The organism is Microbacterium panaciterrae, from assembly GCF_039541635.1.
In the GTDB taxonomy this organism is placed as follows: domain Bacteria; phylum Actinomycetota; class Actinomycetes; order Actinomycetales; family Microbacteriaceae; genus Microbacterium; species Microbacterium panaciterrae.
Genome location: NZ_BAABGP010000003.1, coordinates 338631 through 502640, shown reverse-complemented (window position 1 = coordinate 502640; position 164010 = coordinate 338631). Strand labels below are relative to the sequence as shown.

Genomic DNA, 164010 nt, shown 5'->3' with positions numbered 1-164010 from the left:
TTCAAAGCGGGCATGAATCTACTCCTCGGTTAGATCATGCCCTCCGACGATCCCAGGCCGATTCACCGTGTGCGTCCGTGAAGTAGTCGGTCGGGGTGCCACCGGTGGCGTTGGTCTGTTCCACGACAGCCCCGTTAGGGCCATAGACGTAACAGGATGTACCGTCCGAGAGCAGTTGAGGAACCTTGCCACGGGCGTCCCACGTGTACTTCGTGGTGGCGCCGCCGGTGGTCTTGGTGGTGCGCAGCCCGTCGCCGTCATACGCGTAGCTCGCGGTGACGGCTCCGGAAACGGTGGCGAGCTCGCCGGCGGCGTTGTACCCGTAGGTGGTGGCGGTGCCAGTGCCCGGGGTCTTTCCAGTGCGGTTGCCGTTGGCGTCGTATCCGTATTTGGTCGCTCCGCTCGCGGGCGTGCCGCAGGTGGGACTGGTGACCGTGGTGGTCGTTGTCCAGCAGACCTGCCCCGCGGCGTCGAAGACCTGAGTGGTGGATCCGAGGGCCGTCGGGTTGCCGGTGTTGTCGTACCCGTAGCTGGTGGTGGTCGATCCGGCGGTTGCCCCTGTGAGGTACTGGTTGGTGTTGTAGCCGTAGGTCGTCGCAGCGCCGGGTGCTCCGCTGGTCGGTGTGGTGCCGGTGAGGTTGCCGGTGTTGTCGCGGGCGTAGGTGATGGTGCCGAGCCCGGTGGCGCCCTTGGTGAGGGTGCTGGTAGTGGGCTGGTCGGCGTCGTTGTAGGCGACGGTCGCGGTGGTCCCGTTCGCGTACCCGGTCGTGGTCGGAGCGCCGTCGGCGTTGTACCCGAAATTGGTGGTGCCGTTCGTGTCGGTGATGCTGGCGAGCTGCTCAAGCGGGTTGAACGCGCGGGTCACGTGGGGCCCGCCGCCGGGGTATCCGATGCTGGTGGTATTGCCGACAGCGTCGTACCCGAAGGTGGTGGTGGCCCCGGCGCCATTGGTGGTTGCGGTGGTCTCGCCGAACACGTCGTGGCTGTAGGTGCTGGTGCCGGTGCCGTCGGTCATGCTGGTGCGTCGGCTGTCGCGGTCGTAGGTGTAGGTGACGGCGTGGGTGCTGGTGCCGCTGTAGCTGATGCCGGTGAGTTGTCCGGCGTTGTCCCAGGCCTGGGTGGCGACGGAGGTGTCGGGCATGGTGGTGGTTTTCAACCGGCCCATGCTGTCGTACGTGTATGCCGTGGTCTTGTTGTCCGGGTTGGTGGAGGTGAGCACCCGCGTCTGCGCGTCGTACGTGTACGAGGTGGCGTGGCTGGCAGCGTCCGTTGTTTTCTGGACGGTGCCGTCACCGTTGTAGGTGGTCGTTGATGCGTCGGTCGACGGTTTCTGCACCTTCACGGGCCGGTCCGCGTTGTCGTAGGTGGTGGTTGTGGTGTGGTTGTTGCCGTCGGTCGCGGTGAGCTGGTCACCGTCCGCGTCGAAGCTGGCTTTGACGGTGTGGCCGAGCGGGTCCGTGGTGACGGTGACGTGCCCGTACGCGTCGTGCTGATAGGTGGTGCAGCCCTTCGCGGGCGGGGTGCAGGTCGTGGTGACCCCTGCGGCGACACCGGAGGGCGCGACGGTGCTGGTGCGCCAGCCGTGCCCGGTGTCGTATGCGTACTTGGTGATGTTGGAGGCCGCATCGGTTTGTGTGGTGAGGTCGCCGAAAGCGTCGTAGGCGTAGGTGGTGGCGTGCTGGTTCGCGTTCGTCGTGCTGGTCGCCTCACCCGGGTGCGCGGCGTCACCGTATGCGGTGCTGGTGCCGCGCGCGTAGGAGGGGTTGAGGGTGTCGTTCGCGGACTCGGCCGGCTGTGTGCCAGTGAAGACGGTCACACTGGTGGGCTTTTCGGCGGCGTTGTAGACGGTGGCGGTCTGCAGACCGGTCGGGTCGACCGTCTTCGTGACGTTGCCTGCGGCGTCGTATTGGTAGGAGGTGGTGCGGCCGAGGCCATCGCTCGAGGAGATCTTGCGGCCGTGATCGTCGTACGCGTAGGTGAGGGTGCTGCCGTCCGGGTTGGTCTGCACGGCGACGCCGAGGGTGATCGGGTCGTACGCATACGACCAGGTCGAGGCGCCGGTGACACCCCAGCCCTTGGTCATCGAGGTGAGCAGGCCGTTCTGGTAGGTGTAGAGGTTCTTGTGACCGACCGGGTCGGTGATGAGGGTCTGGCCGGCGGTGATGCCCGTGGTCGCGTCGGGCCCGTAGGTGAACTTCGTGACGTTCCCCATCGGATCCGTCTGCGTCGTGACCCGGTCGGACGCGTCGTAGACCATTCCTGTCACGGGAGTCGGAGTGCTCGACTTCCCGTAGTTCGCCGGGGTGCGCTCCGAGCTCATCAGATGCTTGGCGTTGTACTGATACTGGCCGTGGTCCTGGTCGCCGTTCACCCCGCCGGTGCGGGTGGTCCCCACGCCGTACACGTCGGTCAGATCACCAGCGGCGCTGTAGACGTAGTCGACTTCCTGCGCGGCTGCGGTGGTCACCTTGGTGATGTGGGTGCCGGTCCAGGTGAACGTGTAGACGCGTCCGCCGGGATCCGTGACGGTGTGGAGGTTACCGGAGGCGTCGTAGGCGAGAGTGGTCGCGTAAGACGGGGACGCGGCGCGCCCGGCAGGGTCGCTGATCGCGGTCAACCGGCCGGTGGCGGTATCGAAAGTGAACTGGTCGGCCGCATGCCGGGTGAAGACGTACGAGGTGCCTGACTTGACGAGAGTGGCGTCGTACCGTGGCGCGGCGGGCGTGTACGTGCTGCCGCTGACCTTGAATGTCACCGCCGACCCGTCCTCTTGGCGGATGGTGACGGATCCGTCAGCGTTCGTGGTCGACTTCAGCCCGTACCCGAACGTCCATCCGTATCCGAACGGCCCGTTCACGACGTTCACGGATCCGATCGGTCCGGTCGCGTCGGCAAGGACCGCGCTGTAGTCACGGGTGACGTGCAGCGCCTCACCCAGCCCCGGGGTGGAGAGATCCGTCGCGGTCTCGCCGAAGTAGCCGGTGGCCGTGTCGACAGGGTCGCCTTCGGTGCGGCGCACGCACCCGCAGTTCACCCAGGCCGGGTTGGATCCTTTCGGGGCATCCTGAATCCCGGGAGGGCCACCGATCGGCTGCCCAGGGGTGCCGCCCTCGGGTACGAACGCGATCGCGTCATAGGCGACGTCGTACTCTTCCGCGGGCATGTCGGATGCGTTCGTGAGCTGGACGTTTCCGCCGTTCTGCATCGCAAACGTGCCGATCGTGACCCACTGCTCCGACTCCCAGTCCTGGTTCACCCGGATCTTCCACGGCGACGCGCTGCCACCCGGATTGATCGTGTACACGACATCCGTCGCCGTCGCACCCGATGCGGGGATGTGGATCTTCACCTTGTAGTACTGCAGGCTCGGCAGATTCGGCGTCCACGTTCCCGTGTTGATCAGGCTCGACGACGAAGACGGCTCAGTATGCGTAAAGAAGATGTGCCCGCCGAGACCCGAGCCGAGTTGATGCGTATCGATGTTCCCGACAGGGTCGCCCGAGCTGTTCGTCCCCGGTGAATAGCTGAAGCTGCCGCTGTTGGACCAGTTCATCCCCTGACAGCCCTGCAGGTTCTGCGACGGCGTCGACAGATCATCGACGATGAGCGCCCCCGACGGGAGGACAGATGTGTCTTGATTGCAGGTCGGAGGGTACTTGTCCGTGTAGGTGGGTTCGGTCGATCCTGCGGAGTCCTCATAGTTCGCGGTCGCGCAGCTGGTCGCGCAGGTGGTCACCCAGGTGGCCGGCTGGTGCCACCAGCATTCGGAGTCTGCAAGTGTGCAGTAGCCGGAGGTCACGTTGGTCGGGTCGCAATGGTTGCCGGTCGTGCTGCAGAACGTGTTCACCCCGGGGATCTGCAGCCAGGTGTTCCCACCGTGGTAATCGGGGGTGTCGTAGGCGATGTACCCGTACCGGATGATCGGTGACGCCATCCACCCCATGATGCGTTCCTCGTACGGCCAGCTCGACGGGTGCGCTGCATCCGCATACGTGCTCTGCAGATACGGCGTGCGGCTCGGGTCGTAGTCCGGATTGCGGGGATTGTTCGACCAGCCCAGACCCCACGTCCCGTCCGGGCCCGTACACGTCGGACCAGGCGTGCAACCAGACGTGTTCCCGAAGGCGGCGGTCGGCTGGATCCCGGTGTTGTACGCCCAGGTCGCGAGGAACCAGTTCTCCAGGTACTTCGGATCCCCACCATTCGCCGTGATCCCCGCCGCATACAGCTGGTTCCACGTCTGCTCCAGGATGTTCAACCCTGCCGCGATGTTCTCCTGATAGTCGACCGCGACCTTCGTCTGCCCGTGCACGGAGATCGACGTGTCCGTCGCCGCCATCCCCGTCGTCACCTGAGCAACCCCATACCCGCAATCCGCGGCCGGGTAGTTGATCGTGTCGATCGCATCGCCCGCACCGTAATAGTCCGCGATCAGCGGATCACCGGCGATACCGGGCAGGGCATGCCAGGACGCCTGATTGAAGTTCGACTCCTGCGCATCGATCGCGACCATCACCGAACGCGGAACCGACGACCACGTATCCGACGACGGATGGCTCAACGCGATCGGCGGGAAATCATCACTCGGGGCGTAAGAGACGAGCCCCATGTTCGCGAAGTTCGCCGGACGCGCATACCCGTTCGCGGCGGTCAGCAGACCCTGCTCCGCCATCTGTGTCGCCCAATCCACCTGCGCGTTACCCGGCTGCATCGCCTGCAACGTGGGCTGAAGCCTCGGAACGGAGCACGTCGGCGTGGTCGCCCCCGCAGACAACACCGGGATCGCGTGCACATTGGACGCCAGGATTGCCGGGCCTGTCGGTCCCACCTTCGTGAACACCGCGGGCTTCGCCTCTGTCGGGGCGGGCTGAGTCGGGGCTTGTTGCTTCTTCGTGTGCGGGACCTCCGGCCCCGCCCCCCGAGCGGGGCTCGGCCCTCCGGAGGCGTCGGGGCTGTTCAGCGTCGTCTGGTGAGCCTGTTTCGTGGACTGCACCTCCACCAGCGGAAGCCCCGTCGCCTGAGACGCATCGGCCTGGGTGGCCGGTGCTCCCGCAGCGCCTGGCTTGGCTGCCACGTCAGCACCGAACACCCCACCGCCATCCAGCGCCGCATTCGCCGCCCCTACCGGAAGCTGACTGGCATCCAACGCCGTCAGACCATCCTTGACCTCATCGGCGCCAGTGACGAAGTTGTGGCCGCCGGCGCCCTGAAACAGTCGGGTCGCACCGAGCTTGCCAGCGCCCACCTCGGAGACCTTCGAATCCTTCAGATGCGCGATCTTCACCGACCCATCCCCGGGATCCGTCAAAAAGTCCACGCCACCGTCCGCCGCGGCGCGCAGATCAAACGCCGAGGCACCCGCCGCAGCCACCGTATGCGTCGTCGCCGGCTTGTCCGCCGACCCCCCGTTCGGCAGCTCCACCAGCGACGAACCCGATGCGCCAACGACACGATCGCCCAAGGACACGACGCTGGTGACCTGTCCGGCAACGATCGACTGCGATGTTTGCTTCCCAGACGACAAGTCATACGCCGTCGCTACAGTCTCCATCTCGTTCGTACCGGGATTGCTGGTGAACACCGCCGTTCCGCTCAACCCGCACCCCGGAGAGTGATACTTCAGCCCGACACCGCTTCCCAGCGCCTTCACCGCACCGGACTCGAGGTTCACGGAATACGCGAAAGCACCGTGATCCCTCGCCTCGTTCCGGTTGATCAGATCCCCAGGCAGCACCGCGATCGCAGCAAACTTCCCGTCGCCGGTCACGCACTGGTAGCCGTACCACGATCCCGGGTCGAGGTTCGCGGGACGCAGCACCGCAACGTCATGCCACACGTAACCGTCGGCGCTGGACGCCGTGCGCACGTGGTATCCCGCGGCATCACCGGCCCCATCGACAGCAACATCCGAAGCCATCGACGACGACGAATCACCGGCCTGGCGAACCACGCCCGCGACACCTGGACTCGACGCCAGCACGCCGGCAACGGACGTGCCAACCTGAACCGGACCAGCCGTCACCGCCAGCAACGCAGCAAGCGTCGTCGACAGAACCCCCCTGAAAAACATGCGCACTCCGGTCATCAAAGGCACGGAGACCGCGACCTTCAGCGAAACCACACAACGCCGAGAAAGCTATGAACGAAACCTATCGAAAGACTGACTGATTCCTATGCAACCGCTGATACCTAACGTCGATCACGTGAACTATGAAATAGCTGACATTTAGCTATGCTCCCGCCAGACCCCAGCCTCGAGACCGTCGCAGAAGACGCTTGACAAAACCGAATCCACCTGGATAGCGTCCGACCTGAGCTTACGAGCCCAGCGCTCGACTGCGTCAGGAGCACCGCCGCGCGCGTCCACCCACAAAACACAGAAAATGGAGTCCGCACGTGGTTGCTATCACACGCAGAACCCTTCTTCAAATCGCGGCTGTCGGATCAACGGGACTGTTGGCGACGAATGAAAATGCCGCGTTCGGTGCGTCTGTCCCCGCTGGGCTTACATCCGTAGAACGATGGCCGGGCGCAATAGATGCATATTTGACCAGGACTCGCTTCTCTGGCTTCGGCACTCTTTTCGACATTCAGGAGGAATATCAGAATGCCGTTCCCATTTTCCCCCTCGTTCTTCCCGCCAACTGGTCCTTCCCCACGAACCTAGAGGTAGGTGCGCCAGATCCTGCGGCGCTGTGGGAGCGCGGGAGCGGGGTAGCCACCGCGTATATGATATGGCAAATCGGTATCGCAACCGATGCCTATGAAGGACATACGCGGGGAGATAGCGCCCGGAAGGACCGCTGTCTAAACATTCTCGAGGCAGCCTACGCGACGGAAGTGCGCAAGGCAGTCCTCATCGATGACGGCAACGTGTTCATCGATGGCACTAGGAAGCCTGGATCGGCCGCTAAATCCCAGAGTCCGCTTCAGGCGGCACGCGATGGAGATTTCGCTCCAATGCGCGCCTTTTTGCGTATGAACTAACCGCTCATACGGGTTACGCGACTCTATTGGTCGCCCACACACCAATGCGCGACTCGCTGCGCGTATTTCAAGAATAGACGGATGGAGATCCAGCATGGCCTACCAATCCTATGATGTTTTTGCTTATCAGTCTTCGCGGGACGACAGGTACTGGAGCACATACCGAGTGTACTCACACACCGTTCAGATGAAACTGAACGACGTCTCACCGGATTACAAGCGAACGTTCGTCGATCCGGCAATAGTGACAATTGCCCTCGTCGACAGCTCCGGCGCGCAATACGGATCGAGCGTGACATTCTATAAAGACTGGGGACTCGCCTGCGACTGGCAAACCGTAACCTGGCTGGATGGTCAGGGCATGGACCTGAGGCTCCACATCACCACGAACTTCCTCGTCAACGTCGACTGCGCCGGTTGCTATCCGGACGTGGAAAACGCCAACATCGAAATCCTGATCCAATGCGTGTGATTCTTGCGACTGTGGGCCGAACCAGAATTCACGCGCGACCTATTCTGGCCGCTATAGGAGCGACTCTTGCGCTCGTGGGTATCACAGGTTGCGCAGCAGGAACCGCCAAGGCTGACGCAACGTCCTCCGCGCAGCCGTCTGTGATCTCCACATCCCCAAACCTCATTCCGACAGCCTCCGCAACCGAGACCGACAGAGCAACCTGCGAGACCTACTCGGACATGCTGACGATCCTGCGGAACACCGACTATTCGTTCCACATCGGCGAAATCGTCCCTCAAGAGCGCACCGGTTGGTACGACCTGGCCTTTCGCGTCATAGGTCGAGCACCGTCGGCCGGTGGAGGAGCTGTCTCCGAGGCGCTGGCAAAGCTGAAACCACTCCGCCCGCCGATGGATACAGCCTCCTCGACACCAGATGCCACAAGTATCGCGTGGAACACCGCCTCACAGGCACTGGCCGATGCGTGCAAAGCTGAAGGACTTCCACACTCGTCCCAAGCGTTCGTGGGGGGCTGACCTCGTTGAAAGCGGCCACTCGGCTGCGCCATTCCCTACTTCGGCGGCCCCGGCGAGGGCCGCGTCTTGCGCGCGAACCTCGGATCTACCAGCCGAGCTCGCCGTCGTCCTCCTGGAAGGTCCCGGACGGACCGTCCGGGCCGACCATCGCCATCCGCGCCACGATCCGCGCGCTCTCGGCGGCGGGGCGCCCGGGGTGGGCGTCCGGACTCCCTCCGCCCAGCTCGGTCGCGGTGATGCCGGGCTCGACCGCGTTGATCCGCAGGCGCGGGTGCGCCTTCGCATACTGCACCGTGAGCATCGAGACAGCGGCCTTGCTGGATCCGTAGATCACCGAGACGAAGTGCGCGGCGGGGCGGGTCGCCTCGTGCGTGGCCCAGAACGAGCCGAGCGCGCTCGAGACGTTCACGATCACCGGGTTCGTCGACGCCTCCAGCAGCGGCAGCGCCGCCTCGGTGACCCGCACGATGCCGACGACGTTCGTGTCGAACACGACGAGCACGCTCGGCCCGTCCATCGCCTCCGACATCCCCTCGCCGCGCTTCGCGATCCCGGCGTTGTTGACCAGCACGTCCAGGCCGGTGCCCGCATCGCGGATCGTCTCGAGCGCGGCGGCGACGGACGCGTCGTCGGTCACGTCCAGCTGCACGAACCGCGCGCCCAGCTCCTCGGCGGCGGCGCGCCCCCGCTCGGCGTCCCGCGCGCCGAGCCACACGGTGTGCCCTTCCGCGACGAGAGCGCGGGCGGTTTCCTTGCCGAGGCCCTTGTTCGCCCCGGTGATGAGTGTCGTTGTCATGCCGGCCACGATCCTCCGGCGCGGCTCGCGCAGGCAGTCGTCCGGTTTTCGTAGGACTGCCGGTACCACGACAGCGCCGGCGGATCCGGGCAGACTGAGGGCATGGAGGCGTGGGAGTTCGGCAGCACGGTGCGCCGGTGGCGCGACCGCGTCTCACCCGACGACGTCGGCATCCCATCGGGTGTGCGTCGACGCGCCAGGGGGCTGCGCCGTGAGGAGCTCGCGGCGCTCGCCGGCATCTCGGTCGACTACGTCACCCGGCTCGAGCAGGGCAGGGCGACCGCGCCCTCGGAGCAGGTCGTGGAGGCTCTCGCCCGCGCCCTCCGCCTCGACGACGCCGAGCGCGACCGGCTCTTCCTCCTCGCCGGGCGCAGCGCCCCCGGCAGGGGCGTGGTGTCGATGCGGATCCCGCCCAGCGTGCAGCGGCTGCTCGACCGCTTCGACGGGATCCCGGTGGTCGTGTACGACGCGGCGTGGAACCTCGTCGTCGCGAACGCGCCCTACGACGCGCTCATGGGCCCCACCGCCCAGCTGCGCGGCAACGAGCGCAACGCGGTCTGGCGCAACGTCGTCGGCGGCGAGTCCCGCGCGCGGCAGAATACGCAGGAGCATGCGGAACTCGTGGCCCGGCTCATCGCCGATCTGCGCCTCACCGTCGCGCGGTATCCGGCCGATCGGCGGCTGCGACGCCTGGTCTCCGAGCTCCGCGATGCGTCGGACCGCTTCGCCGGGCTCTGGGACACCGTCTCTGATGCGGCGCCAGCCGAGCAGTCCCGGCACAAGATCATCGACCACCCCGCGGTCGGGCCGATCACGCTCGACTGCGACACCCTCGTCGTCGCCCAGGACGACCTGCGGATCATGGTCTACACCGCCGCGCCCGGATCCGACGACGCCGAACGGCTCCGGCTCGCCGTCGTGCTGGGCACGCAGGCGCTGACGGGCGGGGATCCGGCTCAGCCCCCGGCGCGCCGGTAGACCGCCTCGGGGCGACCGGGCTTGCCGTAACGGGCCGCTCGCACCGCCACCCCGAGATCGGCGAGGTGCTCGAGATACCGCCGCGCAGTGACCCGGGAGACTCCCGCGACCTCGGCGATCTCGGTGGCGGAGAGCTCTCCGTGCCGGCTCAGCGCCTGCGTGATCTCGTTCAGGGTGGTCGCCGCCAGCCCCTTCGGCAGACCGATAGCGCCGGTCTGCGGGTTGCCGCCGATCAGCGCGTCGATCTCGGCCTGACTCGCCGCCCCGGCGATCGCCCGGCTCTGCTCGTGCCGGCTCCGGTACTGCTCCATGCGCTCCCGGAACACGGCGAACGTGAACGGCTTCACCAGGTACTGCGCCACGCCCAGCGTCGCCATCCGGCGCACCGTGTCGACATCCCGCACACTCGTGACGGCGATCACATCGACCGGCACGTCGAGTGAGCGTGCCCGGCGCAGCACGTCGAGCCCGGATCCGTCGGGCATCGTGACGTCGAGCAGCACCAGGTCGATCTTCAGGCCCGGAGCGGTGAGCGCCGTGAGCGCCGCCCGCGCACCGGTGCAGGTGCCGACGGTCTCGAATCCGTCGAGCCGTGCGACGTACGCCTCGTGCAGCTCGAGGGTGAGCGGATCGTCGTCCACGAGCAGCACGCCGATCATCGCTTCCTCCGCACCGGGGTGCCGGCGGGCAGCGTCACCAGGAACGCGCTGGGCTGCGCCGAGACCGTGATGTCTCCGCCCGCCGCCCGCACGATCGACTGCACCAGAGCGAGCCCGACACCGCGCCCCGTCGCATCGGCGGGCTTGGTCGAGAAGCCGTGCTCGAAGATCTGCGGGAGCAGCGCGGGCGGCACCCCGGGACCGCTGTCCGAGACCGTGAGCCGGGCGGATCCGTCGGAGCCGGCAGCGAGGTCCACCGCCACCCAGCGGTCATCGCTTCCCGCCGCCGCATCCAGCGCGTTGTCGATGAGGTTGCCGACGACGGCGACGGCGTCGACCGGGGCGAGCGGCAGTGCGGGGGCGTCCTGCGCGATCTGCACGCGCCAGCGGATCCCGCGCTCCTTCGCCTGCGAGGACTTGCCCAGCAGCAACGCCCCGAGCACGGGATCGCCGTCGCGCAGTGTCATCTCGTCGATCACCGACTGGCTCTGCGCGGACGACTCTGCCAGCAGCGCGATCGCCTCATCCTTGCGGTCCAGCTCGAGCAGCGAGATCGCGGTGTGCAGGCGGTTGCCGTGCTCGTGGGTCTGCGCTCGCAACGCCTCGCCGAGCGTGCGCACCGACTCATAGGCCGAGACGGCGTCGCGCACCGAGCCCGCGGGAAGATCTCCGGCGATCCTGCGGGTCAGCCGGCGGGCGAACACCGCACCCGCGCCGCCCAGCGCGACCAGCACGACGGCGAAGATGAGCGCGAGCGGGAGCCGCCGCGCGATGGTCGTCGTGATGGACTCGATCGTGACGCCCGCCGACACCCAGCCGCGCAGGGTCCCCGCCCCATTTCGCACCGGTACGATCGTGCGGATCGAGGGCCCGAGGGTGCCCGCGAACTCCTCGGTGAGCTCCTTGCCGTTGCGCGGAACCGTGCCGATGTAGGGCTGGCCGATGCGGGACGGATCAGGATGCGTGAGACGGATCCGGTCGACGTCCATGACGGTGATGAAGTCGAGCTCGGCGCCGGTGCGCACCTCCTCCACGTAGTGCTGCAGCGCGCTCGTGGGGGATCCGGGCTGACCGGATTGCAGCGCATCGATGACCGCGGGCGCTTCGGCGAGGCTCCGCGCGATCGACCGGGTGATTCGCTCCGACTCCTGGCGCACGGTGAGCTGCGTCTCCCAGGCCAGGAACGCGGCGGTGACCGCGCCGATCACGAGCACGCCGGCGAGCAGCACCAGGAAGACGCGCGACGCCGCGCTGCGCGGGCGCTCCCTCGCGTTCGACCTCATCGCCGCTCCCATCCGTCCTCCAGTATGTCCGCGCGGAGCCGTCGCCGCTGCAGCGGGAGCGGTGCACGGCCGTGATCAATACGACCAGAAGTCGGCCCGCGCGGGGTGCGCTCGCCACCATGGACCCGCGGCCGACTCACCGAGGAGCGGTCGGAACACGATCTGCTCAGCGGAGGCGACGATGGCTCTCACCGAAGGTTTCACACTCCCGCGTCATGACTGGCGCCGGGGCAAGCGGTCCTGGGACCGGCACACCTGGCTCTATCTGTCGGTGCTCATCGCCGTCGTGCTGGGCGCCTTGATCGGCCTGGCCTGGCCGGAGTTCGGGCAGGCGCTCGAGCCGCTGGGCAAGGCGTTCGTCTCGCTGATCAAGATGATGATCGCGCCGATCATCTTCTGCACGATCGTGATCGGCGTCGGATCCATCGCCAAGGCGGCGACGGTCGGCAAGATCGGCGGACTCGCGCTGGTCTACTTCCTCGTGATGTCGACGGTCGCCCTCGCGATCGGACTCGTCGTCGGCAACCTGATCCACCCGGGGGAGGGGCTGCACCTTAACGCCGTCACCTACACGGCGGCGACGACGGAGGCGAAGAGCACCACCGACTTCGTGCTGGGGATCATCCCGACGACGTTCTTCAGCGCCTTCACGGGCGAGAGCGTGCTGCAGGTGCTGTTCATCGCCCTGCTGGTCGGCTTCGCGCTGCAGGGCCTGGGTGAGAAGGGCGCGCCGATCCTGGGCTTCGTCCGCCACCTGCAGGCGCTGGTGTTCCGGATCCTGGGCATGATCCTGTGGCTCGCGCCGGTCGGCGCGTTCGGTGCGATCGCCGCCGTGGTCGGCAAGACCGGGATCTCCGCGATCTGGGGGCTCGGCGTGCTGATGCTGGCGTTCTACATCACCTGCATCCTGTTCATCGCGGTCGTGCTCGGCACCGTGCTGTTCCTCGTCGCCCGCGTGAACATCTTCCGGCTCATGGCCTACCTCGGCCGCGAGTACCTGCTCATCGTCGGGACCTCGTCCTCCGAGTCGGCGCTGCCGCGCCTGATCGCGAAGATGGAGCACCTCGGGGTGTCCAAGCCGGTCGTCGGCATCACGGTGCCGACCGGCTACTCGTTCAACCTCGATGGCACCGCGATCTACCTCACGATGGCCTCGCTGTTCATCGCGACCAGCATGGGATCGCCGATGTCGATCGGCGAGCAGATTGGCCTGCTCGTGTTCATGATCATCGCGAGCAAGGGGGCGGCGGGCGTCACCGGGGCGGGCCTTGCGACTCTCGCCGGAGGCCTGCAGGCCTATCGTCCGGACCTCGTGCACGGCGTCGGCGTGATCGTCGGCATCGACCGGTTCATGTCGGAGGGCCGCGCGCTCACCAACTTCACCGGCAACGCCGTCGCGACCCTGCTCATCGGCACCTGGACGAAGCAGGTCGACCACCAGCGCGTGCGTGCGGTGCTCAGCGGATCGTTGCCGTTCGACGAGGCGACGCTCGACGGCGTCGGGCACGGCGGGGCCGGGCACGGCGGCGGCACGGAGCAGGATGCGACGGAGGCCGCGGTCGGCACGGCAGAGCTCGGCGACGCGGCGGTTGCGGAGATGGGTGCCAAGGTGCAGCGCGCGCAGCAGCGCTCGTCCGTGTCCTGACGCGGCGGTGAATTCCGGGGAGGCGGGCCGGTGCCCGCCTCCCCTGTCGTGCGCGTCGTCGGCCACGGCGCGGCGGAGGTGCGCGAGCGATCCGCGGCTAGCATGGCCACGATGAACGCCGCCGCCCCTCACTCCGTGCCCAGGATCGCCGAACGGCTGTCCCGGATGATCCAGCTCCCCACGGTCTCCGCCGAGCTGGGCGCGCGCGGGCCCGCGCCGTTCGAGGATTTCGCCGCCCTGATCGCCGAGCTGTACCCGCGGGTGCATGCCGAGCTGACGCTCGAGCGGCACACGGAGTTCGGGCTGCTGTTCCACTGGGCCGGGCGCCGCGCGGCGGCCGACGGACCTCTCGTGCTCATGGCGCACTACGACGTCGTCCCGGTGGACGAGAGCGACGCCTGGACGCATCCGCCGTTCGCCGGCGTGATCGAGGACGGATCCGTGTACGGGCGCGGCGCGCTCGACGACAAGGGCCCCCTGATCGTGATCCTCGAGGCGGCGGAGAACCTGCTCGCGGAGGGCTTCGTGCCGGCGCGCGACGTCTATCTTTCCTTCGGCGGGAACGAGGAGACCTTCGGCGCCGCCGCCATCGCGATCGCCTCCTCCCTCAAGGCACGCGGGATCGTGCCGTGGCTCGTGCTCGACGAGGGCGGCGCCGTCGTCGAGGCTCCGCTGCCGTTCGTGCCCGGCCGCGCCGCGATGATCGGCGTGGGTGAGAAGGGCGTGCTCACCCTTCGGCTGACGGCACGCGGCGACGGCGGGCACGCCTCCGCCCCACCCTCGCTCACGGCGGTGCGCCGGATCGCCCGCGCGGTCGACCGGCTCGGTCCTGGCACGTTCCGTCCGCGCACGCCGCGCGCGATCTCCCGCATGCTCGGGCAGCTCGCCGGCGGCGCGTCGGGTCCTTCCCGGCTCCCGCTGCGTGCGCTCGGCGCGCTCCCGCCGGTCACCGCGCGCGTGTTCGCGGCGCTCGGCGGGGAGGCTGCGGCGCTCGTGCGCACCACCGTCGCCGCCACGATGCAGTCCGGCGGCACGGCGGCGAACGTGCTGCCGTCCGAGGCGTCGGCGACCGTGAATCTGCGGATCGCCCTCGGCGAGACCGTGCAGACGGCCACGGCACGGGTGCGCCGGCGCATCGCGGATCCGAAGGTCTCGATCGAGGTGCTGGAGGGCAGCGATCCGTCGCCCGAATCGCCGACCGACAACGCGCCGTTCGGGTTGCTCGCCGACGCGCTCGCGGTCTCGCATCCGGGGATCCCGGCCGTCCCCTACGTGATGATGGCCGCCACGGACTCGCGGCACTTCCACCGGTTCTCGCCGGCCGTGTACCGCTTCGCGCCGCTGGAGATGTCGAACGCGCAGCGCGCCGCGATCCACGGCGTGGATGAGAGTGTCGAGATCGCCGCTCTGGAACGCGGGGAGAGGTTCCACCGCGCTCTCCTCGAACGGCTACAGTGAGCTGACCCGGCTGCGGTCGCTGAGCCTGTCGAAGCGCCCGGATGAAGAAACAAGGAGTCGCGATGACGCGCACCGCCACCCTCGGCGCCCTGGTGACGGTCGTCGGATTCCTCGCGTTCGTCGAGTTCACCAGCGGCGTGCTGCAGGGCTACTACACGCCGATGCTGACCGACATCGCACGGCACCTGGGCATCCACGACGCCGATGTGAACTGGTTCGAGGGCGCGCAGCTCATGCTCTCGGCCCTGGTCGTGCCCGCGTTCGCCAAGCTCGGCGACATGATCGGCCGCAAGCGCATGCTGCTGATCTCGACGGCGATCACCGCGGTCGCCGCGTTCGTGCTGCCGTTCACGACGACATTCGGCGTGTACCTCGTGGCCTGGGCGCTCATGGGCTTCTACGTTGTCTGGCTGCCGCTCGAGATCGCGCTGATCTGGTCGCGGGCCCGGCGCATGGAGGGCAGTTCCGCGATCACCGCGAAGGCCGCGGGCATCCTCGTCGCGGCGCTCGAGGGCGGGGCGATCCTGGGCGCGCTCGCCGGCGGTGCCCTCGTCGACGTGCTCCCGCTGACGGTGGTGCTGTGCGTGCCCGCCTTCCTCGTCGTCGTGTGCTTCTTCGTGATCCTGTTCGGGGTGAAGGAGTCGCCCGAGAAGACCGGCGGGGTCTTCGACACGACCGGCCTCGTGCTGATCTCGCTCTCGCTCATCGGGCTGACCGGCGGGCTGAGCCTGCTCCGGCTCCCGGGCGGTGTCGCGAACCCGCTGTCCTGGGCCGTGATCGTCATCGGACTCGTGCTCGTCGTGCCGTTCGTCTTCTGGGAGCTGCGCCACCAGGATCCGCTCATCGACGTGCGGATGTTCCGCAGCCCCGCGCTCGGGCCCGTCTTCCTCACCGCGGGCCTGTTCGGTGTGAGCGTGCTCGGGGCGCAGGCGCCGCTGTCGACGTTCGCGCGCACGGATCCGCAGGTCTACGGCTACGGGCTGGGCACGACCGGGTTCCAGACGTCGCTCATCATCGGGCTGTACCTGATCGCGATGATCGCGGGGGCGTTGCTGTTCCCGGTCGCGGCGCGCCTCGTCACGCCGCGCATCACGCTCATCGGCGCCTCACTGCTGGTGGCCGTCGGGTTCCTGCTGTTCCTGCCGTTCCACGGCGCCTATCTCCAGCTGATCACGAACATGATGATCGCGGGCATCGGTTCCGGCGCGCTCGTCGCCGCGCTCCCGGCGGCCGCGGCCTCGGCGGCGCCGTCGACGCAGACCGGCGTCGCGACCGGCCTCACCAACTCGGTGAAGACGGTCGGCGGCGCGATCGCGTCATGCGTGTTCGGGATCGCCCTCATGCACGCGGTGGCCGGCGGAACCGGCGCGGACACCGGCACCGCCGGATCCTTCAGCGGATACGTGACCGTGTGGATCGTCTGCGGCGTCACCGCGCTCGCCGCGGCCGTGCTGCTGCTGTTCGTGCCGAAGCAGGCATTCACCGACCGGGCCGGCGAGCCCGCCGCCGGCTGACGCGCACCGCTCCTCGTCAGCGCTGCCCGCGGGACAGCTTCGACGGCCACCACACGGCACGGCCGATGTCATGCACCAGTGCAGGGACGAGCAGCGAACGCACGACGAACGTGTCCAGCAGCACCCCGAATGCCACGATGAAGGCGAGCTGGGCGAGGAAGAGGATCGGGATCACCGCGAGCGCGGCGAACGTGCTCGCCAACACGAGCCCGGCCGAAGTGATCACTCCGCCGGTGATCGCGAGCCCTCGTCGCACGCCTTCCCGGGTGCCGTGGACCTGGGACTCCTCGCGCACCCGGGTCATCAGGAAGATGTTGTAGTCGATCCCGAGTGCGACGAGGAAGACGAAGCCGAACAACGGCACCGCCGGATCCGCGCCGGGGAAGTGGAACACGCCGTTGAACACCACGGCGGAGACGCCCATCGCCGCCCCGAAAGACAGCACGGTGGTGAGGATCAGCAGCACCGGCGCGAGGATCGCCCGCAGGAGCAGCATGAGGATCAGCATGATCACGACGAGGATCACCGGGATGATCAGGGCCCGATCGTGCAGCGAGGCGTCATTCGTGTCGATCGCGGTCGCGGTGACGCCGCCGACGAGAGCACCCGTCCTGTGCAGCTCGGCGCGGAGCCGTCGGACGGTGTCTTCCGCGGCGGGCGAATCCGCGGTGGCCACGAGCGTGCCCTGCAGCAGCACGTCGCCGTCCACGACGGTGGGCTCGGGCACTGCCGTTCCCGGCGGACCCACCGCCGTGATGCCGTCCGCGGTCACGGTCGCGGTGCCGCTGGGGGAGTCCTTCGCCGTGACCGTGACACCGTCGATGCCGTGATCGGCGAGCAACACGTCCGCCGCATCGCGCAACGAGTCCTTCGCGACGACGACCTGGACGGGGCTGCCGGATCCGCCGGGGAAGTGCTCGCTCAGCGCCTTCTGGCCGTCTCGCGCTGCGGAGGTGCCGAGCACGAGATCGGACTGGGGCACGCCGGAGGCGTCCAGCTGCAGCACGCCCGCCGTCCCGATCGCGAGGACGATCGTGGTCGCGATCCAGATCACGCGCGAGCGACGACGGATGAGCCCGGCCAGGCGAGCCCACACGCCGCTGGTCGGCATGCGAGTGGTTCCGGGCACGGCCTCGGGGTCGAAGACGGGCCGGCGCGGCCAGAACGCCGCACGCCCGAACGCCATCAGCAGCGCGGGGAGCAGCGTGAGGGCGGAGAGCATCGCGAACGCGATCCCGATCGCGGCCACCGGGCCGAGCGCGCTGTTCGACTTCAGGTCGCTGAGCAGCAGGCAGAGCAGGCCGGCGATGACCGTGCCGCCCGAGGCGAGGATCGGCTCGACGGAGCCCTTCCACGCGGCCAGCACGGCGGCACTGCGGTCGTGTTCGCTGCGCAGGGCCTCTCGGAACCGGGAGACGAACAGGAGCGCGTAGTCGGTGGCGGCGCCGATCACGAGGATGAACAGGATCCCCTGGGTCTGGCCGCTGAGCAGCAGCACACCCCATTTCGCCAGCCACCACACGAGAAGAAGGGCCGTGCAGAGCGCGAACAGGCTGGTCGCGAGCACGACGATCGGCAGCAGCAGTGATCGGTAGACCAGCACCAGGATGATGAGCACCGCCGCCAGTGTCACCCCGAGCAGGATGCCGTCGATGCCGGCGAAGCCTGCGACGAGGTCGGCGCTGAAGCCGGCGGGCCCGGTCACGAACACTTTCACGCCGTTCGGGGCGTTCGCCTGCAGATCGGCACGGATCTCGCTGACCACACCGGCGATGTCTGCGCTGGTTCGAATCGGGATGAACGCCTGGATCGCCTTACCGTCCTCCGACACGAGCGCGGGGGAGACGTCGTCGCCGACACCGGCGATGTCGGCCGTGCTCTTCACCGCGTTCGACAGTGCGGTGCGCTCGGAGTCTGTGAGTTTCACGGTCGAGGTGGCGACGATGATCGCCGGGATCTCGTCCGAGCCGGCGAACCGGGTCTGCAGCTCCTGAACCCGGGTGGCGTCGGCGGACGAGGGAAGGTAGGCGGTGCGGTCGTTGGAGGAGACCTCGTCGACCTTCCCGAAGAGCGGACCGCCGAGGGAGGCCGCGACGAGCCAGCCCAGGATGATCAGTGCGGGCAGGGCGATCCGCAGGAGGCGGGCGGCGCGGCGCGGGCGGCGCGGGCGTGCGGTGTGCGGCGAGGCGGTCATGGGGATCCTTCCGTCTTCGGCAGGATAGTCCGGATTAGCTAGCTTGGCAAGTAATCATCTTAGCTTGAAAAATAGCCAGGTGTAGTGTGGCGGAATGGTGGATGGGCGTGAGGAGGCGGACGAGCCGGTCGCCGTGATCCGGGTCGGCGCCACGACGCGAGACGGCGTGGAGGCGAGCGCGGTCTACGACATCGAGGCGAGTGACCCCACGGGCATGCTCCTCGACCGAGGCGACGTCGACGAGAACGGGATCCGTCAGATCACCGAGGTGATGACGGCGCTCGGTGAGCTGCGCGATGCCGAGCAGCGCCTCGCCGAGGCGTCCCGTCGGTACATGAGGCTCAACGAAACCGACATGCGGGCGCTGCACTACCTCATCGTGTGCGCGAACAGGGGCGCAGTGGCGACGCCGGGCGGGATCGCCCAGCATCTGGGCATCTCGACGGCGTCGACCACCAAGCTGCTCGACCGGCTGGAGAGCGCAGGGCACGTCGTCCGCGCCGCGCACCCCTCCGACCGGCGCGCGCTCGCGATCTCGATCACGCCGGAGACGCAGCGCGCGGCGATGGAGACGGTCGGGCGCCAGCAGGCGCGTCGGTTCCATTCCGCGGCGCGCCTGACGGAGGCCGAGCGCGACGTCGTCATCCGGTTCCTGCGCGACATGTCCCAGGAACTGGGCCTCGACGGCGTCGATTGGGCGGGAGGGATCCACGGCGAGCGCTGAGCCCGGGACGGGCCCGGGCCCAGCGCTGGAACAGCGTCAGGCCTGGCTCTGCCCGGCCGAGAACATCCAGTCGATGCCGAACCGGTCGGTGAGCATGCCGAACAGGTCGCCCCACGGCGCCGGGCCGAACTCCTGTGTGACCGTCGCTCCGTCGGTGAGCTTCTCCCACGCCGCACGGATCTCGGCCTCATCAGTGCCGCCCAGCGACACCGAGACGCCCTGCGGCGCCTTGTACTCGTAGTGCGCAGGGGTGTCGGATGCCATCAGCACCAGATCGCCGGGAGCGGTCAGCATCGCGTGCATGACGAGCGACTGCTCGGCCTCGTCCTGCACCGCGCCGGGCATGTCGCCGAATGTGGTCACCTGGAGGTCGCCGCCGAGCGCCTTCTGATAGAACTCCATCGCCTCGCGGGCATTGTCGCGAAAGGAGATGTAGGGATTGAGTGTGGTCATGAGGGTCCTCCGGTCAGAACTCGGATGTGCCGCGCGGGATGTGCGCAGGAACAGTCTGAGCCCGGCCTCCGACATCGGCAACGGCGTGTCGCGGATCAGCGCGCAGTGGCGTCGCGTGGCGGGTTGTGCATGAACTCGAGCCGGATGCCGTTGTCGTCCTCGACGAACGAGGCGTAGTAGCGATCGGAGAAGCGCGGGAACACCTTCGGATCCCGCACCGATGTCCACCCCGCGTCGAGCGCGATCCGGTGCAGCCGCTCCACCTCGGCGCGCGAGTCGACGGCGAAGGCGAGGTGCTGCCAGCCGATCCGGCCATACTCGTGCGGTGCAGTGCCCGAGGTGGGGGCGCGGTACAGGATCAGCTCGGTGTCGCCCTCGCGCCACCAGGCGATGCCGCCCTCCGTCTCGCCGTCCTCGGGGGTGCAGCCGAGGGCCGTGAGGATCGGGTTCCACTGAGTGAACGCGCGGTCGAGGTCGGCCACGGTGAGGCCGAGGTGGTCGATGAGGGGCATGCGGCCAGTCTGCCGGACCGCGAGCCCTGATACCGGCGGTTCGACGGCGGCGGACGAGGGTGCGCTACTTGTCTGCGGCCTCGCCGCGCTTCCAATACCCCTTCACGATCGCTCGTGAGGAGTCGACGTCCCAGCGTTCGAGCAGCGCGCGGCCGGGTTTCACGATCGACTGCTCGGCTGCGACGAACACGAACGGATCGGCGCCGAGGCGATCCGCGGCGCCGAGACCGTCCAGGAACGCCGTCAGCGCGGAACCCGCCGGCGCATCGCCGCGGTGGATCCACTCGACGGCCACCGGAGCGTCGATCGGAAGCTCGTGATCGGCGCCGCGCACCTCGATCGCGATGCGTGCGGCGGCGCCAGCCGGGATCCGCGCGGCGAAGCGGCGGATCGCCGGGATCGCGGTTTCGTCGCCGGCCAGCATCCACCCGGTCGGCTCGCCCTCGGGCACGAGGGATCCGCGCGGGCCGCCGACCCCGATGATCGAGCCGAGTGGAGCTTCGGCGGACCAGGGGGCGCCGACCCCTTCGGCGCCGTGCACCGCGAACTCGACGTCGAGCCAGTCCGCACCCCAGGCGAGCGGCGTGTACTCGCGGCTCGGCGAGGCGCGGATCTCCTCGACCGAGTCGGCTGGGCCATCGACGAAGAACAACCGCATGTGGTCGTCCGCGCCGAGGGAATCGAAGCCCTCGAGGTCGGATCCGACCAGGCGCACCCGCACGTAGTCGGGAGCGATCCACTCGCGGGAGGCGAGGGAGAGTCTGCGGAAGCGCGGCTCGAGGGGGTGGCGTTCGAGAGTGAAGCGGGAGGGCGCAGACGTCATGAGGCGAGGCTACCGTGACTCGACGACCCCGCCGTCGTGTCAGCGATCTCGGTGGTCCTCGGGGGCGAGGCGCGGGCCGCGACGCGGTTCAGCGGCGCCGCTGAGGCGGATCAGCCGGACGACGCGCTGCCGATGTCCTGCCCACGGTGCGAGCAGGGCGAGCATGCCGGCGTCGTCGGTGCGGTGCCCGGTGAGGGCGAAGCCGACCTCGTGAGCCAGGTGGTAGTCGCCGACGCTCACCGCGTCGGGGTCGCCGAGGGCGCGGATCCGGGTCTCGGCCGAGGTCCAGAGTCCGACGCCGGGCAGGCTGGTGAGCGCGGCATCGCGGGCGTCGCCGCCGGAGGCCGCGTGCACGGCGCGCGTGATGCTCGGTGCGCGTTCGGCGGCGCGGACCACGGTGCGCGACTGCGGCGGCTGCACACCGGCGCGATGCCACGCCCAGGACGGGATGCGGCGCCAGGTCTCGGCCGCGGGCGCGGCGGACAGCGGTCGCGGCACGGGGCCGGGCGCCGGGTCGCCGAAACGGGACACGAGCATGCGCCAGGCGCCGAACGCCTGCAGTCCCGTCACCTTCTGCTCGATGATCGCGCCCGCGAGCGCCTCGAATACGGCGTCGGTACGGGTGAGGCGCACCCCGGGGTGGCGGTGGGCGGTGGCGGCGAGCAGAGGTTGGGCGGAGGGGTCGAAGCCCTCCGCATCGTCGTCCGCGCCGCACAATCGCGGGACGTGCGCGAGCGCCTCGCCGGCTCCGGGACCCCAGGCCGTGGCGCGGACCTCGCCCGATGCGGGGCGGAGTGCGAGCGTCGCGATCCCGGCATCCGTGCGCATCGCGCGCCAGATCACGGATCCCTCGATCGCCATCGTCGGATCCCGTCGACCGCGTTGCAGGATCCCGACGGTGCCGAGCAGGTCCAGCGGACGCGACGGTCGGTAGACGCTCTCGAGCGCGGCCGACGCGCGAGGCGTCGGATCCGCGTCGAGAGTCATGGGAACACCCTAGATCGAGGTGCCGACGTCAGTGCCGACCGTGAGCCTTCGTCGTGAATCCAGGCGAGTGCACGGGATGGCGTCGAATGCACGGGAAATCCGCGTCGAGAAGCCGTGCACCGGACAGGATCCGGTGCACTCGCGTTGACGTATCCCCGCAGGAACCGACTGGGCGACGCGGAACTCGGGGACCTCAGAACCGGTCGGGGGAGGGGGAGCCCACGCCGTAGCGGATCACGACGTCGGCGTGGCGGTCGAAGCGGTAGCCGACGCCGCGGACCGTGCGGACGATGTCCTCGTAGCGGCCCAGCTTGGCGCGCAGCCGGCGCACGTGCACGTCGATCGTGCGCTCGCCGGGAGCCTCCTCATCGGAGGTCTGCCACAGGGCCGAGACCAGCTCGCTGCGCTCGATCGTGGCCCCCTCGCGGAGCACGAGGTATTGCAGCAGCTCGAACTCCTTGTAGGTGAAGGCGGCCGACTCGCTGTCGATCAGCACGCGCTTGCGGGAGATGTCGACGACGACACCGCCGCCGTCTGCGGGCTCGCGCTCCTCGGCCTCGGCCTTGGAACGGGCGATCGCACCGGGCTCGTGCAGCGCGAGGCGCACGACGTCGAGGTCGCGGCCTCCGGTGCCGTGCGGGGCGAGGGCCACCGTGGCGTGCGTCTCGGCGTCGGGGGCCAGCTCGGCGAGCGTGCGGCGCAGGGCGTCGACCAGCAGCGGCAGGCTCACCCCGTTCGTGGCCGCCTTGAGCTCGTCGATGCCGACGTAGAGCGCGAAACCGCGGGGCGAGCGGGCGGGCGGAGCGTCGACGGCCGGGACGGGAGTGTCGATCTGCGTGCGCGGAACGGCGTGCAGGCGGGGGGCGGCGGTGACAGGACGCTCGAGGAGGGCGGTGTTCGACATGATGATGGGTCCTTGGAAGGAAGGAGTCGGTCGAGGACTCGGAAGGTGTTGCGAAGTGACCGGCGAGCCGGAGAGGCAGGCACGCGGGTGGGTGCCCGGAGACTCAGCCCGCGAAGATCACGACGAGCGAGTCAGACAGAGTGTTGTGGCTTCAGCGACACATTCGGCAACACATGCCAACGCGACCGGGCATCATCATCCCGGTAGTCCCGTTCGCCTCCTGGGCGGACAAGGTGCTTGCGTTGGTGGTCATGGGGCTGATTATTACCGACGGTGACCAGAAATGTCAAAACGAGTCCGTGTCGGTCGGGGCGGGCGTACGGTGGCGGGGTGGCGATCCTGACCTCCTCCGACCGGTTCGAATTCACGCGCGAGGACGATGCCTCGCGCTACACGCTCATGCACGACGGCGCGCTGGTGAGCGTGCTCGACTACCGCGATGATGGGCGCACCGTCGCGATGACCAGGGCGTTCACGATCCCGGATTTCCGTGGATCCGGGTATGCGGGCGTGCTCGTGGAGCGAGCGGTGGCCGACATCGCCGAGCGGGGGGATCGCCGGATCGACGCGGTCTGCTGGTACGTCGCTGACTGGTTCGACGCGCACCCCGAGCGGGCCGCACTGCTGCGCCCGCGCTGAGCGTGGAAAATGTCGGAGTGTTACGAGAGGCATCCCGTTCTCGCGGCACGCCTCGACAGGAATGTCGGACCCCGTCCGTAGCGTGGAGGGCATGAAGATCCTGCACACCTCCGACTGGCATATCGGGCGCGCCTTCCACGGGCATTCCACGCTCGACGCGCTGACCGACGTGCTCGGCGCGCTCGTCGCGCAGGTGCAGGAGCACGACGTCGATGTGGTGGTCGTCGCCGGCGATGTGTTCGACTCGGCGACGCCCGCGGCCTCCGCGTACACGTTGCTCACCGACACCCTCGTCGCGCTGCACGGCACCGGCGCGCAGGTGATCGTGACCAGCGGCAACCACGACTCGGCGGCCCGGCTCGGCTTCCAGGCTCGGCTCCTGCGTGAGGGGATCCACGTCGTGACCGACCCGCGCACTGTCGGCGAACCGATCACGATCGACGACGCCCACGGGCCGGTCCGATTCTTCGGGATCCCGTATCTCGAGCCGGCGATCGTCCGCCAGCACGCCGTCTTCCAGGAGGCTGCGGAGGGTGAGGAGGCGCGCCCGCTGCGCACCCAGGCGCAGACCCTCGCGCGGGCGATGCGGCTCGTGCGCGCGGGTCTCGCAGAGCACCCCGGGCGCTCGGTCGTGATCGCGCATTGCTTCGCGGCGGGCGTCGATGCGACCGCGGGGCTGGAGCGCGAGATCCGTCAGGGCGGGATCGACATGGTCCCCGTCTCGGTGTTCGACGGCGTCGACTACGTCGCGCTCGGGCACATCCATGGGCGGCAGGTGCTCACCGAGCGTGTCCGGTACGCCGGGGCGCCCCTGCACTACAGCTTCGGCGAACAGTACAAGCCGCGTGGATCCTGGCTGATCGACCTCGCCGCAGACGGTGCCGTCGCGGCCGAGTGGCTGCCGCTGCCGGTGCCGCGCCCGCTGGTGACGCTGACCGGTTCCTTCGACGAGATCCTCTCGCCGGACAATGTCGCCGCGCACGCCGACGACTGGGTCTGCGCGGTCTACACCGACGACCTGCCGCAGACCGAGCCGATGCGGCGGCTGCGCGAGAAGTATCCGTTCTGCGCCCTTGTGCAGCACGAGCCGGTGCTGGTCGCCGTCGATGCCGAGCGCTCGTACGCGCAGCGCCTGCGCGCCGCGGCGACCGATGAGGAGCGGATCGACGCGTTCCTGGGCCACGTCCGCAACGGCGTCGCTGCGACCGCCGACGAGCAGGAGCTGATCCGCTCGGTGCTCGACGACCGGGTGCGCGCCGAGGCGCTCGTCTAGTGCGGCTGCACCGCCTCGAGATCGAGGGATTCGGGCCGTTCCTGCGACGGCAGACCGTCGACTTCGACGCGTTCGCGGACGACGGCGTCTTCCTCATCGGCGGACGCACCGGGGCGGGCAAGTCGAGCATCCTCGACGCGGTCTGCTTCGGGCTGTACGGAAGTGTGCCCCGTTACGAGAAGGGCGAGAAGCGGCTGCGCAGCGACCACTGCGAGCCCGGCGACATCACCGAAGTCGTCGTCGACTTCAGCACGGTCGCCGGGCGGTTCCGGGTGACGCGCTCCCCGGACTACGAACGGCCGGCCAGACGCGGCGGCGGGCTGACGAAGCAGGCCTCGGCGGTCGCGCTCGATGAGCTCGTCGACGGGGAATGGATCGGGCGGGCCGCCCGTGAGGTCGATGTCGGGAACGAGCTCGACGGGATCCTGCAGCTGAACATGCAGCAGTTCCTGCAGGTGATCCTGCTCGCTCAGGGCAGGTTCGCGAAGTTCCTGCTCGCGGACAGCAAGGAGCGTCAGCAGCTGCTGCGCAAGCTGTTCGGCACCGGCCGTTTCGAGGACTACCAGGCCCGCTTCGACGAACGTCGCCGTGCCTCGGAGCAGGCGCTCGACGCGGGCCAGGCCACGGTGCGCGCCCGGATCGAGACGGCGGAGCAGCTCGTCGTCGAGCACGGCCTGGAAGCGACCATCGCGGGAGAGGCGCCGGGTGCGGCCGCGTTCGCGCCGGGTGCGGACGCTCCCGCGGTTGAGCCTGCCCGACCGGAGTCGATCGGCGACCGGCTGCATGCACTCGAGCGGGCGAAGGCCCGCGCCGGTTACCGGGCCGAGCGCCGCTCCGAGGAGAGCGCCGCCGCCGAAGGCGCGCACCGCGCGGCGAGCGCCGCGCTGGTGTCCGCGCGCGAGCAGCGCCAGGCGCAGACCGAGCGGGACCGCGCCAGGGCCGCGCTGGCGGCGCTCGACGCGGAGGAGGAGCGGATCGCCGAGGACCGCCGCACGCTCGATGGCGCCCGGGCGGCGGAGGCGATCCGACACGTCCTGATCGCGGCAGAGCGGGCTGCAGTGGCGGCTGCGTCGGCGGACCAGGCGGCCGCCGGGGCCGCGGAGGAGTGGCGCACGATCGTGGAGGAGGATCCGGCGGCGCCGGACGGATCCGTGTCAGAACCGCTGCGGGACTGGGCCGCTGCCCGCACACGGGAGAGCGGCGCCTGGGAGCAGGCCGCGGCGCACGAAGCGCGGATCGCCGAGCACGAGGCCGAGGTCGTGGCGGCAGAGGGCGCCGTCGCCTCCGCTGAGGCGGACGCTGCGACGCTCGTCGCGCAGCGTTCCGCGCTGCCCGACGTGATCGAGCAGCTCACGCGTGAGCGCGACGAGCTGCGCCGTCGTGCCGCTCGGCTTCCGGATCTCGAGACTTCGGTCACCGCGGCGTCGGTGCGGGTGACGGGTGCGCAGGAATCCGTGCGCCTCGAAGCGCAGCGTGTTGCGGCGACGCGCGAGGTCGCCGACCGCGAAAGCGACGCCGCGTCCGCATTCGCCCGCGCCGCCGATCTGCGCCGCCGCCGGGACGCGGGCATGGCGGGCGAGCTCGCCGAGGCGTTGGAAGCGGGCGAGCCGTGCGGCGTGTGCGGGTCGACCGAGCATCCGGCCCCGGCCGCGCATGCGGATCCTGTCTCGGTGGACGACGTCGCGCGCGCGACCGAGGACCGCGAACGCGCTGCGGAGCAGGTGCGGGTGGCCACGGCGGCGCTGTCCACGCTCGAGGCGGAGGCGGCGGCGGCCACCGCGCGGGCGGACGGGCGCACGCTCGAGGACGCGCAGGCGGAGCTCGCCGCCGTGTCCGCGGAGCGCGCGGACGCCGCGGATGCAGGCGCGGCGGCTCTCGACGCGGAGCGGCGCCGGGCAGAGGCGCAGGCCGAGGATGCGGTGCTCGAGACCGCACTCGACGCCGTGGCACTGCGTCGCGCCGAGGGCGCCCAGGCCCTTGCGCTCGCCCGGCACACGCTCGAGACCGCGCGCGCCGAGGTGGTCGCGGCCCGCGGCGATTTCGCCACGGTCGCCCAGCGGCTGCAGCACGCGGCACTGCGGATCGCCGCCGCGCACGCGCTCGCCACGGCGATCGACGACCGCGCCGCGAAACGGGAGACCGCGGCCCTGGCGCTCGACGAGCAGACCGCGGCGCTGGCCGACTCGCCGTTCGAGGATCCGGCATCGGCCTCAGCCGCCCTGCGCACCCCTGCCGCGCAGTCCGCGTTCGACGAGCGCCTCACCGCGCACGCCGCCGAGCGCCGCAAGGAGCGCGCGATCCTGCTCGATCTCGAACTGCGCACGCTCCCCGACGAGGTCATCGACCTCACTCCTCTCGAGGCCGGCGAGGCGGAAGCCCGGACCTCTTGGACGACCGCGGTCGACGCCGCGAGCCGCGCCGGCACGGCCGCCGGCCAGCTCGGATCGCTCCTCGTCTCCGCGACGGCCGCGCACGAGCAGAGCTCCGCGGCCGCCGAGGAGCACGAGATCCTGCGCAGCCTCGCCGACACGCTCGCCGGCCGCGGGGCGAACACGTACCGGATGAACCTGGAGACCTTCGTGCTCGCCGCGGAGCTGGAGCAGATCGTCGATGCCGCGAACCTGCGCCTGGCCGACATGTCGGCGGGCCGCTATGCGCTCCGGCACAGCGACGCCCGGGCCGCTCGCGGCGCCGCGAGCGGCCTCGGGATCGTCGTGTTCGATGCGTTCACCGGCCACACGAGACCCGCGCAGTCGCTGTCCGGCGGTGAGACGTTCCTGAGCTCTCTCGCACTCGCGCTGGGGCTCGCCGAGGTCGTCACCGCGCGTGCGGGCGGGATCCGGCTCGACACGCTGTTCATCGACGAGGGCTTCGGCTCCCTCGACGCGGAGACGCTCGAGGTCGCCCTGCGCACCCTCGACGAGCTGCGGGCGGGCGGCCGCACGGTTGGCGTGATCAGCCATGTCGAAGCGATGCAGGAGCAGATCCCCGCACAGCTCACGGTGCGCACGACCCCCGACGGGCCGAGCGTGATCGAGAGCTGAGGCCCCGCTCTCGACGGGCAGAGCCCCCGGGTCGGCTCGGGTCAGAGCAGTTCGTACACCGTGGCGTTGGCCATGCCGCCGCCCTCGCACATCGTCTGCAGCCCGTACCGGATCCCGTTCTGCCGCAGGTGGTGCAGCAGGGTCACGGTCAGGCGCGCGCCGGATCCGCCCAGCGGGTGACCCAGCGCGATCGCGCCGCCACGCGGGTTGACGAGCGCCGGATCCGCCCCGGTCTCGGCGAGCCAGGCGAGCACGACCGGTGCGAACGCCTCGTTCACCTCGAACGCGCCGACGTCGGCGATGCCCAGGCCGGCGCGTGCCAGCACCTTCGCGGTCGCCGGGATCGGTCCGGTGAGCATGAGGATCGGATCCGAGCCCACCACCGCGACGCTGTGGACGCGCGCGATCGGGGTGAGGCCCAGCTCGGCGGCACGGGCGCTCGTCATCATGAGCACGGCGGCGGCGCCGTCCGAGATCTGCGAGGCGTTGCCGGCGGTGACGACCCCGCCCTCGAGGAACGGCGTCGGCAGGGTGGCGAGACGCTCGACGGTGGAATCGGGACGGATCCCCTGATCCGCGGTGACGACACCGGCCGCGGTCGGGACCGGGACGATCTCCTCGGCGAACAGACCCGCGGCGGTCGCTGCAGCCGCCCGTTCGTGCGATCGCACGGAGAATTCGTCGAGCTCGGTGCGGGTGAGCTCCCACTTCTGCGCGATCAGCTCGGCGCCGACGCCCTGATTGCCGAGGTCGGGGAAGCGCTCGTGCATGAGCGGACCGTAGGGATCCTTCCCCGCGACGCTGGAGAACATCGGCACCCGCGACATGACCTCGACCCCGCCCGCGACGACGACGTCCGCGAACCCCGCGATGATCGCGGCGGCCGCGGACTGGATCGCCTGCTGCGAGGATCCGCACTGCCGGTCGATCGTCATGCCGGGCACGGCCTCCGGCAGGCCGGAGGCGAGGGCGGCGTTGCGGCCGACGTTGAAGGACTGCTCGCCGACCTGTGACACGCACCCCCACATCACGTCGTCGACGAGCGCGGGATCGATCCCCGTGTCCGCGAGCACCGCGCGGATCGGGTGGGTGGAGAAGTCGACCGGGTGGATGCCGCTGAACACTCCGCGCTCGGGCTTGCCGATGCCGACCGCCGTGCGCCGGGCTGCGACGATGACCGCGTCCCTGTTGCTGCTCATACGGCCATTGTCTCTCGCTTCACGGAGCCCGGATCCGTCACAGCCCGAGGCTGCGGGCGATCAGCATGAGCTGCACCTCGGTGGTGCCCTCGCCGACCTCGAGGATCTTCGAGTCGCGGTAGTGCCGCGCGACTCGGTACTCGTTCATGAAGCCGTTTCCTCCGAAGACCTGCGTCGCGTCGCGGGCGTTGTCCATCGCCGCATCGCTCGCGGTGAGCTTCGCGATCGCGGCCTCCTGCTTGAACGGCTTGCCAGCCAGCATCAGCGCCGCCGCGTGGTAGTACGCCCGCCGGGCGACCTGCGCGCGTGCCTCCATCCGGGCGATCTTGAACGCGATCGCCTGGTGCCCGCCGATGTGCGTGCCGAACGCCTGGCGCTCCTTGGCGTAGCGCACAGCCTCGTCCACGCAGCCCTGGGCGGCGCCGACCGCGAGCGCCGCGATCGCGATGCGGCCCTCGTCCAGGATCCGCAGGAAGTTGGCGTAGCCGCGCCCGCGCTCGCCGAGCAGGTTCTCCGCGGGCACGCGAACGTCGGCGAACGACAGCCCGTGCGTGTCGGAGGAGTTCCAGCCGACCTTGTCATAGGGCGGCGCCACCTCGAACCCGGCGGTGCCGGACGGGACGATGATCGTGGAGATCTCCTTGCCGCGCTCGGTCTCCCCGGTGACCGCGGTGACGGTGACAAAGGCCGTGATGTCGGTGCCGGAGTTGGTGATGAACTGCTTCGATCCGTTGATCACCCACTCGCCGGTGCCCGCGTCGCCCGCACTGCCCGCCTCGAGGCGTGCCGTGGTGCGGGTGCGGCCTGCGTCGCTGCCCGCGTCGGGCTCGGTGAGGCCGAATGCGCCCAGCGTCGTGCCTGCCGCGAGCGACGGCAGCCAGCGCTGCTTCTGGTCCTCGGTGCCGAATCGGAAGATCGGCATCGCGCCCAGCGAGACCCCGGCCTCAAGGGTGATCGCGACGCTCTGGTCGACCTTCGCGAGCTCCTCCAGCGCGAGGCAGAGCGCGAAGTAGTCGCCGCCCATCCCGCCGTACTCCTCGGGGAAGGGGAGGCCGAACAGCCCCATCTCGGCCATGCCCGCGACGACCTCGTAGGGGAAGCTGTGCGCGCGATCGTGCTCTGCCGACACGGGGGCGACCACCTGCTCGGCGAAGTCCCGCACGGTCGCCGACAGCTCGCGATACTCGTCGGGGAGTTCTGACGGGATCGATTCGGACATGGATCTGCTCCTCAGTGAACGATCGGTAACTGAAATAAAGGTTAGCGAGCATTCACTCGGCTGTCCAGGATCGCTATCCTGGCCGGATGACCACCGCAAGGGCGCAGGGGAAGGCGCGTACCCGACAGCGCTTCCTCGACGCCGCGGCGCAGCTCTTCGCCGACCGCGGATTCCATGCGGTCTCGATCGGCGAACTCGGCACCGCGGTCGGCGTCAGCGGCCCTGCCCTGTACCGGCACTTCCCGAGCAAGGAGGCGATGCTCGAGGAGATCCTGATCGGCACGAGCGAGTTCCTGCTGCAGGGCGGATCAGAGATCGTCGCCGCGCCGCACGGATCCGATCGCGAGCTGCTGGACGCGCTGATCGACTTCCATCTCACCTTCGCCCTCACGCATCGCGACGTGATCCGGGTGCAGGATCGTGAGCTCGGCACGCTGCCGAAGGCGGCCAACCGCGAGGTCCGCAAGCTGCAGCGCCAGTATCTGACGGTCTGGGCGGAAGTCGTCGGACGGATCCGTCCCGAGGTCACCCCCGCGGATCGTCAGGTGACGATGCACGCCGCGTTCGGGCTGCTGAACTCGACCGCGCACAACACCGAGGTCGCCGCGTCCGCCGATGAGCGCGGGATCCTGACCGAGGCCGCCCGACGCGTGCTCCTCGGCTGAGCCCGGGACGCGAGCTCCTGGGCTGAACCCGATCCGCGAGAAACCACATCTTGCATGAGACACCACGGCAGATGAGGTGTCTCATGCACGAAGTGGTTTCTCACGGACCCAGGGGGCCCGCCGTCAGCGCCGCAGCTGCAGGTCGGCGCAGCTGGTCACGGTGCGCGCGTAGCCGAGGATGAGCTCGCGCGCCCGATCCGGAGCGGCCGAGCGGTTGCCGCTGATGATGTGCAGCTCGTATGCGTCCTCGAGGGCGACGAGATTCTGCGCGAGGTCGACGACGGGCCCGCTCAGCCGGAAGTGCCCCTGCGCGACGCCGAGCTGCAGGGCTGCGAAGTAGAGCGCGACCTGCCTTTCGTACAGGGCCTGCAGAAGCAGCCCCATCGTCGCGTTGCCGCGGCGGTACAGGTCGATGTCATGCATCGCGATCACGAGCGCATCGTTCTCGCTCTCCGGCACGCCGGCGTCGATCATCAGGACCAGCTGATCCCTGGCGTCCTCGACGCCCGCGAGCGCGTTCAAGCGGGTCGTGTAGAACCGATCGCACGCCCACGCGTAGACGTCGTTGATGAGCTGATCGAGGTCGTTGAAGTGATAGTGCACGGTGCCTGTGGCGACCCCGGCCCGCGTGGCGACGTCCTGGATGCGGAGATTCGCGATGCCTCGATCGCGGATCGCGTCGAGCGTCGCGAGGATCAGCTGATCGCGACGGTCCGATGCCTTCTTTGCGCTTGCCATGCCGTCATCATCTCAGGATCCCGCGCCGTCTGGGGCGCGAAACGCGAGACTGCGTCGCGCCAATACTAATTGACTCGACAATCAAGCGCGTGGCAATAATCCGTTGAAAATGCTTGACAGTCCAGATTCATATCGATTTGATTGGCAAGTCAGATATTCGATTCGCGAACGGAAGGCTCAACGATGAGCGACGCACTGCAGGGGGATCTCGGCGAAGCGGCCGAGGCCCGGGGAGCGAAGATGCCGGGGGTGGTGCCCGACGTGGTGAAGTACGAGCAGCAGCTCTCCCGGGGGCTGACGTTCAAAGAGAACATCCTGATCACGCTCTCGGCGGTGACGCCGGCCTCGAGCGTGTTCATCATCGTGCCCGCGGTGATCAACGGCATCGGGGGAGCGTCCGCACTCGCGTTCGCGATCGGAGCCATCATCGGCATCTTCGTCGCGCTCTGCTACGCCGAGCTGTCCAGCGCGTTCCCGATCACCGGCGGCGAGTACGCGTTCGTCGCCCGCACCCTCGGCAAGCCGTGGGGCTTCGGACTCTTCCTGCTGAACCTGGTCAGCGGCGTGCTCATCATCGGCGTGATCGCCTCCGGCGCGGGACAGTATCTCGGCGTGCTCTCGAAGGCGCTCGGCGGCGAGTGGGTCGGCATCGTCGTGATCCTGGTGACGACCGCGATCGCCTGCCTGGGCATCAAGACCAACGCCTGGGTCACCGGCATCTTCCTGGTCCTGGAGATCGGCGCCCTCGTGGTGTTGACCGTCGTCGGTTTCCTGCACGTGAGCCAGCCGATCTCCGTGCTGTGGACGGTGACGACCAGCGGGGCCGGTGGCGCGCTCGTGAGCGCCTCGGCCGGGCTGGTGGTCTCGTACACGGCGACGGCGTTGTTCGCTTTCAACGGCTACGGCGCCGCCGTCTACTACGCGGAGGAGACCAAGAACGCCCGGTCCACGATCGGGCGGGCGATCCTATGGTCCCTCGCGATCGCCGTGGTGGCCGAGCTCGTGCCGCTGATCGCGGTGCTGCTGGGCAGCAAGGATCTCGGCGCCCTGGTCGGGTCGGCGGCGCCGATGACCCAGTTCCTCACCGAGCGGGCGGGGCCTGTGGTCAACACCATCGTGAGCGTCGGGATCGCGATCGCCGTCATCAACGCGGTGCTGGCGATCATCCTGCAGTTCGGCCGCACGCTGTTCTCTTCGGCGCGCGACCGCTCCTGGCCGGACGCGATCAACCGGCCGCTCGGACGGATCCATCCGACGCTGCGCACCCCGGTCGTCGCGACGATCATCGTGGGCGTGATCGCGGCGCTCTGCCTGTGGCTCGTGCCGTTCACGGTGCTGCTCGTCGCGACGAGTGCGGGGATCGTCATCCTGTACGCGCTGGTCGGGCTCGCAGCCCTCATCGGACGGATCAACCGCACGACCGACGCTGCGGAGTACCGGATGCCGCTCTGGCCCGTCGCGCCGATCCTGATGACGCTCGCCACGCTCGCGATCCTCGTGATGAGCCTGGTCACCGACTGGGTGCCGGTCGGCGTCGCGGTCGCGATCTTCGCGCTCGGGCTGATCTACTACGCGGTCTATCTGCGCGGGAAGCCGGATCGCTGGACCCTGCCGAACCCGGCGGACGAAGAGCTCGAAGATGAGAGGGTCGCATGAGCCGCGCGCGGGCGCGGGCGCTGGGCCTGATCGGCGCAGGGACGCCCGGACCGGAGAACGCGATCACCGACGTCCCGGGGATCGAGGTGGGGTACACGACGCTCATCGATCGCCGCGACGCCACCGTCGTGCGCACCGGGGTCACCGCCATCCTGCCGCGCGGACGCGGGGGTGCCGCGGATCCGGTCGCCGCCGGCGTGCACTCCCTGAACGGGAACGGCGAGATGACGGGATCCGTGTGGATCGCGGAGTCCGGCAGCCTCGGCACTCCCGTGCTCATCACCAACACGCACTCGGTCGGCGCGGTGCACGAGGGCGCGATCCGCTGGATGCTCGACGCGGTGCCCGGGGCCAGGGATCAGTGGCTGCTGCCCGTGGTCGCCGAGACCTGGGACGGCCGGCTCAACGACATCAACGGTCTGCACGTGCGTCCGGAGCATGCCGTCGCGGCCCTCGACGGCGCACGATCGGGGCCGGTCGCCGAGGGCGCGGTCGGCGGCGGAACCGGGATGATCTGCTACGGATTCAAGGGCGGATCCGGGACGGCCTCGCGGCGGGTCGCACTGGGCGACGCCGAGTACACCGTCGGGGTGTTCCTGCAGGCGAACTTCGGGGAGATGTCGGAACTGACCGTGCGCGGGGTGCCGGTGGGGGCGACGCTGAAGGCGGAGGCGGCGGCCCGCGTCGGCGCATCCGCTTCCGAGTCCAGCGTCGGTGCGGCGAGTCCGGCACCGGCGCCTCCGCAGGGGGCGGGCAGCGTGATCGTCGTGGTCGCCACGGATGCGCCGCTGCTGCCGGGACAGTGCACGGCGATGGCCCGGCGCGTCTCGCTCGGCCTCGCGCGCACGGGCACCGCGGGATCGCATTTCTCCGGCGACATCTTCCTCGCCTTCTCGACGGCGAATCAGGGCGCGCTGGCCAGCCGGTTCCCCGAGAGCAGGAGCGAGATCGTGCTCGACGAGTTGCGGGCGGTGCCGTGGGGGCGGATGGATCCGCTGTACACCGCCGTGGTCGAGGCGACCGAGGAGGCGGTGCTCAACGTGCTGGTCGCAGGCGAGGACACGGTCGGGCACAAGCAATCCGTCGCCGGTCTGCCGGTCGGGCGCGTGCAGGAGCTGCTCGCCGCACGCACGACCGGGTGAGCGGGATCCCGGGATCGCGCGTTCTCGTGATCCCGGGCGACTCCTGTCAGTGCCCCAGGATCGCCCTGGCCTGGCGGAGCACCGGCTCGTCGACCATGCGGCCCTCGAAGCGGAACACGCCGGGCTGCGTCTCTGCCGCCGCGAGCACGCGCGCGGCCCAGTCCTGCTCGGCCGGTGTCGCGCCATAGCCCTCGCGGATCACGGCGACCTGGCTCGGATGGATGCACGCCGTCGCGTCGAAGCCGCTCGCGGCGGCGTCGCTCACCTCGGCCCTGAGCCCGTCGACGTCGGCGATGTCGAGGTGCACGGAGTCGATCGCGGCCCGGCCCTCGGCCTTCGCTGCCAGCAGCACCCGGGCGCGGGCGTGCCGGGCGACGTCGCGGTAGCGACCGGCGTGCGCCCCGCTCTCGAGCCGGCTGGAGCGGCCCGCCATGCTCGCGATCAGATCCTCGGCCCCCCACATCAGTCCGATCGTGGCCGGGTGCGCGGCGATCTCCTCGGCGCGCACGATGCCGCGCGCCGTCTCGCACAGTGCCAGCACGCGGTGCCCGGCGGCGTGCAGGGCGTCGAGATCCGCGGCGCCCTCCGCCTTCGCCAGCATCACGGTGCGATACGCGGTGCCGGCGAGGGCGGTGAGGTCGAGAGCATGATCGGGCATCCCGGCGGGGTTCACGCGCACGATCACGCGCTCTGGATCCAGCGCCGAGGCGGCGAGGCGCGCGCGGGCGGCGGGCTTGTCGGCGGGGGCGACCGCGTCCTCCAGGTCGAGGATCACGGTGTCGGCGGCGGCCAGGGCCTTCGCGTACCGGTCATCGCGATCCGCCGGGCAGAACAGCAGCGCGGGGCCGCGCAGGACGTCGCTCATCGCGCGTCGCCCTCCGGCCGGCACTGCATGAGCGTCGAGCGGGTCGCGAGCGCCACCACGACGCCGTCCTGGTTGCGACCGGTGTGCGCGAACTGCACGATCCCCTGCCCGGGACGCGACGACGACAGCCTCTTCGACACGATCATCGTCTCGGCGTACAGCGTGTCCCCGATCCGGACGGGGGCGGGGAAGGAGACCTCGGAGAAGCCGAGATTCGCCACGATCGTGCCCATCGTGAGCTGAGCGACTGAGAGCCCCACCAGGGTCGAGAGCGTGAACATGCTGTTCACGAGGCGCTCGCCGAACTCGGTGCCCGCGCTCCACGCCGCATCCAGGTGCAGGGCCTGCGTGTTCATCGTCAGGGTGGTGAACAGCACGTTGTCGGCCTCGGTGACCGTGCGGCCGGGGCGGTGCAGATAGACCGCACCCTCCTCGAACTCCTCGAAATACAGCCCGCGCTGCTCGATCCGCTTCCCCGTCATGACGCCTCCCCATCGATCGCCGCCACGGCCGCGGCGATCGTCGCCAGCGTCTGTCCGCGCGCCACCGTGTCGCCCTGCATGACGTGCAGGCTGACGGTCCCCGCGACACCTGCGCGCAGCACGTGCTCCATCTTCATCGCCTCGACCACGAGCACCGGATCCCCCTCCTCGACCTGCGCGCCGTCCGCGACGTGCACCAGCACGACCGTACCGGGCATCGGCGAGTCCAGGTGCGGCTCGCTGGCTGTGGCGGACGCGCCGCCGTGCACGACCGGCTCGAAGGCCACCTCGAACACCGCACCCGAGTGCGCGATCGCGATCCGGTCGGATCCCGAGTTCAGCGCCGCGACCGTGCGGGCCAGGCCGTCGATCGTGATCGTGCGGACGAGGTCGCCCGGGTGACCGGATCCGATTGCCGCCGGAGATGGATTGTGCGGTTGCCGCACGGATCTGAGAGGCACAATCCATCCCTGACCGGATCCGTCTACCTCTCCCGGCGACACGGATCCGGTCACCGCGACCGTCAGCGCAGCTCCCGATCCCGAGACGAGCACCTCGGCGCGGCGCTCGCCGCAGACCAGCGCATACCGGCGCGGCGCCGCGGGGCCGAGGCGCCAGCCGTCCCGGCGCGACCACGGGCCGCCGGCCCCGACGGTGCCGGTCGCCCCGGCGGCGGCGTCCAGCAGCAGCGCCGCCTCGGCGAACACCCGCGCATCGGCCTCGGCGAACACGATCGCGTCGAACCGGCGTGCGATGAGGTCGGTGTCCAGCTCTCCCGCGACCACCTCGGGCAGCTCGAGCAGGGCGCGCAGGAACTCCACGTTCGTCGGGAAGCCGAACACCGCCGTCTCGTCGAGCGCCCGCACCAGCCGGCGGCGCGCCTCGTCGCGGTCGGATCCGTGCGCGATGATCTTCGCGAGCATCGGGTCGTAGTCGATCGAGACGTCGAGCCCGTCGGCGATCGCCGTGTCGACGCGGATCCCCTCTCCATCCGGGTGGATCACGCGCTGCACCCGCCCGCCGGTGGGCAGGAACCCGGCCGCCGGATCCTCCGCGTACACGCGCGCCTCGATGCTGTGCCCGCTCAGCACGACGTCGTCCTGGCCGAAGCCGAGCGATGCGCCCGCGGCGATGAGCAGCTGCTGCTCCACCAGATCGAACCCGGTCACCTGCTCGGTGACCGGGTGCTCGACCTGCAGGCGCGTGTTCATCTCCATGAAGAAGAACTCGTCCGGGCGCGCGGCCTCCACGATGAACTCGACCGTGCCGGCCCCGCGGTAGTCGACGCTGCGCGCGGTCTCGCAGGCGGCGGCGCCGATCGACGCACGGGTGCGCTCGTCGAGCAGGGGCGAGGGCGCCTCCTCGATGACCTTCTGGTGCCGGCGCTGCAGCGAGCACTCGCGCTCGCCGAGGTGCACCACGTTGCCGTGCGCGTCGGCGAGGATCTGCACCTCGATGTGCCGGGGCGTGGAGAGGTAGCGCTCCAGGAACAGGGCGTCGTCGCCGAAGCTCGCGCTCGCCTCGCGCCGTGCGGCGGCGATCGCGTCGGCGAGCTCCGGCTCGGATGCGACCACGTGCATGCCCTTGCCGCCGCCGCCGGCCGACGGCTTGATCAGCAGCGGGTAGCCGATCGCGGGGGCGGCGGCCACGAGCTCGGCATCGGTGAGGCCCGCGCGGGCGATGCCCGGAACCGTCGGCACCTGTCGTTCGGCGACGGCCAGCTTGGCCGTGATCTTGTCGCCCATCGTGCGGATCGCGTCCGCGCTCGGGCCGATGAAGACGATCCCCGCATCGGCGCAAGCCTGCGCGAACGCGGCGTTCTCGGCGAGGAAGCCATAGCCCGGATGGATCGCCTGCGCACCGGTCTCGCGGGCGGCGGCCAGCACCGCGTCGATGTTCAGGTAGCTCTGCGCGGCGGGTGCGGGCCCGATCCGCACGGCGACGTCGGCCAGGGCGACATGACGCGCACCGGCATCGGCGTCGCTGTACACGGCGACCGAGCGGATCCCGAGCCGGCGCAGCGTGGCGATGATGCGGCAGGAGATCTCGCCGCGGTTGGCGATGAGGACGGTGTGGAACACTTCGACAGGCTCAGTACGGCGCATCACGCTCACATCCGGAAGACGCCGAAGCCCGGCGTGTCGGTCGATTCGGCGCGCAGGACGACGTCGAGCGCGAGGCCGAGCACGTCGCGGGTCTGGCCGGGCTCGATGATCCCGTCGTCCCAGAGGCGCGCGGTGGAGTAGTACGGGCTGCCCTGCTCGTCGTAGGCGGCGCGGATGGGGGCCTGGAACTCGGCCTCCTCGGCGGCGGACCAGGATCCGCCCGCCGCCTCGATCTGATCGCGGCGCACGGTCGACAGCACGGACGCCGCCTGCGGCCCTCCCATGACCGAGACGCGCGCACCGGGCCAGAGCCACAGGAACCGGGGGGAATACGCCCGCCCGCACATCGAATAGGTGCCGGCGCCGAAGGATCCGCCGACGACGACCGTGAGCTTCGGCACCGTCGCGGTCGCGACCGCGTTCACCATCTTCGCGCCGTGCTTGGCGATCCCGGCGGCCTCATATTCCCGTCCGACCATGAACCCGGTGATGTTCTGCAGGAACAGCAGCGGCGTGCGGCGCTGCTCGCAGAGCTGGATGAAGTGCGCGCCCTTGAGGGCCGACTCCCCGAACAGCACACCGTTGTTGGCGATGATCCCGACTCGGTGCCCGTGGATGCGGGCGAACGCGGTGATCAGGGTGGTGCCGTACTCGGGCTTGAACTCGCTGAAGGCGCCGCCGTCGACGATCGCGCGGACGATCTCGCGTGCGTCATAGGGCGCGGTGAGCTCGACCGGGACGACGTCGAGCAGGTCGACGGCGGGGGGATCCTCGACCGGAGCCGGGGGATCGGGAAGCTCGCGCATGGGCGGCAGGGTCGCGACGATGTCGCGGACGATCTGCAGCGCGTGTGCGTCGTTCTCGGCGAGGTGGTCGGCGACCCCCGAGATCCGGGTGTGCACGTCGCCGCCGCCGAGCTCCTCCGCCGTCACGACCTCGCCGGTCGCGGCCTTCACCAGCGGTGGCCCGCCGAGGAAGATCGTGCCCTGATTGCGCACGATCACGGTCTCGTCGCTCATCGCCGGCACGTAGGCGCCGCCCGCGGTGGACGATCCCATCACGGCCGCGATCTGCGGGATCCCGTCCCGCGACATGCGCGCCTGGTTGTAGAAGATGCGGCCGAAGTGGTCGCGATCCGGAAACACCTCGTCCTGCATCGGCAGGAACGCGCCGCCCGAGTCGACGAGGTAGATGCAGGGCAGCCGGTTCTCCGCCGCGATCTCCTGCGCGCGCAGATGCTTCTTCACCGTGATCGGGTAGTAGGTGCCGCCCTTGACCGTGGCGTCGTTCGCGACCACCATGACGTGCCGGCCGTGGACGAGGCCGATCCCGGCGACCACGCCGCCGGACGGGGCGTCGCCGCCGTACAGGCCGTCGCCGGCGAGCGGAGCCACCTCGAGGAACGGGCTTCCGGTGTCGAGCAGGCGGTCGACCCGGTCGCGGGCGAGCAGCTTGCCGCGCTCGGTGTGCCTGCGCCGGGCCTTCTCGGTGCCACCCAGGGCCGCCGCGGCGCGACGCTCGCGCAGTTCGTCGATCAGCTCGCGGTAGGTCGGCGCGGGGGCGCTCGGCGCGGATGACATGGGCACGGGGACCCTCCATTGGGTGATGACGGTACCCGTTTAGATTAGCGAGCGTTAACTGAAATGTCCACGGCGGGTGTGTTCGCCCACGGGGGAGTTGTGCTCGCCTGTCGCCAGTCGCCTCTTCGGAGCGTGTTCAAGGGCGTGTCGCGACAGGCGAGCAGAGGTAGAAGGCGGCGAGCGTGATCAGACCCGGTACTCGTCCCGGATCCGCTCGCGCAGCTGCACGCTGCAGGCCGCGACCGTCTCGTCCCAGACGGTCGTCGCGCCATCCTGCGCGGTGTCGGAGATCGCGCGGAGCACGCGGATCGGCACGCCGAACTGATCCGCCACCCAGACGTAGGCGTAGGTCTCCATGTCGATGAGCACGCCGCCCAGGCCCCGGATGCGCTCGACGACCGCGACGTCGTCGACGAAGCTGTCGCCGGTCGCGATGACCAGGCCGTCGCGGCCCGTCGCCACCCGCGGCGGCAGCGAGACGTGCTGCCCGATCACGCCGTCCAGATCCTGCACGTCGTGCTGGATCGCCGCGGTGACCTCGTAGACGCCGCCGGGAAGGGCCGGATCCACGCCCCCTGCGGTGCCGACCACGACGATCTCCTCGTAGGCAGTCGCGTCGAGCGCACGGGTCAGGCCGTAGGCGGCCTTGAGCTTGCCCGGCCCGGTGACGAGCCGGTCGAAGCCGTCCAGCGTCTCGGGGAAGGCCTGCAGTTCGGACGCGAGGGCGGCGACGAGAAGTCTCATCCCGCCATCCTCTCGCAGGTTCACATGCTCGAAACGAACGGGGCGGATACTGGATCCGTCACCGAAGGAGAATCATGACCCTGCAGCAGGACATCGCCGCCGACCTCGGGGTGCGCCCCGACATCGACCCCGCCACCGAGATCGACCGGCGGGTCGGCTTCCTCGTCGACTACCTCGCGCGCACCGGCGCCAAAGGCTACGTGCTGGGTATCTCCGGCGGGCAGGACTCGACGCTCGCGGGACGCCTCGCCCAGCTCGCCGTCGAGAAGGTGCGGGCCTCCGGGGGAGAGGCGACCTTCATCGCGGTGCGTCTGCCCTACCGGGTGCAGCACGACGCCGACGACGCGACCGCCGCGATGGCGTTCATCTCCCCGGACGAGGGCATCGAGGTCAATATCGAGCACGGCGTGGACGGGCTCGAGACCGACCTCGAGTCGGCCGGGATCGGCGAGATCAGCGACTTCAACCGCGGCAACATCAAGGCCCGGCTGCGCATGGTGACGCAGTACGCGATCGCCGGCCAGCGCGGTCTGCTCGTGATCGGCACCGACCACGCCGCTGAGGCCGTGACCGGGTTCTTCACCAAGTTCGGCGACGGCGCGGCGGACCTCACCCCGCTCGCCGGGCTCACCAAGCGCCAGGGCCGGGCGCTGCTGCTCGCACTCGGAGCGCCGGATCGCCTCGCCTACAAGGTGCCCACGGCCGACCTGCTCGACGGCACGCCGGGCCGGGCAGACGAGGACGAGCTCGGTCTCACCTACGAGCAGCTCGACGCGTATCTCGAGGGGCGCGACGTTCCCGTCGATGTGGCGGGGCGCATCGAGGCGCGCTACGTCGCCACGTCGCACAAGCGCCGTCAGCCGGTCACCCCCGACGACACCTGGTGGCGCTGAACGCGGATCCGGGTGTCGGTCCCCCCGTCTAGGGTCGAAGCGACGGCCTGATCGGCCGCCTCCCGAAACGGCAGGAGCCCTCGTGCGCGTGATCACCCCGTCCGGACCCGACCGGAGCGGTGCAGTCGGCACGGGCAGCCGGGTGATCTGGAGCGCCACCGACCTGAAGCTCGCGGCGGAGTGCGAGTTCGCCTGGGCGCGCCGGATCGACGCCAAGCTCGGCCGGGTCGAGGCGGTCGAGGATCCTGAGGATGCGACGCTCGCGCGCGCCGCCGCGATGGGCGACGTGCACGAGGTCGTGGTGCTGGAGGACTACCTCGCGAGCCACGGCCGCTCGACCGACGGTGGTCCGGGCGTGGTGGAGCTGCCCAAGGTGTCGTCGACGGATGACGAGGCGCTCGCCGCGATCGTCGCCGAGACCGAACGCGCGCTGCGCTCCGACGCCACGGTGATCTATCAGGCGGCGTTCTCCACGCCCGAGTTCGTCGGTTTCGCCGACTTCCTGCTGCGCGATGCCGACGGCCGGTGGCGGGTGCAGGACTCCAAACTCGCCCGCACCGCACGCGTCACCGCGCTCATGCAGCTGGCGGCATATGTCGATCAGCTCGACAGGCTGGGCATCCCGCGATCCGACGAGGTCGACCTGATCCTCGGCGATCGCAGCATCTCGACGCACGCCGTGCGCGACCTGCTGCCGCTGTTCCACGTGCGCCGGGCGCGGCTGCGAGCACTGATCGCGGATCGGCGGATCGATGAGGGCGCCGCGGGCGCGCCGCTCGCCTGGGGCGACGACCGGGGCGACCTGCAGATCGTCGCCTGCGGACGCTGCGCGACGTGCGAGATCGAGGTCCTCGCGCATCGGGACCTGCTGATGGTCGCCCGCATGCGTCCGGTGCAGCGCGCCCGGCTGCGTGCCGTAGGGATCCGCACGATCGACGACCTCGCCCGCGCGCCCGAGGTGCCGGAGGGCATGAACGCGGAGACGTTCCAGGCCCTGCGCGCGCAGGCGCGGCTGCAGCTCGCGGCGATGACGGCGGACGCAGCCGCCGGGGGCGGGGACGGGGCCACTTCGCCTCCGTTCGAGGTCATCTCCGCTACCGCGATCGGCCTGATGCCGCGCCCCAGCCGCGGCGACCTGTTCTTCGACTTCGAGGGCGATCCGCTCTACACCGAGCCGGGCGAGGGAAAGCCGTGGGGGCTCGACTACCTGTTCGGCTGGGTCGACGACGCCGAGCAGTACAGCGCACTGTGGGCGCATGACTTCGCAGCGGAGAAGCAGGCGCTGCTCGACTTCCTCGACTTCGTGACCGCGCGCCGGGCGGCGCATCCCGACCTGCACATCTACCACTACGCGCCCTACGAGACCTCCCATCTGCAGAACATGGCGGAGCGGTACGGAGTGGGCGAAGCCGCGGTGGACCGGCTGCTGCGCGAGGGCGTGTTCGTCGACCTCTACCCGCTGGTGCTGCGCTCGGTGCGGGTGGGTTCCCGGTCCTACTCGATCAAGAAGCTCGAGCCGCTGTACATGGGCGCCGAGGTGCGCACGAGCGACGTGCAGAAGGGCGACGACTCGATCGTGCAGTACGTGCAGGCGCGCGGACTGGTCTCGGACGGCCGCACGGAAGAGGCCGATGAGATCCTCGCCGACCTCGCCGACTACAACCGCTACGACTGCGTCTCGACCCGGCGGCTGCGCAACTGGCTGGTCTCGCTGGCCCGCGAAGCCGGTGTGCTGCCCGCCCCGCCCGACGAGCCGGAGACGCGCGCCTACGAGCCCGCACCGCTGTCGGTCGCGCTGCAGGCCGAAGCGCAGCGGGTGCAGGCCGAAGGCGGTGACGGCCAGACCTATCGGGTCGCCGCCGCGGCGATCGACTACTTCCCGCGGGAGGCGAAGAGCTTCTGGATCTCGCACTTCCAGCGGCTGCGCGAGCCGGTCTCGTTGTGGGAGTCGACGCGCGACGTGCTGCGCGTGGATCCGGAGCGGTCCTCGCTCGCCATGGAGTGGGGGATCGAGGAGGGCGCCCGCACGATGACGCGCCTCGTCGACCTGCACGGCGAGCTGGCGCCGGGCAGCACGCTCGGCGTCGGGGGCAGTCCCTACGCCCTGTACGAGGCCCCGCCGCCGTTCGACGGCGTGTTCCCTTCACGCGTGATCCACGTGCCGCACGAGGTCGAGATCGTCGAGGTGCTCGAAGACGGGTACCGGATCCGCGAGCGCGCGGTCGGCGGTCAGACCTGGGATGACCTGCCCCTCGCGCTCACCCCGGCGTCGCCGCCGCGGGTGAACTCGCTGCAGGGCGCGATCGAGGAGTGGGCGGGGAACATGCTGTCCGCGGCTCCCTCGTTCGGACAGGATCCGGCGACCGACGTGCTGCGCCGAGTGGTTCCGCGCACGGTCTCCGGCGGCCCGCTGCCGGTGACGGAACCGGGCAGCGCTGCGGAACCGGGCACCACCGCCGAGACGGCAACCACTGCCGAGACGGGAGACAGCCCGAACGCCGCCGACGCGATCGTGCAGGGCGTGCTCGATCTCGATCGCAGCTACCTCGCGGTGCAGGGCCCGCCCGGCACCGGCAAGACCTACACCGCGTCGCACGTGATCGCACGCCTCGTGAACGACCACGGCTACCGCATCGGCGTGGTCGCGCAGTCGCACGCGATCGTGGAGAACCTGCTCGAACGGGTCGTCGCGGCGGGCGTGGATGCCGCGCAGGTCGCGAAGGCGCCGAAGGATCCGCAGGCGGCCACGGCGTACACCGTGATCCGCAAGGACGGCCTGGCCGGCTACCTCGCCGAGCACACCTCGGCCGCGGGCGTCGGCTGCGTGGTCGGCGGCACCGCGTGGGACTTCTCGAACACCAAGCGCGTGCAGCGGGGAGAGCTCGACCTGCTCGTGATCGACGAGGCGGGACAGTTCTCGCTGGCCTCCACGATCGCGGTCGCCGTCTCGGCGCAGCGCCTGCTGCTGCTCGGCGATCCGCAGCAGCTGCCGCAGGTGAGTCAGGGCACCCACCCCGAACCCGTCGACACCTCGGCGCTCGGCTGGGTCATGCATGAGCGATCCGTCATCGACCCCGCGCACGGATCCTTCCTGGCGCGTTCCTGGCGGATGCACCCGGCCGTCGCCGCGCCGGTCTCACAGCTCGCCTATGCCGGTGCCCTGGCTTCGGCCGAGGGCACAGAGCGGCGCGGGATCGAGGGCGTGGAGCCGGGTCTGCACGTGCACCCGATCCGGCATCGCGGCAACGCCACGCAGTCGCCGGAGGAGGCCGCGGAGGTCGTGCGGATCGTCCGCGACCTCGTCGGACGGGCGTACACGGACGGCATGGAGGGCGCGGCGCCGCGGCCGCTGGAGCCGGCGGACATCATCGTCGTCGCGCCGTACAACGCGCAGAAGCAGCTCATCCACGACGCGCTCGCGGCGGCCGGGCTCGGTGATGTCGCCGTCGGCACGGTCGACAACTTCCAGGGCAAGGAGGCCGTGGTCTCGATCACGTCCCTGGCCGCGTCGAGCGGTCGCGACGCCCCACGCGGTCCGGAGTTCCTACTGCTGCAGAACCGGCTCAACGTGGCGATCTCTCGCGCCAAGGTGGCGGCCTACCTGATCCACTCCCCGGCGCTGCTCGACGACCTGCCCTGGACGCCCGAGGGCGTCGCCCGGCTCAGCGCGTTCGCGCACCTCGTGGGCGCCGATCGAGACTGAGGGCTGCTCAGACCGTGCCGTAGAGCCGGTCGCCGGCGTCGCCGAGACCGGGCACGATGTAGCCCTTCTCGTTCAAGCCCTCGTCGAGAGCGCCGAGCACGAGCGTGACGTTGCGGTCGCCGACGAGCTTCTCGATCGCCGCGACGCCCTGGGGCGTGCCGAGCAGGCAGATCGCGGTGACGTCGTCGGCGCCGCGGTCGAGCAGGAACTGGATCGCGACGGCGAGCGAGCCGCCCGTGGCGAGCATCGGGTCGATGGCGAAGCATTGCCGCCCGCTGAGGTCGGTGGGTAGGCGCTCGGCGTAGGTGGTCGGCTCGAAGGTCTCCTCATCGCGCACCATCCCCAGGAACCCGACCTCGGCGGTCGGCAGCAGCTTCACCAGGCCCTCGAGCATGCCGAGGCCCGCACGCAGGATCGGCACGACGATCGGCCGCGGCTCCGAGATCTTCACGCCCGTCGTCGTCGTCACCGGCGTGGTGATCTCGATCGGCGTGACCCGCACGTTCCGGGTCGCCTCGTAGGCGAGCAGCGTCACGAGCTCCTCCGTGAGCTGGCGGAACACCGGCGACGGCGTGCGCTCATCGCGCAGCACCGTCAGCTTATGGGTGATGAGGGGGTGATCGGCCACGTGAACGCGCATGGGTACAGGCTACTTGCCGTGGCCTGCCCTCACAGCGTCGCACCGGCCAGGAAATGCCAGCCCAGCCACCACCAGATCACGATCACCGCGATCCGCACCGCGCGATCGTCGAGCAGGCGATCGAACAGCTCGGTCACGGTGGCCTCCGGATGCCGCAGCCGGATCCGCCAGGTCGCTACGACGAGCAAAGCGGCGCACAGACCGAAGTACCCGATGCTGAGCAGCATCATCGTCCTCCTCCTCGACGCAGCAGCAGCACTCCGCACGCCAGCCAGGCGGCGATGAACAGGACCTTCCCGGGCGCGACGTCGAGCAGCGGATCCAGCAGGTTGCTGAATGCGTACGAGGGGTCGGCCGGATGCAGCTGACCGAGGACGAACTGGGCCAGCTCCCACAGGCATCCCGCCACCACGAGCCCGCACCACGCCCCGCCCAGCAGTCGGAGTCCGCGCGTCCACCGCGACGACGCTGCGGATCCCCCGGGCCACGTGAGAGCCAGGGCTCCGGCCCCGACGGCGATGATCATGGCGATCATCCCGACGCTGTGCCGCGGCAGCAGGCACACGACGAGCCCGGCCGCGGCCGCACCTGCGAGGATCGCCCATTGCGGCACCCGACGAGCGGCGCGCGCCGGGATCCAGCGGCTCACGACGACGAACAGCGCCGCCGCGAAGAACACGGCGGTGTCGAACCACTGCGCACGGAGGATCTGCACGATCCCGGTCAGCAGCAGCACGGTTACCCAGCACGCGACCGGCCAGGGCAGCGCCGCCCAGCGCCTGCCCGCCGCGTCTGCATTCGCCCGGGAGCTCATCATCACCTCACCGGCATGCTACTCACGCGTCCCGCGGTGCACCGCACGAGACGCCGGGTCGTGCCCACGGCTAGGCTCGATCCCCGGGAGGACCGGTGAGCGCTGCAGGATCCGTCACGGACGACACGGCGATGAACCGCGCGCTCGCGCTCGCCGCAGAGGCCGCCGCGGCGCAGGAGATCCCGGTCGGCGCCGTCGTCCTGGACGCCGTGGGACGGATCCTCTCCGAGGGGCGCAACAACCGCGAGGAGACGGCCGATCCGACCGGTCACGCCGAGATCGTGGCACTGCGTGCGGCCGCCGCGACGTGGGGATCCTGGAACCTCGAGGGCTGCACCCTGGTCGTCACGATGGAGCCCTGTGTGATGTGCGCGGGCGCGATCCTGCAGTCCCGCATCGCCCGGGTGGTGTTCGGCGCCTGGGACGACAAGGCGGGAGCCGCCGGGTCCCGGTACGACCTGCTGCGCGACCGCCGGCTGCCGTATCGGGCCGAGGTGGTCGGGGGTGTCCGCGAGGCCGAGGCGGTCGCGCAGCTCCAGGCGTTCTTCGCCGCACGACGCTGACCGCACGGCGCTGACCGCAGCGGCGCTGAGCCGGGTCAGCGCCGTGGGCGTGCGTCCAGCCGGGCGAGCCGGTCCACGAGGAACAGATACGCCTGCGCCTCCGGGTCGTAGTACCCGCGGTGCCGCACGCCCTGCTCGTCGAGCTCGGTCCGCGAAGCGTGACCCTCGGTGGCCTCGCCATGCACGCCGGGCAGCCCGGGCACCGCGCCGCCATCGGAGTCGTACACGATCGCGCCCGCGATGTCGCGCGGATCCACCGGATGCGCGGCGAACCGTCCCATCGGCGCCATGACATCGGTGCTCGACTCGGTGGCGTAGAACGAGAAGGATCTGTCCGCGAGCGCCTCGGCGACGGCATCGGCGGCCATGCGCGTCATCCCCGCGGACGCGATCGAGAACGCCTCGGAGACGGGGCCGGCACCGTCCATGAGCACGAGCTCGCCGAAGAGCGTGCTCGAATACGAGTAGCCGATCACGGCGATCCTCGTCTGCGGGTGGTGGTGCCGCATCCGCACCAGATCGCCCGCCAGGCGCGCGGCGCCGACGGTCGCATGCTTGGTCGAGAGCGCCGTCAGCTGGGTCCCGGAGTCGTAGCAGAACCAGGCCACGGCGGCGACCCGTCCGGCACCGCCGCGCAGCGCGGACGCGCGGATCGTGTCCGCACACAGCCGCCGGGTGAGCGCCGCCCAGCTCGGGAAGTCGGCGAGGTCCGTATCGATGCCGTGCAGCACGACGACGATCGTCTCCGCCGCATCCACGTCACCGAAGGCCACGGACGCACGCGGCTCATCGCCCTCGAAGAACAGCGACAGCAGATGCGCCTGCGGATCCGCTCGCAGCACGTCCTGCACGTTCTGCAGCTTCTGCCGGGTCTCAGCCGGCAGCCCGGGATCGGCGAGCGCCTCGGCGAGCGGATCCACCATGGTCGCGGGATCGGCCGGGCTCAGTCCGCCGAGCGCAGCACGAACGCGTCCGTCGACGGGGACGGATCCTGCGCGGGACGGTAGATGTCGGGCTCGAGGTAGATCACCCGGGCGGCCGGAACGGCGGCGCGGATGCGGACCTCGATCGCGTCGATGTCGTCGGCGGCGGCGCGCACGGTCTTGTCCGAGGGGAGCGCGATCTTCGCGGCGACCATGAGCTCGTCCGGCCCCAGGTAGAGGGTCTTGATGTGGATGAGCTTCTCCACCTCGTGGCCGTCCAGGATCGCGTCCACGATCCGGTCGTAGTCGGCCTCGTTCGCCCCTTCGCCGACGAGCAGGCTCTTGGTCTCGATCCCGAGCACGATCGCGATGAGCACGAGCAGCAGGCCGATCATGAGCGTGCCGAGCGCGTCGAAGAGCGGGTTGCCGGTGATGACGGTGAGGCCGACGCCGAGCAGGGCGAAGACGAGACCGGTGAGGGCCCCGGTGTCCTCCAGCAGCACGATCGGCAGCTCCGGCGCCTTCGCATGGCGGATGAACGAGACCCAGGACTGGTCCTCGGGCCGCACGTGGTTGCTCTCCTTGATCGCCGTGCGCAGCGAGAACGACTCGAGCACGATCGAGACCAGCAGCACCGCGATCGGCAGCCACCACCACGTCTTATCGAGCTCGTGCGGGTGGATGAGCTTCTGCACGCCCTCGTAGACGGCGAAGAGGCCGCCGACGGAGAACAGGATGATCGAGACGACGAACGCGGACACGAACCGCTCCCGGCCGTAGCCGAACGGGTGCTCGCGATCGGCCCGGCGCTGCGCCTTGCGTCCGCCGAGCATGAGCAGCAGCTGGTTGCCGGAGTCGGCGATGGAGTGGATCGCCTCGGCGAGCATCGAGGCGGATCCGGAGAGCAGCCAGGCGACGATCTTCGCGAGCGCGATGCCCATGTTCGCGAGGAACGCCGCCAGGATCGCCTTGCCGCCACCGGATGCACTCATGCCACGAGTTTATGTCGCACCCGGCTCGTAGGATGGCGGCATGGTCGATGCTCTCCCCTCTGTCGCGTTCCTCGGTGCCGGATCGATGGGAGGCGCGATCCTGCGGGGTCTCGTCGCCAGCGGGATCCCGGTGGACGGGGGGATCGCCGCCACCAACCGCACGGCCGCGCGGGCCGCGGAGCTCGCCGATCTCGAGGGCGTGCGCTCGATCGCCCTCGAAGAGCGGCCGGACGGCAACGCGCACTCCGCGGCCGCGGCGCGCATCGTCGTCGTCGGCGTCAAGCCGGGCATGGTGCCGGATCTGCTCGACGAGATCGCCCCGCATCTGCGCGAGGACGCGATCGTGGTGAGCATCGCGGCCGGGGTCACGCTCGCGACCTTCGCCGCGCACCTCCCTGCCGGAACCCGCGTGCTGCGCTCGATGCCGAACACCCCCGCCACCGTGGGCCGTGCCGTCACCGGGCTCGCCGCGGCCGCCGACGTCACCGCGGAGGAACGGGCGCTCGTGCGCCGGCTGTTCGAGACCGTCGGATCGGTCATCGAGGTCGCCGAGGAGCAGATCGATCGGCTCTCCACGATCTCCGGATCCGGCCCCGCCTACGTCTTCCTGCTCATCGAGGAGTTCACGAAGGCCGCGATGGGCAAGGGCTTCGCCGAGCCCGAGGCCCGCCTCATGGCCGAGCAGACGTTCATCGGCGCCACCGCCCTGCTGGAGGCGTCGGGCGAGGATCCGGCCGAGCTGCGCCGCCGCGTGACGAGCCCGAAGGGCACCACCGAGCGTGCGATCGCGGTGCTGCAGGACGCCGGTCTGGACGACCTGTTCGCCCGCGCCACCGACGCCGCCCTCGCCCGCGCCCGGGAGCTCGCCGCCGGCGCCTGAACGGCCGGCCGGGGCACATCGGCCCGTTCAGCGGTCGAGGGAGGAGAACCGCTCGATGTCGCTGTTCGTGCCGGACACGATGATGAGGTCGTGGTTGGTCACGACGGTGTCGGCCTCGGCGTAACGGAACGGCTTCCCGGGGCTCTTCACGCCCACCACGGTCACGTTGTACTTGCTGCGCACCCCGGACTGGTTCAGGCCCACGCCGCGGATGAACTTCGGCGGGTACATCTTCGCCAGCACGAAGTCGTCGTCGAAGCGGATGAAGTCGAGCATCCGGCCGGAGACGAGGTGGGCGACGCGCTCGCCGGCCTCGCGCTCGGGGTAGACGACGTGGTTCGCGCCGACGCGGGCGAGGATCTTGCCGTGCGACTGCGACACCGCCTTGGCCCAGATCTGCGGCACCTTGAGGTCGACGAGGTTGGCGGTGATGAGCACCGAGGCCTCGATCGACGAGCCGACGGCGACCACGGCGACCTGGAAGTCCTGGGCGCCCACCTGGCGCAGCGCGTCGATGTTGCGGGTGTCGGCCTGCAACGCGTGCGTGACCCGCTCCGACCACTTCTGCACGAGCTCGAGGTTGGTGTCGATCGCGAGCACCTCGCGATCCAGGCGATCCAGTTCGCCGGCGCAGGCGGCGCCGAAGCGGCCCAGCCCGATCACCAGCACCGGAGCGTCGTTGCGCAGCACTTCAACCAACGATGGGCCTTTCCACGGGCAGCGAATACAGCTGCGTGCGGGATGTTGCGGCCACGGCCGCGGCCAGTGTCACTGTACCAACGCGCCCCATGAAGATCGTCGCGGCGAGGATGTAGGTCGCCGCATCCGGCAGCCGCTCGGTGACGCCCGTGGACAGCCCGACGGTGCCGAACGCCGAGACCACGTCGAAGAGCACATCGACCACGTCGTACTTCGTGATCTGGCAGATCGCGATCGTGGAGATCGCGACGACCGTGGCGCCCCAGGCGACGACGCTCAGGGCGACGCGCTGCACGTCCGAGGGGATGCGCCGTCCGAACGCCTGCACCGACGGGCGGCCCTTCGCCTCGCTGATCACGGCGAGGGCGAGCACGGCGAGGGTGGTGACCTTGATGCCGCCCGCCGTGGACGCGGATCCGCCGCCGACGAACATGAGCATGGATCCGGCCAGCAGGGAGGATCCGTTCATGCTGCCGACGTCGACGACGCTGAACCCGCCGGAGCGTGTCATCGCGGACATGAAGAACGCCTGGAACGTGGTGTCGCCGGCGTCCATGGATCCGAAGGTCTTCGGGTTGTCGTACTCGAGGAGCAGGAACACGGCGGCGCCGGCGACGAACAGCAGGACGGTGGTGATCATCGTCAGCTTGGCGTGCAGCGACCAGCGCCGCACGTGCCAGCGCTGCCGCGCGAGCGTGTAGATGACCGGGAAGCCGAGGCTGCCCAGGAACACCCCGAGCATCAGCACCGTGAGCACGTAGTAGTTGCTCGCGAACGGGGTGAGACCCCCCGGATTCGGCGTGAAGCCGGTGTTCGTGAACGCCATCGCCGCGTAGAACGGCGCCTCCCAGAGGGCGGTGAGCGGATCCGCGCCCGCCACCACGAACGCCGGGTACAGCAGCACCATGAGCACGGCCTCGATCGTGAACGCCGAGATCGCGACGGTGCGCAGCAGCGCGCCGACCTCGCCGAGCCGCACCGTCTGGCTCTCGTTGACCGGGCCGCCGTGCGCGCGCATCGGGTTCGTGTCGCCGGCCGCGATGAGCTTGGCGCGCAGCCCCAGGCGCTTCGATATGACCAGGCCCATCACGCTCGCGAGGGTCAGCACGCCCAGACCGCCGACATTCACGCCGACGAAGATCACCGCCCGCCCGAAGCCGGACCAGTGCGTGGCCATGTCGACGGTGGACAGGCCCGTCACGCAGATCGTGGACATCGCGGTGAACAGGGCGTCGGCGAGCGGCGTCACCCGGCGATCCGCGGTCGCGATCGGCAGCGACAGCAGGGCCGTCGTGATCAGGATCAGCGCGGAGAACACGACGATCGCGAAACGCGACGGGGACGAGGTCGTGACGGTCTTGCCCAACCGGATCGTGCGTCGCGCAACCGCGGAGAAGGATCGCGCGGCGTGGGTGCGGGGCATGTGACTGATCCTCCGATCCTCCGCTCGCAAGGCGTTCGTCATGGTACTCCGCCCGCGGCGCGGCTACTGTGAAGGCATGACCGACATCTTCGACGTGATCGCCGACGGCACGAGACGGGACATCCTTCAGCTCCTGCGCCAGCGGTCCGAAGAAGGAGACGCCGGCACGAGCGTGACGCAGATCGTGAGCGAACTCGGCATCAGCCAGCCCACCGTCTCGAAGCACCTCAAGGTGCTCCGCGAGGCAGAGCTGGTCACGGTGCGCGAAGACGGCCAGCGCCGGTTCTACAGCATCGAGGCCGCGCCGCTGGAACAGGTCGACGACTGGCTGGTCCCGTTCCTCGCGGACGCCTACGGCGATTCCGCGCCCGACATCTCGGGTCTTGCCGGGGTTCCTCCGCTGCCCGACGGCGCCGCGCACGCGGCCGAGGTCGTCGGCCGCGCCGCGGCATCCGCCAAGCACGTCGTGCAGACCGCGCTCAAGCGGCTCGGGGCCTGAGCGTTCAGCTCGACAGCGCTGCGGTCGTGCGCGCGGATTCCGTCGCCGGCGTCCGCCGGGCCAGGACCACGATCCCGAGCACCAGAACCCACAGCAGGTATGCGAAGTACGTGAGGTAGAACGGCGCGAGGATCCCGCAGATCCCACCGATCACGGACACGACGCGCAGCCACGGAGACAGAGCTCCCCGCACGGCGAGCACGATCCCGATGACGCCGACGCACAGTGCGGGCGCGCACACGCACATCAGATTTCCGATCTCCGTGATGAGGTACACCACCGGCGCCGGCACGCCGGACTGCACCGCGCCGCCGCCCTCGACCATCCCGACCGCGACGCCGCCCGCCAGCCACGCGCCGGTCGCGCTCAGCGCAGCCCCGATGGTCGCGAGCGCCGCCATCGGCCCGCCGATCGCGGGCGTGCGCCGCACGCCGGCGCCGAAGACCACCAACGCCAGGGCGCTGAGAGCCGCCACGTACCAGAGGGTGAACGCGACCGGGGCGTGCGCGGGGCCGATGTACGACGCGACGCCGCCGGCGCTGTAGTCGCCGCCGGGGGAGCCGGCGAAGGCGAACGCGGCGAACGTGCCGGCGGCGTAGACGAGAAGCCCTGTTCCTGCGGAACGGGGAAGGGTCGTTGCGGACATGATTCCTCCTTGAATCCGTGCCCCGAGTGGGGCATGCCAGGCAGGCTAGGCGCGCGACGACGCGGGCCGCATCGTGACCGGTGACGATCTTCTCGTCGTCCGCACGGACGACGACGGGATCATCAGCGCGGAGGATGCGCCCAGGCGCCGGCCGGATCTACTGTGAGCACGTGAGGCGCCGCAGCTGGGCTTTCGACATCGCGATCGCGGTCGTGGTCGCGGGCTCCGGCCTGGCGGAGGCGGTCTGGGGCATCAACGCCACCCACCGGCAGGGGCCGGTGCCGGCCGAGGCGGCGGTGTACGTCATCACCGGACTGCTGCTCGTCATACGCAGGATCGCGCCGCTGACCTGCATGACGGCCATCGTCGTGGTCAGCGTGGTCGAGTTCGCGTTGTTCGGGGCGCCGGAGGGCATGGGCGTCGCGCTGCCCGGAGCGATCGGCGCGTACTCGACCGGGCGGTACGTCGATCGCGGGCGCTCGTGGTGGGGGCTCGTGCAGATCGCCGCATTGTGGCTGGCGTGGGATCTGTTCGATCCGGTGGTCACCACGCCGCTGATCCGCCTGCAGCAGCTCGGCTGGGCCTCGCCGTGGCTGGTCTCCTGGCTCGTCGGCGCGCTCGTGTGCAGTCAGGCGCTGCACGCCGTGCAGCGTCGTTCCGCGCGCGCGGAACGAGAGGCGCGCTCGGTCGTCGAGGAGCGCAACCGGATCGCCCGCGAGCTGCACGACGTGATCGGGCACAGTGTGAGCGTCATGACGGTGACGGCGTCGGCGGTGCGCCGCCGGCTCACCCCCGAGCAGGCGGAGGAGAGGCGCGCGCTCGAGACCGTGGAGGCGGTGGGCCGGGATGCGCTGAGGGACATGCGCCGGATGGTGGGGATGCTGCGCCAGGACGACGAGGAGGCGGATCGGGAGCCGACGCCCGGGCTCGCGCAGGTGGATCCGCTGATCCGCAAGTTCCGGGAGGCCGGGCTTCCCGTGGAGTACCGGGTGAGCGGGCTCGATGGCGCGCTTCCGGCCGGCCTCGACCTGACGGCCTATCGGGTGATCCAGGAGGGGCTCACGAACGCACTCCGTCACGCAGTCGATCCCCGGCGCATCCTCGTCGACGTCTCCGCCGGCGACGGACTGGTGATCCGGATCCGGGACGACGGACGTGAGGACGTGAGACGCGACGCGGAACCGGGGCACGGGCTGCTCGGCATGCGCGAGCGCGCCGCCCTCTATGGCGGGACGCTCCGCGCGGGGCCCGTCCGTGACGGGGGCTTCGAGCTGGTCGCGCGGTTCCCCGGTCCGTTCACCGGGGAACCGAGGGATCCAGCGGATCCAAGGGATCCGGAGGAGCTGAGATGACGATTTCCGTGCTGATCGCCGACGACCAGGCGCTTGTACGGCGCGGGTTCCGGATGATCCTCGAGATCGAGCCCGACCTCGACGTCGTGGGCGAGGCGGTCGACGGTGACGACGCCGTCGCGCAGACCCGGGCGCTGCACCCGGACATCGTGCTGATGGACGTGCGCATGCCAGGCCGCAACGGCATCGAGGCCACCCGCGACATCGCCCGCGATCCTGTCGTCGGCGACCGGACGAGAGTGCTCATGCTGACCACGTTCGACATGGACGAGTACGTCTTCGACGCCCTGCAGGCGGGGGCGAGCGGGTTTCTGCTGAAGGATGTGCAACCGGAGCTGCTGGTCGCCGGGATCCGCGCGGTGCACGCGGGGGAGTCCCTGCTCGCGCCCAGCGTCACGCGCCGGATGATCGAGACGTTCCTGCAGCGTCCGCGCGCGGCTTCCGCAGCGGCGCCCGAGTACGAGCGGCTCACGAGCCGTGAGCGGGAGATCCTGCAACAGCTCGCGCGCGGCCTCACGAACGCGGAGATCGCCGCCGAGCTGGTCGTCTCGGACACCACGGTCAAGACGCACGTCGGGCGGGTGCTGACCAAGCTCGGGGTGCGCGATCGGGTGCAGGCCGTCGTCTTCGCCTACGAGCACGGGCTCACGACGCCCACGGGGGCGGAAGCGCGACCCGCCGCGGAGTGATCGCGACCGGCCGCGGAGTGAAGGGGGCGCTCACGCGGTGCGGGGCCTCAGCACCGGATCCGGGACGGGCCGGACGTCGCTGCGGGCGACCGCGACGATGATCGCGCCCCAGGTCGCGGCGAGGGCGACGAGCTGCACGACGCCGGCGATGGGTCCGCCGAACAGGTTCGCCCCCGCCGTGAGGATCGCGGCGATCGGCACCCAGACGGCGACCCGCCGTGCGATGCGCAACCCGAGCGCGAGGACGACGGGTCCGATCGAATAGCAGATCAGGAACACGATCAGCAGAACGCCGCCGAGAGGCTCGGCGTCTGTCGCGGAGACCATGGCGGCACCGGCGTCCCCCGGCAGCGCCGCCATGGCGATCGCCCCGTATCCGCCGAAGAAGGCGGCGAGGTGGCCGATCCCGGCGGCCAGTCCGGCGCCCGTGACGAGCGTGCCGATCGCGGTGAGGTGAGCACCGCGACGGGGGGCGAGCGCGGCGACCGCCGGCAGGCCCGCGAGCCAGACGAGCGGGCCGAACACGGCGAGCGACCCGATCGCCAGCCAGACCGCGGGGAACTGCGCGGCCACGTCGGCGGGCGTCGGATGCGCGCCGCGAGGCTGCAGCATCCACTGCGCGATGTTCGTGACGATGAGGGTGAGTGGTCCGACGCACAGAGCGATGATGGCGACGATCCGGCTGAAACGGGTGGACATGAGTGGGCTCCTTCGGGGAGTGCTGGATGCACGCCAGCTTCCCGGTCGTGCAGCCACGGGCGCGTCCGGTCCAGGACGGAACCGGGTCGGCCCTGCGGCGGTCCGGCTGTAGCCCGCGCGGGGGACGCGCGGACGAAACGAGCGGCATAGCATGAGGCTCATGCGGCACGCGATCGCGCGCTTCCGGCGACGCTCGCTCGGCGGATTCCCCGCACCCGATGTGGTGCTGGCCGGAGCGCTGTGCCTCGTCGCGGTGGCGAGCGCGACCACCGGAAACCCCGCGGAAGGCCCGGTCGCGCTCACGGTCCCGGTCGCGATCGTCACCACGCTCGCCCTGCTCTGGCGGCGGCGCTCCCCGGTGCTGACCGTCGCCCTCATCCTGGTCGCGGGCCTCGTGCAGACCCTGATCGCACAGCCGCCCGGATCGCTCTGGTCGCTCGCAGTCTTCGCGATCGCGATGTACTCGGTGGCGGCGTGGTGCTCCGAGGGCGTCGCCGCGCTCGCCGGTGCGGTGTTCGTCGGTGCGCTGCTGGTCGAGGAGCGGATCGCCGACGGGGTCGACTATGTGTTCATCCTGCTCCTGTTCGGCGGGGTCTGGCTGCTCGGACGGGCGAGCCGGGGGTGGCGTGGCCGGGTGACGGTGGCGGAGCAGCGCCAGCAGGAGGCCGCGCGGCTCGCCGCGGCGGAGGAGCGGCTGCGTATCGCGCGCGACCTGCACGACGTCGTGGCGCACAGTCTCGGGGCGATCGCGGTGCAGGCCGAGGCCGCCGAGGCGGCTCTCGCGGCTGCACCCGCGCGCGCCCTGGAGCCGGTGCAGGCGATCCGCGACACCGCGCGGTCCGCGCTGACCGACATCCGGCGGGTGCTCGACGTGCTCCGCGAGGACGACGATGCGGCGGAACCGGGATCACCGTGGGGCGCATCGGCCGTCGTGGCGCTGGTGGAGTCGGCTCGCGGTGCCGGCACGCCGGTGGAGCTGGATCTCCGGCTCGTCCGCGCAGTGCCCATCCCGCCCGCCGTCGATCTCGCCTGCTACCGCATCGTGCAGGAGGCGCTGACCAACGCGCGAAAGCACGCCGCCCGCGCCGCCGTCGCGGTGACGATCGTGCAGCGTGCCGAAGAGCTCTCGGTCTCCGTGCGGAATCGGGCCGGATCCACTCTCGACGTGACGGCGGCGTCATCGGGCTACGGCATCAGGGGGATGGCGGAGCGCGTGCACGATCTGGGCGGATCCTTCAGCGCGGGCCCCGAGGGAGATGGCGGATTCGCCGTGCAGGCCGTGCTTCCGCTCGCGCCGGGCACGCGAGGCGCCGCATGATCCGGGTGGTGATCGCCGACGATCAGACCCTGGTGCGCACGGGGTTCCGTCTCATCCTCGACCTGGAGTCCGACATCGAGGTGGTGGGTGAGGCGGCCGACGGTGCCGAATGCGTCCGCCGGGTCGGCCAGGAGCAGCCCGACGTGGTGCTGATGGACGTGCGGATGCCGGTGCTCGACGGCATCGAGGCCACGCGGCGGCTCACCGAGGCTGGCAGCCGCGCGCGCGTGCTGGTGCTGACCACCTTCGACCTCGACGAGTACGTGTTCGAGGCTCTGCGCGCGGGAGCGGCCGGATTCCTGCTCAAGGATGCGCCGCGTGAGCAGCTCGTCTCGGCGATCCGTCAGGCCGTCGACGGCGACGCGCTGCTCGCGCCCTCGGTCACCCGGCGGCTCATCGAGCGCTTCGCGCGCACCGGCGGATCGTCGGCGGCGCTCGCGCCCTTCGAGACCCTGAGCGTCCGAGAACGCGAGGTGCTCGCCCTGGTCGCCCGCGGCTGGACCAACGGCGAGGTCGCTGCGGCGCTGTTCCTGGGGGATGCGACCGTGAAGACGCACATCGCACGGATGCTCGCCAAGCTGGGCGCCCGCGATCGCATCCAGGCGATCGTGATGGCGTACGAGAGCGGGTTCCTCCGCCCCGGCGCAGATAACGGGTGAGCACTCCGCCCAGACAGGCGCGCCCCGCGATCCGGCTGCCACACCGACCACACGGGTTTACACGCGTCCCATCCAGCCCCTACAGTTATCGCAACCCGCACGCAGGGCGCGGAGCGGCAGAGGGGGTAATGGGGATGCCCGAACAGCTACCGGACGTGCGGTTTCTCACGGTCGCCGAGGTCGCGGCGATCATGCGCGTCTCGAAGATGACGGTCTACCGCCTCGTGCACGCCGGCGAGCTTCCCGCGATCCGCTTCGGGCGCAGCTACCGCGTGCCGGAGTCGGCCGTCACCGCCGCGCTGCAGCGGCCGATCTCCGACGTCGGCTGACGGCGCGGCCGGCCGCCGGGAGCTCCACGCGTCCGGGGCCGATCCCTGCGGCGTCAGGCACACCGGCCGGGTGCGCTAGACTGTCCCGAGGCATTTTCCGTGCCCCGATCCCGGGCGTCGACGGCTCGACGCCCAGCCCCTGACTTAGTGAGGTTTCCGTGGGTTCTGTCATCAAGAAGCGTCGCAAGCGCATGGCGAAGAAGAAGCACCGCAAGCTGCTTCGCAAGACTCGCCACCAGCGCCGCAACAAGAAGTAAGCGGCTGCGCGTAGCGCACCAGTCACCAAGCGCCCCCGATCCTCGTGATCGTCGGGGCGCTTCGTGCGTTCGGATGCGGGTCGGGAGCCTCAGCGTCCGGCACCTTCCGGGTCTGGAAGAATCGGATCCATGAAGTCGATCACCGTCGCCCAGCTCGCCGAACGCTCCGGCACTCCGCTCATCGACGTGCGCGAGCGCGACGAGTTCGCCACGGGGCACGTGCCCGGTGCCGTGAACCTGCCGATGTCGGAGATCGGCGATCTGCTGCAGGAGCTGCCGGACGGCGCATTCGACGTGATCTGCCAGCTCGGCGGACGCTCGGCGCGGGTGGTCGAGGCGCTCGAGGCGCGCGGTTACGACGCGACCAACGTCGACGGCGGCACCGCGCAGTGGATCGCCGAGGGGCGCGCGGTCGAGACTCCCGCGCCATGATCGCGCTGACGCTGATCGGCAAGCCGGACTGCCACCTGTGCGAGGTCGCGTCCGATGTCGTCGATGCGGTGATCGCCGATCTGCCGGACGGCGTCGCCGAAGACCTCGAGATCACCGAGTTGTCGATCCTCGACGATCCGGCGCTGTACGAGAAGTACTGGGAGAAGATCCCGGTGCTGCTCATCGATGACGAACTGCACGGCCACTGGCGGATCTCGCCGGATCGGCTGCGCGAGGCGATCGCCGCGAAGGCGGCGGAAGGAGCGGCGACATGACGCTGAGGCACGTGGTGAGCTGGCAGATGGCGGCAGAGGATCCGGCGGTGCGCGCAGAGCACGCGGCCGGGATCGCATCCCGGCTGGCGGCGCTCGTGGGCGTGGTGCCCGAGATCCGCGCCCTGTCCACGGGCGCGAACGTCGCGTATCCGGACGCCAACTGGGACGTCTCGCTCGTCGCCGACTTCGACGACCTCGCCGGTCTTGAGGCCTATCAGGTGCACCCCGCGCATCAGGAGGTCGTCGCGTACGTGCGCTCGGTCGTCGGCAATCGATCCGCGGTCGACTTCGAGGTCTGAGGCGCAGGAACAGGCGGTCGGTGAGCGCCAGGTCAACTCTTTGTCTCGGATCCCAGACATTCTGGACATCTCGGGCCGCGCACGACGCCCGTGATTCCGCGGAACTGCGGATCCTGATACCGAACCGAGACCCGTCCACGGCTTCCGCCGTTACATGCCGGTAACTGCACCGTGCCAAGATTGGCGCAACCCGCACACGGACAACAGCGTCCACGACACAGGAGTCGGACTCATGGAACGTCGCTCGAAGATCGCCTACGGCTTTGCTCTCGTGGCAGCCGCCACCCTTGCTCTCGCCGGCTGCTCGACCGGAGGCAGCGCATCCCCGAGCGCGAGCGCCGGCGGCACGGACTACGGCCTGATCACCGCAGGCACCCTCACCGTGTGCTCGGACATCCCGTACAAGCCGTTCGAGTACGAAGAGTCAGCAGGATCCGGGAAGTACACCGGCTTCGACGTCGATCTGCTCACCGCGATCGGCGACAAGCTCGGCCTGAAGACGCAGTTCCAGGTCACGAACTTCGACACCCTGCAGTCGGGCGCGGCCCTGCTCGCCGGCCAATGCGACATGGGCGCCTCGGCGATGACGATCACCGACGAGCGGAAGAAGAACATCGACTTCTCCGCCGGGTACTACGACTCGCTGCAGTCGCTGCTGGTCAAGACCAGCTCCGGCATCAAGGACATCAACGGCCTGTCCGGCAAGAACGTCGGCGTCCAGCAGGGCACGACGGGTGAGACCTACGCGAAGGATCACGCCAAGGGTGCCAACCTCGTGCAGTTCTCCGACGACGGCGTGCTGTGGCCGGCTCTGCAGGGCGGCCAGATCGACGCGATCCTGCAGGACCTGCCGGTCAACCTGCAGCACGAGAAGGACGACCCGTCCTACAAGGTCGTCGAGACCTACAAGACCGACGAGCAGTACGGCTTCGCGTTCGCGAAGGGCAAGAACGAGGCACTGCGCAAGGCCGTCGACGAGCAGCTGAAGGCGCTCAAGGACAACGGCGAGTACAAGAAGATCTACGACAAGTACTTCACCGCGGCGAAGTGACCGGGGCCTGACCCACGCCGATGGCACTGAAGAAGCGGACCCGTACGCGGGTCTACCACTACACCGTCTATGCGGTGATCATCGCGCTCATCGCCTGGGCTGCGATCGTCACGGACTGGCCCACGGTCGCGAAGCAGTTCGCGAATCCCGAGGTCGCGTTGAAGATGCTCCCTGGCATCATCACCGTCGGCCTCAAGAACACACTGCTGTTCACGATCGAGTCGTTCGCCGGCGGTCTCGTCCTCGCCATCCTCCTGGCGCTGATGAAACTCAGCAGCATCCCGCCGTTCCGGTGGGCGGCGACCGTGTGGATCGAGTTCTTCCGCGGCATTCCCGCGCTGATGACGATCTTCGGCTTCGCACTCATGGTGCCGATCGCGCTGCACATCAAGATCCCCGGCGGCCCGGTGGGGGCGGCGACGCTCGGCCTGATCGTGGTGTCGTCGGCCTACATGGCCGAGACCATCCGTGCGGGAATCCAGGCCGTGCCGAAGGGGCAGACCGAGGCGGCACGGTCGCTCGGCATGTCGGGCGGCAAGACGATGTTCTTCATCGTGCTGCCGCAGGGCTTCCGCATCATCATCCCGCCGCTCACGAACGAGTTCGTGCTGCTGCTGAAGGACACGTCGCTCTTCTTCATCGCCGGCGCGACGCCGCTCACGTACGAGTTGACGACGTACGCGCGCAACGGCCTTTCCACGTACGCGAACGCCACGCCGATGGTCATGGCCGCGCTCCTGTATCTGGTCGTGACGATCCCGCTCACGCGGCTGACAGCCTGGCTCGAGCGACGGATGGCGAGGGAACGATGACCACCGACCTGATCAACGTGCATGCCCCGGCGATCGACATCCAGGGGCTCGTGAAGCACTTCGGCGACAACGAGGTGCTCAAGGGCATCGACCTGACGGTCCGCGCCGGCGAGGTCGTCTGCGTGATCGGCCCCTCCGGATCCGGCAAGTCGACGCTGCTGCGCTCGGTGAACATGCTCGAGGAGCCCACTGGCGGGAAGATCGTCATCGAGGGGATCGACATCACCGATCCGGACACCGACATCGACCGGGTGCGCACCCGCATCGGCATGGTGTTCCAGAGCTTCAACCTGTTCCCGCACATGACGGTGCTCGGCAACCTCACGATCGCCCAGCGCCAGGTGAAGCGCCGCGGCAAGACCGAGGCCGAGAAGGTCGCGAACGAGATGCTCGAGCGGGTGGGCATGAGCCACAAGGCCGACGCCTATCCGAGCCATCTCTCCGGCGGTCAGCAGCAGCGCGTCGCGATCGCGCGGGCGCTGTGCATGAACCCGGACATGATGCTGTTCGACGAGCCGACCTCGGCGCTCGACCCCGAGCTCGTGGGCGAGGTGCTGCAGGTCATGCGCACGCTCGCCGACGAGGGCATGACGATGATGGTGGTCACGCACGAGATGGGCTTCGCCCGCGAAGTCGGATCCCGGCTGATCTTCATGGACGGCGGCCACATCCTCGAGGAGGGCGATCCGCGCGAGGTGCTCGCGAACCCGCAGCACCAGCGCACGAAGGACTTCCTCGCGCGCGTGCTCTGAGAGCTCAACGGCACGCAGGGCGCGGATCGGGATCCTGTCCCGATCCGCGCTTCTTTAGCGCGTCGCGCATCAGATCATAGGAGTCTCCAAGCCCCGGCATAGCGGCAACATCCGATTCATCGAGCGGGCACCGATTACGATGAGTGGTCGCCCCCGCCCGGAGGCGGGAGAACGAGGCCCCCGACATGCTGCGCTGGCTGCTGGATCTGAACCTCGTCGACGGACCTGCGCCGTTGATCATCTGGGGTCTGGCAGCCAGCGGGGTCGTCGCCCTGCTGATCCGGCCGCTGCGCCGGCGCTGGCTCGTGCGCCTGCTGATCGGGGTCGCCGCCGGCGCGCTGGTCGGCTGGTTCCTGGTGGTCTGGGCCGATGCGAGCAACGCGTTCGGCGTGCCCATGCCGGACACGGTGAAGTGGTGGACCACCGGAGGCTTCGCGGCGATCGGCCTGTGCGTCGTCAGCCTGTGGTCGTCGCACTGGTGGCGCAAGGCCGTCGCGATCCTCACCGTCATCACCTCGGTGCTGTCCATCTTCCTCGGCATCAACCAGGCGTTCGGGCTGGACCGCAGCCTGGGCGACCTCCTGGGGATCAACACCCTGGGTTCGATCGACAACTTCGCCCCGCCGCTGACGACCCCGGTCGATGAGACCAAGCCCCTGTACGAGACGTGGACGCCCCCGAGCGACATGCCCGCACAGGGCAGGTACGGCGCCTTGAACGGCTCGCACGCGATCACGTCTTCGGCGGGTTTCAAGCCCCGTTCCGCCACGATCTACCTGCCGCCCGCCGCACTGGTGACGGATCCGCCGCCCCTGCCCGTCGTCGTGTTCATGATGGGTCTGCCGGGCTGGCCGAGCCCGCATCCGATGGTGGATGTGCTGAACGAGTTCGCCGCGAAGCACGACGGGCTCGCCCCGATCGTCGTGATCGCGGACCAGCTCGGCTCGCAGTCGCAGAACCCGGGCTGTGTCGACTCCGCGGCCTACGGCGGCGTGGAGACCTACTTCAACAAGGACATCCCCGACTACATCCGCACGCACCTGCGGGTGCTGCAGGACTCGAAGTACTGGACGATCGCGGGCTACTCGAACGGCGGCGCGTGCGCGTTCATGTGGGGCGCGCGGCACCCCGACATCTGGGGGAACATCGCGACCGCATCGGGCGAGCCGTGGGCGGGATCGTCGGATCCGGCCTCGGTGCTGAAGCCCGTCTACAAGGGGGACGTGGCGGCGTTCGACGCGAACAAGCCCTCCGCGATCCTCACCGAGCACCCGGGGGAGTACGCGGGGCACTACGCGATCTTCGCCGCCGGCGCGCTGGACAAGAAATACGGCCCGCTGAACCGCACCTCGGCGGCGCTCGCCGAGGCCGCCGGATTCCACACCACGTTCTACCTCGTGCCGAACGCGACGCACACGGGCCCGGGCCTGAGAGGCGGCCTCGCCAAAGCGTTCTCGGTACTCTATCCCCGATGGGGATTGGCGGCGGGATGAGCTTCTCGGTTCGCGCGACGATGGCCGGCGCGGCGGCGCGTGCGGGACGCTCCCTGCGTCGGCACCCGTTCTCGGTGGGACTGAGCGCCCTGCTCGTCATCACCGGCGCCGCGTTCGGCACGTTCTGGGGGGAGCACCCGGACTGGCTCGGCGCCAGCCCGCTCACGCTCGGCCGGGAGCGGCAGTGGTGGACGCCCCTCACCGCGCTTCTCGTGCCGGACTCCTGGGGCGAGCTGATCATCGCGCTCGTGATCGCCCTCACGCTGCTCGCCTACGCGGAGCGGCTGATGGGCACGCTGCGCACGGCGCTCGCGTTCGTCGTCACCGGCGTGCTGGGCGTGCTGCTCGGCATCGGCACGCAGTCGCTGGCCTGGTCGTGGGGCCAGGTCTGGGCGCGGGTGGACGCGCGTGGACAGGTCTTCGACCCGCTGATCGGGATCATGGGCGCCGTGATGGCGGGCAGCGCCTTCGCCCCCGCACTGCACCGCCGCCGGATCCGGCTCATCGGCTTCGCGCTGCTGCTCACGTTCACGCTGTACGGCGGGGATTCGGACAGCGTGTACCGGCTGTTCTCCGCGCTGATCGGGCTGGTCGCGGGCGCTCTGCTGAGCAGGGGCCGGGCCCGCGCGGCCTGGCATCGCAGCTCCTATCGCGAGACCAGGACCCTCATCGCCGCGATGGTGGCCGTCACCGGCCTCGGCCCGCTGATCGTGCTCATCACCGGCGTGGGGACGGGCCCGCTGGCACCGGTGGTCGCGGGCCTGCGCGGCGTGGACATCTCCGGGATCATCGACAACTGCTCGGACACCGTCTCGGACCGCTGCGTGACGACGTTCAGCACCGCCGTCGCCACAGGCACCGGCGTCGTGCTGATGAGCCTGGTGCCGTTGCTGCTCAGCCTGGTCGCGGCGTGGGGGCTGCGCTCCGGGCGGCGCGCGGCCTGGTTCCTCGCCATGGGCGTGAACGCGATGATGGCGCTGCTGACCGGCATCAGCGTCGCGGTGCGGCAGTTCACGCATCCGGCCGACGTCGTCACGATCGACCGCCAGTTCCCCGGATTCTCAGTGCTCGCGATCCTGGTCCCGGTCGCGATGTGCGTGCTGCTCGCGCTCACCCACCGGCGCTTCGCGGTGCGCGCCTCGCGCCGGGCGGTGCGCAGGTTCGTGTGGATCATCGGGATCGCGTTCGCGGTGCTGGTCGCCGCCGACATGATCCTCGTGATGACCGCCGGTCATCCGGCGTCGTTCTGGTCGACCCTCGGGGGCACTCTGCGGCGGTTCCTGCCGACAGGCATCGGGCACCCCGGATCGAAGACCTCCCTGACCGGCCTGTCGCGCGCCGTGCATCGCGACGTCGGCGGGCTGTTCTGGCTCGTCTTCGCCGCCGCCATGCTGACGCTGCTGCGCGGCCGTTCCGTGAGCACGGCGGACGAGACGGAGCGCTTCCGCGCGCAGCTGCGCGAGACCGATGGCGGCACGCTCGGGTTCATGGGCACCTGGGAGGGCAACGAGCACTGGTTCACCCGTGACGGCCGCGGTGCGGTGGCCTATCGCGTCGTGTCCGGCATCGCGATCGCAGTCGGCGATCCGGTGTGCACCCCCGGCGACGCGGAGCACACCATCCGGGGCTTCCTGGACTTCTGCGACTCGAACGCCTGGACCCCGGTCTTCTACAGCACCCATGAGGAGTTCGTCCCGGCGTTCCGGAGATTCGGCTGGAAGCGCCTCTCCGTGGCCGAGGAGACGGTGGTGCCCCTGGAGCGGTTCGAGCTCACCGGCAAGGTCTGGACCAAGGTGCGCCAGCCGTACAACCGCGGCCAGCGCGACGGCCTGACGACGCTGTGGACGACGTGGGAGCAGCTGCCCGCCGGTCTCGTCTCCCAGCTCGACGCGCTCAGCGAGCAGTGGATCGCGGAGAAGGCGCTGCCCGAGATGCGGTTCACGCTGGGAGGCATGGAGGAGCTGCGCGATCCCGACGTGGCGATCCTGCTCGCGCTCGGTCCGGAGGGCGAACTGCAGGCGGTCACCAGCTGGATGCCGGTGTGGCGCGAGGGAGAGCTGATCGGCCGCACGCTCGACTTCATGCGCCGCGCCGACGGTGCCATGCCGGGCGTGATGGAGTTCGCGATCGCGTCGGCCGCTCTGCACATGAAGGAGCTCGGGCTGCAGGTGATGAGCCTGTCCGGCGCGCCGCTCGCGCAGAGCGCCGACGGCGGCGAGGACGACGGCGCCGAGTCGGCGGCGATCAAGCGGCTGCTGGAGTGGCTCAGCCGGGTGCTGGAGCCGGCCTACGGGTTCGCGTCCCTGCTGCGCTACAAGGGCAAGTTCAACCCCGAGTACCGTTCGATGTATCTGTTCTACGCTGACAACAGTCAGCTGCCGGCGATCGGCCTCGCGATCGGGCGCGCGTATCTGCCCGATGCCTCGCCCGCCGAGTACGTGGCGCTGGTGCGGTCGCTGGCGGGCTGAGCCCGGGCGCAGCGTGGAGGGGAGGCGACAGCAGATGCCGTCGGCAAGGGTGCGAAGCCGGATCCGGATCGGCGCGCTGCTGGCGCTGTGCGCGCTCGGCGTGTGCGCGCTGCTCGTCGGCATGATCGGGAAGCAGGGACGCCCGCTCACCGCGCCGCTCCCCGCGCCGCCGTCGCTCACCTCGCCGCTCTACGAGACGTGGACGGCGCCCGTCGATCTGCCCGTACAGGGCACCGTGACTCTCCTCACCGGCACGAAGCGGATCCCGTCCACGGCGGGGTTCACGCCACGTGACGCGTCGCTGTACCTGCCGCCCGCCGCGCTCGTGAAGAACGCCCCGGCGCTGCCCCTCGTGGTCTTCATGATGGGACAGCCCGGCGATCCGGATCCCGAGCCCATCCGCGCGGCGATGGATCAGCTCGCCGCCCGCCACCACGGCCTCGCGCCCATCGTCATCATCGCCGATCAGCTGGGCACGCCGGACGCCAATCCCGCGTGCGTCGACTCCGCCGCGTACGGCGGGGTGGAGACCTATTTCACGAAGGACATCCCCGCCTGGGCGCGCCAGAACCTGCGGATCCTGCCGGCCCCCGCGGCCTGGACCATCGCGGGATTCTCGAACGGCGGGGGCTGCGCGCTGGACTGGGGCGTCGAGGATCCCGCGCTGTGGGGCAGCATCGTGAGCGTCTCGGGCGAGTCGTATCAGGGCACCGAGTTCCCGGACCAGGTGCTGCAGCAGGTGTTCGACGGAGATGAGCAGGCATACGCCGCAGCCAAACCGGCGGCGAAGGCGGCGCAGAACGCCGGCGCGTTCGCCGGTCACGTGGCGTTGTTCGCGGCGGGCGCCCAGGACGCCTTCTTCACGGCGCAGGTGCGCTCCTCGGCGCAGATCGCCCAGGAGGCGGGGTTCGAGACGCGGGTGTTCAGCATCCCCGGGGAGGACCACGTCGGCGCCCTCCCCGAGGGCCTGCTGAAGACGTTCGGCGCGCTGTTCCCGCATCTGGGGCTGGCGCCGCCCGGCTAATCGATCCGGCTCAGCCCACCTGGCGCACCGCGACCGGTTCGGCGTCCACCGCGATGCCGACGACGTCGCCGAACGAGGGGCGGATCCGGGCGGTGTGCTGCACGCGCACGAGCGCGCCGTCCTCCGTGCGCACCAGCGTGCGGCGCATGCTGCCGAGGAACATGCTCTCCTCGACGGAGGCGGTCACCGCGGCGTCCGCGGCCTCGACGAGGCGCACGTTCTCCGGGCGCAGCAGCACGTCGACCTCCCCGGTCGCGGGGGTCTGCAGCGGCAGCTCGGTGCCCCACACGCGGACGGTCGTGCCGTCGGCCAGGCCGCGCACGATGCTGGAGAGTCCGACGAACGCGGCGACGTGCGCGGTCGCGGGGCGCAGGTACAGCTCCTCCGGAGAGCCGATCTGGTCGATCCGCCCGGCGTCCATCACGGCGATCCGGTCGGAGACGCTGAGCGCCTCCTCCTGATCGTGCGTGACGAACACGGTGGTGATCCCGAGGCGGAGCTGGATCCGGCGGATCTCGTCGCGCAGCTGCACGCGCACCTTCGCATCCAGGGCGGAGAGCGGCTCGTCCAGCAGCAGCACCCGGGGCTCGGTGACGAGCGCACGGGCGAGAGCGACGCGCTGCTGCTGCCCGCCGGAGAGCTGGTGCGGGTACTTGTCGGCGTGCGCCTCGAGGCCCACCAGAGCGAGCGCGTCCAATGCCCGGCGGCGTGCGGCGGCGGTGGCGACCTTGCGCCGGCGCAGCCCGAACGCCGTGTTGTCGACGACGCGCAGGTGCGGGAACAGCGAGTAGGACTGGAACACCATGCCGATGTCGCGCTTGCTCGTGGGGATGCCGGACACATCCTTGCCGCCCAGCAGCACAGCGCCGCCGTCGGACTCCTCCAGGCCCGCGAGCACCCGCAGCAGGGTGGTCTTGCCGCAGCCGGACGGCCCGAGCAGGGAGACGAACTCGCCGGGGGCGATGTCCAGGTCGATGCCGTGCAGCACCGGGGTGCGGCCGTAGCTCTTGACGATGCCCTCGAACTGCACGCGGGTGCCGTCGCTCGAGCCCCTGAGCAGGGAGTTGTCGGCGGTGCGGGGGAGCGCGATGTCGCTCATGAGTCGGCCTTTCCGGAGCGGCCGCGGGCGGCGCGTCCGATGATGAGGAGCAGGAGGAAGCTGAACGTGAGGGCCATCAGCGCGAACATCGCGGGAGCCCACCCGTCCTGCTTCTGCACGACCACGAGCGCGGTCTGCAGCACGTCGCGGTTGAGCAGCGACGCGATGGTGAACTCGCCGAGCACGACGGCGATCGACAGCAGCGACGCAGCCAGCAGTCCCTGGCGCAGGTTCGGCGCGAGCACCCGCAGCACGACCGTCACCCACCCCGCGCCGAGCGACCGGGCCGCCTCCGCGAGGGTGCGCATGTCGACCGCGTCGATCGAGGCCTGGATCGAGCGGTACGCGAACGGCAGCACGGTGATGCCGTAGGCGAACCCGAGCGTCCAGGCGCCGGTGCCGAGGCTCCTCCCGATCTGCAGGTAGATCGGCGTGAGGCCGACGACCAGCACGATCGCGGGGATCGAGATCGGCAGCAGCACGACGAACTCGAACACGGGGCGCAGACGCGGGAACCGCAGGTTCACCAGGATCATGGTGGGCGCGAGCACCAGCAGCACGATCAGCACCGTCACCACGGCGAGCATCAGCGAGTTGCCCAGGCCCGTCCAGATCGGCTGGTAGACCGACGCCTTGGCGGGATCTCCCAGACCGGCCCAGTGCGAGAGCGTGAACCCGCCGGTCTCGGCGCGGAACGTGTACGCGAGCGTCGCGACCAGCGGCACCAGGAAGAACAGCCCGACGAGGATCCCGATGATCCAGCGGGTGAGCGCGGACGGCGTGAGACCGTTCATGCCTGCCACCTCGCAGCCCGGCGCTGCACGAGCGAATACAGCCACATCACGATCCCGACGACGACGATCATGCCGAGCGCGAGCGCTCCGGCCAGGTTCTCCCGGCCCAGCACCGTCTCGCTGGTGAGCGCCGCGCGGATCTGCAGCGGCACGATCTGCGAGCCCTGACTGGCCAGCGCCGCCGCGGTCGCGTACGAGGAGAACGCGTTCGCGAACAGCAGGAGGAAGCTGGCGAGGAAGGCGGGCGCGAGCACCGGGATCCCGATCCGCAGCCAGAAGCTCGAGCGCGTGCCGCCGAGCGTGAGGTTCGCCTCGGCCCACTGCGGCTTCAGCGCCGAGAGAGCGGGCATGAACGTGATGACCATGAGCGGGATCTGGAAGTACAGGTAGGGCAGGATCAGGCCGGGCAGCTCGTAGATCCACGGGCCCTGTGCGAACAGGTCGACCCCGAAGAGATCCTTGAGCAGCATCGTGATGACCCCGCGGAGCCCGATCGACGCGATGAACATGAACGCGAGCATCACGCCACCGGTCTGCGCGAGCACGCCCGACGCGGCCTCCACGACCGTGCGCACCGTGCCCGCGGGGTTCATGCCCAGCAGGGCATAGCAGACCAGCGCGCCGACGACGGCGCCGATGACCGCGGTGAGCAGCGAGATCCCGGCGGAGTTGCCGAACGTGAGCAGGATGGTCGGATCCCAGAGCGCCGACAGATTGCTCCCGGTCAGGGCGCCGCTGCGGGTGAAGAACCCCGTGGCGACGGCGAGGATCGTCGGCAGGACGAGGAACAGCAGCAGATAGGCGGCGAAGGGGACGAGGCCGATCGTCGCGAGCCCGTGGCGGACGAGCGCAGGGGCACCGCGCCGGGCCGAAGCACGAGGCTCCGACCCGGCGCGGGGTGCGGCCGGAGCCGCGGTGGCGGAGGAGGTCACTGGACCGCCGCAGCCCACTTCTGGCCGAGCAGCGTGCCCGCCTTGGTGCTCTGCGCCTCGGTCGGAACGACCGTGTCCTTGGGCGCTGCCGGCAGCTCGGCTGCGAGGGTCTTGTCGATCGTGCCCGCCTTGGTCATGGCGTCCATGCGGGCCGGACGTGCGCCGCCCTTGAGCCACAGGTTCTGGCCCTCGTCGCTGTACAGGAACTCCTCCCACAGGCGCGCGGCCGCGGGGTGCGGGGCCGCCTTGTTGACGGCCTGGTTGTAGTAGCCGGCGTAGCCCGTGCCGGGCAGCACGACCGTCTTCCAGTTCTTGTTGTCCTTCTTGTGGGCCGTGTTCAGGTAGTCCCAGTCGAAGACGACGGGCGTCTCGCCGCTCGCGACGGTCGCCGTGGTGACGTCGACCTTGAGCAGGTTTCCGGCCTTCTGCATCTCGGAGAAGAAGTCGATGCCCTTCTGGTAGTCGTCCAGCGTGCCGCCGGACTGCACCGTGGCCATGCCCACCGCGGCGAAGGCGGCGCCGGCCTGCGTCGGGTCGCCGTTCAGCGCCACGGCGCCCTTGTACTCGGACTTCTTCAGGTCGGCGAGCGCCTTCGGCGCGGGGAACTTGGACGAGTCGTAGCCGATCGACATGTACCCGCCGTAGTCGCCCGTGAACAGGCCGGTCTTGTCCTTGAGGTTTGCCGGGATCTCGTCCCACTTCGCCACCTGGTACGCGGCGAACTTGTCCGTGTTCTGCAGGGTGACGGTGAGGCCGAGGTCGAACACGTCGGGCGCGGTGTCCAGGCCCTGGTTCGTCTTCGCCGCCTGGATCTCCTCGGCGCTGGACGCGTCGGGGGTGGCCTCGTTGACCGTGATCTTCGGGTACTTCTTCTTGAAGGCGTCGAGGATCTCGCCGTAGTTGGCCCAGTCGTGCGGCAGGGCGACGACGTTGAGCGCGCCCTCCGCAGCGGCGGCCTTCTCCAGGTCGGCCAGAGTGCCGAAGTCCTTGAGAGACGTGGCGGTGGCGGCGTTGCCGCCGGCGCCTGCGGAGCCGCTCGGGTCGGCGGAGGCGGATCCGGAGCAGGCGGAGAGCAGGAGCGCGGCGCTGGTCGCCAGCGCGATGCCTGCGCCGATGCGTGCGCGGCGGGAGCTGATGAGCATGATTTCCTCTCGGTGTCCGGCGCGTCGCCGGGTCGGGTTGAGAGGAATGTACGGCGGACGGGTTACCGGCGGACCGGGGAGGGGTGAACGCGCAATGAACGGCACGGCTCCGTCCGGGATCGCCGGTCCCTGAGCCTGTCGAAGGGCCGACGGCTTCCCTGCGGCCCGGGCGCCTGGTTGGATCGGAGCATGGACCTTCCCGACGCGATCGACCTCGACGGCGCCACCCTCATCCGCGTCGAGTCGCCGGACGGCATCGCCTGCTGGACCGCCGGGATCGAAGGCGGCGACGGCGGCTGGACGGTGAGCATCATCGCCGAGCCGGCCGAGGAGCCGAGTGCGGAGGCAAGAGACGCCGCGCAGGGCATCGTCGCCGGCTTCGGCGCGCTCAGCGAGGCCGCGATCGGCTACCTCGTGGATGAGCTGCCCGCCTCTCGCGGTGACCTGTCGGAGGCCGATCGTGCACTGCTCGCGGCCCAGGATCCGCCGTTCGGCGCCCCGGAGGCGGTCGTCTGGCCGGACGGGACCTGGATGATGCGGTTCGCCGAGTGCGGCCTCGAGATCGGAGACGACTACGGCGTCGGCGTCATGTTCGCCGGATCCCGTCCGGTCGCCGTCGAGGACCTCTCGGATCCGGACGACGTGGAGTGATCGCCGACGTCAGGGCAGGGGCGCCGCGTACTTGAAGCCGCGGTGCGAGCCCACGAAACCGAGGCGCTCGTAGAACCGGTGCGCGTCGACGCGCTGCGCGTCCGAGGTGAGCTGCACCATGGGGGTGCCGAGCGCGGGTGCCGCGACCTGCGTGGTCCAGCGCATCAGCGCGGATCCGACCCCGGTGGAGCGCAGATCCGCGCGCACCCGCACCGCCTCGACGAGCAGCCGGGTCGCGCCGCGGCGGGACATCCCGGGGATCCGGGTGAGCTGGAACGTTCCGACCACGGTGCCGTCGTGTTCGGCGACGAGGAGATCGTTCGACGGATCCGCGAGCACCGACTCCAGGCCCGCCGTGTATGCCGGGAGGTCCTCTTCCGCGGCCATGTCCCCGCGGGACGCGCTGATGGCGTCATCGGCGAGCAGCGCGATGATCGCGGCGGCGTCGTCGGGCCGTGCACGTCGCAGCGTCACCACGCCGATCCGGGTCTCGAGCGGCGCGGGCAGGTCAAGATCGGCGAGCATGCCCCGATCCTTTCACGCGGGAGACGGCGTTTCGTCTCGGTCGTCGCTGCGCTCCGTCCTCGCTCAACGACCCGAGTTTTCCTGGGGACGCGTTCGTCTCGGTCGTCGCTCAACGACCCCGATATTTCTGGGGTCGTTGAGCGAGCAGCGACGAAGGAGCAGCGAGACGAAACGCGGGTCAGGCGCCGACGACCTCGGGCTGGGCGTCGACGCCGGCCTCCTTGCGCTGGGCAGCCGTGATCGGGGCCGGCGCGGCGGTGAGCGGGTCGAACCCGTTGCCGGTCTTCGGGAACGCGATCACCTCGCGGATCGACTCGGTCTTGGACAGGTGCTGTAGCACGCGGTCCATGCCGAGCGCGATGCCACCGTGCGGGGGAGCGCCGAACGTGAACGCCTCGAGGAGGAAGCCGAACTGCTCCTCGGCGACCTCGTCCGAGATGCCCATGACCTCGAAGACGCGCTTCTGCACGTCCTCGCGGTGGATGCGGATGGATCCGCCACCGAGCTCGGAGCCGTTGCAGACGATGTCGTACGCGTAGGCGAGGGCGGATCCCGGATCCGTGTCGAAGGTCGCCTCGAACTCCGGCTTGGGGCCGGTGAACGCGTGGTGCACGGCGGTCCAGGCGCCGGCACCGACGGCGACGTCGCCCGAGGCGACCGCGTCGGCGGCCGGCTCGAACATCGGCGCGTCGACGACCCAGGTGAACGCGAACACGTCGGGGTCGAGCAGGCCCAGGCGGCGGCCGATCTCGACGCGCGCGGCCCCGAGCAGGGCGCGGGAGTCCTTCGCGGATCCGGCGGCGAAGAAGGCGCAGTCGCCGGGGGCGGCGCCGACGAGCGCGGCGAGACCCGCCTGCTCGGCCTCGCTGAGGTTCTTGGCGACCGGGCCGCCGAGCGTGCCGTCCTCGTTGAACAGGACGTACGCCAGTCCCCGGGCGCCGCGCTGCTTGGCCCAGTCCTGCCAGGCGTCGAGCACCTTGCGCGGCTGCGAGGCGCCGCCGGGCATGACGACCGCGCCCACGTAGTCGGCCTGGAACACGCGGAACGTGGTCTCGGAGAAGTAGTCCGTCGCCTCGACGAGTTCGAGGCCGAAGCGCAGGTCGGGCTTGTCCGAGCCGTACTTCGCCATCGCGTCGGCATAGGTCATCCGCGGCAGCGGGGTCTGCACCTCGACGCCGATGGTCGCCCACATCGCGGTGAGGACAGCCTCCATCATCTCGATGACGTCCTCCTGATCGACGAAGGCCATCTCGATGTCGAGCTGGGTGAACTCCGGCTGGCGGTCGGCACGGAAGTCCTCGTCGCGGTAACAGCGCGCGATCTGGAAGTACTTCTCCACGCCGCCGACCATGAGCAGCTGCTTGAACAGCTGCGGGCTCTGCGGCAGGGCGTACCAGCTGCCGGGGTGCAGGCGCGCGGGCACGACGAAGTCGCGGGCGCCCTCCGGGGTGGAGCGGGTGAGAGTGGGCGTCTCCACCTCGACGAAGGCGCGCTCGTGCAGCACGTCGCGCAGCGCCTTGTAGACCTTCGAGCGCAGCTGCAGCGGCGCGATCGAGGCGGGTCGGCGCAGGTCCAGGTAGCGGTGCTTGAACCGCACGTCCTCGCCGACCGGATCGGCCTCGACCAGGCCGGACGAGACCTGGAACGGCAGCGGCGCCGACTCGTTCAGCACGACCACGTCCGCCACCACGATCTCGACCTCGCCCGACGGCAGGTTCGGGTTCTCGTTGCCCGCGGGGCGACGCGAGACCTCGCCGGTGACCTGCAGCACGAACTCGCTGCGCAGCGGCCGGGCGATCTCCTCGTCGCGGATGACGACCTGGGCGATCCCTGAGGCGTCCCGCAGATCGATGAAGGCGACTCCTCCGTGATCACGACGGCGATCGACCCACCCCGCAAGGGTGACGGTCTGACCGATGTGCGCGGCGCGCAGTGCGCCTGCCGTGTGGGTGCGAAGCACGGAATATGCCTCCAGCTAGGGGAAAAGGGATACCCGCCATTCTACGGGGACGCGTCGCGCCCCTCGTGGGGGAGGGCGCGGCCTCACTAGACTCGCGGCAAGCACCACCCCTCGACCGATCCTGGAAGGCGCTCCCATGCACATCCTCCCCACCGCAGACGCGACCGACGCGGTCAGCAACGTCTACGCCGCGCTGTTCTCCGGCGGCAGCATCACCTTCTCCCTGATCCTCTACGTGATCATCGCGATCGCGCTGTGGAAGGTGTTCACGAAGGCCGGCCACCCCGGGATCCTCGCGATCATCCCGATCGTGAACGCGATCTACCTGATCAAGATCGCGGGCATGAGCGGCTGGTTCGTGCTGCTCTACCTGATCCCGATCGTCAACATCATCTTCGCGATCATCGTCGCGGTGAAGCTCGGCAAGAACTTCGGCAAGGGCGGGGCCTTCTCGTTCTTCCTGCTCTGGCTGTTCTCGTTCATCGGCTACTTCATCATCGGATTCGGCTCGGCCCAGTACCGCCGCGCCTGACCCGGGATGCCCGCAGAGAGACTGCACCTCGTCCGGCACGGCGAGGTCTTCAACCCTGACCACGTGCTGTACGGGCGGCTGCCCGGCTATCACCTGAGCGACGCGGGTCGGCGGATGGCGCAGGCCGCCGCCGACCACGTCGTGGGCCTTGACCGGCCGGTGACGCAGCTGCGCTGCTCCCCGCTCGAGCGCACCCAGGAGTCGGCCGAGCCGTTCGCCACGGCGTTCGGGCTCGTGCCGCGGCTCGAGGAGCGCATCATCGAGCCGTGGAACGTGTTCGAGGGCACGCGCATGCGGCGTGCCCTGATGAACCCGTGGAACTGGCGGCACCTGCGCCGGCCGTCGGTGCCGAGCTGGGGAGAGCCGTACGTCTCGATCGCGGATCGGATGCGCGCGGCGATGGACGACGCGTGGCACGAGGCGGACGGCGGCGACGTCGTGTTCGTCTCGCATCAGGCGCCGATCTGGATCACGCACCTCTCGGTCGCCGGGCTGCCGCTGCGGCACGATCCGCGCAGCCGTCGGTGCGCGCTGTCGAGCGTGACGTCGTTCGAGCGGGTCGGCGACGTCTGGCGCGAGGTGGCGTACGCCGAGCCCGCGGCGGCCGGCATCGACCTCGGCGCTGTCTGACCGGCGGCCTCAGGCCCCCGACGTCGGGCGCACCGGTACGGCGGGGACGACGTCGAACGGATCCGCGTCGCGCGCGGGCAGCAGGAAGCGGCGACCGTTCGTGGCGGCGACCGGCACGAGCGCACGGATCAGCGCGGCTCCGCGGATCCCCGCCTCCCGCAGCGCCTCGACTTCGGCCGGGTTCAGATCCACGGGGGAGTCGCCGTTGCCCATGTCGGTGCCGTAGCGGACGGTCCCGCCATGCGCGTGGAAGCGCCGCACGTTGTCGATCGCGATCTCCCTGGCCTCGCCGTCATGGATCGCCAGGGTCGAGATCCAGGCGATCCGCCCGGCCTGACGGGCCACCTCGGTGTCGCTCAGCGGCGTGCTGAAGGGCGCATGCGCGAGCGCGCGGACTCCGAGTCCCGGCATGCGCTCGGCCTCGCCAGGGCCTTCGGCGTGCGCGACGACGGGAAGACCGAGCTGGTCGGCGGTGCGCACGATCGAGTTGATCATGCCGTCACCGAACACCGGACCGGCCGTGCTGTTGCTCGCGATCTTGATCACGGCGGCGCCTGCGGCCTTCATCTCCGCGATCGCCGCTGCCGCATCCGCCAGGGTGGCGACCTCGCGGACCGAGCCGGGCGGTGCCCAGGCGCGGTCCGAGGGATATCCGCCAGGCGGGGTCAGGAACGCGCCGGCGTACGAGATCGAGACGCCGCTCGGGTCGTCGCCGAATCGCGCCGCCACGATCTGCGCGAAGCGCGAGACCGCCGCCGGGGCGGATCCGAGATCCAGCACGCGACCCAGCAGGGACTGCTCGAGCCGATTCGGGTCCACGAGCTGCAGGTGGACGTGATGGTCGGTGAACCCTCCGATGTACGACCCCTCTGCCACGGGGCTACCGGCCGATCTCGGTGCGCACCGCGTACAGCTCGGGGAAGAAGGTGAGATCGAGCGCGCGTTGCAGGAAGTCGACGCCGCTGGATCCGCCGGTGCCCACCTTGCGGCCGATCGTGCGGGTCACGGTGCGCAGATGCCGGAAGCGCCAGAACTGGAAGTTGTCCTCGACGTCGACCAGCTCCTCGCACGCCTCGTACAGATCCCAGTGCTCGTGCGGGTGCTCGTAGATCTGCGTGAGCACCGGCACGAGGGAGTCGTGCATCCGGTACGGCTGGCGCACGTCGCGCTCCAGGATCTCGGCGGGGATCGGCAGTCCGCGGCGCGCGGCGAGGCGCAGGAACTCGTCGTACAGGGTCGGCCGCTCCCACTCCGCAGTCAGCATTGCGAGGTTCTCCGGGTGCGCGCGGAACACGCCCAGCATCCGCTCGTTCTTGTTGCCGAGCGCGAACTCGACCGCCCGGTACTGCACGGACTGGAAGCCGGACGAGTTGCCCAGGTCGCCGCGGAACTGCGCGTACTCGGTGGGCGTCAGCGTGGCCAGCACCGACCACTGCTGGGTGAGCACCTCCTGGATGTGCTTCACTCGCGCGACGTGCTTGAGCGCCGAGCGCAGGTCATCCTCGGCGAGCCGGTCGCGGGCGGTGCCCAGCTCGTGCAGCACGAGTTTCAGCCAGAGCTCGGTGGTCTGGTGCTGGATGATGAACAGCATCTCGTCGTGATGCTCGGGCACGCTCACCGGGTGCTGCGCGCCGAGCAGGCGATCCAGATCGAGATACGACCCGTAGGTCATCCGATCCTTGAGGTCCGTCACGATGCCGTCTTCGAGCGCGCGTTCGTTGTCCGCCACCGGGCGACCTCCTCGTCATGGATGCGTCCAGTATCCCATCCCGCCTGATGCGCAGTCTGGGGTGGACGGAGGCGTCGTGCGGATCAGCCACCCACCGCGCGGAGGTACTGACCCTCGGGGGAGATGCCGGATCCGGCGACGGTGAAGCGCACGATGCTCGACAGGTAGCGGTCCTCGCTGGCCTCGAAGATGCGGCCGTCGGCATCGCGGGAGGTGCGGCTGAGGCGCAGGATCGGGGTGCCCGGCGGCACCTGCAGCAGCGCCGCGTCCTGCTCGTCGGCGGCGACCGCGTCGATCTCGTGCTGCAGCCCGATGATGGGGTGCCCTTGGGATCCGAGGTACTCCGTGATCGAGACCGTGTCGGGGTCGATCGTGAACAGCAGCCGGCCCACCTCCTCGGTGTAGAACAGCCGCTCGAGCATGGTCGGGCGGTCATCGAGGAAGCGCAGCCGGACGACGCTGACGATCGTGTCGTCGGGGGAGACGCCGAGTGCCTGTGCCTTCTCCGTGCCGGCGCGGCGCAGGCTCAGCTCCTGCGTGCGCGCACCGGGCCGAGCGCCGAGTTCGCGGGCCCAGCGGGTGAACGGCACTGACACGTCGACGGCCTGCGTCGCCTTGCGCTCGACCACCCGGGCCGGGCGGCCGCGCGCGGTCTCGATGAGGCCTTCGCCGCGCAGGGCCGCGAGCGCGTTGCGGATCGGGCCGCGCGACGTGCGCCAGCGCTCGGCGAGCTCGGCCTCGGTGGGGACCGCGTCTCCGGGACGCAACTGGCCGGCGGCGATCCTGGCGCGCAGATCGTCGGCGATCTGGGTATAGACAACCTCGTGCACATAGGCATACTACTTGACGTCGACACTCCCGGAAAGCGGCGTTTCATCACTGTTCACGCAAGCAACGCCCGGGTGAACAGTCGAGGAACTGTGCCGAGTTAGGTATACATCTCGCCGTCGGACTTGAGAGAGTCTTCGAGGATTCCTTCCGCACCTCCCCTCCCGAAAGGTCCTCATGAAGCTTCGTGCTCTCACCGCCGTGGCCGCCGCCGCCGTCCTCGCTCTCGGCCTCGCCGGCTGTTCCGGCGCGGCGAACGCCACCTCGTCCGGTGACTCCACTGCTGCTCCCGCCGCGAACGGCGGCTACGCCGTCGACGCGAACACCCTCGTGTTCGGCGTCGTGCCCGACTCGGTCGACACCCAGACCAACTACCAGCCGCTCATGGACTACCTGGCGAAGCAGACCGGCAAGAAGGTCCAATACCACGAGTCGACCGACTACGCCGCCCTGATCGAGGCGTCCGTGGCCGGCAAGGTCGACGTCGCGTCGTTCTCCGGCTTCACCTACATCACCGCCACCAACGCGGGCGCCAAGCTCACCCCGATCTCCTCGATCGTCACCAAGAAGGGCCAGGAGCCGGGCTACTACTCCGAGGCGATCGTGCCGAAGGGATCCTCGATCACCTCGATCAAGGACTTCGCAGGCAAGAAGGTCTGCTTCGTCGACCCGTCCTCGACCTCCGGCTACCTGTTCCCGAGCTACAACCTGCTCAAGGACGGCATCGACCCGAAGACCGGCGTCACCCCGGTGTTCGCGGGCAAGCACGACGTGAGCGTGCAGAAGGTCGGCGAGGCCAAGGAATGCGAGGCGGGCTTCGCCGAGGACTCCGAGGTCGCCAAGAGCGACAAGGTCACCGTCGTCGCCAAGACGATGGTCCCCGGTGCGCCGCTCGTCTACTCCTCGGTGCTGCCGAAGGAGACCAGCGACAAGGTCGTCTCCGCGCTCAAGGAGATCACGATCGACGACATCGTCAAGGCCGGTATCAAGGGCGCCGACAGCGAGGCGTTCAAGGCGACGTTCTACGCGACGAAGCCGGTCGATGACAAGTACTACGACATCATCCGCGACATCTGCGAGAAGACCAAGGCCGATCAGTGCAAGAAGTGATCTGAGGATCCCTTCCGGGGCCGTCGGCATCGTCCGGCGGCCCCGACCCTCGCGAGACGCCACCTTCCGCATGAGACACCACATCTGCCGTGGTGTCTCATGCCGGATCCGGAGTCTCGCGGAGTGATTCCGATGCGAACCAGGAGCGCACCATCATGAGCACCCCCGCCCCGGCCGAGCCGGTCATCCGTCTGTCCGGCGTCACCAAGCAGTTCGGCGCGACCACCGCGCTGAAGGGCGCCGACCTGTCCGTCGCGCGTGGTGAGATCGTCGTGCTGCTCGGGCTGTCCGGATCCGGCAAATCGACGCTCCTGCGGCACCTCGACGGCCTGGAGACTCCCACGTCCGGTGAGGTGGAGGTGCTCGGATCCGCCGTTCCCGCGCTGAAGGGCACAGCGCTGCGTGCGCTGCGCAGCCGGGTCGGCTTCATCTTCCAGCAGTTCGAGCTGGTGCCGTCGCTCACGGTGCTGGAGAACGTGCTGACCGGATCGCTCTCCGCCGTGCGCGGGCCGCGTCTCGGGCTCTGGGGGTACGGCAAGGACGCGAAGCTGCAGGCGCTCGGCCACCTCGACCGGGTCGGGCTGCTGGATCGGGCCTACCAGCGCAGCGACACGCTCTCTGGCGGTCAGCAGCAGCGCGTCGCGATCGCCCGCGCGCTCATGCAGCGCCCCGAGATCCTGCTCGCCGACGAGCCCGTCGCCTCGCTCGACCCCGAATCCAGCGACCAGGTCATGGCGCTGATCCGCGAGATCGCCGCCGACGAAGGCCTCACCGTCGTGTGCAGCCTGCACCAGGTCGATCTCGCGATCAGCTGGGCCGACCGCATCGTGGGCCTGCGGCACGGCGAGGTCGTGCTGGACACCCCGACCGCGGGTCTCAGCAAAGCCGCGGTCATGGAGATCTACGGCCGGGTCGCGACGACCACGGCCGAGCTCACCGCCGTCACCTCCGAGCTCATCGACGCTTCGACAGGCTCAGCGACCGGGGTTTCGACAGGCTCAGCGGCCGGGGTTCCGGAAAGCTCCGCGACCGTTGCGGGCGTGCCCGCGTGACCGCGCTCGCCGCCCCGCCGCGCGCGAGCCGCCCGGTTGTCCCCGGGGACATCGCGTCCCGGGCGCCGCGCCCCCGCGTCTCGCCCGAGCGGGTCGCTGCGGGGCTCACCCTCATCGCGCTCGTCGTGCTCGGGATCCTCTCGCTCGTGCAGAGCGGATTCTCGCTCACGGGCGTGTTCCAGAGCGGGGACAACGCGCAGCGCTTCTTCACCCGGGTCGGCGCGCTCACGTTCCCCGCGCCCCTCGACCTGCTCTGGCTCATCGCACTCACGGTCGGGCTCGTGCTGGTCGGCACGCTCCTCGCCGCCGCGCTCTCGGCGCCTATCGCCTACCTCGCCGCGTCCAACACGACGCCGGGTCCGGGCTGGCGCGGTGCCGCGCGCTTCATCGGCGTGCTCACGCGCTCGATCCCCGATGTCGTGCTCGCGATGGCGTTCGTGCTGATGTTCTCCCTGGGCACGCTTCCCGGCATCCTCGCGATCGGGATCCACTCCATCGGCATGATCTCGAAGATGTTCGCCGACGCGATCGAGCAGATCGACGAGGGGCCGCGGCTCGCGATCCGCGCCGCCGGGGGCACGACGCTGCAGCAGTTCACCGCCGGCGTGCTGCCGCAGGTGCTGCCCAGCTGGGTCGCGACAGTGCTGCACCGCAACGACATCAACCTGCGCGGCAGTGTCGTGCTCGGATACGTCGGCGTCGCCGGCCTCGGCCTGGAGATGTCCTACGCGTTCAAGGCGCTCAACTACGGTCGCGGCCTCGGCATCGCCCTCGTGATCTTCGTGCTCTGCGTGGTCATGGAGGTCATCTCCAGCGCGGTGCGCGGCGCCATGCTCGGCGAGACCGCGCAGACCCGCTCCTGGATCGACCGGATCCTGCACCCGCGGCTCCGTCGCGTCGCGGAGGCGTCCGTCGCTCCCGCACCCGCCTGGGCCGCCTCTCCGGCCACCGCCCTGCACCGGCCGTGGACCCCCGAACGCCGCCGCAACACGGTCGCCGGCTGGGTCGCGGTGGCGATCGTGATCGGCAGCGTGCTCGTCTGCCAGATCCAATGGGGCGACCTCGTCACCGTGTGGGCGAAGATCCCGGAGACCGTGGCCAAGTTCTGGCCCCCGGACTTCGGCAACTACGACGCCTCCGTGATGATCGGTGCGATGCGCGACACGATCGCGATCGCGCTCGCCGCGACCGTGCTGACCCTGCTGCCGTCGCTGATCCTGGGATCCTTCGCCGCCCGCAACGTGGCGCCCACCGGAACCGTGCGCGGCGTCGCCCGGTTCCTGCTCGTCGGCATCCGCGGGATTCCCGAGCTGATCCTCGCGATCGTGCTCATCGTCGTGACGGGCCTGGGCGCGACCGCCGGGATCGTCGCGCTCGCGATCGGCGGCATCGGCCTGCTCGGAAAGCTCGTCGCCGACTCCTTCGAGGAGGTCGACCGCGGTCCGGAACGGGCGCTGCGCGCTGTCGGTGCGACCCGGCTGCAGACGTATGCGTCGGCGACCGTGCCGCAGGGCGTGCAGGCGCTGATCGGGCACAGCTTCTACATGCTCGACACGAACATCCGCGCGGCGACGATCCTCGGCATCGTCGGCGGTGGCGGCGTCGGCTACTACCTGCTGAACGCCGGGCAGGGATCGCGCTACGAGGTGGTGACGGCGATCGTGCTCATGATCCTCGCCACCGTGCTCGTGGTCGAGGGACTCGCGATGTGGATGCGGAAGGTGTTCCGGTGAGCCGGGGCGACGGGATCGCGGATCGCTTCGACGTCGCGGTGGTCGGATCCGGGATCGTCGGTCTCGGGGCCGCGTACGCCGCCGTCCGCCGTGGCCTGCGGGTCGTCGTGGTCGACCGCACCGAGCGTCCGGTCGGATCCACGATCCGCAACTTCGGGCACCTCTGCATCGGGGCGCAGGAAGGGCTCGCGCGCGGCTACGGGGAGACCTCCCGCGGCATCTGGCTGCGGCTCGCCGCCGAGGCCGGTTTCTGGGTGCGCGCGTCGGGCACGCTCGTGGTCTCCCGCGAACATGATGAGCTCGCGCTGCTCGACGAGGCCACTGCGGTGGACGCGACGAGCGGTGCGGCCGGCGCCGGGATCCGGCTGCTCGGGCCGTCGGAGGTGACCGCGCTGGCGCCGGTGCGCGCGGAGATCGTCCGCGGCGGTGCCCTGGTCGACGGCGACCTGCAGGTGAACCCGCGCGAGGCGGGGGCCGCGATCGTGCGGCACCTCGTCGAGCTCGGCGTGGAGTTCCGCTTCCGCACGGCCGTCACGGGCGTCGCGACGGGCGTCGTGTACACGACCCGTGGCGACATCGTGGCCACCGACGTCGTCGTCGCGGTGAACCACGACCTCGATCAGCTGCTGCCCGAAGTGGCAGAGCGGGCCGGTATGGTGCGCTGCGCGCTCGACATGATGCGCGTCGCAGTCGATCTGCCCGCGCCCCTGCACGCTCCGGTGCTCACGGGCTGGTCGCTGGTGCGCTACCGCCGGTTCGCCGCGCTCGGTACCGCGAAGCCGCTCCGCGAGCGGCTGCACACGCGCCACCCCGACCTGGCGGCCCTCGACCTGAACCAGATGTACACCCAGCTGCCGGACGGCACCCTGCTGCTCGGCGACTCGCATCGCAAGGCCGTGCAGCCGGATCCGTTCCAGTCCGAGGCCGCCTTCGACGCGTTCCTCACCGGCGCGCAAGAGCTGTTCGACATCCGCCGGGTGCGGGTGCTGGAGCGCTGGCAGGGCGTGTACGCGTCGGCCGCGGAGGAGTTCCTCATCGAGGAGCCCGAGCCCGGCGTGCTCGTCCTCGCCGTGACCACCGGCATCGGCATGACCACGGGCCTCGGGCTCGCCGAGACCGAGACCACCCGCGTGTTCGGGTGGGGCTCGGACATCGCATCAACGTCCGCCACCGTCGGCGGCATCGCACAGGAGGAGAACGCATGAGCGCGCACACGCCGCAGGGGAGCACCCCGATCGAACTTGTGGTGCTGGACATGGCGGGCACCACCGTGCTCGATGACGGGGTCGTGGAGCAGGCGTTCCAGCGCGCGGCCGAGCGCACCGGCGTCGCCGCCCGCATCGGCTGGGACGCCGCCCTGCAGTACGTGCGCGACACCATGGGGCAGTCCAAGATCGACGTGTTCACGCACCTCGCCGACGGCGACGTCGCCGTGGCTGAGCGCGCCACGGAGCAGTTCGAGCTCGCGTACGCCGAGATCGTCGCCGCGCAGGGCGTGACCGAGATCCCCGGCGCGGCCGACGCGATCCGCGCCCTCCGCGACGCGGGCCTGCAGGTGTGGCTCACCACGGGCTTCGCCCCCGTCACCCGCGACGCGCTCGTCGACGGCCTGGGCTGGCGCGACCTCGTCGACGGGGCGCTCTCGCCCGTCGACGCCGGCCGAGGCCGCCCCGCCCCCGATCTCGTGCTCACCGCGCTGCTGCGCGCGGGCGCGTCGTCGGTGCAGGCGGTGGCTGTCGCCGGCGACACGATCAGCGACGTGCAGTCCGGCCGTCGCGCCGGCGCAGGCTTCGTCGCCGGAGTGCTGAGCGGCGCGCACGACCGGGCTGCGCTGGAGAGTGCGGCCCCGGACGCGGTGCTCGCCGACGTGACAGAGCTCGCCGCCGTGCTCGCCGGACGCGGGCTGCTTCCCGGGTTCTCTGGTGTTGCACGCGTCGCGGATCCGGTCGCCGCGGATCCGGTCCCCGTGCCGATCGCGGCCGGCTGAGATGCGCACGGCGCTGCTCCGCCCGGCCGAGCCCGTGCACCGGCACGACGTGCCGCTGCGGCCGGCCGCCGTCGCTATGGCCTGGCTCGGCGTCGGCATCCCGCACGAAGCGCTCGCGGTTCCCGGTGTCGCCCTCGCCCCGCATGACGCGCTCGTCGCGGTGGAGATGTCGACGATCTGCGGATCCGACATCCACACCGTGCAGGGGCGGCGGCACGCCCCCACGCCCCTCGTGCTCGGGCATGAGAGCGTCGGGCGCATCATCGCGATCGGTGATGAGGGCGTGCGGGGTGCGGACGGCGCGGAACTGCACATCGGCGACCGCGTGATCTGGTCGGTCACGGTGTCCTGCGGCCATTGCGACCGCTGCGTCGCCGGGCTCACCCAGAAGTGCCGGGATCTCGCGAAGTACGGACACGCCCGCATCGAGCCCCGCTGGGAGCTCACCGGGTCCTTCGCCGGGCACGTGCATCTGCGTGCGGGCACGACGATCGTGCGCGTGCCCGAGGCTCTGCCCGCCGCCGCGCTCGCGCCCGTGTCGTGCGCGACGGCGACCGCCTGGGCCGGCATCGTTCGCGGGGCGGCGCTGCGCGGACGGGGGCGGCCCGATCCCTCTCCGGTGACGGGGGAGGACGCCGCGGTGCTCGCCTGCGAGCGGGTGCTGGTCTTCGGCGCCGGACTCGTCGGACTGACCGCGGCCGTCATCGCCGCCGAACTGGGCGGGCACGTGCGGATCGCGGATCCCGACCCCGCGCGGCGCGCGTTCGCCGAGCGGTTCGGCCTCGCCGCGGTCGGCCCGGACGATGTCGTCGAAGAGGGCGCCGACCTGGTGATCGAGGCCTCGGGGCGCGCCGTGGCCGCCGCGCTCGACGCCGTCGACGTGGGCGGTGCGGTGGTGCTGCTGGGCAGCGTGTTCCCGACGGATCCGGTGCCGCTCGACGCCGAGCGGATCGTCCGCGGCCTCATCGCCGTCGCCGGGGTGCACAACTACACCGGCGCCGAGCTGCACGCCGCCGCCGCGTTCATGGCGGGCCGCGGGCGCGCCCATCCGTTCGCCGAGGCGGTGGGCGTGGTGCACCCACTGGCCGCCCTGGACGCGGCCCTCGTCCAGGCTGCCGCTCCCGGCGCGCCGCTGCGGATCGGGCTCACGCCGCGCTGAGCCCCGGGTGTGACGCCCGTGTCCGCGCGCGGAGCCCTGGTCGTGCCAGGCTTGTCGGATGAGCGCCCAGAACCGACCGCCGCAGCCCGCTCTCGGCGTGCTGCTCGTCGTCGGATCCTGCCTCTCGCTGCCCTTCGGCGCCGCCGTCGCGACGATGATCTTCCCCGAGCTCGGGTCTTGGGGCGTCACCGGGCTACGGGTGCTGATCGCGGCGGTCGTGGTGCTGATCATCGCGCGCCCCCGGCTGGGGCGGTGGAACCGCGCGCAGTGGACGGCCGCGATCCTGTTCGGGATCTCGATCGCCGCGATGAACGGCATGTTCTACGCGGCGATCGACCGGATCCCGCTCGGCCCTGCCGTCGCGATCGAGTTCCTCGGACCGCTGGTCCTCTCCGCCGTGCTCACCCGCCGGGTCGCCGACGCCGTCTGGGTCGGCGTGGCGCTGATCGGGATGGGGTTGCTCGGCGTGGACGGGATGGTCGGCGCCGAGGGACTGGATCCGCTGGGCGTGCTGTTCGCGCTCATCGCCGCGGGCTTCTGGATCATGTACATCCGGATGAGTGCGCGGGTCGGCGCGGTCACCACCGGTACCGAGGGGCTCGCCGTGTCGCTCGCGGTCGGCGCGATCCTGCTGCTGCCGTTCGGGGTGCCCGCCGCGGTGACCGCGGTCGGCGATCCGAAGGTGCTCCTGCTCGCGGCGGTGACCGCGCTGCTCGCCTCGGTGATCCCGTACACGCTGGAGCTCGCGGCGCTGCGTCGACTGCCGCAGCGGGTGTTCGGGATCCTGCTCAGCCTCGAGCCGGTGTTCGCGACCCTCGCGGGCTTTCTCGTGCTGGGCCAGCACGCCTCCGGCCTGCGCCTGGCCGCGATCGCCCTCGTGGTGGTCGCGAGCGTCGGCGTGACCGCGGGCGCGCGCAAGCGCCGGGGCGCCGGGCCGGAAGAGGAGCCGCCCTCGTTCATGACCGGATCCATCCCGGTCGTCCCCGACTGAGGCCTGCCCGCCGCTGAGTCCGTCATACGCCCGATCAAGGCCCAGGCGCGGGCGTAACGTCGGACGCATGAGCCTTTTCGATCTCGCACATCCGATCGTTCTCGCCCCGTTCGGCGGGCTCTCCTCGATTGCGCTCGTGGCCGCGGTGAGCGAGGCGGGAGGGCTGGGGTCGTACGGGCTGTACGGCTATGACGGCGACCGGATCCTCGAGACCGCCGCCCGGATCCGTGCCGTGACGGATCGGCCGTTCGCCGTGAACATCTGGCTGCCCACCGGCGATGAGGTCGCGCCGGGACCGGAGCACGACGGGTACGCGGCAGCGCTCGCCCCGTTCTTCGCCGAGGTCGGCGCCGAGATCCCCGCCCGCCCCGAGCGGTACCTGCCCCCGGTGCAGGAGCAGCTGGATGCGATCTGGGAGGTGGCCCCCGCCGTGCTCAGCGTGGTGTTCGGGGTTCCCGCACCGGACGTCGTCGCCGAGGCGCACGCGCGAGGGATCCGCGTGGTCGGCACCGCCACCACGGTCGCCGAGGCGGTCGCGCTCGCCGAGGGCGGCGTCGACGCCGTCGTCGCGACCGGGGCTGAGGCAGCCGGACATCGGGTGTCGTTCCTGGACCGGGCGGAGGAGTCCCTGGTCGGCCTGTTCTCGCTGCTGCCGCAGGTGGTCGACGCGGTCGGCGTGCCCGTGATCGCGGCCGGCGGCATCTCGGACCGGCGCGGGGTCGCCGCGGCCTTCGCGCTCGGCGCCGCCGGCGTGCAGACCGGGACCGCCTTCCTCGGCACCACGGAGTCGGCGGCGAACGACGCGCACCGGGCCGCGATCCGTGCGACCCCGGCCGAGGGCACCGTGCTCACCCGCGCCATGAGCGGACGGCTCGCACGCGGCGCGCGCAATCGCGCGGTCGCCGAGATCGAGCAGGCCGGATCCATCGCCCCGTTCCCCGCGCAGAACTGGATCACCGGCCGCTTCCGCGCCCCCGCGGCCGTGCAGGGGAAGGGCGAGCTGCAGTCGCTGTGGATGGGGCAGTCGGCACCCCTGGCCCGCTACGACACCGCCGCCGAGGCGTTCGCGGAGCTCGTGGCCGGAGTGCCCACGCGCTGAGGATCCGCCCTCGTTCGCTCCCGGCACGGGGATCCGATCCCCAGATCAGGAGAACTGACCCAGATCAGGCAAATCTGCGCAGATCGTCCTGATCTCGGTCACATCGCCTGATCTCGGGACACGGCGACGGCACCGGACCTGGCGGAAGGCGCAGGCTCGCCTCAGAGGATGACGGTCGACCGACCGTGAACGATCACGCGGTCCTCCGCATGCCATTGCACGGCGCGGGCGAGCACGAGGCGCTCGACGTCGGCGCCGCGGTTCTGCAGCTCGGCGGCGGATTCGGCGTGCGTGACCCGGGTCACGTCCTGCTCGATGATCGGACCCTCGTCGAGATCGGCGGTGGCGTAGTGCGCGGTCGCGCCGATGAGCTTCACCCCGCGCTCCTTCGCCCGGGCGTAGGGGTTGGCACCGATGAAGGCGGGCAGGAACGAGTGGTGGATGTTGATCACCGGGGCGCCGACGTCGCGGATGAAGTCGTCGGTGAGGATCTGCATGTAGCGCGCGAGCACGACGAGGTCGACGTTGCCCTGCAGCAGCTCGAGCTGGCGGCGTTCCATCTCGGCCTTGGCCTCGGCGCCGGGCGCGGACGGGATGTGCACGAACGGCACCCCGAACGTGCGCACGGCGTCGGCGAGATCCGGGTGGTTCGAGACGACCATCGTGACGTCGACGTCCAGCTGGCCGCGCTGGGCGCGCCACAGCAGCTCCATCAGGCAGTGGTCGTACTTCGACACGAAGATCGCCACGCGCTTGCGCTTCGCCGCGTCGTGCAGCGACCAGTCCATGCCGAACCGCTCGGCCACGGCGGCGAGGTCCGCCTCCAGCGAGGGGCGGTGGGCGGCAAGCCCCTCGCGGTGGATCACGGTGCGCTGGAAGAAGCGTCCGCCCTCGGCGTCGGTCGAGTGCTGGTCCAGCGAGATGATGTTCACCTCGTGCGCGGCGAGCACGCCGGCGATGGCCGCGACGATGCCGGGCTGGTCGTCGCAGGCGATCAGCAGTCGGGCGGTGTCGGGCTGCGCCATGGCGTCTCCTCGCGAGCAGGGGGTGTGCGTCGATTCTGCCCTGCTCGCCGAACCGTGGCCAATCCGATGACAGCCGACCCCCGCGGTTCGGCCGCGATCGTTAGCCTGGGAGCGTGACCATTCCCGCCGCTTCCGAGGCGATCAGCGCTCTCCTCGCCGCCGCGCGCGTCGCCCTCGCCGACGTGCCGGCCGAGGCGCTCGGGCGGGAGAAGTCCTCGCGCTGGCGGGCGCCGCGGATCGTGCGGGCCGGATCCGCGTGGCACGTCGGGGTGCTGCTGCTCACCCACGACGCGCTGCTCGCGACGGCCGAAGTGCTCCGCGCCGCAGAGCCCGTGCGCCGCGGATACGCCTCCGAGTCGGCCAGGGCGCGGGCGGAGCGTCGCGCCGAGGCCTCCCGCGGCGGCTTCGCGAACGGCGAGATCGTGCATGTCGGCTGGACGCCGATCGACCTCGACCGGGTCGCGGCCGGCGGATCCTCCGGCCCGCTCGCCCACGTCGACGGCGTTCCCTCAGTGCGCTGGTCGGCCGCGGGCGGCTACATGCCGCTGGAGGCATATCTGGACGACCGGATCGCCCTGCTGCACAGCGACCGCCCCTGATCCGCGGTCAGGAGGGCTGGGATCAACGACCCCGCAGGAGGGCACGCTCGCCGAAGCGGTGCAGGATGCGCGACGGCTCGGTCACGACCGAACCGAGGACGGCCTCCTGCACGGTGTGGAACGCGTCGGGGTCGAAGTAGCCGGTGGTGCGGTAGAACACCATGCGGTCGGCGAAGTCCCGGGGCGACGGCTCGGGGTGGAACTGCGTCGCGTACAGGTCGGCGCCGGCGCGGTATGCCTGCACGGGGCAGTCGTCGTTCGCGGCGAGCAGGACCGCGTCCGGCGGCACCTCGACAGATCCCTCCTTGTGCGCCGTGAACGCGTGGAACGCCGCGCCGGCCGGGCCGAACAGCGGATCCGCCGCGCCCTCCGCGGTGGTGCGGATCTCGGCCGCCGCCGCCTCCTCGGGGTGGTCGGTCGTGACCGTGCCGCCCAGCAGGCGGGTGACCACACCGATCCCGAAACAGGTGAAGAAGGCCGTGGTCTCGCCCACGAGCGCGCGGGCGGCGATGCGTTCGAGATCCGCCTCGACCCGCAGCTGCGTCGGGGACTTGCTGGCGTCTGTCACGTTGTACGGCGATCCGCCGATGACGAAACCGGTGTAGCGGTCGAACGCGTCCGCAGGCAGCGGGACGGTGGTGAGATCGATGCGGTCGAGGCCGTCGGAATCGACGCCGAGGGCCACGCGGAAGGACGCGCGCTCCGCCGTCGCCGCATCCAGCTCAGGGCGCACGCCGACATAGAGGAGCGAGGCCATTCCAGGATTCTAGAGGAGGGGCGATTCCCGGCCGAGTCGGGGTCCCCGGATGACGCCGGGAATAACTCCGACCTCGAGTCGTTGAAGTTGACAGCACAACGCTCAAGTTTGAGAGGAAGCGAAATGCCCAACGACTTCACCGACGCGGGTTCGGGCTCGTTCGACGAGTTCCTGGCCCGTTACCTCGCGGGTGAGCAGGCCCGGCAGACCCGGTCGATCGACCTCAGCCGGTTCCTCACGGTGCGCACCCAGCGGATCCTGCAGCGCGCCGGCCGCTTCGCGCTCGAGCGCGGCCAGACCGAGCTCGACGCGCTGCACGTGCTGCGCATGATCGTCGAGGACGACGCCGTCGACCAGGCGATCCGCAACATCGGGGTGACCCCGCAGGCCATCATCGACGCGGTCGAGGCGCGCCTGCCCGCACCAGGAGCGGAATCCTCGGACGAGGCCGCGGCGATCACGCCCAGCGCCAGCCGCGCGCTGTTCCACGCCTATCAGGTGGCGCGCTCCTCGGGGTCGACCTACATCGAGCCCGAGCACGTGTTCTTCGCGCTGGTGCTGGGTCAGGATGCGCCCGCGGGGCAGATCCTCGAACGCGCCGGTGTCACGGCGGAGGCGCTCACGCAGAGCCTGCGCGAGCCCGTCGCCGCGGGGGCCGAGCAGGAGCGGGAAGCTCCGCAGGCGATGTCCGCGACGCCGCTGCTCGACCAGTACGGCCTCGACTTCACCGCCCGGGCCCGCGAAGGACGGCTCGACCCGGTGATCGGCCGCACCTCCGAGATCGAGCAGACCATCGAGATCCTCAGCCGCCGCACCAAGAACAACCCGGTGCTGATCGGCGAGGCCGGCGTCGGCAAGACCGCGATCGTGGAAGGGCTCGCCCGCGCGATCGTGGAGGGCGCCGTTCCCGCACAGCTCAAGGATCGCCGCGTCGTGTCGCTCGACCTGCCCGCGATGCTCGCCGGCACGCGCTACCGCGGCGACTTCGAGGAGCGCCTCACCAAGACGATGGACGAGATCGCCGCGCACAAGGGCGAGATCATCGTGTTCATCGACGAGGTGCACACCGTCGTCGGCGCGGGCGGATCCGGGGAGAGCGGCGGCTTGGACGCCGGCAACATCCTGAAGCCCCGCCTCGCCCGGGGCGACCTGCACCTGGTCGGCGCGACCACACTCTCGGAGTACCGCCGGATCGAGAAGGATCCGGCGCTCGAGCGCCGCTTCCAGCCGGTGCGGGTCGCCGAGCCCTCGATCGAGGACGCCGTGCGCATCCTCGACGGGCTGAAGCCCGCGTACGAACAGCACCACGCGGTCACCTACACCGACGATGCGATCCGCGCGGCCGTCGAGCTCGGCGCCCGTTACCTGCCCGACCGCGTGCTGCCGGACAAGGCGATCGACCTGATCGATCAGGCGGGCGCCCGCCTGCGGCTGCGGCTGGGCGTCGTCACCGACGTCGAGGCGCTGTTCGCGGAGCTCGCCGATCTGGAGGCGCGCAAGAACGCCGCCGTCGGCGCGGAGCACTACGAGGAGGCCTCGCGGATCCGCGACGAGATCGCGGCCGTGCAGACCCGGATCGACGAGGCCGGACAGTCCGCCGTACGGGCGGATACGGAGAGCACGGTCGTCGGTGAGGCCGAGATCGCCGCGGTGATCGCGCGCGCCACCGGCATCCCGGTCAGTCGCCTGACCGAGACCGAGCGCGAGCGGCTGGGGGAGTTGGAGGCCGACCTGCACACCCGCGTGATCGGTCAGCACGACGCAGTCGCCGCGGTCGCCCGCTCCGTGCGACGCAACCGCACCGGCATGGGCGACGCGCGCCGACCGGTCGGATCCTTCCTGTTCCTCGGCCCGACCGGTGTCGGCAAGACCGAGCTCGCGAAAGCCCTCGCCGATCGCCTGTTCGACGACGAGACGGCCGTGATCCGCTTCGACATGAGCGAGTTCGGCGAGCGGCACACCGTGTCGCGGCTCGTCGGCGCCCCTCCGGGATACGTCGGCTACGACGAGGCCGGGCAGCTCACGGAGCGGGTGCGGCGCAATCCGTACTCGATCGTGTTGTTCGACGAGATCGAGAAGGCGCACCCCGACGTGTTCAACCTGCTGCTGCAGGTGCTCGACGACGGTCGGCTCACCGACGGACAGGGGCGCACGGTCGACTTCCGCAACACCGTGATCGTGATGACCTCGAACATCGGATCCGAGTTCCTCGCCTCGCGCTCGGGCGCGCTCGGGTTCGTGTCCTCGCAGGACGCGTCAGCGAACGGGTTCGCCTCGCAGGCGGATCTGCGGGCTCGCGTGATGGGCAAGCTGCGCGAGGCCATGCGGCCGGAGTTCCTGAACCGGATCGACGAGATCGTGCTGTTCTCCAAGCTCGGCCGCGACGAGCTGGGCCGCATCGTGCGCCTGCTGCTGCGGGCGACGTCGCAGCGCCTCGAGGGGCGTGAGGTCGCGCTCGACGTGACCGACGCGGCCGTGGCGTGGCTCGGTGAGCACGGCTACGAGCCGGAGTACGGAGCACGCCCGCTGCGCCGGCTGATCCAGCGGGAGGTCGATGATCGGATCGCGGATCTGTTCGTATCCGGCGAGCTGGTCGACGGCGGGCGCGTGGTCGTGGACGCCGAGGGCGACCGGCTGCGGATCTCCGCAGCGGCGCGGCTCGCGCAGGCGGCATAGTCCCGGCGACGGACAAGGGCGGGGCGATCCTCACGGACCGCCCCGCCCTCGGTGCGTCAGCGCGAAGAGTTGGCGGTGCGGCCGCGGACGACCCCGACGAACGCCTCGATGTCGGGCGTGGCCTGCTCGATCGGCCATGCGAGCAGCACCGAGGAGACGGGGACGTCGCGGAGGATCCGATACTCGACGTCCTTGCGGTGGTGCAGCCGCGCGAGTGACATCGGGGCGACAACGATCCCGGCGCCCGATGCGACTGTGGCGATCGCGTCCTCGACGGTGTCCAGCGGCGGGATCCGGGACGGGATGACGGGGAGGTCCAGCTCGCCCAGCACGTCCTCGGTGCTCGTGAGCAGCGTCTCGCCGTCGAGATCGGCGGGGGTCAGTTCGTCCGCCGCCAGCAGGTGCGACTCGGTGGACGCGATGACGACCGGGAGCTCGTCGTAGAGAGGGATCACGTGCATCCCGTCCTTCTCGAACGGCGCACGCACCAGGGCCAGATCGACCGAGCCGTCGGTCAGGGCCGCGCGTTGGGTCGCGAACGAGATCGGCACAAGCTCGAGCGTGACGAGCGGCATCCGATCCTTCCAGGTGTCGATCCAGCGGCCCGGCGTCGCGCCGGGCACCGCGCCGAGGCGCAGGGTGCGCGGCTCCGGAGCTGCGGGCGGGGCGTCGAAGACGATTTTCGCCGTGCTCTTCGGGCGCGGCCGGGGGTTGTTCTTGCCGGACGCGCGAGCACCGCTTCTTGCGGGTCGCGCGGCGGGCTTGCGGCCGCCGGACGCGCCTCGTCTGCTCATGCCCTCAGCGTACCGGCGCGGGATCAGGACGCGTCGGCGCGGATGACGACGCAGCACCGCTCGGCGTCCGGCTGGAGCTTCGCGTCGAGGCGGTGACAGCCGAGGCCGCCGGCAACCCCCTCGATGTACGCGAGGTTCATCCCGCAGACGAGGTCGGTGTGGGCGCGCGCCAGATCGTGGAACGGGCAGTTCGCGAGCACGATCCGGCCCTCCGCGGTTCGCGGTTCATACCCCTGACCGGCCAGCGCCTGCCCCATCCGATCCAGCTCGCGATCCGCATCATCCGTCCGGGCGGCGGCCGAACCGCTCTCGCTCGTCGCGTCATCGAGAGCGTCGTCGTGGAGTCGCGTGCCGTAGGCGTCGCCCTCCGCACGAGCGACTTCATCCAGCGCGACGTCGACCGGCGTGCCGTCGGCGGAGCGTTCGATCGCGCGGGCGAGGAGATGCCCGGCGAGGTCGAATCGCCGAGGCGGCAGCGACACTGCGATGGTGCCGGCGGCGCGGCGGTAGAGCTTGGAAGGGCGCCCGGCGCCGGGGCCGCGGCGCCCGGTCAGGCGGCGGAACTCGGCCTCCAGCAGACCCAGCTCGACCAGACGGTCGAGCTGGAAGCGGGCCACGTGCACGGGGACATCGATGGCTTCGGCCGCGCTCTCACGCGTCACCGCGTCCCGCTGCGCGATCACGTGCTCGTACAGAGCTCGACGCGTGGGATCCGCGAGAGCCCCGATGCCCGCCGCCTGTTCGGAGATGCTCATCTCCTCATTCTAACGGAAGATCTGCTTGATTTTAGAGGATCCATCTTCTATTTTTAACTTCATAGTCATTTAGAAAAGGGAGCAGTCATGACCACCTCCACCGAGATCCGACGCGGCTTGATGCAAGACGGGAACAGGCAGGCCTTCCTGCTGTTGCGCACGGTCTTCGTCGTCGCCCCGATCCTGTTCGGCCTGGACAAGTACGTGCGGGTCCTCACCCCCGACTGGGAACGGTATCTGGCCCCGTGGATCAACCACCTGGTCGGCATCGACGCTCACACGTTCATGCTCATCGTGGGCGCCGTCGAGATCGTCGCCGGCATCCTCGTCGCCTTCCTGCCTCGGATCGGCGGGTACGTGGTGGCGGCCTGGTTGCTCGGCATCATCGTGAGTCTCATCGGTGTCGGCGGCTACCTCGACATCGCGCTGCGCGACTTCGGACTGCTCGTGGCGGCGCTGGCATTGTCGAGCCTCGCGGCCGCGCGGCAGCGCGCTCGCCGTCCTTGAATGCGCGGACGGAAGGGCGCGCGTGCGGAGAGGCGCGCCGTTCCGCCACGTGCTGTCGCGTTGGACGCCGCGACACGCGCGAACTCCGTGCACGGGAATAGATCCGGCCCCGCCGCGGTTGCAGATATATCCGGGAAAAGTCCCGGGCACGGGAGGTTTTCGTGGGTAAGAACTACGTCGATATCGAGGACGGCCACGGCGGGACGCTGCGCTATCGCAAGCACGCCAATGGCCGCGGCCTCGTCGCGCACGGTGCCAAAGTGCACCCGCAGGCAGTCGTGGAAGCCGGCGCCTACGTCGAACCGGGCGCGAAGATCGGGGCCGGTGCGCACGTCGCGCGCGGCGCGTGGATCGAACCGGATGCCATGGTGGGCGTGAACGCCCACATCGAAGCCCACGCCCACATCGGCCAGGGTGCCGTGGTGGGCGACGGGGCGAGCATCGGCGTGCGCACCGAGGTGGGTCCGAACGCCCGCATCGCCCGCGGCGCGCGCATCGGCGACGACGAGACCGTCGCCGCCGGGATGATGGTGGACACCGACCGCAAGGGGCTGTGGCTGGCGGCCTGATCCGGTCCGCCCACCGCGGGCGCGCTCAGCGCTGACAGCGCGGGCACCAGAAGGTGCGGCGCTCCTCGGCCGGATCCGCGCCGAGTTCGCCGGTCTCGATGAGGGCTCCGCAGCGGCGGCACGTCCGACGTGCGCGGCCGTACACCCAGGTGGTCCGCCCGCGCAGGGCGACGCCGGTGAAGGTGCGCGCGGGGCGATCCCGGTTGGCGCGGATGGTGCGCGCTCCCAGTTCCAGCAGCGCATCGGCGTCCACCTCGGTCGCGGGGCGGGTGGGCAGCACGCCGCGCAGGAACAGCAGTTCCGCCGCATACTCGTTGCCGAAACCCGCCACGTTGCGCTGATCGAGCAGGGCGACGTGGATCGGGCGCGGATCGGATCCGAGTCGTCGCGCGGCCTCGGAAAGGTCCCAGTCCGGCCCGAGCGGGTCCGGGCCGAGATGCCCGACGAGTTCGCTCTCCGCGGTGGTCGGGACCACCGCGAGCATCGACACATCGAAGCCGACGGCCTCCGCGTCGGCCGTCGCGACGACGGCCCTGGCCATATGCGCGGGCGCCTGCCATCGCTCGCCCGGGTGGTACAGGTGCCAGGCGCCGTCCATGCGCAGGTGCGAACGGAACGTGCGATCCCCGATCCGCATCAGGATGTGCTTGCCGCGCGGCACCACCTCGTGCACGACCGATCCGGTCAGATCGATCGTCGCCCGCTCCGGCACCCGCAGATCGAATCGCGTCACCGTGCCGCCGCTCAGCGCCCGGTCGAGGCGTCGGGCGGCGCGGTAGACGGTGTCGCCCTCAGGCATGGGCGGCCCTCTCGGCGGTTGCGGGATCCGTGCGCTTCGGTGCCGGCATCGGGGCTCCGCTCACAGCGCCTTGCGCAGCGTGCATCCGCGCGGAGTGGCGACGAAACCGGCCTCCTGCAGGAGTCTGCCGAGCGCGAACCCGCGCCCCTTGCCGTTCTCGCCGCGCTCGTACATGCCCTCGCCGTTCACCTTCTCGACCGTGAGGGTCTCCAGCCGTCGTGCGCGTGCGGTCGCCGCGAGGTCGGCGGTCGCGGCGCGGAGATCCTCCTCGTCGTCGGTGAACGCGAGCACGGTCTTGCCTCCCCGCTCCAGATACAGGGCGAGGGATCCGTCCACGAGCACGACGAGCGCGCCCGCCTTGCGCCCTGGCCGGTGCGACACCTCGTCCAGTCGCGGCCAGCCGAGGGCGGCACCGTAGGGATTGGCCGGGTCGGTCGCGGCCAGGGTGCGCGCCGTGCGCGGCGGCGGATCGGCGAGACCCGCGAAGGTGCGCAACCGGTCGATCGTGGCGGACGCCGCGAACTGCGCGGCCCCCAGCTTCTCGATCACATACCCCCGGCGGCAGTGCCCCGCCTCCTCGAAGCCGGCCAGCACGCGGTATGCCTGGGCGAAGCCGCCGGGCAGGCCCTCGGACTGCACGGATCCGCGGGTCACGACACCGTACCGGTCGAGCAGCAGCCCGGCCGAGACCGTCGCGCGGCGGGCCGGATCCGTCTCGGTTCCCGGCAGCAGCGACCAGCGGCCGCCGACGGAGAGCGGGCGCGCGCTCGCGGCGGGGCGGGCCAGCGACATCCCGCGGAACGTCCGTGCGCGCGGGGCACGGCGGGCGACCTTGTGCGCCTGGTTGCCGCCGCTCAGCAGCGATCGGATCGGGGCGAACGTGTCGTTCGTGACGTGGCCCGACCAGGCGAGGTTCCACAGCGCCTCGACCACGGAGATCTCGTTGTCCGCGCCGGTCGCCTCGCGCAGCTGGGCGGCGAAGTACGCGCCGCCCGAGGCGAGGGCGGCCAGGAGCTGCGCCTCGAGGGATCCGTCCTCGGCGGGCTCTTCCGCGAACGGCACCGTGAACGGGGCGAGGTCGGCGGGGTGCAGCGAGATCCATCCGTCCCGGCCGGGGAGGGCGCCGTGCCCGGCCCAGACGACCTCTCCCGAGCTGGTCAGCTCGTCGAGCATCGCCGGGCTGTAGTCGCGCACCCGCTGCGGCAGCACGAGCGACTCCCAGGCGCTGGCGGGGATCGGCACCCCGGCGAGCTGCTCGATCACGCTCGCCACGCCGTCGAGGCCTTCGAGCGGGCGCGCCAGATGCTGCCATTCGGGCAGGAACCGGGCGAACGCGGTGGGCGACACCGGTTCGACCGTGCCGCGGATCGCCGCGAGCGAGCGCATGCGCAGCCGGCGCAGCACCTCGGTGTCGCACCATTCGGTCTCGTCGGGTCCTGCGGAGGTCGCCGATGCCCGAAGCCCCGGCTCCGAGGCGCTCGAAGGGTCGGGCAGGAAGTACCCGCTCGTGACCCGGCCGTCGGCCTCCAGCCGCTGCAGCGTCTGCCGCACGATCGCGGGCCCGAGCCCGAAGCGGGTGGCGAGGGTCGACCCGAGGAACGGACCATGCGTGCGCGCATGCCGCGCGACGAGGTCTCCGAGCGGATCGGCGACCGGCTCCAGGAACGCCACCGGGATCCCGACCGGCAGTGGAACCCCCAGCGCGTCGCGGAGCCGTCCGGCGTCCTCGATCGCGGCGATCCGGCGCACCCCGCCGATCGTCACCGGGATCGCCCGCCGCCCGTCGACCAGTGCGGCGAGGTGCGCCGCGGCCTCGGCCTCCGGTGCCGGGGCGGACTCCGTCTCCGGATCCTGCAGCCGCGCCGCGACCTCGATCGCGTCGAGCAGGCCGAGGATCCGCAGCAGATCCGCGACGCCCTCGACGCCGCGGGCGCGACGGGCCGGGTCGAGCCGCTGCGCCTCGCGCTCGAACTGCGCGATCACGTCGGGATCCAGCAGCTCCCGCAGCTCGACGGTGCCGAGCAGCTCGCCCAGCAGTGCGGGATCCACCGACAGCGCCGCCGCCCGGCGTTCGGCGAGAGGAGAGTCGCCCTCGTACATGAACGCGCCGACGTAGCCGAACAGCAGGTCGCGGGCGAACGGGGAGGGCTGCGCGGTCTGCACCTCGACGAGCCGGATCCGCCGCTGGGCGATCCCGGTCGCGAGGCGCCGCAGCGACGGCAGGTCATAGACGTCCTGCAGCACCTCGCGCAGCGTCTCCAGGATGATCGGGAACGCCGGATGCTTGCGTGCCACCTCGAGCAGCTGCGCCGAGCGCTGCCGCTGCTGCCAGAGCGGCGTGCGCCGGTTCGGGTTGGTGCGCGGCATGAGCAGCGCGCGCGCCGCGCACTCCCGGAACCGCGACGCGAACAGCGCGGATCCGCCCACCTCGTCCGTGACGATCCGCTCCAGCTCGTCCGGATCGAACACGAACAGCTCGGCGCCCGGCGGCTCGGCGTCGGCGTCCGGGACGCGCACGATGATCCCGTCGTCGCTGGCCACGGCCGATCCCTCGACCCCGAGCCGCTCGCGGATCCGCGCGTTCACGGCCAGCGCCCACGGCGCGTGCACGGTCTGCCCGTAGGGGGAGTGCAGGATCACCCGCCAGTCGCCGATCTCGTCGCGGCTGCGTTCGACCGTGAGCGTGCGATCGGTCGGCAGCGTCCCAGTGGACTCCTTCTGCTCGTGCAGATGCGCGAGCAGATTCGCCTGCGCGCGCTCATCGAGCCCGGCCGCCGTGAGCCGCTCGCGCGCCTTCTCGGGGGTGGCCCCCTGCACCTCGCGGTTGAAGACGCCGAGCGCCTCGCCGAGCTCGAAGGGGCGGCCGAGGCCGTCGCCGTGCCAGAACGGCACCTTGCCGGGCTGCCCGTAGGCGGGGATCACGTTCACGCGGTCGTGGGTGATCTCGGCGATCCGCCAGCTCGTCGTGCCGAGCGTGAACACGTCGCCGACACGGGACTCGTAGACCATCTCCTCATCGAGCTCGCCCACGCGCGCGCCGGTCGTCTCGCCGGCCACGAACACGCCGAACAGTCCGCGGTCGGGGATGGTGCCGCCGCTGGTGACCGCGATCCGCTGCGCCCCCGGACGCCCGGTGAGCGTTCCCGCGTCACGGTCCCAGACCAGGCGGGGGCGCAGCTCGGCGAACTCGTCGGAGGGGTATCGCCCGGCGAGCAGGTCGAGCGTCGCCTCGTACGCCGAGCGGGGGAGTGCGGCGAACGGGGCGCTGCGGCGCACCGTGTCGAACCACTGCTCGACGTCGAGCGGATCCAGCGCGCAGGCGGCGACGGTCTGCTGCGCGAGGATGTCGAGCGGGTTGCGCGGCACGCTGATCGCCTCGATCTGCCCGGCCAGCATGCGCTCGGTGACGATCGCGGTGTGCAGCACGTCGCCGCGGTGCTTCGGGAAGAGCGAAGCCCGGCTGATCTCGCCGACCTGGTGGCCGGCGCGGCCCACCCGCTGCAGTCCGGACGCCGCAGAGGGCGGCGCCTCGACCTGGATGACGAGGTCGACCGCGCCCATGTCGATGCCGAGCTCGAGGCTGCTCGTGGCGACGACGCAGCGCAGCACGCCCGACTTCAGCTCTTCCTCCACGATCGCCCGCTGCTCCTTCGAGACCGAGCCGTGGTGCGCCTTCGCGAGCACGGGATCCGCCCCCGCGGTCGATCCCGCCTGCGCCATCATCGCGGCCGGCACCATTGCGGAGGGCAGATCGAGCCCGATCCGCTCGCTGTAGATCTCGTTCAGCCGCCCCGTGAGCCGCTCAGCGAGGCGTCGGGAGTTGGCGAACACGATCGTCGAGCGATTCTGCAGGATCTTCTCGACGATCGCCTCTTCGACGTGCGGCCAGACGGATCCGGTCATCTCGGTGTTCTCGCCGAACGCGTCGGCGCCGCCCGCAGCCTGGTCGATCCGCTCCGCTCCGGGCGGCCGCGGCGTCGTGTCGGTGTCCGGCGGGGGAGGCGGATTGAGCATGTCGTCGATCGGCACGACGACCTGCAGATCGAACGTCTTCGAAGCCTTCGGTGCCACGATCTCGACCGGCTGCGCACCGCCGAGGAACCGCGCCACCTCATCGATCGGACGGACGGTCGCGCTCAGGCCGATGCGCTGCACGGGGGACTCCGCGCCGGCGGCACGGCGCAGCTGATCGAGCCGCTCGAGGCTCACCGCGAGGTGGGCGCCGCGTTTGGTCGCCGCGACCGCGTGCACCTCGTCGATGATGACGGTGTGCACGTCGCGCAGGGTCTCACCGGCGCGGCTGGTGAGCATGAGGTAGAGCGATTCGGGTGTCGTGATGAGAATGTCGGGCGGATCCGAGACGAGTCTGCGCCGATCCGATGACGTCGTGTCCCCGGAGCGCACGCCGACCGTCACGGACGGGGTCGGGATCCCGAGCCGCCGAGCGGACTGCCCGATGCCGATGAGCGGCGAGCGCAGGTTGCGCTCAACGTCGACGCCGAGCGCCTTGAGCGGTGAGATGTAGAGGATCCGGGTGCGGCCGGGACGCTCGGCGTTCTTCTTGTTCTTCCCTTTCGACTCAGGGACCGGTCGAAGCACAGCGGCCTCGGCGGCGCGCTCGCGGAACACCTCATCGATCGCCCACAGGAACGCCGACAGGGTCTTGCCGGATCCGGTCGGTGCGACCACGAGCGCGTGCTTGCCGGACGAGATCGCCTCCCAGGCCCCGGCCTGGGCGGGGGTGGGCGCGTTGAACGCCCCGCGGAACCAGTCCTGGGTCGCGGGTGTGAAGAGGTCGAGCACGCGGTGCGCCGAGCCTGTCGAAGCGTCGCCCATCCGTCCATCATCCCGGTACCCGGGGACATTGCGGCTGCGATCCGCCGCGAGCGGAACCGGCTCGGATCCTGAAGGCGCCTCCTGGGCCGGAGGCGCGGCGTCACTTCTCCTTCGGGATGAGGATCCACAGCACGATGTAGACCCACAGCGGCAGACCGGCGAACACCATCGCGACCACCGCGAGCAGGCGCATGAGGAAGACCGGCCAGCCGAAGCGGTGCGCGAGCGCGGCGCAGACGCCGGCGATGATGCGGCCCTTGCGGGGGCGGACGAGGGTGCTCATGCCCTCATCCTGCCCCCGCGGTCTGGACGGCGGCTGGATCGGCTGCTCATGACCCGAGATCGACCTCGGTGAGCGACCCCTCCCCGTCGAGCTCCAGCGTCAGGTCGAGATCGAGCCGCTTCAGGAACGCGTCGTCGTGGCTGACCACGAGAACCGCACCGCGGTAGGCCCGCAGCGCCCGCACGAGCTGATCCACGGTGTCGATGTCGAGGTTGTTCGTCGGCTCGTCCAGCACCACGAGGTGCGGGGCAGGATCGGCCAGCAGCAGCGCCGCCAGCGCGACCCGGAAGCGCTCGCCGCCCGACAGCGATCCGACCTCCCGATCCATCGCCGCACCGCGGATCAGGAATCGGGCGAGCCGGTTGCGCAGCTCCTTCTCCGGGATCTCGGGCGCGCGCTCCGCGAGGTTCTCGACGACCGTCGCACGTTCGTCCAGGCCGTCCATCCGCTGCGGCAGGTAGCCGATGCGGTCGGTGTGCGGTGTCGAACTCAGTCGATCCTGGGACCTGACCGGCGAATCTCCCTCCCGGGCCCCGGAATCGACTGAGTTCGAAACAGCCGACCCTTCGCAGGCGAGCGCGTCATTGGCGACAGCGGCGACCAGCCGCCGCAGCAGCGTCGTCTTGCCGACGCCGTTGCGCCCGATCAGCGCGACGCGCTCCGGGCCCTGGATGGTCCAGGATCGCTCGGTGCCGCCGATCGTCGCGATCCGCCGGCTCCGCGAGACGCCAGGGTCGGGCAGCTCGATCTTCATCGTCGCGTCGTCGCGGATCCGGTGCCCCGCCTCATCGAGCGCCGCGCGTGCCGCGTCCTCCTTCTCCGCGACCTCGGTGCGCAGCTTGCCCGCCGAGACTTCGGCGGCCATCCGGCGCCCGTGCGCGACGATCTTCGGCACCCGCTTCTCGCGCTCGGCCCGGTTCGCCGTGCGCTCGCGGTGTGCGAGCTTCAGCTGGGCTTCGATCCGCTGCCGCTTCTCCTTCTTGAACGCCTGGGCCGCGTCGCGCTCGGCGTGCCGGGCGGCGTCCTGCTCGGCGTCCAGCCACGCGCGCCAGGCGGAGTACGGCCCGCCGAACATGCTCAGCTCGCGGCCGTAGAGCTCGGCGGTGTCGTCCATGAGCTCGAGCAGCGTCACATCGTGGCTGACCACGATGAGCGTGCCGCGCCAGGAGCGCACCATCTCACCCAGCCGCGCCCGCGCCGCGCGGTCGAGGTTGTTCGTCGGCTCGTCGAGCAGGGTGATCGGGGCGCGGCGGGCGCGGATCCCGGCGATCGCGACGAGCACCGCCTCGCCCCCGGAGAGCTCCCCGACGGTGCGGTCGAGGAACGACGGGTCCAGCCCCGCTTCGGCCAGTGCGGACTCGGCGCGGGCCTCGACGTCCCAGTCGTCGCCGACCGCATCGAACCGGGCCGGATCGACGTCGCCGGCCGCGATCGCGCGGACCGCGTCGAGCGCCTCGGCGACACCGAGCAGCTCGGCCACCCGGGCACGGGTGTCGAGCGTGAGGTGCTGCGGCAGGTAGGCGACCTCGCCGATCGCGCTGACCTGGCCGGAGGCCGGGGCGAGCTCGCCCGCGATCAGCCGGAGCAGCGTCGACTTGCCGGATCCGTTGCTTCCGACGAGGCCGGTGCGGCCGGCGCCGAACGCGCCGGAGACCGCGTCCAGTCCGACGGATCCGTCGGGCCAGACGAAGGTGACGCGGTCGAGCACGACCGCGGAGGAAAGAGTGGTGATTGACATGAGCGACTCCCGGAGATGGTGCGGGTGCGCTGAGCCGGATCCTGCCGCTGGGTCCCTGAGGCTGTGGCCCCGGACCGGTGGGTCCCTGAGCCAGGGCGGTCGCGGTCCCTGAGCCTGTCGAAGGACGCAGCGAAGCGGACGGACCGATGACGACCGGAGGTGCCTGTGCCGAGGCGGCGTGCGGGCAGGAAGGAGTGTCGGATCAACGCGTGGATGAAACGCGGAGGCGACGACTCAGATCAAGGGACTTCCTCACACGGCGGACAGGCCGCAGGCGACGTTACCGGCCCATCCGGGATCGTGCAACCCGGGCGTGTCGCGACGGGCGTCGAAGGGGTCCTTCGCCCGGGTCCGTCGCCCGGGTCCGTCGTGCGGCGGATGCCGGCGGCTTCGTCGGTGCGTACGGTGGTGGCATGGTGAACGATCAGCCAGGCTTCGGCGAGATGCTCCGGCGCGTGGGACTGGGCGCCGGTCTCGCGATCGGCATGGGCGTCGGTGTGGCGCTGGGCGTCGCGATGAACAACATGGGCGTCGGCATCGCGGTGGGTGTCGGGGTCGGCGCCGCGGTCATGGTCGTGTTCCTCACGGCGGGATCGCGGGCGGATCGCGACGCGGCGCAGCGGGCTGCGGAGCGGGGGCTCGGCCCCGACCCCGACGCAGATTCCTCTACCGACCTCGACACCGGCACCGAAGCGGATCCGGATCAGCCCTCGGCCTGAGGCCGAGCCCCGTCCCGCCAGCGCTCCAGGAACCGGTGCACATCGGCCAGCTCGTCCTCCGAGACGCTGTGCGTGAGGCCCTGGTACACCCGTCCGGACAGTTCGGAATGGTCGGGGAGCCATTGCGCGGTGTGCGCGACGAGGGCCGGCGGGATGACATCGTCGTTCGTGCCGCGCCCCCAGAACACCGGCGTCCTCCGAAGGCGCAAGGCCGGATCCTCCGTCAGCTCACCCGGGGCCGCATAGCCGCTGAGGTTCACGACCGCGGCGATCCGCTCCGGATCCCGGCGCAGGGACTGCAGCGCGACCGACGCGCCCTGCGAGAACCCGAGCAGCGCGATGGTCGGAGCGTCCGCGGCCCCGGCATCCAGCCAGCGCAGCACCGCGTCGGCGGCCGCCGTCACCGACGCGGGGTCTCGGCGCTCGAGCTCCTCGATCGGATACCAGGATCGCCCCGGCATCGGCCATGGCGCACTCAGCGGCGCCGGCAGTGCGGCGACGGTGAGGCCCTCAGGCAGGAACGGCACGAGCGAGAACAGGTCGCGCTCGTCGGATCCGTACCCGTGCAGCAGCACCAGCAGCGGCAGCGACTCGCCCCGCCGCGCCCAGCGCACGGCGCTCCGGTCGATCTCCACGGTGTCCGCCATGCGTCCATCCTGCCGCAGACACGGACGGACCTGCGGCGTGGCTCGGGCCGCACAGGACGGATCCGAGACTTCGCTGGTAGAAAAGGACCATGGCGGTACGCACACCCGACCCCGATCCGGCCGACGACGACGACGGCCTCCCCGACGCGCTGTCCGGCGCGCTCGCCGACAGCCTCTCCGGGCTCGGCACGTCCGGCGGGGCGAACCCCGGCTGGCTGACAGATTTCGAACTCGCCCAGGCGCGTCGCCGGCTGCCGATGCTCTACGTGGAGGCCGTGCCGGTGCGCACCGACGGGTCGGGGCAGGTCACCGACATCGGGATCCTGCTGCGCGCGACTCCGCTCGGTGAGATGACGCGCACCATCGTCTCGGGGCGGGTGCGCTACGGCGAGACCGTGCGGGACGCCCTGTTCCGTCACCTCGAGAACGACCTCGGCCCGATGGCGTTCCCGATGCTGCCCCCGTCGCCCGCGCCGTTCACGGTCGCCGAGTACTTCCCGATCCCGGGCGTCAGCGCCTACCATGACGATCGCCAGCACGCCGTGTCGCTCGCGTTCGTCGTGCCCGTGACCGGCACCTGCGAGCCCCGCCAGGACGCGCTCGAGGTGACCTGGTTCAGCCCGGAGGACGCGGCCAGCGACGCGCTCGCCGCCGAGATGGAGGGCGGCCGCGGCACCCTCATCCGACAGGCGCTCGCGCACCTCGGCCTGCTGCGCTGAGGGTCGCTGCTTCCGCACCGCTCGGAGTCGCCGCTGAGGCCGGTTGCCGACGGAACGGCTTGCCGTCGTGGCCGAGTGCACGGCCTGTTGTCCAGCGCACGGCTCGTTGACGCGGATTTCCCGTGCCGTCGGCACGAAGCCGTGCACTCGGTCGAGCGAGCGAGCGAGCGGGTCGGGTCGAGCGAGCGAGCGAGCGGGTCGGGCGAGCGAGCGGCTCGGGTGAGCCAGCGCCCGAGCCGACGACAGGCGCTGCGCGCCGGATCCGGATCCCTACCGGCTGGTCTCCTGGGCCACGAGTGCGACGAGTGCGTCGATGTCGGCCTCGGTCGTGTCGAAGCTGCTCATCAGGCGCACCTCGTTGCGCGAGGCGTCCCAGTCGTAGAACCGGAAGGTCTCGCGCAAGCGATCGGCGACGCCGGCGGGCAGCGTCGCGAACACCCCGTTCGACTGGGTGGGCTGGGTGAAGCCGACGCCCTGGATCGAGCCGTCGGCGATGCCCGCCTCGAGCGAGGTGCGCAGGCGCTGGGCCATCGCGTTGGAATGCCGGGCGTTGCGCAGCCACAGATCGCCCTCGAGCAGCGCGATGAGCTGTGCCGAGACGAAGCGCATCTTCGAGGACAGCTGCATGTTGAACTTGCGTGAGAACGTCAGACCGTCGGCGGCGCCCGCGGTGAGCACGACGATCGCCTCGCCGAGCATCGCGCCGTTCTTGGTACCGCCGAAGCTCAGCACGTCGACTCCGGCGTCGCGGGTGAACGCGCGCAGCGGCAGGTCGAGTGCGGCGGCGGCGTTCGAGATGCGAGCCCCGTCGAGGTGCAGCTTCATGCCGCGCTCGTGCGCGTGGTCCGCGAGCGCGCGGATCTCGTCCGCCGTGTAGAGCGTGCCGACCTCGGTGGACTGCGTGATCGAGACCACGAGCGGCTGCGCGCGGTGCTCGTCGCCCCAGCCCCAGGCCTCGCGGTCGACGAGTTCGGGGGTGAGCTTGCCGTCGTCGGTCGGGACGGAGAGGATCTTGAAGCCGCCGATGCGTTCGGGCGCGCCCCCCTCGTCGACGTTGATGTGCGCGGTCGAGGCCGCGATCACGGCGCCCCAGCGGGGGAGCATCGCCTGCAGGCCCGTGACGTTGGCGCCCGTGCCGTTGAAGACGGGGAAGGCCTCCACGCCCTCGCCGAAGTGCTGCTGGAACACGTCCTGCAGCCGCGCGGTGTAGGCGTCTTCGCCGTACGCGATCTGATGCCCGTCGTTGGCGGACGCGATCGCCGCGAGCACCTCGGGGTGGATGCCGGAATAGTTGTCGGATGCGAAGCCGCGCAGGTTCACGTCATGCAGGATGCTCACCCCACGAGTCTAATCTTCGCCGCTCCGCTCACTCGCCGTGCGGTGCGGCGCCTTGACCGCGTCGGTGTCGGTGCGGGACCATTCCGAAGTGAGCCAGGCAGCCGAGGATCCGCAGACCCCGATCCGCGAAGAGCCCGCCAACCCGGTTCTCACCGCCGAGCGGCTGAAGGCGTTCGTCGACGCCGTCGTGGCGATCGCGATGACGCTGCTGATCCTGCCCCTCATGGAGGGCGTGATCGCTCTCGGTCACGACGGCAAGGGCGTGCCGGAGTATCTCGCGGAGGACTGGGGGCAGCTGCTGAGCTTCGCGCTGAGCTTCCTCCTCATCGCCAATTTCTGGATGACGCATCACCGCATGTTCGACCGTGTCGAGCGCACCACCAACGCCCTGGTCTGGATCCAGGTGGCGTGGATGTTCACGATCGTGTGGCTGCCGGTGCCGACGGCGATGCTCGGGTCGATGCCCACCGATGTGCTGCAGAAGATCCTGTACATCGGATCCCTGCTCGTGACGGCGCTGCTGATGCTCGGCACGCGGCTCTATCTGCGCGCGCATCCCGAGCTGCACTCGATTCCCGGTGCGCTGCTGCACCGGGGGATCGCGGTCGAGATCGTGCTGAGCGCCCTGTTCGCGTCTGCGTTGCTCGTCGCCCTGCTCGTGCCGGACATCGGCTACTGGGCGATGTTCCTGATGATGCTGTCCGGGCCCGCGCAGGCCATCATCGCGCGCCGTGAGCGCCACAGCGCGAAGGCGTCGCGGGCTGCGTGATCAGGTGATCTCGATGATCCGGTCGTTGAGCTCTGCCGGATCCATGTCCCACAGGCCGGCGATCTGCGCCGCCACGCGATCGATGACCTCGTCCAGAGTGCGCACCCGGAACGCGACGGCAGCAGCACGCAGCGGCTCGTCGGCATCGCGCGCGGCTTTGGCGAAGCCCTGCGCGACGGCGCGGGTCCACGCCTCGCTCGCGGCCTTCACCGCCGCGTAGTTCGCGCCCCCGGCGAGCGGTCGGGCGACCGCGACGGAGGACACGATCGCGAAGCGGCCGGCCTGCGAGGTGCGCAGATCGGCGTCGAAGGCGCGGCTGGTGACGCGCACGGCCGTGAACGCCTGCGCGAGCACGCGGTAGTCCTCTTCAGTCTGGCCGGCGAGGCCGCCGCCTCCCCGCCAGCCGCCGACCAGTGGCACCAGGCCGTCGATGTGCTCGCCGGCGTCGGCGAGCCGGGACGCGAGCGCCGCGACCTCCGTCTCGTCGGTGAGCGAGCAGACCTCGGTGCGGAGGGATCCGCTCGCCGGATCCGAGGATCCTGCCGCGGCGGCGAGGTCGTCGAGCCTGCTCTGGTCCCGGCCGACCGCGATGACGCGGGCGCCCGCCTCCATGAGGAGCCGGGTGATCGTGAGCCCGGATGGGCTGGTCGCCCCGGCGAGAAGGACCGTTCTGTCGCGCACTGTCATGACCACAGCCTTTCAGGTCGGCCCGTGAGACGGGCGGGTTCGTGAGACGGGCGGGTTCGTGAGACGGACGGGTTCGCGAGACATCACTTTCTGCATGAGACACCACGTCAGGCGTGGTGTCTCATGTCAGAAGTGGAGTCTCGCGGATCCGGTGGGCGCGAGCCCGGGCTCACAGGGCGACGCGGGCCCGGCTCAGAGGTCGGTGCCGCGGATCCCCACGGTCGATTCGATGACCGGCCTCATCTTCTTCTCGAGCGTCTCGAAGAACATCGACAGGGGGAACTCGTCGTCCCGCACGGCGTCGGTGTAGCCCTTGGGGGCGCCGGCCAGGATCTCGTCCGGCAGGCCCCGCGCCCACTGCGACGCCGGGTGCGGGGTGAGGGTGCCGCGGACGAGCTCGTAGGCTGCGAGCCAGTGCGCGGTCTTCGGGCGGTCGATCGAGTGCCAGTACAGGTCATCGATCGCGTCGCCCAGGGCCACCACGGCGTCGGGCACGTTCTCCCAGTCGAAGGCGAGGGCGGTGTCGGTCCAGTGCAGCACGCCGCGCTGGTGCAGCCAGGCGAACAGCAGCTGTCCGCCGACGGCGTCGTAGTTGCGCGTGCGGGTGCCGGTGATCGCGAACCGGAAGATCCGGTCGAAGATCACCGCGTACTGCACGAGGTGCGCGTAGTCGTGCATCTCCTGCTCGGTCGCCGTGAGCTGCTCGCCGGCGGCCAGACGCGCGTCGAAGGCGCGCTCGATCTTCACCGACTCCCGGAACGCGGTCATGTCGCAGCGCATCTCCTCGAGCGAGTAGAGGAAGAACGGCATGCGCTGCTTGATCATGAACGGGTCGAACGGCAGATCGCCGCGCATGTGGGTGCGGTCGTGGATGATGTCCCACATCACGAACGTCTTCTCGGTCATCTGCTGGTCGTCGAGCATCGCGGCCGCGCGCTCGGGCAGGACGAGGTTCGTGATCTCGCTCGCCGCGCGCACGACCCGGCGGTAGCGGGCGGCCTCGCGGTCCTGGAAGATCGCGCCCCAGGTGAACGAGGGGATCTCCCGCATCGCCACGGTCTCGGGGAACAGCACGGCCGAGTTCGTGTCGTAGCCGGGGGTGAAGTCGATCAGGCGCAACGAGACGAACAGCCGGTTGCCGTAGTCACCGGCCTCCAGCTCGGCGATGAACGCGGGCCAGATGGTCTCGACGATCAGCGCCTCGACGAGGCGATCGCTGGATCCGTTCTGGGTGTACATCGGGAACACGACGAGGTGGCGGATGCCGTCGACGCGGTGCTGCTGCGGCTGGAACGCGTTGAGCGAGTCGAGGAAGTCCGGCACGCCGAAGTCCTCGGCGACCCAGCGCTCGAAGTCCTTGACGGAGGCCTCGAGGTACTCGGCGTCGTGCGGGAAGGCGGGGGCGAGCGCGCGGATGCCCGCGACGATCGCGGTGACGTGTGCGTGGGCCGCCTCGTGGTCGGCGGCGTTCGGGACGGATCCGTCCTTGATCTGCAGCGGGCGCAGCGCGATCGCGGCGTCCTTGAGGAGCTTCCAGGCCGCGGACTGCTCGGCGACAGCGGCATCCTCGACGACCTCGGGTTCGCCGATGAGAGCGTTGCTGTGCGTGGTGGTGAGGGACATCGGGACCTCCGATCGGAGTTTCACAGGAAATATTCCTGTCGAATTGAATTGACTCCGATATTCTTCCATGTATGGACGATCCTGTCGACCTCGCGATCCTTGCCGCCATCTCTCTCGACGGGCGGGCCACGCTCTCCCACCTCTCCGAGGCCGCGGGCCTGTCGGTCTCCGCCGTGCAGTCGCGGCTGCGCCGGCTGGAATCGCGCGGCGTCATCACCGGATACCGGCCGATCATCGACGCGGAAGCCGTGGGCAAACCGCTCGCGGCGTTCATCGAGATCACGCCCCTGGATCCTGCGCAGCCCGACAACGCGCCGGAGCTGCTCGAGCCGCTCACGGCGATCGAGGCCTGCCATTCGATCGCCGGCGACGCGAGCTACATGCTGTTCGTCCGGGTCCCGTCGCCCCGGCATCTTGAGCAGCTCGTGCGTGACATCCGCCTGGCTGCGAACGTGAGCACCCGCACGACGGTGGTGCTGCAGACGTTCTACGAGCACCGGCCCGTCGTGCCCGCCTCGGAGTAGCGCGGCGCGCGGGTCAGCTCAGGAGGCGACGTCGGGGCGGAGTCGGATCGTGTCGAGCAGGCTGCCGGACAGTCCCTGCAGACGGCGCTGCATCGATGCCGCGATCCTGCCCGCCTGGACCTTCGCCAGGTCCGCCACCGGCCCGTCGTAGAGGCGGTCGACCGTCGCTCCCCACAACTGCAGCCAGCGGTCGAAGTGCGCGTCGGTAAGGGGATGCTTCCGGTTCAGCCCCTCGTGCAGCGCGAGCGCGTTGCGCTGATACCCGCCGGCCTGGAACAGCACGCTCTCCCAGAAGTCGCCCATGATCGGCAGGTGGTGATCGAGATCCATGTGCGCGACGTCGGTGAAGATGCGTCCGATCAGCGGATCCTGGAACGCGCTCTCGTAGAAGGTGCGCACCAGCACGAGGATGTCGTCGCGGTCGCGGATGTCGGGCATGCCTCCAGGGTAGGCCGGGCCGGGCGAGCGGGGGCGGCCCTAGGCTGAGGGCGTGGAGCGGACGATCCGGGGCAGCACGGCGAATGAGATCGCCGACTCGATCCGCGACCTGATCGGATCCGGATCCCTCGCGCCCGGCGCCGCCCTGCCGACCGTGCGGGGTCTCGCCGAGCGGCTCGGCGTGAACCGCAACACGGTCGCCGCGGCCTATCAGTCCCTCGCCCGCGCGGGCGCCGTGGCGAGCCGGGGCCGGGGCGGGACCGTGGTCGCCGAGCTCGTGCGCACCGAGGAGGAGGGTTTCGCCGCCGAGACCGTGCTGCGCGACCTCGGCAGCGGCAATCCGGATCCGGATCTGCTGCCGCTTCCCGTGCTCGCGGAGGTGGATCTGCGCACGCCCGCCCTGTACGGCGACGCGCTCATCGACGAGGGGCTGCGCACCTGGGCGACCGCCTGGCTGGCCGAAGCCCAGCCACGGCCGTTCGAGCTGTCCGTGACGTCCGGCGCGGTGGACGCCCTGGAGCGCCTGCTCGTCGCCTCGCTCGCGCCCGGCGACGTGGTCGGGCTCGAGGATCCGTGCTTCCTCAGCAGCATCAACGTCGTCAAGCTCGGCGGGTACCGGCCCGTGGGGATTCCCCTCGACGACGAGGGCATCACGCCGGCCGGGCTGCGGGCCGCGATCGCCGCCGGCGCCCGCACGATCGTGTGCACGCCGCGGGCGCACAACCCGACCGGGATCAGCCTCACCGCGCGTCGGGCCGCGGAGCTGCGGGCCGTGCTCGCCGAGGCTCCGCACGTGCTGATCATCGAGGACGATCACTACTCGCTGCTGTCGCGCCGGCCGTACCACTCGGTGATCCCGGAAGAGCACCCGCGCTGGGCCCTGGTGCGGTCGATGTCGAAGTTCCTCGGCCCGGATCTGCGCCTGGCCCTGCTCGCCTCGGATCCGGACACCGCCGCGCAGCTGCGCACCCGGCTCTCTCCCGGTAAGACCTGGGTGAGCCGGATCCTGCAGCGCGTGGCGGTCGGCATGCTCGACCACCCGGACACCCCCGCCGCCCTGGAACGGGCCGGCGCCCACTACGCCGAACGCGGTGACGCCCTGCGGGCGCTGCTGCGGGAGCGCGGGATCACGGTGCGCGGAGACGACGGCCTGAACGTGTGGGTGGAGTGCAGTGCGGACGGACGCGCCGTCTCCGAGGCGATGATGCGGCGCGGCTGGCTCGTGCGCACCGGTGGCGGGTTCCTGCTCGAGGCCGACGAGGCCTCGCCGCAGATCCGGCTCACCGCGCACACCCTCGACGACGCCGAGCTGCGCCTCCTCGCCGACGACCTGCAGGCCGCGATCGCCGACGCCCGCCGCCGCTGAGGGCCCCGCGCTGGCCCTCCGCTCTTGTCCCTGCGGGTAGAACGGCCTCGAGAGGGCGCGGGATGACGGGGTGCGGCGATGGCTGAGAGGCCGCTTCGCTAGGATTCCGGGGTGGCGAACCGCAAGACCAAGAAGACCGCACCCGCACCCGCGCGCGGGGCGACGCGTCCCCGCTCGGGCAACCCGGCGAAGCGTCCGATCGAGGCGCTCGCGCCGGTGACGCTCGGCGACTGGATCGGCGCCGCACGGCCGCGCACCCTGCCGCTCGCGATCGCTCCGGTGCTGGTCGGCACGGGCGCGGCGCGGCTGGGCGATCCGCACTTCCACTGGGTGATCGCACTCGCCTGCCTCGCCGTCGCCGTCTGCCTGCAGATCGGCGTGAACTTCACGAACGACTACAGCGACGGCGTGCGCGGCACCGACGCCCACCGGGTCGGCCCCGCGCGGCTGACCGCGTCCGGCCGGGTGTCGGCGAAGAGCGTGCTGATCACCGGGCTCGCCTTCTTCGCGCTCGCCGCGGTGGCGGGCCTCGGCATCGTTATCCGCACCCAGCAGTGGTGGATGATCGCGGTCGGCGCGGTGTGCATCGTCGCGGCCTGGTTCTACACCGGCGGCAAGCGCCCGTACGGCTACAACGCCCTCGGCGAGGTCTTCGTCTTCGTCTTCTTCGGTCTCGTGGCGACCCTCGGCACCGCCTGGGTGCAGGCGAAGGCGCTGCCCCAGGAGGCATGGATCGGCGCGGTCTGCGTCGGCCTGTTCGCGTGCGCGGTGCTGCTCGCGAACAATCTCCGCGACATCGATCAGGACCGTGCGGTCGGAAAGCGCACCCTGACCGTGGTGATCGGAAAGCGCGCCACCCAGGTGCTCTACACGGTGTTCGTGATCCTGCCGTTCGCAGGGCTCGCACTGCTCGGGCTGTTCTACCCGATCGCGTGGGTCGGCCTGCTCGCGCTGCTGGCACTGCTGCCGGCCGTGGTGATCGTGTGGATGTACCGCTCTCCCCGCGAGCTCGTGATCGCCCTCGCACTCACCTCGCTGGGCACGCTCGCCTACGCCGGCGCGCTGTTCTGGGCGTTCCTCTCGCCGACGGTGTGAGCCCCGCCCACCTCATGCATAGAGACTTTCCGTAGGATTCGAAGCATGCTCTCCCGTTCGTCGCGCCCGCCTCGCGGTCTCCCCGACGGCAGAACGAGAAGGCACCGCACGGCTCGGCTGATCGCCGCCGTCCTGGGCGTGGGTCTCGCGACGGGCCTCGCCGCCTGCGCGAGCGATCCCGTGGCAGACCAGTACCGCAACGGCGACAACAAGGGCTACATCGGCTCCGATGGCCTGCGCGTCGACGAGATCAAGGCGGCGGATCGCACCAAGCCGGTGACGTTCGGCGGTGTGCTGGAGACCGGCAAGACCTTCGACAGCAAGAGCGTCGCAGGCGACGTCACCGTGGTGAACTTCTGGTACGCCGCGTGCGGCCCGTGCCGCGTCGAGGCGAAGGATCTCGAGACCGCCTGGCAGAAATACCAGGGCAAGGGCGTCTCCTTCGTCGGCGTCAACACATACGACCAGGCCGACACCGCGAACTCGTTCAACCAGAAGTACGGCGTCAGCTACCCCAGCATCATCGACGTGAACACGGGTGCCGCGAAGCTGGCGTTCGCCGAGTCCACCTCGATCCAGGCCACGCCCACCACGCTCGTGCTCGACAAGCAGGGCAGGGTGGCCGCGCGCGTGATCGGCCCGATCGGATCCGCCTCGATCCTCGAGACGCTCATCGACGACGCGCTCAAGGAGACGTCATGAGCACGCGTCGCGGTCGCGTCGCGTGAACGTCGACGCGATCGTCGGATCCGGGGCCCTCTGGCTGGCGCTGCCCGTCGCCATGCTCGCCGGTCTCCTGTCGTTCCTCTCGCCCTGCGTGCTGCCGCTCGTGCCGGGCTATCTCGGCTTCGTCGGCGGTGCGGTGAGCGGCGCGCCGACCGGGCAGGACGGCACGACCGCCTCCCCGTCCCGCCGCCAGATGGTGCTCGGCGTGCTGCTGTTCATCCTCGGGTTCACGCTCGTGTTCGTGCTGTTCGCGGTCATCGGCGGGACGGCGGGAGTGTTCCTGCTGCGCTGGGGCGACCTGATCACGCGGATCCTCGGCGCCGTCATCATCGTGATGGGGCTCGTCTTCATCGGGATGTTCGGCTTCGCGCAGCGCACCGTGCGGATGAACGTGTCCGGCCGGGCCGGCCTGATCGGCGCCCCGCTGCTCGGAATCGCGCTCGGTTTCGGCTGGAGCCCGTGCATGGGCCCGACCCTGTCGGCCATCGTCTCGCTCTCGCTCAACGTCGGCGACGTGGGCCGGGCGGCGCTGCTCGGCGTCGCCTACTCCCTCGGGCTCGGCATCCCGTTCCTGCTCGTCGCACTCGGCTTCGGCTGGGCCACGCGCTCCGTCACGTTCCTGCGCAAGCACGTGCGGATCGTCAACATCGTCGGAGGTGCACTGCTGATCGTGCTCGGCCTGCTCATGGTGACCGGAGTGTGGAAGATGATCATGTCCAGCATCGGGGCGGTGATCGGCAGTGTCGAACTCCCGCTCTGACGGATCCATGACCGCGACGAAGAAGGCGCAGGCCGCGCGGTCGTCGGATCCGCTGCGTCCCAGCGACCACATCGACGGATCCGGAGACGCGCCCGGCACCGGGATCGAATCCCCGAAGCTGAACGTCATCGGCTGGCTGCGCTGGGGCTGGCGTCAGCTCACCTCGATGCGCACGGCGCTGGTGCTGCTGCTCATCCTCGCGATCGCGGCGATCCCCGGCTCGATCTTCCCGCAGCGGATGGCGGATCCCAACGGCGTGACGCAGTGGAAGACGGATCACCCCGATCTGTTCCCGATCCTCGACTCGATGCAGCTGTTCGACGTCTACCTGTCGGCCTGGTTCTCGGCCATCTACCTGCTGCTGTTCCTGTCGCTGGTCGGCTGCGTGATCCCGCGCATCAAGCACCACGCGAAGGCGCTGGGATCCCGCCCGCCGCGCACCCCCGCCCGGCTGCAGCGGCTCGACGACTTCCGCGAGACCACGCGCACCGTGACCGGATCCGACGCGGCCGCCGCGGCTGAGCGGACGGTGGAGATCGCGCAGAAGCAGCTGCGCGCGCTGCGCTATCGGGTCGAGCGCTACGACGACAAGCGCGGCTTCTCGGTGTCGGCCGAGCGCGGCTACGCCCGCGAGACCGGCAACCTCATCTTCCACCTCGCCCTGCTCGGCGTGCTCGTGGCGGTGGGGGTCGGCGGCAGCTTCGCGTACACGGGGCAGCGGGTGGTCGTCGAGGGCACGAGCTTCGTGAACACCCTGCTGGACTACTCGTCGATGAACCGGGGCCGGTTCGTGTCCGACGACGCGCTGCAGCCGTACCGGATGACGCTGAATCAGTTCGACGTCACGTACCAGCCGTTCGATCAGACCAAGCCCTCGTCCGGCCAGGCGGGCGACTTCAACGCGCACGTCACGGTGTCCGAGCCCGGCTCTGCCACGCGCAAGGAATCCGTGGTGGTGAACCACCCGCTCGGCATCGCCGGAGACCGCGTCTATCTGCTCGGCAACGGCTACGCGCCGACGATCACGGTGCGAAACGCGGCGGGTGAGGTCGTCTTCCACGACTCGGTGCCGTTCCTGCCGCAGAACAACAGCACCATGACCTCGCTCGGCGTGGTGAAGGTGCCGGACGGGCTGCCGCAGCAGCTCGGCATGGTCGGATTCTTCTATCCCACGGCCGCGGCGCTGAGCACCGGGGCGTTCACCTCCGCGTACCCGAACCTGATCAACCCGCTGCTCACGCTCAACGTCTACGCGGGAGACCTCGGCATCGACGACGGCACGCCGCGCTCGGTGTACGTGCTCGATCCGAGCAAGATGACCCAGCTCACCGGCGGCAAGACGGGGGTGACCTCGCTCCAGCTGCAGCCCGGCGACACCGCCCAGCTGCCGAACGGGATGGGATCCGTCACCTTCGACAACGAGGCACCGAAGGGCGCGAAAGACTACTCGCAGGCGGTCAAGCGCTACGTGTCGCTGCAGATCCACCACGATCCGTCGGAGCAGTGGGTGCTCGGCTTCGCGGCGCTCGCCGTGCTCGGCCTGGTGCTCGCGCTGTTCGTGCCGCGCCGGCGGGTGTGGGTCAAGGTGACGGTCGTGGACGGATCCGTCCGGCTGGAATACGCCGGACTCGCGCGCGGCGAGGATCCGACCCTGGGCGCGGCGGTCGAGGATCTCCTCGCCGGGCACGCCCGCCTTCTCGACGTCGACGGCTCCACCGCCGAGGCCGCACCACCCTCATCCGAAGAGCCCGATGACAGCGGACGCTTCGACAAGCTCAGCGACCGCTAGCGAAAGTAGGCTGACAGCATGAATTTCGATTCGATGTCGATCCTGACGATCTGGACGGCGATCGCGATCTACGCGGCCGCGTTCATCGCATACGCGCTCGATCTCGCCAAGCGATCGCAGGCGTCGTCGGATGCCCGCTTCGCGGAGGGCGAACTCGACGCCGCCGTCGTCGAACGCGAGCTCGTCGGCGCGGCGGTCGGCGGATCCTCGGTCCGCACCGCGAGCGGCAGCGCCGGGGCCGCGAAGGCAGCGGACGCCGCGCCGCCGCGGTTCGTGATGGCGCGGATCGGCACGGCGCTCGCGACCCTGGGCTTCCTGTTCCAGCTCGCGGGTGTCGTGATGCGCGGCATCGCCGCCGGCCGGGTGCCCTGGTCGAACATGTACGAGTTCAGCATGACCGGCACGCTGCTGATCATCGCCGTCTACCTCGCGGTGAACATCTGGTTCGACCTGAAGTACCTCGGCACCTTCATCCTCGGCCTCGTGGTCGTGCTGCTCGGAGGGGCCGCGACCGGGTTCTACGTGCAGGTCGTGCCGTTGTCCGACCCGCTGAAGAGCGTGTGGCTGGTGATCCACGTGTTCGTGGCGTCGCTGGGCACCGCGTTCTTCGCGCTCGCCTTCGCGCTCAGCGTGTTCCAGCTGATGCAGACGCGCCGTGAGGCCAAGGTGCTCGCCGGTGCGGAGAAGACCGGTCTGCGGTTCCTCGCGACGCTGCCGTCGTCCGTGCGGCTGGAGGGCCTCGCCTACCGGTTCGCGACCGTCGGCTTCATCCTCTGGACGTTCACGCTGATCGCCGGGTCGATCTGGGCCAACGACGCCTGGGGCCGTTACTGGGGCTTCGACACCAAGGAGACCTGGACGTTCATCATCTGGGTGCTCTACGCCGGATACATCCACGCCAGGGCCACGCGCGGGTGGCGCGGATCCCGGTCGGCGTGGCTCGCGATCGTCGGCTTCAGCGCCGTGCTGTTCAACTTCACGATCGTGAACATGTTCTTCAAGGGCCTGCACGTCTACTCGGGCCTGAGCTGAGCTGAGCTGAGCCGGCACGGCTCGTCCCGGCGTCCGCGCCAGGGGCTGCGTCGACCGCGGATCCGGGTTATCGTCACGGCATGTGCCGGAACATTCGCTGCCTTCACAACTTCGAGCCGCCGACGAACGATGACGAAGTGCGGGAGGCCGCACTCCAGTTCGTCCGCAAGGTGAGCGGATCCACGCATCCGTCCCGCGCGAACACCCCGGCGTTCGAGCAGGCGATCGACGAGATCGCCCAGGCGACACGGCGGATGCTGGATCAGCTGGTCACGAACGCGCCGCCGAAGAGCCGCGAGCTCGAGGCGGTCAAAGGCCGCCAGCGGCACGAGAAGCGCATGGAGCGCGAGGTCAGGATCCGCACCGCGACCCCCTGACCCTGCCGTGCGGAGAAGCCTGCAGCCGGGCGAGAAACCAGTTCCTGCAGGAGAAACACCTTCAGCAGTGGTGTCTCGTGCAGGATCTGGTTTCTCGCGGCAGTGGCGCGCGGATCAGGTCGCGGGTGCGAGCACGGCGCGGGCCGAGGTGGTGCGGCGGGCGACGACCGCGAGGGTGGTCGCGATGAGCGACAGCACCGTCCAGACCAGGAGCCCGGTGATCGCAGCGGGAGTGCCGACGTCACCGAGCAGTGCGGTCGCCGCGGGGGAGACGGGCAGGAACCCGGCGATCGAGGCCAGCCAGCCCGGCAGCGTGGAGATGATCCCCGCGCCGAGGGCGAGCACGCCGATGACCGCTCCGATCCAGCGGCCGATGCCGCCCAGCACCGCGACGAGCGCCTGGTTGACCGCGGCGAAGGCGACGCCGGCCAGCACCGCGGCACCCGCGAAGCCCCACCAGCGGGCCGGATCGTAGCCGGCGACGAGCTGCACGATGAGCGCGACCAGCAGACCCTGGGCTGCACCGATCGCACCGGCCGGGACGAATCCGCGCAGGGCCAGCGCGGCGGACGAGCGGCGCGAGGTCAGCGCCCGCGCGGTGAACGCCCGCATCACGACAAACGACGCGAGCCCGCCGAACCAGAGCACCACGGCGGCGAGCAGCGGGATCGCCGTCGGGCCGAACATGCCGCCCGAGGTGTCGGCTGCCACCGGGTTCGCGACCACCGACGCGAGCGAAGACGCCTGGGAATCGGTGCGCTTCGGCAGCGAATCCGCGGCCTGGTGCAGCCCCGCGGCGAGGCCGCTCGTGCCGGTGGCGAGGGATCCGATGCCCGTGCTCAGCGACTGCGCGCCGTCGGCGAGCTGTGTCGCGCCGGACTGCAGCCCGCTCGCCCCGGTGGCCAGGCCCTGCGCGCCGGTCGCGCTCTGCGTCGTGCCCTCCGCCAGCTGGCCGAGCCCGGAGGAGAGCTGGTTGATGCCGTCCGCGGCGGTGCGCATCTGACCCGCGACGGTCCCGGGCAGCGTCGCGAGACCGCTGACGCCGTCCGCCACCTGAGCGCTTCCCGCGGCCGCTCCGGCCGCGATCGGCGCGGTCTGCGCCGCGATCGCCGCCATTTCGTTCAACTTGTCGCAGAGGGCCTTATCGGTTGCGGGGTCGCAGAGCGTGATGGCCTCGGTCAGCTTCCCTTGGAGCTGGGACACGCCCGCGCTTGCGCCGGCGGCCGCGTTCTTCGTCTGCGCCGCCCCCGCGGCGAGCGCCTGGGCACCGGGCACCTGCGCAGCGAGCGTATTCGCCCCCGCCGCGAGTCCCGCCCCGGCCTGGTTCGCCCCGGTCTGTGCCGACGTGATGCCGGACGAGATCGAGCTCAGGCCCGAGGAGAGCTGCGTCGCCCCGTCGGCGAGCTGGCCGGCGCCGTCGGCGAGCTTGGTCGCGCCGTCCGGGATCGCGCCGGCCCCGGTCGCGGCGGACTGCGCGCCGGCGGCGAGCTTGTCAGCGCCGTCCGCAGCCTCGCCGATCTTGTCGCCGAGAGTGCCGAAGCCGAGGAGCACGTTCTGCAGGGTGCTCTTCGAGATCGTCGAACCCATCGTCGACGCGGCGGTGGCCGCGATCTGGTTCGCGATCAGGCCGTCGGCGGCCCGCGCCTGCGGGGCCGTGGTCACCGAGATCGTCGCCTGCTTCGCGGACGCGGCGGGATCCTGGATCGCGGTGCCGCCCGAGACTGCAGCCGCGGAGAACTCCTTCGGGATCCGCACGACCGCCTGGTACGTGCCGTTCTTGAGGCCGGCCGCGGCGTCCTTCTCGTTCGAGATGACCCAGGTGACGTTCTCGTCGGTCTTTCCGGTGCCCTTCACGAGCCCCGCGGACAGCTGCCGGCCGAGCGGCGCGAGCTGTCCATCGACCTTCACCGGCTCGTCGTCGTTCACGATCGCGGCGGTCATGGTGTCGAGGTGGTGCGTGGGATCCTGCAGGGCCGCGACGAGCACGCCGCCGAGGATCCCGGGCAGGATCAGCACGCCGATCAACGTGAGCGCCGTGATCGGCTTGTGCGAGCGGGCGCGCTCGATCAGCGCGGAGAGTCGGGAGCTCATGCGGTCACCTCGTCGAGGTCGGTGTCGGTCAGCGGGGTGGCGACCTCTTCTGGGGTCGTTGAGCGCGCACCGACGGAGTCGGAGCGAGACGAAACGCGGTGATCCTGCGGGAGACGGCGTTTCGTCTTGGTCTCGCTCCGCTCGTCCTCGCTCAACGACCCCAAGGGGAGGGACTGGGTGGCGTCGAGATCCCGGATCTGCGGATCCGCCCAGCCGGCGTCGGCGAGCAGCGCCTGTGCGGTGTCGACGTCCTCGGCGGTGGCGAGCACCGCGAGCGGACCGCGTGCGGCGGCATCGCGGAGCATCGCGCTCGCCTGCTCGCTCTGCGCGAGGGTGAGCCGGTCGGCGCCGTCGATCACGACGAGCGTGGTGCGTGCGCGCAGGGCGTCGCGCAGCTCGCGCAGCGGATCCGCGGAGCCGCTTCCGTTCCCGTCGACGATCACGCAGCCGACGTGCGCGCGCACCCATGCGCCGCGCCCCGGCATCAGATGCCCGGCCACGCGGAGACGCCCCTGCGACGGCACCCGGGCGGCGATCGCGAGGCCCACGGCGCGCCGCACGGCCTCGTCGCGTCCGGTCAGCACGAGCGCCGATGCGGGCGCGAGGCGCAGGTCGAGCCCCTCGATCGCGCCGGCGACGGTGAGCCCATCGGCGGCGATCACGGAGTCGTCGCCGGGCCAGGCGGCCAGATGACGCTCGCGCTCGACGGCCTCGCCCTCGATGTCGACGTGCGGCAGGATCTTCGCTAGCCAGCCCGGGATCCGCCAGGCGCGATCGCCGAGGATCGCCATCAGCGCCGGGATCAGCGTCATGCGCACCAGGAACGCGTCGATCGCGATGCCGGCGGCGAGGCCCAGCGCGATCGGCTTGAGCGAGGAGTCGCCCTCCGGCACGAAGGCCACGAACACGGCGAACATGATCACCGCGGCGGCAGTGACCACGCGGGCGGAGGAGACGAACCCGGTGCGCACCGCGCGCACGGCCGCACCACGAGAGGTGGCGCGATCCTTCGCCTCGGGATCGTGCACGAAGTCCTCGCGCATACGGGAGACCAGGAACACCTGGTAGTCCATCGCGAGGCCGAAGAGCACCCCCATCAGGATGATCGGCATGAAGCTGATGATCGGCCCGGTGCGGGCGACGTGCAGCGCGTCGGCGAACCAGCCCCACTCGAACACGGCGGCGACCACGCCGAACGCGGCCACGATCGAGAGCAGGTAGCCGAGCGCCGCCGTGATCGGCACCCAGATCGAGCGGAACACGATGGTGAGCAGCACGAGCGACAGGCCGATCACGAAGATCCCGAACGGCAGCAGCGCGCCGCCGAGCTGGTCGGAGATGTCGATCCCGACGGCGGTGAACCCGGTGACCTTGAGGTCGATGCCGAACTCCTTGAGCCACTCGTCGTGGTGCGCGCGCAGCTCGCGCACGAGGTCGGCGGTCGCGGGGGCGTCCGGCGCGGTGGTCGGGATCACCTGCACGATGCCCGTGTCCGCGGTCTGGTTCGGGGTCGCCAGTGCGATCTCGGCCACCCCGGGGAGCTTCGCGACCGCGTCACCCAGGTCGTGCATGAGCCCGACTGGATCCGTCGACGTGACGATCGTGCCGGTGAGGATCAGCGGTCCGTTGAAGCCGGCGCCGAAATGCTCGGCCGTGAGGTCGTAGCTCGTCCTGGCTTCGGAGCCCTTCGGCAGCACGCCGGCATTCGGCAGCGCAAGGGCGAGGCTGGTCGCGGGCACGGCGACGATGCCGAGGCCGATCACGACGGCGAGCGCCACGAGCACCGGATGCCGGGTGACCCCGCCGACCCAGCGCGCCGAGAACGTGGGCCGGGGCTCGGCGGCGCCCTTGCGCGCCGTCCGCTGCTTCCTCGGCCGGCCGGCGACCCGGCCCTTCATGAACCCGAGCACCGCCGGGGTGAGGGTGATCGCGATGAGCACGGCGATGGCGACCGCGACCGCGGCGGCGATGCCCATCGTGGTGAGGAACGGGATGCCGGCGAAGCCGAGCCCGATGAGGGCGATGAGCACTGTGACGCCCGCGAACACGACCGCGGATCCGGCGGTGCCGGTCGAACGTGCGGCGGATTCCTCAGGATCCACCCCCGCGCGCACCTGATCCTGATGTCGCGCGACGATGAACAGCGCGTAGTCGATCCCGACCGCGAGCCCGAGCATGAGGGCCAGCAGCGGAGTGGTCGATGAGACGGAGGCGAAGGCGGTGGCCGCGAAGATCGCGGCCATCGAGATGCCGACGCCGAGGATCGCGGTGAGCAGCGGCATGCCGGCCACCACGAACGAGCGGAATGTGACGACGAGGACCAGCAGGGCGATGATCAGTCCCACAGCCTCGGTCAGCGAGAGCGCGGGGATCGACATCGCGAACAGGTCTCCGCCGAGCACGGTGCGGGATCCGTCGGGCAGCTGCTTCTGCAGGTCGGCAACCGAGGCGCGCAGCGAGTCCTTGGCGGCGGGGGTGACGTCGGAGGCCTGCCCCTTGAACTGCAGCCGCACGATCGCCGCGGCGCGATCCTTGCTCACCATGCCGGTGACCTGCTCGTTGTAAGGGGAGGTGGCCGCGAGCACGCCGGAGAGGTGGCTCAGCTGAGTCACGGTCTGCTCGATCGGCGCCTTGTACGCGGCCTCGGTGACGCTGTCGCCCGGGGCGGCGACGACGATGAACTGCGCGCTCGTGCCGCTCACCTGCGGGAACGTGCGCTCGAGCTGCTCGAGCCCCGCCTGGGACTCGGTGCCGGGGATCGTGAACGCGTTGTCGGTGCCCTTGCCGAGTGCGAGGGCGGCGCCGCCGGCGATGCCGAGCACGAGCAGCCAGGCCACGAGCACGCGCCAGGGGTGGCGGAACGACCAGCGTCCGAGCGAGGAGAGAAGGGTGGACACGGAGTTCCTCCGACAGGGCGTTCGCGGGTGAGGTTCGATACACTGGTGTATTCGATACGTCTCTGTATCGTATGGCGAGGGCGCCGGGATAGTCTGTGCGCGAGATGTGAATCACGGGCGAGGACGTCCGCGAGAGGGGGACATGGCGATCAGTGCGACGCGGAGCCGCGAGAACACGCGGGCGCGGCTGCTCGAGGCGGCGGCGCTGGTGTTCGCCGAGGTCGGACTGGACGGTGCGACCGTCGAGGCCGTCTGCGAGCGCGCCGGATTCACCCGCGGCGCCTTCTACTCGAACTTCGAGTCGAAGGACGAGCTCTTCCTCGAACTCGCCGGCTCCGTCTCCGCGGAGCGGCTGACCGCCGTGCGGGAGCGCGTGGCCGAGCTGAACGAGGCCGGAGCGCTCACCGCCGACTGCGACGCCACGACCCTCGTGCAGCAGGTCATGGACACCGGCAGCGACGATCGGCTGGGGGTCATGCTGCTCAGTGAGATCCGGCTCCGCGCGCTCCGCGACCACGCCTGGGGCAAGGCCTACCTGAAGCAGGAAGAGGAGATGGTCGCCGGCATCGCCCGGATCATCGACGACATCGTCGCCGCGGGGATGATGTCACTCCGCGTCGAGTCGGAGATCGCGGCCCGCATGCTCCTCGTGATCTGGGAGGGCATGACCGTGCGCGGCGCGATGGCCGGCCAGGACGACGCACAGCTGCGCCGAGTCGGCAGCGTGGAGCTCGGCCGGATGGTGCAGCTGCTGCTGGGCTGAACGCTCGCGGTCGGTGCCCGAGTTCCGGCGCGGCGCCCGGGGTGGGGCTCAGCGTCCGTCGGCCGCCAGCAGCGCGTGGCAGCGGGTGAGCCGTTCGATCCACCAGTCGCGCCGTTCGGCGGAGGCCTCGAGGCGGGCGAGGGCTACCGGATCCGGCACGACGCGATCCGCCGAGACGATGCCGTTCCGCGGCCGGGCGTCCGCGACGTCATCGGCGAAGAGCGAGGCCGTGCCCAGCCCGCAGTCGTGATCGAGCACGGGCAGCGCCGTCGCCAGGGCTGCGCCGAGCGACAGGCCGACGGCGGTGTCGAGCGCGCTGGAGACGACGACGGGCAGGCCCGCCTCGGCGACGATCCGCAGCGCGCGTTCGATGCCGCCGAGCGGCTGCGCCTTGATCACGAGCAGGTCTGCGGCGCCGGCGCGGGCGACGGCGAAGGGGTCGCCGGCCCGGCGCACGCTCTCGTCGGCCGCGATCGGGATGTCGAGGTAGGCGATCCGGTCGCGCAGCTCGACCAGCTCGTCGATCGACGCGCAGGGCTGCTCGGCGTATTCGAGGTCGAACGTGGCGAGGGCGTGGATCGCGCGCTCGGCCTCGTCGACGTTCCAGCCGGCGTTCGCGTCGATCCGGATCCGTCCCTCCGGGCCCATCTCGTCGCGCACAGCGCGCACGCGGGCGATGTCGTCGGCGAGGGACTGACCGGCCTCGGCGACCTTGACCTTGGCCGTGCGGCAGCCGTCGAAGCGCGCCAGCACGGACGCGACGCGTTCGGCGGACACGGCGGGGACCGTCGCGTTCACGCGGATACCCTCGCGCACGGCCGCGGGCCGCGGGTGCCAGGCGTCGGCGATCCCGGCGCTCAGCCAGGTCGCGGCCTCGGCATCCGCGTACTCGGGGAAGGGCGAGAACTCCGCCCAGCCCTCCGGGCCCTCGAACAGCAGCGCCTCCCGCACGTCGACCCCGCGGAACCGGGTGTGCATCGGCAGCGCGACGATGCGGGCCGAGTCGAGGAGCTCGGTGAGCGCGGGGAGGTCGGTCATGCCCCCATCATGCACCCCGGATGCGCTCGCCGATCCGCTCGCGCAGCGCGGCGAGCCGTCTGTGCTCGAAGCGTCCGCGGCTGATCGTGTTATTGACAATAGTGTGTGACACACAATATGGTGTGGAGCATGAGCGATGACGAGTTCGACGGGCACCTGCAGGAGCTGCGGCGGGGCACGCTAGTGCTCGCCAGCCTGCGTCTGCTGCGCGAGCCCGGGTACGGCTACGGCCTGCTCGAGCAGCTGAGCGCCGCCGGGTTCCCCACCGACGCCAACACGCTCTACCCGCTGCTGCGCCGCCTCGAGAAGCAGGGCTGCCTGGTGAGCGCGTGGAACACCGACGAGGCGCGACCGCGCAAGTTCTATCGCACCTCCGAGGCCGGGATCCGCCTGGCCGACATCCTCATCCGCGACGTCGAGGCCATCGCCGCCGCCGCGAAGAAGCTTCCCTGACCATCGGAGGAGAACATCATGGACACCGACAGCACCACCCTCGCCGAGCGCTACGTCTCGGCCGTCGTCCGGTCCGCGCCCGTCGCCGATCGCGACGAGATCGGCGCAGAGCTGCGCGCCTCGATCGCCGATGAGCTGGACGGTCGCCTCGCCGCGGGCGAGGAGCGCGGCGAGGCCGAATACGCAGTGATCGCCGCGCTCGGCGATCCGATCGCGTACGCCGCGTCGCTTGCCGGCCGCCCGCTGGTCCTGATCGGTCCGCGGTACTACGCGGCGTGGTGGCGCCTGCTGCGGCTGCTGCTCGTCACGGTCGTCCCGGCCGCGGCGCTCATCACCGCAGGGGTGCGGGCGATCGGCGGAGGGGACATCGGCGCCGTGTTCGGCGCGATGGTCGCTGCCGTCATCACCTCGGCCGTGCACGTCGGGTTCTGGACCACGCTCGTGTTCGCCGCACTCGAGCGCACCGGATCCACCGGCGACGCCGTGCTGGAGTGGACACCGGACAAGCTCCCGCGCGCGGTGATCCCCACTGCGCGGATCTCCGACTTCGTGGGCACGATCGTCGTCTTCGTGGCGCTGATCGGATCCGTGATCTGGGATCGCACGATCGGCTGGGGTCAGGATCACGTGCACCTGCTGTCGGCCGGCCTCTGGCCGGGCGTGATGCTGGTCTGGTTCGCGCTGCTCGCGATCGGTCTGATCGTCGAAGCCGTCGTGATGCGCCGCGGGCGATGGAGCGTGCCGCTCGCGGCGGTGAGCATCGCGGCATCGATGGTCGCCCTGATCGGTGCGATCGTGCTGGTGTGGCGGGGAGCGGTGCTGGATCCCGCGCTCATGGCGCGCATGCAGGCGGCCAGCACGCCGACGCAGGATGTCGTGCAGATCGTGAACATCGTGCTGACGGTCGTGCTCGGCGGGATCCTGATCTCGCTCCTGTTCGACGCGTATCGCAAGCTGGGTCTCGCCCGGCATCCCTGAGCGGGGCGGCCGCAGGGGCCAAGGCTGCTCAGTGCCGGGCCGCTCAGGGCAGCGCCGCGCGGAATAGGCTGGAGTCCGTGACCGATCCCCATGTCTCCGACCTATTCGACCCCGCCGAGTGGACGCTCGCGCCGGGCGCCGACGCGTACACCGACATCACCGCGCACGTGTCGAACGACTCCCGGATCGCCCGGATCGCGTTCGACCGGCCCGAGGTGCGCAACGCGTTCCGGCCGCACACGGTCGACGAGCTGTACCGCGCGCTCGATGCGGCCCGGCAGAATCCGCGGATCGGCGTGGTGCTGCTCACCGGGAACGGCCCCAGCCCGAAGGACGGCGGCTGGGCGTTCTGCTCGGGCGGCGACCAGCGCATCCGCGGGCGGGACGGATACAAGTACTCCGATTCGGAGGAGACGGTCGTTGAGCGAGCGGAGCGAGACGAAACGCAGCAGGCGCGCGCCGGGCGGCTGCACATCCTCGAGGTGCAGCGGCTCATCCGGTTCATGCCGAAGGTCGTCATCGCGGTCGTGCCGGGGTGGGCGGCCGGCGGCGGGCATTCGCTGCACGTCGTCTGCGACCTCACGATCGCGAGCGCCGAGCACGGCCGGTTCAAGCAGACCGACGCCGACGTCGGATCCTTCGACGCCGGCTACGGATCCGCCTACCTGGCGCGCCAGACCGGGCAGAAGTTCGCACGCGAGGTGTTCTTCCTCGCCGAGGAGTACTCGGCCGAACGCGCGATGCAGGCGGGGGCGGTGAACCGCGTCGTGCCGCATGCCGAGCTCGAGCGCGAGGCGATCGCGATGGCCCGCACGATCCTCACCAAGTCGCCCACGGCGATCCGCATGCTCAAGTTCGCCTTCAACGCCGTCGATGACGGGCTGGTCGGCCAGCAGGTGTTCGCCGGAGAGGCCACGCGCCTCGCCTACGGGACCGATGAGGCCGTGGAGGGCCGCGACTCGTTCCTCCAGAAGCGCGAGCCGGACTGGTCGCCGTACCCCTGGCACTTCTGAGACCCGTGCCTCCCCTCATCCCGATCGACGCGTCGGATCCGGTGGCGGTCGCGGCTGTCGTGCCGGGGGCGCTGGACGGGTCGGCACCGCTTGCGCTCGGATTCGCCCCCGGCGGCGATGACCTCGTCCGCGAGGGTACGGCCGTCGCCATCGCGACGTCGGGGTCGACGGGAGTCCCGAAGCGGGTCGTGCTCTCCGGCGAGGCGCTGCGGGCGTCCGCCGAGGCGACGGCGCGGCGGATCGGATCCGGGCAGTGGCTGCTCGCGCTGTCGGCCGGATACGTGGCCGGGTTCCAGGTGCTGGTCCGCGCCCACCTCGCCGGCACGGTTCCGGTCGTGCTCGAGGGCCGGTTCACGCCCGCCGCGTTCGCGCAGGCGACCGCGAAGCTGCGGGGGCCCGGAGCACGGTACACCTCGCTGGTGCCGGCGCAGCTCGCGACGCTGGTGGACGCGGCCGACGAGCCCGAGATCCGCGCCGCACTCACCCGGTACGAAGCGATCCTCATCGGCGGGCAGGCGCTGCCGGTGCCGCTGCGGGAGCGGGCGGCCGACCTCGGCGTCCGCATCGTGCGCACCTACGGATCCAGCGAGACCGCGGGCGGCTGCGTGTACGACGGCGTGCCCCTGGACGGGGTGCGCGTCGAGCCGGTCGACGGCGAGCTGCGCATCGCGGGGCCGACGCTCGCGGACGGCTATCTGGGCGACGCGGCGCTGACCGGCCGCACCTTCGTGACCGATGCGGAAGGCGTCCGCTGGTATCGCACGGGCGACACGGGCGAGGTCGTCGACGGCGTCGTGCGGGTCACCGGTCGCGCCGACAACGTCATCGTCTCGGGCGGCGTCAACGTGTCGCTCGACCGGGTGGAGCGCGCGGTGCGCGGGGTCGCGCGGCTGGAGGACGCCGTGGTCGTGGCGATCCCCGACGAGCGCTGGGGGCAGGGATCCGCGATCGTCGCGCGCGCCCACCCCGAGGCGGCGGAGGGCGACCTGCTCGCCGCGGCCCGGGAGAGAGTGGCCGCCGAGGTCGGGCTCGCGGCCCGGCCCGCGCGGATCCTGCTCGTCGCCGAACTGCCGACGCTGGCGTCCGGCAAGCCCGACCGGCGCGCGATCGCCGGACTCGCGCTCGCCGCACACGGCCGGTGAGGATACATCTCCGGGCGGATGCCGCGGCAGGGCCGCCCGCGTACCGTGAAGGAGTGATCCGCCCCGTTCCCCGTCTCTGGCTCGTGCTCGATATCGTCGGGGCCGCGCTCGGGATGGTGATCACGCTGTCGCTGACGGCGGTGCTCTCGGCGACGCCCGCGAGCAGATGGCTCGAGGGCACGGTGTCCTGGGTGATGCTGGTCGTGATCGCGGCGGCGCTGTGGGGCGCGGCGGCGATCAGCCGGTTGTCGCCGCCGCTCGCGCTCATGTTCGCGTGGGCTGCGGCGCTGCTGCAGATCGCGTGCGGCTTCGCCCCGGGCCCGCACGATCTGGCGATCCTCGTCGTGCTGTTCGCGACGGCCGCCTGGGGGTCGCGACGGGTGATGTGGATCGGCGGGGCGTCCGCGCTGGGCGGCGGGCTGCTCGCCGGCGTGTACATGTCGCTGACCAACGAGACCGGACTGGTGCTGGATCCGCAGACCGGCCTGCGCCTCGCCCTCGTCGCCGCGCTCCTGGGGGCGATCTCGGTGCTCACGCTCGTGATGGCGTGGGGCACCGGGCTGCTCTGGCGCCTGGTGCTGCGCGGCCGGCAGACGCGTGAGGCGCAGGTGCGCGCCGAGGCCGCGGCGGCGGCCGAGCAGGAACGGGTGCGGATCGCGCGGGACATGCACGACGTGGTCGCGCACTCGCTGGCCGTCGTGATCGCCCAGGCCGACGGCGCCCGGTACGTGGCGGAGGCGGATCCCGCACAGGCCACGGTCGCGCTCGCCACGATCGGTCAGACCGCGCGGGCGGCGCTGTCGGACGTGCGGCTGCTGCTCGGTCAGCTGCGCCACAGCGAGGGGCAGGGGCCGCAGCCCACCCTCACCGACCTCGAGGCGCTGTACGCGCAGGTGCGCGCCGCGGGCATCGAGCCGCGGGTGACCGTCGATCCGACGCCGCCCGGGGAACCGCCCGCCGCGATCCAGCTCGCTGTGTACCGGATCCTGCAGGAGGCCCTCACGAACGCGATCAGGCATGGCAGCGGCGACGTCGATGTCCGCCTGAGCTGGCTCACCGACCGGGTGGAGATCGCGGTGCACAACGGCGTCGCGACCGCGCACGCCGCGCAGGCCGGGCACGCCGCAGCGCCCGACGGGCACGGGCTGATCGGCATGCGCGAGCGCGCCCAGCTCGTGGGCGGCACGCTCCGGGCCGAGCGTCAGGGGTTGCTGTTCGTGGTGCGCGGGACGCTCCCGATCGGGGGAGCGGGATGATCCGGGTCGTGCTCGTGGACGATCAGGCGCTGTTCCGCGCCGGGATCCGCATGCTGGTCGCCTCCCAGCCGGATCTGGAGGTCGTCGGCGAAGCGGGGGACGGACAGGAGGCGATCGATGTCGTGCGCGCCACGCACCCCGACGTCGTGATGATGGACATCCGCATGCCGGTCATGGACGGACTGACCGCGACCGCGCGGATCCTGCAGGAGACGGACGGCCGGCCGGATCCGCCCCGCATCGTGATGCTGACGACGTTCGACCTCGACGAGGCGGCGGCGCGCGCGATCCGGCAGGGGGCCAGCGGATTCCTGCTCAAGGACGCCGACCCCGAGTTCCTGCTGGCCGCGATCCGCACCGTGCACTCCGGGTCGAGCGTGATCGCCGCCACGGCGACCCGCGAGCTGTTCGCGCACTTCGCCGGGCCCGAGCAGACGCCGGTGCCGCCGAGCTATCACGCCCTCACCGAGCGGGAGCGGGAGATCTTCGCACTCGCCGCGCGCGGGCTCTCGAACGGCGAGATCGCGGCGCGCGAGTTCCTCTCGGAGGCGACGGTGAAGACGCACATCAGCCGGATTCTCACCAAGCTCGCCCTTCGCGACCGGGTGCAGCTGGTGGTCTTCGCGTTCGAGCACGGCCTCACCTGACCCGTCCACCTTCGACTCGTCCCCATGAGCGCACCCCAGGGCCTCCGCTGACGGGGACGACTCGAGGAGAGAACGGGGCAAACTCTCAGCAATCTAGACTGTCTATGCATCGGCAGTCTAGGTAAAGTCGGGGTATGGCAGATGACCGACTCCGAGGCAACCTCGAGATGCTGATCCTGGCGATCCTGGCACGCGGATCCGCCCACGGCTACGCGCTCGCCGAGGGGCTGCGCACCGCGAGCGGCGGCGAGTTCGAGGTGCCGGAGGGATCGCTCTACCCCGCCCTGCACCGGCTGGAGCGCACGGGCGCGATCGCGAGCGAATGGGTGCACGACGGGCGACGCCGACGGGTCTACACGATCACCACGGCCGGCGCGACGCGTCTGCAGCAGGAGAGAAGCGCGTGGCAGCGCTTCGCCGACGGCGTCGCGAGCACCCTCGCCGCGCCCTCGGTCCGGCCCGCCGTGCAGGGGGTGTGAGATGACCGATGCGATCGACCGCTATCTGGAGAGGCTCGCGGATCGCCTCGGCGCGGGGCGCGACGCGTGGCGCCTGCTGGCCGAGACCGACGGGCATCTGCGCGATGCGCAGGCGGCGCTGCAGACGCAGGGCATGGCCGACGAGCAGGCCGCCGAAGTCGCGGTGGCGCGGTTCGGGGATCCTGCGACCGTCGCCCGGGCGCGCTCCCCGCGCCGCAGGGCCGTCGGCGTCCTGAGCGGTCTCTGGCTCGTCGTCGGGCTGGGTCTCGTGGTGATCGGGGTGAGCGGGCTGGTGTCGTGGGCGCTGGAGGCGCTGCTCGGCCCGGCGTTCCTCGCGGGGGACGTGAACGGCGTGACCTACACGGCCGCGCGCTGCGCCGACTTCCTCGGCTTCTTCCCGCAGGCCGGCAGCTGCGCGGCCGCTGCGGCGATGCATCACTCCGACGAGATCGTCTCGGAGCGGCTTGCGGCCGGGATCCTCGGTCTGCTCCTGCTGCTCGTCTGGCTGCTCGTGCGGCGGATCCGCGGTGCCATCCCGATCGCGCGCGAGGACCGGCGCATGCTGCTGGTGGCGAGCGCGGTCGCGTATCTGGGCGTGGGCGTGGTCGGCTTGGGCTCGGGTGCGCTCTCCGTGATGCTCGACCTCGTGCGGGGCATGGCGATCGCCGGCGTCGGCGTGCGGCTGAGCGACGGAGCCATCGCGCTGCTTGCGGGCGTCGTCGCGGTGGTGCTGCTGATCCGCTTCCTCCGCCGCGGCGTCGCGTCCCCCGCCGGAGCATCCGCGACCCCCGCCTGACCGCGACCGCGATCCCCTCCTGATCATCGGGCTCGCGGATCTCGGGCTGGGGATCATCCTTGCGATGTATGCGGATGCGACTGCAGGGCGACGCGGGCGGCACGGCGCGATCCGTAGCGTCGAAGCATGGAGATCACGACGACCGACCTCGGCCTCGCGGCCCGCGTCCAGCACCTGACCAAGACGTACGGATCCGGCGAGAGCGCGGTGCAGGCGCTCGACGACATCAGCGTCGGCATCAGACGGGGCCAGTTCACCGCGATCATGGGCGCGTCGGGCTCGGGCAAGTCCACGCTCATGCACATCATGGCGGGGCTCGACACCGCCACCCGGGGTCGCGCCTGGATCGGCGACACCGAGATCACCGGCCTCGGCGACCTCGACCTCACGATCCTGCGGCGCCGCCGCGTCGGGTTCATCTTCCAGGCGTTCAACCTGGTGCCGACGCTCGACGCGCTCGGCAACATCCTGCTCCCGTTCGAGCTGGACGGGCGCCGGCCGTCCGCGATCGAGCGGGCCAGGATCGACTCGCTCATCGAGACCCTCGGGATCGGGCCCCGGCTGCGGCATCGTCCGCACCAGCTCTCCGGAGGGCAGCAGCAGCGCGTCGCGATCGCGCGGGCGCTCGCCACCGCGCCCGACCTCGTCTTCGCCGACGAACCCACCGGCAATCTCGACTCGGCGTCGGGCCGCGAGGTGCTGCAGCTGCTCTCCGCCGCGAGCCGGGAGCAGGGCCAGTCCATCGCGATGGTGACTCACGACGCGATCGCCGCCAGCCACGCCGACCGCGTGCTCTTCCTCGGGGACGGCCGCCTCATCGCCGATCACCCGCGCCGCGGCGCCGAGGAGATCGCGTCCTTCATGCTCTCCGCCGAGGTGACCGCATGACCGCCGCAGCCCGCACGCTCCTGGAGACGCCGCTGACCCCGTCCCGGCTGGCGTTCCTGCGCGAGCGCGGAATGGGCGCCAGCGTGTTGGTGGCCGCACTCACCTCGGCGTTCGGGGTGATCCTGGTCGACACGACGCTCTATCTCGGTGCGCTGCTGCAGAACGACCCGACCATCGGCGACAGCCGCACACTGGCCTACGTCGTGCAGATCCTCTCGGTGCTGCTCACGGCGGTGGCGATGTACGTCGCGGCCGTCGTGACCGCGAACACGTTCGCGACGATCGTGGCCGGTCGCACCCGGAGGATCGCGCTGATGCGGCTCATCGGCGCGTCCTCTCGTTCGCAGCGTGCCGAGGTCGCGCGCCAGGGCCTGTCGGTCGGGATCATCGGCGCGGCGCTGGGACTCGTGGCGGGAGCGCTGCTGTCCTGGGCGGGCGTCGCGATCGGATCCGTCGTGCTCCCGAACGCGCCGCAGGACTTCTCGCCGGTGCATCCCGGCGTGCTGGTGCCGGCGGCGGGCGTGGCACTCACCACCTGGATCGCGGCCTGGGCGGGTTCGCGCCGTGTGCTCACCGTCACGCCGCTGCAGGCGCTGGCCGGATCGACCGAGCGCAGCGCCTCGGAGACCGCCGCGTCGCCGTCCCGCCACCTCGGCGCGATCGTGCTGTTCGTCGTCGGCGGCGCACTGCTCGCGGGCGGTGTCGTGTACGGGCTGACCTCGCCGCTCGGCGTGGTCGTCGCCTTCTTCGGGGGAGTGTTCTCGTTCACAGCGCTGGCGATCGGATCCGTGCTGGTGATGCCTCCGGTGCTGCGGCTGGTCGGCCGACTGTTCGGGCGCAGCGCCGCCGCACGGCTCGCCGCCGAGAACGCCCTGCGTCACCCCGAGCGCTCCAGCCGGATGGCGATCGGGGTGGTCATGGGCGTGACGCTCGTGACGATGTTCGCGGTCGCGCTGGAATCGGCCAAGGCGCTGTTCGTGCGCACGAGCGCGGAGAAGCTGCCGCCGGCGTTCTTCGCGCCGATCGACACCTTCGCAACGGTCATGATGGTGCTCGTCGGAGTGTCGGCCGTGATCGCCGCCGTGGGCCTGGTGAACCTGCTCACGATCGGGGTGGTGCAGCGTCGTCGCGAGCTGGGCCTGCTCCGCGCGATCGGGCTGAGCAGCCGGCAGGTGCGCCGCATGGTGCTGCTCGAGGCCGCGCACGTGACGATCGCCGCGACCATCACCGGCCTCGTGCTCGGCATCGTCTACGGGTGGGTCGCTGCGCAGTCGCTGCTCGGATCGGTGCCCGCGCTGCCCGACTTCCACCCGGCCGGCCTCGTCGCGCCCGTCGTGCCGTGGATGCCGATCGCCGCGATCGTGGCGGGCACCGCGCTGCTCACTCTGCTCGCGTCCGTCGCCCCGACCCGCCTCGCCACCAGGGTCGCCCCGGTCGAGGCGCTCGCCGCGGACTGACCGGTCGGGGCTGCGGCGTCTCCGGCAGTGCGGCGTCCCAGCCCCGGGCGAGTCGGCGGATCCGCCACCCGCGCCACTGCCACGTCGCCCACAGCACCGGCCAGAGCAGCAGCGAGGTCGGTCCGCCGAACACCAGACGGTCGCGCCACAGGGTGCGGCCGTCCGGCAGGGCGGAGACCGCCATGCGATGATCCCAGACATCGAGCGCGGCCAGCGCGCCGGTGAGCGGGATGCCGCTGTCGCGCAGCAGTCGGACGGTCTCGCCGCCCTGCTCCCGCACCTCGTCGTAGGCGCCGATCAGCTGGGTGCCGACGGTAACAAGGCCGAACAGTCGCAGTCGGACAGCGGTGTTCAGCAGATTGCCCTTCTCCTCCGCGTGCCCCAGGGGCTCGACGACGAGGATCGGCCCGTACAGCGCGGCGAGCACCTGCGGCGAGTGCAGGGCCGCCCAGGCCGCGTCCGGACTCGCGGCGATCGGGAACTTCAGCTGCACGTGCCGCAGCCGCGGACGCCCCGCGCTCATCTCGCCAGCACTCCGCGCACTCATCTCGGCAGCACCGCCGCGCGCCGATCGGCCGCGGTGATCTCGCGGCGGACCCAGACCAGGGCGTAGCGCTGGTCGTAGCGACGCGAGCAGCGCGCGCACGACGATGCCCGCACCGGGCGCCGATGACGGTAGGTCACATGGCCGGACGGGCAGCGCCCGACCCAAGGCGCGAGTTCGACCGCGGTCTCGCCGTGATGCGTGGTGCCGCCGACGTAGCCGAGGTCGCGGGCGACGCGCTTCCAGGCGGCGCCATGCGCGGCGTCATGCCCGGCCAGCGCGTGCGCGACCTCGTGCAGCAGCACCTGGTGGATCTCGTCGTCCTCGAAGCGCGCGGCGAGATAGCGCGACACGGTGATCCGCTTGTCCCCGTAGTTGCAGGCGCCTGCGCGCCGCTTGGCGTTGTCGAATCCGAACGACCAGTCAGGATCCAGGTGCATGCGGATCAGCGCCTCGCCCCAGACGCGGACCCGTTCCAACTCGGCCATGCCTCAACGGTAGGCGACGTCGCCGACATTGCCGCGCGCGCCGGGCCGAGGAGCGCCGCAGGCCGCGGTGCGGCGAGCCGCGCCAGGCCGAGGAGTGCGCGCGGGCTCAGCCGTTCACGACCACGGGATCGCGGTGGCGCTCGACGGTCTCGATCGCGAGCAGCGCCGCTTCGAGTGCGGCATCGTCCGCACCGGCTTCGCGGCGCAGGAACACGGTGCGCGTGAAGCTCTCCCGCGCCTGGTCGTGGTCTCCGGCCTCGAACGCGTTGCGCCCGCGATGCTGGTACGCGAAAGCGGCGATCGGCACCCAGCCCTGGCCTTCGGCCTCGGCCGCGCAGGTGGCGAGCTCGTGGTCGGCGGCGTCGTACGCACCGCGGTACTGCAGCACGGTGGCGTGCAGCACCCTGGCGCGGATCAGGTCCTTGCGGGTGCCCGCCATGCGCGCCTGCCGCACGGCCTCGTCGGCCAGCACGAGGGCGTCGTCCAGGCGTCCCAGCACCTTCAGCAGCCACACCCGCTCGAACAGCGACGGCAGGCTGCGCTGCTCGGCGATCTGGGCGAGACGCCCCTCGCACTCGGCCGGATCGACCAGCTCGCGCAGAGAGTTCGGGTCGTATCCCTTGATGAAGCCCACGCGACCGCCCTCCCCGTTCCGATTCCGTCAGGTCCAGTCTGCCTGGCGAACCCGGGCATCGCGGAAGGGCCGCGGGCGTGCCGCCGAACTGAGGTGGGCCGGCGCGCGTTCGGGGCAGGTCGGTGTGCGTTTTGCAGGGGTCGTGATCCGTTCAGCGCAGGAACAGGCCGGCATCAGGTCGCGGCGAGGGCACCGCCGTGGCGTCCGTGACGATGACCGCGTCCTTCGCGAATGCCGTCACCTCGGCCCCGTGCGCGAGCTTGGCGGGGTGGGGACCTGCGGCGAGGATGCGCGGTAGCGCGTCCGCGGGCAGTTGCGTCTTCGAGGCGGCGAGCACGAGGTTGCCGAAGCGGCGGCCCTTCAGGATCTGCGCATCCGCGAGGATCGCGACGTCCGCCAGCACGGCGGCGATCGTCGCGACCTGGCGTCGGGCGAACGCGAGTCCCGGACCGTCCGCGACGTTCACCAGCAGCACCCCTTCGGGCGCGAGCAGGGCGGACAGCTCGCGGTAGAACTCCACACTCGTGAGGTGCGCGGGGGTCTGCGCGCCGGAGTAGACGTCCGCGACGACGAGATCGACGTTCCCGGACAGCGCCGGCGGCAGCCGCCGCACCCCGTCGCGCGCGTCCCCGATCCTGATCCGGATCGCCGCGTCGCGCGGCAGCGGCAGATGCGCGCGCACGAGCTCGACCAGCGGGGCCTCCAGCTCGATCACCTGCTGGCGGGAGCCGGGCCGGGTGGCGGCGATGTAGCGCGGGATGGTCAGCGCGCCGGCGCCCAGATGCACGGCGGAGATCGGTTCTCCGGGGGAGCGGAGCTGGTCGATCACCGCACCCATCCGCGCCACGTATTCGAAGTGCAGATGGGTCGGATCGGCGAGGTCCACATGCGACTGCGGCGTGTCGTCGATGAGCAGCTCGTGCCCGCCGCCGAACTCGGCGGGGATGACGCGGGCGATGCCGCCGGATCCCAGCCGGGCCGCGGGATGCTCGGTGTCCTTCGCGCGCGATCGGCCCATGGATCCGAGCCTACGGGGCGGTACCGTCCGTGTGGTGCCGAGACGGGTTGCGTCCCGGTTCGTCCGTGCTGAATCCTTGTCGGGGACGCGTCCGTGTGCCGCGGACCCTTCGACGAGGAGATCCCGATGACGTCCGTTCCCTCATCCGCCGCCGCAGCGCCGACGAACGCTGAGCTCGAGCACCTCGCGAACAGCGTGCTCTGGCCCGGATTCCTCGGGACGGAACTGCCCGCCTGGCTCGATCGCGAACTGCGCGGCGGGCTCGCCGGCGTGGTCTGCTTCGCACAGAACGTCGGGCCCGACCTCGCCGCGCTCAACGCCGCGATCCGCTCCGCGAACCCGCACGCGCTGATCGGCGTGGACGAGGAGGGCGGCAGCGTCACCCGGCTCGAGGCGGCCACCGGATCGACCGTTCCGGGCGCGGCGCAGCTCGGCGCGGTCGACGACGTCGACGCGACCCGCGCGACCGGTGCGGAACTCGCGCGCCGCGTCAGAGCCGTCGGCGCCGACGTGCTGCTCGGCCCTGTCGCCGACGTGAACACGGATCCGCGCAATCCGGTGATCGGCGTGCGGGCGTTCGGCGCCGACGCCGAACTCGTGGCAAGGCACGCGGCCGCCGAGATCGAGGGGATCCAGTCCGCCGGCGTCGCGGCGTGCGTGAAGCACTTCCCCGGGCACGGCGACACCCACGTCGACTCGCATCACGACCTGCCGCGGATCGCACTCGACCCGGCCGAGATCGACCGGGTCCACCTCGCGCCGTTCCGCGCCGCGATCGCCGCCGGCGTGCTCGCGATGATGACCGCGCACATCGTCGTGCCCGCCTGGGGCGAGGAGCCGGCGACGCTCAACCCGCGCGTGCTCGGCATGCTCCGCGCGGAGGGCTTCGACGGCGTCATCGTGACCGACGCCCTCGACATGGCCGCGATCCGCGCATCCGTGGGCATCGGCGGCGGCGCCGTGCGTGCGCTCGCGGCCGGCGCCGACCTGCTCTGCATCGGCAATCCCACCAATCCGGGCGCGGCCGCCGCCGACGATCAGGACGAGCGCGACTTCCGGGCCGCCCGTGACGCCGTGGTGCGGGCGCTGCAAGACGGCACCCTGCCGGTCGAGCGCGTCGTTCAGGCCGCTGCGCGCGTGTCCCGCCTGGCGGGGATCCTCGCCGCCTGGCGGGCCGAGGCGCCGGCGGATCCGGATCGCGGCGCGTACGACGCCAGGGCGATCGTGCGCCGGTCGCTGCACGTGCACGGCGCACTCGGCGCACCCGCGCGGGGTCTCGTGGTGCTCGATGCCCGCAGGAAGGCGACCCTCGCCGTCGACAGCGCCGCGGGGTACGTCGTCGAGGCGCTCGCGGGGGAGGGCTGGTCGCGCCGGATCGACACCGAACGCGCCTCTGCCGAGGAGGCGGCGACGGCGATCGCGGATGCCCGCGCGGCCGCGCACGCCGCACACGCCCGGCTGGTCGTGCTCGTCGACCGCCTCGACACCGACGAGACGCAGCGCGGGTTCGTGGCGGCCGTCGCCGTCGCCGACCCGACAGCGGTCGTCGTGAACGCCGGGCTGCCCGCCGGATCGGTTACGCTTCCGGTCATCGACGTACGCGCGAGCAGTCGCATCGGAGCCGAGGTCGCACGCGAGGTGCTGCTGGCCGACCGCGGCTGAACCGCAGGAGGAGAACCGTGGACGTGGACGTCGTCGAGGCGGTGCGCGCAGCGCTGCCGGGCCTCCGGGCGGCGGAGGCGCGCGTGGCGCACCGCGTCATCGCCGATCCCACCCTCGTGGTCGATCTGACCAGCTCGGAGCTCGCGCGGCTGTGCGAGACATCTCTCGCCACGGTCGCGCGGTTCTCGCAGGCGGTCGGCTTCTCGGGGTATCGCGAACTGCGCGTCGCCTTCGCCGGATCCGTCGCCCGCGCCCAGGCCGAGCGGGTGCGCTTCGGTCTCGATGACGCCGCGATCGATCTCGCGGATCCGCTCGAGAAGATCGCGGCGAAGATCGCCGCCCGCGAGGTCGGCGCGATCGAGCAGACCATCGCCGCGCTCGACCTCGTCGCGCTCGACCGGGTGGCCGGCGCCGTGGCGGACGCCGGCAGGGTGCAGCTGATCGGGCATGCCGCGTCGTCGCTGACCGCGCAGGACCTGAGGCTGAAGCTCGCCCGCATCGGGATCGTCGCCGAGCACTCCGGCGATCCGCACATCGCGCTGCCCGCTGCCGCGCTCCTCGGCCCCGGCGACGTCGCCGTCGCGATCTCGCACGACGGCGTCACCGCGGAGACCATCCGATGCGCGGAGGTCGCCCGGGCCACCGGGGCGCTCACCGTCGCCGTGACGAATGCGCACGCCTCGCCGCTCAGCCGCGCGGTGGACGTCGTGCTGGAGACCAGGGCCAAGGAGTCGCCGCTGCGGATCGCGGCCATGTCCTCGCGGACCGCCCAGCTCGCCCTGCTCGACGTGTTGTTCGTGCGGGTGGTGCAGCACCGCGGCGGGACGGTGACGGATCCGCTGCGTGCCACCCGCCGCGCCGTCACCGGGGGCTGACCGGGGCTCCATACCCCAACCGGGCACGAATTTCAAGAATCGCGCTGGACATGTCGCCGAATCGGTCCTATAGTTGATATTTGCGCCTCGCTCCTCCCTGCCCTCATATGGTGGTCGGCAGACTCCGTACGTCTTCGCTCCTGATTAGGAGCGCCTTCGGCGTGCGGCCGCAGGACGCGGCGCACTCCACCTGACGACAGAGGAATCGAGAAGCCCTTCGGGGCTCACGGAGGTTATTCCCTTGGCTGCTGCTCGCAACGCATCCACCCCCACCACCATCAAGAACGGGCGCGGCTATTCCCGCCTCTCGTTCGCCAAGATCTCCGACACGCTGACGGTCCCCGACCTGCTCGCTCTGCAGACCGAGTCCTTCGACTGGCTCGTGGGCAACGAGGCATGGAAGAAGCGCGTCGCCGAGGCCAAGAAGGCCGGCCGCAAGGACCTCGCCCAGGCCAGCGGCCTGGAGGAGATCTTCGAGGAGATCTCGCCGATCGAGGACCTGAGCGAGACCATGCAGCTCTCGTTCACGAACCCGTACCTCGAGCCCGAGAAGTACTCCATCGAGGAGTGCAAGGAGCGCGGCAAGACCTACGCGGCCCCGCTCTACGTCGAGGCCGAGTTCATGAACCACCAGACCGGTGAGATCAAGACGCAGACCGTCTTCATGGGTGACTTCCCGCTGCAGACCGCCAAGGGCACGTTCATCATCAACGGCACCGAGCGCGTCGTCGTCTCGCAGCTCGTGCGCTCCCCGGGCGTCTACTTCGACAAGACAGCCGACAAGACGTCGGACAAGGACATCGTCTCCGCCCGCGTCATCCCGTCGCGCGGCGCCTGGCTCGAGTTCGAGATCGACAAGCGCGACCAGGTCGGCGTGCGCATCGACCGCAAGCGCAAGCAGTCCGTCACGGTGTTCCTCAAGGCGCTGGGCCTGACCAGCGAGGAGATCCTCGCCGAGTTCGCCGGCTTCGCCTCCATCGAGGAGACCCTGGCGAAGGACACGATCCTCACCAAGGAGGACGCGCTCCGCGACATCTACCGCAAGCTGCGTCCGGGCGAGCAGGTCGCCGCCGAGGCCGCCCGCGCGCTGCTGGATAACTTCTACTTCAACGCGAAGCGCTACGACCTGGCCAAGGTGGGTCGCTACAAGATCAACCAGAAGCTGGGCCTGGACCTGCCGCTGGACGAGTCCGTCCTCACGGTCAAGGACATCGTCGAGACCATCAAGTACCTGGTGCGCATCCACGCCGGCGTCGAGACCTTCGAGGGGATCCGCGGCGGCAAGAAGGCCGAGATCCGTCTCGCGACCGACGACATCGACAACTTCGGCAACCGTCGCATCCGCGCGGTCGGCGAGCTCATCCAGAACCAGGTCCGCACGGGTCTGTCCCGCATGGAGCGCGTGGTCCGCGAGCGCATGACCACGCAGGACATCGAGGCGATCACCCCGCAGACCCTGATCAACGTGCGCCCTGTGGTCGCCGCGATCAAGGAGTTCTTCGGCACCTCGCAGCTGTCGCAGTTCATGGATCAGAACAACCCGCTCGCGGGCCTGACCCACAAGCGCCGCCTCTCGGCCCTCGGCCCCGGTGGCCTCAGCCGCGACCGCGCCGGCGTCGAGGTGCGCGACGTGCACCCCTCCCACTACGGCCGGATGTGCCCGATCGAGACCCCGGAAGGCCCGAACATCGGCCTGATCGGCTCGCTCGCGACCTTCGCCCGGATCAACTCGTTCGGCTTCATCGAGACGCCGTACCGCAAGGTCACCGGCGGCAAGGTCACCGAGCACATCGACTACATGACCGCCGCCGAGGAGGTCGACTACAACATCGCCCAGGCGAACGCCCCGCTCGACGCGGAAGGCCGCTTCACCGAGGCGCACGTCCTGGCTCGTCCGAAGGGCGGATCGGGCGAGGTCGACATGTTCCTGCCCGAGGAGATCGGCTACATCGACGTCTCCCCGCGCCAGATGGTGTCTGTCGCGACCTCGCTCGTGCCGTTCCTCGAGCACGACGACGCGCAGCGCGCCCTCATGGGCGCCAACATGCAGCGCCAGGCCGTGCCGCTGCTCCGTTCCGAGTCGCCGTACGTCGGCACCGGCATGGAGGGCTACGCCGCCATCGACGCCGGTGACGTGATCACCGCGACGAAGCCCGGTGTGGTCAGCGAGGTCTCCGCGGACCGCGTGGTCGTCATGCTCGACGAGGGCGGCACGCAGGAGTACTACCTGCGCAAGTTCGACCGCTCGAACCACGGCACCAGCTACAACCAGAAGGTCGTCGTCTCGGCCGGTGAGCGCGTCGAGATCGACGAGGTCATCGCCGACGGACCCGCCACGGAGAACGGCGAGCTCGCGCTCGGCAAGAACCTCCTCGTCGCGTTCATGACGTGGGAGGGTCACAACTTCGAGGACGCGATCATCCTCAGCCAGGACCTGGTGAAGGACGACACCCTCTCCTCGATCCACATCGAGGAGTACGAGGTCGACTCGCGCGACACGAAGCTGGGCAAGGAGGAGATCACCCGTGACCTCCCCAACGTCAGCCCCGAGCTGCTGAAGGACCTGGACGAGCGCGGCATCATCCGCATCGGCGCCGAGGTCCGCCCCGGCGACATCCTCGTCGGCAAGGTCACGCCGAAGGGCGAGACCGAGCTGAGCGCCGAGGAGCGTCTGCTCCGCGCGATCTTCAACGAGAAGAGCCGCGAGGTCCGCGACACGTCCCTGAAGGTGCCGCACGGCGAGCAGGGCACGGTCATCGCGGTCAAGGAGTTCAACGCCGAGGACGGCGACGACGAGCTCGGCAGCGGCGTCAACCGCCGTGTCGTGGTCTTCATCGCCCAGAAGCGCAAGATCACCGAGGGCGACAAGCTCGCCGGCCGTCACGGCAACAAGGGCGTCATCGCGAAGATCCTGCCGGTCGAGGACATGCCGTTCCTCTCCGACGGAACCCCCGTCGATGTGATCCTGAACCCGCTCGGCATCCCCGGCCGGATGAACTTCGGTCAGGTGCTGGAGACCCACCTCGGGTGGATCGCGAACCAGGGCTGGAAGATCGAGGGCAACCCGGAGTGGGCCGCGCGCCTGCCCGAGGAGGCGCGTGACGTCGCCCCCGGCACCAAGGTCGCGACCCCGGTGTTCGACGGCGCCAGCGAGGAGGAGATCGCAGGTCTGCTCGACTCGACGCTGCCGACCCGTGACGGCGTGCGCCTGATCGACTCGTCCGGCAAGACGACCCTGTTCGACGGCCGCTCCGGCGAGCCGTTCCCTGGGCCGATCTCCGTGGGTTACATGTACATCCTGAAGCTCCACCACCTGGTCGACGACAAGATCCACGCGCGTTCGACGGGCCCGTACTCGATGATCACCCAGCAGCCGCTCGGCGGCAAGGCCCAGTTCGGCGGCCAGCGCTTCGGTGAGATGGAGGTGTGGGCGCTCGAGGCCTACGGCGCCGCCTACGCGCTGCAGGAGCTCCTCACGATCAAGTCCGACGACATCCTCGGCCGCGTCAAGGTCTACGAGGCGATCGTCAAGGGCGAGAACATCCAGGAGCCGGGCATCCCCGAGTCGTTCAAGGTGCTCATGAAGGAGATGCAGTCGCTCTGCCTGAACGTCGAGGTGCTCTCGGCCGACGGCACGGCGGTCAACCTCCGCGACACCGATGACGAGGCCTTCCGCGCCGCCGAGGAGCTGGGGATCAACATCTCCAGCCGCTTCGAGTCCGCCTCGATCGACGAGATCTGAGTCTTCGACGGGCTCAGCACCACCCGCTGAGCCCGTCGGAGCACCGACTTTTCACAGAAGAATTTCGACACAGGAGAACTAGTGCTCGACGCAACAACCTTCGATGAGCTTCGTATCGGTCTCGCCACCGCGGACGACATCCGCAAGTGGTCCTACGGCGAGGTCAAGAAGCCCGAAACCATCAACTACCGCACCCTGAAGCCGGAGAAGGACGGTCTCTTCGGCGAGCAGATCTTCGGCCCGAGCCGGGACTGGGAGTGCGCCTGCGGCAAGTACAAGCGCGTGCGCTTCAAGGGCATCGTGTGCGAGCGCTGCGGCGTGGAGGTCACCAAGAGCTCCGTGCGCCGTGAGCGCATGGGCCACATCGAGCTCGCCGCGCCCGTCACCCACATCTGGTACTTCAAGGGCGTGCCCTCGCGCCTCGGCTACCTGCTGGACATGGCGCCGAAGGACCTCGAGAAGGTCATCTACTTCGCCGCGTACATGGTCATCTCCGTCGACGAGGATGCGCGTCACCGCGACCTCGCCACCCAGGAGAACAACATCCGCCTCGAGCTGAAGACGCTCGGCGACCGTCGCGACGCCAAGATCGCGGAGCGCCTGGCCAAGCTGGAGGAGGAGCTCGCAGCCCTCGAGGCCGAGGGCGCCAAGGCCGACGCCAAGAAGAAGGTCAAGGACGCCGCCGAGAAGGAGATGTCGCTCATCCGCAAGGGTGCCGACGAGGCGATCGTCAAGCTCGAGCGCGTGTGGGAGGACTTCCGCACGCTCGAGGTCGGGGCCCTGCGTCCCGAGGACGACGTGTTCCACGAGCTGCAGGACCGCTTCGGGCAGTACTTCGAGGCCCACATGGGTGCGGAGTCCATCCAGAAGCGCCTCGCGGCCTTCGACCTGGCCGGCGAGTCCGAGAAGCTGCGCCTGCAGATCTCGGAGGGCAAGGGCCAGCGCAAGATCCGCGCGATCAAGCGCCTCAAGGTCGTGAGCTCGTTCCTGGAGACCGGCATGAGCCCGGCTGCCATGGTGCTGGACGTCGTCCCGGTGATCCCGCCGGAGCTGCGCCCGATGGTGCAGCTGGACGGTGGCCGCTTCGCGACCAGCGACCTGAACGACCTGTACCGCCGCGTGATCAACCGCAACAACCGTCTTCGTCGCCTGATCGACCTCGGTGCCCCCGAGATCATCGTCAACAACGAGAAGCGCATGCTGCAGGAGGCCGTCGACGCGCTTTTCGACAACGGTCGCCGCGGCCGTCCGGTCACCGGCACGGGCAACCGCGCCCTGAAGTCCCTCAGCGACATGCTGAAGGGCAAGCAGGGCCGGTTCCGTCAGAACCTGCTCGGCAAGCGCGTGGACTACTCGGGCCGTTCGGTCATCATCGTCGGCCCGCAGCTCAAGCTGCACCAGTGCGGTCTGCCCAAGCAGATGGCGCTCGAGCTGTTCAAGCCGTTCGTGATCAAGCGTCTGATCGACCTCGGTCACTCGCAGAACATCAAGGCCGCCAAGCGCGCCGTCGAGCGCACCCGTCCCGAGGTCTGGGACGTGCTCGAGGAGATCATCCGCGAGCGCCCCGTGCTGCTTAACCGCGCCCCCACCCTGCACCGCCTGGGCATCCAGGCCTTCGAGCCTCAGCTCGTCGAGGGCAAGGCGATCCAGCTGCACCCGCTCGTCTGCGCCGCCTTCAACGCCGACTTCGACGGCGACCAGATGGCCGTGCACCTGCCGCTGTCGGTCGAGGCCCAGGCCGAGGCCCGCGTGCTGATGCTCGCCTCGAACAACATCCTGAAGCCGTCCGACGGCCGTCCGGTGACACTGCCCTCGCAGGACATGATCATCGGCCTGCATCACCTGACCACGGTCAAGGAGGGCGCCAAGGGCGAGGGGCGTGCGTTCGGCTCGGTCGGCGAGGCGATCCTGGCGAAGGACGAGGGCACCCTCGACCTGCAGGCGAAGGTGCGGATCCGGGTTCCCGGCCTCACCTTCCTCGAGGGCGAGGCTCCCGAGGGCTACGAGCGTCACGGCCTGCTGGACGCGTCGCTCGGTCAGGCGATCTTCAACGACGCGCTGCCGAAGGGCTACCCGTTCGTGCGCGAGGTCGCCGACAAGGGCAAGCTGTCGCAGATCGTCAACAAGCTCGCCGAGGAGTACCCCAAGGTCGAGACCGCGGCGTCGCTGGACCGCATCAAGGACGCCGGCTTCTACTGGGCCACGCGCTCCGGTGTGACCGTCGCCCTGAGCGACATCCTCACCCCGCCGAACAAGGCCGAGATCGTCGCCGGCTACGAGAAGCAGGCCGAGAAGGTCCAGTCCCAGTACGAGAAGGGCCTCACGACCGACGCCGAGCGTCGTCAGGAGCTCATCAAGATCTGGACCGAGGCGACCGACGAGGTGCAGGCCGCGATGCGGGCGAACTTCCCGGTGGACAACACCATCAACCGCATGGTGTCCTCGGGCGCCCGTGGCAACTGGCTGCAGATCCGCAACATCGCGGGTATGCGCGGCCTGGTGAACAACCCCAAGGGTGAGATCATCCCGCGTCCGATCATCTCCTCGTACCGCGAGGGCCTGTCGGTGGCGGAGTACTTCATCGCCACGCACGGTACCCGCAAGGGTCTCGCCGACACTGCGCTGCGCACCGCCGACTCGGGTTACCTGACCCGTCGTCTGGTGGACGTCTCGCAGGACGTCATCATCCGTGAGGACGACTGCGGCACCTCGAAGGGCCTGGAGCTGCCGATCGCCGCGCCGAACAGCGTCGGCGAGCTGGTGCGCGACGCGAACGTCGAGAACTCGGTGTTCGCCCGCACGCTCGCGTCCGACGTCGTGAACGAGGCCGGCGAGGTTCTGGCCACCGCCGGTGAGGACGTCGGCGACGTGCTCATCGACAAGCTGGTCGCGCTCGGCGTCGAGTCCATCAAGGTCCGCTCCGTGCTGACCTGCGACTCGGCCGTCGGCGTCTGCGCGCAGTGCTACGGCCGCTCGCTGGCCACCGGCAAGACGGTGGACATCGGCGAGGCCGTCGGCATCATCGCGGCCCAGTCGATCGGTGAGCCCGGAACGCAGCTGACGATGCGCACCTTCCACACCGGTGGATCCGCCTCGGCCGACGACATCACCCAGGGTCTGCCGCGTGTGCAGGAGCTCTTCGAGGCCCGCACCCCGAAGGGCGCCTCCCCGATCGCCGAGGCCGACGGCCGCATCACGATCGAGGAGACCGACAAGTCCAAGAAGGTCATCCTCACGCCCGACAACGGCGACGAGGAAGTGATCTACCCGGTGCTGAAGCGTGCGACGCTTCTCGTCGAGGACGGTCAGCACGTCGTGGTCGGCGAGCCGCTCCAGGTGGGCACGCTCGACCCCAAGGAGGTCATGCGCGTCATGGGCGCCCGCGAGGTGCAGCGTTACCTCGTCAACGGCGTGCAGGGCGTGTACCGCTCCCAGGGTGTGCCGATCCACGACAAGCACATCGAGGTCATCGTGCGCCAGATGCTGCGGAAGGTCACCGTGGTCGACCACGGCGACACCACGCTGCTGCCCGGCGAGATGCTCGACGCGCGTCGCTACCAGGACGTCAACCGTGCGACCGTGGCCGAGGGCAAGCGCCCCGCGTCGGGCCGTCCGGAGCTGATGGGTATCACGAAGGCGTCGCTCGCGACCGAGTCGTGGCTGTCGGCCGCGTCCTTCCAGGAGACGACCCGCGTGCTCACGCAGGCCGCCATGGAGGGCAAGAGCGACCCGCTGGTCGGGCTCAAGGAGAACGTCATCATCGGAAAGCTCATCCCCGCGGGGACGGGCCTGCGCCGCTACCGCGACATCATCGTGGAGGCGACCGAGGAGGCCAAGAGCGAGCGCTACCCGAACCGGATCTTCGCATCCGACGGGGCGTACGCCGAGGGCGACTTCGGCTACGTCGACTTCGACGCGTTCTCGACCGACGACATCACGCCCGGCACCTACAACTGAGCCTGATCGTCCCGCGGAAGGGCCCCGGATCCTCGGATCCGGGGCCCTTTCCCGTCTTCGGGATGCGTTCGCGTCGGGGGATGCGTGCCCGTCGGGATGCGTTCGCGCTGTCGAAACCTGGACGCGCTGTCGATACCTGCATCGTGGGCTCGCCGCGCTGTCGAAACCTGACCACGCGGCGGAACCATCAGGCGCGTCCGCAGGATACGACAGCGCGAACGGGTGCCGGGGGAGGGTCAGGAGCCGAAGATGCTCGCGACGATGCTCGACGTGTAGCCGTTCGGGGCGAGGTTGGAGTAGGTGGTGTCGATCAGCACATCATCGCGCCAGAACAGCGTGCGGCCGTCGGTGACCGGGTATTTCGGATCCGGCCACTCCTTCTCGCAGCGCGTCCCCCTGTCGGGGGTGTAGCAGCTGAAGCCGTCGGTCTTCACGAGGCCGTTGAGCATGTCGAGCGCCTCGCCTCGGTACTTGCGGGTGATCTTGGTCGTGACGTTCGTGGTGTCGGCATTCGGATCCGCCCAGATGCAGATCAGGCTGCCGTCGGCCTGCACGCCGCTCGGGCCGTACACGGGGGAGTTCAGCGGCGTCGAGCCGAGCTGTGCGAGCACGCCGGCCGACAGGATCGCCTTGCAGTCCTTCGGCAGCGCGGCGGACGCCACGGTCGGCGTCGGGGTGGGTGTGGACGTCGAGGACGGTCGGGGCGAGGCGCTGTCGGACGCGGCCGAGCCGCCGGGGGACGGCGGGTCGGACGACGCCGGCCCGGTGAGCGGCGCGCATGCGGTGAGCGCCCCGGCAAGGGTGAGGCCGGCGAGGGCGACCGCGACGCTGCGTGTCTTCATGCCGCCAGGATAGGGCCTGCCCCGCCTGCGGGTCGGCAGGGCACGGCGGGCCAGGGCGCCGCCGTCGGAGTACCCTGGGGAGACTCACGGCAGAGGGGGCGGCATGACCGAACGCCAGGTGGCGATCCTGGGCGAGGTGCGCATCGACGAGATCCGGGATCCGGGCGGCGTCCGTGAGACCGTCGCGGGCGATCCCGTGGAGCTGGCGCATGCGCTGCGCGGTCACGGCCTCGTGGTCACGATCATCGCTCCCGTCGGGGACGACGCGGACGGCGAGCGGATCCGCGCCGTGCTGCGGGGCAGCGGGATCCACCTCGTCGCGCTCCCCGCACTTGAGGGGACGCCACGGCGGGTGCTCGTCCGCGATCGGAGCGGCGCCGAGATCGAGCGGGGGCGTGCCGCGGTCGTCAACCTGGCCGACACCCGGCGCTCTCTGGCCGCGCAGGCCGGGGCCGACGTGATCGTGGACCTTCGGGGCGAGCACGTCGCCACCCTCGCCGAGGATCGCGACGATGTGCTGCGAGCCCTGGGCTTGCTCGATCCGTCCGCCGCGCCGGCGGAGGCGATCGAAGGAACCCCGGACGAGGAACCCCTGTCGACGGACATCCCGGCCCCCACCCGGACCGACACGATGGCGGCACCGGGGAGCCCCCGGCTGCTGCCGGCGCCGATCGTCGCCGGCACCGTCCGGCACTCGCCCGTGCGTCTTGTGCCGCCGGCTCCGATCGGGCACGCGCCCGTCGAGGACGGGTACGCGCTCGACGCCAGGATCGCCCGCATCGCGACCTGAAGGATCGCTCGCCACCTCGATTTCCGGTCGTGAGTTCCGCCCGGTATGCTTGATTCTCGCGCCCCCGGTCGGCTGGAGAAGCGGGGCGGGCGTGCATGGCAAGTTGCCCGAGCGGCCAAAGGGAGCTGACTGTAAATCAGCCGCGTTATGCTTCGGGGGTTCGAATCCCTCACTTGCCACCCATAGAAAAAGCCCCGGTCATCCGCGAATTCAAGCGGGCCGGGGCTTTTCGTATGTCTCGGACTGCCGCATCGCGGGTGCCAACCTCCGGGGGGCGAGCCGTCTGCTCAGCCGGCCGGGCGTGAGAACAGGTTGACCAGGTTCCCGTCCGGGTCGCGGAACAGGGCAGATCGGTTTCCCCAGGGCATCGTGGTGGGCTCGAGCACGATGTCGTCGAGGCTGCCGCGGAGGCGGGCGAACTCCGAATCGACGTCTGCGACGAGGAACTCGATGATCACGGAGTCGTTGCCGCCCGCTCGCGGAGCGCGGTCTCCGAGCATCGCGACGGTCGCCGTGCTGCCGATCGCGACGGCTCCGGCCGCGGTGCGCACTTCCGCGAACACCGGGGCGGGCCGGGTGGCCTGCGCACCCGTGACCGTCTCGTAGAAGCGAGCGAGTCGATCGACGTCGTCGGTGATGATCCGGATTGACGTGAAGTCCATGGGGGTCCCTTCTGCCGGGCCGGGCGGCGCGACGGATCCAGTCTGCACTGCACCGCCGACATCGCCGTGTCGCCGGAAGGTCGGGATCCCTCATCACCGAATCGCACGGACATCGCTCCGATCGATGTGCGCTCTTCCTAGACTGTTCCTCATGCGTGCCCTCACCGAAGCCGAGATCCGGGCGTCGTTCCGCAACGCCGAGGCCGATGACGTGGAGCAGATCGTGATGCCGGACGATCTGCTGCTCGCCGAGTGGGACTACCTCGACTTCTTCGCCTGGCGGGATCCGATCGCCGCGAAGAACGGCTACATCGTCATCGAGCGCGACGGGGAGGCGGTCGGCATCGTGCTGCGCGCGTCGGATCCGACCAGGGCGCGTTCCGGGATGTGCAACCTCTGCCACACGATGCAGCCCGGCAACCGGGTCGCGCTGTTCGCGGCCCGGCGCGGGGGAGAGGCGGGCCGCAAGGGGTCGACGGTCGGGACGTACATCTGCGTGGACCTGTCCTGCCACGAGAGCGTCCGCCTCGCCCCGCCGCTCGCGCCGAACGAGATCCGGGAGGAGCGCCATGTCGACCGGCGCCTGGACGGCACGCACCGCCGGGTGCACGGCTTCGTCGCGGCGGTGCTGGGCGAGGCGTGAGCCTGAGCCTCAACATCGCTGGCACTCGGTTCCACGGTCCGAGCCGTCGCGAGTAGGCTGATCGAGCGGCCCGATCGCCGCGCGATCACCGCCGATCCGAGGGAGTCCCATGACCGAGCCGCTGCACTACCGCATCGAGGACGGCCTCGCCCGGATCACGCTGAACCGCCCGCAGCGGCTCAACGCGTTCAACGCCGAGCTCGCCGAGGCATGGGCGGAGGCGACCGTGGCGGCGACGACCGACAGCTCGGTCGGCGCGATCCTCATCGAAGGCGAGGGGCGCGCGTTCTGCGCCGGCGGCGACGTCATCGACATGGCCACCAGGTTCGGCGGCGGCAGCGACATCGAGCGGCTCGCGAAGGTCATCAACACCGGGATCAGCGCGCTCACCTCCTCCTCCGTGCCGGTGGTCGCCGCCGCGCACGGCACGACGGCGGGCGGAGGACTCGGGATCCTGCTCTCCAGCGACTACGCGGTCATCGGCACGGACTCGAAGATCGGCAGCCGCTACGCGAACGTCGGTCTCACGCCCGACCTGTCGGTCAGCGCGCAGCTGGCCCGCGCGGTCGGCGAGCGGCGGGCGCTGCAGCTGCTGCTCACGGATCGGCTGCTGACCGCGAACGAGGCTCTGGAGTGGGGCATCGCCGCCGAGGCGGTCGGCGAGGGCGACGCGCAGGAGATCGCCGCCGCGGTGCGCACGCGCGCGGAAGAGCTCGCGCGGTTCTGGCTGTCCGGAGCGTTCGGCGCCTATGGGCAGGCCAAGCGACTGATCCGCTCCCGTCAGGACCGCACCTTCCAGGGACAGCTCGACGAGGAGGCCCGGACCATCGCCGCGGCCTTCGGCGGATCCGAGGCGCAGGCGCTGATCGCCGCGTTCGCGGGGCGCTCCGCGACGCGCTGACGCGGCGGAGGGTCCGCACATCCCGCTCTCCGGCCGAGTTCTCCACGATTCCCGTCCCGTCCCGTAGCGCGGATGCCCCGCGTGCGAGGATGAGAGCACCACCGGAGGAGACGGGTATCCCATGACGAACACACAGTTGTCCGCGAAATCGAAGCCGAACACGTCACTGCTGATCCGTGGAGCGCTCTGGATCGCGATCAGCGCCCTGATCGCCGCCGCACTGGTGTGCGTCGTGTGGGTGCTGATCGGCGACCAGCAGGGGCTGATCGGCCGCGCGTTCCTCACGATCGTGCTGCTTGCGGGGTTCGCCGGAATCGCGATCCTCGAGGCCGGGCTCGCGCCGAACCGCGCGGACTGGGTGTCGCTGCTCAGCATGATCTCGTGGATCATCGCGCTGCTCGTCGGCGCGGTGAAGATCTGGCTGCCGGACGACTCCGCCGACTTCGGCGCGGTCGAGCGGTTCTTCCAGCTGCTGCTCGTGGTCGGCGTGCTCCAGCTCGCGCTGCTGCACGTCCGGCTGTTCCAGCGCGCCGCGGCCCGTCACGTGACGACGCTGACCCGGGTGATCGTCTACGCCACGTTCGTGTTCCTCGGTCTCCTGGTCGCGCTTCTCGTCTTCTTCCTGACCTTCCCGCACACCTTCGAGTACCGCGACCTGTACTGGCGGATCGTGGTCGCGCTCACGATCCTGGCCGCGGTCGGCACGATGCTCATCCCGCTGCTGAACGCCCTGTTCGCCCCGAAGCCGCACATCGCCGCCGCGGTGTCTGCGGGGTATCCGGCGGCGGCCCCGGTCGCGGCCCCGGCTGCTCCTGCGGCGGCGCTGCCTTGGCCCACCTATGCTGACGCGCGCACGCCGCTGCCGATGCTCCCGGACGGCAACCCCGACTGGAACGCCTATTACACCGGCGTGCCCACGCCCGGCGCGACGACGTTCCCCGCGCCGGAGCCGGTCGCCCAAGCCGCGCCCTTCGCGCCGCAGCCGATCGAGCAGGCTGTGCCCGCGCAGCCGATCGCCGCGGAGCACGTGCTGCCGCAGCCGGTGGAACCGCAGCCCGTGGAGCCGACGGTTCCCGCGGTTCCAGATGCTGACGCCGCGGTTCCCGTCGCTCTCGCTGCTCCGGTCACCCCGGTCACTCCCGCGTCGGCTCCGCAGGCCTTCCCGCCCGCTCCGCCCGTCCCGCCGACGCAGTGATGTCTCCGGCCGAACTGCGCGATCTCGCGATCGAGATCGCGCGTGAGTCGGGCGAGCTCGCCCGGCGTCGGCGAGCAGAGGGCGTCTCGCTGGCCGCGACCAAGAGCTCTCTCGCCGACATCGTCACCGAGGCCGACCGTGAGGTCGAGGCGCTGATCCGGGCACGGCTGGCGGCCGAGCGTCCGGACGACGGGTTCCTCGGCGAGGAGTCCGGCACTGGTGCGGGCACCAGTGGCATCACCTGGGTGGTCGACCCGATCGACGGCACGGTGAACTACGCCTCGGGGATCCCGCTCTATGCGGTCAGCATCGCCGCGGTCGAGGGGGAGGATCCGGACCGGTGGACGCCGCTCGCCGGCGCCGTGCACTCGCCGGTCGTGGGGGAGATGTTCTCAGCGGCGCGTGCCGAGGGCGCGTTCGTCGACGGGACGCGCCTGCGGATCGCCGAGCCAGGCCCCGCCGGAGCGCTGCTGGCGACAGGGTTCGGATACGACCCGAGCACGCACGTCGGCGATCTCGCCACGGTGGGCCGGGTCATGCCGATCGCGCGGGATCTGCGCCGCGGAGGCAGCGCGGCGACCGACCTCGCCTACGTCGCGGCCGGCCGCCTGGACGGCTACTTCGAGCGCGGTCTGCAACCGTGGGACTTCGCCGCGGGAGCGCTGCTCGTCACCGAGGCGGGCGGTCGTTTCATCCGTCCGGAGGGCGCCGACGTCGTCCGGCGCCTCAACCTCGCCGGCAGTGCAGAGCTCGTCACGGAGCTGGAACGAAGGATCCTGCACCAGCCTTGAGCGCACGCGATCCGGCAGCGATCTGGGCATGGCACGCCCGGCCGGCCGAAGTCGACGCGCGATTTAGCCGAGGGCCGATTCTTTGGTAGTCTCGTCTGGTTGCCCGCTGAAGGCAGCACGCCCCGATAGCTCAGTGGCAGAGCACTTCCATGGTAAGGAAGGGGTCGTCAGTTCAATCCTGACTCGGGGCTCACAGTATCCAAGCGGATGCCGTGCGGCAGGGTAGCTCAGCTGGTCAGAGCGCACGACTCATAATCGTGAGGTCGCGGGTTCAAGCCCCGCTCCTGCTACTTCGAAATCTTAACTGATCAGGTCTTCTGCTCCAGAATAGGGGGATCGGGATCTATTGCGGCCATCGATCGACCGAGCTGGGTCTCAAGCCGATGCTCATGACACGCGAACTCGCCGAGTATCTCCGCGACTGGGGTGCGGGCGATCGACGACCGATGGGCGGACGATCGCGGACTGAAGGCATGCGCGTCGGCCGCGAGGCGGATCGTCGACAGGAAACGGGGTCAAGGAGACCTCGCGGATGACGAAGCCGCAAGGCCACCGAAGGCGCTCACGCCGGATCAGATCGCCACGATCGACGTTGCCGCAGGAGACTGCGAGTTAGGTCAGTCACACGGTTGCGTGTCCATGAGCTCTCGGATTGCTGGCGTAATCGGCACTCCCCCTAGCTCCGCCTCGGCCCGAACGCGATAACGCTGATCGGCGGGCAACCGCTCCATTCCCGCGTTCCGGAGGGCTCCGACAAACTCCGCGACACGCTCCGCGTAGCCGGATGCGCCGCGGTCGGGGTCGATGAGGATCAGCAATTGACCGGTCTTCGCTGTGCTGCCGTCCGCTGCGTGCTGGGCGAAGACGAGATCGTTACGGTAGGAGAACGAGCCACCGGTCAAGCCGGAGGCGAGCAGTTCGACCATGATGGAGAGTGCGGCGCCCTTGTATCCGCCGAAAGGGAGGAGCCCGCCATCCGCGAGAATCTCGCCTGGGTCTTCGGTGTCGCGACCGGAGGTACCCGTGCCGGTGCCGATGGGGACGGTGCGCCCTGCTTTCGCGGCGAGCTGCAGATCGCCGTGAGACATCGAAGAGGTAGCGAAATCCACTACGAGGGGGAGGCGGCCCGCGACCGGTGAGGCGAAGGCGAAGGGGTTGGTGCCGAGCACCTTCTGATGCGCATCGCGCGGGATCACCGCGGCTCCGCCGGTAACCATGGTGATAGCGACGAGGCCTTTCTCCGCGAACGGCTCAAGGTCTGGCCAGAGCGAACTGAAATGGTGGGAGTCCCGGATCGCCACGACCGCGACGCCCGCATCCTCGATCACGGCGTCGATCTCGGTCGCCGCGGCGGCCAGCGCCGGCTGCGAGAAGCCGTTGGCGGCATCCACCCGGACGAAGGCGCCGCCGACTCGCTCGACGATTGGAGTGGCGGCCCCATCGGCCCAGCCGCTGCGGAGCGAGGCGACGTACCCGGGCACGCGGAACACTCCATGACTGAGCGCGCCATCGCGTTCACAGGAGGCGCAGTTCGTCGCGAGGACCTCGGCGGTTTCTGGGGAGGCGCCCGCGCCGCGCAACGCTGATGCGATCACGGCGACCAACTGCGAGAACGGGATTCGCGAGTCGTGCATGGTTCCTCTCTCGGGCTCCGTATGCCGGAGCTGACAAGGTGCAACTTTGCGCAGGCAGGGTTGCGTCTCCGGTTCGATAGCTTTATTATCAGATTGTAAGACACATCCTGTGAAGATGTAAGTTTCACCGATTCACTCATCATCGGTGGATCGGCCGCATCGCGGCTGATCGGGCGCAAGGGCCCGGTTGCATCCCGCGCACTTCGGAAAGGACGAAGATGTCCACAGCAAGCAAACGAATCCTCGCAGTCCTCGGCGTGATCGTTCTCGCGATCGCAGCCGGCTACCTCGGTGCGACCCTGCGCGGGGGCGGCGGTGGTGGCGGCAGTTCTTCCGCGACCGGCAACGGCGCGTGGATCGAAAAGATCAAGAAGCAGGGCGAACTGCGGGTCGGCATCGCCTCCGCCCCGCCGATGACGGCCGAGCAGCCCGACGGCAAAATGGGGGGCCCGAACGTGCTGCCGCTGGAGAAGCTCGCGAAGCAGATGGGCGTGAAGTTCACCCCGGTCGCCGCCGAGTGGTCGAAGATGGTCTCGGGCCTCCAGGCGGACCGGTTCGATGTCGCGGCGTATCTCGACTCCACCTCGGAGCGTTCGCTCGCGATCCAGTTCACCGACCCGGTCTACACGTACGAAGGCGCTTTCATCGTGAACGCGGACTCAGGCCTGAAGACCGTGAACGAGATCGTCGGTACCAAGCAGCAGATCGCTCTCGCGGGAGGAACCTCCTACGAGACCGCGATCCAAGCTCTCGGTTCTCCCCTTCTGACCACCGAGAGCATCCCGAACGCGATCACGGCGATGAAGGCGGGTCGTGCCGCAGCCGCCTTCGCCGACCTCCCGACGCTCGCCGACGCGGCGAAGAAGGATCCGTCGCTGAAGATCGTGGTCCCGAAGCCGTCCCTGTACTTGCAGGATTCGAACTACGGCGTGAAGGCGGACATCGACGCCCGTTCGCTGCAGGTGATCAACATTGCGATCCAGAGCGCGAAGAACGACGGCTCGCTCAAGGCGGCGTTCGACAAAGCCGGCATCGTCGCCCCTAACAATCTCGGCGACCTCGAGATGAAGTAGCCGAAGGGCTCATCGTGTTGATCAAGAGCTACGACTTCGACTGGTCGGTCGTGTCGAGCAACTTCCCGAGGCTCCTCGAGGGGCTGGGTGTGACGATCGAGATCTCGGTGATCGTGATCGTGCTGTCCATGATCCTCGCGGTCCCCGTGGCGCTGCTGCGCATGTCGAACATCGAGGTGATCCGCTGGGTCGCGCAGATCTACATCGAGATCTTCCGGTGCACGCCTCTGCTGGTCCAGCTGTTCTGGGTGTACTACGCGCTGCCGACGCTGACCGGGATCACGATCCCTGGCCCCCTGTCGGCCGTGCTCGCCCTCACCCTGAACCTGACCGCGTTCATGGCCGAGACCTACCGAGCGGGCTTCCAGGCGGTCCCGATCGAACAGATCGAGGCCGGGAAGATGCTGCGGCTCACGGCCTGGCAGCGGACGCGCCACATCATCATCCCGCAGGCGCTCCGGCAGCAGCTGCCCGTCATCATGTCGCTCGACATCTCGCTGTTCAAAGACACCGCGCTGGTCTCGACCATCGCCGTCGCCGACCTGATGTTCACCGCGAACAAGATCGCCTCGGAGTCGTATCGGGCCATGGAGATCCTGACGGTCGCCGCACTCATGTACTTCGCGATCGCGTTCCCGGTGTCGCTGATCCTGTCGAAGATCGAACGCAACATGATGAACGGCGACATCCACGGAGGGGGTCGCAGGCCGAAATCCCTTGCGGCACAGATGGTGCCAGGAGCGAAAGTGCAGGTGACCCCATGACCGACCCACGCAACTCGCGCACCGGACCCGTGAGCCCGAAGACGGGATCCATCTCCCGCCCGAAGACCGCAGCGGTGCGCACGATCACGTCGACTGTCGGCGAGGCGCTCGTCTCCGCCCGCGGGTTGCAGAAGAGTTTCGGCGACCGACAGGTCATGAAGAACGTCGACTTCGACATGCTCGTCGGGGACATCACCGTGATCATCGGCAAGTCGGGTTCGGGTAAGAGCACGCTGCTGCGCGCTCTCGCCGGGCTCACGGAGCCGGACGATGGTCGGATCATGTTCGACGGCGAGGTCGTGTTCGAGGACCAGAAGCGCACCCCGATGTGGCAGGAGGTCGACTCCTACATCGGGATGATCTTCCAGTCCTACACGTTGTGGCCGCACATGGACGTCGCGAAGAATCTGGTTCTTGCGCCGATGAAGAAGCTCGGTCTAGGGAAGGACGAGGCGATGGAGCGTGCGAAGAAGTCACTCGCCGAGGTCGGCATGTCTCAACACCTGCACTCGCGCCCCGCGCAGCTGTCAGGCGGTGAACGGCAGCGGGCCGCGATCGCCCGGGCGCTGATGATGTCGCCGAAGCTGCTGCTCTGCGACGAGATCACCTCGGCGCTGGACCCGCCCGTCGCCGCGGAGGTCCTCGGCGTGCTGCGTCGTCTGAAGGAGGAAGAGGGGATCGCAGTCGCGTTGGTCACGCATGACATGGCGTTCGCTTCCAAGGCCGCGGACCGGCTGGTGTTCTTCCACGAGGGCGAGATCGCCGTCAACACGACACCGGATGAAGCATTCAATCGCTCGGACAACCCTGAGTTGAAGAAGTTCGTCGACGCTGTCCGTTTCTGAGCAGTGCGCCGGTCGGTAGGTGCGGATGGCACCAACCGATCAGTCTTCCGCGGCCCATCACACGAAAAGGAGGAGAACGGTTGCACACTGTTGTGATCGGCGGAGGCATCGTCGGCCTCACCACCGCGTACCAGCTTGCGAGCGAAGGCGAGACCGTCACCCTGGTCGACGCCCGGGCGACCGGGCTCGGCGCTGCCGAAGTGAATGCGGGCTGGGTGGTTCCGGCCGATTCGCTCCCGCTTCCCGGTCCGGGGGCGGTGCTCTCAGCGATGAAGTGGATGACGCAGCGCGACAGTCCGCTGTACATCAAGCCATCAATCAAGCCGTCGTTCCTCACGTTCATGCTCGGGATGTTTCGGGCATCGAACGCGAAGGATCAACGCGCCGGCTTCGCAGCGCACCTGGCGCTGATGGGCGACTCGATCAGCGCGTTCGAGGACTATCGCGCCCACGGGATCGACTTCGAGCTGCAGCACAACGGCCTGCTCATGGCGTTCCACGACGACGCTCACATGCAACACCATCTCGGCTATGCGGACCTGACCGGACGGTACGGCATCGCGCCGATCAAAATGCTCGGCGATGACGTCCGGGTGCACGAACCGCTGCTCAAAGACGAGGTGCGCGGCGGCCTGTTCTTCCCGAAGGAGCTGCACCTCGACCCGCGTGCATTCGGCGCCTCGCTGCACGCGAAGCTCGTCGAGATGGGTGTCGAGGTCGTGGAGAACGCCCCGGTCGACGGGGTGCAGGTCGCCGCCGACCGCGTCGTGAGTGTGTCCTCCGGTACCCGCATCTTCCCCGGTGACAGCTTCCTACTCGCCGCCGGGGCATGGATCGGCCCTATGTCGAGGCTCTTCGGGGCCCACCTGCCGATTCGGCCGGGTAAGGGATACTCAGTCGAGATGCGGCCATACGGCCTCAAGGGAGCGACCAATCTCTACGACGCGAAGGTCGCGGTCACCCCGTTCGAGGATCGGCTGCGCCTCGCGGGCACCATGGAGTTCGGCGGACTCGACGAGAACATCAACCGCGTGCGCGTCGACGCGATCCTGCGGGCTCCGCTCAGCTACCTGCGCGACTGGGAGCCCCCGGCTCCCGCGGACGTGAAACCGCAGGCCGGTATGCGTCCCGTCGCCCCGGACGGCCTCCCCGTCATGGGGCGACTACCCCGGCTGTCCAACGCTTACGTCGCGGGCGGCCACGGTATGTACGGCGTGACGCTCGCACCGGCGACCGCACGTGCGATGACCGCTCTGATCCGCACGGGGCGGATCGACCCCGTGCTGCTCCCGTTCTCGCCGGCCCGATTCCGCGGCGGCCGCTGAGCAGCCACCCGAACCCGCTCCACAGACCTCACAGCTCTCGAAAGGACTGCATCATGACTCGCAAGAACGCCAACCTCGGGGGCGTGCTCGCCGCCATCCCCACCCCGTTCACCGCTGATGGCGCCTCGATCGACCCGGAGGCGATCCGAGCCCAGGTTGAGCGCATGGTCGCCGGAGGCGTAGCAGGAGTCGTGCCGACCGGCACCTCGGGCGAGTTCACGAGCCTCACACCCAAGGAATACCGTGAGGTGATCCGCCTCAACGTCGAGGCCGCCGCCGGACGTATCAAAGTGGTGGCGGGGATCGGGCACACCTCGACGGCCGGAGCGGTCGACCTCGCCTGCTACGCGGAAGAGGTCGGTGCCGACGCAGTGATGGTCGTGCCACCGTTCTATGATCCGCTCTCCTTCGAGGCTCTGAAGGCGTTCCTGGCAACGGTCGCCGATTCCATCGGACTGCAGATCATGTACTACAACGTGCCCAGCGCGACCGGCATCGCGCTCGACGCGGATCAGCTCGCCGAGATCGGCGACATCGACGGCGTCGACTACTTCAAGGACACCTCGGGCGATGCCGTGTCACTCACAGATGTGCTCACGAGCCGCACCGATCGGATCACCGCTTTCAACGGCTGGGACACGCTGACTTTCCTCGGCATCGCGCTCGGTGCGAAGGGTTCGGTGTGGGGCGTCGCCTCGGTCGCGCCGGCTCAGGCCGCTGAGCTGTTCCGTGTCATCGCCGAGGAGAAGGATCTGGATCGTGGTCGCGAGCTGTGGGCGCCGCTCTGGAACCTCAGCTCGGTGCTCGAATCGGTCAACTACCCGGCCGGTCTGAAAGCCGCGCTTGAGCTGCTGGGCACCCCGGTCGGGCCGGTCCGCGAGCCGCTCCTGCCGCTCGCGGACGCTGACCGAGAGCGCATCGCCGACGCGCTCCGCACGCTCGGAGCGCTTGCGGTATGAGCCCGGGGGCGGAGAGCGGATCACTCTTCTCGGTCGAGACCATCGAGGTGCACGCCGAGGGCGAACCGGGACGTGTCATCCCGAACGCGGAACGGTTCGTCGAGGGCTCCACGATGGCCGAACGCTTGGACTTCTGCGTCCGAGAGCTCGACGGGCTGCGCCGGCTGCTGCTGCGCGAGCCCCGCGGCTATCCGGCGACGTGCGGAGTGTTCCTGCTCCCGCCGGTGACGGAGGGCGCTGACTTCGGCATCATCGTGTTGGAGCAGGGGGGCTTCACGCCGATGTCCGGCAGCAATACCATTTGCGCGGTCACCGCGGCCGTCGAGACCGGCATCGTGCCGGTGCGCGGCCCAGAGACCGAGGTCATGATCGACACCGCGGTCGGCCTCGTCCGAGCAACAGCGCACGTCGAGGAGATCGGCGATCGGGTCAAGGTTCGGTCCGTGACGGTCGCGAACGTTCCCTCGTATGCCGTGCAGATCGACCAGCCGCTTACGGTGCGGGAGTTCGGCGAGATCCTGGTCGATGTCGCCTTCGGCGGCCAGTTCTTCGTGCAGCTCGACATCTCACAGCTCGGCATCAAGCTCTCGCCCGCCAATGCGAAGCGGATCACCAGAGCCGCGGCACTCGTGAAGCTCGCCGCGCTCGAGCAGATCCCGGTGCAGCATCCCGTGAATCCATCGATCAACCGGGTCGCGATGATCATGCTGCACAACGGGGACCGAGCGCCGGGCAAGCAGGCGCAGAACGCGAACGTGCTCACGAGTTCGCCCATCCTCGCGGATCGCGAGGAGAGCTGGACGGGCGTGCTCGACCGCTCGCCGTGCGGTACCGGCACAAGCGCGCGGATGGCGGCGCTGCACGCTCGTGGGCAGCTCGGTCTCGACGCGGACTTCTCGCACCGGAGCATCATCGGCAGCGAGTTCATCGGCCGGCTCGTCGGCGAGACGATGATCGGCGACATCCGCGCAGTGTTGCCCACCATCACCGGTCGTGGCTGGATCACCGGCCGCGCGACCTGGGAGCTGGACCCCACGGACCCGTATCCCGAGGGTTACACCGTCGGCGACATCTGGTCCGCGTAGTGACGACCGCAACAGAATCGGAGAGAACAACGATGAGCAAGCGATTCGAGGGCAAGGTCGCCCTGGTCACCGGCGGTGGTGGCGGGATCGGATCGGCGACGTGTCGCCGGCTGGCAGCCGAGGGCGCGCGCGTCTTCGTCGCCGACGCCGTCGCGGAAAGCGCCGCCGTGGTCGCGGCCGGGATCCGGGACGCGGGCGGAGACGCCCACGAGATCGTGTTCGACCTCACCTCGGCCAATGCATGCCGCGACGCGGTCGCCGAGATCGAGACGCAGACCGCGCGTGGGGCCATCGACGTCCTCGTCAACAATGCCGGTGCCATGCGCCGCGGCGCGCTGCTCGACACGAGCGCGGCCGATTGGGATCTGAGCTTCGCCGTAAACGTGGACGCACTGTTCCACATGTCCCGCGCGGTGCTGCCCGCCATGATCGCCGCTGGCGGCGGTGCCATCGTGAACACCGCCTCTCAGTGGGGACTCAGCCCGGCGCCCGGACATATCGCCTACAACGTCACGAAGGCCGCGGTCGTCTCGTTCACGAAGAGCCTCGCACGGGACTACGCTCCCGATCGGGTGCGGGTGAACGCGATCTGCCCGGGCGAGATCCATACGCCGATGCTCGAGCGGGGCATCGCGGAGAAGGGCAAGACGATCGCCGAGCTCGACGCGCTCGTGCCTTTCGGCCGCATCGGTACTCCGGACGAGGTCGCAGCGCTCATCGCGTTCCTCGCATCGGACGAGGCGGAGTTCATCTGCGGCGCCTGCGTCGAGATCACCGGGGCGCAGGCGGTGGCGTGATGACCGAGGTCCTCGGAGAACTCGCCGGCAGGCGGATCCTCGTCACCGGCAGTTCTCGCGGCATTGGCCGCGCAACCGCCGCGTTGCTGAACGAGCGCGGCGCGAGCGTCGTCGTGCACGCCCGTGCCGCCTCCGAACACACTGAGAGCCTGCTCGCCGAGCTGAGCGCTCGCGGGTCCGCGCGCGTCGCGCTCGTCACGGGCGACCTCGACGGGATCGCCGGCGCGAGCGCCGTTTGGGACGCGGCGGCCGCAGCCTTCGGCGGCCTCGACGTGCTCGTGAACAACGCGGGTGCCTGGATCGCTTCGGCCCTCGAGCCGGCGGAGGCCTGGCTGACAGGCTGGGAGGCCAACCTCGGGCTGAACCTGTTGGCGCCGGCGGAACTGTGCCGTCGCGCGATCCTCCACTTCGCTGACAACGGCGGTGGCGTGATCGTGAACCTGGCCAGCCGGTCCTCGCATCGCGGCGATGACGCCGAGCACCTCGCCTACGGTGCGGCTAAGGGCGGTCTGCTGGCACTCACCAAGGGCATCGCGCGCAGCTACGGTCGCGACGGAGTGCTCGCCTACGCGATCGCCCCCGGATGGGTCGGGACGGAGTTGGCAGATGGTGCAATCGAGCAATCTGTGCGGGACGCGCTGCCGCTCGGCGAGGTGACGCCGGCACGGGACGTGGCGGAGGTCGTCGCCTTCCTCGCGACGGGGCGCGCTCGTCACACGACGGGCGCGACGATAGACATCACGGGCGCGGACTACGTCCGGTGAACACCTGGACGACGAAAGACAGGAGCACAAACACATGGCGAACTACCGGGTGCAGAACCCCGCGACGGGCGAGATCCTCGAGACTTTCCCCTCTGCGACGGACGAGCAGGTAGAGCAGCAGCTCGCCGCCGCAGCCGCTGCATACCGTGAGTGGCGGGCGTGCAGCGTGCAGGAGCGGGCGGCCGTGCTCAAGCGCGTCGCGCAGATCTTCGCGGAGCGCCGCGACGAGCTCGCGACGACCATCGCGGTGGAGATGGGCAAGTCACTCTCGGAGAGCCTCGAAGAGGTCGATTTCGCCGCGTCCATCATCGACTACTACGCGGTGCACGGACCCGCGCTCATCACCTCGTATGAGATCCCCAGCACGATTCCGGGCAAGGCCGTGATCGAGCACCTCCCGCTGGGCGCCCTGCTCGGCGTGATGCCCTGGAACTTCCCCTATTACCAGGTCGCACGCTTCGCGGCACCCAACCTGGTTCTGGGCAACACGATCCTGCTGAAGCACGCGGACATTTGCGCCCGATCGAATCTCTTGATCCAGGAGATCATGGAACAGGCTGGAGTCCCGGCCGGGGGCTACCAGGCGCTGTTCACGTCGCACGAGCAGATCGCGACGATGATCGCCGATCCCCGGGTCCAGGGTGTCTCGCTCACCGGCTCGGAGCGCGCCGGCGCCATCATCGGCGCCCAGGCCGGCACCCATCTCAAGAAGTGCGTGCTCGAGCTGGGCGGCATCGACCCGATGGTTGTGCTCGACTCCGACGACGTCGCCGCGGTCGCAAAGGCCGCCTGGGATTTCCGTGTCTACAACGGCGGTCAGGTCTGCAACTCGAACAAGCGCATGATCGTCATGGCGGACATCTACGACGAATTCGTTTCCGAACTCATTAAGCTCGCTGCGGGTCTCGTGCCCGGCGACCAGATGGACTTGGCTGATGGTGAGTATGTTCCGCTTTCGTCCCGTGTGGCGGCGGAGACGGTGCATGCCCAGGTGCAGAAGGCCGTTGCTGAGGGTGCGACTCTGGAAGCCGGTGGTGTTCTGTCTGACGGCCTGGGGGCCTATTACTCGCCTGCCGTGCTGACCGGAGTTCCGCGCGCTTCTGAGTCGTACCGTGAGGAGATCTTCGGGCCGGTCGCCACGGTGTACAAGGTGCACAGTGACGAGGAGGCTCTGGAACTGGCGAACGACTGCGCGCTTGGCCTGGGCGGATCCGTGTTCTCGGCCGACGCGGCGCGAGCGGCCCGGGTCGCGTCGCAGCTCGAGGTCGGAATGACGCACGTCAACATCATCGCTGCGGAGGCGGCGGAGATCCCGTTCGGCGGGGTGATGCGCTCCGGCTTCGGTCGGGAGATGGGCCCGATCGGCATTGGCGAGTTCGCCAACAAGCGCCTGTACTTCGTTGCGGAATGACGAACATCGAAAAGAGAAGAGAGCACACGCATGAAGATTCTGATCGTCGGAGCTTCGGGGCATGTCGGATCCGCTGCCCTGGCCGCATTGCAGACACGACATGACGTCATCGGGGTGAGCCGCACCACGGCGCCGTCGGTCGATCTGCGCGACCCCCGGTCGATCGTGCGGCTCTTCGCCGAGATCGGCGAGGTCGACGCGGTCGTATCCGCGTATGGATCCGCGCCGTTCAAGGCGGTTACGGATCTGACGCCGGACGACCTCGTCGCCGCCTTCGAGGGGAAGGTCATGAGCCAACTCAACCTGCTACGCATCGGTCTCGACCACGTGAGCGACGGCGGCTCCTTCACCCTCACGACCGGGGTCCTGGCACGGGAGGCCGTCCCGATGGGGTCGGCGTCGGCCATGGCCAACGGTGCGGTCGAGTCCTTCGTGATGTCGGCGGCGGCGGAACTGCCGCGCGGCATCCGGCTGAATGCGGTGAGCCCGAGCGTGCTGGCCACGGCACCGCACTATTTCGATGCGTTCGCGGGCTTCGAGCCCGTCCCCGCAGAGCGAGTCGGCCGGGCGTTCGTGCGCTCGGTCGAAGGGGTCGGCAACGGCCGGGTCTACGCCCTCGACTGAGTTCCGCGCGCGCCCCTCGTGGCGTGGTAAGATTGTCTTACTATTTGCGGCGGATTCGTCCGTCGTGCCAGAAGATCAGGACTCCGGATGCCCGCAGCCAGCGACCACTCGTCTCGCACCGCCCCGTTGCGTGTCGGTTCAGCGCGTGTCACAGCGGTGTCGAGGAAAGAGGCCGTGCGGATCGAGATCCGGAGGTCCATCATCACCGGCACGCTCAGGCCTGGCGAGAAGATCACGGAGATCCAGCTCGCTGAGTTGCTTGATGTGAGCCGTCCCACGGTGCGCGAGGCGCTCAACGCGCTCGCCGAGGAGGGGCTCGTCGTCCAGGAACCGTACCGGGGCCTCCGCGTCGCTTCCCTGGAGGCGGGCGCGATCCACGACATCGCAGTCGGGCGGATCGCACTGGACCTGGTCGCCATTGATGCGATCCTCGCAGACCGCACAGACGAGCGATTCTCACGGATCGAAGCCGGATGGGAAAACTACGAAGTCGACTGCTTCGATCTGGATCCAGTCGTCCAGCACGACGCCCATCTCGCGTTCCACCGATGCATTTGGAACGCGTCCGACAACTATCTGTTGGCGAAACTCTGGCCCGTGACGGCGGCGCAACTCACGATCGCCCTTGCCGAGGATCAACGTCACCGCGCTGATCCCGAGCGAGAGCATCGGGTACACAAGAAGCTCATGACAGCTCTGCGCACACGCGATCGGGAGGTCATACATCAGACGATCGCCGAGCACACGCTCACGAGCGCTGACGAACTCATCACCATGTTGAAAGAGGGGCGACCAAGCATCCGCTGACCATCGCAGGAGGTCGGCGGATCAGGCGATCGCAACGTCGGAGAAGAGTACCCGTTCGGCGGTGGCGAGGAGGCGTGTCTCTCCCTCGACTTCGAACGAGATTTCGGCACAACGGTCGTCCGAGCCGAAGCCGATGAACCAGTCGACGATGGCCGGCTCGATCGCGAAGTCGTGCGTCAGGTTCGTGTAGACGAGTTGCTCCGCGTACACGGTGAAGGCGATCCTTCGCGATTCTCCTGGCGCGAGTTCGACTCGGGCGAAGCCGGCGAGCTGCTGGGCGGGCCGGGTGACTCCCGCGGTGTAGACGCGGAGATAGAGCTGCGGGGTCGCGGTGCCGGCGCGATCCCCCGTGTTCGTCACGACGGTCTCCACCCTCGGCGACGCCGCGCATGTTGGCCGAACACAGTGCCGACAGCTGTGACGCATTTGGCAACGAGATTGGCACGATGGGAGATCTGTCCGATGAGGAATGTCGGGTTTCCGCGGGTGACGAAGGTGTAAACGGCACAGGAATGGCACGATGCTTGCCATCGATCGA

149 protein-coding genes and 3 tRNA genes are annotated in these 164010 nt (G+C 70.2%); 92 read left to right on the top strand and 60 right to left on the bottom strand.

Translation table 11 applies throughout. The annotated features are described in order from the left end of the window. Positions 1–34 precede the first annotated feature (34 nt). A complete protein-coding gene (locus tag ABD882_RS02350) occupies positions 35–5917 on the bottom strand; it encodes a golvesin C-terminal-like domain-containing protein (RefSeq protein WP_345183926.1) in 5883 nt (1960 codons plus the stop codon). Positions 5918–7174: 1257 nt separating this feature from the next. On the opposite strand from ABD882_RS02350, the gene ABD882_RS02345 reads away from it, so the two are divergent. Continuing rightward, complete coding sequence (locus ABD882_RS02345; RefSeq protein WP_345183924.1) at positions 7175–7459, top strand: hypothetical protein; 285 nt, start codon at positions 7175–7177, stop codon at positions 7457–7459. A 603-nt stretch (positions 7460–8062) separates the two neighbouring features. Here the strand turns inward: ABD882_RS02345 and ABD882_RS02340 are convergent. Further along, entirely contained in the window at positions 8063–8773 is a 711-nt protein-coding gene (locus ABD882_RS02340; protein WP_345183922.1) for an SDR family NAD(P)-dependent oxidoreductase, read from the bottom strand. Between the two features lie 102 nt (positions 8774–8875). On the opposite strand from ABD882_RS02340, the gene ABD882_RS02335 reads away from it, so the two are divergent. Further along, positions 8876–9751: a helix-turn-helix transcriptional regulator gene (locus tag ABD882_RS02335; protein ID WP_345183921.1), complete on the top strand. Its 876-nt coding sequence runs from the start codon at positions 8876–8878 to the stop codon at positions 9749–9751. On the opposite strand, the gene ABD882_RS02330 is transcribed toward ABD882_RS02335, so the two are convergent. Together ABD882_RS02330 and ABD882_RS02325 are read right to left on the bottom strand one after the other, a co-directional pair. After that, positions 9730–10410, bottom strand: a complete 681-nt coding sequence (locus ABD882_RS02330) for a response regulator (protein WP_345183919.1) — start codon at positions 10408–10410, stop codon at positions 9730–9732. The two genes, ABD882_RS02335 and ABD882_RS02330, sit on opposite strands and share 22 nt — an antisense overlap. Further along, positions 10407–11693: an ATP-binding protein gene (locus ABD882_RS02325; RefSeq protein WP_345183917.1), complete on the bottom strand. Its 1287-nt coding sequence runs from the start codon at positions 11691–11693 to the stop codon at positions 10407–10409. The genes ABD882_RS02330 and ABD882_RS02325 overlap by 4 nt, the downstream gene beginning before the upstream one ends. 181 nt (positions 11694–11874) lie before the next feature. Here ABD882_RS02325 and ABD882_RS02320 point away from each other — a divergent pair, with 181 nt between their 5' ends. The 3 genes from ABD882_RS02320 (at position 11875) to ABD882_RS02310 (ending at position 16310) form a co-directional block, all read left to right on the top strand. Beyond that, positions 11875–13338, top strand: coding sequence for a cation:dicarboxylate symporter family transporter (locus tag ABD882_RS02320; RefSeq protein WP_345183914.1), 1464 nt, complete (start codon positions 11875–11877; stop codon positions 13336–13338). Positions 13339–13368: 30 nt separating this feature from the next. Further along, complete coding sequence (locus ABD882_RS02315; RefSeq protein ID WP_345183912.1) at positions 13369–14796, top strand: M20/M25/M40 family metallo-hydrolase; 1428 nt, start codon at positions 13369–13371, stop codon at positions 14794–14796. Between the two features lie 62 nt (positions 14797–14858). Then, positions 14859–16310: an MFS transporter gene (locus ABD882_RS02310; protein WP_345183910.1), complete on the top strand. Its 1452-nt coding sequence runs from the start codon at positions 14859–14861 to the stop codon at positions 16308–16310. A gap of 16 nt (positions 16311–16326) precedes the next feature. On the opposite strand, the gene ABD882_RS02305 is transcribed toward ABD882_RS02310, so the two are convergent. Next, positions 16327–18504, bottom strand: coding sequence for an MMPL family transporter (locus ABD882_RS02305; protein WP_345183909.1), 2178 nt, complete (start codon positions 18502–18504; stop codon positions 16327–16329). A gap of 94 nt (positions 18505–18598) precedes the next feature. Between ABD882_RS02305 and ABD882_RS02300 the strand changes: the two genes are divergently transcribed. Next, entirely contained in the window at positions 18599–19228 is a 630-nt protein-coding gene (locus ABD882_RS02300) for a MarR family winged helix-turn-helix transcriptional regulator (RefSeq protein WP_345183907.1), read from the top strand. A gap of 36 nt (positions 19229–19264) precedes the next feature. Here the strand turns inward: ABD882_RS02300 and ABD882_RS02295 are convergent, their stop codons facing one another. The 5 genes from ABD882_RS02295 to ABD882_RS02275 form a co-directional block, all read right to left on the bottom strand. Continuing rightward, complete coding sequence (locus tag ABD882_RS02295) at positions 19265–19681, bottom strand: VOC family protein (protein WP_345183905.1); 417 nt, start codon at positions 19679–19681, stop codon at positions 19265–19267. Positions 19682–19776: 95 nt separating this feature from the next. After that, positions 19777–20193: a VOC family protein gene (locus ABD882_RS02290; protein WP_345183903.1), complete on the bottom strand. Its 417-nt coding sequence runs from the start codon at positions 20191–20193 to the stop codon at positions 19777–19779. 64 nt (positions 20194–20257) lie between these two features. Further along, positions 20258–21016 carry a siderophore-interacting protein gene (locus ABD882_RS02285; protein WP_345183901.1) on the bottom strand — a complete coding sequence of 253 codons (759 nt, stop codon included), beginning with the start codon at positions 21014–21016 and terminating at the stop codon, positions 20258–20260. Between the two features lie 39 nt (positions 21017–21055). Then, positions 21056–22003, bottom strand: a complete 948-nt coding sequence (locus ABD882_RS02280; protein WP_345183899.1) for a DNA-3-methyladenine glycosylase family protein — start codon at positions 22001–22003, stop codon at positions 21056–21058. A 193-nt stretch (positions 22004–22196) separates the two neighbouring features. Then, the gene (locus ABD882_RS02275; RefSeq protein ID WP_345183897.1) at positions 22197–22907 is read right to left on the bottom strand and encodes a winged helix-turn-helix domain-containing protein; all 711 of its coding nucleotides are present in this window, start codon (positions 22905–22907) and stop codon (positions 22197–22199) included. 339 nt (positions 22908–23246) lie between these two features. Here ABD882_RS02275 and ABD882_RS02270 point away from each other — a divergent pair, with 339 nt between their 5' ends. From ABD882_RS02270 to ABD882_RS02260, 3 genes are all read left to right on the top strand, one after another. Beyond that, positions 23247–23546 (top strand): GNAT family N-acetyltransferase, encoded by a 300-nt coding sequence (locus tag ABD882_RS02270; protein WP_425563312.1) that lies wholly within the window; start codon positions 23247–23249, stop codon positions 23544–23546. Positions 23547–23637: 91 nt separating this feature from the next. Then, positions 23638–24819, top strand: a complete 1182-nt coding sequence (locus ABD882_RS02265) for an exonuclease SbcCD subunit D (protein WP_345183893.1) — start codon at positions 23638–23640, stop codon at positions 24817–24819. Further along, positions 24819–27863, top strand: coding sequence for an AAA family ATPase (locus ABD882_RS02260; RefSeq protein ID WP_345183891.1), 3045 nt, complete (start codon positions 24819–24821; stop codon positions 27861–27863). The genes ABD882_RS02265 and ABD882_RS02260 overlap by 1 nt, the downstream gene beginning before the upstream one ends. A gap of 41 nt (positions 27864–27904) precedes the next feature. Here ABD882_RS02260 and ABD882_RS02255 read toward each other — a convergent pair whose 3' ends face one another. Together ABD882_RS02255 and ABD882_RS02250 are read right to left on the bottom strand one after the other, a co-directional pair. Further along, positions 27905–29062 (bottom strand): thiolase family protein, encoded by a 1158-nt coding sequence (locus ABD882_RS02255; RefSeq protein ID WP_345183889.1) that lies wholly within the window; start codon positions 29060–29062, stop codon positions 27905–27907. Positions 29063–29099: 37 nt separating this feature from the next. After that, positions 29100–30281, bottom strand: a complete 1182-nt coding sequence (locus ABD882_RS02250; RefSeq protein WP_345183887.1) for an acyl-CoA dehydrogenase family protein — start codon at positions 30279–30281, stop codon at positions 29100–29102. Between the two features lie 86 nt (positions 30282–30367). Here ABD882_RS02250 and ABD882_RS02245 point away from each other — a divergent pair, with 86 nt between their 5' ends. Beyond that, a complete protein-coding gene (locus ABD882_RS02245; protein WP_345183885.1) occupies positions 30368–30946 on the top strand; it encodes a TetR/AcrR family transcriptional regulator in 579 nt (192 codons plus the stop codon). A gap of 123 nt (positions 30947–31069) precedes the next feature. Here ABD882_RS02245 and ABD882_RS02240 read toward each other — a convergent pair whose 3' ends face one another. Continuing rightward, a complete protein-coding gene (locus ABD882_RS02240; RefSeq protein ID WP_345183883.1) occupies positions 31070–31684 on the bottom strand; it encodes a TetR/AcrR family transcriptional regulator in 615 nt (204 codons plus the stop codon). A gap of 183 nt (positions 31685–31867) precedes the next feature. Between ABD882_RS02240 and ABD882_RS02235 the strand changes: the two genes are divergently transcribed. Both ABD882_RS02235 and ABD882_RS02230 read left to right on the top strand, forming a co-directional pair. Continuing rightward, the gene (locus ABD882_RS02235) at positions 31868–33340 is read left to right on the top strand and encodes an APC family permease (RefSeq protein ID WP_345183881.1); all 1473 of its coding nucleotides are present in this window, start codon (positions 31868–31870) and stop codon (positions 33338–33340) included. After that, positions 33337–34482 (top strand): DmpA family aminopeptidase, encoded by a 1146-nt coding sequence (locus tag ABD882_RS02230; RefSeq protein ID WP_345183879.1) that lies wholly within the window; start codon positions 33337–33339, stop codon positions 34480–34482. Before ABD882_RS02235 ends, ABD882_RS02230 begins: the two co-directional genes overlap by 4 nt. 46 nt (positions 34483–34528) lie before the next feature. Here ABD882_RS02230 and ABD882_RS02225 read toward each other — a convergent pair whose 3' ends face one another. The 5 genes from ABD882_RS02225 to ABD882_RS02205 form a co-directional block, all read right to left on the bottom strand. Beyond that, positions 34529–35347, bottom strand: a complete 819-nt coding sequence (locus tag ABD882_RS02225) for an HpcH/HpaI aldolase/citrate lyase family protein (protein ID WP_345183877.1) — start codon at positions 35345–35347, stop codon at positions 34529–34531. Then, on the bottom strand, positions 35344–35829 hold the full coding sequence (locus tag ABD882_RS02220) for a MaoC family dehydratase (RefSeq protein ID WP_345183875.1): 486 nt from the start codon (positions 35827–35829) through the stop codon (positions 35344–35346). Before ABD882_RS02220 ends, ABD882_RS02225 begins: the two co-directional genes overlap by 4 nt. Beyond that, positions 35826–37934, bottom strand: a complete 2109-nt coding sequence (locus ABD882_RS02215) for an acetyl/propionyl/methylcrotonyl-CoA carboxylase subunit alpha (protein ID WP_345183949.1) — start codon at positions 37932–37934, stop codon at positions 35826–35828. The genes ABD882_RS02220 and ABD882_RS02215 overlap by 4 nt, the downstream gene beginning before the upstream one ends. Positions 37935–37939: 5 nt before the next feature. After that, positions 37940–39514: a carboxyl transferase domain-containing protein gene (locus tag ABD882_RS02210; RefSeq protein WP_345183947.1), complete on the bottom strand. Its 1575-nt coding sequence runs from the start codon at positions 39512–39514 to the stop codon at positions 37940–37942. Between the two features lie 186 nt (positions 39515–39700). Then, complete coding sequence (locus ABD882_RS02205; RefSeq protein ID WP_345183873.1) at positions 39701–40258, bottom strand: phosphorylase family protein; 558 nt, start codon at positions 40256–40258, stop codon at positions 39701–39703. 74 nt (positions 40259–40332) lie between these two features. Here ABD882_RS02205 and nadE point away from each other — a divergent pair, with 74 nt between their 5' ends. Then, positions 40333–41151 carry an ammonia-dependent NAD(+) synthetase gene (gene nadE, locus ABD882_RS02200; protein WP_345183871.1) on the top strand — a complete coding sequence of 273 codons (819 nt, stop codon included), beginning with the start codon at positions 40333–40335 and terminating at the stop codon, positions 41149–41151. Positions 41152–41233: 82 nt separating this feature from the next. Next, positions 41234–44854 (top strand): TM0106 family RecB-like putative nuclease, encoded by a 3621-nt coding sequence (locus ABD882_RS02195; RefSeq protein WP_345183869.1) that lies wholly within the window; start codon positions 41234–41236, stop codon positions 44852–44854. 7 nt (positions 44855–44861) lie between these two features. On the opposite strand, the gene upp is transcribed toward ABD882_RS02195, so the two are convergent. From upp to ABD882_RS02180, 3 genes are read right to left on the bottom strand one after another with little or no spacing between them, the layout of a single operon-like run. Continuing rightward, positions 44862–45494, bottom strand: coding sequence for a uracil phosphoribosyltransferase (upp, locus tag ABD882_RS02190; RefSeq protein ID WP_345183867.1), 633 nt, complete (start codon positions 45492–45494; stop codon positions 44862–44864). Positions 45495–45523: 29 nt separating this feature from the next. Next, positions 45524–45724: a DUF6186 family protein gene (locus ABD882_RS02185; RefSeq protein ID WP_345183865.1), complete on the bottom strand. Its 201-nt coding sequence runs from the start codon at positions 45722–45724 to the stop codon at positions 45524–45526. Then, complete coding sequence (locus ABD882_RS02180; RefSeq protein ID WP_345183863.1) at positions 45721–46314, bottom strand: hypothetical protein; 594 nt, start codon at positions 46312–46314, stop codon at positions 45721–45723. The genes ABD882_RS02185 and ABD882_RS02180 overlap by 4 nt, the downstream gene beginning before the upstream one ends. An 89-nt stretch (positions 46315–46403) precedes the next feature. On the opposite strand from ABD882_RS02180, the gene ABD882_RS02175 reads away from it, so the two are divergent. Next, positions 46404–46871, top strand: a complete 468-nt coding sequence (locus ABD882_RS02175; RefSeq protein ID WP_345183861.1) for a nucleoside deaminase — start codon at positions 46404–46406, stop codon at positions 46869–46871. A 35-nt stretch (positions 46872–46906) separates the two neighbouring features. Here ABD882_RS02175 and ABD882_RS02170 read toward each other — a convergent pair whose 3' ends face one another. Continuing rightward, positions 46907–47794, bottom strand: coding sequence for an alpha/beta hydrolase (locus ABD882_RS02170; RefSeq protein ID WP_345183859.1), 888 nt, complete (start codon positions 47792–47794; stop codon positions 46907–46909). A gap of 20 nt (positions 47795–47814) precedes the next feature. Then, on the bottom strand, positions 47815–48786 hold the full coding sequence (locus ABD882_RS02165; protein ID WP_345183858.1) for a cation diffusion facilitator family transporter: 972 nt from the start codon (positions 48784–48786) through the stop codon (positions 47815–47817). Positions 48787–48826: 40 nt separating this feature from the next. Here ABD882_RS02165 and proC point away from each other — a divergent pair, with 40 nt between their 5' ends. Then, positions 48827–49666 (top strand): pyrroline-5-carboxylate reductase, encoded by an 840-nt coding sequence (gene proC / locus ABD882_RS02160; RefSeq protein ID WP_345183857.1) that lies wholly within the window; start codon positions 48827–48829, stop codon positions 49664–49666. Positions 49667–49693: 27 nt separating this feature from the next. Here proC and ABD882_RS02155 read toward each other — a convergent pair whose 3' ends face one another. Both ABD882_RS02155 and ABD882_RS02150 read right to left on the bottom strand, forming a co-directional pair. Continuing rightward, entirely contained in the window at positions 49694–50365 is a 672-nt protein-coding gene (locus ABD882_RS02155) for a potassium channel family protein (RefSeq protein WP_345183856.1), read from the bottom strand. After that, positions 50358–51797, bottom strand: a complete 1440-nt coding sequence (locus ABD882_RS02150) for a TrkH family potassium uptake protein (protein WP_425563311.1) — start codon at positions 51795–51797, stop codon at positions 50358–50360. The genes ABD882_RS02155 and ABD882_RS02150 overlap by 8 nt, the downstream gene beginning before the upstream one ends. A gap of 67 nt (positions 51798–51864) precedes the next feature. Between ABD882_RS02150 and ABD882_RS02145 the strand changes: the two genes are divergently transcribed. Continuing rightward, a complete protein-coding gene (locus tag ABD882_RS02145; protein ID WP_345183852.1) occupies positions 51865–52287 on the top strand; it encodes an ArsR/SmtB family transcription factor in 423 nt (140 codons plus the stop codon). 4 nt (positions 52288–52291) lie between these two features. On the opposite strand, the gene ABD882_RS02140 is transcribed toward ABD882_RS02145, so the two are convergent. Beyond that, positions 52292–52933, bottom strand: coding sequence for a hypothetical protein (locus tag ABD882_RS02140; protein WP_345183850.1), 642 nt, complete (start codon positions 52931–52933; stop codon positions 52292–52294). Between the two features lie 170 nt (positions 52934–53103). Between ABD882_RS02140 and ABD882_RS02135 the strand changes: the two genes are divergently transcribed. Then, positions 53104–54285 (top strand): sensor histidine kinase, encoded by a 1182-nt coding sequence (locus ABD882_RS02135; RefSeq protein ID WP_345183848.1) that lies wholly within the window; start codon positions 53104–53106, stop codon positions 54283–54285. Then, positions 54282–54974 carry a response regulator gene (locus ABD882_RS02130; protein WP_345183846.1) on the top strand — a complete coding sequence of 231 codons (693 nt, stop codon included), beginning with the start codon at positions 54282–54284 and terminating at the stop codon, positions 54972–54974. Before ABD882_RS02135 ends, ABD882_RS02130 begins: the two co-directional genes overlap by 4 nt. A 30-nt stretch (positions 54975–55004) precedes the next feature. On the opposite strand, the gene ABD882_RS02125 is transcribed toward ABD882_RS02130, so the two are convergent. Next, on the bottom strand, positions 55005–55673 hold the full coding sequence (locus tag ABD882_RS02125; RefSeq protein WP_345183844.1) for a hypothetical protein: 669 nt from the start codon (positions 55671–55673) through the stop codon (positions 55005–55007). 160 nt (positions 55674–55833) lie between these two features. Between ABD882_RS02125 and ABD882_RS02120 the strand changes: the two genes are divergently transcribed. The 13 genes from ABD882_RS02120 to ABD882_RS02060 all read left to right on the top strand — a co-directional run bounded on the left by ABD882_RS02120 (position 55834) and on the right by ABD882_RS02060 (position 66842). Further along, a complete protein-coding gene (locus tag ABD882_RS02120) occupies positions 55834–56991 on the top strand; it encodes a sensor histidine kinase (RefSeq protein ID WP_345183842.1) in 1158 nt (385 codons plus the stop codon). Then, on the top strand, positions 56988–57650 hold the full coding sequence (locus ABD882_RS02115; RefSeq protein ID WP_345183840.1) for a response regulator transcription factor: 663 nt from the start codon (positions 56988–56990) through the stop codon (positions 57648–57650). Before ABD882_RS02120 ends, ABD882_RS02115 begins: the two co-directional genes overlap by 4 nt. Positions 57651–57784: 134 nt before the next feature. After that, on the top strand, positions 57785–57979 hold the full coding sequence (locus tag ABD882_RS02110) for a helix-turn-helix domain-containing protein (RefSeq protein ID WP_345183838.1): 195 nt from the start codon (positions 57785–57787) through the stop codon (positions 57977–57979). 158 nt (positions 57980–58137) lie between these two features. Beyond that, positions 58138–58236, top strand: coding sequence for a 30S ribosomal protein bS22 (locus ABD882_RS02105; RefSeq protein WP_003792170.1), 99 nt, complete (start codon positions 58138–58140; stop codon positions 58234–58236). A gap of 129 nt (positions 58237–58365) precedes the next feature. Continuing rightward, entirely contained in the window at positions 58366–58668 is a 303-nt protein-coding gene (locus ABD882_RS02100; protein WP_345183836.1) for a rhodanese-like domain-containing protein, read from the top strand. Further along, the gene (locus ABD882_RS02095; RefSeq protein WP_345183834.1) at positions 58665–58943 is read left to right on the top strand and encodes a glutaredoxin family protein; all 279 of its coding nucleotides are present in this window, start codon (positions 58665–58667) and stop codon (positions 58941–58943) included. Before ABD882_RS02100 ends, ABD882_RS02095 begins: the two co-directional genes overlap by 4 nt. Next, positions 58940–59242 carry a Dabb family protein gene (locus ABD882_RS02090; RefSeq protein ID WP_345183832.1) on the top strand — a complete coding sequence of 101 codons (303 nt, stop codon included), beginning with the start codon at positions 58940–58942 and terminating at the stop codon, positions 59240–59242. The genes ABD882_RS02095 and ABD882_RS02090 overlap by 4 nt, the downstream gene beginning before the upstream one ends. Positions 59243–59474: 232 nt before the next feature. Beyond that, positions 59475–60293, top strand: coding sequence for a basic amino acid ABC transporter substrate-binding protein (locus ABD882_RS02085; protein WP_345183830.1), 819 nt, complete (start codon positions 59475–59477; stop codon positions 60291–60293). Between the two features lie 20 nt (positions 60294–60313). Then, on the top strand, positions 60314–61105 hold the full coding sequence (locus tag ABD882_RS02080; RefSeq protein WP_345183828.1) for an amino acid ABC transporter permease: 792 nt from the start codon (positions 60314–60316) through the stop codon (positions 61103–61105). Then, positions 61102–61857, top strand: a complete 756-nt coding sequence (locus tag ABD882_RS02075; protein ID WP_345183827.1) for an amino acid ABC transporter ATP-binding protein — start codon at positions 61102–61104, stop codon at positions 61855–61857. Before ABD882_RS02080 ends, ABD882_RS02075 begins: the two co-directional genes overlap by 4 nt. Before the next feature lie 143 nt (positions 61858–62000). Beyond that, complete coding sequence (locus ABD882_RS02070; protein WP_345183825.1) at positions 62001–63350, top strand: alpha/beta hydrolase; 1350 nt, start codon at positions 62001–62003, stop codon at positions 63348–63350. Beyond that, positions 63329–65818: a bifunctional lysylphosphatidylglycerol flippase/synthetase MprF gene (locus ABD882_RS02065; RefSeq protein ID WP_345183823.1), complete on the top strand. Its 2490-nt coding sequence runs from the start codon at positions 63329–63331 to the stop codon at positions 65816–65818. Before ABD882_RS02070 ends, ABD882_RS02065 begins: the two co-directional genes overlap by 22 nt. 34 nt (positions 65819–65852) lie before the next feature. Then, complete coding sequence (locus ABD882_RS02060; protein ID WP_345183822.1) at positions 65853–66842, top strand: alpha/beta hydrolase; 990 nt, start codon at positions 65853–65855, stop codon at positions 66840–66842. Positions 66843–66852: 10 nt separating this feature from the next. Here the strand turns inward: ABD882_RS02060 and ABD882_RS02055 are convergent, their stop codons facing one another. From ABD882_RS02055 to ABD882_RS02040, 4 genes are read right to left on the bottom strand one after another with little or no spacing between them, the layout of a single operon-like run. Further along, the gene (locus tag ABD882_RS02055) at positions 66853–67941 is read right to left on the bottom strand and encodes an ABC transporter ATP-binding protein (RefSeq protein WP_345183821.1); all 1089 of its coding nucleotides are present in this window, start codon (positions 67939–67941) and stop codon (positions 66853–66855) included. Beyond that, the gene (locus tag ABD882_RS02050) at positions 67938–68735 is read right to left on the bottom strand and encodes an ABC transporter permease (protein WP_345183819.1); all 798 of its coding nucleotides are present in this window, start codon (positions 68733–68735) and stop codon (positions 67938–67940) included. The genes ABD882_RS02055 and ABD882_RS02050 overlap by 4 nt, the downstream gene beginning before the upstream one ends. Continuing rightward, complete coding sequence (locus tag ABD882_RS02045; RefSeq protein ID WP_345183817.1) at positions 68732–69667, bottom strand: ABC transporter permease; 936 nt, start codon at positions 69665–69667, stop codon at positions 68732–68734. Before ABD882_RS02045 ends, ABD882_RS02050 begins: the two co-directional genes overlap by 4 nt. Continuing rightward, on the bottom strand, positions 69664–70809 hold the full coding sequence (locus ABD882_RS02040; protein WP_345183814.1) for an ABC transporter substrate-binding protein: 1146 nt from the start codon (positions 70807–70809) through the stop codon (positions 69664–69666). The genes ABD882_RS02045 and ABD882_RS02040 overlap by 4 nt, the downstream gene beginning before the upstream one ends. 189 nt (positions 70810–70998) lie before the next feature. Between ABD882_RS02040 and ABD882_RS02035 the strand changes: the two genes are divergently transcribed. Next, positions 70999–71460, top strand: a complete 462-nt coding sequence (locus ABD882_RS02035; RefSeq protein ID WP_345183812.1) for a hypothetical protein — start codon at positions 70999–71001, stop codon at positions 71458–71460. 9 nt (positions 71461–71469) lie between these two features. Here ABD882_RS02035 and ABD882_RS02030 read toward each other — a convergent pair whose 3' ends face one another. Then, on the bottom strand, positions 71470–71985 hold the full coding sequence (locus ABD882_RS02030) for a GNAT family N-acetyltransferase (RefSeq protein ID WP_345183810.1): 516 nt from the start codon (positions 71983–71985) through the stop codon (positions 71470–71472). A 178-nt stretch (positions 71986–72163) separates the two neighbouring features. Continuing rightward, positions 72164–73945 carry an aspartate--tRNA ligase gene (gene aspS / locus ABD882_RS02025; RefSeq protein ID WP_345183808.1) on the bottom strand — a complete coding sequence of 594 codons (1782 nt, stop codon included), beginning with the start codon at positions 73943–73945 and terminating at the stop codon, positions 72164–72166. 136 nt (positions 73946–74081) lie between these two features. On the opposite strand from aspS, the gene ABD882_RS02020 reads away from it, so the two are divergent. Continuing rightward, positions 74082–74477 carry a DUF5684 domain-containing protein gene (locus ABD882_RS02020; RefSeq protein WP_345183806.1) on the top strand — a complete coding sequence of 132 codons (396 nt, stop codon included), beginning with the start codon at positions 74082–74084 and terminating at the stop codon, positions 74475–74477. 6 nt (positions 74478–74483) lie between these two features. Continuing rightward, complete coding sequence (locus ABD882_RS02015) at positions 74484–75107, top strand: histidine phosphatase family protein (RefSeq protein ID WP_345183804.1); 624 nt, start codon at positions 74484–74486, stop codon at positions 75105–75107. 9 nt (positions 75108–75116) lie between these two features. Here the strand turns inward: ABD882_RS02015 and ABD882_RS02010 are convergent, their stop codons facing one another. The 3 genes from ABD882_RS02010 to ABD882_RS02000 all read right to left on the bottom strand — a co-directional run bounded on the left by ABD882_RS02010 (position 75117) and on the right by ABD882_RS02000 (position 77666). Continuing rightward, complete coding sequence (locus ABD882_RS02010) at positions 75117–75983, bottom strand: hydrolase (RefSeq protein WP_345183802.1); 867 nt, start codon at positions 75981–75983, stop codon at positions 75117–75119. 4 nt (positions 75984–75987) lie between these two features. Beyond that, positions 75988–76836, bottom strand: a complete 849-nt coding sequence (gene kynA, locus ABD882_RS02005) for a tryptophan 2,3-dioxygenase (RefSeq protein ID WP_345183800.1) — start codon at positions 76834–76836, stop codon at positions 75988–75990. Positions 76837–76919: 83 nt separating this feature from the next. Beyond that, a complete protein-coding gene (locus ABD882_RS02000) occupies positions 76920–77666 on the bottom strand; it encodes a GntR family transcriptional regulator (protein WP_345183798.1) in 747 nt (248 codons plus the stop codon). A gap of 175 nt (positions 77667–77841) precedes the next feature. Between ABD882_RS02000 and ABD882_RS01995 the strand changes: the two genes are divergently transcribed. The 8 genes from ABD882_RS01995 (at position 77842) to ABD882_RS01960 (ending at position 86795) form a co-directional block, all read left to right on the top strand. After that, the gene (locus tag ABD882_RS01995; protein ID WP_345183796.1) at positions 77842–78774 is read left to right on the top strand and encodes a phosphate/phosphite/phosphonate ABC transporter substrate-binding protein; all 933 of its coding nucleotides are present in this window, start codon (positions 77842–77844) and stop codon (positions 78772–78774) included. 155 nt (positions 78775–78929) lie between these two features. Beyond that, positions 78930–79826 (top strand): phosphonate ABC transporter ATP-binding protein, encoded by an 897-nt coding sequence (phnC, locus tag ABD882_RS01990; protein ID WP_345183794.1) that lies wholly within the window; start codon positions 78930–78932, stop codon positions 79824–79826. After that, entirely contained in the window at positions 79823–81559 is a 1737-nt protein-coding gene (gene phnE / locus ABD882_RS01985; RefSeq protein ID WP_345183793.1) for a phosphonate ABC transporter, permease protein PhnE, read from the top strand. The genes phnC and phnE overlap by 4 nt, the downstream gene beginning before the upstream one ends. Next, positions 81556–82764, top strand: a complete 1209-nt coding sequence (locus ABD882_RS01980) for a TIGR03364 family FAD-dependent oxidoreductase (RefSeq protein WP_345183791.1) — start codon at positions 81556–81558, stop codon at positions 82762–82764. Before phnE ends, ABD882_RS01980 begins: the two co-directional genes overlap by 4 nt. Next, complete coding sequence (locus ABD882_RS01975) at positions 82761–83546, top strand: HAD family hydrolase (protein ID WP_345183789.1); 786 nt, start codon at positions 82761–82763, stop codon at positions 83544–83546. The genes ABD882_RS01980 and ABD882_RS01975 overlap by 4 nt, the downstream gene beginning before the upstream one ends. Position 83547: 1 nt before the next feature. Continuing rightward, positions 83548–84705 carry an alcohol dehydrogenase catalytic domain-containing protein gene (locus ABD882_RS01970; RefSeq protein ID WP_345183787.1) on the top strand — a complete coding sequence of 386 codons (1158 nt, stop codon included), beginning with the start codon at positions 83548–83550 and terminating at the stop codon, positions 84703–84705. A gap of 58 nt (positions 84706–84763) precedes the next feature. Beyond that, positions 84764–85696, top strand: coding sequence for an EamA family transporter (locus ABD882_RS01965; protein WP_345183785.1), 933 nt, complete (start codon positions 84764–84766; stop codon positions 85694–85696). A gap of 67 nt (positions 85697–85763) precedes the next feature. Further along, positions 85764–86795, top strand: coding sequence for an NAD(P)H-dependent flavin oxidoreductase (locus ABD882_RS01960; RefSeq protein WP_345183783.1), 1032 nt, complete (start codon positions 85764–85766; stop codon positions 86793–86795). 161 nt (positions 86796–86956) lie between these two features. Here the strand turns inward: ABD882_RS01960 and purU are convergent, their stop codons facing one another. Continuing rightward, positions 86957–87820, bottom strand: coding sequence for a formyltetrahydrofolate deformylase (gene purU / locus ABD882_RS01955; protein WP_345183781.1), 864 nt, complete (start codon positions 87818–87820; stop codon positions 86957–86959). 113 nt (positions 87821–87933) lie between these two features. On the opposite strand from purU, the gene ABD882_RS01950 reads away from it, so the two are divergent. Further along, positions 87934–88419, top strand: coding sequence for a glutaminase (locus ABD882_RS01950; protein WP_345183779.1), 486 nt, complete (start codon positions 87934–87936; stop codon positions 88417–88419). Positions 88420–88441: 22 nt separating this feature from the next. Here the strand turns inward: ABD882_RS01950 and ABD882_RS01945 are convergent, their stop codons facing one another. Further along, positions 88442–89176 carry a glutamine amidotransferase-related protein gene (locus ABD882_RS01945; RefSeq protein WP_345183777.1) on the bottom strand — a complete coding sequence of 245 codons (735 nt, stop codon included), beginning with the start codon at positions 89174–89176 and terminating at the stop codon, positions 88442–88444. A gap of 123 nt (positions 89177–89299) precedes the next feature. Between ABD882_RS01945 and ABD882_RS01940 the strand changes: the two genes are divergently transcribed. Then, the gene (locus ABD882_RS01940) at positions 89300–91852 is read left to right on the top strand and encodes an ATP-dependent Clp protease ATP-binding subunit (protein WP_345183775.1); all 2553 of its coding nucleotides are present in this window, start codon (positions 89300–89302) and stop codon (positions 91850–91852) included. A 56-nt stretch (positions 91853–91908) separates the two neighbouring features. On the opposite strand, the gene ABD882_RS01935 is transcribed toward ABD882_RS01940, so the two are convergent. Continuing rightward, complete coding sequence (locus tag ABD882_RS01935) at positions 91909–92646, bottom strand: LysR substrate-binding domain-containing protein (RefSeq protein WP_345183773.1); 738 nt, start codon at positions 92644–92646, stop codon at positions 91909–91911. A 23-nt stretch (positions 92647–92669) separates the two neighbouring features. Further along, complete coding sequence (locus ABD882_RS01930) at positions 92670–93401, bottom strand: helix-turn-helix transcriptional regulator (RefSeq protein ID WP_345183771.1); 732 nt, start codon at positions 93399–93401, stop codon at positions 92670–92672. Positions 93402–93488: 87 nt separating this feature from the next. Between ABD882_RS01930 and ABD882_RS01925 the strand changes: the two genes are divergently transcribed. Both ABD882_RS01925 and ABD882_RS01920 read left to right on the top strand, forming a co-directional pair. Continuing rightward, positions 93489–93908 (top strand): hypothetical protein, encoded by a 420-nt coding sequence (locus ABD882_RS01925; protein ID WP_345183769.1) that lies wholly within the window; start codon positions 93489–93491, stop codon positions 93906–93908. A gap of 161 nt (positions 93909–94069) precedes the next feature. Continuing rightward, complete coding sequence (locus ABD882_RS01920; protein ID WP_345183767.1) at positions 94070–94477, top strand: DapH/DapD/GlmU-related protein; 408 nt, start codon at positions 94070–94072, stop codon at positions 94475–94477. 25 nt (positions 94478–94502) lie between these two features. On the opposite strand, the gene ABD882_RS01915 is transcribed toward ABD882_RS01920, so the two are convergent. The 4 genes from ABD882_RS01915 to ABD882_RS01900 form a co-directional block, all read right to left on the bottom strand. Next, a complete protein-coding gene (locus ABD882_RS01915) occupies positions 94503–95276 on the bottom strand; it encodes a DNA-formamidopyrimidine glycosylase family protein (RefSeq protein WP_345183765.1) in 774 nt (257 codons plus the stop codon). A 60-nt stretch (positions 95277–95336) separates the two neighbouring features. Then, entirely contained in the window at positions 95337–100112 is a 4776-nt protein-coding gene (locus tag ABD882_RS01910; protein WP_345183763.1) for an ATP-dependent helicase, read from the bottom strand. Positions 100113–100212: 100 nt separating this feature from the next. Then, on the bottom strand, positions 100213–100395 hold the full coding sequence (locus tag ABD882_RS01905; protein WP_345183761.1) for a PspC domain-containing protein: 183 nt from the start codon (positions 100393–100395) through the stop codon (positions 100213–100215). 46 nt (positions 100396–100441) lie between these two features. Beyond that, positions 100442–102133 carry an ABC-F family ATP-binding cassette domain-containing protein gene (locus ABD882_RS01900; protein WP_345183759.1) on the bottom strand — a complete coding sequence of 564 codons (1692 nt, stop codon included), beginning with the start codon at positions 102131–102133 and terminating at the stop codon, positions 100442–100444. A gap of 413 nt (positions 102134–102546) precedes the next feature. Between ABD882_RS01900 and ABD882_RS01895 the strand changes: the two genes are divergently transcribed. Further along, positions 102547–102852 (top strand): hypothetical protein, encoded by a 306-nt coding sequence (locus tag ABD882_RS01895; RefSeq protein ID WP_345183757.1) that lies wholly within the window; start codon positions 102547–102549, stop codon positions 102850–102852. Here ABD882_RS01895 and ABD882_RS01890 read toward each other — a convergent pair. After that, entirely contained in the window at positions 102837–103499 is a 663-nt protein-coding gene (locus tag ABD882_RS01890; protein ID WP_345183755.1) for an alpha/beta hydrolase, read from the bottom strand. The genes ABD882_RS01895 and ABD882_RS01890 overlap by 16 nt on opposite strands. Before the next feature lie 89 nt (positions 103500–103588). Here ABD882_RS01890 and ABD882_RS01885 point away from each other — a divergent pair, with 89 nt between their 5' ends. Continuing rightward, a complete protein-coding gene (locus tag ABD882_RS01885; protein WP_345183753.1) occupies positions 103589–104218 on the top strand; it encodes an NUDIX hydrolase family protein in 630 nt (209 codons plus the stop codon). Positions 104219–104488: 270 nt separating this feature from the next. Here ABD882_RS01885 and ABD882_RS01880 read toward each other — a convergent pair whose 3' ends face one another. Then, a complete protein-coding gene (locus ABD882_RS01880; RefSeq protein WP_345183751.1) occupies positions 104489–105556 on the bottom strand; it encodes a threonine aldolase family protein in 1068 nt (355 codons plus the stop codon). Positions 105557–105644: 88 nt separating this feature from the next. On the opposite strand from ABD882_RS01880, the gene ABD882_RS01875 reads away from it, so the two are divergent. Then, complete coding sequence (locus ABD882_RS01875; RefSeq protein ID WP_345183749.1) at positions 105645–106325, top strand: TMEM175 family protein; 681 nt, start codon at positions 105645–105647, stop codon at positions 106323–106325. On the opposite strand, the gene ABD882_RS01870 is transcribed toward ABD882_RS01875, so the two are convergent. Further along, positions 106326–107012 carry an SDR family NAD(P)-dependent oxidoreductase gene (locus ABD882_RS01870; RefSeq protein WP_345183747.1) on the bottom strand — a complete coding sequence of 229 codons (687 nt, stop codon included), beginning with the start codon at positions 107010–107012 and terminating at the stop codon, positions 106326–106328. 192 nt (positions 107013–107204) lie between these two features. Further along, the gene (locus ABD882_RS01865; protein WP_345183746.1) at positions 107205–108635 is read right to left on the bottom strand and encodes a DUF6421 family protein; all 1431 of its coding nucleotides are present in this window, start codon (positions 108633–108635) and stop codon (positions 107205–107207) included. A 71-nt stretch (positions 108636–108706) separates the two neighbouring features. On the opposite strand from ABD882_RS01865, the gene ABD882_RS01860 reads away from it, so the two are divergent. Further along, positions 108707–109159, top strand: coding sequence for an Lrp/AsnC family transcriptional regulator (locus ABD882_RS01860; protein WP_345183745.1), 453 nt, complete (start codon positions 108707–108709; stop codon positions 109157–109159). Between the two features lie 18 nt (positions 109160–109177). Here the strand turns inward: ABD882_RS01860 and ABD882_RS01855 are convergent, their stop codons facing one another. Further along, entirely contained in the window at positions 109178–109597 is a 420-nt protein-coding gene (locus ABD882_RS01855; protein WP_345183744.1) for a group III truncated hemoglobin, read from the bottom strand. Positions 109598–109649: 52 nt separating this feature from the next. On the opposite strand from ABD882_RS01855, the gene ABD882_RS01850 reads away from it, so the two are divergent. The 7 genes from ABD882_RS01850 to ABD882_RS01820 all read left to right on the top strand — a co-directional run bounded on the left by ABD882_RS01850 (position 109650) and on the right by ABD882_RS01820 (position 116742). Continuing rightward, complete coding sequence (locus ABD882_RS01850) at positions 109650–110963, top strand: aminotransferase class I/II-fold pyridoxal phosphate-dependent enzyme (RefSeq protein WP_345183743.1); 1314 nt, start codon at positions 109650–109652, stop codon at positions 110961–110963. Between the two features lie 111 nt (positions 110964–111074). Beyond that, the gene (locus ABD882_RS01845) at positions 111075–112058 is read left to right on the top strand and encodes a 1,4-dihydroxy-2-naphthoate polyprenyltransferase (RefSeq protein ID WP_345183742.1); all 984 of its coding nucleotides are present in this window, start codon (positions 111075–111077) and stop codon (positions 112056–112058) included. Between the two features lie 45 nt (positions 112059–112103). Next, complete coding sequence (locus ABD882_RS01840; RefSeq protein ID WP_345183741.1) at positions 112104–112760, top strand: TlpA family protein disulfide reductase; 657 nt, start codon at positions 112104–112106, stop codon at positions 112758–112760. A gap of 22 nt (positions 112761–112782) precedes the next feature. Next, a complete protein-coding gene (locus tag ABD882_RS01835; RefSeq protein ID WP_345183740.1) occupies positions 112783–113544 on the top strand; it encodes a cytochrome c biogenesis CcdA family protein in 762 nt (253 codons plus the stop codon). A 7-nt stretch (positions 113545–113551) separates the two neighbouring features. Next, positions 113552–115333, top strand: coding sequence for a cytochrome c biogenesis protein ResB (resB, locus tag ABD882_RS01830; RefSeq protein ID WP_345183739.1), 1782 nt, complete (start codon positions 113552–113554; stop codon positions 115331–115333). An 18-nt stretch (positions 115334–115351) separates the two neighbouring features. Further along, complete coding sequence (ccsB, locus tag ABD882_RS01825; protein ID WP_345183738.1) at positions 115352–116365, top strand: c-type cytochrome biogenesis protein CcsB; 1014 nt, start codon at positions 115352–115354, stop codon at positions 116363–116365. A gap of 80 nt (positions 116366–116445) precedes the next feature. After that, the gene (locus tag ABD882_RS01820; RefSeq protein ID WP_345183737.1) at positions 116446–116742 is read left to right on the top strand and encodes a DUF2277 domain-containing protein; all 297 of its coding nucleotides are present in this window, start codon (positions 116446–116448) and stop codon (positions 116740–116742) included. A gap of 114 nt (positions 116743–116856) precedes the next feature. Here ABD882_RS01820 and ABD882_RS01815 read toward each other — a convergent pair whose 3' ends face one another. After that, positions 116857–118833: a YhgE/Pip domain-containing protein gene (locus tag ABD882_RS01815; protein ID WP_345183736.1), complete on the bottom strand. Its 1977-nt coding sequence runs from the start codon at positions 118831–118833 to the stop codon at positions 116857–116859. Next, the gene (locus ABD882_RS01810; protein ID WP_345183734.1) at positions 118830–121730 is read right to left on the bottom strand and encodes an MMPL family transporter; all 2901 of its coding nucleotides are present in this window, start codon (positions 121728–121730) and stop codon (positions 118830–118832) included. The genes ABD882_RS01815 and ABD882_RS01810 overlap by 4 nt, the downstream gene beginning before the upstream one ends. Before the next feature lie 142 nt (positions 121731–121872). Here ABD882_RS01810 and ABD882_RS01805 point away from each other — a divergent pair, with 142 nt between their 5' ends. Beyond that, positions 121873–122493 (top strand): TetR/AcrR family transcriptional regulator, encoded by a 621-nt coding sequence (locus tag ABD882_RS01805; RefSeq protein ID WP_345183732.1) that lies wholly within the window; start codon positions 121873–121875, stop codon positions 122491–122493. A gap of 48 nt (positions 122494–122541) precedes the next feature. Here ABD882_RS01805 and ABD882_RS01800 read toward each other — a convergent pair whose 3' ends face one another. Next, positions 122542–123531 carry an o-succinylbenzoate synthase gene (locus tag ABD882_RS01800; RefSeq protein ID WP_345183730.1) on the bottom strand — a complete coding sequence of 330 codons (990 nt, stop codon included), beginning with the start codon at positions 123529–123531 and terminating at the stop codon, positions 122542–122544. A 129-nt stretch (positions 123532–123660) separates the two neighbouring features. On the opposite strand from ABD882_RS01800, the gene ABD882_RS01795 reads away from it, so the two are divergent. The 10 genes from ABD882_RS01795 to ABD882_RS01750 all read left to right on the top strand — a co-directional run bounded on the left by ABD882_RS01795 (position 123661) and on the right by ABD882_RS01750 (position 132640). Continuing rightward, a complete protein-coding gene (locus tag ABD882_RS01795) occupies positions 123661–123984 on the top strand; it encodes a PadR family transcriptional regulator (protein WP_345183728.1) in 324 nt (107 codons plus the stop codon). Positions 123985–124002: 18 nt separating this feature from the next. After that, complete coding sequence (locus ABD882_RS01790) at positions 124003–124962, top strand: hypothetical protein (RefSeq protein ID WP_345183726.1); 960 nt, start codon at positions 124003–124005, stop codon at positions 124960–124962. A gap of 77 nt (positions 124963–125039) precedes the next feature. Further along, positions 125040–125975: a 1,4-dihydroxy-2-naphthoyl-CoA synthase gene (locus ABD882_RS01785; RefSeq protein ID WP_345183724.1), complete on the top strand. Its 936-nt coding sequence runs from the start codon at positions 125040–125042 to the stop codon at positions 125973–125975. Positions 125976–125980: 5 nt separating this feature from the next. Beyond that, positions 125981–127117 carry an AMP-binding protein gene (locus ABD882_RS01780; protein WP_345183722.1) on the top strand — a complete coding sequence of 379 codons (1137 nt, stop codon included), beginning with the start codon at positions 125981–125983 and terminating at the stop codon, positions 127115–127117. Between the two features lie 53 nt (positions 127118–127170). Further along, the gene (locus ABD882_RS01775; protein WP_345183720.1) at positions 127171–128373 is read left to right on the top strand and encodes a sensor histidine kinase; all 1203 of its coding nucleotides are present in this window, start codon (positions 127171–127173) and stop codon (positions 128371–128373) included. Further along, the gene (locus tag ABD882_RS01770; protein ID WP_345183718.1) at positions 128370–129020 is read left to right on the top strand and encodes a response regulator; all 651 of its coding nucleotides are present in this window, start codon (positions 128370–128372) and stop codon (positions 129018–129020) included. The genes ABD882_RS01775 and ABD882_RS01770 overlap by 4 nt, the downstream gene beginning before the upstream one ends. A 134-nt stretch (positions 129021–129154) precedes the next feature. Then, entirely contained in the window at positions 129155–129499 is a 345-nt protein-coding gene (locus tag ABD882_RS01765) for a helix-turn-helix transcriptional regulator (RefSeq protein ID WP_345183716.1), read from the top strand. Position 129500: 1 nt separating this feature from the next. Then, positions 129501–130295 carry a permease prefix domain 1-containing protein gene (locus tag ABD882_RS01760; protein ID WP_345183714.1) on the top strand — a complete coding sequence of 265 codons (795 nt, stop codon included), beginning with the start codon at positions 129501–129503 and terminating at the stop codon, positions 130293–130295. A gap of 126 nt (positions 130296–130421) precedes the next feature. Then, positions 130422–131183: an ABC transporter ATP-binding protein gene (locus ABD882_RS01755; protein ID WP_345183712.1), complete on the top strand. Its 762-nt coding sequence runs from the start codon at positions 130422–130424 to the stop codon at positions 131181–131183. Next, on the top strand, positions 131180–132640 hold the full coding sequence (locus ABD882_RS01750; RefSeq protein ID WP_345183710.1) for an ABC transporter permease: 1461 nt from the start codon (positions 131180–131182) through the stop codon (positions 132638–132640). The genes ABD882_RS01755 and ABD882_RS01750 overlap by 4 nt, the downstream gene beginning before the upstream one ends. Here the strand turns inward: ABD882_RS01750 and ABD882_RS01745 are convergent. From ABD882_RS01745 to ABD882_RS01730, 4 genes are all read right to left on the bottom strand, one after another. Continuing rightward, positions 132564–133163: a hypothetical protein gene (locus tag ABD882_RS01745; protein ID WP_345183708.1), complete on the bottom strand. Its 600-nt coding sequence runs from the start codon at positions 133161–133163 to the stop codon at positions 132564–132566. The genes ABD882_RS01750 and ABD882_RS01745 overlap by 77 nt on opposite strands. A gap of 20 nt (positions 133164–133183) precedes the next feature. Further along, positions 133184–133672: a SprT-like domain-containing protein gene (locus tag ABD882_RS01740; protein ID WP_345183707.1), complete on the bottom strand. Its 489-nt coding sequence runs from the start codon at positions 133670–133672 to the stop codon at positions 133184–133186. Between the two features lie 106 nt (positions 133673–133778). Continuing rightward, positions 133779–134306: a hypothetical protein gene (locus ABD882_RS01735; RefSeq protein WP_345183706.1), complete on the bottom strand. Its 528-nt coding sequence runs from the start codon at positions 134304–134306 to the stop codon at positions 133779–133781. Between the two features lie 151 nt (positions 134307–134457). Then, a complete protein-coding gene (locus tag ABD882_RS01730; protein WP_345183705.1) occupies positions 134458–135324 on the bottom strand; it encodes a spermidine synthase in 867 nt (288 codons plus the stop codon). 126 nt (positions 135325–135450) lie between these two features. Here ABD882_RS01730 and ABD882_RS01725 point away from each other — a divergent pair, with 126 nt between their 5' ends. The 4 genes from ABD882_RS01725 to rpoC all read left to right on the top strand — a co-directional run bounded on the left by ABD882_RS01725 (position 135451) and on the right by rpoC (position 145560). Continuing rightward, positions 135451–136986: a glycoside hydrolase family 3 protein gene (locus ABD882_RS01725; protein WP_345183704.1), complete on the top strand. Its 1536-nt coding sequence runs from the start codon at positions 135451–135453 to the stop codon at positions 136984–136986. A 17-nt stretch (positions 136987–137003) separates the two neighbouring features. Beyond that, positions 137004–137861 carry a MurR/RpiR family transcriptional regulator gene (locus ABD882_RS01720; protein ID WP_345183702.1) on the top strand — a complete coding sequence of 286 codons (858 nt, stop codon included), beginning with the start codon at positions 137004–137006 and terminating at the stop codon, positions 137859–137861. A gap of 241 nt (positions 137862–138102) precedes the next feature. Further along, positions 138103–141603, top strand: coding sequence for a DNA-directed RNA polymerase subunit beta (gene rpoB, locus ABD882_RS01715; protein WP_345183700.1), 3501 nt, complete (start codon positions 138103–138105; stop codon positions 141601–141603). A gap of 81 nt (positions 141604–141684) precedes the next feature. After that, positions 141685–145560 carry a DNA-directed RNA polymerase subunit beta' gene (gene rpoC, locus ABD882_RS01710; RefSeq protein WP_345183697.1) on the top strand — a complete coding sequence of 1292 codons (3876 nt, stop codon included), beginning with the start codon at positions 141685–141687 and terminating at the stop codon, positions 145558–145560. A gap of 236 nt (positions 145561–145796) precedes the next feature. On the opposite strand, the gene ABD882_RS01705 is transcribed toward rpoC, so the two are convergent. Next, positions 145797–146402, bottom strand: coding sequence for a hypothetical protein (locus tag ABD882_RS01705; protein ID WP_345183695.1), 606 nt, complete (start codon positions 146400–146402; stop codon positions 145797–145799). Positions 146403–146505: 103 nt separating this feature from the next. Here ABD882_RS01705 and ABD882_RS01700 point away from each other — a divergent pair, with 103 nt between their 5' ends. Together ABD882_RS01700 and ABD882_RS01695 are read left to right on the top strand one after the other, a co-directional pair. Next, the gene (locus tag ABD882_RS01700; protein ID WP_345183693.1) at positions 146506–147192 is read left to right on the top strand and encodes a hypothetical protein; all 687 of its coding nucleotides are present in this window, start codon (positions 146506–146508) and stop codon (positions 147190–147192) included. A 97-nt stretch (positions 147193–147289) separates the two neighbouring features. Beyond that, positions 147290–147371 (top strand) — tRNA-Tyr (locus ABD882_RS01695). 108 nt (positions 147372–147479) lie between these two features. On the opposite strand, the gene ABD882_RS01690 is transcribed toward ABD882_RS01695, so the two are convergent. Then, entirely contained in the window at positions 147480–147854 is a 375-nt protein-coding gene (locus ABD882_RS01690; protein WP_345183691.1) for a VOC family protein, read from the bottom strand. Positions 147855–148005: 151 nt separating this feature from the next. On the opposite strand from ABD882_RS01690, the gene ABD882_RS01685 reads away from it, so the two are divergent. From ABD882_RS01685 to ABD882_RS01660, 6 genes are all read left to right on the top strand, one after another. Further along, positions 148006–148497: an FBP domain-containing protein gene (locus tag ABD882_RS01685; protein WP_345183689.1), complete on the top strand. Its 492-nt coding sequence runs from the start codon at positions 148006–148008 to the stop codon at positions 148495–148497. Between the two features lie 109 nt (positions 148498–148606). Then, complete coding sequence (locus ABD882_RS01680) at positions 148607–149398, top strand: enoyl-CoA hydratase/isomerase family protein (protein ID WP_345183687.1); 792 nt, start codon at positions 148607–148609, stop codon at positions 149396–149398. Positions 149399–149519: 121 nt separating this feature from the next. Beyond that, on the top strand, positions 149520–150593 hold the full coding sequence (locus tag ABD882_RS01675) for a hypothetical protein (RefSeq protein WP_345183685.1): 1074 nt from the start codon (positions 149520–149522) through the stop codon (positions 150591–150593). Beyond that, entirely contained in the window at positions 150593–151384 is a 792-nt protein-coding gene (locus tag ABD882_RS01670) for an inositol monophosphatase family protein (RefSeq protein WP_345183683.1), read from the top strand. Before ABD882_RS01675 ends, ABD882_RS01670 begins: the two co-directional genes overlap by 1 nt. A gap of 119 nt (positions 151385–151503) precedes the next feature. After that, a tRNA-Thr gene (locus ABD882_RS01665) sits at positions 151504–151575 on the top strand. Positions 151576–151600: 25 nt separating this feature from the next. After that, positions 151601–151674 (top strand) — tRNA-Met (locus ABD882_RS01660). A 327-nt stretch (positions 151675–152001) separates the two neighbouring features. On the opposite strand, the gene ABD882_RS01655 is transcribed toward ABD882_RS01660, so the two are convergent. Then, positions 152002–153018 (bottom strand): Ldh family oxidoreductase, encoded by a 1017-nt coding sequence (locus tag ABD882_RS01655; RefSeq protein ID WP_345183681.1) that lies wholly within the window; start codon positions 153016–153018, stop codon positions 152002–152004. 218 nt (positions 153019–153236) lie between these two features. Here ABD882_RS01655 and ABD882_RS01650 point away from each other — a divergent pair, with 218 nt between their 5' ends. From ABD882_RS01650 to ABD882_RS01600, 11 genes are all read left to right on the top strand, one after another. Beyond that, positions 153237–154091 (top strand): substrate-binding periplasmic protein, encoded by an 855-nt coding sequence (locus tag ABD882_RS01650; protein WP_345183680.1) that lies wholly within the window; start codon positions 153237–153239, stop codon positions 154089–154091. Between the two features lie 14 nt (positions 154092–154105). After that, positions 154106–154855 carry an amino acid ABC transporter permease gene (locus tag ABD882_RS01645; RefSeq protein ID WP_345183678.1) on the top strand — a complete coding sequence of 250 codons (750 nt, stop codon included), beginning with the start codon at positions 154106–154108 and terminating at the stop codon, positions 154853–154855. Continuing rightward, entirely contained in the window at positions 154852–155700 is an 849-nt protein-coding gene (locus ABD882_RS01640) for an amino acid ABC transporter ATP-binding protein (RefSeq protein WP_345183676.1), read from the top strand. Before ABD882_RS01645 ends, ABD882_RS01640 begins: the two co-directional genes overlap by 4 nt. 80 nt (positions 155701–155780) lie before the next feature. Then, the gene (locus ABD882_RS01635) at positions 155781–157025 is read left to right on the top strand and encodes an NAD(P)/FAD-dependent oxidoreductase (RefSeq protein ID WP_345183674.1); all 1245 of its coding nucleotides are present in this window, start codon (positions 155781–155783) and stop codon (positions 157023–157025) included. Between the two features lie 53 nt (positions 157026–157078). Further along, positions 157079–157984, top strand: a complete 906-nt coding sequence (locus ABD882_RS01630; RefSeq protein ID WP_345183673.1) for a dihydrodipicolinate synthase family protein — start codon at positions 157079–157081, stop codon at positions 157982–157984. Further along, positions 157981–159069, top strand: coding sequence for a proline racemase family protein (locus ABD882_RS01625; RefSeq protein WP_345183671.1), 1089 nt, complete (start codon positions 157981–157983; stop codon positions 159067–159069). The genes ABD882_RS01630 and ABD882_RS01625 overlap by 4 nt, the downstream gene beginning before the upstream one ends. A gap of 32 nt (positions 159070–159101) precedes the next feature. Beyond that, entirely contained in the window at positions 159102–159866 is a 765-nt protein-coding gene (locus tag ABD882_RS01620) for an SDR family NAD(P)-dependent oxidoreductase (RefSeq protein WP_345183669.1), read from the top strand. Beyond that, positions 159866–160630, top strand: coding sequence for an SDR family NAD(P)-dependent oxidoreductase (locus ABD882_RS01615; RefSeq protein ID WP_345183667.1), 765 nt, complete (start codon positions 159866–159868; stop codon positions 160628–160630). Before ABD882_RS01620 ends, ABD882_RS01615 begins: the two co-directional genes overlap by 1 nt. A gap of 34 nt (positions 160631–160664) precedes the next feature. Further along, positions 160665–162041: an aldehyde dehydrogenase family protein gene (locus ABD882_RS01610; RefSeq protein WP_345183665.1), complete on the top strand. Its 1377-nt coding sequence runs from the start codon at positions 160665–160667 to the stop codon at positions 162039–162041. 30 nt (positions 162042–162071) lie between these two features. Then, the gene (locus ABD882_RS01605; protein WP_345183663.1) at positions 162072–162665 is read left to right on the top strand and encodes a short chain dehydrogenase; all 594 of its coding nucleotides are present in this window, start codon (positions 162072–162074) and stop codon (positions 162663–162665) included. A 174-nt stretch (positions 162666–162839) separates the two neighbouring features. Beyond that, positions 162840–163472: a GntR family transcriptional regulator gene (locus ABD882_RS01600; protein WP_345183661.1), complete on the top strand. Its 633-nt coding sequence runs from the start codon at positions 162840–162842 to the stop codon at positions 163470–163472. Between the two features lie 21 nt (positions 163473–163493). On the opposite strand, the gene ABD882_RS01595 is transcribed toward ABD882_RS01600, so the two are convergent. Then, positions 163494–163832 carry a fibronectin type III-like domain-contianing protein gene (locus ABD882_RS01595; protein WP_345183659.1) on the bottom strand — a complete coding sequence of 113 codons (339 nt, stop codon included), beginning with the start codon at positions 163830–163832 and terminating at the stop codon, positions 163494–163496. Positions 163833–164010: the final 178 nt, after the last annotated feature.

Coding starts and splice junctions, on each gene's coding strand:
- ABD882_RS02220 (WP_345183875.1), bottom strand. CDS start 35,829: ATGACGGGGAAGCGGATCGAGCAGCGCGGGCTGTATTTCGAGGAGTTC.
- phnC (WP_345183794.1), top strand. CDS start 78,930: ATGAGCACCCCCGCCCCGGCCGAGCCGGTCATCCGTCTGTCCGGCGTC.
- ABD882_RS01675 (WP_345183685.1), top strand. CDS start 149,520: ATGACGAACACACAGTTGTCCGCGAAATCGAAGCCGAACACGTCACTG.
- ABD882_RS01865 (WP_345183746.1), bottom strand. CDS start 108,635: ATGTCCCTCACCACCACGCACAGCAACGCTCTCATCGGCGAACCCGAG.
- ABD882_RS01905 (WP_345183761.1), bottom strand. CDS start 100,395: ATGAGCACCCTCGTCCGCCCCCGCAAGGGCCGCATCATCGCCGGCGTC.
- ABD882_RS02050 (WP_345183819.1), bottom strand. CDS start 68,735: ATGAACGGTCTCACGCCGTCCGCGCTCACCCGCTGGATCATCGGGATC.
- ABD882_RS01755 (WP_345183712.1), top strand. CDS start 130,422: ATGGAGATCACGACGACCGACCTCGGCCTCGCGGCCCGCGTCCAGCAC.
- ABD882_RS01745 (WP_345183708.1), bottom strand. CDS start 133,163: ATGAGCGCGGGGCGTCCGCGGCTGCGGCACGTGCAGCTGAAGTTCCCG.
- ABD882_RS02015 (WP_345183804.1), top strand. CDS start 74,484: ATGCCCGCAGAGAGACTGCACCTCGTCCGGCACGGCGAGGTCTTCAAC.
- ABD882_RS02300 (WP_345183907.1), top strand. CDS start 18,599: ATGGTGGATGGGCGTGAGGAGGCGGACGAGCCGGTCGCCGTGATCCGG.
- ABD882_RS01840 (WP_345183741.1), top strand. CDS start 112,104: ATGCTCTCCCGTTCGTCGCGCCCGCCTCGCGGTCTCCCCGACGGCAGA.
- ABD882_RS02255 (WP_345183889.1), bottom strand. CDS start 29,062: ATGAGCAGCAACAGGGACGCGGTCATCGTCGCAGCCCGGCGCACGGCG.
- ABD882_RS02250 (WP_345183887.1), bottom strand. CDS start 30,281: ATGTCCGAATCGATCCCGTCAGAACTCCCCGACGAGTATCGCGAGCTG.
- ABD882_RS01805 (WP_345183732.1), top strand. CDS start 121,873: ATGGCGATCAGTGCGACGCGGAGCCGCGAGAACACGCGGGCGCGGCTG.
- ABD882_RS02330 (WP_345183919.1), bottom strand. CDS start 10,410: ATGATCGGCGTGCTGCTCGTGGACGACGATCCGCTCACCCTCGAGCTG.
- ABD882_RS02120 (WP_345183842.1), top strand. CDS start 55,834: ATGCGGCACGCGATCGCGCGCTTCCGGCGACGCTCGCTCGGCGGATTC.
- ABD882_RS02055 (WP_345183821.1), bottom strand. CDS start 67,941: ATGAGCGACATCGCGCTCCCCCGCACCGCCGACAACTCCCTGCTCAGG.
- ABD882_RS01615 (WP_345183667.1), top strand. CDS start 159,866: ATGACCGAGGTCCTCGGAGAACTCGCCGGCAGGCGGATCCTCGTCACC.
- ABD882_RS02210 (WP_345183947.1), bottom strand. CDS start 39,514: ATGTCATCCGCGCCGAGCGCCCCCGCGCCGACCTACCGCGAGCTGATC.
- ABD882_RS01795 (WP_345183728.1), top strand. CDS start 123,661: ATGAGCGATGACGAGTTCGACGGGCACCTGCAGGAGCTGCGGCGGGGC.
- ABD882_RS02095 (WP_345183834.1), top strand. CDS start 58,665: ATGATCGCGCTGACGCTGATCGGCAAGCCGGACTGCCACCTGTGCGAG.
- ABD882_RS01895 (WP_345183757.1), top strand. CDS start 102,547: ATGGTGAACGATCAGCCAGGCTTCGGCGAGATGCTCCGGCGCGTGGGA.
- ABD882_RS01960 (WP_345183783.1), top strand. CDS start 85,764: ATGAGCCTTTTCGATCTCGCACATCCGATCGTTCTCGCCCCGTTCGGC.
- ABD882_RS02080 (WP_345183828.1), top strand. CDS start 60,314: ATGGCACTGAAGAAGCGGACCCGTACGCGGGTCTACCACTACACCGTC.
- ABD882_RS01800 (WP_345183730.1), bottom strand. CDS start 123,531: ATGACCGACCTCCCCGCGCTCACCGAGCTCCTCGACTCGGCCCGCATC.
- ABD882_RS02020 (WP_345183806.1), top strand. CDS start 74,082: ATGCACATCCTCCCCACCGCAGACGCGACCGACGCGGTCAGCAACGTC.
- ABD882_RS02100 (WP_345183836.1), top strand. CDS start 58,366: ATGAAGTCGATCACCGTCGCCCAGCTCGCCGAACGCTCCGGCACTCCG.
- ABD882_RS02245 (WP_345183885.1), top strand. CDS start 30,368: ATGACCACCGCAAGGGCGCAGGGGAAGGCGCGTACCCGACAGCGCTTC.
- ABD882_RS01700 (WP_345183693.1), top strand. CDS start 146,506: ATGACCGAACGCCAGGTGGCGATCCTGGGCGAGGTGCGCATCGACGAG.
- ABD882_RS01630 (WP_345183673.1), top strand. CDS start 157,079: ATGACTCGCAAGAACGCCAACCTCGGGGGCGTGCTCGCCGCCATCCCC.
- ABD882_RS01970 (WP_345183787.1), top strand. CDS start 83,548: ATGCGCACGGCGCTGCTCCGCCCGGCCGAGCCCGTGCACCGGCACGAC.
- ABD882_RS01680 (WP_345183687.1), top strand. CDS start 148,607: ATGACCGAGCCGCTGCACTACCGCATCGAGGACGGCCTCGCCCGGATC.
- ABD882_RS02170 (WP_345183859.1), bottom strand. CDS start 47,794: ATGGTGGATCCGCTCGCCGAGGCGCTCGCCGATCCCGGGCTGCCGGCT.
- ABD882_RS01930 (WP_345183771.1), bottom strand. CDS start 93,401: ATGAGCATCTCCGAACAGGCGGCGGGCATCGGGGCTCTCGCGGATCCC.
- ABD882_RS02075 (WP_345183827.1), top strand. CDS start 61,102: ATGACCACCGACCTGATCAACGTGCATGCCCCGGCGATCGACATCCAG.
- ABD882_RS02345 (WP_345183924.1), top strand. CDS start 7,175: ATGAAACTGAACGACGTCTCACCGGATTACAAGCGAACGTTCGTCGAT.
- ABD882_RS02125 (WP_345183844.1), bottom strand. CDS start 55,673: ATGTCCACCCGTTTCAGCCGGATCGTCGCCATCATCGCTCTGTGCGTC.
- ABD882_RS01820 (WP_345183737.1), top strand. CDS start 116,446: ATGTGCCGGAACATTCGCTGCCTTCACAACTTCGAGCCGCCGACGAAC.
- ABD882_RS02350 (WP_345183926.1), bottom strand. CDS start 5,917: ATGGCTTCGGATGTTGCTGTCGATGGGGCCGGTGATGCCGCGGGATAC.
- ABD882_RS01705 (WP_345183695.1), bottom strand. CDS start 146,402: ATGAAGACACGCAGCGTCGCGGTCGCCCTCGCCGGCCTCACCCTTGCC.
- ABD882_RS02265 (WP_345183893.1), top strand. CDS start 23,638: ATGAAGATCCTGCACACCTCCGACTGGCATATCGGGCGCGCCTTCCAC.
- ABD882_RS01640 (WP_345183676.1), top strand. CDS start 154,852: ATGACCGACCCACGCAACTCGCGCACCGGACCCGTGAGCCCGAAGACG.
- ABD882_RS01650 (WP_345183680.1), top strand. CDS start 153,237: ATGTCCACAGCAAGCAAACGAATCCTCGCAGTCCTCGGCGTGATCGTT.
- ABD882_RS01770 (WP_345183718.1), top strand. CDS start 128,370: ATGATCCGGGTCGTGCTCGTGGACGATCAGGCGCTGTTCCGCGCCGGG.
- ABD882_RS02320 (WP_345183914.1), top strand. CDS start 11,875: ATGGCTCTCACCGAAGGTTTCACACTCCCGCGTCATGACTGGCGCCGG.
- ABD882_RS02290 (WP_345183903.1), bottom strand. CDS start 20,193: ATGCCCCTCATCGACCACCTCGGCCTCACCGTGGCCGACCTCGACCGC.
- ABD882_RS02085 (WP_345183830.1), top strand. CDS start 59,475: ATGGAACGTCGCTCGAAGATCGCCTACGGCTTTGCTCTCGTGGCAGCC.
- ABD882_RS01730 (WP_345183705.1), bottom strand. CDS start 135,324: ATGGGCCGATCGCGCGCGAAGGACACCGAGCATCCCGCGGCCCGGCTG.
- ABD882_RS02295 (WP_345183905.1), bottom strand. CDS start 19,681: ATGACCACACTCAATCCCTACATCTCCTTTCGCGACAATGCCCGCGAG.
- ABD882_RS01605 (WP_345183663.1), top strand. CDS start 162,072: ATGAAGATTCTGATCGTCGGAGCTTCGGGGCATGTCGGATCCGCTGCC.
- ABD882_RS01725 (WP_345183704.1), top strand. CDS start 135,451: ATGACGTCCGTTCCCTCATCCGCCGCCGCAGCGCCGACGAACGCTGAG.
- ABD882_RS01690 (WP_345183691.1), bottom strand. CDS start 147,854: ATGGACTTCACGTCAATCCGGATCATCACCGACGACGTCGATCGACTC.
- ABD882_RS02215 (WP_345183949.1), bottom strand. CDS start 37,934: ATGCGCCGTACTGAGCCTGTCGAAGTGTTCCACACCGTCCTCATCGCC.
- ABD882_RS01670 (WP_345183683.1), top strand. CDS start 150,593: ATGTCTCCGGCCGAACTGCGCGATCTCGCGATCGAGATCGCGCGTGAG.
- ABD882_RS02035 (WP_345183812.1), top strand. CDS start 70,999: ATGGACCTTCCCGACGCGATCGACCTCGACGGCGCCACCCTCATCCGC.
- ABD882_RS01885 (WP_345183753.1), top strand. CDS start 103,589: ATGGCGGTACGCACACCCGACCCCGATCCGGCCGACGACGACGACGGC.
- resB (WP_345183739.1), top strand. CDS start 113,552: ATGACCGCGACGAAGAAGGCGCAGGCCGCGCGGTCGTCGGATCCGCTG.
- ccsB (WP_345183738.1), top strand. CDS start 115,352: ATGAATTTCGATTCGATGTCGATCCTGACGATCTGGACGGCGATCGCG.
- ABD882_RS02060 (WP_345183822.1), top strand. CDS start 65,853: ATGCCGTCGGCAAGGGTGCGAAGCCGGATCCGGATCGGCGCGCTGCTG.
- ABD882_RS01910 (WP_345183763.1), bottom strand. CDS start 100,112: ATGGGCGACGCTTCGACAGGCTCGGCGCACCGCGTGCTCGACCTCTTC.
- purU (WP_345183781.1), bottom strand. CDS start 87,820: ATGGCGCAGCCCGACACCGCCCGACTGCTGATCGCCTGCGACGACCAG.
- ABD882_RS02040 (WP_345183814.1), bottom strand. CDS start 70,809: ATGCTCATCAGCTCCCGCCGCGCACGCATCGGCGCAGGCATCGCGCTG.
- ABD882_RS02145 (WP_345183852.1), top strand. CDS start 51,865: ATGACCGACATCTTCGACGTGATCGCCGACGGCACGAGACGGGACATC.
- ABD882_RS01965 (WP_345183785.1), top strand. CDS start 84,764: ATGAGCGCCCAGAACCGACCGCCGCAGCCCGCTCTCGGCGTGCTGCTC.
- ABD882_RS02065 (WP_345183823.1), top strand. CDS start 63,329: ATGGGGATTGGCGGCGGGATGAGCTTCTCGGTTCGCGCGACGATGGCC.
- ABD882_RS02310 (WP_345183910.1), top strand. CDS start 14,859: ATGACGCGCACCGCCACCCTCGGCGCCCTGGTGACGGTCGTCGGATTC.
- ABD882_RS01790 (WP_345183726.1), top strand. CDS start 124,003: ATGGACACCGACAGCACCACCCTCGCCGAGCGCTACGTCTCGGCCGTC.
- ABD882_RS01995 (WP_345183796.1), top strand. CDS start 77,842: ATGAAGCTTCGTGCTCTCACCGCCGTGGCCGCCGCCGCCGTCCTCGCT.
- ABD882_RS02240 (WP_345183883.1), bottom strand. CDS start 31,684: ATGGCAAGCGCAAAGAAGGCATCGGACCGTCGCGATCAGCTGATCCTC.
- ABD882_RS01945 (WP_345183777.1), bottom strand. CDS start 89,176: ATGGCCTCGCTCCTCTATGTCGGCGTGCGCCCTGAGCTGGATGCGGCG.
- ABD882_RS01900 (WP_345183759.1), bottom strand. CDS start 102,133: ATGTCAATCACCACTCTTTCCTCCGCGGTCGTGCTCGACCGCGTCACC.
- ABD882_RS02340 (WP_345183922.1), bottom strand. CDS start 8,773: ATGACAACGACACTCATCACCGGGGCGAACAAGGGCCTCGGCAAGGAA.
- ABD882_RS01760 (WP_345183714.1), top strand. CDS start 129,501: ATGACCGATGCGATCGACCGCTATCTGGAGAGGCTCGCGGATCGCCTC.
- nadE (WP_345183871.1), top strand. CDS start 40,333: ATGACCCTGCAGCAGGACATCGCCGCCGACCTCGGGGTGCGCCCCGAC.
- ABD882_RS01855 (WP_345183744.1), bottom strand. CDS start 109,597: ATGCCCGACATCCGCGACCGCGACGACATCCTCGTGCTGGTGCGCACC.
- ABD882_RS02185 (WP_345183865.1), bottom strand. CDS start 45,724: ATGATGCTGCTCAGCATCGGGTACTTCGGTCTGTGCGCCGCTTTGCTC.
- ABD882_RS02305 (WP_345183909.1), bottom strand. CDS start 18,504: ATGACCGCCTCGCCGCACACCGCACGCCCGCGCCGCCCGCGCCGCGCC.
- ABD882_RS01765 (WP_345183716.1), top strand. CDS start 129,155: ATGGCAGATGACCGACTCCGAGGCAACCTCGAGATGCTGATCCTGGCG.
- ABD882_RS02230 (WP_345183879.1), top strand. CDS start 33,337: ATGAGCCGCGCGCGGGCGCGGGCGCTGGGCCTGATCGGCGCAGGGACG.
- ABD882_RS02280 (WP_345183899.1), bottom strand. CDS start 22,003: ATGACTCTCGACGCGGATCCGACGCCTCGCGCGTCGGCCGCGCTCGAG.
- ABD882_RS01915 (WP_345183765.1), bottom strand. CDS start 95,276: ATGCCTGAGGGCGACACCGTCTACCGCGCCGCCCGACGCCTCGACCGG.
- ABD882_RS01940 (WP_345183775.1), top strand. CDS start 89,300: ATGCCCAACGACTTCACCGACGCGGGTTCGGGCTCGTTCGACGAGTTC.
- ABD882_RS01975 (WP_345183789.1), top strand. CDS start 82,761: ATGAGCGCGCACACGCCGCAGGGGAGCACCCCGATCGAACTTGTGGTG.
- ABD882_RS01740 (WP_345183707.1), bottom strand. CDS start 133,672: ATGGCCGAGTTGGAACGGGTCCGCGTCTGGGGCGAGGCGCTGATCCGC.
- ABD882_RS01655 (WP_345183681.1), bottom strand. CDS start 153,018: ATGCACGACTCGCGAATCCCGTTCTCGCAGTTGGTCGCCGTGATCGCA.
- ABD882_RS02030 (WP_345183810.1), bottom strand. CDS start 71,985: ATGCTCGCCGATCTTGACCTGCCCGCGCCGCTCGAGACCCGGATCGGC.
- ABD882_RS01890 (WP_345183755.1), bottom strand. CDS start 103,499: ATGGCGGACACCGTGGAGATCGACCGGAGCGCCGTGCGCTGGGCGCGG.
- ABD882_RS01610 (WP_345183665.1), top strand. CDS start 160,665: ATGGCGAACTACCGGGTGCAGAACCCCGCGACGGGCGAGATCCTCGAG.
- ABD882_RS01935 (WP_345183773.1), bottom strand. CDS start 92,646: ATGAGCAGACGAGGCGCGTCCGGCGGCCGCAAGCCCGCCGCGCGACCC.
- ABD882_RS02165 (WP_345183858.1), bottom strand. CDS start 48,786: ATGAGTGCATCCGGTGGCGGCAAGGCGATCCTGGCGGCGTTCCTCGCG.
- ABD882_RS02110 (WP_345183838.1), top strand. CDS start 57,785: ATGCCCGAACAGCTACCGGACGTGCGGTTTCTCACGGTCGCCGAGGTC.
- upp (WP_345183867.1), bottom strand. CDS start 45,494: ATGCGCGTTCACGTGGCCGATCACCCCCTCATCACCCATAAGCTGACG.
- ABD882_RS01620 (WP_345183669.1), top strand. CDS start 159,102: ATGAGCAAGCGATTCGAGGGCAAGGTCGCCCTGGTCACCGGCGGTGGT.
- ABD882_RS01925 (WP_345183769.1), top strand. CDS start 93,489: ATGACCACCTCCACCGAGATCCGACGCGGCTTGATGCAAGACGGGAAC.
- ABD882_RS02235 (WP_345183881.1), top strand. CDS start 31,868: ATGAGCGACGCACTGCAGGGGGATCTCGGCGAAGCGGCCGAGGCCCGG.
- ABD882_RS01685 (WP_345183689.1), top strand. CDS start 148,006: ATGCGTGCCCTCACCGAAGCCGAGATCCGGGCGTCGTTCCGCAACGCC.
- ABD882_RS01860 (WP_345183745.1), top strand. CDS start 108,707: ATGGACGATCCTGTCGACCTCGCGATCCTTGCCGCCATCTCTCTCGAC.
- ABD882_RS01815 (WP_345183736.1), bottom strand. CDS start 118,833: ATGAGCTCCCGACTCTCCGCGCTGATCGAGCGCGCCCGCTCGCACAAG.
- ABD882_RS02325 (WP_345183917.1), bottom strand. CDS start 11,693: ATGAGGTCGAACGCGAGGGAGCGCCCGCGCAGCGCGGCGTCGCGCGTC.
- ABD882_RS02090 (WP_345183832.1), top strand. CDS start 58,940: ATGACGCTGAGGCACGTGGTGAGCTGGCAGATGGCGGCAGAGGATCCG.
- ABD882_RS02285 (WP_345183901.1), bottom strand. CDS start 21,016: ATGACGTCTGCGCCCTCCCGCTTCACTCTCGAACGCCACCCCCTCGAG.
- ABD882_RS02205 (WP_345183873.1), bottom strand. CDS start 40,258: ATGAGACTTCTCGTCGCCGCCCTCGCGTCCGAACTGCAGGCCTTCCCC.
- ABD882_RS02275 (WP_345183897.1), bottom strand. CDS start 22,907: ATGTCGAACACCGCCCTCCTCGAGCGTCCTGTCACCGCCGCCCCCCGC.
- proC (WP_345183857.1), top strand. CDS start 48,827: ATGGTCGATGCTCTCCCCTCTGTCGCGTTCCTCGGTGCCGGATCGATG.
- ABD882_RS02225 (WP_345183877.1), bottom strand. CDS start 35,347: ATGAGCGACGTCCTGCGCGGCCCCGCGCTGCTGTTCTGCCCGGCGGAT.
- ABD882_RS02140 (WP_345183850.1), bottom strand. CDS start 52,933: ATGTCCGCAACGACCCTTCCCCGTTCCGCAGGAACAGGGCTTCTCGTC.
- ABD882_RS02335 (WP_345183921.1), top strand. CDS start 8,876: ATGGAGGCGTGGGAGTTCGGCAGCACGGTGCGCCGGTGGCGCGACCGC.
- ABD882_RS01750 (WP_345183710.1), top strand. CDS start 131,180: ATGACCGCCGCAGCCCGCACGCTCCTGGAGACGCCGCTGACCCCGTCC.
- ABD882_RS02130 (WP_345183846.1), top strand. CDS start 54,282: ATGACGATTTCCGTGCTGATCGCCGACGACCAGGCGCTTGTACGGCGC.
- ABD882_RS02115 (WP_345183840.1), top strand. CDS start 56,988: ATGATCCGGGTGGTGATCGCCGACGATCAGACCCTGGTGCGCACGGGG.
- ABD882_RS01625 (WP_345183671.1), top strand. CDS start 157,981: ATGAGCCCGGGGGCGGAGAGCGGATCACTCTTCTCGGTCGAGACCATC.
- ABD882_RS01870 (WP_345183747.1), bottom strand. CDS start 107,012: ATGACAGTGCGCGACAGAACGGTCCTTCTCGCCGGGGCGACCAGCCCA.